Genomic DNA, 223,151 nt, shown 5'->3' with positions numbered 1-223,151 from the left:
CCTGCTGCTGCTGACCAACGACGGTGAGCTGGGCAACCGGCTCGCGCACCCCCGCTACGAGATCCCGAAGACCTACCTGGTCACGGTCGAGGGAGGCGAGGTCTACCCGCGGGTCATGAAGCAGCTCACCTCCGGCGTGGAGCTGGACGACGGGCCGGCGCGCATGGACAAGGTGCGCGTCGTCGACGCGGTGCCGGGGCAGACCATGCTCGAGGTGGTGCTGCACGAGGGGCGCAACCGCATCGTGCGACGGATGTTCGACGCCGTCGGCTTCCCGGTGTCGCGGCTGGTGCGCACCCGCATCGGCCCGATCGCCCTCGGGGACCTGAAGGTCGGCCGCTCGCGCGTGCTCGGGCGCACCGAGCTCGGCACCCTGATGCGCGCCGTCGACCTGTAGATTCCCCTCCGTCCTTCCCCACTCGAACGAGAGCGAGCACCTGTGGTCACCATCGCCGTCGACGGCCCGTCCGGGTCCGGCAAGTCCAGCGTCTCCAAGGCTGTCGCAGCCCGGCTCGGCCTGGCCTACCTCGACACCGGGGCCATGTACCGTGCGGCGACGCTGTGGTGCGTGCGCACCGACGTCGCGCTCGACCGGACGGAGGCCGTGGCCGCCGCGGTGCGGGGCATGCCGCTCGAGATGGGCGTCGACCCCGCCGCCCCGGGCGTCTCGCTCGACGGCGAGGACGTCGCGCTGGCGATCCGGACCACGGAGGTCACCGCGGCCGTGTCGCAGGTCGCCACGAACCTGCAGGTCCGCGACGAGCTGCGCCGCCGGCAGCGGGAGATCATCGCGCGCGAGTCCGACGGCGGCTTCTCCGCCGGGCGCGGGATCGTCGCCGAGGGACGTGACATCACCACCGTCGTCGCCCCCGACGCCGACGCACGCGTGCTGCTGACCGCGAGCGAGGAGGCGCGCCTGCGCCGTCGGTCGCTCGAGGTGCACGGAGCCGCGGACGCCTCGGCGGTCGAGGCCACCCGCGACCAGGTGCTGCGCCGGGACCGTGACGACTCGACCGTCAGCACGTTCCACGTGGCGGCCGACGGCGTGGTGACCGTGGACTCCAGCGAGCTGGACCTGGACCAGACCGTCGACGCCGTCCTCGCCGTCGTGGAGCGCACCGCCGTCTGACGGCCGCCGGCCGGCCCGCACCGGCCGCCCGCACCGGCCGCCCACGCCGGCCGCCCACGCCGGCCGCCCACGCCGGCGGGGCGAGACGCGCGTCACGCCGCCGCGGCGTCGGCGACGTCGCGCCGACCGGTGGGCACCTGGGACAATGGCTCCCATGACCACCCCCGCCGACGGCTCCGAGACCACGCCCGACGACGCCACCGACGGCCACGTCCAGGACGTCACGAACGTCGTCACCGAGTCCTGGGACGGGCCGCAGGGCAGCGATCCCGAGGACGACGAGGCGCGCGAGCGCGCGTTGCGCGCCGGGCTCGAGGACTTCGAGCTCGACGAGTCCGACCGCCTGCTGCTCTCCGACGACTGGGACGAGGACGGCCTGACGCCGGCCGAGCGCGCGCTGCCGGTCCTCGCCGTCGTGGGCCGGCCCAACGTCGGCAAGTCGACGCTGGTCAACCGCATCCTGGGCCGCCGCGAGGCCGTGGTCGAGGACACCCCCGGGGTGACGCGCGACCGGGTGAGCTACCCCGCGGAGTGGTCCGGCCGGCACTTCACGCTCGTCGACACCGGCGGCTGGGAGGTCGACGTCGCGGGCATCGAGTCGAAGGTGGCCGAGCAGGCGGAGGTCGCGATCTCGCTCGCCGACGCCGTCGTCTTCGTGGTGGACGCCCAGGTGGGCGCCACCGCCAGCGACGAGCGGGTCGTCGAGCTGCTGCGACGCTCCGGCAAGCCGGTCGTGCTGTGCGCCAACAAGGTCGACGGTCCCGCCGGCGAGGCGGACGCCGCCTACCTGTGGGCCCTCGGGCTCGGCGAGCCGATGCCCGTCTCGGCGCTGCACGGCCGGGGGACCGGCGACATGCTGGACGCCATCCTGGACGCGCTCCCCGAGCACTCCGAGCACGGCACGCTGCGCCCGGAGGGCCCGCGGCGGGTCGCGCTGGTCGGGCGCCCGAACGTGGGCAAGTCCTCGCTGCTGAACAAGATCGCGGGGTCCGAGCGCGTCGTGGTCGACGAGACCGCCGGCACGACGCGCGACCCGGTCGACGAGCTCGTCGAGATCAAGGGCATCCCGTACTGGTTCGTCGACACCGCGGGCATCCGTCGGCGCGTGCACCAGACGAGCGGCGCCGACTTCTACGCCTCCCTGCGCACGCAGGCCGCCATCGAGAAGGCGGAGGTGGCGGTCGTCCTGGTGGACGCCTCGGTGCCGCTGACCGAGCAGGACACCAGGGTGATCTCCCAGGCCGTGGACGCCGGCCGGGCCGTCGTCATCGCGTACAACAAGTGGGACCTCATGGACGAGGACCGCCGCCCGTACCTCGAGCGCGAGATCGAGCGCGACCTGGTGCAGGTCACGTGGGCGCCCCGGGTCAACGTCTCCGCCCGGACCGGGTGGCACACCGACAAGCTCGTGCGGGCGCTCGAGACCGCGCTCGACTCCTGGGACACCCGCATCCCGACGGGTCGCCTCAACGGATTCCTCGGTGAGCTCGTCGCCGAGCACCCGCACCCCGTGCGCGGCGGCAAGCAGCCGCGCATCCTTTTCGCCACCCAGGCGTCCACGCGCCCGCCGCGGTTCGTGCTGTTCGCCACCGGCTTCATCGAGGCCGGCTACCGGCGGTTCATCGAGCGCCGGCTGCGCGAGACCTTCGGGTTCGAGGGCTCGCCCCTCTCGATCAGCGTGCGGGTGCGCGAGAAGCGCCGTCGTCGCTGACGGCTCCGGCCGGGCGCCCGTGTGACCTGGCTCGCACCGCCGGTCGCCCCGGGTGCGGTATCGTCGCAGGACGAACGAGCAACAGCTCGCGTGCTCTGGGGTCGGTGAGAATCCGAGCCGGCGGTGAAAGTCCGCGACCCGGTCACAGCCAGTGACCGGTTGACCAGGTGGAACTCCTGGACCGACGGTCAAAGTCCGGATGGGAAGACGCACGCGACGCCTTCGCCCGCTCGCCGGCGTGGACCCGTCCACGACCCCGGTGCCCAGCTGCACCGTGTTCCCGGCGCGCGGCGACGACGCCGTGCACGCCCCAGCGGTCCGCGACCGGACGACAGGGGCAGCACATGACCACCGCCACGGCGGCACCCACCGTGAGACCGACCGAGGCCGCCGCGCTGCAGCGCGCCCTCGAGCTGGCGGCGACCGACGGCCTCGTCCTCGGCCCCAACCCCCGCGTCGGGTGCGTCCTCCTCGACGCCGACGGCGTCACGATCGCCGAGGGGTACCACCACGGTGCGGGCACACCCCACGCCGAGGCGGTCGCGCTGGCCGACGCACGAGCCGCCGTCGGGGACCACGGGCTGCGCGGCACCACCGCCGTCGTCACCCTCGAACCGTGCGCCCACACCGGGCGCACGGGGCCCTGCGCGCAGGCGTTGCGCGACGCCGGTGTCGCGCGCGTGGTCTACGCCCAGCGCGACCCCAACCCGGTGGCCACCGGCGGCGGCGACGTGCTCCGGGCGGCCGGCGTCGACGTGGTCGGTGACGTGCTCCCGACCCGGGCGCGCGAGCTCAACCCGGTCTGGACGGCGGCGATGGAGCTCGGTCGCCCGGTCGTCACGTGGAAGGTCGCCACCAGCCTCGACGGCCGCACGGCCGCTCCGGACGGCACGTCCCGGTGGATCACCTCGGCCGCGGCCCGCCGCGACGCCCACCGGCTGCGCGCCCGGGTGGACACCGTGCTCGTGGGCTCCGGCACCGTGGCCGCCGACGACCCGGCGCTCACCGTGCGTGACGCGACCGGTGCCGAGACGGTCGCGCAGCCGCTGCGAGCGGTCATGGGCCTGCGCGACATCCCTGCCGGTGCCCGGCTCGCCGTTCCCGGCCCGGACGGCACCGAGACGGTGCACCTGCGCACCCGCGACGCCCGGGAGGCGCTCGCGACCCTGTGGGAGCACGACCGCCGCCACGTCCTGCTGGAGGGCGGTGCCACGCTCGCCGCCGCGTTCTGGCGTGCGGGGCTCGTCGACGAGGTAGTGGCGTACGTGGCCCCGGTGCTGCTCGGTGCCGGGCCCGCCGTCGTCGGCGACCTCGGCATCACCACCATCACCGGCGCGGCGCGCCTCGACGTCACCGACGTCACGGTCGTCACCGCTGGCCGGGACGTTGCCGAGCCCCCTGACGAGACCCCTGACAACCCGGACGGCCTGGCGCCGTCCGAGACGAACGTGCGGCTCACCCTGCGGCCGCGGAAGGAGTCCTGATGTTCACCGGCATCGTGACCGAGCTCGGCACCGTCCGCGCCCTGGAGACCACCGCCGACGCGGCGCGGCTGACCGTCGCCGCCACCGGCGTGCTCGACGGCGTGCGCCTCGGCGACTCGATCGCCGTGAACGGCTGCTGCCTGACGGTGGCGGCCTTCGACGACGAGACCTGGACCGCGGACCTCATGGCCGAGACGCTGCAGCGCACCTCGCTCGGCACGCTCGTCCCCGGCGACCGGGTCAACCTCGAACCGGCGATGCCCGTCACCGGCCGCCTGGGCGGGCACATCGTGCAGGGGCACGTCGACGGTGTCGGCGCCGTCGTCGCCCGGACGCCCGGTGACCGGTGGGAGGTCGTGGAGATCTGGCTGCCCGCCGACCTGGCCCGCTACGTCGTGGCCAAGGGTTCCCTCGCCGTCGACGGGGTCTCCCTGACCGTCGTCGAGGCGGGCACGGACCGGTTCACCGTGAGCCTCATCCCCGAGACGCTCGCCCGGACGACCCTCGGCTCCCGGGCAGTGGGCGACCCGGTGAACCTGGAGACGGACGTGCTGGCCCGGCACGTGGAACGGCTCCTGGCGACGACGGCGGTGGCCTCGTGAGCGGCGCGGCCGTGGATCCGGGGGCCGTCGAGCGGGTCGAGCGCGCCGTCGCGGAGGTGGCCGCCGGACGCGCCGTCATCGTCGTCGACGACGAGAGTCGCGAGAACGAGGGCGACCTGGTCTTCGCCGCCGAGGCCGCCACCGCCGAGCTCATGGGCTTCACCGTGCGGCACACCAGCGGCCTGATCTGCGTGGCCGCCGCCGGTGCGACGCTCGACCGGCTCTCGCTGCCGCTCATGGTCGCCGACAACCGTGACGCCTTCCGCACGGCGTACACCATCACGGTCGACGCCGCCGACGGCGTCACCACCGGCATCTCCGGTGCCGACCGGGCCCGCACCGCCCGGGTCCTCGCGGCGCCCGGCTCGGTGCCGGCGGACCTGACCCGCCCGGGACACGTCCTGCCCCTGCGGGCCCGCGACGGCGGGGTGCTGGAGCGCCGGGGGCACACGGAGTCCGCCGTCGACCTGGCCCGACTGGCCGGACGCGGCACCACGGGGGTGCTCGCCGAGCTCGTCCACGACGACGGCACGATGATGCGCCGGCCCGCCCTGCGCGAGTTCGCCGCCCGGCACGACCTGGCCCTGATCAGCGTGGCCGAGCTGGCCGCCTACCGGCGCGCCACGGAGTCGCTCGTGGACCGCCTCGCGGTGACCCGCCTGCCCACCCGGCACGGCGAGCTCACCGCCGTGGGCTATCGCGACCGCATCACCGGCGACGAGCACGTGGCCCTGGTCGCGGGTGCGCTCGCGGACCTCGCCGACGGCGGGCCCGTGCTGACCCGGGTGCACTCCGAGTGCCTCACCGGCGACGCCTTCGGGTCGCTGCGCTGCGACTGCGGGCCCCAGCTCGACGCCTCCCTGCGCGCGGTCCAGGAGGCCGGCCGCGGAGTCGTGGTCTACCTGCGCGGGCACGAGGGGAGGGGCATCGGCCTGGTCGCCAAGCTCACCGCCTACAGCCTGCAGGACGGTGGGCACGACACGATCGACGCCAACCTCGCCCAGGGGCTGCCCGTCGACTCCCGGGAGTACTCGGCGGCCGCGCACGTCCTGCGCGACCTGGGCGTGCCGTCGGTGCGGCTGCTGACCAACAACCCGGCCAAGGTCGACGGGCTGCGGGCCGGGGGAGTGGCGGTCGCCGAGCGGGTGCCGCTGGCGATCCATCCGGTGCCCGACAACGTGGCCTACCTGCGGACCAAGCGCGACCGTATGGGCCACGACCTGCCGAACCTTGAACCCGAGGTCGAACCCTTCCCGGGGGCCGACCCTCACCCTCGACCCCAACCTGAAGGAGACACGATGAACGGCATGACGACGGCGCGCGAGGGTGTCCGATGAGCGGGGCGGGGGCTCCGGCCACGCGCGCCGTGGACAGCTCGGACCTGCGGGTGGCCGTCATCGCCGCCTCCTGGCACCGGACCGTCATGGACGGTCTGCTCGACGGCGCGCGGCGCGCCTGCGCGGACCACTCCGTGGAGCCCGAGGTGCTGCGGGTCCCGGGCTCGTTCGAGCTGCCCGTGGCGGCCCGGGCCGCGGCAGCGGCCGGCTACGACGCCGTCGTCGCGCTGGGCGTGGTCATCCGGGGCGGCACGCCGCACTTCGACTACGTGTGCGCGGCCGCCACCGACGGCCTCAACCGCGTCGCGCTGGACCACACCGTGCCCGTCGGCTTCGGGCTCCTGACGTGCGACGACGAGGCGCAGGCCCTGGACCGTGCCGGGCTGCAGGGGTCCCACGAGGACAAGGGCTACGAGGCGACCGCCGCGGCGCTCGCCACCGCCCACGTCGTGCGGTCGCTCCGCCCGGCCGTGGCCGCGGACGTCCGGTGAGCCCGGACACACCGTCCGTCGCGGGTGGACGAGCAGTGCCCGGTCTGGGGTAGTATTTCGGTCGGCCCTGCGGGGCCGAACCGGACCGGTTTCCCACGCTCCGGCGTGAGAGCGGTCCGGGCGGGCTGTGGCGCAGCTTGGTAGCGCACCTGACTGGGGGTCAGGGGGTCGCAGGTTCAAATCCTGTCAGCCCGACCGTGTGATGTCTCAGGACATCGGCAAGGCCCGGATCCACGAACGTGGGTCCGGGCCTTTGTCATGTGTCGGTGGTGGTGCCGCGTGGCTGGTAGTCGCGGGTGAGGTCGACGGTGAGCTCGCGCAGGATCTCGCTGGTGGCGGCGTTGATGATGCTTACGTCGTGGTCGTGGACGACAGCAGGACGTGGGTTCCTGCGTGGGGTCGTCCGATGCCGATGTGTCGGAGCTTGCCGGCGATGCGCAGGGTGACGCATCCGGTCTTGTCGATCTTGTCGCGGCGTAGCCGGTCGTGGCTGTCGGTCCGGTTGGTGGGGTCGGGGGCGGCTTTCGGCGTGGCGGTGTACCTACCAAGGCACTGCCCGAAGGGCGTGACCGAGCGCGGATGGCCACGACACGTGTTCGACGCATGGCTTTCGTGCCTCGCTTGCGAGGTCCCCGGCTGTCGAGCTGCCAGCGAGGCGACGCTGCTCGCGCACAGCGACCGTGAGCAGGCGCTCCGGCGGCACGAGCGCGAAGCACCCGCTCCCGCCATTCATCCGCCGGCAAGCATCAAAGGGTCTCGGCGCTGAAACGCCACCGGCATCGTGTGTGTAATGGTCGAATCGCTACGGCAGTCGCCGGGATCGATCGTGGTCTCGCTAGGCGTCTGGCCCGTCTAACCGCCGCGAAGGCCTGACGGGTGGATCCGGTGCCGCCGGCTTGAAAGGTCATGCGGTTCGGCTAGGTCTCGGCACCTCTCACCTTTCTGTTGCATTAGCGCCGGTTGAGGACGATATGCTGAGGGCGAGTACTGCATACCTCGGTCGTGCGGGTTCGCTCCTGGCGGCCGCCTGGTACACACTTTGTGGGCGCGACGTCTCGTGGCCACTTGAGCCTTCCCGCTACGATCTTCTTGTGGGAACGGCGGCAGAGGTCCGTCGTGTACAGGTGAAGACGACGACGGTGCGCGTCGGAGACGCTTGGAAGGTCAACCTCTCGACCTCCCGGCGGGAGCGTCGGACATACGACCCAGACGAGATCGATGACTTCTTCATCGTGGACGGAAATCTCGACTACTACGTCATTCCTGTCGCCGCGGTCGGGGGACTGCATCTGATCCATCTCAGCGCGTATTCCCGATTTCGTCTGACGAAAAAATAGTGGGCGTCGTCCGGTCGATGAACTCAGTTGACGTCTAGTCGGCGGATATTGCGAGTCGGGACGTGCGCTCTTGCGGTCTGAGCCGGTAGTAGAACGTACAGAGTTCCGGGTGGACCAGATGGCTGAGAGTGGTTGCGAAATTGAGGGCTGACATGCGCGGAGGAACCCAATGTTGCCGTTCTCTTGCTGACGTGAACAAGGTCGACGCGGATCAGCGCATCGCCTCCAGGAGATCGGCGCACTCGTCGGTGCTTCTCCGGATGTTCGCGTTCGACACCCTCGCGGCGGTGCGGCAGGTCCCCGGAAGCCTGCTCGTCGCGGTACCCGACGGCTGGGCGGTGCCCGGCCGTGGGGAGCGGGGTACGTGACGGCGGCGCGCCTTCGCCGCGTCGGGTGGTGGGCGGCGGACCACGCCTTCGCCGTCCGGAGACAGATCGCGGGCCTCCTGTCCCGCACCGTCCCGGAGACGTACACGGGCCCGAGCCCCGGACGACACCCGCCGGTGCTCGTCCTGCCCGGCGTGTACGAGAACTGGCGATTCCTGGAGCCAATCTGCCGCAGGCTGCGCGATCACGGGCACGCGGTGCACGTCGTCGCGCGCTTCGGGCTGAACCGGGGCAGCGTGCCGGACATGGCCGATCTCGCCGCGCAGGCGCTCGCGGACCGCGATCTCGTCGGCGTCGTGGTGGTCGCGCACAGCAAGGGCGGGCTGATCGGCAAGAGCCTCATGGGACGCGCCGACGTGGGTGACCGCATCCTGGGCATGGTGACCGTGAACACGCCGTTCTCCGGGTCCCCGTACGCCCGCTTGCTGCCGCTGCGCAGCGTGCGGGCCTTCCTGCCGGACGACGAGGTGATCACGGCGCTCGACGCGCAGCGCGCCGACAACGCGCGCATCGTGTCCGTCGCCACAGGGTTTGACCCGCACCTGCCCTCCGGCAGCCGGTTGCCCGGCGCGCGCAACGTCCGGCTCGACACGCCGGGACATTTCCGGTCACTGGCGGACCCGGAGCTGGTGCCGCTGCTGCTCCGCGAGCTCGACCGTCTCGGTGGGCGAGGGGCGTCATGACGAGATCTCGGACGGTGCGGGACCGGACCGGGACAGCCGCCGCACGAGCAGGTGCAGCCCGACGCCGCCGGCGAGCAGCACGCCCGCGAGGGCCCAGTGCCGCAGCTCCTGCTGGGTGAGCAGGAGCAGGCAGGAGGCGATCGCGAGGACCGGCATGACGGACGGTGCGCGGAAGTGGTCGTGCTCGACCGGGTCGCGGCGCAGCACCAGGACCGCCGCATTGGTCGAGAGGAACACGAAGAGCAGGAGCAGGACCACGGTCGAGGCCAGGTCGACGAGCTCGTGGGTGGCGGCGAGCACGACGGCGAGGGCGGTGGTGACGAGGATCGCGACCCCCGGCGTGCGGCGGCGCGGCAGGACGCGGCCGAGCGGAGCGGACAGCAGACCCTGCCGCGCCATGCCGTAGGCCAGCCGGCTCGCCATGATCATGGTCAGGAGAGCTCGTTGGCGATCGCGACGAGCGCGATCACGGCGAAGAGGATCGGTGGCACCGCACCGGCGACCCGGACCACTTCGAGCAAGGGGCCGGAGGACGCGGCGAGGTCGGTCGGCGCCACGACGGCCGGCGCGACGAACCCCAGCAGGACGTAGACGGCGCCGGCGGCCGCGAGCGAGCCGAACAGCGCGCGCGGGTAGACACGGGAGACGTCGCGGATCTCCTCGGCCAGGTTCGCCGACGTCTCGAACCCGACGAACGAGTAGAACGCCACCAGGGCGCTGCCCACGACGGCGAGTCCCACGGACGATCCCTCGAGCGGTGTGAAGGCGCCGCCGAGGTCGGCGTCGCCCCGCCCGATCACCCACGCACCGAGCACGACGACCAGCACCAGGCCGGCGGACTCGACGACGGTCATCACGACGTTGGCCCGCAGCGACTCCTTGATGCCCACGCGTTGACGAGCGCCACCACCAGCAGGAAGGCGATCGCGGCCGGCACCTGCGGGACGTCGAGGAACGCGGTGAGGTACTCGCCGGTGAATGCCAAGGAGAGGCCCGCCGCGCTGACCACCCCGGCGGCGAGCATGCAGTACCCGACGAGGAACGCTACGAGCGGGCTGCGGTACGCCCTCTGGGCGTAGACCGCGGAGCCACCGGCGCGCGGGTACTTGGTGACGAGCTCGGCGTAGGAGAACGCCGTCAGCAGGGCCAGTCCGAGCGTGACGGCGAAGGACAACCACACGAGGCCGCTCGCCTCACCCGCCATCTCGCCGATCAGGGCGTAGACGCCGGCGCCGAGCACGTCGCCGAGGATGAACAGGAACAGCAGCGGGCCGGTCACGGCCCGGCGAAGACCGGTGGGGCCGGCGGAGTCGGTGGGTGTCATGCGGCGATTGTGCGGGGATGTCACCGATGCCTGCATCGGCGGTGCCCCGCCGGCGGTGCCGGGCGGCGGCAGGGGGGATGCCCCCGCGGCGCGCCGACGCCGGGGCGCGGGCTACCCGCAGCTGTCGCAGACCCCCGTGGCGGGCAGAGTCATGTAGCACGTCGGGCACACCGGCGCAGGCTTCTCCGGCTCCTGCGTCGCCGCGGACCTGCTGGCCCGTGCGGCGCTGCGGGGCGACCGCCGCACCGGCGCGGGAGCACCGCCGCTGCCGTCCACCTCGAAGCCGTGCTTGCGCAGGAGCGCCCCCACCGCGACCTTGCCGCCCTCCATCTCCTCGGGCAGGGCAGCGCGGCCGGTCGCGTACCGGTGCGCGACGGCGAGGATCGCCATGGCGTCGTAAGTCGTGCCACCGAACTGGAGGGTGGTGCCCGGGGTCGGGCTGAACCCGTAGAGCCTGAGGAACGCCACGGGGCCGCGGTCGTCGTGCTCGGCGATGGCCGAGAGGACGTGCGGACGCGTGACGGAGGAGAAGGTGGCCATACCTTGAGGGTAGGTCACCGACCGGCGCGACCCGGACGGCCCGGCGGCATCGTGACGACCGTGACAGCGGTGCCGACGCGCCGATGCGCCGACCCGGCGTCGCGGTGGCATCGTGCAGTCGTGGACCGTCTCTCGGCGACCGTGGTCGTCGCGCTGCTGGCGGCGAGCGCCGCGTGCGTCGCGCTCGCGCCGCTCGCCGTCCCGGAGACGTACGACCTGGTACGGCACTCGGTCAGCGAGGCCGGTGGTCAGGAGGTGCCCGGAGCCTGGGTGGCGCGCACCGGGTTCGTGCTGCTGGGCCTGGCGGTGCTCCTCGAGGCCGCGTTCGCCCGCGAGACGTGGGGACCGTGGGGACGCTCGGCGCACGGCGTGTACGGGACGGCGATGGTCCTGGTCGGGGCGTTCTCGCACCGGCCCTGGTACAGCGCCCCGTGGGACCGGGTGGAGGACTCGTTGCACAGCGTCGCCGCGACGACGATGGGGTTCGCCTTCGTGATCGGGGTGCTGGCCGTCGGGATCCGGCGCGGGCCGCACCCAGGGCCGGTCCGGGTGCTCGACACGGTCGCGATCGTGGCGTCGGTCGTGCTCCCGCTCATCATGTGGACGGCGCCGGACGTGCAGGGAGCAGCACAGCGGTTGTTGTTCGCCGTCTGCTACACCTGGTTCGCCGTCGAGGCCCTGCGCCTGGCGGGCCGGGCTGCTCCGCACCCGGACCGGGCCACCTGACTCAGCGGGCGGTCGCGGGGCGCGTGCGGTGCCAGGCTGCGGCGCGCTCCACCACGAGGTCGGGAGGTTCGGTGATGTCGACCGCGAGGCCCGTCTCGTCGTCCTGGAGCGGCTCCAGGGTGGCGAGCTGGGAGTCGAGCAGGGCCGGCGGGATGAAGTGGTCGTGACGGCCCAGGACACGTTCGGCCAGGATCTCGCGCGTCGCCGTGAGGTGGACGAACGCGAGGTCGCCGCCCGCGCTGCGGCGCAGCTCGTCCCGGTAGACGCGCCGCAGCGCCGAGCACGCCGCCACGACGAGCTGCCCGGCGTCCGCGGCCACCGCGATCGTGGCGCCGACGCGTCGCAACCACGGTGACCGGTCGGCGTCCGTCAGCGGGTGGCCCGCCGCCATCCGCGCGACGTTCGCGGGCGGGTGCAGGTCGTCGCCGTCGACGAAGCGGGCCTGCCAGCGCGACGCCAGGAGCGTCCCGACCGTCGACTTCCCGCTGCCCGAGACCCCCATGACGACGACGCCGCGCACGTCCGCCGGCACCGTCAGTACCCCGTCGCCACGTCGACGACGCCGTCGAACGGCTCGCCGGTGACGAAACGCCGCAGGTTGACGCTGACCCGGTGGCGCAGCAGCGGCTCGACCATCTCCGGGGTGTCCGCCGTGTGCGGGGTCACGAGCGCGTTCGGCAGGTCCCACAACGGGTGGCCGTCCGGCAGGGGCTCGGGGTCGGTCACGTCGAGGGCGGCTGCTCCGACCTGCCCCGAGCGCAGCGCGGCGACCAGCACCTCGGTGTCGACGAGGCCGCCGCGCGCGATGTTGACGAGGGTGGCGCCCGGCCGCAGCGCGGCGATCTCCTCGGCGCCGACGAGCGCGCGCGTCTGCGAGGTGAGCGCCGCGGCGAGCACCACGACGTCGGCCCGGGCGAGCTCCTCGAGCAGGTGCTCGCCGGTGACGACGCGGTCCGCGCCCGGCACCGGGTCGGGCCGGCGACGCACCACGACGTTGGTGGTCCGGAAGGGCGCCAGCAGCTCGAGGAACGATCGGGCGATGCCGCCCGCACCGAGCACCAGCACCCGGGCGTCGTACAGCGACGCGCCCGCCTCGGTGCCCCAGGTACGCGCCCGCGCCCGCTCGGGGAGCCGGCGCAGGGCGGCCAGCGTCAGGGCGAGCGCGTGCTCGGCGACCGGCTCGGAGAACGCGCCCTTGGCAGAGGTCCACGTGACGGCCTCGTCCAGCAGCCCGGCGTCGAGGTAGGCGTCCACCCCGGCCGACGGCAGCTGGACCCAGCGGGTGCCCGGCGCGGACGAGAGCGTCGCGTCCAGGCCGGCCGCACCCAGCGGCCCGAACCAGAGCAGCCCCTCGGTCTGCGGGCCGACGGGGACCAGGCGCGCACCGGCGTCGGAGACTGCTCCGGCGACCCAGGCGGGGACGTCGGGCGCGGCGCTGACCGCGGGGGCGCGGCTCATGCCGGCACCTCCGCCCGGCCCTGCGCGGCGGCGACCGGCTCGCCGGCGACGACCTGCAGCGACCAGCCGGACGCCCGGTCCGACTCGGCCACGAGCGTGCCGCCGGCACGTCGCACCGTGAAGGACACCGGCTCGCCCTCGGGGTCCAGCACCTCCACGGTGCGCGACCAGTCGGCGTCGGGGCCCGCGTGGACGAGCAGGGTCAGCCCGTCCAGGTGGTCGGCGTCCGGCCTGTCCTCGTGGCGGCTCAGCGGGACGACGGCACCGGGGCGCACGTAGAGCGGCACGGAGTCGTAGTCGTGGTGCTCGCGCACCCAGCGTCCGCCGGTGACGCGCTCACCCGTCAGCAGCCCGACCCACTCGCCGGCCGGCAGGTACAGGTCGACGTCGCCCTCGGCGCTGAAGACCGGCGCGACGAGCAGGTCCTGGCCCAGCATGTACTGGCGGTCCAGGTGCGCGGCCGTGAGGTCGTCGGGGAACTCGAGCAGCATCGGACGCATCGTCGGTGTGCCCCGGCGGTGCGCCTCCTCGCCGGCGGCCACGAGGTAGGGGGCCAGCCGGTTCTTGAACCGTGCGAACGTGCGGGTCACCGCGACGGCGCTGGTGGGGTCGGACTCGTCCTCGTCGAACATCCACGGCACGCGGTAGGAGCCGCTGCCGTGCATGCGCGAGTGGCTGGACAGCAGCCCGAACGCCGTCCACCGCTTGAAGACGCCGGCGTCCGGCGTCATCTCGAAGCCGCCGATGTCGTGGCTCCAGTAGCCGAACCCGCTGTAGGCCAGGGACAGCCCGCCGCGCAGCGACTCGGCCATCGAGACGTACGACGCGGTGTTGTCGCCGCCCCAGTGCACGGGGAACTGCTGACCGCCGGCGGTGGCCGAGCGGGCGAACAGCACCGCGTCGCCGGCGCCGCGCTCCTCGGCGAGCACCTCGTGCACCGCCTGGTTGTACAGGTGCGTGTAGTAGTTGTGCATCCGCTCCGGGTCCGACCCGTCGAAGTACTGCACGTCGACCGGGATGCGCTCGCCGAAGTCGGTCTTGAAGGCGTCCACGCCCTGACGGACCAGGCGGCGCAGCTTGTCCTGGTACCAGGCGGTGGCGTCGGGGTTGGTGAAGTCCACGAGGCTCATGCCCGCCTGCCAGCGGTCCCACTGCCACACGGAGCCGTCGCGGTTCTTGACGAGGTACCCGGCGGCCATGCCCTCGTCGAAGAGCGGTGACTGCTGGGCGATGTAGGGGTTGATCCACACGCACACCCGCAGGCCGCGGTCGTGCAGCCGGGCCAGCATGCCCTCCGGGTCGGGGAAGACCCGCTCGTCCCACTCGAAGTCGCACCAGTTGAACTCGCGCATCCAGAAGCAGTCGAAGTGGAACAGGCTCTGCGGGATCTCCCGCTCGGCCATGCCGTCGATGAACGAGCTGACGGTCTGCTCGTCGTAGTCCGTGGTGAAGGACGTCGAGAGCCACAGCCCGTAGGACCAGGCGGGGACGCGGGCGGGGCGTCCGGTCAGCGCCGTGTAGCGCTCGAGGATCGACTTCGGGTCGGGACCGTAGACGACGTAGTAGTCGAGGGTCTCGCCGGGCACGGAGAACTGCACGCGTTCGACGGCCTCGGAGCCCACCTCGAACGAGACGTGCCCGGGGTCGTTGACGAAGACCCCGTAGCCGGCGTTGGTCAGGTAGAACGGGACGTTCTTGTAGGCCTGCTCGCTGGAGGTGCCGCCGTCCTCGTTCCAGATGTCGACGCTCTGGCCGTTCTTGATCACGGGCCCGAACCGCTCGCCCAGGCCGTAGACGAGCTCACCGACCCCGAGGTCGAGCTGGTCGAACAGGTAGCTCGTGCGTCCGTCCCGCTCGAGCCGGTCGGAGCCGTGATCGACGGCCGCGCCGGGGGAGACGTCCACCCACGCGGCGGACTTGCCGCCCGAGCGGGTGAGGGTGCGACCGGCGGCGCGGAAGTCGAGCGACCACGACTTGCCGACGGACAGGTGGGCGCTCAGCGCGCCCGAGGTCAGCGTGCCCTCGCCGTCGGCGACGGCGGCCTCGCCGGCACCCGGAGCGGCGACCTCGAAGCGGAACTGCTCGCCCGCGCCCTTGTGATGGGTGTGGCGGACCCGCACGACGTTCTCCATCGGGGCCGAGACGGACGTGGTGAGCACCGGCAGGTTGAGCACGTCGCCACGCTGGCGCACGACCTTGGTCGGCGAGATCGCGTGGAGCTCGCCGTCCTGGGCGACGACGCGGTCGACCTCGCGGGCGTAGTGGACGGCGACGCCGCGGCGGGCGTGCCAGAAACCGTCGGTGAACTTCATGCGGGACCTTCCGTGATGCTACGTCGGTGCGGTGCGGTGCGGTGCGGTGCGGTGCGGTGCGGTGCGGTGCGGTGCGGTGCGGTGCGGTGTGGTGGCAGGGGAGCTCAGCGCGGCGGCGCCGTGGAGCCGGCCGGCGTCAGGTCGCCGGCGAGCAGGAGCTGCAGCGGCGGGGTGGACGGTTCGTCGAGCCGGTCCAGGAGCGCCTCGAGGCTGCGGCGGCCCAGCTCTGGACCGGGGGCGACGACGGCGCTGACCGGCGGGTCAGCGGTGGAGATGGCCTCGGCAGAGGTGGCCACGCCGAGGACGGAGACGTCGCCGGGGACCGACCGGCCGCCCGCGACGAGCCCGTTGACGAACCCTGGCAGCGCGGTCTCGTTGAGAGCCAGGACCGCGGTGACCTCGGGATGGTCGGCCACCATGGTGTCGGCGGCACGGTGGCCGGAGCGGGGGTCCTGCGGGGCGCGGACGACGACGGCGTCGAGCCCGCGGGCGGCGGCCTGGGCCCGGTACGCGGCCTCGGTGCGGGCGATCGGGCCGTACCCCGCCCAGGACGTCGCACCGAGGTCGCCCAGGAAGAGCGCGACGCGTGCGTGTCCGAGCCCGACGAGGTGCTCCAGGCCGGTGGCCACCATGGCGTCGAAGTCCATGTCGACGTAGGGCAGCCCGTCGGGTGCCTCGGTGCGACCGATGAGCCCGAACGGGACCCCGCGGCGCTGCAGCACGGGCACGCGCGGGTCGTCGGCGGTCACCTCCATGAGCAGCACACCGTCGACCAGGCCGCCCGAGACGTAGTCCTCGAGCTGGTCGGCGCCGTTGACGGGCCACAGCACGACGTTGAAGCCACGCTCGGTGGCCGCGGACGCGGCGGCGGTGACGATGCTGAGCGCCGCAGGGCTGAGGCGGTGCTCCAGGGCCGGGAACACGAGCGCCACGATCCGGCTGCGCTGGCTGGCCAGGGCGCGGGCGAGCACGTTGCGGCGATAGCCGAGGTCTGCCATCGCCGCCTCGACACGTTCCCGCGTGGCGGGCGCCACCGGCTTGGTGCCGTTGATGACGAACGACACGGTCGTGGGGGAGACGCCGGCACGCTCGGCCACGTCCTGCATGGTCACCACGGCGGGCCTCCGGGTGGGTCGGGTCGGGTGAGGGATGCACTGATGATCACACATCCGAGGGGAGTTGGTAAAGCGCTTTGATCTCGTCTACCGTGGCATGCGGTAAAGCGCTTTGCGAACCGGAACGACCGACCGGCTCGCGAGCCTCCCCGAGCGAAGGAGCTGCGACCGTGCGACGAACTCCCACCACTGTCGGTGCGGTGTCGGCCGCCGTCGTCCTGGGCCTGTCGGCGTGCAGCGGGCAGACCGGGGCGGACGAGGACACCCTCGTGGTGACCGACACGATGTCGGCCACCAGTGCCCCCATCTACGAGGAGATCTACGACGCCTGCGCCGCCGAGATCGGCATGGACGTCCAGGCGAACCACGTCGCCGGCTCCGGACTCATCGCGACCGTGCTCCAGCAGGCGTCGTCGCGGACGCTGCCGGACGTGCTCATGCTCGACAACCCGGACGTGCAGCAGATCGCCTCCTCGGGCGCCCTGAGCCCGCTCGGCGACTACGGGATCACCGGCGAGGGCCTGCCGCAGGGCGTGGTCGACGCCGGCACCTACGAGGGGGCGTTGTACGGGGTCACGCCGGTCGTGAACTCGATCGGCCTGTTCTACGACGCCGACGCGCTGGCCGCCGCGGGTCTGGAGCCGCCGTCCACGTGGGACGAGCTGCGCACCGCCGCGGCGCGGCTGACCACCGACGACCGGTACGGTCTCGCCTTCAGCGCCACCAACACGTTCGAGGGCACCTGGCAGTTCCTGCCGTTCCTGTGGAGCAACGGCGCCCAGGAGGACGAGCTCGACTCGGCGGCAGCCGTCGAGGCGCTGGAGTTCGTCGACTCCCTGGTCGCGGACGGGTCCGCCTCGACCAGCGTCGTGAACTGGTCCCAGAACGACGTCAACGACCAGTTCCTCGCCGGCAACGCCGCGATGATGATCAACGGGCCCTGGAACATGCCGAGCCTGGAGGAGGCCGAGGGCCTCGACTACGGCTCGGTCCCGCTGCCGGTGCCCACGGCGGGGGACGCCCTCGTCGCCCCGCTCGGGGGCGAGGCGTTCACGGTGCCCGACACCGGCGACGCCGAGAAGATGGCCCGCGCCGGAGAGTTCGTCTCCTGCGTGACCGAGGGCGACAACCAGCTCACGATGGCGACGGGTCGCGGTGCGGTCCCGGCGGACAGCGCGGTCGCCGAGCGGGCCGCGCAGGAGAACCCCACGGTGGCAACCTTCGTCGAGACGGTGCAGACCGCTCGCGCCCGCACCGCGCTGCTCGGACCCGACTGGCCGCGCGCGGCCACCCAGATCTACACCGCCGAGCAGCTCGCCCTGACCGACACCGAGCCGCCGGCGGAGGCGCTCGAGCGCGTGGCGGCGCAGGACTGATGCCCGACGCACCCCCCGGGCACCCCCGGACCGAACGAGAGGACGGACGACGATGACCACCACCCTCGCCACCGGACCCGCCGGCGCACCCGCGCCCGCGCGTGCGGTCCCACCGGGGCGTCGGCGTGCACGACGGCGCGAACGGACCACCCAGTGGTTGTTCCTCGTGCCGGCGATCGCCTACGTCCTGGTGTTCTTCGGGTACCCGATCGTCAAGAACCTCGTCATGGGCTTCCAGGACTACTCGGTCCGGACCTTCGTGACCGGCGAGGCGCCGTGGGTCGGGCTGGCCAACTACGCCGAGGTCGTGGGCAGCGGCATCTTCCGCACGACCGTCGTGAACACGGTCCTGTTCACCCTGGGCTCGATCGTCGGGCAGTTCGTCATCGGCCTGCTGTTCGCCCTGTTCTTCCAGCGCCGCTTCCCGCTGGGCAACGTGCTGCGCTCGCTGCTGCTGCTGCCGTGGCTGCTGCCGATGATCGCGGGCAGCGCCGTGTGGCGCTGGATCCTCGACCAGGACGGCGGCATCCTCAACGAGGTCCTGCAGAACGTCGGCCTCGGGCCGGTGCCCTGGCTCACCAGCCCGGACGTCGCGCTGGTCGCGGTGATCCTCGTCAACGTCTGGGTCGGCATCCCGTTCAACATGACGCTGCTCTACAGCGGCCTGCAGAACATCCCGGACGAGCTCTACGAGGCAGGTGCCCTCGACGGGGCCACCGGCTGGAAGGCGTTCTGGCACATCACGTGGCCGAGCCTGCGCCCGGTGGTCAACGTCGTGCTCGTGCTGGGCGTGATCTACACGCTCAAGGTGCTCGACATCATCCTGGGGCTCACCGGCGGGGGACCGGCCAACGCGACGCAGACGCTCGCCACCGACTCCTACCGCCGTTCGTTCCAGGAGTTCTCCTTCGGTACCGGGGCAGCGGTGAGCAACGTCCTCATCGTGATCTCCCTGGTCTTCGCCGTCGTCTACCTGCGCGCGAACCGCCGCGCCGAGGATGAGTGAGGTTCGACATGTTGCAGACGACCAGGCGCCGGCTGTCGTCCACGATCATCGGGATCGTCCTGCTGGCCTTCATGCTCTTCCCCGTCTACTGGATGGTGAACGTCTCCCTGCAGGGCGGCAGCACCGCGGCCAGCAGCACGTTCTTCCCTACGGACATCACGTTCGACGGTTACCGCACCGCGATCGCCGACCAGACCGGCAACCTGGTGACCAGCATCGTCGTGGCCCTCGGCGCCGTCGCGGTGTCGCTGGCGGTGGCCACGCCGGCGGCGTACGCGCTGTCGCGGTTCCGGCTGCGCGGCATGGGGATCTTCCTCTTCGCCCTGCTGCTGGCCCAGATGATCCCGGGCATCGTCATCGCGAACTCGCTGTACACGCTGTTCAACGACGTCGGGCTGCTCAACTCCTACCCGGGTCTCATCCTCGCCAACGCCACGCACGGCATCCCGTTCGCGATCCTCATCATGAGTGCCTTCATGCGGTCGATCCCGCCCGCCCTGACCGAGGCCGCCCGCGTCGACGGAGCGAGCCACTTCCGCGCGTTCTGGTCGATCATCGTGCCGGTCAGCAAGAACTCGCTCATCACGGCCGGGCTGTTCTGCTTCCTGTTCGCCTGGAGCGACTTCATGTTCGGGCTCACGCTGACCACCGGCGCGGACATCAAGCCGGTCACCCTCGGCATCTACGACTACCTCCAGGGCAATGTGCAGAGCTGGGGGCCGGTGATGGCTACCGCCGTGCTCTCCTCGATCCCCGCGATCGTGCTGCTCCTGGCCGCCCAGCGGTACATCGCGGCCGGCGCCCTCGGAGGAGCGGTGAAGTAGCGGCCGTGCGGGCAGGCCGACGGCGGACCACGATGGCAGGGCGCACCGTGCCTGCCGTCGAAGGAGGACCGCCGTGAAGGCACTGACCATCCGACCCGGCGACCCGGACTCGCTCGGGGTGACCGACGTCCCCGAACCGCACGCCGCCGCCGGGGAGCTGCTCGTCGAGGCGGTGGCGCTGGGCGTGTGCGGCACGGACCGGGAGATCGTCCGGGGCGAGCACGGCGAGGCGCCCGAGGGGAGCGACCGGCTGGTGCTGGGGCACGAGTCCCTCGGGCGGGTCGTCGAGGCGCCCGAGGGCAGCGGGTGGGACGTGGGCGCGCTCGTCGCCGGCGTGGTCCGCCGCCCCGACCCGGTCCCCTGCGGGGCGTGCGCCCGGGGCCGCTTCGACATGTGCCGCAACGGGCGGTTCACCGAACGCGGCATCCAGGGGGTCGACGGTTTCGGCAGCGAACGGTGGCGCATCGAGCCGGACTACGCCGTCCCGGTCGACGACTCCCTCGGCACGCTCGGGATCCTCGTCGAACCGACCTCCGTCGTGGCCAAGGCCTGGGAGCAGGTGGAGCTGGTCGGTCGGCGCTCGTGGTTCGAGCCCGACTCGGTGCTCGTCACCGGTGCCGGGCCCATCGGCCTCCTCGCGGCGCTGCTCGGCGTCCAGCGTGGGCTCGAGGTGCACGTGCTGGACCAGGTGACCGAGGGGCCGAAGCCGGACCTGGTGCGTGCCCTGGGCGCCAGCTACCACGAGGAGCCGGTGGACGACGTGATGGCCGCCCTGCGCCCCGAGGTCGTGCTGGAGGCGACGGGCGCCAGCAGCGTCGTCGTGGACGTCCTGTCCGGCACGGCCCGCTACGGTGTCGTCTGCCTCCTCGGTGTCTCGCCGGGCGGCCGGTCCGTCCGCATCGACGCCGGCGGCGTGAACCGGGAGTTCGTGCTCGAGAACGACGCGCTCATCGGTTCCGTCAACGCCCACCAGGGTCACTTCCGCGCGGCGGCCACGGCGCTCGCGGACGCCGATCGCGACTGGCTCGACCGGCTGGTCACCCGGCGGGTGCCGTTCGCCCGCGCGGCCGAGGCGTTCGAGCCTGGCCCCGGCGACATCAAGACCGTGATCGAGCTCTGACGAGCCGCGAGGCAGCCGCATGCCTCCGTCCCGCCGCCCTCCCGGACCCGGCGAGGCGTTTCGTCCACCGATCCGGTGTGCTGCGCGCGACCGCGCTACGGTGGCACCAGGTCGAGCCCAGGCCGCCGTCTCCCGGCGCGAAGGTGTCTCATGAAAGCCCTGTTCGTCAGCTGCACCCTGAAGAAGTCTCCGGAGAGGTCCAACACCGAGACGCTCGGTGCGGTGGCCGCCGGCGCACTGACCGAGCGTGGTGTGGACGTCTCCCACGTCCGCCTCGCCGACCTGGACGTCCCGCCCGGGGTGGTCACCGACCTCGGGCCGGGCGACGACTGGCCCCGCGTCCACGAGCAGCTCGTGGAGTCCGAGATCCTCGTGGTGCTCACCCCCACCTGGCTGGGGCGCCCCTCCTCGATCGCCCAGCGCATGCTCGAACGCATGGACGCGATGATGACGGAGACCGCCGACGACGGGACGCCCGTCGCGTACAACCGGGTGGCGGGCGTGGTGGTCACCGGCAACGAGGACGGTGCGCACCACGTCATCTCCGAGGTGAGCGGGGCGCTCAACGACCTCGGCTACACCCTCCCTGGGCAGGCCTGGACGTACTGGAACCAGGGTCCCGGGCCCGGCAAGGACTACGTCAGCACCGGCCACGGCCACGAATGGTCGCAGAACACCGCGCGGCTGATGGCCCACAACCTGTTCTCGGTGGCCTCCGCGCTGGCCGTCCGCCCGGTCCCCCCGCCCGGCTGAGCCGCCGTCCGCCAGGTGCGACGACCTGGGGCCGACGCAGGCTGGCCACGACGCGTCAAGCCGCGGCGTGCTCCCCGGCCGTGCGGCGCGTCGAGCGCGGCGGCCTCGCCTCACGAGACGGAGCGACCATTTTCTTCCACCGCCAAGAGCTGCAGCACCGAGCCAAGCCCGACAAGCCAGACGCCGTCTTCGCCCGCAAGCTCCAGGAGGTGCTCGGCGGGCAGTACGGCGAGATCACCGTGGCGATGCAGTACGGCTTCCAGTCCTGGAACGCCCACCTGCCCGGCAAGTACCGCGATCTCCTCTACGGCATCGGTGCGGAGGAGATGGGCCACGTCGAGATGCTCGCCACGATGATCTCCCAGCTGCTCGGCGACGCCCCGGTGGGAACCGTCGAGGGAGCGATCCAGGACGACCCCACCGTCGCGGCGATCGTCGGGGGCACCGATCCCCAGCAGGCCATCGTGGCCGGTGCGGGCGCCCGCCCCGTGGACTCCAACGGCAACCCGTGGACCGCCGGCTACGTGACCGCCAGCGGCAACATGCTGGCCGACTTCACCGCGAACGCGAACGCCGAGATGCAGGGCCGGCTGCAGGTGTCCCGGCTCTACCACATGACCGACGACGCCGGGGTGCGCGACCTGCTGGCGTTCCTCCTCGCCCGCGACACCATGCACCAGAACCAGTGGATCGCCGCCGCCCGGTGAGCCGATGCCGGAGCCCACGACGCCGGACAGCCGGTTCCACGGCACGACGAAGAAGTCCGGCACGGTCGAGAAGGCCACGGGCGTGGTCAAGGACGCGCTGCACCGCGAGTGAGCCGGCCACCGACGACCGACCACGACGTGATCCGCCGCTGGGTAGAGGAGGGCGGCGGGGTGTCGGCGAGCGCTCGCCGGGCTGGGATACCACGTCGACCTCGATGAGTCGCTGCGCGACGCGGACGTGCTCGTCCTGGCCGCCGCGTGGGAGGAGTCCGTAGGGACAGGTGCGTCAGGGAACGTCGGCCGGTTCCTTGAGCGCCTGCGCGATGTGGCCGCCGAGCATGGCACCGGCTCCGACGGCCGCGAGACCTACCGCCGTGAGGGTTGCCCCGAGGCGCGAGCGTCCCTCGCGTCGGGCCAGCCAGGACGAGGCCATCAACGCGTTGCCCACGCCGTTCGTCGCGGCGTGCACGGCGGCGACCCGGCGGGCCGCCGGACTCAGGGCGCCGACGTCCGACAGGCCGGTGACCACGGTCGGCACGGCGCCGAGCACGCCCAGCCCGACGAGCCGCCGGGCGGCCGCCGCGTGACCGGGCAGTCGCGTGGCGTCGAGCAGCGCCGCGCTGACCCAGAGGCCGATCGGGAGGTCCGTCAGGACGCCGTGCGCCGGATGACCGAGCGAGCGGCCGCGCAGCTCGTCGTGCAGACGGCCGGAGGCGGGTGTCACCGTCCGTGCGGAGTGCGCCAGGGCCTCGGCCAGACGGTCGACCGAGGTCGCCCGCTCGAGGCGCTCGGCCACGGCGAAGGGTGAGGTCCAGGCGGCCCGCTGGTGCGTCGTCATGCCGGCTCCTTGTCGGCCGCCTCGGGGACATGACCGGACCGCAGCCCGGTGAGGAACGCGATCACCGTCTCCCGGGACGGCTTCTCCGCCTGGCGGGCGCTGGTCATCAGCCAACCGGCGAGGGTGCGCAGCGGGGTGTTGGTGTCGTTCGACAGCCGCTTGAGGATGTCGAAGGCGCCGTCGTCGTCCACGCCGAGCACCATCATGAGCACGCCCTTGGCCTGCTCGATGTCGCGCCGGCTGCGGGACGCGGCCTGGATCGAGGCGTCGGCCTCCTGCGCGGCGAGGTCCCGGACGCTGTGGGACAGGTCGAGCATGTACCCGTTGAGCTCGGTGACCCGGTCCTGGTCGTCACACTCTCCCTTGCCGACCGTGGCGACGACATGACCCTTGCCGTGGGCGTCGACGATCCGGTGGATCATCGCGAACGGGTGGTCGGTGCACTGGGCCTCGTCGAGCACGTCCCGTGTGTGCTCGCGGTCGTCGGGATGGCTGTGCGCGAGCAGCAGATCGGCGGTGGGCAGCACCTCGCCGGGCTCGAAGCCGTAGATCCGGTACAGCGTGTCCGACCACGTCCACCGTCCGCTGGCCACGTCCACGCGGAACTCGCCGACCATGGCGTCGTCGCCGCGGGAGAGGAACTTCTCGAGTGCTTCATCAGGGGGGACCGTGGTCATCATGCCTCCAGGGGAAGGGACGTAGCCGCTGCCTGACCAGTACCTCGAAACTACGCCGCTGCGGGGGGTGGGACAACCGGTCCGGCTGCCCGGTCGCACTTCTCGCCGCAGCGGGCTAGCGTGGCGAGCGAGGTCAAGGAGCGGCTTCGGACTGCGTCCCGGACGGAGACTGACCCATGGCACAGATGACCGAGACCTCACCGCGCGGCGGGGACCCCTTCGGGGCCCCGGAACCGCAGCCGCAGGGCTCTCGTCCGATCGCTGCCGAGGACCTGGAGGCCGCCCTCGCGGTCGGCACCGGACTGCTGGTGGGCCGTTACCGCGTCGACCTGGACTCCGGCACCTGGTGGTGGTCCGACGAGGTGTGGACGATCCACGGGTACGCCCCCGGCGACGTCGAGCCCAGCCTCGAGCTGCTGCGCCGGCACCAGCACGCCGACGAGCGCGGGCGCCTCGTCAGGGAGTCCCTCGCGGCGCTGCGCAGCGGGCGCCCGTTCGCCTGCTCGCACCGGATCGTCGACGCCCACGGGCGCAACCGGGACCTGCTGGTCACCGGACAGCTCCGCGCGCGGGGCACGAGCAGCTCCCAGGTCGTCGGCTACGTCGTCGACGTCACCCCGGTGCGGCGCCAGGCCGTCGAGCAGCAGGTCAAGCGGGCGATCGACGCGGCCTACGTCTCGGCGGCGGCGATCGAGCGCGCCAAGGGCGTGCTCATGGCGGTGCACGGCATCGACGAGGACGAGGCGGAGGCGCTGCTCACCCACCGCGCGTCCGAGACCGGGGCCGGGTTGCGGCACACGGCGCGCCAGGTGATGGAGAAGCTCGCGGCGGGGGCCGGCCTCGGCGACCACGCCACCGAGCAGATCGACGAGACGTTCGCCGCCGTGGTGCCGGACCAGCGCCCGCACATGCGCGACGCCCAGCTGACCCGCCGGCGGACGAGCTGAACCGGACGCACCACAGGACCGACGAGGAGGAGGCAGACATGACCCAGGAGCAGCAGGCGTTCCCGCCCCAGCAGCAGGACCCGCCCGGCTGGACCGGTCAGATGACGCCGAGACCCGACCACGGCGAGGAGAGCTACCGGGGCAACGGCCGGATGGTCGGGTGCCGGGCGCTGGTGACCGGGGGCGACTCGGGCATCGGCCGCGCCGTCTCGATCGCCTTCGCCCGGGAGGGCGCCGACGTCGCGATCGGCTACCTGCCCGAGGAGCAGCAGGACGCCGAGGAGACGGCCCGCTGGGTCCGCGAGGCCGGGCGGACCGTCGAGCTCCTGCCGGGCGACATCACGGACGAGGCGACGGCCCGTTCCCTGCCCGCCCGGGCGGCGGAGGCCCTCGGTGGCCTCGACGTGCTGGTGAACAACGCGGGGTTCCAGATGGCGCGCCGCGAGTCCTTCGAGGACGTCACGACCGGCGAGATCGACCGCGTGCTCAAGACCAACCTGTACGCCCTGCTGTGGGTGACGCAGTCCGCGCTGGAGTACCTGGGCGAGGGCGCCAGCATCATCAACAACTCCTCGATCCAGGCGTTCCAGCCGTCGACCTCGCTGGTCGACTACGCCTCCACCAAGGCGGCGATCAACAACCTGACGGTCAACCTGGCCGCGGAGCTGGGCCCGCGGGGCATCCGGGTGAACGCGGTCGCCCCCGGGCCGATCTGGACCCCGCTGCAGCCCGCCACGCAGCCGGAGGCCAAGCTGACCTCGTTCGGTCAGGACACCCCGCTCGGCCGGGCCGGGCAGCCGGCGGAGGTCGCACCCGCGTTCGTCTTCCTGGCCGCGCCCGCCGAGGCGAGCTACGTGTCCGGCACGGTGCTCGGCGTCACCGGCGGCAAGCCGGTGTTCTGACGCCGGTGTCCTGACGCCACGGGTAGCCTCACCCCTCCGCGACCACGGCGGCCCCGGCGCGCAGGGCGCCGGGGCCGCCGTCGTCCCGCTCCCGGTCAGCCGGGGCGGTCCCACGGGTCGAGGACGACCTTGATGCACCCGTCGTCCTTGCGCTGGAACATCGAGTACGCCTCCGGGGCGCGGTCGAGCGGCACCCGGTGGGTCCGCAGGTCGAGCACGCCGAGCGGGTCGGAGGAGTCCTGGACGAGGGGCAGCAGGTCGTCGGTCCAGCGGCGCACGTTCGCCTGCCCCATGCGCAGCGCGACCTGCTTGTCGAAGAGCTGCATCATCGGCACGGGGTCCAGGGCGCCGCCGTAGACGCCGGAGATCGACACCGTGCCGCCTCGGCGCACGAGGTCGAACGCCGTGTGCAGGGCGGCGAGCCGGTCCGTGGCGGCGCGCTCGGTCAGCGGCGCCGCGACGGCGTCGGGCAGCAGCCCGACACCCTTCTGCGCCAGCTCGGCGACCGGGGAGCCGTGCGCTTCCATCCCGACGGCGTCGATCACGGAGTCCGGCCCGCGGCCGGCGGTCAGGTCACGGACCGCCGTCGCGAGCGAGCGCCCCGGCTCCAGCGTGGTCACCCCGTGCCGCTCGGCCATGGCGCGACGCTCCGGGACAGGGTCGACGCCCACGACCACCTCGGCACCCTGGTACCGAGCCACCCGGGCCGCCATCTGCCCGACGGGTCCCAGCCCCAGCACCACGACGCTGCCGCCGTCGGGCACGTCGGCGTACCGCACGCCCTGCCAGGCCGTCGGCAGCACGTCCGACAGATACAGGTAGCGCTCGTCGGGCGTGCCGTCGTCGGGCACCTTGACCGGGCCGTAGTGTGCCTGCGGGACCCTGAGGTACTGGGCCTGGCCCCCGGGCACCTGGCCGTACAGCCGGGTGTAGCCGAACAGCGCGGCGCCCTTGTCCTGCGAGCGCACCTGCGTCGTCTCGCACTGGCTCTGCAGCCCGCGCCAGCACATCCAGCACCGGCCGCAGGAGATCGTGAACGGCACGACGACGCGGTCGCCGACCTGCAGGTCGCCGGTCGCGTCGCCGACCTCCTCGACGATCCCCATGGCCTCGTGCCCCAGGACGTCTCCGGCGTCGAGGAACATGCCGAGCACCCCGTACAGGTGCAGGTCGGAGCCGCACACGGCCGTCGACGTCACGCGGACGACGGCGTCCGTGGGCTGCTCGACCCGGGGGTCGGGGACCTCCTCGACCGAGACGTTCTCGCGTCCTTGCCAGGTCAGTGCACGCATGGCTCCTCCTCGTTCTCTCAGGCGCCCTGGAGGGCCTGCAGCCGGTCCCAGGCACGGTGCATGCCGAGGTCGCGGCGCAGCTGGTCGACGGTCCCTGCCGACAGTGCCGGCACGGCAGACACGCCGTCGGCCTCGGAATCGAGCCCGGCGACGCGCAGCGCGTCGGCACCGTCGCCGACCGCGACGATCGCCTTGCCGTGGCGGAACATCTCCTGCAGCAGCACCGTGGTGCGGGGTTCGGCGGCAGGCGACGCGCCGCCGGTGCCGTCGGCCAGGACGACGGCGTCGTACTCGATGGACCGCGTCGTGAGCAGGGTGCGGTCGACCGTCTCCGTGGTGCCGTCGGACGTCACGTCGCCGCCGTGGGCGGCCACCACACGCACGACCACGTCGTCGTCGCCGAGGCCGGTGCGGAGCGCGTGGACCGCGGACAGGTCACCACCGTCCGCGACGAGGACGCCGACCACCCGGGCGTCCACCCGGCCGGGGGCGGTGGGGATCTGCGACAGGGCGGGAGAGGCCTCCATCTCGTCGGGGACCTCCCCCTCCGGCACCGGCAGGCCGAGGCCCTCGGCGACCCTCGAGACGAGCTCGCCGTCGATCCTGGCCAGGCTGGCGAGCATGCGCTCGCGCACCCCGGTCGACGCGCACCTGCCCAGCTCGAACGTGAAGGCCTCGACGATGTGCGCCCGCTCGATCGCCGTCATCGACAACCAGAACAGCCGGGCCTGGCTGAAGTGGTCGGTGAACGAGACCGGGTGGTGACGCGCCTTGGTCCCCTCGACCGGTGTCGCCACGGTGACGAACCCGTCCTGGGGCGACGCGACGGGGCGGTCCTCGTCCAGCCGGTTGGGCTTGTGCGCGACCACCCCGGAGTGCACGGCCGTCTGGTGCATCGCGTCGCGCTGCATGTCGTCCACGGGCGCGTGCGGCCGGTTGATCGGGAGCTGGGAGAAGTTGGGCCCACCGAGCCGGGAGAGCTGGGTGTCCAGGTACGAGAAGAGCCGGCCCTGCATCAGCGGGTCGTTGGTGACGTGGATCCCCGGCACCAGGTGGTCGACGTGGAACGCCACCTGCTCGGTCTCGGCGAAGTAGTTCGTCGGGTTGGCCTCGAGCGTCATGACGCCCACCGGCTGCACCGGGCAGATCTCCTCGGGCACGATCTTGGTCGGGTCGAGCAGGTCGATGCCCTCGAACGTCTCGTCGTGGGTGTCGGGCATGACCTGCAGCCCGAGCTCCCACTGCGGGAACGCCCCGGCGTCGATCGCGTCAGCGAGGTCGCGCCGGTGGAAGTCGGGATCCGCGCCCTGGGCGATCTGCGCCTCCTCCCACACCAGCGAGTGCACGCCGAGGACGGGCTTCCAGTGAAACTTCACCAGCGACGTCGAGCCGTCGGCCGCCTGCAGCCGGAACGTGTGCACGCCGAAACCCTCCATGGTGCGGTAGCTGCGCGGGATCGCCCGGTCCGACATGGCCCACATCGCCATGTGCGTGCTCTCGGTGTGCGAGGAGATGAAGTCCCAGAAGGTGTCGTGAGCGCTCTGTGCCTGCGGGATCTCACGGTCGGGGTGCGGCTTGCCCGCGTGGATGATGTCGGGAAACTTGATGGCATCCTGGATGAAGAACACGGGGAAGTTGTTCCCTACGAGGTCGAAGGTCCCCTCGTCGGTGTAGAACTTGGTCGCGAACCCGCGGACGTCCCGCGCGGTGTCCGCCGACCCGCGCGAGCCGAGCACGGTCGAGAAGCGCACGAAGACCTCGGTCTCCTTGTCCGCCTCGGCGAGGAAGCCTGCGCGTGTCACGTTCGCCGCGTTGCCGTAGGCGCGGAACCTCCCGTGGGCGCCCGCTCCTCGCGCGTGCACCACGCGCTCGGGGATGCGTTCGTGGTCGAAGTGGGTGATCTTCTCGCGCAGGTGGTGGTCCTCGAGCAGCACGGGGCCGCGAGGTCCGGCCGTGAGCGAGTGGTCGGTGTCGTCGACCCGCAGACCCTGAGCCGTCGTGAGCCGTCCACCGGCCTGGGCGCGGGGGTCCGGGTCGTCGGATCCGACCAGGAAGGGACAGCCGGTGGCTGTGCGCGCAGCAGGGGAAGCGGTGCGGGCGGGTGGCAGGTCGGTGGAGCGGCGGTTCGGTGGGTCGGCGTTCTCGGGGGACATCGGGGCTCGCCTCGCAGCGGGTCGTGCCGTGTGCCGCGCTTCTCGAGCACACGTCCACCTTGCGACCGGACGTCCGGCGTTGCCACTCGAGCCCGGGCGGCGTCGATGCTCAGCCGGTGACGGTCGACGTCGACGGCGTCCCCGGCGATCTCACGCAGGGCGACGTCGCGCCGGTTCGAGGCGGTGCGCAGCAGCTCGAACGCCGCCTCGGGCGTGATCCGGTAGATCGCCGCCAGGGACCCCTTGGCGCGTTCGATCGCGCCCCGGCTGCGTGAGGCGGACTCGAGGTGGCGCGTCGCGAGGACGCTCGCCCGCTGCCGGACCGGTCCGCTCACGTCCGTGGTGTAGCCGTTGAGCGTGGTCCCGGTCTGCGCGTCGGACGCCGACGGCTCGACGTGCCCGACGCCGACGATAGACCGTTCTCGGCCCGCGGCGTCGACGAGGCGGTGCAGCGCCCGGAAGGGATCCTCGGACGGGCGGGCGTCGTCCAGGAACCGGGCGAGTTGTGCGCGGTCTGCGGGGTGGTGGTGGGCGAGCACCAGGTCCGTGGTCGGCACCACCTCGCCCGGGACGAACCCGTGCAGGGTGTAGACGCCGTCGGACCACCACCACTCCTGGGTCGCGAGGTCGAGCCGGTACTGCCCGGTCGGTCGGGGCCCGCGGGGGGTCAGCGGCGCTGCGCCTCCTGCAGCACGGCCCGCGCCGTCTCGGTGAGCGTCGCTCGCTGGTGGCGCGAGCGTTCGAGCAGGGCGTCGTACGCGTCGGCCATGTCGAGGCCGAGGGTGTGGGCGAGGGCTCCCTTGGCCTGCTCGATGGTCACGCGGCCGGCCAGCGCGCGCCGGAGATTCTCCGCGATCTCGTTCTCGCCCAGCGTCTCGGGCTGCGCGATGACGAGGGTCAGCATGTCGGCGAACGCCTGGGCCGTGCCCCGGGTCTGCGGGCTGGGTGGCGCCGCCCGGCGCGCGAAGATGTTGAGACCGCCGAGCACGGTGCTGTGCCAGCAGAGGGGGAAGGCGTAGGCGCTGTGGAACCCGGCGTCGACGATCGCGCGCCCGACGGTCGGCCAGCGGGTGACGATCTCCGGCTCGCCGACGGCCGTGACGGCGTCCCCGGTCGTGAAGACGTCCACGCACGGACCCTCGTCCCGCTGTGTTTGGTAGACCTCCAGGTGGGTCGCGACGTGGTCCGTCGCGGCGAGGAGCTCGAGGCCGTCCGCACCGGGGGTTCGTACGAGCAGCCCGCCGACGTCACCTTGCGAGAGGGAGGTGGCGTCCCTGGTGAGGCGGAGCAGCAGCTCGGCGACGTCGTGCTCGTGGACCAGGGCGGACGCTGCTCTCGCGAGAGTCTCGGTGGGGTGCGGCAGCGTCATGGCTCCTCGGTCTCTTCGTTCTCGTCGTGGGAGAAGGTCATCCGTCGGTCGAGCACGTCGTCGGCGACCCGTGCCAGGTCGATGTCGAGCGCGTAGGCGTGCGCCCGCAGGACGGCCAGCGCGTCGTCGGGCGCGATATGAAGCTGTGCGGTCACCATCCCGGTGGCCTGGTGGACGCGCGCCTTCTGGGTCCAGTCGAGCGTGTCGAGGTCGCTCATCAGCGAGGTGCCGACGGCGTCGGCCAGGAACTGCAGGTCCTCCGTGCTGCGGGCCAGGCCCTCGGCCGTGACGTAGAGACTGAAGACACCGACGACCCGGACGCCGGCGTGCATCGGCACGGCGTACACGGTCAGCGGGCCGCGGATCGTCTTGACCGCCTCCTGGGCGAAGACCGGGAACCGGTTGGGGGAGTCCTCGATGCTGACCACCACGAGGGCGTCGTCCTCGAGCGCCTGCTGCACCGGCCCCTCGCCGAGCACGTCCTGGAGGGCGTCGATCGCGGCGAAGTCGCTGGAGGTGCTCACTGCCACCCGGTCGCCGGGCACGGCGGCGACGGTGAGCGTGCCGCCCTGCCCGTGAAGGATGTCCACGCACGCCCGGCACAGCCGCGCGGCGAGCGGCAGCTCGGCGTCCGCAGACGCCAGGGTCTGCGCGAGCAGACCCAGCAGCTCGTGGGGGCTCACCCGGTCGTCACCTCGTTCCTCCGTCCGGGCCAGTGTTTCACCGATGGCGGATCGACGTGGGGTCGGGCCCCGCCCGCACGGCGCAGGGCTCACGTGCCCGCCGACCTCTCGTCGACGATGTCCCCGGTGCCGGGGGCGAGCAGCGAGCGCAGGATGGTCGTGGCGACCTCGCGTTCGGGGATGCCGCACTCGGTCGCCGCGGACCGCATCAGCTCGGCCGCTGCCTCTCGCGAGCAGTCGTTGGTCTGCATCACCGCTCCGACCGCCCTCTCGACGAGCGTGGAGGTCGCCGTGCTGCGCAGGAGGCTTCCGGCGGCATCGTCCAGGTCGGCGAACTTCAGCTGGAGCCGGACCGCGGACGCGATGAGCCGGGCGTACGCGTCGGCGTCGCTCACGAACCGTTCGTCCCAGGTGCCTCCGTCGCGAGCGTAGAGGTTGAGCGCCACGACGATGCCGGGCGCCACGTCCGAGGGGACGGCGAGCGCACGGACGAAGCCCTCGTCGAGGGCCTGTCGTCGCCACGGCGGCCACCTGTCGTCCCGGGCGACCGACGCCACCTCGACGACCGCGCCGGTCGCCATCGCCTCGACGCACGGACCGGCGTCGGCCATCGCCTCCCGCTGGTCGCACCGGGCCGCACCGCGGGCGCTGCTGCCGACCTGGAGCGTCATGCCGTACTGCCGCATCGTCAGGCTGGCCTCCAGGTCGCCGTCGAGCATCCCGGCAGCACGGGTCGCGCACTCCTCGAGGTAGCGAGAGATGGCCATCAGAGCCTTCCTGTGGCGACCGGCGCCACACGCGGGCCTCCGGCGTGGAGTCCCACGCCGGTCGCCCGGCGAGAAGCACCGTCCTGCATGCTGCCCGTCTTCCACCGTACGCCCCCGGCACCGGGGACGGGACGCACGACGCCGCCACCGCGAATCGATACGATCGTCACCATGCGCCGGAAAGCCCTTACCTACACCTCGGACCTCGATCGGGTCGACGGTGCCCACCCCGTCCGTTCGCTCCTGCGCCTGCTGGGGACCCAGCCGCGCCGGCTGACGGTCGCCCTGTACGCGTTCGCCGTCAAGGAGATCCCGCTGTGGTTCCTGCCGGTGATCACGGGGGCGGTGATCGACATCGTCGCCGAGGCCGGCAGCGTGCCTTCGGTCCTGCTCTGGTTCGCGCTGGCGGCCGTGCTCCTCGCCCAGAACTACCCGCACCACATCGTCTACACCCGCCACTTCATGACCGTCGTGCGCGGGCTGGGCGCGCGGCTGCGCAACGCGCTCGTCGAGCACCTGCAGGGGCTGTCGATCGGCTACTACGCGCGCTCGAGCGCGGCGCTCGTGCAGTCCAAGGTGGTGCGCGACGTCGAGAACGTCGAGCTCATGCTGCAGCAGGTGACCCATCCGCTGCTCTCGGCCCTCATGGTCCTGGTGGGCGCGGTGACGATGACCGCGATCAAGGTGCCGGAGTTCCTGCCGGTCTACGCGCTGGCGATCCCGACGGCGCTGGTCATCCGTCGCACGATGGCGCGGCGCTCGCGGTCGCGCAACGAGCTGTTCCGCCGGGAGATGGAGAGCTTCGCCACCCAGGTGGGGGAGATGGCGTCGCTGATCCCGGTGACGCGGGCGCACGGGCTGGAGCGCACCGCCGCCACGCGCGTGGCCTCCGGGGCCGACGAGGTGCGCCGCGCCGCGTTCAACCTGGACATGCTCAACGGCCGGGTCGCCTCGGTCTCCTGGGTGGCCATGCAGTTCCTCGGGGTGTGCTGCCTGGTGCTCGCCGCCGTCGTCTCCCTGACTGGCTTCATCACCATCACCCCGGGCGAGGTCGTGCTGCTGTCGACGTACTTCGGGCTCCTGACCCAGGGCCTCACGCAGGTCCTCAACCTGGTGCCCGTCACCGCGCGGGGCGTGGAGTCGATGCGGTCGATCGCCGAGGTGCTGTCCGAGCCGGACCTCGAGGCCAACGAGGGCAAGCGGACCGTCGACGACGTCCAGGGGCGGCTGCAGATCGAGCACGTCACGCACCGCTACCCCGAGTCCGGCGAGGACGCTCTGACCGGGGTGGACCTCGAGGTGCGCTCGGGCGAGACCGTCGCCTTCGTCGGTTCCTCGGGGTCAGGCAAGTCCACGCTGCTCAACCTGGTGCTGGGCTTCGTCCGTCCCTCCAGCGGGCGCATCCTGCTCGACGGCCGGGACATGGCCGGTCTCGACCTGCGCACGGTCCGGCGCTTCGTCTCGGTCGTCCCGCAGGAGTCGGTGCTCTTCGAGGGCACGGTCCGCGAGAACGTGGCCTACGGACTCGTCGAGCCCTCCGACGAGCGCGTGGTCGGCGCGCTGCGCGACGCCAACGCGTGGGACTTCGTCAGCGCCCTGCCGGAAGGGCTGGACACCGTCGTCGGGCAGCGCGGTGCGCGGCTCTCGGGTGGTCAGCGCCAGCGGCTGGCCATCGCACGGGCCCTGGTGCGTGACCCGCGCATGCTGTTCCTCGACGAGGCGACCAGCGCCCTGGACCCCGAGGCGGAGGCGACCGTGCGCGACGCGCTGAACAGGCTGATGCGGGGGCGGACGACGCTCGTCGTGGCGCACCGGCTGTCCACCATCCGCCAGGCCGACCGCATCGTCGTGCTCGATCGCGGCCGCGTCGTCGAGGTCGGCAGCCACGACGAGCTCCTCGGGCTGGGCGGGCGCTACGCGACCCTGCACGCCGCGCAGGAGGGCGGGCCCAGCGCCTGACCGGGACCGCCCCGCCCGCGCGCCGCTCACGCTCGGCTCAGCGGGTGCGGAAGCCCTGCTCGCCGCGGGGGGAGACGGTCGTGACGTCCGTGCCGGCCACGGCGGCGCCTGAGGGTCCGGTCCGCAGGAAGTCGACGACGCGCCGGACGGTCGCGTCGTCGCCCTCGACGACGGCCTCGACGGTGCCGTCGGGGCGGTTGCGCACCCAGCCGGCCGCGCCGGCCTCGCGGGCGACCTGCTCGGTGGCCCAGCGGAAGCCGACGCCCTGGACGGTGCCGCGGACGATGACGTGGACCCGGGTGCTCATGCGCTCCACGGTAACGCGCGTCGGAGGATATATTGCGCGCAATGGAATGGCGTGCGATGCTTCTGCCATGCCGGACGCTGGAGCATCCACAGTCCTCGACCCGATGCTGTGCTTCGCCGTGTACTCGCTGGAGCGCAGGATCGGGCGGGTCTACGCCGAGCTGCTCGCGCCGTGGGGCCTGAGCTACACCCAGTACCTCGTCCTGACGGTGCTCTGGGCGAACCATGACGTCCCGCTCACGGTCGGCGAGCTGGGGCGGCTGCTCGACCTGGACTCGGGGACCCTGTCACCGCTGGTCAAGCGGCTGGAGTCGCGCGGTCTGGTCGTGCGGCACCGCGCCGCCGACGACGAGCGGGTGGTCATGGTCTCTCTGACCGACGACGGCCGCGGCCTGCGCACCGAGCTGGCCGACCTGCAGCGGTGCCTGGCCGAGCGCATGCCCGCCGACCCGGGCGAGGCCGAGGACCTGCTCGCGCGGCTGCGCGCCGCGAGCGACCGCCTGCCCCCGCGTGCCGGCGTCTGACCTGCACCCGACCAGCACGCCACCACCGACGAGAGGAACTCCAGCATGCCCACCTCTATCGCCTATACCGCCGAGGCGCTCTCCACCGGCGCCGGCCGCGACGGTCGCGTCCGCTCCGACGACGGCCGGGTCGACCTCGACATGGCGATCCCCCAGCCCATGGGCGGCTCGGGGGACGGGTCCAACCCCGAGCAGCTCTTCGCCGCCGGGTACGCGGCCTGCTTCCACTCCGCGCTGCAGGCCGTCGCACGGTCCCAGAAGGTGAGCGTGCAGGACACCTCGGTCGGTGCCCGGGTGCACATCGGCCCGGACGACCAGGGCGGATTCGAGCTGGCCGTCGAGCTCGAGGTCGTCGTCCCGCACCTGCCCACGGACCAGGCGCAGGCGCTCGCAGACGCCGCCGAGAAGGTCTGCCCGTACTCGAACGCCACGCGGGGGAACATCGACGTGCGGGTCACCGTCGTCGACGGCTGACCGCACGGTGCGTGGCCGCGTACAGTACGGCGGGTGATCGAACGAGAAGCAGGGATCGGCGCGGCCGCGCACAGCACCGACGAGCTCGCCCAGGGGCGGGTCCAGCTGCGGTCCGAGGACCGCTGGATCCCGGACGGGATGGCCGATGCCTGCCGCCGGGCGGCAGCCGAGGGCATCGTGCTGCTGAAGAACGAGAACGGGCTCCTGCCTGTCGCTGGGAGCGCTACCATCGCCGTCTTCGGGCGCGTGCAGCAGGACTACTTCACCGTGGGCTACGGCTCCGGCGGCGACGTGCGACCGCCGTACCAGTGGAACCTCTTGGACGCCCTGCGTGCCAGCGACGAGGTCGACGTCGACGCCGAGCTCGCCGAGCGCTACGTCGCCTGGTGCGCGGCCCACCCCGTCGAGGCCGAGCCCGAGTGGGGCACCTGGCCCCGTTCGCACCCCGAGATGCCGCTGTCGGCGACCGAGGTCGCGGAGGTCGCCGCCCGCACCTCCCTGGCCCTGGTCGTCGTCGGACGGTCCGCCGGCGAGGCGCGCGAGCAGGCCCTCGAGCCCGGCAGCTTCCACCTCACCGAGGACGAGCGGGACCTCCTGCACCACGTCACGACGGCGTTCGAGCACACCATCGCCGTCGTGGACACCGGCAACGTCATCGACCTCGCCTGGACCCGGGAGTACGACCTCGACGCCGTCCTGCTCGCCTGGCAGGGCGGGATGGAGTCGGGCCGCGCCGTCGTCGACGTGCTCACCGGCGCCGTGCCGGCCGGCGGGAAGCTCACCGCCACGATCGCCGACGAGTACGCCCGCTACCCGAGCGCCGGGCACTTCGGCGGCCACGAGCACAACGAGTACGTCGAGGACGTCTACGTCGGCTACCGGTACTTCGAGACCTTCGCCCCGCAGCACGTGCTCTACCCGTTCGGGTTCGGGCTCGGCTACACGACGTTCGACGTGCGCACCGCGGGCCTGCGGCACGACGACGGCACCGTCGTCGTGCCCGTGACGGTCACCAACACCGGTGCCCGACCGGGCACCGAGGTCGCCCAGGTGTACGTGCGCGCCCCGCACGGCCTGCTCGGCCGCCCCGCGCGCCACCTCGCCGCCTTCGCCAAGACCCGGGTGCTGGCCCCCGGTGAGACGCAGGAGCTCGAGCTGCGCTTCGACCTGGCGGACGTCGCCGCCTACGACGACGCCGGCCGCACCGGTCACCGCTCGGCCTACGTCCTCGAGGCAGGGCGCTACGAGGTGCTGCTCGGGACCGACGCGCGGTCGGCCACCGGGTGCGGCGACGTCGTGGTCGACACCCTGCGGGTGGTCCGGCGGCTGCGCGAGGTCGCCGCCGTGGAGCCGACGCACGCCTTCGAGCGCCTCGTGCCGCGAGCCGGGCAGGACGGCGGCACCGTCGCCGGGCACGAGCCGGTCCCCGTCGCCACCGTCGGGCGCCGCGAACGGGTGCTCGCCGCCCTGCCCGCGCCGTTGGAGCGCACCGGCGACCGGGGCGTCGTGCTGGCCGACGTCGCCGCCGGGCGGGCGAGCCTGCCGGAGTTCATCGCCCAGCTCGACGACGACGAGCTGGAGGCGCTGAGCCGGGGCGACGACGTCATGGACTCCGCCCTCGGCACCCCCGGCAACGCCGGCGTGCTCGGCGGCACCATCGCCTCCCTGCGCGACAAGGGCGTGCGCGCACTGACCACCACCGACGGACCGGCCGGCATCCGGCTCGCGACCTACACCTCGCTGCTGCCCTGCGGCACCGCCCTGGCGTCCACGTGGAACCCGGCGCTGGTGGAGACGCTCTACGGTCACCTGGCCGAGGAGATGGCCGTCAAGGGCTCGGACGTCCTGCTGGCTCCCGGCATGAACATCCAGCGCGACCCGCTGTGCGGGCGCAACTTCGAGTACTTCTCGGAGGACCCGCTCCTCACCGGCCGCATGGGGGCGGCGACGGTGCGCGGCATCCAGCACGCCGGCCTGGCCGCGTGCCCCAAGCACTTCGCCGCGAACAACCAGGAGACCAACCGCGAGCACCACGACTCCCGGGTCTCCGAGCGTGCGCTGCGCGAGATCTACCTGCGCGGCTTCGAGATCTGCGTCGCCGAGGCCGCCCCTCGCACCGTCATGACCTCGTACAACAAGATCAACGGCACCTGGGGCCACTACCACCACGACCTCGTGACCACGGTCCTGCGGGGCGAGTGGGGGTACACAGGCGCGGTGATGACCGACTGGTGGCTCCGCGAGGCCGTCGACCCCGACTTCCCCGCCCTGCGCAACGACGCCTACCGGGTGCGGGCCCAGGTGGACGTCAACATGCCCGGAGCGTGGGACCGCGACGTCCAGACGGGCGACGGGTCGTTGCTGGAGTCGCTCGCCGACCCGGACGGGATCACGCTCGGCGAGCTGCAGCGCACCGCGGCGAACGTCCTACGCCTCGTGCTGTCGGCTGCGCGCGGGGACCGCGCCGTCGGATAGCATCCTGCTCACACAGATTCGCTGGGAGGCGTGGAAAGACTCGTGAGCAAACCTGCGGCATCCGCAGACAGTGACAGTACGCCGGGTACCGCCGGCTCCGAGACGATCGGCGGTGCCCGTTGCTGATCACCGTCGGGACCCTGCTCCTGGGATTCGTCGTCATCGCTGTCGTCATCGCGGCCAACGGCTACTTCGTGGCCCAGGAGTTCGCCTACATGTCGGTGGACCGCTCCCGGCTCGGCGCTCGCGCCGAGGACGGTGACGCGACCGCCGTCCGCGCGCTCGCCGTGACCCGGCGCACCTCGTTCATGCTCTCCGGCGCCCAGCTGGGGATCACGGTGACCGGCCTGCTCGTCGGGTACGTCGCCGAGCCCCTCGTCGGGGAGAGTCTCGGCGAGATCCTCGGGGTGGTCGGGGTGCCGGCCGGTGTCAGCGTGGCCGTCGGCACCGTCCTGGCGCTCGCGGCATCGACCGTCCTGCAGATGATCTTCGGTGAGCTGTTCCCGAAGAACCTCGCGATCGCCGACCCGGAGCCCCTGGCGCTGCGCCTGGCGCGGTCCACGCAGATCTACCTGGCGGCCTTCGGCTGGCTGATCACGGTCTTCGACCGCGCGGCCAACGCGCTGCTCCGGCTGATGCGGATCGAGCCGGTCCACGACGTCGACTCCAGCGCGACCGCCCGTGACCTCGAGCACATCGTCGCCGACTCGCGAGAGAGCGGCGACCTGCCCGAGGAGCTGTCGATGATGCTCGACCGCATCCTGGACTTCCCGCAGAGGGACGTCGAGCACGCGATGGTGCCGCGTTCGCGCGTGGACACCGTCGACGCGGACACGACGATCGGGCAGGTGCGCGCCCTCATGGCCACGGCCCACACGCGGTACCCCGTGACGTCCGCGGAGGACCAGCCCGTCGGTGTCGTGCACCTGCTCGACGTGCTGGCCGCCTCGGACGACGAGCTGCCGGTCTCGCGGATCATGCGTCCGGCGACCGTCGTGCCGACGCTCATGCTCCTGCCGGATGCGCTGGCGGAGCTGTCGGCGGTCCACGACGAGCTCGCGTGCGTGATCGACGAGTACGGCGGTTTCGCGGGCATCCTCACCCTGGAAGACCTGGGCGAGGAGGTCGTCGGCGAGCTGCGCGACGAGCACGACGTCGACGAGGACGAGGTCGTGGAGTCCGACGGGCCGGGGGTCTGGCGCATGGACGGTGACGTCCACCTGGACGAGGTCGAGCGCGCGATCGGCCACGACCTGCCGCGGGGGGACTACGAGACCTTGGCCGGGCTCGTCATCTCCGCGGCGGGGAGCCTGCCCGAGGTCGGCGAGATCGTCGACGTCGAGCTGCCGGTGGACCCGGCCGACCTGGCTCTCGAGGAGCCGGTGCGCCGGGCGTTGCGCATCGAGGTGCTCGAGGTCGAACGTCGCGTGCCGGCCACCGTCCGCGTGACCCTCGACGAGCCGCTCGCAGAGAGCGCAGAGAGCGCAGAGAGCGCGGAGCCCGCCACCACCCAGGACGAGGGAGAGCTCCGATGAACAACCCCTGGATCGTCCTGGCCGTCACCACGGCACTGATCGCGCTGAGCGCGTTCTTCGTGGTCATCGAGTTCGCCCTGCTCGGCGCGCGACGCCACCGTCTCGAGGAGCGGGCGACGACGAGCAGCGGTGCGCGAGCGGCCCTGCGCGGGGTGAACGAGCTGACCGTCATGCTCGCCGGTGCCCAGCTCGGCATCACGGCCGCCACGTTCGCCCTGGGTGCGGTCACGAAACCCGCGGTGGACCACTGGCTGGCCCCCGTCCTGGCCTCGTGGGGCCTGCCGTCATGGCTCGCCGACTCCGCGTCGTTCGCGCTGTCGCTGCTGTTCGTCACCTTCCTGCACCTGGTGGTGGGGGAGATGGCGCCGAAGTCCTGGGCGATCGCGCACCCGGAGCGCTCGGCGATCCTCGTCTCGCCCCCGGCGCGTGCGTTCATCTGGCTCTTCCGGCCGCTGCTGCTGTGGATCAACGGCGTGGCCAACCGGCTCGTGGCCGCGACCGGCGTGGAGCCGGTCGACCGCGCCGCCGTCGGCGGGCAGGACGCGGCGACGATCCGTCACCTCGTGGAGCACTCGGCCGAGGTCGGGGCGATCGACGCCTCGATCAGGACCCCGCTGTCCGGCGCGCTCGACCTGACCACGCAGCGGGTCTCCGCGTTCGTCGCCCCCGGTGCCCGCCCCACGGCGGTCGCGGCCTCGGCGACGGTCTCCGACGTGCAGGACGCCTCGCGCCGGTCCGGCCACCTGCGCGTCCTGGTGGAGTCCGCCGGTGGCCCTCCGGGCGTGGTGCACGTGCGCGACACGCTCCTCGAGCCGGTCGACCGGCCGGCCCGCGACCTGGCGAGGCCTGCCTTCGTGCTGGGCCCCGACCAACCCGTGCACGAGGCGCTGTCCGGGATGCGCCGGGCCGGTGAGCAGCTCGCGGTGGTCATGGACGGGCCGCGGCTCTCCGGCGTCATCACCCTCGGCGACACGTTGCGGCGGGTGATCCCCAGCTCGTGACGGCCGCGTGAGCAGGTCACGACACCTGACCCGTGCGGCGCTCGTGCCACGCCGCGCGGTGGTGGGCGTGCAGCGCCAGGACGAGGTCGACCAGGTCGCCGGGGCGATCGATGCGTCGGCCCGTGACGCGCTACAGCCGGCGCAGCCGGTTGGTGACGGTGTTGCGATGACAGCCGAGCCGTCGCGCGGCCTCCCGGGTCGATCCGTCCGCGGCGATCCAGTGCGCGAAGGTGTCGAGCACGACCGCTCCGTCCGGCTCGTCGGCGTCCGCCAGGGGGCCGAGAACCTGGCGACGCAGCTGGTCGGCGAGGGTGGGGTCCGCGTCGAGCACGGCGACCGGCAGGTGCGAGGAGAGGTCGACGTGACCACCGTCGGGCGGGCAGAGGTCCAGCGCGGTCACGGCCTGGCGGCGCGCGTCGGCGAGCCCGGCGAGACCCTCGGCGGGCAAGCTCACCCCGAGGCGGACGCCGGCTGGCAACGTCGCGCCCCCGAGGTCCGCGACGTGGTCGCCGTCCAGCTGGACGATGCCGTGCTCGACCGGGTGCGAGACGTGCCAGTGCACACGGACCCCGCCCGTGGCGACCGTCGCGCGGGCGGTGGCGCGCCGCGCTCGGCCGAGTGCCTCGAGCGCCACCACCCGGTAGCGGCCCCCGACGGGCATGCCCAGCGTGACAGCGGCACGGCGCAGCTCGGCGAGCGGGCACGAACCGTCCAGGACCGAGGCGACGAGCTGGTGCCGAGACCGGGCAGGCGTGCTGCTCACCCTCGTCCGGGGCGGGGCCGGTGCGGCCGGTGCGACGTCGGGCATGGCGCCTCCTCCCGGACGACGCCGGTGTCGTCCCGTCACAGCATCGCGTACCGCCTGGTCGGTCTCTAGGCGGCGCCGGGGCGCGGAGCCGTGACCCGGCGCGCGAGCTCGACGCGGGAGCGCACGCCGAGCGCGACGAGGATGTTGCGCAGGTGGCAGTCGACCGTGCGGACGCTGACCGACAGCCGGACGGCGATCTCACGGTTCGTCGCACCGTCCGCCACGCACCGGGCGATCCGTCGCTGGTGGGGCGTGAGCACCTCGAGCCCTGCGGGCGGCGGGACGCTCGTCCTGGCCGTGCCGGTGGCGGCGGCGGGTGCCCCGGTCGCCCGACGTTCCGCGGGGGCCAGCGCGGCCCAGGGCACGGCGCCGCAGCGGTCGAGGAGCTGGTGGGCGTCGCGCAGCCGCCGCTGTGCGTCGGCCGGTCGGCGTCGGCGACGCAGCCACATGCCGTGCAGCAGCAGGGTCCGGGCGCGCTCGAAGCCGCCGTCGGCACCGAGGTGGGCGTCGCGCGCCCGACGGTAGAGGCCGTCGGTCTGCTCCGGGTCCGACGCCAGCAGCGCGTCGCAGCGCAGCAGCAGCGCCGGTCCCTGAGGGTCGGCGGCCGACCTGGTCCACGCGGACAGCTCAGGCATCGTGGCACGCGCCACGTCGGGGTCGCCGGCGGCGACGGCGGCTTCGACGAGTGTCGGCAGGACGAGCCCGCGCAGGGCGAAGTGCGCACCGCCGTCGGACGGGGCCAGCAACGAGGCCAGGCGACCCGCCGCGTCGGCCGGGAGCCCGTCGGCGAGCTCCGCGCGGGCCAGCGCCCACTCGGCGAGGGTGACCGGTGCGGCGAGCCCGTGCCGACGTGCGGTCCCCAGGGCCGCGGCGGCATGGAGGGGCACGTCGGCGAGGGGGCCGAGCACCGAGGTCACCAGCGCCAGCACCGCGCGGTGGTGGGCGGCGGTGTTGACCCGGCCGGACCGGCGCGCGGCGTGCCAGCCCGCGACGGCGTGGTCGCGCGCCTGGGCGTGCCGGCCGGCCCGCAGCTCGGCGTAGGCGACGTGCTCGGTGGCACGGGCGACCAGGGCGGGGTCGTCGGCCGCCCGTGCGGTGGCGAGGGCCCGGGCTCCGGCGCGGCGGGCCGCGGTGACGTCCCCCGTGAGCAGGGCCGCGGTGGCCGCGAGCCGCAGCGAGTCCGCGTCGTGGGCGCCCCGCAGCCGCTCGACCACCCGGCGCAACGGCTCCGCGGACTCCTCCGGTCGCCCCTCGAGCAGCGTGCGCAACCCTCGCAGGTAGTCGTGCACCGGCCCGACGTCCGTGGTGCACGCCGCCAGTCCGTGGGTCACGGCGTCGCGGCAGGCCACGAGGTCTCCGGCGGACCAGGCGGCGTCGACGGCGCCCAGGGCGGCGGCCAGGATGTCGCCGGGGACGGCGCCGGGACGTGCCACCAGGGCGGCGCGGGCGAGGTCGAGGCTGGCGCAGGCGTCAGTGGCCGGGCCGTCGGCCTGGAGCCGCTGTCCGCGGGCCAGCTCGACCAGTCCGGGCGGGGGCGCCGTCGTCTCCATGGGCCGAGGCTAGGCGGATGCCGTCGAGGCGCCAGCCGGCGTTGTGCCCGGCCCCGGCCGCCGGCAGCCGATGCTGTGCCGGGGCACACGGGCGGGTGGCCGCACGACGGTGCGGCCACCCGCCCGGTCGGGAGGGGGAGCGGAGGTCAGAAGGGGCAGGTGCTCTCGTACACCTCGACGTCCGAGAACCATCCGGTCGAGGGGCCCGGGGCACAGGAACTGCGTGTACCGGTCGTCGTCGTCGACGAACCGCTTGAGCCAGGAGATCGAGTACTTCGCGATCGTCGTGTTGGAGTAGTTGGGGGCGAAGTGGCTCGCCCCGTCGAGCTCCAGGTAGGCCTTCGGCAGGTCGTCGTCCAGCGACTCGTAGAACGGCTCGGCGTGCGTCTCGTGGCGCGCCACCGAGTCGTTCTCGGCGCCGAAGATCAGCGTCGGGGTCGCCACGGACGACCAGTCCTTCTTCAGGTGCCACGGCGTCATCGGGATGGCGGCCTTGATGTCCGGGTTGTCGTCCACGGCGCGCAGCGTGCCGCCGCCACCCACGGAGTGACCCATGAGGGCCAGGCGGTCCTCGTCGATGCGGTCGGCCACCGGGCTGGAGCCGGTGAGGTAGTCGAGCGCCGCCTGGAGCTGGTCGGCGCGCGAGTCGGGCTGGTCGTAGATCGAGTTCGTGGCCATGGTGAGCACCACGAACCCCTGGGAGGCGAGCCGGGGCCCCAGCCACGCGATGGTGCTCTCCGTACCGGTGTAGCCGGGCGAGACCACCACCGCGCCGAAGGTCGCGTCACCGGTGGTGGTGGGGTAGTAGATCGTGCCGCCGCCGAACCCGGAGACCCAGCTCGAGACGTTCCGCTCGGAGACGGGGTAGGTCCCTCGGGTGGCCTCGATGCTCGACTCGGTCGGGTCCGGTCCGCGCTCGTACGGGTTGTCGGCCGCGTGGGCCGCGGCGCCGGAGGCGACCCCGATGCCCACGGCGACGGCGAGGGAGGCCAGGGCTCCCGTGAGACGTCGGCCCGACCGGGCCGTGCTCGGTGCGTGCTGCATGATGCGTCCTCTCTGACGGTTCTGACAGCTCTGACAGTGCCTCGCCGGCCGGTCGTCGTCGGTGACGGCGGACGCGGCGGAGCGGGTGCTGCTCGCCCAGCGTGCTGGTGGTGGCGGCACCGGGCATCGGCAGGATCGCCGGTGCCGGCCGGCCGGGGAGCGGGTGATACACCGTCTCGGGGCCGTCGGCGCCCGCGCTACGGTGGTCCGACGACACGGGGTGCGCCCGCCCGGGAGCTGAGATCACACCCGTCGAACCTGAAGCAGCCAGCACTGACGAAGGGATGTCGCGATGCCGTCCGACCCGCGCACCGTCAACACCGTGCCCGTCGCTCCCGCCCGACCCGCACCCGCGTCGCGCCGGGCCGTCCCGCGGGTGCTGTCCGTCGCGGGCTCCGACCCGAGCGGCGGCGCGGGGATCCAGGCCGACCTGAAGTCGGTGGCCGCCGCCGGCGGCTACGGCATGGCCGCCGTGACGGCGCTGACCGCCCAGAGCACGCGGGGGGTGAGCGGGGTGCACGTGCCGCCGCCGTCGTTCCTCGCCGAGCAGCTCGAGTCGCTGTGCGCCGACGTGACGCTCGACGGCGTCAAGATCGGCATGCTGGCCACCGCGGGGGCGGCGGAGGTCGTCGACGAGTGGCTCGGCCGGCTCGCCGCCGGACCGTCGCGGCCCCCGGTGGTGGTCGATCCCGTCATGGTCGCCACCTCCGGCGACCGCCTCCTGGACGGTGACGGCGAGGAGGCCCTGCGTCGCGTGCTCGACCGCGCGGACGTGGTCACGCCCAACACGGCCGAGCTCGCCGTGCTGCTGCGCGAGCCCGTCGCCACCGACTGGCGAGGGGTGCTGGGCCAGGCGGCGGTGCTGGCCGAGCGGCACGGTGTGCTCGTCGTGGCCAAGGGCGGCCACCTGGACGGGGACCAGGTGCCCGACGCGCTCGTCGCACCTGACGGGCTGGTCGTCGAGGTCCCCGGCACACGGCTGCGTACGTCGACCACGCACGGCACCGGGTGCTCGTTGTCGACCAGCCTGGTGACGAGGTATGCGCGCGGCGGCGACTGGGCCGAGGCGTTGCGGGAGACGAAGTCGTGGCTCACCGGCGCGATCGCCGCCGGCGCCGACCTGGAGGTCGGTCGCGGGAACGGGCCGGTGGACCACCTGTGGGCGGCGCGCCGGGGCCCCGTGCCCGGCTGAGTCCTGCCGGACTGAGCCCTGCCGGAGTGCGACCCGGCAGGGCCGCGGGAGCCGTCAGTCGAACAGGTCGCCGACCTCGTCCAGGATCCCGCCGAGGACCATGCCGCCCAGCACGGCGCCGAAGGCCCCCGAGCCGCCGCGTCCCACGGCCGGGGGTCGACGCCCGTCCCACGGCCGCGCTGCGCCGCCGCCCGCCTGCGCGAGATCGCGGCGGGCGAGCTCGGTCGCCTCGGTGGCGAGCGCCGCGGCGCGGCGTGCGCCGTCGACCGACGACTCGGCGTCGGTGGTAGCGCGGGCTGCCGCGAGCTCGCGTGCCGCCTCGGCGAGCCGGGTACGGGCGTCCGGCCCGACGGGCGCGCGGTAGTCGTCGACGACGGACCGGGCCGCGGCCACCTGGCGGGCGGCGTCGTCGAGCGCGGGACCCCGCTGGGTGATCGCCCGCCGTGACCGCTCGTCGCGCTCGAGGCGGTCGCGCACGGCGTCGTCCAGGGCGGTGTTCGCCTCCCGGAGCCGCGTCAGCGTGGCGATCGGGTCGCTCGGCCCGTCGGACGGCGGCAGGGACGCCAAGGCGTCCTCGAGAGCGCCCGCGGCGGCGTCGACGGGCCCCTGACGCCGGTCTGCGGGCATCGCGCGGGCCTGGGCGAGCTCGGTGCGGGACTCCGCGACCAGCGCGCCGAGCGCGGCCTCTGCGCGCAGGGCCTCGGACTCGAAGTCCTGGACGGCGGCGAGCAGACCCTCGGCGCGGTGGACGGCCTCCTCGGCCGCGCGCGTCCCGGCCACCGCCTCGGTGACCTGCTGCGAGGTGAGGCGGCGCCGCGCGGCCGCCGCGCTGCGGGCGGCGAAGTCCAGCAGCCGGGCGGCCTGCGCCGGGTTGTCCGCCACCGGTGCGAGCGCGTGGTCCGTATAGTCGGTGCGGAGCCGCTCGACGTCCGCGAGTGCGGGATCGACGGCGCTGCGCACGGCGTCGATGCATCCCTCGACCCGTTCGACCGCCTGCGGCGTCGCCCGGGCGGCGCGGCGCCGCTCGGCCAGACCGGCGTCCAGGTCGTCGAGGGCGGTCCCGGCGGCACCGCACAGCTCCACGATGCGCCCCGACCACTCGTGTCGCTCGGCGTCGGTGTCGGGTACGTGGTCGTGCAGGAGCTGGTTGAGGTGGAAGGCCTCGCGCAGGTGCTCGCGCGCCCGTCGCAGGGCCGGGCCGGCCACGGCGGTGACCGGCTCGCCCAGCTCCGCCACGGCGAAGGCCAACTCGTCCTCGGCCAGCCGTGCGCGCTCGTCGGTGCGGACCAGCGCCGACCCGGCGGCGGTCGCGAGGCGGTCGAGCTCGGTCCGGGCGGCCTCGTGCCGGCGCTCCCGTCGTCGCCGACCCCGGAGCAGCAGCGCGAACCCTGCGACGACCACCAGCACCACACCCGTCACCACGCCGACCAGCTGCACGCCATCCATGCCCGGCATCGTACGGTCCGTGGCGCCCCTGGCGGAGCGCTGCACGTCGACGAGCCCTGCCGACGAAGCCGTGCCCCGAGCAAGCATGTCGGTGCCCGGTGAGAAGATGTGGCGGATGCCTCACCACCCGCCCGAACCCGCCGCGTCCGCCGACCCCGCAGGCTCCCAGCTCGGCACCATCGCTTCGGTGCTGCGGCTGTACCCGTACGTCCGCCCCGCCCTGCCGCGCCTGCTCGCCGGTCTGGCCGCCTCCCTGGGGGCGTCGCTCGCGGCGCTCGCGATCCCTCGTGTGCTGCAGGAGCTGGTCGAGGGCCCGCTCGCCGTCGGGATCGACGCCCGCGACTACACGGCACTGCTCTGGCCCACGCTGGCCGTGCTCGCCCTCGGGGTCGCCGAGGCCGGACTGATCCTGCTGCGACGCAACCTCGTGATGTACCCCGGCACGCGGGTGGAGGCGGTGCTGCGGACCGCCCTGTTCCGACACCTGCTCCAGCTGCCGCCGGCGTTCCACGACCGCTGGTCCGGCGGTCAGCTGCTGAGCCGGTCCATGGCCGACCTCGGGCTCCTGCGCCGGTGGCTCGTCTTCGGTCTCCTGCAGCTCGTGGTCAGCACCGTGACGATCGCCGTCGGTGTGGGGATCCTCCTGGCGACCGCCGGCTGGCTCGGGCTGGTCTACCTCGCCGGGGCGGTCCCCGTGACGATCATCGCGTTCCGGTTCTCCCGCCGATACCGCGTCATCGCCCGGCTCTCGCAGGACCAGTCCGGCGACCTCGCCAACACGGTCGAGGAGTCCGTGCACGGCATCCGCGTGCTCAAGGCGTTCGGGCGGGGCGAGGACGCCCTGGAGTCGTTCTCCGGGCAGGCCGAGGAGCTGCGCCGCACCGAGATCCGCAAGGCCGGCAACCAGGCGACCGTCACCACCTCCCTCCAGCTCATCCCCGAGCTGACCCTGGCCGTGTGCCTGCTCCTCGGCGTGTGGCTCGCGGCAGCGGACCAGGTCTCCGTCGGAGCGCTCGTCGCCTTCTTCCTCACCGCCGCGGTGATCAACGGGCCTGTCGTCGACCTCGGGATGACCCTGTCCATGACGCTCAACGCCCGCACCGCCGTCGACCGGTTCTTCGAGGTGATCGAGACACCCAACCCGGTGTCGGACCCCGCCGACCCCGCCGACCCCGCCGAGCTGGGTCCCGAGCACGGGCACGTCGTGCTCCGCGGCGTCCGGTTCCGCCACGACGACTCCGCCGCACCCGTGCTCGACGGCGTCGACCTCGAGCTCCCCGCGGGCACGACCACCGCCCTGGTCGGGCTGACCGGGTCCGGCAAGTCCACGCTCGCGATGCTCCTGCCACGGCTGTACGACGTCACGGCCGGTTCCGTGGAGGTCGACGGTCACGACGTCCGGTCGGTGCGTCGCGAGGACCTGCGCCGCGCGGTCGCCGTCGCGTTCGAGGACCCCACGCTCTTCTCCGCCTCGGTGCGGGACAACGTCCTGCTCGGCGTCGACGACGACGAACCCGCCGCGACCCGTGAGCACCTGCTGCACGAAGCCGTCGACGTGGCCCGCGCCGGGTTCGTCCACGACCTGCCGCAGGGCCTCGAGACCCGGATCGGTGAGGAGGGCCTGTCCCTGTCCGGCGGCCAGCGGCAGCGTCTCGCCCTGGCCCGCGCCATCGCCGCCCGGCCCCGGGTGCTCGTCCTCGACGACCCCCTCTCAGCGCTCGACGTCGCCACCGAGGAGGCCGTCACCGCACGGCTGCGCGAGGTCCTGAGCGGCACGACCAGCCTGGTCATCGCCCACCGCCCGTCCACCGTGGCGCTCGCGGACCGTGTCGCCGTGCTCGCCGACGGACGGATCACCGCCGTCGGGACCCACCGGGAGCTGCTCGCCTCGGACGCGCACTACCGCTACGTGATCGCCTCGCTCGAGGAGGACTGGGACGCCGCGGACCACGACGGCACCGCCGACCTCGCCGGCACGACCGACCCGGAGGTGACCCGATGAGACAGGGAGATCCCGGACCGGGCCGGCGTCGGGCTGCTGACGCGCACGCGGACGACGCCTCGCTGCTCGACCGGGCGACGTCGGCAGCCGTGCGCCGCCGGTCGCTGCGGTTGCTCGGCGAGCTGCTGCGCCCGCGGTGGCGACCGCTGGCCTGGGCGGGTCTGCTCATCGTCGTGGCGACCCTCGGCCAGGTGGCCGGCCCCCTGCTCGTGCAGGCCGCGATCGACACCGCCCTGCCCGCGCTGCGCGACGGGGACGCGACCCGTCTCGTGGCGGTCGGCGGTACCTACGTCGTGGCCGCCGTGCTGGGCGGAGTGTGCGCCGGGGCCTACGTACGGGCCGCCGCCCGGGTCGCCCAGAGCGTGCTCCTGGAGCTGCGGCGGCGGGTGTTCCGGCACACGCAGCGCCTGTCCTTGGAGTTCCACGAGTCGTACACCTCCGGCCGGGTCATCAGCCGTCAGACCTCCGATCTCGAGGCGCTGCGAGAGCTCTTCGACGGCGGACTGACGGGCGTGGTCTCGTCCCTGATGCTCATGCTCTTCACCGGCGTCGCGCTGTTCGTCGTGGACTGGCGCTCCGGCGTCGTGCTCGCGGTCGCCCTGGTGCCGGCGTGGTGGCTGACGCGGTGGTTCCAGCGCCGTTCGCAGCTGCACTACCGCGAGCAGCGCACGGCGTCGGCCCGGCTGATCGTCAAGTTCGTCGAGACGATGACGGGGATGCGGGCGGTCCAGGCGTTCCGCCGCGAACAGTCGGTCGACGCGGACTACGCCGTGCTCGGTGAGGACTACCGCGACGCGAACCTGCGGATCTTCGGGGTGAACGGCCGGTACCAGCCGGGACTGGTCCTCATCGGGAACGTGACGGTGGCGGTCGCGCTCGCCTACGGCGGCCTGCGGGTGTTCGACGGTGCGCTGGAGCTCGGGGCGCTGGTGGCCGTGCTGCTGTACGTCAAGCGGTTCTTCCAGCCGATCCAGCAGCTCGGCATGTTCTACAACTCGCTGCAGTCCGCGGTGGCGGCGCTCGAGAAGGTCTCGGGGCTGCTCGCTGAGGAGCCGACCGTCGTCGAGCCCCGGCACCCCACCGCGCTGCCGCGGGCACGTGGTGAGGTGCGTATCGACGACGTCACGTTCGCGTACGGGCGGGGGCCCGTGGTGCTGCCCGCGCTGGACCTGACGATCCCCGCCGGGCAGACGGTCGCCATCGTGGGGTCGACCGGGGCGGGCAAGTCGACGCTCGCCAAGCTCGTCACCCGCTTCTACGACGCGAGCCAGGGCCGTGTGCTGCTGGACGGGGTGGACGTGCGCGACCTCTCGACGCCGGACCTGCGCCGCGCCGTGGTGATGGTGACGCAGGAGGCGTACCTGTTCAGCGGGACGGTGCGCGAGAACATCGCCCTGGGCCGACCGGGCGCCACGGACGTGGAGATCGAGGCGGCCGCGCGCGCCGTCGGCGTGCACGAGTTCGTCGCGAGCCTCCCGCAGGGCTACGCGACCGAGGTGAACAAGCGCGGTGGGCGGGTCTCGTCGGGTCAGCGCCAGCTCATCAGCTTCGCCCGAGCCTTCCTCGCCGACCCCGCCGTGCTGGTGCTGGACGAGGCGACGAGCTCGCTCGACCTGCCGGGGGAGCGGCTGGTGCAGCGCGGGCTGCAGACGCTGCTGGCCGACCGGACGGCGCTGATCATCGCGCACCGTCTGTCGACGGTGGAGATCGCCGACCGCGTGCTCGTCATGGAGCAGGGCCGGGTCGTGGAGGACGGGACGCCGGACGCGCTGGTGGAGCAGCGGGGCCGGTTCGCCGCGCTGCACACGGCGTGGCGGGACTCGCTGGCCTGAGGCAGCGGGCGGTGCGGACGCGACGCGGTGCTTGGTAGCGTACCGACTAGGCGGTATGCCGAGGGACACTCGCAGAGAGGCAGGTGCGCCATGGTGGTCGACGCTCGCACGAGCGGCGCCCGAGGGCGGGTCATCACGTACCCGACGGCGCTGCGGACCGCCCGCCGGCAGTTCGTGGCGTCCGGAGGGCCGGCCATGGACCAGCTCACCGAGGACCTGTGGGTGAGCCGGGCCACGCTCTACCGCGTCGTCGGCAGCCGGGACCGGCTCCTCGGCGACGTCCTGTGGCAGCTGGCGGCGCGGACGCTCGAGCAGGCCTGGGGCCGGTCCGCGGACGCCGGCCAGCGAGGGGTCGAACGGTTGCTTGACGTCGCGCGACGGTTCGACGACGAGGTCGGGGCCCACGAGCCGTTGCAGAAGTACCTGGCCGTCGACCCGGTCGACGCGACGCGCGTGCTGTTCGGCGCGACCGCTCGCGTGCACGTGCGCAACGTCGAGGCCTGGGCCGACCTCGTCCGCAGGGAGCAGGAGACCGGGAACCTGGGGCCCTTGCAGTTCTCCGTGGCCGAGACGGCGTTCGCCTTCGTCCGCATCGGGGAGTCGGTGCTCTTCGGGTCCGTGCTCGCCGGGATCGAACCGGACCGCCGGCTCGGTGAGCACCTGCGCCGGACGGTCCTGCCCGGCTGACGTCAGGTGCCGCCGCTGGCCACCAGAAGGTCCACGAGGGCGCGGGCCGGGGGAGCGGGGGTACCGACCGTCAGGGCCAGCACGCGCCGGGTGGCGCCCGGAAGCCGTGTGACCGACACCTGCGGGTTGCGGTGGGCGCGCAGCGCCAGGCCGGGCAGCAGGCTGACTCCCGCGCCGGCCGCGACGAGGGCCTGCACCGCCACGTAGTCGTCGGTCTCGAACGCGAGACGGGGGGCGAACCCGGCGGCGGAGCAACGCGCCAGGAGGTCCGCGCGGCACCGTTCGCACCCCGCGATCCACGTGTCGGCGGCATGTGTCCGCAGAACCGCCGAGGCCTCCGCGGCCGGCGAGGTGCCGGCGTCCGCCGTGACCAGGTGCACCGAGTCGTCGAGCACGGCCGTCGTCTCGAACCGGGACAGGTCGTCGGCGCCGCGCGTGCCGTCGGCGTCCACGTGCTCGAACACGAGCGCCACGTCCACCTCCCCGGACCGCAGCGCGTCGACGGCCTCCGGCGGCTCGGCCTCCACGAGCCCGACGCCGAGTCCTGGGTGCAGGTCGCGCAGGCGGGTCACGGCGTCGGGCACGATCGTGGCCAGCGCGGAGGGGAACGCTGCCAGCCGTGCGCGCCCCGCGCGCAGGCCCGCCAGCGCGTCGAGCTCGCGCTGCGCGCCCTCGACGCGAGCGATGATCTCCTCGGCACGGTCCGCGAGGAGCCGCCCCGCCTCGGTGAGCCGTACGCCGCGTCCGGCGCGCTGCAGCAGGGGGAGACCGGCCTCGGTCTCCAGCCGGGCGAGATGGTGGCTGACCGAGGGCTGGGCGTAGTGCAGGTCGCGCGCCGCGGCCGTCACCGAACCGGTGCGGGCGACCGCGGCCAGGACACGCAGCCTGGTGAGGTCCAGCTGGGCGGCGGGCGGTGGCACGTCGGTCATCGCACCAGCATAAGGGCCACTCATCGACGTTCGCGATGGTACTGGTCACCAACTGGCATTGGACCGATGGTTCCTCCCTGCCCGACGCTGGGGAGCATGGATCTGACACCACCGACCGTCGTCGACGTCCTGGCGGCCCAGCAGCGGATCGACGGGCTCGTCCTGCGCACGCCCGCGGCGCACTACCCGGCGCTCGACCAGGTCGTGCAGGACGCCGGCGCGCACGGCGCGCGCGTGGTCGTCAAGCACGAGAACCTCCAGCGCACCGGGGCGTTCAAGATCCGTGGTGCGCTGAACCTGCTCCGCCAGCTCTCCGACGACGCCCGTCGCCGCGGGATCGTCGGGTACTCGACCGGCAACCACGCGCAAGCCCTCGCCGACGCGGCCCGCGAGGTCGGCGCACCGTGCACGATCGTCATGCCGGCCGCGCCGAACCCCGTCAAGGAGCGCGCCGTTCGAGCGCTCGGCGCGGAGGTCCTGCTGCACGGCGAGCGGCTCGAGGACGCCTGCCTGCTCGCCGAGGAGACCGCCGCGGAGCGCGGTGCGCGACTCGTCAGCGCGGCGAACGAGCCCGACCTCGTGGCGGGCGTGGCGACCGCGACGCTGGAGCTGCTGCTGCAGGCGCCGGACCTGGACGTGCTCGTCGTGCCCGTCGGCGGGGGGTCGGGAGCGGCGGCGGCCGGTCTCGTGGCGGCGGCGCTGGCGCCGCGTCTGCGGGTCGTGGGCGTGCAGTCCGCGGCCTCACCGGCGGCCCACGACTCGTGGCGCGCCGGGCAGCCGCTCAGCCGTCCCAACGGCACGCGGGCGGAGGGCCTCGCCGTCGGACGAGGGTTCGTGCTCACGCAGCGTCTGCTCCGTGAGCACCTGGCCGACTTCCTGCTCGTGGAGGACGATGTCATCACCACGGCGCAGCACGCCTATCTCACGGCGGCGCACACGGTCGCGGAGGGAGCCGGTGCCGCGTCCCTGGCGGCCGTTCTCGCCCATCCCGACCGGTTTGCCGGCGCCCGGGTGGGTGTGGTGTGCACCGGGGCGAACGCGAGCGAGGCAGAGCTGCGCCGCGCCCTGCTGAGCACGGCGTCCTGACCTGCGGCCCGGTGGTGGCCGCGCGTAGCCTGGCCGTATGGCTCGTCTCGTGGACATCCATCCGGTCGACCCGCAGGCACGCGCCGTGGGCCAGGTCGTCGCAGCGCTGAGGGACGGCGCGCTGGTCGCCTACCCGACCGACTCGGGGTACGCGCTCGGCTGTCGGGTCGGCCAGCACGACGGCACCGAACGGATCCGGCAGATCCGTCGGCTGGACGCGAAGCACCACTTCACGCTCGTGTGCTGCGACTTCGCCCAGCTCGGCCAGCTCGTGCGGCTGGACAACTCGGCCTTCCGTGCCATCAAGGCGGTGACCCCCGGTCCGTACACCTTCATCCTGCCGGCGACCTCGGAGGTGCCCCGTCGGCTCGCCCACCCGAAGAAGAAGACCGTCGGGGTCCGCATCCCGGAGTCGCGCGTGGTCCACGCGCTGCTGCGCGAGCTCGGTGAGCCCCTGCTCAGCTCGACCCTCATCCTGCCCGGCAGGGCGGAGCCGATGACGCAGGCCTGGGAGGTCGCCGAGGAGCTGGACCGCCAGGTCGACGTCATCGTGGACTCCGGCGACGTGGCAGCGGCACCGACGACGGTCGTCGACTTCTCCGTCGGGTACCCCGAGGTGGTCCGGGCCGGGGCCGGCGACCCGACGCCGTTCGAGTAGACGGACCGGCGACCGGACCGGTCACCGGGAGTCGCCGGCTGCGGCTAGGGTGCTGGCCATGAGCGATCGCGGACTAGAGCTGGCCCGAGACAAGATGCGGACCGCGGGGGTGGCGCCCGCCGCCGTGGACGTGTTCAGCCGTTTCTACCGGCTGCTGGAGCAGGGGGAGAGCGGGTACGTCCGCGAGGACGACGTCGAGCCGCTGACGGGTCTGACGCGGCACGCCGACCTCGCGATCGACGATGCGGAGGCCTCCGACGCCCTGGCGCGCACCGCCATCATCAAGCTCAACGGCGGGCTGGGCACCTCGATGGGGATGGACCGGGCCAAGTCCCTGCTCGAGGTGCGTCGCACGGCCGAGGGGGAGCGGCTGTCGTTCCTCGACGTGATCGTCGGCCAGGTCCGGGCAGCGCGCGCGGCCACGGGGGCCCGGCTGCCGCTCGTCCTGATGAACTCGTTCCGCACCCAGGACGACACGCTGGCCGCGCTGTCCGGCTACGGTGACCTGGCCGTCGACGGGCTCCCGCTGGACTTCCTGCAGAACCGCGAGCCCAAGCTCCGCGCCGACACCCTCGAGCCGGTCGAGTGGCCCGCCGACCCCACGCTCGAGTGGTGCCCGCCCGGCCACGGCGACCTGTACCCCGCGCTGCACGCGAGCGGGGTGGTGCGTGCGCTGCTGGACGCCGGCCTGCGGTACGCCTGCGTCTCCAACTCGGACAACCTCGGTGCGGCCCCGGACGGCGAGATCGCCGCCTGGTTCGCTGCCTCGGGGGCACCGTACGCGGCGGAGATGTGCCTCAAGACGCCGGCAGACGTCAAGGGCGGCCAGCTCGTCGTGCGACGGGCCGACGGGCGCATCATCCAACGCGAGACGGCGCAGACGCACCCCGACGACGTGGACGTCTCGCTCGACCCGGAGCGGCACCGCTACTTCCACACGAACAACCTGTGGTTCGACCTGGAGGTCCTGGCGGCCGAGCTGGAGCGCACCGGCGGCGTGCTGGAGCTGCCTCTGATCCGCAACGCCAAGACCGTCGACCCGACGGACGCGGACTCCCCGGAGGTCGTGCAGATCGAGTCCGCGATGGGCGCCGCCGTGGCGGTGTTCGAGGGGGCCACGGCGATCGAGGTCGGTCGCGAGCGCTTCCTGCCGGTGAAGAAGACCGACGACCTGCTGCTGCTGCGCTCCGACGTCTACGAGCTCACGGACGACTACCGGCTCGTCGCTCAGGCCGAGGCGCCGCTGGTGCGGCTGTCGAAGACGTACAAGACCGTCGGGGCGTTCGACGCACGGTTCGCTTCGGGACCGCCGTCGTTGCGGGACGCGCGAGGCCTGGCGGTCGACGGGGACTGGACGTTCGGTGCGGACGTGAAGGTGGAGGGCGACGCCGTGCTGCGCGCCCCGGACGGGGAGTCCGGTTCCGTCCCGGACGGCGCCCGGGTCACGGCGGACGGGATCGCCTGACCCCTACTCCCTGACGTCGACGACGCGCTCCGCGCCCACCGCCGGGCTCAGGCCTCCCGAGGTGGCGGCCGCGACGTCGGCGAGCAGGGCGTCGATCGCGGGGCGGGGGACCAGCAGCGTGAGGCGTGCGGTGGTGGCGTAGCGCGTGGGCAGGACGACGGCGGCGTGGTCGGTGGCCCACTCGCGCAGCAGGTGCTCGAGCCGTCCGGCGTCGGCGTGCGGCGCCTCGACGGTCACCTCGACGAGGAGACGGCGCGCCAGGACGGCCCCCGTGGCCCGGGCGGAGTCCAGGGCCGCGGTGACGGCACCGGAGTACGCCCGCACCAGTCCACCGGCGCCGAGCAGCACCCCTCCGAAGTGCCGCGTGACGACGGCGACGACGTCGGTCATCCGGCGGTGGCGGAGCACCTCGAGCATGGGGACGCCGGCGGTCCCGGACGGCTCGCCGTCGTCCGACGAGCGCTGGTTCTCGGCGTGGGGGCCGAGCACCGTCGCGACGCAGTGGTGGCGGGCACCCCAGTGCTCCTTGCGGCGATGCCGGACGACCTCGTCGGCCTCCGCGGGCGACGTGACGGGGGCGAGCCGGGTGAGGAACCGGGACCTCTTGACGACGGTCTCGTGGTCGACGACGACGGCGAGGGTGCTGAGCAGGGGCGCTGACATCCGCCCGAGCGTACGCCGAGGGCGCGTGCACGGCGTGTCACACGTGAAAAAGTGTGTCAAGCGTCCGACGATGGACCCGTGACGGACCGCCTGCCCGAAACCTCGCCCACGAACCCCCACCGCTCACCGAGCCCACCCGCCCGCTACCCGCGGCCGACCGTCTCGCTGGAGGAGGCGGAATGGGTGTGGCGGGAGCTGTCGGTCGAGGCGCTGCGTCCGGAGGGCAAGCCGGAGGTCGTCCGGCTGGCGGTGATCGCGGGGCTGACGCGTGCCACCGGAGCCCGCTACGGCGACCTGCTCCGTGTCCGGGCGGAAGACCTCGACCTCGGTGCGTCCGGCGGTGCCCCGGCGCGGGGCCGTGTCGGGGGGCGTCGGGACCCGGGGGAGGGGAGCGCCCTGGTCCGGCACGGCAAGCACCGGACGTTGCGGCGCCACCGGCTGCCGCCCGAGGTCGTGGTCGTGCTGCGGCACTGGATGACCGTGCGGACCGAGCTGGCGGCGGAGCTCGAGGGATCGGTGCCGCGTGCGCTGCTGCTGACGGTGCACCACACGCACGACAACGGCACGACCGTCTCCAGCGGGCTGCCCATCACGCGGCAGGGTCTGGTGCTGTCGTGGAGGAGGTTCGTGCACCGCACGAACGCCCGGTGGGGGCCGACGCGCCCGCCGCTGCCCACCCGGTTCGAACAGGTGCGCCGCGCATGGACGCAGGCAGGGCTGCCCGATCTCGGCACGGAGATCTCCGAGAAGAAATAGTGTGCCAAGCACCAGAACCACCTTAGGTCGCCCACGCAGGGACGGCCAAAGCAGCCCGGAGGCGCGGGGGTCAGCCCGTCGCGATCGCGAGGAACCGGACGTGAGGCTGCGGTGTCGGCAGCTCGTGGAAGCCCAGCCGGTCGTAGAAGGCTCGCGCCGAGGAGTTCGCCGGGTCGTAGCCGAGGTGGACACCGGGGACGCCCTGGAGGGCGAGGGCTTGCCGCAGGGTGTCGACGAGCCGACGGCCGAGGCCGCGCCCCTGCGCCTCCGGGACGAGGTCGATGTGCAGGTGCGCGGGGAAGTCGGCCAGCTGCTCGTCGTCGAGGCTCCGCAGCATCCGCTGCGGGTCCGCGCCGTCGTGCAGGAGGGCCGCCTCGCTGTACCCGGGCTCGGCGCCGGTCGGAGGTCCCGGCTCCGGATGGCGCTGGACGAACCCGGGCGTCCACTCCTGCTCCCACCACGCGACGAACGCACGCGTGTCGGGTACTCCGACGACATAACCGAGGAGACGGCCGTCGTCGACGGCCAACGGGTCCGCCGTGGGGGCGTCGACGTGCTCCACCACCATGAAGGCCAGCTCGGGGGAGTGCTCGACGTACGGCAGGGCGTAGACCTCGGCCATCAGGGAGTCGTCGGAGTACAGGCCGCGGGCGTCGGTGCCCGCGGCAGCGGTGCGCACGCAGACCTCGGCGACGGCCGTGCGGTCGGACGAACGGTAGGGACGGATCTCGAGCGGTGTCATCGGGTCATCTTGGCAGCACCGACCAGGCCAGCGCGACGAGCGCGGCACCGCCGATCAGCACGAGTCCGGCGACGGCGGCACCCGTGGTCCGGGTCGCCGACTTCGACGAGGCGTTGCGCCGTGCGTCCACCTCCGCCTACGGGCTCGCGGCCACCGTGCTGACGCCGCGGCTCGACCGCGCCCTGCGCGCCGCCGACGCCCTCGACGTCGGGACGGTGAAGGTCAACGCCGTCGTCGGCGGGGCGCCGGGCGGCTCGGCCGACCCGCGGCGGGCGAGCGGCGACGGTGCCGGGTTCGGCCCCGAGCTCCTGGACGAGATGACGGTGCGCAAGGTCATGCATCTCGAGGGCCTCTGAGGGGAGGCGTCACCGCCGCAGCATCGACAGGTCGACCGGGTCGACGACGACGGCGACCTCGTGGCGCACCCACCACGCGCCGGTGCGGCGTCGCTCCTCGGGCGTCGAGAACCGGTAGCGGTACAGGCGTGCGCGCACCCAGCGCGGGCGCTCGCCCCCGAACGGGTCCCGGCGCAGCAGTCGCAGCGTCGCGCGGTCGGCCTCGAGCAGCCGCAGCAGGAAGCGCTCGAACCACAGCGTCCCGCCGGAGCCGAGCGGCACGAACCACAGGAGCCAGTCGAGGCGCAGGTGGTACGGGGCGACCTGCGGCGGGCGGCGGCGCACGTCGCCCGGTTTTCCCCGGAACTCGTACTCGCGCCAGTCCTGCGACGCGGGGTGCTCCACCAGCGAACCCTCGACCACGACCTCGTCACGGCGTCGGGTGACGGAACCGAAGGCGCCGTACGCGTTGACGAGCCGCAAGGGCTCGAAGCTGGCGTTCATCCGCTGGTGACGCGACGCGAGATTGAGCGCGGGCCGCACCGACAACGCGGCGAGCACGACGACGACGGCGGTCACCACGACCACGTCGGCGACCGGCGGGCCCAGGGTCGCCACGCCCTGCGTGCCGACGTCGGGCAGGAACGGCACCCCGCCGAGCAGCGACGCCCACACCGGGTCGGAGATCATGGCCGCGCCGAGCACGATCGTGGCCCAGTTGAGCCACGCGAAGTTCCCGGTGACCACGAGCCAGCCCTGCGTCAGGACCATGACGACGCCGGCGACGCTCGGCAGGGGCTGCGGCAGCCACAGCAGCCAGGGCATGCCGAGCTGGGTGACGTGCGTCCCGACTACCTCGATGCGGTGCCACCAGCGCGGCAGGTGGTGCGCGTGCCAGCTGAGAGGCCCCGGCATGGGCTGGGTCTCGTGGTGGTAGTCGAGCGCTGTCAGTTCACGCCACTCGCGCCCGCCGCGCCACTTGATCAGCCCCGCGCCGAGCTCCAGCCGAAACAACAGCCACCGGGCGGCCAGGACCATGAGGAACGGCACCGGCACGGCGTCCGAGCCGAACCACGCGACGAGGAACGTCATCTCGCACAGGAGCATCTCCCAGCCGAAGCCGTAGAACCGCTGACCCACGTTGAGGGTCGACAGGTAGAACCACCACAGGAGCAGCAGGACGAGCGTCGGCACCCACCAGGGACCGGCCTGGGGCAGCCCGACGACCAGGCTGGCAGCACCGACCACGCCCACCCGGGCCACCACGGCGAGCAGCCGGTCGCTGTAGCGCCAGTGGAACAGCGACGGCGCGTCGCGGAACCGCACGTGGGCCGTGAACGCCCGCACCGGTGTCAGGCCGTGGTCGCCGAGCAGAGGGCGGAACTGGCCCAGCACCTGCAGGAACGCCAGGCACAGCAGCACCCCGACGCCGCGCTGCAGGATCTGGCGGGCGACGTCGTAGTCGCCGGTCGCCCACCAGCCGTCGACCAGGACCACTCGGGCATGCCACCACGCTAACCAGGCACGCGGGTGCTCACCGGCCGCGGTGCCGCTCCGCCGCCCGGACGAGGGCCTCGAACCGGGCCGGGGCCTCGTCGCGGGCGGTGCCGGCCCAGGCGACCACCGGTACCCCCTCGGCCGCCATCCGGCGGAGCCGGTCCGCGCGTTCCATGCTGATCACCCGCCAGGCGATGCGCAGGTGGACCTCGTGGACCGGACGGATCGCGGGCATCGTGTCGACGACCACCACGCGGTGCCCCTGGTCGTGCCAGGTACGCACCATCCGCAGCGACTCGTCGTCGAGCGCCGTCGTGAAGAGGTACACGATCGCGTCGGCGGGGAGCCGTGGTGGCCGCAACCGGCGAGCGGGCGTGCCGAACGGGCTGCTCGTCGCCAGCCCGTGGAGCACCCGGCGCAGGTGCCGCTGCCCCGCCGCAGGGGGGAGCGGCCTCCGGCGCCGGCCGAGATCGTCGAGGCCGACCCGGTCGCCGGCGGCCACGACCGCGCGCGCCACCGACGCGGCCGCATGGCGGGCGAGGTCGAGCGACGTCGGCTCGTCGACCCGGATCTCCCCGCCGCCGCGCCAGGTCCGCAGGTCGGGGCCGACCTCGTCGCGCGAGTCCACCACCAGCACCGTGGTCGCCTCCGCGTGGCATAGGTGCGCCGCACGTACAGCTCGTCCAACGCCGGCGAGCGTCGTGCCGTCGTCCGCCAGTCGATCCGGCGGAGCCGGTCGCCCGGGGTGAACAGGTGGACGTCGCGCAGCTCGCTGCCGTCCCCGAGCCGGCGGGAGACGTGCGGGCCCGTCAGCCCGCGCAGGCGCACCGGCAGGGGCACGCGGCCGAGCGGAGCCGCGGCGGGCAGCACCACGCGGTCGGGGCTGGTCGAGCGCCTGACGTCCTCTGTGGTCGTGCCGCCGGCACCGATGCCGCGCACGTCGACGACGAACGTCGGTTGCGGTCCGGTCCGCACGGTGGTCATGCCGAGGTCGAGCTCACGACGACCGGGGCCCAGCAGGACGTCAACCCTGCGGTGGCCGGGTGCGCCGACGCGGGCGTGGACGACCTCGGCCCCCGCGGGCGGGTCCAGCGTGAGCGTCGCGGTCAGCTCGCCGGGGCCGGTGGGCGTGGCTCCCGTCGTCACCTCGTGGTGCGTCGACCGCGCCGGGGCGGACTCGCTGGGGGCGCCAGGTCGCCCGCTCCACGCCGCCCCGAGGAGCACGGGCAGCCCGACGAGAGCGACGTCGGGGCGGCCCGCGAGCAGGCCGACGGTCAGCAGGAGCACACCGGTGACGAGGCCGGCCGCGGCGTGCGGGGTCCGCTGCCACCACGGGGCGTCCGGGCCGGGGTGCCCTGGCTCGCGCGCGCCGTCGGGCTCGCCCGTGTCGTCGCTCACCGGCCCGAGGCCACCGTGGCTGGGCCGGGCACGGCGGCGAGCAGCTCGCGCACCACGTCGTCGGGGCGGACGGCCGCGGCCCAGGCGGTGGGGGTCAGGGTGAGGCGGTGGGCGAGGACGGGCACGGCGACGCGCTTGACGTCCTCGGGCAGCACGTGGTCGCGGCCGTCGAGGACGGCGACGGCGCGGGCGAGGAGCAGGAGGTTCTGCGAGCCGCGGGGGGACGCGCCGACCTCGAGCGCGGAGTGCTCGCGGGTGGCGGCCGCCAGGTCCACGCAGTAGGTCGCGACGTCGGGGTCGACCTCGGTGTTCTCGACGCCGGCTTGCATCGCGAGGATGGTGCCGGCGTCGACCACCTGGCGCACGGGGGCGGCCTCCTGTCGCCGGGACACGCGACGCAGGAGCACCTGCCGCTCCTGGTCGCGGTCGGGGTACCCGACGGCGAGGCGGACCATGAACCGGTCGAGCTGTGCCTCGGGAAGGGGGTAGGTCCCCTCGTACTCCACGGGGTTGGACGTCGCCACGACGTGGAAGGGACGGGGCAGCGGTCTGGTGGTCCCCTCAGCGGACACCTGGCGCTCGGCCATGGCCTCCAGGAGGGCCGACTGCGTCTTGGGGGCGGTGCGGTTGATCTCGTCGGCGAGGAAGAGCCCCGTGAAGACGGGTCCGGGGCGGAACACGAACTCGCGGGTGGCCGAATCGTAGACGCTCGACCCGGTGACGTCGCTGGGCAGCAGGTCGGGCGTGCACTGCAGGCGGGCGAAGTCGAGCCCGATCGCGGTGGCCAGGGAGCGGGCGGCGAGGGTCTTGCCGAGCCCGGGCACGTCCTCGAACAGCACGTGCCCGCCGGCGAGGAGGGCCGCGAGCGCCAGCTCCAGGGAGTCGCGCATGCCGACGACGGCGGTGCCGATCTCGTCGAGGACGTCGCGTGCGTGGCGGGCGACGTCGGCGACGGGAAGTGCTGTGGGCTGGTGGGTCATCGGGTGGGCCTTCCGGGTCGCGTCGGTGCGGGCGGGATGCGTTCGATGACGTCGAGTCAGTGGTGCAGGGCGCGGGGTGCGGGTGGTCGGCGCGAGCGGATCTGGTCGGCGACATCCGGTCCGAGGAAGGTGGCGACGGCGGTGTGGTGGGCGCGGTCGGCGAGGTCGATGCCGTGGGGTGCGAGCCGGTCGGCGGCGAGCCGGGTGACCCGTCGGGTGTCGCGGGCGGAGACGTGGCCGTCGCGGGTGAGCGCTGCCCAGCCGAGGTCGGTGACGTCGCGGCGGGCGCCGTGGTGCTCGTCGGTCGGGGGTGGGGGCCAGGCGGACGGGGCGGGTTCGTCGAGGGACCGCCAGGCGTGCCAGGCGACGAGCGCGCTGGTGGGCAGCAGGAGGGCGTGGACGGGGTCGAGGGTGCCGGTGACGGCGAGCAGGAGCGCGGTCGGCACGCCCAGGGCCAAGGGCAGGTGTTGGCGGGTCATGGTGTGTCGGGGTGGGTGTCGAGGCTGCGGGCGATCTGGACGAGGGCGGTGCGCGCGGCGGTGACGTCGTGCTGGTCGGTGGGGCGGGTGGTGAAGCGGGCGCGGCGGGCGGTGCCGTGCTGCGCGGCGGCGTCCTCCAGGGCCACCCAGGCGGCGACGACGGCGTCGCGGGGGTGGCCTGCGTCGGCGAGGTGGGTCAGGGCGCGGGTGACGGCGTCGGCGAGGTCGGGCAGGGGGATGGCGGGGGCGGCGGAGGCGGTGAGCTCGGTGCCGGGGACGAGGGTGTCGGGGTCGGGTGGTCGGGGTGTGTCGGAGAGCGCGGCGAGGATCTTGCGGGCGGCTGTCCACAGCAGCGGCACGACCACGAGCCCGGCGAGGACGAGCAGGACGTGGGCGAGGGTGTCGTCGGGCTGGCGGGGGGCGGGGTCGGGGACGTCGGCGACGTCGGGTGACGGGGGTGCGACCGGTTCGGGCTGCCGTCCGAGCTCGCCCTCGAGCAGGAGGCGGGGGACGGTGAGTCGCCAGGGGGTCGCGACGTCGACCTCCCAGCACGACGAGGCCGGTGAGGACGAGCAGGGCGACGGGGTGGGTGCCGAGGTCGCGGGGTCTCATGCGATCTTCATGTGAGCAGCGTGCGGGCGTGCTGGCCGGCGACCGCGGCGGCGACGAAGGCCGCGGGGTCGGCGTCGAGCCCGCGGCCCATGGTGGACAGCCGTACGGGGCACCGGCGGAGCACGTCGAGGGTCTCGGCGGTGGCGGGGACGTCGACCAGCCGGTGTCGTGCGCCGAGGGTGGCGGCCTGCTCCCGGACGCGGCGGGTGAGGTCGGCGCCCCAGGCCGTGCGGTCCTGGAGCTGCTCGTCGGGGCGGGGCACGACGACGTCGGCGGGTGCCAGGGCGACGCGGCCGTAGGCGGTCAGGGAGTGGTGGGAGACGCCGAGGTGCCGCTCGCGCTGGTCGGCGCCGGAGACGCGCAGCGACGCGACGGCCCGCCCGCCGAGGGTCGCGGCGGCGTTGACGGCTTCACCGGCGGTCACGCCGGAGAACCCCCACCGTGTCCCGGTGCCGAGGTTGCCGGGGCCCTGGGCGACGACGACGAGGTCGGCGCGGACGACGTGGCGGGCGGCGAGCAGCCCGCTGTGCACGCTGACGGCCTCGTGGTCGCCGCCGAACGCCTGGCCGACGGTGATCGTGGAGGTCAGCCAGTCGTTCTCGCGCAGGGCGGCCACGGTGCGCGAGAACGCGGCGGGCAGGGCGCCGCCGTCGGTCATCAGGTAGGCGACGCGTGGCGGGGCCGTGCCGGCGACCTCGGCGGCCAGGCGGGCTCCGGCTACGATCGCGGGCACGGCCGAGTGCAGGTCGGCGACCACCACCGGGAGCCCGGCGAGGTCGTCGGCGTCCTGCAGCACCGCGTGGTGCTCGGACTCCTGCTCGTCGACGCCGAGGACGAGGGCCTGCAGCGGGGTGTACCGCGCCTTGACGAGGTGGCCGGGACCGGGCGGGGGGTCGGCGGGCACCGCGGCGGGGTCGGCCGGTGCGACCACCAGGGCGTAGCCGCCGGTGCCCAGGCCGCGCGCGAGGGCCGAGACGTTCAGCGCGAGCCGGTCGCCGACGTCGGGGTCACCCACCAGGGTGGTGTACGCGAGGGCACGGACCTCGTCGACCGCTGTCGCGCTGTCGGGTGCGGGCAGCGGTTCGCCCAGGCGCACCGTGAGCTCGCGGGCACCGGGCCAGGAGCGGTTCCGGGCGGTCACTGTGCCGGTGCGCCAGGTCACGTGGTCGGCGGCGGTTCGTCGGTGGGTCGGCCCTGTCGTCACCCGGCAGAGCGTACCTGGGGCTACCGTGGGGGCCGATGGCAGGTGACGATGCGGCGGGTGGCCCGCCGACCCGACCGGACGAGCGTCTGCTGAACCTCGTCATCGCCCTGGTGAACACCTCGGCGGCGATGACGAAGCAGCAGGTGCGCTCGAGCGTGCACGGGTACGACGGGGCACCGTCCACCGACGCGTTCGAGCGGATGTTCGAACGTGACAAGGACACGTTGCGCGCCCTGGGCGTGCCTATCGTGACCGTCGAGGGGTCGGGGCACAGCGACGACGTCGGCTACCGCATCGACAACGAGGCGTACGCGCTGCCACCGGTGGACCTCACGCCCGCCGAGCTGGGTGTCGTCGCCCTGGCCGCGCAGCTCTGGTCCGACAAGACGCTGCGCACCGACATGTCACGGGCGCTGACGAAGCTGGCGGCCGCCGGGGCCGCGGACGCGGTCGGGGACGCCGTCGCCGGGCTCACGCCGCGCCTGCGCGCCGCCGGGGACGCCTACGGTCCGCTGCTGGAGGCCGTCTCCGAACGACGCGTCGTGACGTTCCGCTACCGTGCGGCCAACACCGGAGAGGTGCGCACCCGCACCCTGGAGCCGTGGCGGATCGCCGCGCGCGGCGGCGGCTGGTACGTCGTGGGCCACGACCGCGACCGCGCCGCGACCCGCGTGTTCCGCCTGTCGAGGATCGACGGCCGGGTACGCGTGGGCTCTACCGCCGGGGCGTACACGATCCCCGAACGCGTGGACGTCGACGCCGCGCTCGGTGCCGGCGTCGGCGTCGAGCGCGCGGCCGACCTCGCCGTCGTGCCCGAACGGGCGCCCGCGCTGCGGGCGCGCGCCGTGGTGGAGCACGTCGACGGCACGGCGGAGGAGCCCGCCGACGCCCACCGTCACGACCGGCCGCGAGCGCCCCGGGGCCGCGACGTGGTCACGGTGCGGTTCCGTTCCCTGACGGCGCTGGCGGACGAGGTGGCCGGGTACGGCGCGGCGGTGCTGGTGCTGGGACCGGCGCAGCTGCGGGCGGAGGTGCGTCGTCGGTTGACGGCGGCGGCCCGCCTCGACGTCGGGACGCCCGCGGGCAGGACGGGGGAGGGTGATGGCTGAGCGGGCCGACGACCGGTTGGTACGGCTGCTGGGGATCGTGGCGTACCTGGACGGTGCGGGCCCGGTGAGCGTCGACGAGCTGGCGCGCCAGTTCAACGTGACCGCGGAGCGGATCCGTCAGGACATCGACGCGCTGTGGGTCTCGGGCACGCCCGGGTACATGCCGGACGACCTGATCGACTTCGACGCCTTCTCCCTGGAGGAGGGGCTCGTCTCGCTGACCCAGAGCCGTGGGCTGACGCGTCCGCTGCGGCTGGGTACCCGGGAGGCGGTGGCGCTGGTGGCGGCGCTGCGGGCGATGCACACCACCCCGGCGGTGCAGGCCGACGACGAGCGGGCGGCCGTGGTCGCCTCGGCGCTGGACAAGCTGACCGCGGCCACGGGGGAGGCGGCGCACGCGGTGGACGTCCGCCTCGGCGGCGAGGGGGACAGCAGGGTCCTCGGCGTGCTGACCCGGGCGGTGACGGCGGGGCGTCGTGTGCGGCTGCGCTACGTCGACGCGGCGGATTGCACCAGCGAGCGGGACGTGGACCCGGTGCGCCTGGTGACGCAGGACGACGCCACCTACCTGGTGGGCTGGTGCTACCGCGCCCAGGGCCGGCGGACCTTCCGCGTGGACCGGGTGCTGGCCGCGACGCCCACGGACGTGGCGGTGGCCGGTCACGACCTCGAGGGCGACGTGGACGTGTTCGCCCAGGTGGCCGCCGACGCCGGTCAGTCGGCCCGGGTGGCGACGCTGCGGCTCGCGTCGCCCGCTCGGTGGGTGGCCGAGGAGGTGCCCGTGGAGTCCGTCACGGACCTGCCCGACGGGTCCTTCGAGGTGCGCCTGCGGGTGACGAACCCGGCGTGGTTGCGTCGGCTGCTGCTGACGAACGCCCCGGACGTGCTCGCGGTGGAGCCCGCGGACGTGGCGGGCGAGGTGGCTGCGGCGGCCCGCGAGGCGTTGGCGGCCGACGACGCGGACGATGCGGCGCGGCTAGGCTGATCGGCATGTGGGGCTGGGTGTGGACGCTGCTGGTCGTCGGTGCGCTGGTGTTCCTGGGCTGGGTGGCCTGGGGCGTCGTGCGCGCCGGCCTGCGGCTGATTCGCGAGGCGGGGGCGGCCGGGCAGACGTTCGCGTCGGCCTCCGAGCGGGTCTCGCAGGCTCTCGTGCGGGCCGAGGCCGCTCGGGCGGACACCTCGCCGACGCTGTTCGACCCGCCCTACGAGCTGCACGCGCGGGTCGCCGCACGGCGTCGCGCGAGGGCGGGACGCCGTGCGCTGCGCCGTGCGCGGCACGCGACCACCTGGCGGGTGTGGACGACGAGCACCTGGCTGGAGCGCCGACGGGGTGTTTCACCACCTCCGGCGGTGGGCATAGACTGACAGCGCGTCGGCCGAGACGCGCACCGAACGCTTGGGAGTTGAAGTCCGTGGGTATCTTCCGCAACCCCGCCGTCATCATCACGCTCATCCTGCTGGTCGTGGTGCTCTTCGGCGCACGGCGTCTGCCGGACGTCGCCCGTAGCGTCGGCTCCTCGTTGAAGATCTTCAAGAAGGAGGTCCGCGAGCTGCGCGACGACGACGAGCCGCGTCCGGACACCACGGGACGCCCGGACGCTTCGTCGGGCACGTCGGGCACGACCGCGTCCAGCACCCCCGCATCGAGCACGGCGGCGCAGAGCACGCCGCCGTCGTCGACGAGCACGGGCGACGGCCCGGGCGAGCCTCGAAACCTCTGAGGGGCCCCGCATGCCCCGCACCCCCCGGGACCCCGAGGGGCGCATGCCGCTGCGCGAGCATCTCGTCGAGGTGCGCAAGCGTGTCGTGCGCATCGCGCTGGGCCTGCTCGTCGGCGCCGTCCTGGGCTGGGTCCTGTACGACCCGCTGCTGACCGCGCTCGTCGAGCCCCTGCAGGCGGCCGCCGAGCGGCGCGGCGCACTGATCGGCCTCAACTTCGACGGCGTGGCAACCGCCATCGACATGCAGGTCAAGGTCTCGCTGTTCCTCGGCGTGCTGGTCTCCAGCCCCTGGTGGCTCTACCAGCTCTTCGCGTTCGTCAACCCCGGCCTGACCGGGTCCGAGCGCCGGTACGTCTACGGCTTCCTGGCCGCCGCCGTCCCGATGTTCCTCGCCGGCGCCGGCCTGGCCTGGTACGTCCTGCCGATGATCGTCGAGGTCCTCAACGAGTTCGTCCCCGAGGGCAGCTCCAACCTCGTCGGCGCCCAGCTCTACCTCAGCTTCGTGATGCGGCTCATCCTGGCGTGCGGCATCGCGTTCCTCGTCCCGGTCTTCATGGTGGTCCTCAACCTCATGGGCACCGTGCGGGCCCGCACCTGGCTGGCGGGCTGGCGGTGGGCGATCCTCGTGTCCTTTTTGTTCTCGGCGATCGTCACCCCCACGATGGACGTGCTGAGCATGTTCGCGCTGGCCGCGCCGATCTGCCTGCTGTACTTCGTCGCCACCGGGATCTGCTTCCTGCACGACCGCCGGGCCAACCGGCGCCGCGTCGCCCCGACCGGGTGAACGCACCCCGCGCCGACGGCTCACGCCTGGGCGTCGTGGTCAACCCCACGGCCGGTGCCGGCCGCGCCGCCCGCGCCGGCCGCCGCCTGACCGCCCGCCTGCGCTCGGCGGGGCACCACGTGCACGACCTGTCCGCACCGACCGCCGCCGCCACCCTGGCCGGTGCCCGGCGGGCCGTGGACGGCGGCGCCCTGGACGCGCTCGTCGTGGTGGGCGGCGACGGCACCGTCCACCTCGGCGCCCAGGCCGTGGCCGGCACGGCGACGCCGCTGGGCATCGTCGCCGTGGGCAGCGGCGACGACTTCGCCGCCTGCCTGGGCCTGCCGTGCCACCGCGTCACGACAGCCGTCGACCACGTGTGCGCGGCTCTCGACGCCGGCCTGGTGCGCCGCGTCGACGCGATCGCCGTGACCTGCCCGGGCCGCCCCGACCGGTGGGTGACCGGCGCGGTGTCCGCCGGCCTGGACGCAGCGGTCAACGCCCGGGCCACGGCGATGCGCCACCGCGGGCGCGCCCGGTACACGCTGGCCGCGCTGGTCGAGATCGCCGCCTTCCGCGCCTGGTCCTACTCCCTGCTCCTGCGCGGGGTGACCGACGACGGCGGCCTGCCGCTCCGGACCACCGACGGCGGGCGGGCCGCCGTGTGGCAGGGCCGCGCCGCCATGGTCACGGCCGCCAACACCGACCGCATCGGTGGTGGGATCCGCGTCGCACCCGACGCCCGCGTCGACGACGGCCTGCTCGACGTGCTCGTGGCACCGGTGCTCACCCGCGCCGGCGCCGCCGGCATCTTCCCCCTGATGTTCACCGGACGCCACGTGCGACGCCCCGACGTGCACGTCCTGCGCGCCCGCGAGGTCACCATCGCAGCCACGCCCACGCCCGAGCCGCCGGGCCGGGCGGCACCGCTGCCCGACGCGCACGGCGACGGCGAGCGCCTCGGGCCCCTGCCGCTGACGGCCCGCGTCGTGCCCGGCGCGCTGCGGGTGCTGGTGGCACCCGACGACCAGGGCGGGGCCCGCCGTAGGCTGACGACATGACCGCCGACCTCAGTCCCGCCGAGCGGTACGCCGCCGCTCGTGCCCGCTCCGCCCGCGACAAGGCCGACGCGATCGGTGAGCTCGGGCGCTTCCGCTCGGTGGTCGACTTCGACCTCGACCCGTTCCAGGCCGACGCCTGCGCCGCGCTGGAGGCCGGGCGGGGCGTGCTGGTCGCGGCCCCCACCGGCGCCGGCAAGACCGTCGTCGGGGAGTTCGCCGTGCACCTGGCGCTCGCCTCGGGCACCAAGGCGTTCTACACCACACCGATCAAGGCGCTGAGCAACCAGAAGTTCAACGACCTGGCCCGGCGGCACGGTGCGCAGAACGTCGGCCTGCTCACCGGCGACACCTCGATCAACGCCGACGCACCCGTGGTCGTCATGACCACCGAGGTGCTGCGCAACATGCTCTACGCGGGCTCGACAGCGCTCGAGGGCCTGGCCTACGTGGTGATGGACGAGGTGCACTACCTGGCCGACCGGTTCCGGGGGCCGGTGTGGGAGGAGGTCATCATCCACCTGCCCGACCACGTCCAGCTCGTCTCGCTGTCCGCCACGGTGTCCAACGCCGAGGAGTTCGGCGACTGGCTCGCCACCGTCCGTGGCGACACCGCCGTCGTCGTCAGCGAGCGCCGGCCGGTGCCGCTGTGGCAGCACGTCATCACCGCGCCGACCGAGCCGCGCGGGGTGCCGCGACTGTTCGACCTGTACGCCGGGCACGTCGACCCGACCGCCCCTGGCACGAACCCGCCGATCAACCCGGACCTCGCACGACTGTTCCGCACCCACGGCCGCTCCGACGGCGACCCGCGCCGCGGACGACGTGGGCGGGGCGACCGCGGCTACCGGGGCCGGGGTGGCAGGACCGGTGGGCAGGGCGGCGTCGTGCCGCAGCGCCGCACGCCGCGCCGGTTCGGGGTCGTCGAGGCGCTCGACGCGGACGCGCTGCTCCCGGCGATCTACTTCATCTTCTCCCGCGCCGGTTGCGAGGGTGCGGTCGAGCAGTGCCTCGGGGCGGGGCTGCGGCTCACCGACGCCGAGGAGGAGGCGGAGATCCGGCGGGTCATCGACGAGCGCACCGTGACGATCCCGCCCGAGGATCTCGAGGTGCTCGGGTTCTGGTCGTGGCAGCACGCGTTGTGCCGGGGTATCGCCGCCCACCACGCGGGGCTGCTGCCGGTGTTCAAGGAGACCGTCGAGGAGCTGTTCGCGCGGGGCCTGGTCAAGGTGGTCTTCGCGACCGAGACGCTGGCGCTGGGAATCAACATGCCGGCGCGCTCGGTGGTGCTGGAGAAGCTCGTCAAGTGGGACGGCACCGCGCACCAGCCGGTCACGCCGGGGGAGTACACCCAGCTGACCGGGCGGGCGGGCCGGCGCGGCATCGACGTCGAGGGCCACGCGGTGGTCGTGGACCACCAGGGCCTGGACCCCGTGGCGCTGGCAGGTCTGGCCTCGCGCCGGTTGTACCCGTTGCGCTCGAGCTTCCGCCCGACCTACAACATGGCGGTCAACCTCGTCGGTCAGGTCGGCGTGGACCGGGCGCGCGACGTGCTCGAGACGAGCTTCGCGCAGTTCCAGGCCGACCGCGGCGTGGTCGGCCTGGCCAAGCAGGCGCAGGCGCACGCGGACGCGCTCGTCGGCTACGAGCAGGCGATGTCCTGCGAGCGCGGCGACTTCGGCGCGTACATGGACCTGCGCCGGGCGCTGAGCGACCGGGAGAAGGAGCTGTCGCGCGCCGAGCGCGGGGCGCGGCGCGCCGACGCGGTCGCGTCCTTGGAGGGGCTGCGCCGCGGGGACGTCGTCGAGGTCCCCTCGGGGCGGCGGCGCGGGTACGTCGTCGTGCTGGACCCGGGCCGCGGAGAGGGTGGGTTCGACGGGCCCCGACCCACCGTCCTGACCCAGGAGAAGCAGGTCAAGAAGCTCACGCTGGCGGACGTGCCGGGCGGGGTTCGCTCCGTGGCCCGCGTCAAGATCCCGTCCGGGTTCAACCCGCGTCGTCCCGAGTCGCGTCGCGACCTGGCCTCGTCGCTGCGCAACGCTCTGGGGGCGTTCTCCGAGGACGGCGGCAGCGGGCGGGCTCCCGGCGGTGCCCGTCCCGGGCGGCGCTCCGACGCCGCGTCGGACGCGCGGGTGCAGCGTCTGCGCGCCGAGCTGCAGGCCCACCCGTGCCACTCCTGCCCCGAACGCGACGACCACGCCCGGTGGGCCGAGCGGGCGTCCACGCTGCGCCGCGAGCACGCCACGCTCGTGCGCCGCATCGAGGGGCGCACGGGTTCGGTGGCGCGCACGTTCGACCGCACGTGCGCGGTGCTGCGCGAGCTCGACTACCTCGGCACGGACGACGACGGCGCCGTGGTCGTCACGGACTCCGGGCTCTGGCTGCGCCGGCTGTACGCCGAGGACGACCTGCTGCTGGCCGAGTGCCTGCGCCAGGGCACGTGGGACTCCCTGCACCCGGCCGAGCTCGCCGCGGCGGTCTCCACCGTCGTGTACCACGGTCGGCGCGAGGAGCCCGGCGACCCGTACCTGCCGGGCGGGCCGCAGGGGCGCCTGGCCAGGGCGCTGGAGGCCACCGCCGACGTCTGGTCGCAGATCGTCACCCTCGAGTCCGCCCACCACCTCGAGGCGACCGGGCCGCTGGACGCCGGGCTGGCGGGGGCCGTGCACCGCTGGGCGTCCGGCAAGAGCCTGGACGCGGTGCTGCGCGGCACCGACGTCGCGGCCGGCGACTTCGTGCGCTGGTGCAAGCAGGTCGTCGACGTCCTCGACCAGCTCGCCGCCGCCGCGCCGCGGCCTGCCTTGCGCGCCGCGGCACGCAAGGCGCAGGACGCGGTGCTGCGGGGCGTGGTGGCCTACTCGAGCCTGTGACCGAGAAGGCGTCCGCCGGTCGCGGGTGCCGGGCGGCGGGCGCGGTGCTCTAGGCTTTCGGCCGTGACCTCCACCCTGTACCGCAACGGTGTCGTCCACTCGTCCGCGGACCCGTTCGCCGAGGCGATCCTCGTCGACGACGGGGTCGTGGCCTGGCTCGGGGCCGAGGACACCGCGGCCGGGCTGGCCGCCCGGGCCGACGAGGTGGTCGACCTCGACGGGGCGCTGGTCACCCCCGGGTTCGTCGACGCCCACGTCCACACGCTCGAGACCGGGCTGGCCCTGGAAGCCGTCGACCTCACGCCCGGGGCCGCCCCCGACCTGCCGTCCGCGCTGGACGCGCTCGCCGCGGGGGCGCGCGCTCTCGAGGCGGCCGACCCCGGCGGCGAGCAGGTCCTGCTCGCCTTCGGCTGGGACGAGCACGCCTGGCCCGCAGGCCGTGCCCCGCACCTGAGCGAGCTCGACGCCGCCACGGCGGGCAGGCCCACCCTGGCGGTGCGGGTCGACGGGCACACCGCACTGGTGTCGTCGTCGTTCGCGGCCCGCACCGGCCTCGACCGGGACCGCGCCTGGGACGGCACCGGCGTGCTCACCGGGGAGGCCTACCTGCGCGCGCGCACCGCCGCGCACGACGTCGACCCCGCACGTCGCGCCCGCGCCTACCGCCAGGCGTTGCGCCTGGCGGCGGCGCGCGGCGTGGTGGGCGTGCACGAGATGAGTGCCCCGCACGTGGACACCCGCGCCGGTCTGAGCGAGCTGATGACGCTGGCGGCCGACCCCTCCGAGCCGCTGCCGCACGTGGTCGCCTACCGTGGCGAGCTGTGCGAGTCGGTCGACGACGCCCGCGCGCTGCACGCCGAGCTGCCGTTCCTGACGGGGATCGGTGGCGACCTGGCCGTCGACGGCACCATCGGGTCGCGCACGGCCGCCATGCGCTCGGCCTACGCGGACCTGCCGTACCCCAGCGCGTCCGGCACGTCGCCGAACGGGGTGCTGCACCTCTCGGCCGACCAGATCGCCACCCACCTGGTCGCCTGCTCCCAGGCCGGCCTGCAGGGCGGCTTCCACGTCATCGGCGACCGGGCGATGGACGAGCTGGTGCACGGACTGGAGACGGCGTCCGGGCTGGCCGACGCCGGCCTCGTGCGCAGCGGGCACCACCGGGTCGAGCACGCCATGCTCGTCGACGCCGCGGCGCTGGCCGCGCTGCTGCTGTACGGGGTGGCGCTGTCGATCCAGCCCGGGTTCGACACCGCCTGGGGCGGACCGGACGGGATGTACGCCGCCCGACTGGGGGGTCCTCGCGCGTCGAGCCTGTCGCCGTTCGCGGACCTCGCCGGCGCCGGGGTACCGCTGGCGTTCGGCTCGGACTCCCCGGCGCGGCCGCTGGACCCCTGGCAGGCGGTCCGTGGGGCGATCAGCCACGCCGACCCCTCCCAGCGGGTCAGCGCACGCGCCGCGTTCCGCGCCCACTCGCGCGGCGGCTGGCGGCTGGCCGGACTGGACCACACGGGTGCGGGCGAGCTGCGGGTCGGTGCCCCCGCCCACCTGGCCGTGTGGCGGGCCGAGCAGCTCGCCGTGCAGTCCGCGCCCGGCCGGCTCTCGCAGTGGAACCCGGAGGCCCGGTCCGGTCAGCCGCTCCTGCCCGACCTGTCGCCCGAGACGCCCGCACCGCAGTGCCTGCGCACCGTCCGCGACGGCGTCGTCCTCTTCGACGCGCTCGACGCCTGATCCGGTGACCGGCACCGTGACGCCCACCGCCGACCCGGCCACCGGCGCGACCACCCCGGCACCGTCGCGCCCGGCCCGGTCGGTGTGGACGAGCCGTCCGGCCACCCTGCTCCTGGCCGCCGCCGCCGGGGCCGCCCTGTGGGCCGCGTTCCCGGACGTCGGCGCGTGGCCCCTCGCGTTCGTCGGGGTCGGGCTGCTCTACGTGGCGCTGCGCCGGGACAGCGGGCGCGCAGCGGGCTGGAACGCGTTCGTCGGGCTCGTCGCGATGCTGACGTTCTGGCTGCCGCACATCTGGTGGGCGAACTTCGCCACCGACACCGTGCCGTGGCTGGCCCTCGCCCTGCTGCAGGCCTGCTTCGGGGCGCTGCTGGGCGCCGCCTGGACCTGGGCGCGTCGGCTGCCCGGGCTACGGGCGACGGGCGGCGCGGCCCACGGGCCCCGACGCGCCCTCGCCCAGGCGGCCTGCTTCGCCGTCGTGGTGGTCGCCGTCGAGCAGCTGCGGTCCGAGGCGCCCTTCGGGGGATTCCCGTGGGGCCGCCTCGCGTGGACCATGGTCGACGCCCCGACGGGGCACGCGGCCTGGCTGGGCGGGACCCCGCTGGTCTCGCTGCTCGTCGCGTTCGTCGGGGCGCTGGGGGCCTTGGTCGTCGGCCGGCTCGTGGTCGCCTGGCGGTCTCGGCGTGCCCCGGGTCTCGCCCGCCACGCGCTGAGCACCGCCGGTGCCCTCGCCGCCGGGGCCGCCGCGGTGGCGCTGGCACCGGCGCTGCTACCGTTGCCGTCCGGGTCACCACCGTCCGAGCCGGTCGCCACCGCGGACCTCGACACCGCCGTCGTCGACGCCGGGACCACCACGCACGAGGTCGACGGTCCCGTCCTGCTCGCCGGTGCCGTCCAGGGCAACGTCACCGAGCCCGGTCTCGGGTCGTTCGCGAACCGCGCCGAGGTGCTGAACAACCACCTGTCGGGCACCGCCGCGCTGGCCGAGCGCGCCCAGGAGCTCGACGTCGTGCTCTGGCCCGAGAACGGCTCCGACCTCGACCCGCAGGAGGTGCCCGAGGTCGCCGCGGCCCTCGACGACGCGGCCACGGCCGTCGGCGCGCCGATCCTCGTGGGCGCCCAGGAGTTCCCCGAGTCCGGCGGCCGGTACAACGTCTCGCTGCTGTGGCAGGCGGGCCAGGGCGTCACCGACCGGTACGCCAAGCAGCACCCGGCCCCGTTCGGCGAGTACATCCCGCTGCGCAGCTTCGTGCGGATCTTCTCCGACCAGGTCGACCGGGTCTCCACCGACATGCTGCCGGGCGCCGAGCCGGCCGTGGTCGACCTGCCGCGCGAGGACGCCCCGACGGTGCCGCTGGCCACGGCGATCTGCTTCGAGGTCGCCTACGACGAGATCGTCCGTGACGCCGTCGTCCGTGGCGCCCAGGTGCTGGTCGTGCCGACGAACAACGCCTCCTTCGGGTACACCGCCGAGTCGACCCAGCAGCTGGCGATGACGCGCATGCAGGCCATGACGACGGGCCGCGCCGCCGTCCAGGTCTCCACGGTCGGCGTCTCCGGCGTCGTCGCGCCCGACGGCACCCTCGTCGCCGAGACCGAGCTGTTCACCGCCGACGAGCTCGTCGCGGCACTGCCGTTGCGCACCACCCTCACCCCGGCGGTGCAGGCCGGGTACTGGCCCGCCGGGATCGTCGGGACGCTGGGCATCCTGCTGACCGGCGCAGGCCTCGTGGCGGGGATCCGCGAGCGCCGCACCGCCCACGGTCGCGCCGCCCAGGTCTCCCGGGGCGGCCGATGAGGACGCTGGTGATCGTGCCCACCTACGACGAGCGCGGGTCGTTGCCCGGGCTGCTGGACCAGGTGCGCAGCGCGGCGCCCGAGGTCGACGTCCTCGTGGTCGACGACGCCTCACCGGACGGGACGGGCGAGCTGGCCGCGGCGCGGGCGGCGCGCGACGAGCAGGTGCACGTGCTGCACCGGGAGGGCAAGGGCGGTCTCGGCGCCGCGTACGTCGCGGGGTTCGGCTGGGGCCTGGAACGCGGCTACGACGTGCTCTGCGAGATGGACGCCGACGGCTCGCACCGGCCCGAGGAGCTCCCGCGGCTGCTGGACCGGCTCGCGGCGGCGGACGAGCCCGCGCTGGTGATCGGCTCGCGGTGGGTCCCCGGTGGCCGGGTGGTGAACTGGCCGTGGCACCGGCTGGCGCTCTCGCGCGCGGGGAACACCTACGTGCGGGTGGCGCTCGGCGTGGGGGTGCGGGACGCGACCGGTGGGTTCCGCGCCTTCCGTGCGGGCACCCTGCGTGCGGTCGACCTGTCGGCCGTGGAGTCGCACGGGTACTGCTTCCAGGTGGACATGACGTGGCGCGTGCTGCGGGCCGGTGGATCGGTGGCGGAGGTGCCGATCACCTTCGTCGAGCGGGTCGCCGGGGAGTCGAAGATGTCGCGAGCGATCGTCGTCGAGGCCCTCACCAAGGTCACACGGTGGGGGCTGCGCCACCGGTGGTCCCAGCTGCGTGCGCTGTTCGCGCCTGCCTGACCTCGGTCGCTGTGGGTATGAAAAGTGCGGTCCTCCATCGATGGAGGACCGCACTTTTCATACCCACAGCAGCGGACACCCGCGAGGGTGCCCCGGGGGCGTCAGGCGGAGCGGCGCAGCTTGCCGGCGCGCAGCAGCTCGAGCCGCTCGTCGAGCAGCTCCTCGAGCTCGGAGACCGAGCGGCGCTCGAGCAGCATGTCCCAGTGGGTGCGCTGCGGCTTGGTCGGCTTGGCCTCGGGGCGCTCGGCGTCCCGCAGGAGCGCCTCGCCGCCGCACTGGCACTCCCACAGCGGGGGGACCTCGGCCTCGGTGGAGAACGGCAGGATGATCGTGTGGCCGTTGGGGCAGTCGTAGTGGGCCTGGAACCGCGGGGCGAAGTCCACGCCCTCGTCGGACTCCATGCTCTTGCTGCCGATGCTCATGCCGCGCAGGGAGCGGTCGGGCATGTCGTCCTCCACAGGTCGATGGGTTAGGGGCCTTGTTCTCCAACGCGCGCCTGTCGGCGGTTGTTCCGCCCGGGCGTGAAGAACCGGTGAAGCGTACCGGGTCGTCCCGGTCGGGGCCCGGTGCAGGTCAAGGCTGGCCAGCCGGCGCCCTGCACGCAAGTCGAGACCCCGTCAGGAGGCCTGGTGTGGGTGACGTCACGCCGCCGCGGCCGGGGGAGTGCGGACGGGTCGGGAACAATCGGGCAGGAGGCCCGGTTGAGGCCATCAGTACATGCAAACGCATGAACCTCGACGATCCTGGGAGCCACCGTGCAGTTCGGCATCTTCTCCGTCTCCGACGTCACCCGCGACCCGGTGAACGGGCGCACGCCCGACGACACCGAGCGGGTGCGGTCGATGCTGACCATTGCCCAGCACGCCGACGCCGCCGGCCTGGACGTCTTCGCCACCGGCGAGCACCACAACCCGCCGTTCGTCGCCTCCAGCCCCACCACGATGCTCGGCTACCTGGCGGGCGTGACGAAGAACATCACGCTGTCCACCGCCACGACGCTGATCACCACCAACGACCCGGTGCGGCTGGCCGAGGAGTACGCGATGCTCCAGGTGATCGCCGACGGGCGCATGGACCTGATGATGGGGCGCGGCAACACCGGGCCCGTCTACCCGTGGTTCGGCCAGGACATCCGCGACGGCATCCCGCTGGCCGTGGAGAACTACGCGCTGCTGCGCCGGCTGTGGACCGAGGACGTCGTCGACTGGGAGGGCAAGTTCCGCACCCCGCTGCAGGGCTTCACCGCCACCCCCCGACCGCTCGACGGCGTGCCGCCCTTCGTGTGGCACGGCTCGATCCGCTCGCCGGAGATCGCCGAGCAGGCCGCCTACTACGGTGACGGGTTCCTGCACAACAACATCTTCTGGCCCATGCACCACACCAAGCAGATGGTGCGCTTCTACCGCCAGCGCTACGAGCACCACGGCCACGGGCGTGCGGACCAGGCGATCGTCGGACTGGGCGGGCAGGTCTTCCTGCACCGTGACAGTCAGCAGGCCGTCCGGCAGTTCCGGCCCTACTTCGACGTCGCCCCCGTCTACGGGCACGGTCCCTCGCTGGAGGACTTCTCCGCCCAGACCCCGCTGACCGTCGGCTCGCCGCAGCAGGTCATCGACCGGTACGGCTCGTTCGTCGAGGAGGTCGGCTACTACCAGCGACAGATGTTCCTCGTCGACCACGCCGGGCTGCCGCTGAAGACGGTGCTCGAGCAGATCGACCTGCTCGCCGGGGAGGTCGTGCCCGAGCTGCGCAAGATCGTCGAGGCCAAGCGCCCCGCCGACGACGTGCCGCTGAACCCCCCGACCCACGCCGAGCGCGTCGCCGCCGCGCAGGCCGCCGGGCGGACCGCGGCCACCCACGTCGGCGACGGCAGCGACGACGTGACCGGATCTCTCGCCGAAGGAGCACGCTCATGAGCACCGAACGCCTGCTGACCGTGGTGACGGCCGGGCTGTCCCAGCCGTCGTCGACCCGGCTGCTGGCCGACCGGCTCACCACCGCGGCCACCGACGAGCTCGCCCTGTCCGGGGTGCCCGCGCGCGTGGAGGTCGTCGAGCTGCGCGACCACGCGCACGCGATCGTCGACGCGATGCTCACGGGCTTCGCGTCCGGCGACCTGGCCGAGGCGGTGCGGCACGTCGAGCGGGCCGACGGGCTCGTCATGGTGACCCCGGTGTTCACGGCCAGCTATTCCGGGCTCTTCAAGTCGTTCGCCGACATCCTCGACCCGGAAGCCCTGACGGGCACACCCGTGCTGCTCGGCGCGACGGGCGGCACCGAACGCCACACCCTGGCGCTCGACTACGCCCTGCGTCCGCTGCTGTCCTACCTGCACGCCGACGTCGTGCCCACCGCGGTCTACGCCGCCACGTCCGACTGGGCGGCCGCCGGGACCGATGCGTCCCGCGACGGCGGCACCGCGGGCCTGCCGCGCCGCATCGCCCGCGCCGGGCGCGAGCTGGCCACCGCGGTGGCGGCCCGCGAGGCGCGCAGGGAGCAGGCCGACCCCTTCGCGGACACGCCGAGCTTCTCCGACCTGCTCGGCGGCTGACGCGACGACCCGCGTCCGGGTCGCGACCGCTGCCCGGGCCGCCGTCGCGGCCCGGGTAGGCTCGGCGCCATGCGCGTTCTCGTCTCCGGCGGCGCCGGGTACATCGGCTCCCACACCGTCCTCTCCCTGATCGCCTCCGGGCACGACGTCGTCGTCGTCGACGACTTCTCCAACGCCAAGCCGGCCGTGATCGGCCGGCTCGAGTCGCTGTCCGGCACCCACGTGCCGGTCCACGCGATCGACCTCACCGACGCCGAGAAGACCGACCTGCTGTTCGAGCACGAGCGCTTCGACGCGGTGATCCACTTCGCGGGCTTCAAGGCCGTCGGGGAGTCCGTGGCCAAGCCGCTGGAGTACTACCGCAACAACCTCGACTCCACGCTGTCGCTGCTCGAGGCGATGCGCCGCCACGGCGTGCACCGCCTGGTGTTCTCGTCCTCGGCCACCGTCTACGGCGAGCACGCACCGGTGCCCTACCAGGAGGACTACGAGCATCTGTCGTCCTCGTCGCCGTACGGCCAGACGAAGGTCATGGTCGAGCGCATCATGTCCGACGTCGCCGCGGCGACCGACGGGCTGCGCGTCGCACTGCTGCGCTACTTCAACCCGGTCGGCGCGCACCCGTCGGGCGAGATCGGCGAGGACCCCCAGGGCATCCCGAACAACCTGATGCCCTTCATCGCCCAGGTCGCCGTCGGGCGCCGCGAGCGGCTCACGGTGTTCGGTGACGACTACCCGACCACCGACGGCACCTGCGAGCGCGACTACCTGCACGTCGAGGACCTGGCAGCGGGCCACGTCGCCGCCCTGGAGCACCTGGACTCGATGGCCACCCCGGTGCGCGCCTTCAATCTCGGCACCGGCACCGGCACCTCGGTGCTGGAGATGCTCCAGGCGTTCGAGCGGGCCGTGGGCCGCGAGCTGCCCTACGAGGTCGGTCCGCGCCGCGCCGGTGACCTGCCGGCCTTCTGGGCCGACCCGACGCGCGCGAACACCGAGCTGGGCTGGCACGCGCGCAGGACCATCGACGACATGTGCGCCGACACGTGGCGCTGGCAGTCCGCCAACCCCCAGGGCTTTCCCGACTCCTGAGGTCGTCGCGCCGTCGCCGAGCGCTTGCGCCAGGTCGGGCCCGAGCGCCACGATGGTGCCATGACCGACGACGGCCCCACCCGCCCCGACCAGCGCTGGAACCCGGGCGCGCGGTACCGGGCCGCCATGCCGGCACGGCGACAGGCGACCGCCACGACCCCGCCGCTGGCCGGACGCCTGCGCCGCGGCCCGGCGCGCCGCACCGCCGTCTTCGACCGCGACGTCTGGCGTCCCGAGACCGCCGGGGTGCGGCCCCAGGTCGCCGAGGCGCTCTCCGCGGCAGCCGACCGCTACCGGCGTGGCGCGGTGAGCACCAGCGGTCTGGTCCGCGCCGTGGGGCACGCCCTGGCCTCCTGAGCGTCCGAGCATGTCCCGGCGCGAGCTCGTCGTCCTGGGCACCGCGAGCATGGTGCCCACCCGGACCCGCAACCACAACGGGTACGTGCTGTTCTTCGACGGCACCACGATCCTGTTCGACCCCGGCGAGGGCACACAGCGGCAGATGACCCTCGCGGGGGTGTCCGCCACCGACCTGAGCAGGATCGCGATCACCCACCTGCACGGCGACCACTCGCTCGGGCTCGCCGGCGTCGTGCAACGGATCTCCGGTGACGGCGTCCAGCACACCGTCCCGGTGTCGTTTCCGGCGTCCGGTGAGCCGTGGGTGCGCCACCTGCTGGCGGCCGGCGCGTACGACCACTACGAGCGGCTCACGCTGCAACCGCTGTCACCGCGGTCCGCGGCCGACGGCGCCGTCGTCGTCCCCCGGGTCCCGGGCGAGCGGGACGCACCCGGGCCCGGCGAGACCCGTCGGGACGCTTCCGTGCTCACCGCCCGCTCCCTGGACCACCGGATCGACGCGGTCGGCTACCGCCTCGACGAGCCGGACGGGGTCTCCTTCGACCCGGCGGCCCTGGCGGCGGCAGGCGTCCCGCCCGGTCCCGACGTCGGGCGGCTGGCCCGCGACGGCGTGCTCACGCTCGCGGACGGCCGCACGGTGAGCCGGGCGCAGGTGAGCGCGGCGCGCCCCGGCCAGTCGGTGGCCTTCGTCATGGACACCCGCCTGTGCGACGCCGTCCACGCACTGGCCGACGGTGTCGACCTGCTGGTCATCGAGTCGACCTTCCTGCACCGCGACGTCGAGATCGCCGACCGGTTCGCCCACCTGACCTGCCGGCAGGCTGCGTCGGTGGCCGCGAGCGCCGGGGTGCGCCACCTCGTGCTGACGCACTTCTCCCAGCGCTACGCCGAGCCCGACGAGCTGCCGCTCGCCTTCGAGCGGGAGGCGCGCGAGGTCTTCGACGGCGAGGTGACGGTGGCCGCGGACCTGGACCGGGTGCCGCTGCCGCCGCGACGTCGCGAGGTCGTCACAGGACGTCGCTGACGGACACCCGGTCGAGACCGTGTGCCTCGGCCACCCCGGCCTGCGTGACGGCGCCGTCATGGGTGTTGAGTCCGTGGGCGAGCGCCGGGTCGGCGCGCAACGCGTCGCGCCATCCGTGGTCGGCCAGCGCCACGACGTAGGGCAGGGTGACGTTGGTCAGGGCGTACGTGGAGGTACGTGGCACCGCACCGGGCATGTTGGCCACGCAGTAGAAGACGCTGTCGTGCACGCCGTAGGTGGGGTCCTGGTGCGTGGTGGGGTGCGAGCTCTCGAAGCAGCCGCCCTGGTCGATCGCGATGTCGACGAGCACGGAGCCGGGTCGCATGCGCGCGACGAGGTCGTCCGGTACGACCACCGGCGCCTTGGCGCCCGCGACCAGGACGGCGCCGATGACCAGGTCGGCGTCCAGCACGGCGTGGGTGAGGGTGAGGCGGTTCGACGCGAGGGTCTGCACCCGTCCGCCGAGCTCGCGGTCCGCGGCGCGCAGGACGTCGGCGTCGGTGTCCAGCAGGGTGACCCGGGCTCCCATGCCGACGGCGATGCGGGCGGCGTTCATGCCGGACACTCCGGCGCCGATGATGACGACGTGCCCGGCGGCGACTCCCGGGACCCCGCCGAGCAGCACGCCGCGGCCGCCGGCGGCCTTGAGCAGGGTGGCGGCGCCGACCTGCGTGGCGAGCCGTCCGGCGACCTCGGACATGGGGGCGAGCAGGGGCAAGGATCCGGTGGGCGTCTGGACCGTCTCGTAGGCGACGGCGGTGACCCGGCGGGCCAGGAGCTCCTGGGTGAGCGCCTTGTCGGCCGCGAGGTGGAGGTAGGTGAACAGCAGCTGGTCGGGGCGCAGACGGTGGTACTCCTCGGTCACGGGTTCCTTGACCTTGAGCACCATCTGGCCGGCGGCCCAGGTGGCGTCGGCGTCGTCGGCGACGACGGCGCCCGCGGCCTCGTACTCCTCGTCGGTCACACCGGCGCCGAGCCCCGCCCCCGACTGGACGTGCACCGTGTGGTGGCGCGCGGTGAGCTCGTGGACGCCGTCCGGGGTGATCGCCACCCGGTACTCGTGGTTCTTGACTTCCTTCGGGACCGCGATGTCCATGGTGTGCCGCCTTCGGTGTGGCTCGGGTGGGAGCGTGCTGACGCGCGCGTCGGGGTGTGACGGCGCTCACCACCAGTGTGGGGCAGAAGTTCGAGGGCTCGCCACGGATCGGAGGATCGTTCGGTAGATTGGCGAGATGGTGTCAGCCGCTTCAGCGCACGGTCCGCAGAGGGCGGCGCGTTCGCACGATCTTCGGACGCGGGTGGGAGGCCAGTCGGGCCTCGAGCGTCGCCCCGTGGCGCCCGTGCGGCTCGACGACGTCGACCAACGGCTGCTCGCGGCGCTGGCCGAGGATGCCCGCCTGGCCAACAACGCCCTGGCGCGGCGGGTCGGGATCGCGCCGTCCACCTGCCTGGCCCGGGTGCGGCGCCTGCGCGAGGAGGGTGTCGTGCGCGGCTTCCACGCGGACGTCGACCCGGCGCTGGCGGGCCGGCCGCTGCAGGCGATCGTCGCGGTGCGGGTGCACGGTGCCGCCCGCTCGCGCCTCAAGGCGTTCCTGCGCGAGCTCGCCGAGCTGCCGGGCGTGATGAACGTCTACCTGCTCGGCGGCGCGCACGACTTCTTCGTCCATGTCGCCGCCCCGGACTCGGACGGCCTCAATGACTTCGTCATCGAGAACCTGTCGGCGAACCCCGGTGTCGCGCTGACCGAGACGAACCTGATCTTCGAGCACGCCCGGGCCAGCTGGTACTGAGCCGGCGGTGGCTGGTCAGCGACCGGCCCCGGTGACACGCGTCAGCCAACGGTGCAGCACGGTGGCGAGCGCGACCGGGGCGTCGAGCTGGATCAGGTGCCCGGCGTCGGGCACGAGGGTGACATCGGCCCCGGGGACGGCGGCGGCCAGCCGGTCTGCCCGGTCCGGCGGGACCCAGGTGTCCTGCTCGCCCCAGACGATGTGCGTGGGCACGTCGATCTCGCCGAGGTGGGGTTCGATCTCGGCGGTGAACCGTTCGTCGGCCTGGGCGACCTGCCGGTAGAACGCGGCCTGCCCGACGGCGTCACGCCAGGGCTCCAGGAGCGCGGCGGTCTCCGCGGGGCGCAGTCCACGGTGGCTGGCGCCGGCGACGTAGGCCTCCAGGGCGCCGAGGTGCACGGGCGCCGGGAGGCGGCCGAAGGTGGCGGCGTGCTCGGCCACGAGGGTGAAGAACGGCGATCCCCAGGGTCGCAGCGCGACCACGTCGACGAGGCACAGCGAGGCGAACCGCCGCCCGTGCAGCAGGTGGGCGCGCAGCGACACCGCGCCGCCGTAGTCGTGGGCGACCACGTGCGGCGACCGGAGGCCCCAGTGGTCCAGGAGGTCGGCGAACGCCTGCCCCTGGGTACCGAGGTCGACGACGTGCTCGGGCGCCTTGGACGAGGCGCCGTAGCCGGGCATGTCCCACAGGTGCACGGTGAACTCGGCGGCCAGCGCGCGGGCGTACGGGGCCCACAGCCACGACGACCACGGCGTGCCGTGGCAGAACACCAGGGGAGGACCGGAGCCGAACGCCGTCCAGGCGATCTCACGTCCTCGCCAGACGAACCGGTGGTCCAGCTCCGGTCCGCCGTCGTGCCCGGTGTCCGTCATGCCTCGGCTCCGGTGTCGTCCTGCGTGCGGACGGCGCGCGACGCAGAGTGCGTGTCGAGCATCTGGCGCAGCCCCGCTACCTCGCCCTCGGCCTGGGCACGGGCAGCCGCCTCGGTGGCGCGTTCGCGCTCTGCCCGGTGGGCCAGGTCCCGGGCGTCGTGCAGCTCACCGCGCAAGGTGCTGGTCTCGCCCTCGAGGCGTGCGACGGCCGTCTGCGCGGCGGTGCGCTCGGCGTCGGCCTGGGCGCGGTCCTCCTGGGCCTGCAGGCTCGCGGACCGCGCCCGCTCCAGGGCGGTGCGGGCTTCGGCGAGGGCCTCGCGCACGCCGTCGGCGGCCCCGTGGGCCTCGGCCCGCGCCTCGGCCTGCTCGCCCCGCGCCCGTTCGGTCGCGGCGAGCCGGTCCCGCAGGTCGGCGATCTCCCGGCGCGCCAGATCGAGCTCCCCGTCGAGCGTCGCGGCCCGCCCGACGGCGTGGGCGGCCTCGGCCCGGGCCTCGTCGCGAGCGGTGGCCGCCTCGGCGAGCCGTGCGGTCAGGGTCTCCACGTCGGCGCGGGTCGCCCGCAGCTCGTCGCGCGCGGCCGCACGCTGCGCCTCCGCGTCGTCCAGCGAGGCGGCGGCCCGGTCGGCATCCTCACGGGCGGCGGCCAGCGCCTCGCGCGCCGCCGCCCGCTCGGTGGTGTGCTCGGCACGGGCCGCGCGCACGGCCTCGGCCCACAGCGCCGTGACCCCCCGTTCGACGAGCAGCCCCACGCCGCGCGGCAGCTCGGGCAGGCGCGCCGCCTCGGCCTCGGCCGCCGCCCGGTCGGAACGCCACCGACGCAGGTAGGTCGTCGCGACGGCGTTCGAGCATCCGGCGCGCTCGCGCACCGTCGTGACGGTCACGGCGGCGTCTTCGGCCACGAGGGCGTCGGCGGCGGCGTACACCCGGTCACGTGCACTGACCGGCACCTGCTCCGGCCCGGACGAGGACTCGTCCCCGGGCAGGTCGGTCGCCGGCAACGGCGAGGCGATCGTCTCGGTCATCATCAGGCCCATCGAGAGGAGGAATGGGAGGAGTAGGACTAAACTACTCCGACTTCTGTTGCCCTTCTACCGACACCCGCTTTTCTAAAGCGGGTGCGCAGAGATGTTGCGAGAAGCGTTCGAGGTCTATGTATGTGCAGGTCAGCGCGCTGTGGCGCGATATATCTGATGCACGCCGGGCACCACTGACGGGCCTACCGTGAGCGTGTGGTGAGCACCGGATGTCGGGTCCTGCGCCGCGAACTGCGCTGACATCGCCTCGCCCAGCCGGTCGAGGTCGTCCTCGAACAGGCCGGCGTAGGTGCGCAGGGTCAGCACCGGCGACTCGTGTCCGAGCATGCGCTGGACGGACTTGACGCTCGCGCCGCCGGCGATCGCCAGCGAGGCCGCCGTGTGGCGCAGGTCGTGCAGGGTCAGGGCAGCGAAGTCCTCCGCCCCGGCACCCAGGGTGAGGCGGGTCACGACGTCGAGCCGGTGGGTCCGCGCGATCTTCGCCCCCCGGGACAGCTCACCGCGACGGCACCGGTCCTCGGTAGCCAGCACGTCCCAGGTGGCGGCGTCGACCACGCCGGTGACCGGCAGCGCGGCCTGCTCCTGCACGCGGCGCACCGCGTCGAGGGTCTGGGCGTCCATCACCCGGGTGTCGCGCACCCCGAGCAGCTCCTGCAGCGTGGTGACCGCCGCGCCCGCGGCCCGCACCGCGGGGCGGAAGACGTTGCGGTCGAAGCTCTCGCGACGCAACGGCCCGCCGTCACGGCCGGCGAAGAGCAGCCCAGGGCCCCGGGCGGCGAGCAGCACGGACAGGTCGGCGGCGAGGACCCCGGGCACCGGCACCTCGCGGCGTGCGTGGGTCTTGGTGTCGCCGAGCAGCAGCGTGCCGTCGTCGAGCCGGGTGTAGGCGCGTTCGACCACGATGCGTCCGCGCAGCAGGTCGACGTCGCCGGTGCGCAGCGCGGAGGCCTCGCCCCAGCGCAGACCGGTCAGGCCGGCCAGCAGCACGAGGGTTCGCCCCTCGTGGGTACGGGCGGCGTCGGCGACCCGGCGCAGCTGCTCGTGGCTCAGGTAGCGGTGCGCCTTGGTCCGCGGGGCCCGGGGGAGCCCGGGCACCCGGCCCGACGGCGTGCGTGCGGGGTTGGCGGTGAGCCGGCGCGAGTCGACGGCCGCGTCCAGCAGGGCCACGAGCAAGCGGACGGCGTCGCGCCGCCGGGCCGGTGAGGCGACCTGGCCGGTGCGCGGTGCGTGCATGCCGGCCGCCCAGCGGGTGATGTCGTCGTGCGTGATGCGGCGCAACGGGGTCTGGCCGAAGGTGGGCGCCACCAGGGAGCGGAACCGCTCGCGCTCGGCCTCCAGGGTGCGCGGCGCACGATCTGCCCGACCGGCCTGCCAGTGCGCGAACCACTCGGCGACGACGACGGCCGAGCCGCGCGGGTCGACCCAGGTGCCGAGCTTGCCGGCCTCCTCGGCGCGGCGTGCCTCGGCCAGCGCGTCACGCCGCGACCGGAAGGCGCGGGTGCTGCGCAGGCGACCGTCGACGCGGAAGCGGCCGACGTAGGAGGACGCGCCGGTGCGGGTGTCGCGCTTCTCCGTGTACGCCATGGCCCGACCCTAACGTCGGTACACGCCGCTGACCTGCGTCGTCGCTCAGAAAGCGGTGGCCTCGACCGAGTCCCGAGCTGCGGCGACGGTGACCGGGGCCAGCGTCATGAACACGCTGTGCGGGTCCTCGGTGTAGCTGCCGAACGGTTCGCACGCGACGAACCCGCGCCGCGTGTACAGCCGCCGGGCCGCGGCGAAGTAGTCCTGCGAGCCGGTCTCCAGGCTGACGCGTGCGTAGCCGCGCCCCGCCGCGAGGTCCAGCAGCCGGTCGAGCACCGCCGTGGCGACGCCGCGGCCCCGGGCCGCCGGCGCGGTGCGCATGGACTTGAGCTCGCCGTGCCCGGCGCCTCCGGGGGTCGTGGCCGCCAGCTCGCTGAGCGCCCCGCAGCCCAGCAGCCGCCCGTCGCCGGTGCGCGCGGTGAGGAACGTGACGTGCGGTGCGGTCAGCGCCGCGAGGTCCAGGGCATGCACGGACTCCGGCGGCGAGGTCGCGAACATGTCCGTCAGGTGCTCGTCGAGCAGGGCGCGCACGTCCGCGGCGGTGGGGGTCTCCTGGGTGATCTGCACGGGTTCATCCTGCCCGAGGGCACCGCTTCCGTGCGCCGGCGACCGACCGCCAACTATGGTGTGCGCGTGAGTCCTCGTGCGCTGCACAACGTGCATGCCGTCGGCCCGGTCGACGGCGCTCCGCTCGTGCTCGCGCACGGCCTGGGCTGCGACCAGACGATGTGGCACCGTGTGGTCGACGACTTCGCCGCCGACCACCGGGTCGTGCTGTTCGACCACGCCGGGGCGGGTGGCGCGCACCGCAGCACGTTCGACCCGGACCGGCACGCCTCGCTCGAGGGCTACACCGACGACATGGTCGTCCTGCTCGACGATCTCGACCTCGGGCCGGCGGTGCTCGTGGGGCACTCCGTCAGCGCCACGATCGTGCTGCTGGTGGCCGCCCGCCGCCCGGACCTGGTGGACCGCCTGGTGCTCGTCGGGCCCAGCCCGCGCTACCTGGACGACGACGGCTACCGCGGCGGGTTCAGCGCCGCGGAGATCGACGAGCTGCTCGCCACTCTGGAGACGAACTACCTGGGTTGGTCGGACGCGATGGCACCGGTGATCGTCGGCAACCCGGACCGGCCCGAGCTCGGCGCGGAGCTGACCGCCTCGTTCCGCCGTTCCGACCCGCAGGTCACGCGCGCCTTCGCCCGGGCGACGTTCCTGTCGGACAACCGGGCCGACCTGGCCCGGGTCCGCACCCCGAGCCTGGTGGTGCAGTGCCGCGAGGACGTGATCGCCCCGTTGGAGGTGGGCCGCTACGTCCACGAGCACCTGGCCGGCTCCCGCTTCGTGCTGATCGACGCCGTCGGGCACTGCCCGCAGCTGAGCGCACCGGCGGCGCTGGTCGCGGCCGTGCGCGAGTACCTGTGCGGGCCGCCCGCTCCGCGCCCGGAGTCATGAGCACCGAGGCCCGCGACTGGGCGACCGCGCCGCGGGGTCTGCTCCACCTCGATGCCGACGGCTACGTCCTGCGGGCCAACGACACGTTCGTCGACTGGATCGCGGGGCAGGACCCGGCCACCGCGGTGACCGGGCGACGGATCGGCGACCTGCTGACCGTCGGCGGACGCATCTACTGGGACACGCACGTGGCCCCGACCCTGAGCCTGACCGGTCACGTCGACGCGGTGCGCGTCGAGGTGCGCACGGACGAAGGCCCGCTGCCGGCGCTGCTCACGGCCCGAGCCGTGGCCGGTGGTGTCGCCGTCGCGCTGCTCGAGGTGCGCCGCCGCGCCGAGTTCGAGCAGGAGCTGCTGCGTGCCCGGGCGGAGGCGGAGCGGTCGGCCGAACGGCTGCGCTGGGTGCAGCACGCGACGTCCGCCCTGTCTCACGCCGCCGGGACGGAGCAGGTCCGCGCCGCCCTGCTGGCGGCTGTCGGGGAGCACCCCGGCGTGGGCGAGGCGACCCTCGTGCACACGGACCCGGACGTCCCGTCCGACGGCGTGCACCGCGGTCCGCACGGGCGACTGAGCGTCGCGATGGCCGGCGCGGCGGGTTCCCACGGCGACCTGGTCGTGACGGTTCGCGGCCGCCCCGCGGACGAGGCCGTCGACGTCGACGCCCTGGCCACGATCGCCCAGCAGGGCGCGGTGGCGCTGGACCGCGCCCTGCTGTACGAGCGCAGCATCTCGGTGGCCCACGAGCTGCAGCACGCCATGCTGACGGTCGACCTGCCGCACCGCGACGACGTGACCGTCGCGGCCGGCTACCGGCCTGCGGACAGCGGCATGCAGGTCGGCGGGGACTGGTACGACGCGTTCTGGATCGCGCCCCAGACCCTGGCCGTCGTCGTCGGTGACGTGGTCGGGCACGGGTTGGTGGCCGCCACGGCGATGGGGCAGCTGCGCACCGCGACCCGGGCCCTGGCCGCGCCCGGGCTGGGCCCGGCCGGGGTGCTCGACAGCGTGGACCGGTTCGTCGTGGACCGCGACACAGGGTTCGGTTCGACGCTGGTGTACGCCGAGCTCGACGTCGCCGGCGGTCTGCTGTCCTACGCCTGCGCCGGACACCTGCCCCCGCTGCGCGTCGCCGGCGGGACCGGCGACTACCTCTGGGACGGGCGCTCGACACCCCTCGGCGTCCACGGCGGGCGGGTGGGCCCGCCCCGCGAGCAGGGCCAGGTGCGGCTCGGGGCGGGCGACGCGGTCCTGCTGTACACCGACGGGGTGGTCGAGCGTCGCGACCAGCCGCTGTCCGACGGGCTCGCAGGTCTGGCTCGCGCCGTGCGCCGGGCACCGACCGGAGAGGCGCTGGCGGCCCACGTGCTCGACGCCGGGCCGAACCCCCGCGACGACGCCTGCGTGCTCGCCCTGACGTGGTCCGGGGCGCCGGCCGACCTCTGAGCGGTGCGCGCACGCACCGCTCACCGCACCCGGACTCGCCGGACGTGATCGTCAACATGTCGGTGTGGCAGGACGTCGCCGCGTTGTCGCATCGTCGACGACGGGCTGTCCGCCTGAGCCTGCCGCCTGGGGCACGCGAAGAACGTGTCAGGGCGCGTGGACGGCCGGGTCGTCGCGCAGCACGTCCAGCAGGAGCGCCTGGACGACATCGGGGCGCTCGAGCGCGGGCAGGTGCCCGGCCCAGTCGAGATCGACGATCTCGGCGCCACCGACGCCCGCCCCGATGTGGGCGGCGAGGTGGCGGAAGTGGTCCATGTCGTGCCCGCCGGTGACCACGAGCGTGGGGACCACGACCGCGTCGAGGTCCACGGTCGGGCGGCGGGACAGGGGAGGAGCGTCACCGGCGTCGGCGGCCAGCCGGACCTCGAAGGCGCGGCGCTGCATGGCCGCGAGCGCCTCGCGGACGGACAGGTCGGCGTCGGGGCCGAGCCAGGTGTCCACGTTCAGCCGCACGGCACCCTCGAGGTCCCCGGCGTCCAGGAGCCGGTCCTCCTCGGCGCCGAACGCGGTGGCGGTGGCGGTGGCGGTCGGCTCGATCCCGTCCAGGTCGGGGTTGAGCAGCACCAGCTCGCGCACCCGGCCCGGGTGGGCGGTGACGAGCTCGAGCGCGACGCGTCCGCCGAACGAGGAGCCGACCACGACGGCGTCGGGCACGCCGAGGTGGTCCAGGAGCGCGGCGAGGTCGTCGGCGTCGGCGTACCGTCCGCCGGGCAGCGGGGTGTCGCCGAACCCGCGCAGGTCGGGCCGGATCACGCGGAAGGCGTGGCTCAGCGCAGGCACCATCGGATCCCACATGCGGCGGTCGGCGACACCGGCGTGCACCAGCAGCACGGCGGGGCCGGTGCCGGCGTCGTCGTGGGTGAGGATCACGGCCCCGACACTACGGCAGCGTCACGCGCGACGGGGCACCGAGAGGGCCTCTACGCTCGCACCATGTCGGCTGAACCCCTGACCATCGGCCCCGCTGTCCTGTCCGCACCCCTGCGCGAGCAGCTCGACGCGTTCCTCGACGAGCACCGCCGGCACCTGGTGGCCAGCCTCGACGATCTCGGCGAGGAGCAGGCCCGACGCCGGCTGGTGCCGTCCAAGACGACGCTGCTGGGCCTTCTCAAGCACGCGACGTTCGTCGAGCAGGTCTGGTTCGACGAGGCGATCACGCGGCGCTCGCGCGCCGAGATCGGCATCCCGGCCACCCCGGACGAGTCGTTCGACCTGACCGATGCCGACACGATCGACTCCGTGCGCTCGCGCTACCTCCAGGTGTGCGCGGCCTCGCGCGAGCGGGCAGCGAGCATCGACCTGGACGACGTGGTGCACGGCAACCGACGCGGCCCGCTGCCGCTGCGCTGGGTGTACCTGCACGTGCTGCGCGAGCTCGCCCAGCACGGCGGGCACGCGGACATCCTGCGCGAGCAGACGCTCGCCCACGACGCCGGGAATGCCGGCCGGGACGAGACGTTGACGCCGGTATGAAGCACATCGGGTTCCTGTCGTTCGGCCACTGGACCGACCATCCCTCCTCGGCGACGCGCAGCGCCGAGGACGTGCTGACCCAGTCGATCGAGCTGGCGGAGGCCGTCGAGGAGCTCGGGGCGGACGGCGCGTACTTCCGGGTGCACCACTTCGCCCGCCAGCTGGCCAGCCCCTTCCCGCTGCTGGCGGCCGTCGGTGCGCGCACGAGCCGCATCGAGATCGGCACCGGCGTGATCGACATGCGCTACGAGAATCCCGCGTACATGGCCGAGGACGCCGGCGCCGCGGACCTGATCTCGGGCGGACGGCTCCAGCTCGGCATCTCGCGCGGCTCACCCGAGCAGGTGATCGAGGGCTACCGGCACTTCGACCACGTCCCCGGCCCCGGCGAGGACGACGCCGACATGGCGCGCCGGCACACCGCCCGGTTCCTCGAGCTGCTGGACGGGGAGGGTTTCGCCGCACCGGCCCCGCGACCGATGTTCCCCAACCCGCCCGGGCTGCTGCGCCTCGAACCGCACTCGCCGGGCCTGCGCGGACGGGTGTGGTGGGGCGCGGGGTCGCGCGCCACCGCCGAGTGGGCGGCCGCCCAGGGCATGAACCTCATGAGCTCGACCCTGCTGACCGAGGACACCGGCGTGCCGTTCCACGCCCTGCAGGCCGAGCAGATCCAGCGCTTCCGCGACGCGTGGGATGCCGCCGGTCACGACACCCAGCCGCGCGTGTCGGTGTCCCGGTCGATCTTCCCGATCACCGACGACCGCGACCGCGCCTACTTCGGGGCCGAGGCCGGCTCGACCGACCAGGTGGGTGTCCTCGACGGTGTCCGCGCCCGGTTCGGCAAGACGTACGCCGGCGAGGTGGACGACGTCGTGGCCGACCTCGCGAACGACACCGCCGTCGCGGCCGCCGACACCGTGCTGCTGACCGTGCCCAACCAGCTCGGGGTGGACTACAACGCCCACCTCGTGCAGAACGTCGTCGCGCACGTGGCCCCGGCGCTCGGCTGGCGCTGAACGGTCAGACGCTGCCGCCGAGGACCTCCCCGGCCAGCACCGCGTCGACCATGCGGTGCCCCTGGGCCTCGAGCGCCTCGTCGCCCACCCGGTGCGCCCGCACCACGGTGCCGATCGCCTCGCGCACCCGGGCGCGCTGCCAGGCACCGCCCTGGCGCAGGTCCGTGCCGTAGCCGTCGACGAACGCCGCGGCCAAGTCGTCGCGCCCGGCGAGCTGCTGGGCGTCCAGGGGTGCCAGGTCGGTCGCCGGCGGACGCCACGCGAACCGGCCGCGGTCGACCACCCGGACCCGCCCGGCGTCGTCGACGACCCAGCTGCGCGGCTGGAAGTCGCCGTGCGTCGGCACCACGCGCACCGGCGGGTGCACGTGCGCGGCGATCCGCGCCCGCAGCAGACGCTCGCTGGTCGCGTCGATGCGGTGCACGCCGTCCAGGTGCGCCAGTGCCCGGGCGTCCGCGGCGGCCTCCCAGTCGCCGTCGATGCGCGACCCGACCGCGTGCACCGCCCGCAGCAGCGCCCCGGCCTGGCGGTACGTGCCCGAGTCCTGCTCGGCGCGGTGACCCTCGACCACCAGCACCCCCGGCACCCAGGCGGTGACCAGCACCCGGCGCTCGCGGTCCGCGTGCAGCAGCCGGGGCCCGGTCGACCCCCGGGGCCGGTCTGCCACGACGTCCGCCTGGTCGAACCAGCCGGTCGTCACGGCACGCCGGCCGGCGTCCGGCCCGGGAAGGTCACAGCTCACGCAGCGCAAACTACCCCGCCCCCGCCCCCGCCGTTGAGACGCCGTCGCCGCCGACGGCGGGCGCGCGCGGACCGTGGGTGGCGGCACCGGCGCCCTGCGGGTGGGGTGATACTGGTCACCGTCCTTGCGGACCGACCATCTCGGAACCACCGGGCGGCACCGTCGCCGCCGCAGAAGGAAGGCATCGTGGCGCTTCCCAGCCCCGGCTACACCATCACCCTGCGCGTGCAGGTCCCCGCTTCGCAGCGCGCCACGAGCACCGTGGTCGCCGCGGTCGCCGACGCGGGCGCCGCCGTGACCGGCGTCGACGTCGCGCACTCCACGCCCGAGGGTCTCGTGGTGGACGTCACCTGCGACACCGTCGACACCCGGCACGGCGAGCGGGTGGTGGCCACGCTCGAGTCGCTCGAGGGCGTGCACGTGCTCAAGTGGTCGGACTCGACGTTCCTGCTGCACCTGGGCGGCAAGATCGAGGTCGCCCTCAAGGCCCCCATCAAGACGCGGCGCGACCTGTCGCGCGCGTACACCCCGGGGGTGGCTCGCGTGTGCACCGCCATCGCCGAGAATCCCGACGACGCGCGCCGCCTGACCATCAAGCGCAACACCGTGGCGGTGGTCACCGACGGCACCGCGGTGCTCGGGCTGGGGGACGTCGGTCCGGCCGCCGCCCTGCCGGTGATGGAGGGCAAGGCAGCCCTGTTCAAGCAGTTCGCCGGCGTCGACGCCTGGCCCGTGTGCCTGGACACCACCGACACCGAGGAGATCATCTCGATCGTCAAGGCCCTGGCCCCGGTGTACGGCGGGGTCAACCTCGAAGACATCTCGGCCCCGCGCTGCTTCGAGATCGAGGCTCGTCTGCGTACCGAGCTCGACATCCCCGTCTTCCACGACGACCAGCACGGCACCGCCATCGTCGTCCTGGCCGCCCTGGTCAACGCGCTGAAGGTGGTCGCCAAGAAGCTCGAGGACGTCCGCATCGTCGTCTCCGGCGTCGGCGCGGCCGGCAACGCGATCATCCGCCTGCTCAAGGCCCAGGGCGCCGCGCACATCGTGGCGTTCGGCCGCGAGGGCGCACTGCACCCCGGGCGCGCCAACGGCGACCCGCACCGCAGCTGGATCGCCGAGCACACGAACCCCGACCGCTTCGAGGGCACCCTGACCGAGGCCCTGGCCGGCGCGGACGTGTTCGTCGGCGTCTCGGCGGGCAACATCCTCACCGGCGCCGACGTCGCCGCGATGGCCGACGACGCGATCGTGTTCGCGCTGGCCAACCCGACCCCGGAGGTCGACCCCGTCGAGGCCGCCGAGCACGCCGCCGTCGTGGCCACCGGACGCAGCGACCACCCCAACCAGATCAACAACGTCCTGGCCTTCCCCGGCCTGTTTCGCGGACTGCTCGACGTCGGCGCCACCGAGATCACCGACGAGCTGCTGCGGGTGGCCGCCCTGGCCATCGCCGACGTCGTCGCCGACGACGAGCTCAACAGCGCCTTCGTCATCCCCGGCGTCTTCGACCACCGCGTGGCCGAGTCCGTCGCGGAGGCCGTGCGCTCGGTCGCGGCGCCCTGAGCCGGTGCGCCCGGCCGACCTGCCCGGCCAGGCGCGTGGCCACGCCGGGCGCACCGCCCGGCCGGGCCGCTAGCCTGGCCGGGTGATCGCTCCTGCCTCGCGCCGACTGCTGTCCACCGCCCTGCTGCCCCCGGTGCTCGCCGTGGTGCTCGTCGGGGTGCTGGCGAGCTGCGCGGGCGGCACCGGTGACGTCGCTGGGCGGTCCTTCGTCGCCACCGACGCCACCGGTCACGAGCTCGCCGCGGGCAGCCAGGTAGTGCTGGCGTTCACCGAGGACTCCGTGGGCGCCCAGCCCGGCTGCAACAGCATGTCGGCGCCCGCCACGTGGGACGACGGCACCCTGCGGCTGACCGGTGAGATGCGCTCGACCATGATGGGGTGCGCGGACGAGCTCATGGCGCAGGACGAGTGGTTCAGCGCGCTCCTGCGCGCCGAGCCGACGCTCACGCTCGACGGCAGCACGCTCACCCTCACCGCAGAGGACTCGACCGTCACGCTCGTCGAGCAGGACTGAGCGGCAGCCTGCCGACGGACCGGACCGAGCCAGGGGCAGCACGCAGGAGGAGACGTTGGAACTCACCGAGCAGGCGCGGCGACGCCAGGGCGGGCTGCTGCTCTTCGCCATCACCCCGCCACGGCGCACCACCAGCTCCGAGGACGCCCAGCGCATCGCCGACCGCACCGTGGAACGGCTGGCGGGTCTCGATCTCGACGCCCTGGTGCTGTACGACATCGACGACGAGACCGACCGCAACCCCGACGAGCGTCCCTTCCCCTACCTGCCGACCCTCGACCCCGGCGAGTTCCGCACCCGGTACCTGACCGGGTGGGACCGCCCTGTGGTCGTCTACCGCAGCGCCGGCAAGTACACCGCCGACGAGCTGACCGACTGGCTCGGCGCCCAGGACCCCCGTCAGGTCAGCACCGTGCTGGTGGGAGCCTCCTCCAGCGACAGCACCGTGCGCACCACCCTGACCGAGGCCCAGCGCCTGTGCCGCACCCACGCCCCGGAGCTGCCGCTCGGGGGAGTGGCGATCCCCGAGCGTCACGAGACCGGGGGCCGCGAGCACGAGCGGATGCGCCGCAAGGAGTCCGCCGGCGTCGGGTTCTTCGTCACGCAGGTCGTCTACGACGTCGGCGCGGCCAAGTCCATGGTCTCGGACTACCGCTACGCCTGCGCCAACGACGGTCGCCCGCCGGCCCCCGTGATCTTCACGCTCTCGATCTGCGGCTCGCGCAAGACCCTGGAGTTCCTGGAGTGGCTCGGCGTGCACGTGCCGCGCTGGATGCGCAACGACCTGCGCCACGCCGCCGACCCGTTGGCCACCTCCTTCGACCAGTGCCTCGCCATCGCCGAGGACCTGGCGCAGTTCTGCACCCGGCACGACATCCCGTACGGCTTCAACGTGGAGTCCGTCTCGATCCGTCGTGCCGAGATCGAGGCGTCCGTGCGCCTTGCCGCCCACCTGCGCGACCGCCTCGGGACCCGCTGACCCGCACGCCGTCGACGGTCGGCCTGCGCAGCGCGCGCATGGCAGCATCGAGGCCATGGGCACCCGCACCGCCGCCGAGCAACGCCTGCGCGACCTCGCCCTGCTGCGCCGCGTGCGCGACCGCATCGACCGCGAGCACGCCAGCCCCCTGGACGTCGAGGCGCTCGCGGCCGGCGTGGGGATGTCCGCCGGGCACCTGAGCCGACAGTTCAAGGCCGCCTACGGCGAGTCGCCGTACAGCTACCTGATGACGCGTCGCGTCGAGCGGGCGATGGCGCTGCTGCGCCGCGGCGACCTGAGCGTGACCGAGGTGTGCTTCGCCGTCGGGTCGTCCTCGTTGGGCACCTTCTCCACCCGCTTCACCGAGCTGGTGGGCCTCTCGCCCAGCGAGTACCGCCGTCGGGCCCGGACCGACCGTGCGGCCGAGCTGCCGTCCTGCGTCACCAAGCGCGTCACCCGACCGATCAGGAATCGAGAAGCGGTGCCGTCCGAGCCTGTCTAGCGTGGCAGGCATGGACATCACCCTGCACACCACGTTCCTGCCGCACACCGACCCCGAGGCCTCCCTCGGCTTCTACCGCGACCTGCTCGGCTTCGAGCTCGTCCAGGACGTCGGCTCCGGCACCATGCGCTGGCTGACGTTCGTCGCCCCGTCGCAGCGCGACGTCCGGCTGGTGCTCACCCCGCCGGCGGCCGACCCCGGCATCACCGACGACGAGCGGCGCACCATCACCGAGCTGATGGCCAAGGGCTCCTACCAGTCGATCATCCTGGGCACCACGGACCTCGACGGCACCTTCGCCCGGCTGCAGGCCGCCGAGGCCGAGGTCGTCTCCGAACCGGCCGAGCAGCCGTGGGGCGTGCGCGACTGCGCCTTCCGGGACCCGGCGGGCAACATGGTTCGTATCGACGAGGTGAGGTGAGCCCGATGACGACAGTCACCGCCAAGCGGCCCGGCAGGCTCTCGCGCTGGCTGCAGCACACCGCCAACTCGCGCACGGTGTCCAAGATCCGCGCCCGCGGCGGCTCCCAGATGGGCATGGAGCTGCTGGTGCTGCACACCGTCGGACGGCGCAGCGGCGCAGCCCGGACGAACCCGCTGGCCTACGTCGAGGACGGCGCCGGCTGGGTCGTGGTCGCGTCCGGGGGAGGACAGCGCCACCCCGACTGGTTCGACAACCTCACCGCCCGCCCCGGCGACGCCGCTGTCGAGGTCCACGGCGCGCGACCGGTGCCCGTCGAGGTGGCGGTGCTCGACGGCCCGGCCCGGCAGGCCGCCTGGCAGCGCCTGTCGGAGGCGATCCATAGCCTGACGAAGTACCAGGCCAGGAGCGCACGCACCTACCCCGTGGTGCGGCTCACCCCGCGCTAGCCTGAGGGTGCCGGACCGACGACGGCACCCCGGCCACGACCAAGGAGACCGTCCGACCATGGCCACCAGCACCGAGGCACCCCCGACCACGCGTCCCGCCGACGCCCACGACCTGATCCGCGTGGTCGGTGCGCGCGAGAACAACCTGCGCGCCGTCGACGTCGAGCTGCCCAAACGCCGGCTCACCGTGTTCACCGGGGTGTCCGGGTCCGGCAAGAGCTCGCTCGTCTTCGCCACGATCGCCGCCGAGTCCCGCCGTCTGATCGACGAGACCTACTCCACGTTCGTGCAGGGCTTCATGCCGTCGTTGCCGCGCCCCGACGTCGACCACCTCGAGGGCATCACGACGGCGATCCTCGTCGACCAGGAGCGCCTGGGCGCCAACGTGCGCTCCACCGTGGGCACGGTCACCGACGCCAACGCCATGCTGCGCAACCTGTTCAGCCGCATCGGCGAGCCGTACGTCGGCCCGCCCACGGCGTTCTCCTTCAACATCCCCACCTCCCGCGCCAGCGGGGTGTTCAAGACGGACAAGGCGGACGGCAAGACCGACAAGAAGGTGGTGCGCGACCAGGTCTACCTCGGCGGGATGTGCCCCGAGTGCGAGGGCCGCGGGACCGTGTCCGACCTGGACCTGTCGGTCATCGTCGACGAGTCCAGGTCGCTCAACGACGGCGCCATCCTCGTGCCCGGGTACAAGGCCGACGGCTGGATGGTCAAGGGCTTCGCCGAGTCGGGGTTCGTCGACGGCGACAAGCCGATCCGCGACTACACCGACACCGAGCGCCACGACCTGCTGTACCGGGACAAGGGCAAGGTCAAGGCCCTCGGCATGAACATGACCTACCAGGGCCTCATCCCGAAGCTGCGCGAGTCGGTGTTCTCCAAGGACCCCGAGTCGCTGCAACCCCACATCCGCCGCTTCGTGGAGCGGGCGGCCGCCTTCGGGCCGTGCCCCGCCTGCGACGGCACCCGCCTCAACGAGACCGCCCGCTCGGTCACGATCGCCGGCGCGAGCATCGCCGACGTGTGCCGCATGCAGATCACCGACGCCGCCTCGTGGGTCCGCGGCATCGACGACCCCGGCGTCGCACCCCTCGTCGGCGCCCTGCTGCACCTGTTCGACTCGTTCGTCGAGATCGGCCTCGGCTATCTGTCCCTCGACCGCCCCTCCGGCACCCTCAGCGGGGGAGAGGCGCAGCGGGTCAAGATGATCCGTCACCTCGGCTCCGCGCTGACGGACGTGACCTACGTCTTCGACGAGCCCACCATCGGGCTGCACCCGCACGACATCGCCCGCATGAACAACCTCCTGATCGACCTGCGCGACAAGGGCAACACCGTGCTCGTCGTCGAGCACAAGCCCGAGGCCATCGCCGTCGCGGACCACGTCGTCGACCTCGGCCCCGGTGCCGGGTCGGACGGCGGCACCATCTGCTACGAAGGCACCGTCGAGGGTCTGCGGACCAGCGGCACGCTCACCGGCAAGCACCTCGACTTCCGCGTCGAGGTCAAGGACGCCGTGCGCCCGCCCACGGGCGCACTCGAGATCCGCGGGGCCACCCGCAACAACTTGCGCGACGTCGACGTGGACGTCCCCACCGGGGTGCTCACCGTGGTCACCGGTGTCGCCGGCTCCGGCAAGAGCTCGCTCATCCACGGCAGCCTCGCCGACCGGGACGGGGTCGTGGTCGTCGACCAGGGCGCCATCAAGGGCTCGCGCCGTTCCAACCCCGCCACGTACACAGGCCTGCTCGAACCCGTCCGCAAGGCGTTCGCGAAGGCCAACGACGTCAAGGCGGCCCTGTTCAGCGCCAACTCCGAAGGTGCGTGCCCGACCTGCAAGGGCAACGGCCGCATCTACACCGAGCTCGGGTTCATGGAGACCGTCGAGAGCCCCTGCGAGGACTGCGGCGGCAAGCGGTTCATGGCCGAGGTGCTCGACTACACCCTCGGCGGCAAGAGCATCGCCGAGGTCCTCGACCTCTCCGTGGCCCAGGCGCACGCCTTCTTCTCCGACGGCGAGGCCACCCTCCCCGCCGCTCGCAGGATTCTCGCGCACCTCGAGGACGTCGGCCTCGGCTACCTCCACCTCGGACAGCCCCTCAACACGCTCTCCGGCGGCGAGCGCCAACGCCTCAAGCTGGCGATGCACATGGGGGACAAGGGCGGCACGTACATCCTCGACGAACCCACCACCGGCCTGCACCTGGCCGACGTCGCCCACCTGCTGGGCCTGCTCGACCGACTCGTCGACGCCGGCAGGACCGTCATCGTCATCGAGCACCACCAGGCCGTCATGGCCCACGCCGACCACATCATCGACATCGGCCCCGGAGCCGGGCACGACGGCGGCACGGTGGTCTTCGAGGGCACCCCGGCCGAGCTGGTCGCCGAGCGGTCCACGCTGACCGGGGAGCACCTCGCCGACTACGTCGGTGCACGCCACTGATCGCCTCGTCGTCCGGACCCGGCGACCTCGTTCCGACGCGGCCGACGACGCTGTGCCCGCCGCGGTGCCGAGGGCGACGGTCAGACCTTCCCCTCCTCGGTCTCGTCCGGGTCCTCGTCGCGGTGGCCGCGCTCGATCGACTCGGCCAGTCCCTTGATCCGGCGCAGGCGGGCGTCCCACGCCGTGCCGACCGCCGTCAGCTGGGCCACGGCACGGCTCAGCTGATCGGCGTCGACCCGGTAGGTCTTCTCCCGCCCTTCCGTGGTGGCGCGCACGAGCCCGGCGCGAGCGAGCACCAGCAGATGCTTGGCCACGGCCTGCCGTGTCACCGGCAACTGCGCACCCAGGCTCGTCGCACTGCCGGCGCCCTGGGCTACCAGCAGGTCGAGCATCCGGCGCCGGGTCGGGTCGCCGACCGCGGACCAGAGCCGGTCGTCGATCGCTGCGCGCACACTCATGCGCGCGCCCCGAGCCGCTCGGCGTACTCCGGCAGTCGTGGCAGGAAGTGGCTCCAGCCCTCGACGTGGTCCGCGTAGGCCGCGGCCACCTCTGCCTCGGACCAGCCGCGCTCGCGGAACCCGGACTCGGTCATGCGCAGGCGCGTCCCGGAGCCCTCCGGCGTGAGCTCGAACTCGACCAGGAACGAGTTGCCCCGCCCCGCAGTCTCGCCCTCGTCGTGCGTCCACCGGAAGGAGAACCGGTGGTGCGGCAGCGCCTCGACCACCGTGAACCGCACCCAGCTGATCTGCTGTGCGGCGTCCCTGAAACCGATGCGCCCGGAGCCCCCGACCTCGACGGGGTAGTCCGCCTCGTCCGTCCACCAGCGACGCACGTGCTCGGGGTCGCTGACGACATCGAAGACCACCTCGGGCGAGGCATCGACGTACAGGTCGCGCTCGATCGTCCCCATCTCCATGACAGATCCTCCTGCAACTAGTGGTTGCGTTAAACCCTAGAGCCGGATTCGTTCCAGCGCAACCCCTGGTTGCATTGGAAGGAAGGCGCGATCGGGGCAGGGGAGAGGTCCGGCAGACGCTGTTCGAGATCTGCGGCCGGCTCAGCATGAAGCTCCAGCTCAACATCTCGCGCCCGGGCGTCTCGCAGCACCTCGCGGTGCTCGAGGCCGCCGGGCTCGTCACGAGCCGGCGCGAGGGCCGCTACACGTTCCACGACCTGGACGCCACGCCACTGCGGCAGATCACCGCTCGGCGCGTTGGGGACAGCGACTGGTGGCTGACCGTCGTGGCACCCGACGACCCCGAGGGCACGGAGCTGCTCCTCGAGCCCGCCGGGCACCCCGCGGTGACGCCCTACGGCGAGGCGCTCGTCGCGGACGGCATCCCGCTCGCCCAGTTCGCCGTCGACGACGTGCGTGCGGAGCTCGAGAGCCTGCGGGGGCTCGGCGTGGGGTTCACCCAGGAGCCGCTGTCGACGGGGCCGGTCACGACCGCGGTACTCGCCGACGCCTGCGGCAACCTCGTGCAGGTCACCGGCCCCGCGTAGCGCACCCAGCAACGCCGGAACGGCCTCAGAGGGCCTGCCCGGCGACGACGGCGCGCTGGCGTCGGCGGCGCAGGACGCGTGCCGTGGTGACCAGCGCCAGCCCCGCGACGAGGAGCGTCCAGGCGGCGACGACATGGAAGGCGGTGGCGACACCGGTGGCGGCGAGGACGGGGGCGGTCTGGGCGACGGTGGAGTGGTACATGGTGAGCTCCTCCAGGTGGGTTTTCTTCGGTGTCCGGGTGCGGTCGACCGCGCCCGGTCGTGCGGTGGGCAGGGGAGTGGTGAGCCCGAGCCGCTCAGGCGGCGGCGGTGACGTGGTTCCAGGTGGTCTGGCGTCGTGTCACGAACAGTGCGACGGCGTGGACGAAGGCGCGCTGCAGCGCCAGGTCGTAGACGAGCTCCGGCAGCACGAGCGCCGCCAGCAGCCGTGCGCGCCCGCCCGCGCCCCAGACGGTCACCAGCCGTTCGGCGACGAAGACCAGACCGACGGTCGCCCAGAGGGGCGACAGCACGAAGGTCCCGGTGACGACCGTGGCGACGGTGAGCAGGAGGAACGCCGTCATCATCAGCGTGCCGACGACGAGCATGAGCTGCTGGCCGAAGTAGCGGGCCGTCGTGCGGGTCAGGCCGTACGCGGCCAGGTTGTCCAGCATGCCCTTGTACCAGCGCACGCGCTGACGGTGCAGGTCGCCGGCGGTCGGCATCAGCTCGGTCGTGCAGCTCATGGTGACGGGGGAGCGCAGCTCGTGGCCGAGGGTCCGCAGCGCCAGCGTCAGCTCCGAGTCCTCGGTGATCGCGTCGCGGTCGTAGACGTCGCCGGGGCGCCCCGGCAGTGTCGTGCCGCGCGCGGCGGCGACCTCCTCGAGCGCCGCGCGGCGCACCAGGGCGGCGGTCCCGGTCAGCACGGCGGTCCGGCCCGTGACGTCGACCTGGACGCCGTAGCGGGTGTACTCGTTGGCCTGGCAGCGCTGGAGGTAGCCGACCGGCGGACGACCGCGGAAGACTCCGCCGACGGCGGCCACGGCCGGTTCCGCCGCCAGGACGCCGAGGCCCTCCTCGATGAACGTCGGCGCGATCGTCGTGTCCGCGTCGAGCACCATGACGACGTCCTCGGTGACCGTGCTGATCGCCTGGTCGAGGGCGCCGGCCTTGCGGGCGGTGTTGGCCACGGTCTCCATGACCTGCGCTCCGGCCGCACGCGCCACGGCGACCGTGGCGTCGGTGCTGTTGTCGGAGACGACGAGCACACCGTCCGGCCGCCGGGTCTGGTGCGTCAGCGAGGCGATGGTCGCCGGCAGGGCGTCCTCCTCGTCATGAGCCGGGATGATGACGACGACGCGCGGTCCGTGCTCGCGGTCAGCGTGGTCCTGCTGAGCGAGGTGACGCGGCGGGCGGTTCGACGAGGTGTGCACCGTGGGCTCCGAGGTCGACGTTCTGTGGTCGACTGAAGCCTCGACGACCGATCTCAGACTGCCGTCGGCAGGAGCGCAGGTCAGCGTGGGTTCTTGCTCTCGATCGCCGCAGGTTCGTCAGGTGCTCAAGAAGTCCCTCGGGCCAGCGCACCGAAGCCGCACCGACACCGCAGGAAAAGGGGCGGGTGGTGCACCGGGAACCTCGGCCGACAGGGTCGTGACGTCAGGCGAAGCGCCCGGCCATGTCGGCGACCGACGTCGGGACCCGCCCGGTGAGCCGGAGCACCTCGTCGGAGACCGTGCTCCACCGGTCCTCGCGGACGGAGGCGAACATCGTGGAGTAGGCGTAGATCCACCAGGGTTGCTCTCCGAGGCGGGCCAGCTCCTCGACATGGACCTCCGGCGAGACGTCGGCGTAGGACACAGATCTGCCGGCGACCTCGGTGAGGACCTCTGCCATGTCGTCGAGCGAGAGGGCGGTCGGACCTGTCAGGTCGTGGTGGCGGCCGCTGGGCGGCAGGACGGCCAGTGCTGCCAGCGCCCGCCCGACGTCGGACCGCGAGACGATAGCGACACGTCCGCTCCCGGCAGGCACGCGCAGCTCGCCGGACGACAGCGCCGGTCGGAGGAAGGACGCGAAGAACTCGGTGAACAGGGAGGCGCGGGCGAACGAGTACCCGCACCGGGTCCGAGCCAGGAGCCGCTCGGTGTACCCGTTGGTGAAGGCGTAGCAGAACGGTGAGGCCGGGTCCACGTCGACGCCGCTCAGGTAGACGACGTGACCCACCCCGCAGGTGTCGGCGGCCCGGACGACGTTCTCGTGGTGGATCATCATGCGCGCGGCGTCGCCGTCGCTGGAGACGAACACCAAGGCGTCGACGCCGTACAACGCGGACTCCAGCGACCCCAGGTCGTCGTAGTCCGCGTGCACGGCGGTCACGGTGTCCGAGGCGTGCACCGCGGGGACGACCGACGGCCGGCGGGCGAGGGCGAGCACCTCGTGCGGGGACGACGCGCTCGAGCGGGCCAGCAGCCCGACCACCTGGTTCCCGAGCCTGCCGGTCGAGCCGGTCACCGCGATCCTCACACCGGCGAGGCTATCTGCCCGGCCACGCAGCCTCGGTGACGACTCGCGGTCCGCACGGACGCCGCGCGAAGGCCCTCGGAACTCCTTGCAGGAGCATCGGTGACCAGAAGACCGATAATGTACATTATGTCATTACACGCGAAGAAGAGGGCCGTCGTGCGCATCGGCCGCCTCCCCTCGCCGCGTCAGTGCGTCGTCAGCTTCAGCCCGGCGACGCACGCGACGATGCCCAGGATGAGCGCGATCCGCACGACGGTGACCGGCTCGGCCCCGGTGGCCATCGCGTAGCCGGCAGTCAGCGACGCGCCGATGCCGACCCAGACGGCGTACGCCGTGCCGACCGGCAGCTCGCGCAGCGCGTACACCAGGCCGGCCATGCTGGCTGCCAGGCTCACGACGAACACCACGCTGGGCACGAGCCGCGAGAAACCCTCGGAACGGCTCAGCGCCGTGGCCCACACGGCTTCCAGCAGGCCGGAGACGACCAGAACGATCCAGGACATGAGACTCACTCCCCGATGCCGTCTTGTCGCGCTCCGGGTACGGCACCCCTCGTCCGGGAGCCCTGTCAGGCTCTGGTCTCGATGATCGCACGCCCCGGTCGCAGGTCAACGGCGCTCCGGGCGGCCTTGGTCACCATCTGGCCGCCGTCCGGATCGACAGCTAGGCTTAAACGGACATTCGGCTCAAACCATTGTGTATGCCGCAACACAGTGGTCAGACGCGAGGACCCTCCGCCGTGTCGGTGCCGCCACGTAGCCTGACGCCGATGACGGTGCAGGTCACAGGCCTGCACTCCCCTGGTCACCCAGCAGTCGGACAGGAGTTGCCCGATGGTCGCACCGCCACGGCTCGAACGGCTCACCGTCGCCCAGGCGGCGGACCGCTACCTCGCCTCGGTGCGCACCGAGACCGTCCGCGGCATCCTCTCCCCCGCCACCGAACGGTCCTACGCCCGTGACGTCGCCGAGCTCGTCGGTCTTCTCGGCCCCGGCCGGGTGCTCGACGACGTCACCGGCGACGACGTCGACGACGCCCTCGTGCGCTACCAGTCAGGTCCTGACGGCCGGTACGCGGACCCCTCCCGCAAGGCCGCACCGGGCCGGTCCACCGCCACGGTCAACCGCTTCCGGCAGTCCGTGACCCGCTTCTTCTCCCACGCCGCCCGGCACTGCTGGGTGCAGGCCGACCCCATGCAGTGGGCCTCACCGCCCGCGAAGGTGCGCGAACGCCTGCGCGTCGAGCGCACCGCGCTGTCCGCCTCGGCGGCCCAGGCGCTCGTCGCCACGGTCCAGGACGCGGGCCGCCCGACGTCGTCGGCCGCCGCACGCTCGGACCAGGCGCTCGCGGCCCGCGACCGGCTCGTCGTCGCCCTGCTGATCGTCCTCGGCCCCCGCGTCTCCGAGCTGGCCCGCGCCGACGTCGCCGACCTGACGCGCGAGCCCGAGGAGACCCGCTGGCGCATCGTCGGCAAGGGGGGCGCGACCCGGACCGTCGCTCTCAGCCCCCCGCTGGCCGCCGCCCTCGAGTCGTACCTGACGGACCTGCGCCCACGCCTGGCCACCCGCCGCCCCGACGACGCCGACGCCCAGCGCGCGCTGCTGCTGTCATGGCGCGGCCGGCGGCTCGACACCCAGGCGATCCGCGCGCTGCTGGCGCGTGCCGTCTCGCGGATGCCCGAGCCCTACCGCCGTCCCGCCACCCCGCACGCGCTGCGCCACACCACCGCGACCCTGCTGGTCGCCGACGGGTGGGACGTCAAGGTCGTGGCCGAGCTCCTCGGCCACGCCTCGATCGCCACGACCGGCGCCTATCTCGATCGGATCGACGGCGAGCTCGCCGCAGCCATCCGCACGCACCCCCTCGCCGCCTCTCTGCGGGAGGTCTCACACGCCTCCGCAGCCGAATCACCAGGCGCGACGGCGCCGACGCCGCTAGCGTGAGGGTGTGCCCAGCCCGCAGCAGCAGCAGCCCCTCGCACTCCCGGTCCGGATCCAGGTCGACTGGAGACGCATCGGCAAGGCAGCCCGCCGCGCCGCGATGCTCGCCGCAGCGATCCCGCTCACCGCCGGCGCCGCGGTGATGGTGACCGACAAGATCCGTGGGCAGCGCTACCCTCTCGACAAGAAGTTCCCGACCGCGGCACCGATGTCGACCGAGATCGACGGCACCACGGCGACCCTGTACACCTACGGCGACGACCTCTTCGAGGCCATGCTCGAGGCCATCGAGGCCGCCCAGCACACCGTCTTCCTCGAGACCTACATCTGGAAGGGCGACGCCACGGGCGAGCGCTTCAAGGAGGCGATCTCCCGGGCGGTCGCCCGCGGCGTCGAGGTCTACGTCATCTACGACGGCTTCGCGAACCTCGTCGTCCCCCAGTCGTTCTTCCACTTCCCCCCGCAGGTCCACGTCATGCGGTTCCCCGCCCTGCGCCCGGGTCTGCTCACCCTCGACGTCCGCCGTTCCGGCCGGGACCACCGCAAGATCCTCGTCGTCGACGAGGCGGTCGCGTTCGTCGGTGGGTACAACATCGGCGAGGAGTACGCCACCAAGTGGCGTGACACGCACGTCCGGCTGGAGGGCCGCGCGGCGTGGGAGCTGCAGAACGCGTTCGTCGACTTCTGGAACCGGTGGCGCACGCACAAGCACCCCGTCCTGCAGGACCGGGGCGCCGAGCACTGGCAGCCCAGCCTCCGGGCGGCACGCAACGCTCCCAGCGACCTCGTCTTCCCCATCCGGGGGCTCTACCTGGACGCGATCGACCGGGCGACCAGCCACATCTACATCACGCAGGCCTACTTCATCCCCGACCGCGACATCCTCCAGGCGCTGCTGGCCGCGGCCGCCCGCGGCGTCGACGTGCGGGTGCTCGTCCCCGAGCGCTCGAACCACTCCCTGGCGGACTGGCTCGCCCGTGGCCGGTACACCAAGCTCCTGCGCGGCGGGGTGCGGATCATGCTGTACGAGGGGGCGATGGTCCACGCCAAGACCGCGACCATCGACGGCCGCTGGTCGACCGTGGGCACGGCGAACATCGACCGGCTGAGCCTTACCGGCAACTACGAGATCAACCTCGAGATCGTCGACACCGGCCTGGCGAGCAAGCTCGAGGAGGTGTTCCGCATGGACGAGAGCAACTCCCACGAGCTCACCTACGACGAGTGGCGCGAACGCTCGACACTGACCAAGATCGCGGAGCGCGTCCTCGAGCCCCTCGAGCCGCTGCTCTGAACGCCGCACGAAGCACCACCCGGTCGGCGCGCGTCGGACCTCGAGGGACTCGCAGGGGTGGTGGACGGTGGCCCCGGCCAGCGTGACCGTCTGGGTGCGGTCTCGATCCGGGGTAGGCGGGGTGGATCGGAGCGTGCTCACCGCCACCGGCGCGCACCCGCGCTGCCGAGCTGCAGCTCCTCCCCCGGTTCCACCGCGTGCAGGCGGGCGTTCAGGTGCACGGCTCAGCCGACGTGTCGTGCGCGACGGCGCGCAGCGAGCTCGTCCTCCCCGTGCGGCCCGTCGTCGTGACCGTCGTCCTCGAGCGACTCGGTCGGCATCTGGGAGAGCGTGCCCTCGATCTCGCGCCACACCCGCCCCACGGCGATGCCGAACACGCCCTGGCCGCCCTGGACGAGGTCGACGACCTCGTCGGCCGAGGTGCACTCGTACACCGAGGCCCCGTCGCTCATCAACGTGATCTGCGCGAGGTCGTCGACGCCGCGCATCCGCAGCTGGGTGACGGCGGCGCGGATCTGCTGCAGGGACACCCCGGTGTCGAGGAGCCGCTTGACCACCTTGAGCACGAGGACGTCGCGGAAGCTGTACAGCCGATGGGTCCCCGAACCGCTGGCGGAGCGGATCGACGGCTCCACGAGGCCGGTCCGGGCCCAGTAGTCGAGCTGCCGGTACGTGATGCCGGCTACCCGGCACGCCGTGGTCCCGCGATACCCGGTGCCGCCGTCCTGCTCCGACAGGTCCTCGCCGAAGAGAAGCCCTTGGGCGCCGGCCGGTACCGCGCCGACCTCGGCGCTCACCTCACCGCTGCTGTTCACTGTGCCTCCAAGATGTCGGTTCCACGCTAGGACCGCCCCCCAGGGCCGTCAACGACGTCGCACTCGAGCGGTTCGGCGTGTCGCGGACCGATGCGGACCGATGACCTGCCGCGGCGACCGTGAACCTCCGGTGGAGGGTTCGTCCCCACGATAGCCGGGAACCTTCAGGTTGGGCTTGAAGGTCATGGTGGTGTGTCGTCCCCGGGGTCGGACGACCCCCCGGGGCTCGTGAAGTCCTCGGCCGTGACGTGGTCGAGGAAGTCACGGAACTTCTCGACCTCTTTCTGCTGGTCCAGGTCGACGATCTCGACTCCGGCGGCGGCGACGACCTCGGCCGAGCAGAGCACCGGGCTCTCGGTGCGCACGGCGAGCGCGATCGCGTCGGAAGCCCGCGAGTCGAGCCGCACCCCGGTCGAGAGCACCAGCTCGGCGAAGAAGATGCCGCCGTCGAGCGCGACGATCTCGACGCGCTCCAGGTCGACCCCCACGGCGCCGAGCAGGTCGCGCAGCAGGTCGTGGGTCATCGGACGGGGCGTGGCGACGCCGGCCTGAGCCATCGCGATGGCGGAGGCCTCCCGGGCGCCGATCACGATGGGCACGGCCAGCTCGGCAGCCGTGTCGAACAGCAGCACCACGATCTCCTGGTCGCGCTGCTGCTGGCGCACCCCGAGCACCTCGACCGGCACCATCGGTGCTTCGGCCCCGTCGTCGCTCTCCACACCGTCCACGGTATGACGCTCGAAGCGTGCCCGCGCTCCGGAGCCGGGCCGTGGGTGCCGGCTCACCGCAGCTGGGCGGTGCCCTCGCGCACCCAGGCGCTGTGCAGGCGGGCCACGAGCTCGCCGAGCTCCTCGGCGAGCTCGGCGGCGTGCGCTCGGCCGTCGGACGTCTGCTGGCTGCGGTAGGGCGCGACCACCTGGTCCACGAGGCCGACGTGCCGGTCGGCGGAGGACCGCAGAGGGCGCAGGTGGCGCGGTTCGATGCCGTGCTCGGCGAGCCGGCCCGCCAGACGCACGATCTCCGGCGCGGAGGCGTCCAGGTAGCCCGACGAAGTCCGCAGCACGCCCGCGACGACCAACGAGCGCACGGCGTCCGTGGAGACGCCGGTCGCCTCGCTGACCGACTCGACGGTCCAGCGGCGGCGCGACGGTTCGGCCGGTGCCGGCGCGGCCAGCCGGGGCACCGGACCAGGAGCGGGCTCCCCGGCGTCCATGGCGGCGAGACGTTCCTTGATGACCTTCAGCGGCAGGTAGGAGTCACGCTGCTCCGCCAGGACGAAGCGCAGCCTCTCGACGTCCGCCGCGCTGTACTGCCGGTAGCCCGCCGGCGTCCTGACGGGCGTGATCAGTCCCTGCTCCTCGAGGAACCTCAGCTTGGAGTGCGACACGGAGGGAAAGTCACCGCGCAGCTGACCGAGGACCTCCGAGATCCGCATCGAGGCGTGCCTCGAGATGCCCCGCGGCCACGGCTCGGGGACGTCGTCGGGCTCCGGAGCCTGCTCGGCCCCGGCCCCCAGGGTCACGGGACCGGCGCCTGGTCGTCCCGCGGCGCCTGCGGGCTCGCGTGGAAGGACATCCGGAACTTGCCGATCTGCACCTCGTCGCCGGTGCTGAGCGTGGCCGCGTCGATGCGGTCGCGGTTGACGTACGTGCCGTTCAGGGAACCGATGTCGCGGACCACGAACCGGTCCGCCTCACGGACGAACTCGGCGTGCTTGCGCGAGACGGTGACGTCGTCGAGGAAGATCTCCGCGGTCTCGCTGCGCCCGGCGACGGTGCGGTCGGAGTCCAGCAGGAACCGTTCGCCGACGGCTCCGGACCCGTACTGCACCACCAGCAGCGCCGAGTGCCGCGGCAGCGCGGCGACCGCGGCGCTCTCCTCCGCGGTCAGCGGGATCCGGGGGGTCTGCTCCTCGGCGGGCGCACCGAACCTGCCGAGGTGGGCCGTGGTGTCGACACCCGAGTCGTGCGGGAGTGCGCGGGGGTCCGTCATCAGTCCTCCTGGCTGGGTCGCGCGGTCCGACGTGCGCCGTCGTCCGACAAACCTACCCCGTGAGCGGTCCCGGCGGAAAGCAGCGACGTGCTGTGGTCAGCCCTCCGGACGCTCCGGGGTCGCGTACTGCGGCTCCGCGGGCTCGCGCACGGCGTCGACCTCGATCTCGTCGTGCTCGAACGTCGTGGCCTCGGCGCCCGCGGTGCGCACCGTCGCCAGCGCGCCGCCGGGGATCTCCAGAGCGGGGCTGAGGGTCGCCGGGTCCCCGATGACCGTCCACCGGTAGGGCGGGTCCAGCGGTTCGTCGTCGACCACGATGCCCTCGTCGGTGTCACGGAACCAGGTGGAGGTGACCAGGCGGACGTCGTTGAGCTCGACGACCTCGGCGCCGGCGTTGCGCAGCTCCTCGAGCACGTTGAACAGGGCCGACGCCTCCAACGCACCCTGCGGGTCCCGGATGACGACCTCCAGGCCCGGGCCGACGGCGGGCAGGCGGCCCGAGAGGATGCCTTCGGCGCTGGCCCGCTCCTCGGCGAGGTCGACGGCCGCCTGGGCCTGGCCGGTGCCCGACTGCAGCTCGTCGCGGGTGGAGGACAGCTCCTCGACCTGGTCGGCCAGCTGCTCCGACCGCTGGGTGACCTCGTCGAGCAACCGTACGAGGTCGTCCTGGCGGGCCGACGACAACGGGTCCTGGGCCGACTGCTGGACCTGGACGACCAGCGCGAACCCGAGGGCGGCGCACAGGACGGCGGCGAGCAGCTGCGAGCGGTTCGCCCGCGGTCGCAGCGCCCGGCCCAGGGCGCGCCAGCCGCCGACCGGTGCCGGGTCGTGCCCTGCGTCGGTGGTCGTGGCGACGACCTCCTCGTCGTCGGCCGGCCGCGCGCTCACCTGCGGTACGGAGCCCGTCCCCGGACCGGGCCACGTCCCCGGTGGCGTCGCCGCGGCCTCCTCGGGACTGTCCTCGCGCCGGTCCTCGCCCATGCTCATGCCTTGAACAGGTGCCGTCGGATCGCGGCCGCGTTGGAGAAGATGCGGATACCGAGCACGACCACCACCGCGGTGGACAGCTGGGACCCCACACCGAGCTGGTCACCGAGGAACACGATGAAGGCCGCCACGAGGACGTTCGACAGGAACGACACGACGAACACCTTGTCGTCGAACAAGCCGTCGAGCTTGGCACGCAACCCGCCGAAGAGGGCGTCCAGCGCTGCCACCACGGCGATCGGCAGGTACGGCTGCAGCGCGACCGGCACGGTCGGGTGCAGAACCAACCCCGCCACCACGCCGATCACGAGCCCGACGACCGCGATCATGGGTCCTCCTCCTCAGTCTTGTCCGGACCCGGCTCCACCGGCTCCGCATAGCGCAGACCCTGACTGCCCACGCTCGGCAGATCGATGTCCTCCACGACGCTCATGGACGACTCGATCCCCCACTCCGACGCCAACAGCTGGGTGTAGGCCGGGGCGCCGGTCCGAGCGTACGCGGCCTGCATGTCCTCCGGGTCACCGATCGCCCGGACCTCGTACGACGGCCCCGGCAGCGGGACGAGGTCCACCAGGATGGCCTCCCCCGCGTGCCGGATCGCCGACAGCGACGTCAGGCGCTGCCCGCCCACGCTGATGGCCTCGGCCCCCGAGGCCCACAGGGCGTTGACCACCGTCTGCAGGTCGACGGCCTGGACCCGGGAGTCGGAGGGAGCCTGGTCCGGCCCCGGCTCCCCCTCGTCGTCGCTCAGCGTGAGCAGCAGCCCGGGGCCCGACACCGCCGTCGACCCCGTCACGACCCCGTCCAGCCGCAGCTGCTCGAGGAGCCCCTGGTCAGCCTCCGTCAGGGCGGCCGACTGCAGCTCCTCGATCTCGTCGTTCAGCACGACGGTCTGCTCACGCAACGCGTCCGCCGTCCGCTGCCGTTCGTCGATCTCCTGCTCCAGCACCTCACGCGCCGACGGGCCCTCCGACGGCGCGCGCAGCTCCTGAGCGGCCGTGACGGTCATGAGCCCCAGCAGCACCGCCACCAGCAGCAGCAACAACGGACCAGCCCCGCGCGCCGGTACCTGACCGGAGCCGCGCCGCCGCGCCGCCTCCGCGTAACCAGGATCCAGCGGCTTCTCCATGACCTCGACCAGCAACGTCATGGACTCGTCCGGGCGCCTCGACGCCGGAGACGTCATGCCGGGCCCTCCCGGCGCTCGCGGTCACGCTCGGCCCGGACCAACCGACGCGTCTGCGCCAGGTAGTGCCAGCCGGCCAGCCAGTACAGGCCGATCCCCCAGGCGGCGAACGCCCAGCCCACCGCCCGCGAGACCGTCCCGACCGGACCCGGGGTCTGCGCCAGGAGCAGCAGCGGGAAGGCGTACAGCAGCGCGAAGGTCCCGGCCTTGCCGACCATGGTGACCGCGAGCGGCCCGTAGCCGTACCGCGCCAGCACCGGCGCCAGGCAGGCAAGCAGCACGTCCCGCAGCACGACCAGCGCCAGCACCCACCACGGGACCACACCACGCCACAGCAGACCGATCAGCGTCACCAGGATGAACAAGCGGTCCGCCGCCGGGTCCAGCACCTGACCCAGCTTGGTCACCTGGTCCAGACGCCGCGCCAGGAAACCGTCCAACCAGTCGCTGGCGCCCGAGACAGCGAGCACGATCAGCGCCCACACGTCCTCGCCCGAGACGATCAGCACGGCAAACACCGGCACCAGCGCCAGACGCACCATGCTCACCGCGTTCGGCACCGTCCACACGGCTGAACCACCCTGCCCTGCGTGCACGATCACCGCCTGAGTCCCTCGAGAGCCTGCCGGGCACATCCTACGCAGGAGCGGGCAGATCACGTCGCAGTGGGCAAACTCACCGGCCCCTCCCCTGCCGGTCGGCGCTCGCGGCCCGTACGATGGAACCAATCCATTCGGAGTTCGTCGTCTTCCCGCGTGTTCGTAGGCCCTGGCAACCAAGAAAACGGCCAGGTGCAGGTGTGTGTCCGGGACCGAGCGACCGCCGTGCCGCAAGGCGTGGCAGGACTCCCACCCCGCACCCGACGGAACGGTCACCCTTCGCCATGAGCACCCCTGACTCCACGCTGCCCACCGAGCCCCAGGCCACCTTCGCCGACCTCCACCTGCCTGCACCGCTGCAGAAGGCCGTCGACGACCTCGGCTTCACCACTCCCTCGCCCATCCAGGCCGAGGCCATCCCCGCGCTCCTCGCCGGCCGCGACATCACCGGCGTCGCCCAGACGGGCACCGGCAAGACCGCCGCCTTCGGCATCCCGCTGCTCGCCGCCGTCGACCCGGGCGCCGACGTCTCGCGCGGCCACGTCCAGGCACTCGTCCTGGCACCCACCCGCGAGCTGGCCATGCAGGTCGCCGACGCCGTCGAGAGCTTCGCCACCCACCTGCCCGGCGTGCACGTGCTGCCCGTCTACGGCGGTGCGCCGTACGTGCCCCAGCAGCGCGCGCTGCGCGACGGCGTCCACGTCGTCGTCGGCACGCCCGGCCGCGTCATGGACCACCTCGAGAGGGGCTCGCTCCACCTCGACACCGTCAAGTTCCTCGTCCTCGACGAGGCCGACGAGATGCTCCGCATGGGCTTTGCCGAGGACGTCGAGAAGATCTTCGGCCAGGCGTCCACCGAGCGGCAGGTCGCCCTGTTCTCCGCCACGATGCCCCCGGCCATCCGCGCCGTCGCCGACACCCACCTCGACAACCCGGTCCAGGTCGCCGTCTCCCGGCAGTCCAGCACCGTCACGAGCGTCGAGCAGACCTACGCCGTCGTGCCGTTCCGCCACAAGGTCGGCTCGCTCGTCCGCGTGCTGGCGACCTCGGAGGCGGACGCCACCATCGTCTTCACCCGCACGCGCGCCGCTGCCGAAGAGGTCGGGGTCGCCCTCGTCGAGCGCGGCGTCTCGGCCGCCACCATCTCCGGCGACGTCGCCCAGAAGGAGCGCGAAAAGATCGTCGAGCGGCTCCGCAACGGCTCCCTCGACGTCCTCGTCGCCACCGACGTCGCCGCCCGCGGCCTCGACGTCGACCGCATCGGCCTCGTCGTCAACTTCGACATCCCCCGCGAGGCCGAGGCCTACGTCCACCGCATCGGCCGCACCGGCCGTGCCGGGCGCACCGGCAAGGCGCTGTCGTTCATCACCCCGCACGAGCGGGGCAAGCTCAAGCACATCGAGCGCACCATCCGCGCCAAGCTCGTCGAGGCCGAGATCCCCTCACCTCGCGACGTCTCCGCGCACCGCGCCCGCACCATCCTCGGCACGGTGCCCGCCCGTCTCGAGGCCGGCCGGCTCGACCTGTACACGGAGCTCCTGCGCGAGCACCTCGCACCCCGCGAGGACGGCACCACGGCCGACGCCGCCGAGGTCGCCGCCGCGCTCCTGGCGCTCGCGGTCGGGGACGACGGTCCGGCCCACCGGGCAGCGCAGGAGGAGTACGAGAAGGAGCGCGCCGAGGTCATGGGCGGCCGCACCCGGGAGACGCACCGTGCCGAGCGGGGCGACCGCGACGGCGACCGCACGCGGCGCCACCCCCGCGCGGACCGCGACGACCGCGGTCGTGGCATCCGCCGTCCGGCCGAGGGGACGCGCTACCGCATCGCGGTCGGGCACACCCACGGAGCCCAGCCGCGCGGCATCGTCGGCGCGCTGACGAACGAGGGCGGTCTGCGTGGTGGCGACATCGGCAAGATCGACATCTTCGGCAACTTTTCCCTGGTCGACATCACCAAGCCGCTCGACGACGCGACGATGAACCGTATCGGTCGCGCCAACGTCGCCGGCCGCCAGCTGCGCATCTCGGTCGACAAGGGTGCCCCGGAGCGTCGTGCGCCCCGCACGGAGCGCCGGCCCGTCCACGCCGCGCACTGATCGCCGCGGGGCTCAGGCCCCCTCGGAGGCCTCGCCGAGCTGCCGGACCAGCTCCTGCAGCCGGCGGGCCTCCGCCATCCCTCGTTCGCCGTCGGCGCGCTGGATGCCCATCACGGCCAGGGTGCCGCCGTCGGACAGGTCGAGGACGACCCACGGGTCGTTCACGGTGAGCCGCACGGCGACGATCTCGGGCCAGGCGACGCGTCGCCTCCGGATCACGTTGCGGACCGTGAGCCCGTCCCGGTCCGGAGCGGCGTGCACGCCGCCGAGCCGCCAGAGCAGCCAGACGGCGAAGATCGCGAAGGCGACGAAGGTGACGCGCGTGCCGGGCCCGAGCAGGACCCCCTCCGCGGCGAACACCCCCACCAGCAGGCTCCCGCCGGCCGCGACGACTCCCGTGACCACGACGGCGACGCGCGTCCACCACGGACGGAAGGTCCGGAAGCGGTCCCGCGCACCGTCGCCGCTCATGGTCAGAGGCGCGAGGCGTGGATGCGGGTCACGAGGATGCCGCGGGCGCCGACGTCGTACAGCGCGTCCATGACCTGGTTGGTCTCCGAGCGACGCACCATCGACCGGACCGCGGCGGACTGGCCGTTGTGCAGCGGCGAGACCGTGGGCGACTCGAACCCTGGCGTCACGGCCACGGCCGCGTCGAGCAGCTCCGTCGGCACGTCGTAGTCGAGCAGGACGTACTCGCGAGCGGTGATGACGCCCTGCAGACGGCGCGTGAGGATGTCGATCCCGGCGGGCACGTCGTCACCGGAGCGACGGATGAGGACGGCCTCGGACCGCAGGATCGGCTCACCGAAGACCTCGAGCCCGGCGGCCCGGAGCGTCGTGCCCGTCTCGACGACGTCGGCGATGACGTCCGCGACGCCGAGCCGGACCGAGCTCTCCACCGCTCCGTCGAGGTGGACGATGGCTGCGGGTTCGACGCCCTGGCGCGCCAGGTGCGTCCGGACGAGCGTGGTGTACGACGACGCGACGCGCTTGCCGGCGATCTGGGCGACGTCGTCGATCGTGCCTGCCGGCGCGGCGAACCGGAAGGTCGACCCGGCGAAACCGAGCGGCAGGTGCTCGACCGCGTCCGCGTCGGAGTCGAGCATCAGGTCGCGCCCGGTGATCCCCACGTCGACCGTGCCGGCCCCGACGTAGACGGCGACGTCCCGCGGGCGCAGGAAGAAGAACTCGACGCCGTTGTCGGCGTCGGTGAGCACGAGCTCACGGGTGTCGCGACGCTGGCGGTAGCCGGCCTCGCGCAGCATCTCGGTGGCGGGCGTGGAGAGCGATCCCTTGTTCGGGACGGCGATGCGGAGCAACGGGTTACCTCGTTCGGTTCGGGCGGGACGACGGCGGTGGGGCGATCCGGAGCGCGCGCTGCGCGTCCGGCGTCGGGAGAGGACGCCGGACCGGGCGCTCACAGATGCGCGTACACGTCCTCCAGGGTGAGCCCCTTGGCGACCATCAGCACCTGCAGGTGGTAGAGCAGCTGCGAGATCTCCTCGGCGGCCTCCTCGTCGGACTCGTGCTCGGCGGCCATCCACACCTCGGCGGCCTCCTCGACGATCTTCTTGCCGATCGCGTGCACGCCGGCGTCCAGCTGCGCGACGGTCCCCGACCCGGCGGGTCGGGTCCGGGCCTTCTCGGACAGCTCGGCATACAGGGAGTCGAAGGTCTTCACCCCACCAGCCTAGACGCCGGCCCCTGCCCTCGGGGCTCCTGTTCCGGGTCGCGGGACGTGAGGCACGTGTGGTTATCGGTGCTTGGCACACTATTTTTCTCGAAACGACGAGACCGGCGATGCAGGGCCGGTGATGGTCGGTCGGCCAGCGATCCGCCAGGCCACCGTCCGGGGCCAGCGGCACCACCCCGTCGAACGGCGTGACCGTGCGCAGCCCGAGCTCCGCGTCGTCGTGCAGGATCAGCACCATCTCGCCCTCGCCGTCGAGGGGTCCGCCCTGCGGGTACGGACCACCGCCGTGGCACGTCTGCGGCACCGAGAGGACGTCGGCCCTCTCCCCCGCCGCCCCCGGCGTGTCGTGGAGAGGCCAGTCAAGGCACGACTCGTCGCCACCGGCCTCCGCGCAGCGTGTGAGCGAACCCACGGCACACGCGACACCGGCCACCGCCCGCACCGACGCGGCCGGTGCGTCGCTGATGCTCCACCTCGAACCCGGAACATGTCGGCGGACGCGCTGATCTTGCCGTCAGTGGGCGTGCCGGCTCGCCAGGTCGCGCAGCGCCTCGATCTCGGCCGGGACGTTCTCGGCGCCGAAGACGGCCGACCCGGCGACGAACACGTTCGCCCCGGCGTCGGCGGCCCGGTCGATCGTCTCGCGCGACACTCCCCCGTCGACCTGGATGTGGACGTCCAGGCCGGCCTCGCTGACGGCCTCGCGGGCCCGGCGGATCTTCGGCAGCGTCCCGTCGATGAAGGACTGACCGCCGAACCCGGGCTCGACGGTCATCACCAGGATCATGTCGACCTCCCCCAGCAGGTCGAGGAACGGCTCCACCGGTGTCGCGGGCCGCAGGGCCACGCCGGCACGCGCGCCCAGGCGCCGCAGCTCCCGGGCGAGTCGGACGGGGGCCTGCGCCGCCTCGGCGTGGAAGGTGACCGAGGCGGCGCCCGCCTCGGCGTACGCCGGCGCCCAACGGTCGGGGTCGTCGATCATCAGGTGCCCGTCGATCGGGACGGGTGAGACCTGCGCCAGGCGTTCGAAGACCGGGAGACCGAGCGTCAGGTTCGGCACGAAGTGGTTGTCCATGACGTCGACGTGCGCGTAGTCCGCGGACGTGATGAGCTGCAGGTCCCGCTCGAGGTTCGCGAAGTCGGCGGACAGGATGCTCGGGTTGATCAGGGCTGCCATGATGCCCAGCGTAGAGCCGGTGACCGGTCGGCATGTGCGCAAGCGAAGGAGCACCGCATGGTTCCCGAGATCAACTACTGGGCCGTCCTCGTCGCCACGCTCTCGACGGTGGTCGTCGGGTCGGTCTGGTACACGCCGCGCGTGTTCGGCAACCGGTGGAAGCGCCTGGCACGGGTGGACCCCGACAAGCAGGGCAGCGCTGTCGGCCCCATCGTCGTGACCGTGGTCGTCAGCTTCGTGTCCGCCTGGGTCCTGGCGGGAGCCACGTTCATCGCCTGGGAGTTCTACGGCGGCGGGTTCCTCGGTGCCGCACTGGCGACGGCCGGGTTCCTCTGGGCGGGCTTCACCGCCGCGCGGTTCGTCACCCATGATGCATTCGAGGGCCGCCCCACCGCGCTGACCACGATGAACGTGGCGCACGAGCTCGTGACGTTCGCCGTCATGGCGGTCATCATCGGAGCCTGGGCACCCGCCGGCGCCTGATCACCACCACCGGGATCTCAGGCCCGCTCGCCCTGCTCATGCACCCCTTCCGACGTTGAGCCTGGCGGCCTGGCGCGTCAGGTGGTCGCGTTCCGGCACGCTCGTCGCCTGCCGCGCGGCCTCCGCATAGCAGCGGGCGGCCGTCGCCCGGTCGCCGGCCTGCTCGTACAGGTACGCCTGGGCGGCCCGGTAGCGAGGTAGGCCCGGGTCCAGCCCCGACAGTGCGGCCAGGCCGGCGCCGGGCCCGTCGGCCTCCCCGACGGCGACGGCGCGGTTGAGGCGGACGACCGGGTTGTCCGTCAGGCGCACGAGCTCGTCATACCACTCCACGACCTGCACCCAGTCCGTCTCCTCGACGGTCCGGGCATCGGCGTGCAGAGCCGCGACGGCCGCCTGGGCCTGGTACTCGCCCAGCCGGTCCCGGGCCAGCACCGCCTGCAGCCTCTCGACGCCCTCGGCGATCAGCGCCGTGTCCCACCGGCTACGGTCCTGGTCGGCCAGGGGCACCAGGCTCCCGTCGGCAGCGGTGCGCGCGGGCCGGCGGGCGTGGTGGAGCAGCATCAGGGCGAGCAGTCCTGCGACCTCCGGGTGGTCGGTGCGCGCCGCGAGCTCGCGCGTGAGCCGGATCGCCTCGGCCGCGAGGTCGACGTCGCCCGAGTAGCCCTCGTTGAAGACCAGGTACAGCACACGGAGCACCGTGGAGACGTCCCCGGGCCGGCCGAGCCGGACCTCCGCGACGGTGCGCTTCGCCCGGCTGATCCGTTGCGCCATCGTCGCCTCGGGCACCAGGTACGCCTGGGCGATCTGCCCGGTGGTCAGCCCGCCGACGGCGCGGAGGGTGAGAGCGACCGCGGAGGCAGGCGTGAGCGACGGGTGCGCGCACAGGAAGTACAGCCACAGCGTGTCGTCCGCCGACGTGCCGGCGCCGGGAGCGGGCTCGGCGTCGACACGGAGCTCGCGGCGTCGCCGGGAGGTCTCGGCACGGGAGACGTCGACGAACTTGCGCCAGGCCACGGTGACGAGCCAGCCGCGGGGGTCCCGGGGCGGATCGTCCGGCCAGACGCGCAGCGCCTCGACCAGGGCCTCCTGCACCGCGTCCTCCGCCGTCGCGAAGTCGGCTCCACGACGGCAGAGGACGGCGGTCACCGCGGGGGTGAGCTCCCGGAGCAGGATCTCGTCCACGGCGGTCCCGGTCAGTCCGTCGCCGCGGCGGACTCGTCGAGGAACGGGCGCAGCTCGAGCCATTCGTGGATGGGCCGGCCTCCGGCCCCCGGTGCCGCGGACAGCTCGCCGGCCAGCTTCACGGCCCGTTCGTGGCTCTCCACGTCGATGACCATCCACCCGGCGATCAGGTCCTTCGTCTCGGGGAACGGCCCGTCCGTGACGGGCGGGCGGCCCTCGCCGTCGTACCGCACGAACATGCCCTCCGGGGACAGCGCCTGCCCGTCCACGTACTCGCCCGTCTCCTCGAGCCGGGCGGCGAAGTCCCGCATGTACTGGACGTGCGCGGAGACCTCCTCCGGCTTCCACCGGTCCATCGGCACGTCGTTGACGGCGGCCGGCGCACCCCGGTAGTGCTTCAGCAGCAGATACTTGCCCATCGTGCTTCCCTTCGTCGTGGAGCGGGCCGGTGCTGGCCGCTCTCGTCCCTGGGACGGAGCCCGGCTCACGTTCTCGACATCCTCACGAGGACCATCCTGACGGAGTTCGAGGACAGCGCGCTCTCCGCACGCCGACCGGAGGTACAGCGGGCGTCGCCGCCGCACTATTCTCGCGCCGTGGACACACCAGAGCCCTCGGGCCCGACGCCGTCGCACGCGGTCGTCCGTCGCGCCACCGCGCACGACCTGCCCGACGTCGCGGCGATCCTCGCGCCCTACGTCACCGGCACCGCCGTGACGTTCGACGAGGTGCCTCCTGGCCCGGAAGCGTGGTCCGCCCGTCTGGCCGATCTGCGCGAACGAGACCTGCCGTTCCTCGTCGCGGAGGTCGACGACGTCGTCGTCGGCTATGCCTACGCCGCTCCCTGGCGCCCGAAGGCCGCCTACCGGCACACCGTCGAGACGACGATCTACCTCTCCCCCGCGGCCCAAGGGCGCGGGGTGGGTACGCGGTTGCTCTCGGCGCTGCTCGACGCGTGCACGCTGGCAAAGGTCCGGGAGGTGATCGCCGTCGTCGCCGACGATCCCGCCGCGGCCGGGTCGTTGCCGCTGCACCGCCGTCTCGGTTTCGAGGTGGTCGGCGTGCTGCGCGACGTGGCCGTCAAGCACGGCCGCAGCGTGAGCACGATGCTCCTGCAGCGGTCCCTGCGCTGAGGCGTCAGTCGACCGACCGGCGCAGCACCTCGGCGCGCTCGACCACGGTGCGCCACGCCTCGGCCGGGACGCCGGGGTGGGTGTCCCGGTCGATCTCGCCCAGCGCCGCCCTGAGGTCGTCGAGGGTGCGCGCCACGACCCGCACGGCACGGCGCCGCGGCAGTCCCCACGCGACACCTTCGGCGACGAGGTGGTCACCCGTGATCGCGTCCATGTCCCGCTCGCCCGCCACGTCCATCGCGAAGACTCGCGAGGCGTGCGCGTGGTGCAGGTGCATCGAGACGTCGTAGGCCGGGGCCAGCGCCACGGTGCCGTCGTCGCGGCGCAGCAAGGAGATGTTCTTGGCGTGGGCATCGGTGTTCCCCAAGGCCAGGTTGAGCGTCGTCAGGGCCAGCAGCCGGTCGGGGCGGGTCCCGTCGTCGCGCAGCACCTGGGCGACGGCTTGCAGCGACGGGTTCGTCCGGCCGTGTTGGAACTTCCGCTCGGGGTCACGGGTGTTGATGCCGAGCGCCTGGGCGGCGTCCTCCTGGTGGATGCGACGCAGACGCCCCGGGGCGCCGTCGTCGGGGACGCGGTCGTAGCGGGACACCACGAGGCAGCGCACGTCCTCGAACGTCTCCACGTGCGCCTGGATCGTGGTGAGGCCGATACGCCGTGCCAGGTCGAGCGCGGCCGCTTCAGTGTCGACGAGGTCGGCCGTCGGCGAGTCCGCGGCCCGGGCGAGCTTCAGGATGTGGGTGGTGGGTTGGTCACGGGAGGCTCGCACCCACGTCTCACCGTCGCGTACGAGGCCCAGCTTGGGTTCCATGCCGGGAAGCGAGCTGGTCAGATGCTCGCTCCGTCCCCGCCCACCGGCCCTCGCGAGGGCCTCACGCAGGAGCTGCGCCACACCGCTGGGGTCAAGTGGGAACGACTCCCCACCCTGCCCTCCGGGATCGCCCCCTGCCTCCACAAACTGGAGGGCACCGACGGTGTCCCCGCCGTACGCGGCGAAGAAGCCGACGGGATCTTCCGGGTCGACACCGGCCTCCATCGCCATGTTGTCGCGAACCCGGCCCTCGGGCATCAGCCCGTCGAGCCACGCGGTCGCGCGAGCCGGGTGCGGACGCGTCCCCTCGTCGATCGGCAGGAGGTGGGACAGGATGCGAGCCCCCCAGCCCCATCGCGACGATGCCGACGAATCCCACTCCAGCTCGGCCCGGGGTTCCCCGCGCAGGGTCCGCGTGCGGCGCAAGCGCGCCAGGCGGCTGCCGTAGAGCCAGACATCGATCTCATGCGCCACCATCGGCGCCCCTCTCGACCAGCCGAACGTCGACGCCGAGCTCGTCGAACATCTCGAAGAGCCTCGTGATGTAGAGATTGCCCATCCCGGACTCGACCTCGGAGACGTACTGCCTGGTCAGTCCGAGCTCTTCCGCGAGCGCCGCCTGGCTGAGCCTGCGCCCGCGCCGGGTCGCCTGCACGAAGCGTCCGATGTCCCTCGCGCTGCGTGCTTGCGTCCATCGGATCTCGTCGGCCATGAGCACTCCTTATGTCAGGATTTTCTCACCTTTGCCAAGGTCGTCAGGTTATCCTGACCCGCCCCGGGTTCGCAAGGTTTTACCGACACACTGGTGGCTCGGCTGCTCAGCCACCGCTCCGGCGCAGCAGCGTCAGGTGCATCGCGTCGGTGCCGTGCACGTGCGGCCACAGCTGGACGTCCAGCCCGCCCGCTCCGCCGTCGTCGGCCCCCAGGTCGATCTCGGCGCCCGGGACGAGCACGTCGCGCACCACGGCGCGGGCATCGAGGCGCTCGACGTCCTCGCGGCGGCGCAGCACGTCGTCCACGACGAGGCGTGTCTCGGCCAGGTGGGGTGAACAGGTCACGTAGGCGACCACTCCCCCGGGCCGGACGGCCTCCAGCGCAGACGTGAGCAGCTCGCTCTGCAGACCGGTCAGCGTGCCGAGGTCGGCGGGCGTGCGGCGCCACCGGGACTCGGGCCGACGACGCAACGCCCCCAGGCCCGTGCAGGGGGCGTCGACGAGCACCCTGTCGTAGGCGCCCGGCTCCTCGCTGCCGGTCTCCCGACCGTCCCCGGTACGCACGGCCTCGACGGCGTCGCCGGGCACGGCGCGCACGCCCTGGCGCACCAGCCGGGTCCGGTGCGGCTGGACCTCATTGGCCACGAGCCGGGCGCCCTGCCGGGCTGCGAGCGCCCCGAGGAGCGCCGCCTTGCCGCCGGGGCCGGCGCACAGGTCCAGCCAGCGTTCGTCGCACCCCTCGACCGGGGTGGCGGCCAGGGCCAGGGTGACGAGCTGGGAGCCCTCGTCCTGGACACCGGCACGTCCGTCTCCCACGGCCTCCAGGGCGGCGGGGTCGGTGCCGGAGGCGAGCACGTGGGCCGTCGGCGCCCACCGGCCCGGGCTCAGGCGCGCCTCCCGGTCACCGACGGCGAGCTCGTCGGCCTCGACGAGTCCAGGGCGGGCGACGAGCGTGACGCGTGGGCCGGTGTTGTCGGCCTCCAGCAGGTCGGCGAGCTCGCCGACCGAGCGTCCGGAGCCGTGCAGGGCCTCGCGCAGGGCGCGCGTGATCCACACCGGGTGCGAGCCGGTGAGCGCGAGCGCCGTGGTCTCGTCGGGGGCCCCGGCGCGGACCTGGTCCAGCCAGTCGTCGAGGCTGGTGCGCCCCACGGCCCGCAGGACGGCGTTGACCATCTGCGCCGGGCCGGCGCCCACGCGGTCGCGGCACAGCCCCACGGTCTCGGAGACCGCGGCGTGGGCGGGCACCCGCATGCCGAGGACCTGGTGGGCGCCCAGGCGCAGCACGTCGAGCACCTCGGGGTCGAGCTGGTCCAGGGGTCGGCTGACGCAGCGGGACAGGATCGCGTCGTAGCGTCCGCGCAGGCGCAGGGTGCCGTAGGCGAGCTCGGTGGCGAAGGCGGCGTCACGGCCGGTGATGCCGCGTTCGCGCAGCAGCGGCGGCAGCACGAGGTTGGCGTAGGCGTCCGAGGCGTCCACCTCGCGCAGCACGTCGTAGGCGGCGGTGCGGGCGGGGTCGGTGAAGCGGCGCCGTTGCGAGGGCGCCTGGGAGGTGCGGTGCCCCTGGGCCCGTGAGCGGGCGGCGCCGCGCTGGCGGCCCCGTGCGTCCCTGCGGTCGTCGCCACGGTGGTCGCCGCTCTGGCGGTCACGGCGGTCCGCGGTCATCGGGCACCTCCCAGGACGACGGCGTCGACGACGGCACGACCGGCACCGCGGGCCCAGTCGGCGGCCGCCATCGGCCTCTTGCCGACGGGTTGGACGTCGCCGAGCGCGACGGCGCAGGTGGCGGTCCCGACGAGGACCTCGGACTTGGTGGCACGCAGCTCGCCCGGAGCCAGGTCGGTGACCTCCGGTCGCGGCACCACGGGGCCGAGGCCGAGACGCGCCCGGGGTGCGCCGTCGTCGGCCCCGTCCTCGCCGGGCAGGGTCGTCCAGGCCCCGGGGGCCGGGGTGACCGCCCGCACGCGCCGGTCGACCGCGAGCGCCGGGTCCGTCCAGCGCACCAGCGCGTCGTCCCGGGTGATCTTCGGGGCGAGCGAGGCGCCGTCGGCCGGCTGGGCCTGGGGGGCGAGCTCGCCGGCGGCCAGTGCGTCGAGCGTGGCGACGAGCAGCTGGGCGCCCGATGCCGCGAGCCGGCCGAGCAGGTCGCCGGAGGTGTCCCGGGGGCGGATCGTCTCGGTGGCGGTGCCGAGCACCGGTCCGGTGTCCATGCCCTCGTCGAGCAGGAAGGTGGTGGCACCGGTGACCTCGTCCCCGGCGAGGATCGCGTGCTGGACGGGCGCGGCTCCGCGCCAGGCGGGCAGCACCGAGAAGTGCAGGTTGACCCAGCCCTGGGGTGGCACGGCCAGCACCTCGGGCCGCAGCAGGTGCCCGTAGGCGACCACGGGGGCGGCGTCGATCTCGAGGCCGCGCAGACGCTCGGCGAACTCCTCACCGCGTGGGACGTCCGTGATCACGGGGATCCCGGCCTCCTGCGCGGCGAGGCGCACCGGGCTGGGCACCAGCCGCCGGCCCCGTCCGGCCCGGGCGTCGGCCCGCGTCAGGACGGCGACGACCTCGTGCTCGGAGTCGATGAGGGCCCGCAGGGCGGGGACGGCGGGCTCGGGAGTCCCGGCAAACAGCAGACGCACCGTGCAAGTCTAGGGCCGGGCGACACAGGGAGAGGGCATGGGCAGAGCGACGGCACGGCAAATGCGCGCGGCAGGGACGACGGCGAGCCTGGTGGGGGCGGTCCTCGTGCTGTCCTCGTCCGGGGGCGACGCGACGGCGTCGTTCGCCGAGCCGATGGCGGCCCACGCCACCGGCGGTGACGTCGCGTTCCGGCCGGACGCGATCTCCGCCACGCTGCCGTCGGTGCGCTACGACGACGGGGCGTCCGCGACGACCTTCTCCGACCTGGCGGTGGTCGGGCGGCTCACCGACTGGCAGCCGGGCCGGGCCACGGACTGGTCCACCGACGCCGGCCGCCAGCTCGACTTCGCGCACCCGGCCGACACCCGCACCGTGGTGCTTTCGCTCCAGGTGGCCGAGGTGCTGGCGGCCGACGGCGACGAGGTGGCGGCCGGCGACCAGGTCGAGGTCGTGGCCGTGCTGCCCGGGGACGCGGACGCCGAGGCCGCGGGCGAGGCGCTGACCGCGCTGGACGACGTCGTCGTGCTGGCCTCGCGCGGACCGGCCGAGCACTCCGGCGAGTGGTGGGTCGGGCTCGGCGGGGTGCTGCTCGGCGACCTGGACGACGGCGGCGGCCTGACCTGGCCGGTGCTGGAGGCGGCCGGCTCGGACCTCGCCCCGGTCACCGACGACGCCGGCCGCCTCGCCGCCCTGCGGGCCGCCGCGCAGCGCGCACCCCGTACCGTCACGGTCCCCTGACCGGGCGGCGCCGGCTCCTCAGCGCGCCACCGGCACGCCGAGGTCCGCGAGCGCCGTGCGCAACGCCGGGGTGTCGGTGAAGTGCACGCCGTGGAACCCGACCGCGCGGGCCGCCTCGACGTTGGCGCGCGTGTCGTCGACGAACACGGTGCGGGCCGGGTCGACGTCGAACCGGTCGGCCGCGAGGCGGAAGATCGCCGGGTCCGGCTTGGCCAGGCCCACCTGCCCGGAGACGACGACGTCGCGCAGCCTGCCCACGGCGGGGGCGGCCGGCGCCGCGTGGTGGAAGGTGTCGGCCGCCCAGTTCGTCAGCCCGTACAGGCGCAGACCCGCGGCGTCGAGCTCGGCCACCAGTGCGGCGGACCCCGGCAGCGGGCCGCTCAGCGTCCCGGCGTACCCGGCGGCGTAGCGGGCGGCCAGGGGCGCGAGGTGGGGCCGCGTGGCCTCCAGGTGCCGCACCGCGTCGGCCCAGGTGCGCCCGGCGTCCTGGGCGTGGTTGAACGCGGCGAAACCCACCTCGTCCATCCAGGTGTCGACCTCGGCACGCTCGACACCGTCGAACGCGCCGTAGGGGTCCCAGCCGACCAGGACGTTGCCGAGGTCGTAGACCACCGCCTCGATCGCGCCGTGCGGCGTCGCGTCGCCGGGCTGCCCGCCGGGGCGGGTGGGGTGGTTCGTCATCAGAGCATCTCCGCAGGGTCGAGCCGGACACGGACGGTGCCGCCCTCGCGGCGGGCGGCACGGACCGCCAGCGAGGCGCGCAGCTGGCGGGCGAGCTCGGTGCCCCGGGCCAGGGGGACGCGCACGACGACCCGCACGGCCGCCTCGAGCCGGGTGCCGTCGTCGGGCAGGTCGACGGGACCGAGCACCGCGTCGGGGGTGGCCAGCTCGACGCGACCGACGAGCGCGTCGACGGCCTGGTGGTCGCCGGTGACGGCGGCGACGCGCACGGCGGGCGGCAGGTCGAGCTCACGGCGTTCGTCGAGCTCGCGCTCGGCCAGCCCGGGGGCGTCGAAGCGCACCAGCGCGCTCGTGGGTGCGGGGGCGGCGTCCCCGACGAGCAGCACCTGCCCGCGCGGGGCGGGACGCACGAGGCCGGCCGCGGCCAGCCACCGGTGGGCGGCCTCGGTCGCGGTCGCGAGCCCCGTGCCGGCGGTGGCCACCGCGGCGTCGAGCAGCAGCGCCGCGGTGTACCCGTCCTCGGCGACCGGCTCGGCCCCCGGGGTGGCGACGACCAGTGCCGGGCCGGCCTCGACGCGGTCGAGCACGCCGCCGGGCGCCGACGACGCCGACACCCGCACCGGCACGCCGGGGAACGCCCGGCCGAGCTCCTCGGCGGTGCGTTCCGACCCGACGCGCACGGCCCGCACCCGGTCGTGGCCGCACTCGCCGCACCGCCACGACCCGGCCAGGCGGGCGCACCACGTGCACTGCGGGGCCGCGCGCGCGCCACGCAGGCCGAGCGGACCGTGGCAGTGGCCGCAGCGGGCCGCCGTGCGGCAGCGGGCGCACGCCACGACCGGCAGGTAGCCCGTGCGCGGCACCTGGACGAGCACCGGACCCTCGGTGAGGGCGTCACGGGCGGCGCGCCAGGCCGCGCTGGGCAGCCGGGCCGCCGCCCCGGCCCCCTCGCGCGCCAGCTCGACCGACGTCAGGGCGCGCACCCGGGGGGCGCGGGCGCGCACCACGTCGCGCGGCGCGGCGATCTCCTGCGCCCAGCCGGCCGCCAGCATGGCCTGCGCCTGCACCGTCCGGCCGGGCGAACCCAGCAGGAACGCGGCGTTCTCGAGCTCGCTGCGCATCGCCAGCACGTCGCGGGCGTGCGGGTACGGGGCGTGCGGCTCGGCCAGCGGCTCCTCGCCGTCGCCCCACAGCACGACCAGGCCGAGGTCGGGCACGGGCGCGAACATCGCCGCACGGGTACCGACCACGACCGCGGCCAGCCCGTGCCGGGCGTGCAGGAAGGCGCGGTAGCGCGGCGCGGGGCCGTCGTGGGCCTGCAGGCGCACCACGTCGGCCACGCCGGCCGTGCTCAGCGCATCGCACATCCGCTCGACGTCGCGTCCGTCGGGGGCCACCACGAGCGCCCGGCGCCCCCCGGCGAGCGCCGCGCGCACCGCCTGAGCGATCGCCGCGGCCCAGTGCGGGGTGCGGGCGGGCTCGTCGGGCCGCTGCTCCAGGCCCGGCAGCGGCGTCCACACGGCCCGTGGAGCCTGTCCGGCCAGCACCCGGCGGTGGAACGCCTCCCCACCTCGGTACGGCGCCCACACGCCCGTCCAGCCGTCCCCCGTCGGTGCCGCCGGAGAAGCGGGAGGCGCCGGCCGCGCCGGGTCGGCCCCGGACGCGTCGTCGACAGCGGGCTCGTCGGCCGCGGGCAGCACGGCCGCCACCTCGGCCTCGACCCGTGCGTGCCGGGGCGGCACGGCCAGGCGCAGCACGTCGGACACCGTGCCCGCGTACCGCTCGGCCACGCGCCGGGCCAGCGCCAGCACCCGGGGCGTGAGCACCGGGTCGGGCGAGACGACGCGGCGCAGCGCCACGAGGCGGCCGTCGTGGTCCGACGTCGCGGCCCGGGCCACGAGGAACCCCCCGACCTCCTGGGGGCCGAACCGGGCTCGCACCCGCACGCCGGGCACGGCGTCGTCGGCCAGCGGGGCGGGCACCAGGTAGTCGAACTCGCGGTCCAGGTGCGCCGGGGCGAGGTCGAGGACCACCCGCGCCACGGGGTCGACGTCGGCCGGCCCGGCGGGCTGCTTGGTGCGGGCACGTCGCCGCGCCCGGGGGGTCGCGACGTCGTCGAGCCCGAGCAGCGCGGGCTGCTCGGGCTCGTCAGCGGTCGTCACGAGGACATGCAACCACGGGCCACCGACTCAGCTCACACCCGGCTCACACCGCGCCGCGCAGGGCGTCGACCCGGTCGGTGCGCTCCCAGGTGAACCCGTCCAGCTCACGCCCGAAGTGCCCGTAGGCGGCCGTGGTGCCGTAGACCGGGCGCAGCAGGTCCAGATCACGCACGATCGCGGCCGGGCGCAGGTCGAAGACCTCCCGGATCGCGGCGCTGATCCGTTCGGGCGCCACCGTCTCGGTGCCGAACGTCTCGATGTACAGGCCCACGGGGTGCGCCTTGCCGATCGCGTACGCCACCTGGACCTCGCAGCGCCGCGCCAGCCCGGCGGCCACGACGTTCTTGGCGACCCACCGCATGGCGTAGGCCGCCGAGCGGTCCACCTTCGAGGGGTCCTTGCCGGAGAACGCGCCGCCGCCGTGGCGGGACATGCCGCCATAGGTGTCCACGATGATCTTGCGGCCCGTCAGGCCAGCGTCGCCCTGCGGGCCCCCGACGACGAACTTGCCCGTCGGGTTGACGATCAGGCGCACATCGGCGGTGTCCAGCCCCACGGACGCGGCGACGGTGTCCACCACGGGGTCGATCACGTGGTCGGCGACCTCCCGGTAGAGCTTGTCCTGCTCGATGTCGGCGTCGTGCTGGGTCGAGAGCACCACCGTGTCGAGACTGACCGGGCGGTCGCCGTCGTAGCCGATCGTGACCTGCGTCTTGCCGTCCGGGCGCAGCCCCGCCACCGCGCCGGACTTGCGCACCTCGGCCAGCCGTTCCGCCAGCCGGTGCGCCAGCCAGATCGGCAGCGGCATCAGCGACGGCGTCTCGTCGGTGGCGTACCCGAACATCAGTCCCTGGTCGCCCGCGCCCTGCGCGTCGAGCACGTCGTCCGCGGACGCCCGGCCGTCGTCGCCGCCGCGCCGCTCGAGCGCCGTGTCGACGCCCTGGGCGATGTCCGGGGACTGCTGGCCGATGGAGACGGACACTCCGCACGAGTCGCCGTCGAACCCGATCGCCGACGACGTGTAGCCGATGCCGCGCACCACCTCGCGCACGATCTGCGGGATCTCCACGTACGCCTCGGTCGTGACCTCGCCGGCGACGTGCACCAGCCCCGTGGTCACCATCGTCTCCACGGCCACGCGGGACCGGGGGTCCTGGGCGATCAGGGCGTCCAGGATCGCGTCGGAGATCTGGTCGCACACCTTGTCCGGGTGGCCCTCGGTCACGGACTCGGACGTGAACAGGCGCAGCGCATCGCTCATGCGCTCAGCCTACGTCCAAGCAGGCCCGGATCCAGGCATCCGAGGGGCGAGAATGTCTCGACATCTGAGAACGTCTCACATGCTGGGAAAAGCCTTGCCGATCGCGTCCCACAGGCCGTCCGCGACCTCGCGCTTCGACCCGGCGACGGTGGTCACCGTCTCGCCGCGCCCGTCCAGCACCGTCACGTCGTTGACGTCCGAGCCGAACCCCAGGTCCTGGCCCACGGCGTTGACGGCCAGCAGGTCGGCCCCCTTGCGCCGCGCCTTGGCCCGTCCGTGGTCCAGCACCGAGCCCGACCCGTCGCCCGTCTCGGCCGCGAACCCGACCACGACCTGGCCCGGCCGCAGCCGGTCGGCCGCCAGCTCGGCCAGCACGTCCGGGTTCTCCACCAGCTCGATCGGGGCCGGCGGTGCGCCGGCGACCTTCTTGATCTTGGCCGCCGGGGTCCGCGAGGGCCGGAAGTCCGCGACGGCGGCCGCCATGACCACGACGTCGGCACCCACCGCCGCGGCACGGACCGCCTCGCGCAGCTCGAGGGCGGACGTCACGGGCACGACCCTCGCGCCCGCGGACGTCGACGGGCCGGTCAGCGCGTCGGGCAGGTTCGCCGCCACCAGCGTCACCTCGGCGCCGCGCGCCAGCGCCGCCTCGGCGAGGGCCACGCCCTGACGACCGCTGGACCGGTTGCCCAGGAACCGCACCGGGTCGATGGCCTCGCGGGTGCCGCCGGCGGAGACCACCACGTGTCGGCCCGTCAGGTCCTGGCGGCCACCCGGGGCGCCCGCCGGACGGCCTGCCACGGCCGCCAGGGCGGCACGAGCGATCTCCTCCGGCTCCGGAAGGCGCCCGGGTCCGGTGTCGGCACCCGTCAGCCGACCGCTGGCCGGGTCGATCACCTCGACGCCCCGGTCCCGCAGCGTCGCGACGTTCGCGCGGGTCGCCGGGTGGTCCCACATCTCCGTGTGCATGGCCGGGGCCATGACCACCGGGCAGCGCACCGTGAGCAGCGTGGAGGTCAGCAGGTCGTCGGCCCGGCCCGCGGCGGCACGCGCCAGCAGGTCGGCCGTCGCCGGGGCCACGACCACCAGGTCGGCCCCCTGGCCGAGTGCCACGTGCTGGACCCCCGGCACGTCGTCGAACACCTCGGTGCTGACCGGCTCACCGGACAGGGCCTCGAACGTCGGGGCTCCGACGAACCGCAGGGCCGCCGCCGTCGGGATCACCCGCACCGCGTGCCCCTGCTCACGCAGGAGCCGCAGCAGCAGGACCGCCTTGTAGGCGGCGATACCGCCGCTGACTCCCAGCAGGATCCTCATCGTCGTGCGTGCCGCAGGCTCAGACGATCTCGTCGCCGGCGGCGTGCTCCGACTCGACGACCTCGACGCCCTGGGCGAGCGGCGGCGTGGCCGGCTGCTCCGGCGCCGGCTCGGCCGGCTCGGCGGTGAGCAGGCCCTCGTTGATCTCGCGCATGGCGATCGACAGCGGCTTCTCCTGCACGCGGGTGTCGACCAGCGGACCGACGTTCTCCAGCAGGCCCTCGTTGAGCTGGGCGTAGTAGGCGTTGATCTGCCGCGCACGCTTGGAGGCATACAGCACCAGGCCGTACTTCGACTCGCTGTGCGTGAGCAGGTCGTCGATCGGCGGGTCGGTGATGCCGATCGGCTCGGGAACGGTTCCAGCCATGAGTGTCACTCCAAGCAGACGAAAGGACCGGTGACGACGGCCACCGGAGAGTTTCAGGACAGGGTAGGGAGGGCGGCGTCCAGTCTACCCGCCGCGATCAAGCAGGCTGCGAGGCCGCGGGGGCCACGCCCTGGGTACGGACGCCCAGCAGGCGCGCCAGCTCGTCGGTGGCGCGCGCGACGTCGTCGTTGACGATCGTCACGTCGAACTCCGGCTCGGCGGCCATCTCCACCTCGGCCGTGGTCAGGCGACGCTCCCGCTCCGCGGCGTCCTCGGTGCCGCGACCCACCAGACGTCGGACGAGCTCGTCGTGGCTGGGCGGGGCCAGGAACACGAACTGCGTGTCCAGCCCCGAGGCCCGCACCGCGTCGCGCACCTGGCGGGCGCCCTGCAGGTCGATCTCGAGCAGCGTCGGCCGGCCGGCGGCCAGGTGCTCGACGACCGGCCCGCGCGGCGTGCCGTACCGGTGACGGCCGTGCACGACCGCCCACTCCAGCATCTCGCCGGCGCCGACCATCCGGTCGAACTCGTCGGGACCGACGAACAGGTAGTGCACGCCGTGCACCTCGCCGGGCCGCGGCGGCCGGGTCGTCGCCGACACCGACAACCAGACCTGCGGATACCGGGCACGGATGTCGGCCGAGACGGTGCCCTTGCCGACAGCCGTGGGACCGGCCAGCACGGTCAGTCGTGCCGGGACGGGCGAGGCGTCGTCGGACGCCGCCCCTGAGGGTGCCGGCACGCCGGCGCGTGGTGCGGAAATCTCAGCCAAACCTCTCGATGAGCGCCTGGGCCTGGTGCGGCCCGAGGCCACGGACACGGCGGGTCTCGGCGATCCCGATCTCTTCCATGATCGCTCGTGCCTTCACCTTACCGACTCCCGGCAGCGACTCCAGCAACGCGACGACCTTCAGCTTGCCCACGACGTCGTCCGTCTGGCCCTGCTCGATCACCTCGCGCAGCGAACCCTGGGAGTACTTCAGGCGGTTCTTGATCTCTGCCCGGACGCGTCGCGCCTCGGCAGCCTTCTCGAGGGCCGCCGCACGCTGTTCCGGGGTGAGTGGAGGAAGGGCCACGCAAGTCACCTACTCAATCGATCCGACAAGACGTCGTGCTGGGATAGTGCTCCCTCGAAAGTAGCCACGACCTGCGGCGGCGGCAATCGCTGGCGCGTGCGGCGCCCGGCCGCCCGCCCGAATGCAGGCGAAATAGCCAGGCAAACGAGGCGAACCGGACCGACGACGGGTGAACTGCTGTGAGTCTTCCGACATCGACGCCGGTCAGCGCGCCGGGCCGCACGGGATGGTGCTCGGGAGGCGGCGCGCTCGACCCCGGCGCCGTCAGCGCGGGCCGCGCAGCGCCGCCGCCGCCTCGGCCGCCGACCGCCGCGCGGCCGCCAGCAGCCCCGCCGCGTCGGGACCGGCCGCCAGCACGCCCCGCGAGGACGACGCCAGCACGGTCGAGCGCGCGGCCCCGAAGACCTGGGCCAGCTCACGCTCGCCCGCCCCCTGAGCACCGACGCCCGGCGCCAGCAGCGGGCCGTTGACGGCTTCCAGAGCGGTCCCCGTGGAGCGGGCCGCGTCGCCGACCGTCGCGCCGACGACCAGCCCGACCGACCCCAGGGGCGAGGCCCCGGCGTTGTGCTCGGCGGCCTGCGCGGCCACGGAGGCCGCGACGCTGCGTCCGTCGGACCCGACGGCGTGCTGGACGGCCGCGCCCTCGGGGTTCGACGTCAGGCACAGCACGAACACGCCGCGCCCGGTGGCCGCCGCGAGGTCCAGGGCCGGCACCAGCGCGCCGAAACCGAGGTACGGCGACACCGTCACGGCGTCGCCGGCCAGCGGTGAGCCGTCCGCGAGGAACGCGTCGGCGTAGGCCGACATGGTCGAGCCGATGTCACCGCGCTTGGCGTCGACGATCGACAGGGTGCCCGCGGAGCGGGCCGCCTCGAGCACCTCCTCCAGCGCGGCGAGCCCTCGGGAGCCGTGCCGCTCGAAGAACGCCGTCTGGGGCTTGAGGGCCGCCACCCGCCCGCCCAGGGCGTCCACGACGCGCAGACCGAACTCGCGCACCCCCCGCGCGTCGTCGGACAGCCCCCACTGCGCCAGCAGCGGTGCGTGCGGGTCGATGCCGACGCACAGCGGGCCGTGCTCGTCCATCGCGGCGGCCAGCCGGGCGCCGAAGGGCACCGTGCCGGACGACGCGGCGCTCATGCCCCGACCGCCTCGGCCGTGCGGGACTCACGACGCGTCCGGGTGGCTGCGTCGTGCTCCTGGAGGCTCGCCACGTCGAACGGCCCGCCACGCACCGCCTCGATGGCCTGCACGGCCGCGGCGAGCTGGTCGACCGTCGTCACCATCGGCTTGTCCGCCGCCGTCGTGGCCGCCCGGATCTCGTAGCCGTCGGCGCGAGCACCCTGGCCGGAGGGCGAGTTGACCACCAGGTCCACCCGGCCCTCGGTGATGTGGTCCACGACCGTCGGTTCGCCGTCCGGACCGACACCGTCGGAGTACTTGCGCACCGTGGTCGCCGCGATGCCGTTGCGGGCCAGCACCTGGGCGGTCCCCGACGTCGCGAGGATCTCGAAGCCGATGTCCGCCAGCCGCTTGACCGGGAACACGATGGAGCGCTTGTCGCGGTCCGCGACCGAGACGAACACCGTGCCCGCCGTCGGCAGCCCGCCGAACGCCGCGGCCTGCGACTTGGCGAAGGCGTGCGGGAAGTCCTTGTCGAAGCCCATGACCTCGCCGGTCGAGCGCATCTCCGGGCCCAGCACGGTGTCCACGACGTGGCCCTCGGCGGTGCGGAACCGCTTGAAGGGCAGCACCGCCTCCTTGACCGCCAAGGGCGCACCGAGGTCCAGCGTGCCGCCGTCCCCCTCGGCCGGAAGGATCCCGTCGGCGCGCAGGTCGGCGATCGACTCGCCCACCATGACCCGGGCCGCGGCCTTCGCCAGCGACACCCCCGTGGCCTTCGACACGAACGGCACCGTGCGCGAGGCACGAGGGTTGGCCTCCAGGACGTAGAGCACGTCGGAGACGAGCGCGTACTGGACGTTGAGCAGGCCGCGCACCCCGACGCCGCGGGCGAGGGCCTCGGTGGAGCGGCGGATCCGCTCGACCTCCGCCTGGCTCAGCGAGACCGGCGGCAGCACGCACGCGGAGTCCCCCGAGTGGATGCCTGCCTCCTCGATGTGCTCCATGACCCCGCCCAGGAACAGCTCGGTGCCGTCGAACAGCGCGTCGACGTCGATCTCCATCGCGTCGTCGAGGAACCGGTCGATCAGCAGCGGGGCCGGCAGCGTGCCCGGCGCCCGCGAGACCAGGGCCGCCGCGGCGGCCGCCTCGAGCGCCCGTTCCACGTACCCCGTGAGCTGCTCGGAGGAGTACACGATCTCCATGCCGCGGCCACCGAGCACGTAGGACGGCCGCACCAGGACGGGGTACCCGATCCGCTCGGCCACCTCCTGGGCCTCGGCCAGGGACCGCGCGGTCCCGAACGCCGGCGCCGGCAACCCGGCGTCGGCCAGCACCTGGCCGAAGAGCCCCCGGTCCTCGGCCGCGTCGATCGCCTCGGGCGTCGTGCCGAGGATCGGCAGCCCGGCGTCGGCGAGGTGCTGCGCCAGGCCCAGCGGCGTCTGCCCGCCGAGCTGGACGATGACTCCCTTCACCGGGCCGGCGGCGAGCTCGGCCTCGTACACCTCCAGCACGTCCTCGAGGGTCAGCGGCTCGAAGTACAGCCGGTCCGAGGTGTCGTAGTCGGTGGAGACCGTCTCAGGGTTGCAGTTCACCATGACGGTCTCGTAGGTGCCCTTGAGGGTCAGCGCCGCGTGCACGCACGAGTAGTCGAACTCGATGCCCTGCCCGATGCGGTTCGGCCCCGAGCCCAGGATGATGACCGCCTCCCGCTCGCGCGGGGCGACCTCCGACTCGGTGTCGTAGGACGAGTAGTGGTACGGCGTGGTCGCCGCGAACTCCGCCGCGCACGTGTCCACGGTCTTGTAGACCGGGCGCACACCCAGCGCGTGCCGCGTCCGGCGCACCTCCGCCGTCCCGTGCGGGCCCAGGTCGCGCAGCTGGGCCACCTGCGCGTCGGACAGCCCGTGACGCTTGGCGCGCCGCAGCACGTCGGCGGTCAGCTCCTCGGCCTGCGCGACCTGCTCCGCCACCTCGTTCATCAGCACGATCTGGTCGAGGAACCACGGGTCGATCTTCGTGGCGTCGAAGACCTGCTCCAGCGTCGCGTGACCGGCGACGACCGCTCGCAGCGCCTGCTGCACCCCGACGAGCCGGCCTTCGGTGGGGCGCCGGATCTCGGCCAGCAGCTCGGCGAGACGGTCGCCCGACGGGACCTCCCCCGACCAGCGGAAGTCGACACCGCCCTTGTCGATGCTGCGCAGCGCCTTGCCGAGAGCCTCGGTGAAGTTGCGGCCCAGGGCCATCGCCTCGCCCACGGACTTCATCGTCGTGGTCAGCGTGTCGTCCGCCGCCGGGAACTTCTCGAACGCGAAGCGCGGCACCTTGACCACCACGTAGTCCAGCGTCGGCTCGAAGCTCGCCGGCGTGACGCGCGTGATGTCGTTGGGGATCTCGTCGAGCGTGTAGCCGACGGCCAGCTTGGCCGCGATCTTCGCGATCGGGAAGCCCGTCGCCTTGGACGCCAGCGCCGAGGAGCGCGAGACCCGCGGGTTCATCTCGATGACGACGACGCGGCCGGTGTCCGGTTCGACCGCGAACTGGATGTTGCACCCCCCGGTGTCCACGCCGACCTCGCGGATGACGGCGATGCCGATGTCGCGCAGCTTCTGGTACTCGCGGTCGGTCAGCGTCATCGCGGGGGCCACGGTCACCGAGTCACCGGTGTGCACGCCCACCGGGTCGACGTTCTCGATCGAGCAGACGACCACCACGTTGTCGTCCTTGTCGCGCATGAGCTCGAGCTCGTACTCCTTCCAGCCGAGGATCGACTCCTCCAGGAGCACCTCGGTGGTCGGTGAGTAGTGCAGCCCCTGACCGACGATCCGGCGCAGGTCGGACTCGTCGTAGGCCAGCCCGGACCCGAGCCCGCCCATCGTGAAGGACGGGCGCACGACCATCGGGTAGCCGAGGTCGTCGGCGGCCGCGACCGCCTCGTCGATCGTGTGGATGATCTTCGAGCGCGCGGACTCGCCGCCGCACACCTCGACGACGTCCTTGAACTGCTGGCGGTCCTCGCCCTTCTGGATCGCCGGGATGTTGGCGCCGATGAGCTCCACGCCGTACTCGTCGAGGACGCCGGCCTCGTGCAGCTCGATGGCGGCGTTCAGCGCCGTCTGGCCGCCGAGGGTGGGCAGCAGCGCGTCGGGGCGCTCCTTGGCGATGATCGAGGTGAGCACCTCGCGGGTGATGGGCTCGACGTACGTGGCGTCGGCGAACTCGGGGTCGGTCATGATCGTGGCCGGGTTGGAGTTCACCAGGACCACACGCAGGCCCTCCTCCTTGAGCACGCGGCAGGCCTGCGTGCCGGAGTAGTCGAACTCGCAGGCCTGGCCGATGACGATCGGGCCGGACCCGATGACCAGGACGGAGGAGAGGTCGGAACGGCGGGGCATCAGTTCTCCTTCTCGCCGGTGGGGCCGCCGGCCAGCGCCGCGAGGGCGGCGGGCGGGACGGTCACGGGCTCACGGGTGGTCATGAGGTCCACGAAGCGGTCGAACAGGTACGCGCTGTCGTGGGGGCCGGCGGCGGCCTCGGGGTGGTACTGCACGGAGAAGGCCGGCAGGTCGAGCGCGGTCAGGCCCTCGACCACCTGGTCGTTGAGGCCGACGTGCGAGACGATCACCCGGCCGTAGGGGGCGCCGGCGCCGTGGTCGTCGCGCTCGGCGTCGTACGGTGCGGTGCTCACCGCGTCCACGGGCGCGTCGACGGCGAAGCCGTGGTTCTGGGCGGTGACCTCCACCTTGCCGGTGGTGCGGTCCATCACGGGCTGGTTGATGCCACGGTGGCCGTACCCGAGCTTGTAGGTGCCGTACCCGAGCGCCCGACCGAGCAGCTGGTTGCCGAAGCAGATGCCGAAGAACGGGATCCGGCGGTCCAGCACCTGGCGCAGCAGGTCGATCTCGGCGGTCGCGGCCGACGGGTCACCGGGCCCGTTGGAGTAGAACACCCCGCACGGGCCGTCCGCCGGCAGCAGTGCCTCGACCTCGGCGAGGCTGGTCGACTGCGGCACCACGTGGACGCGCACCCCGCGCTCGGCCAGCCGGACCGGCGTCATGGACTTGATCCCGAGGTCGACCGCCACGACGGTCGCGACCGGGTCGGCGCCCGCGGGCAGCCCGCGCGGCTCGACGGTGTAGGCCTCGGCCGTGGTGACCTCGCGGGCGAGGTCGGCGCCGGCCATCAGCGGCGCACCGCGCACCTCCTCGACGAGGTCGGCGACGTCCCGCTCGACGCCGTCGCGCACGAGACCGTCCCCGGAGAAGATGCCGGCCCGCATGACGCCGAGCTCGCGCAGGTGCCGGGTCAACGAGCGGGTGTCGACCTCGGCGATGCCCACGACGCCCTGCTCGGCGAGCTCCTCGGCGAGCCCCCGCCGGGACCGCCAGCTCGAGGCCCGGCGGGCCGGGTCGCGCAGGACGTACCCGGCGACCCAGATCTTGTGGGACTCGGGGTCGTCGTCGTTGACGCCGGTGTTGCCCACGTGCGGGGCGGTCATCACGACGATCTGGCGGTGGTAGGACGGGTCGGTCAGCGTCTCCTGGTACCCGGTCATCCCGGTGGAGAAGACGATCTCGCCGTGGGTCGTGCCGCGGGCGCCGTACGCGACGCCGCGGGCGACGGTGCCGTCCTCGAGGACGAGGACCGCCGGGTCGGTGCTGGTGCTGGAGGTCACATCGTGTCCTTCGGGCTCGGGGTGGACGGGAGGATGAGGGAGCGCACGGCCTCGACGAGCCGCGCGTTGTCGGCCGTGAAGCGGGTGCGCAGGCCGGTGTCGAGCAGCGCGGCGCCGGTCTCGCCGTCGGACGGCACCTGCCAGGTGAGCACGACCAGGCCGTCGCGGCCCACGTACTTGCCGGCCATGCCGGGCGCGGTGCCCACCGCACGCAGCGCGGCCACCGGCACGAGGACGGGCGGGGCCCCGTCGCGGTCGACGACGACGCCGCCGTCGAGGACCGTGACGTGCGCGGCGCTGCGGTCACCGAGGCCATGGGCGCCCACCCGGGCGAGCCAGTCGCCGGACAGGGTGCTCGACACGTACGTCGCCTCGAGCGGCCCGAGGCGGACCGCGCCGAGTGCGACCTCGTCGGCCGGGAGCGCCGGGGGGCGCGGGACGAGGGGTCGGGTGCGGGCGGCCAGGCGGCGCCGACCGGTCAGCACGAGCGTGAGCAGCAGCGCGCCGATCACCAGCCAGATGCCGACGGCGACGGGCATCGGCAGGTTCATCGGGTGCTGCCCGCAGTGGCGACCGGCACGCCGTCGAGCACGGTGGCGCGACCACGCAGGAACGTGGCCACGACCCGGCCGGGGAGCTCACGGCCCCGGAACGGGGTGTTGCCGCTCGCGGTGGCCTGGGTCGCACCGTCGACGGTCCGTGTCGCGGCCGGGTCGACGAGCGTGAGGTTCGCCGGCTCGCCGACCGCCACGGGCCGACCGTGGGCCGACTCGACCCGGCCGATGCGGGCGGGGGCCGTGGACAGCACCCGGGCGACGTCGGACCAGCTGAGCCGGCCCGTGTCCACCATGGTCTGCTGCACCACGCTCAGGGCCGTCTCCAGGCCGGTCATGCCGAAGGCCGCCGCGCCCCACTCGCAGTCCTTGTCCTCGCGGCTGTGCGGGGCGTGGTCGGTCGCGACGATGTCGATCGTCCCGTCCGCCAGGCCCTCACGCACGGCCTCGACGTCGCGGGCGGTGCGCAGCGGCGGGTTGACCTTGTACGTCGGGTCGTAGGTGCGCGCGAGCTCGTCGGTGAGGACCAGGTGGTGCGGGGTGACCTCGGCGGTCACGTCGATGCCGCGCGACTTGGCCCACCGGACGATCTCCACGGACCCGGCGGTGGACAGGTGGCACACGTGCAGGCGCGAGCCGACGTGCTCGGCCAGGAGCACGTCGCGGGCGACGATGGCCTCCTCGGCGACCGCGGGCCAGCCGGCGAGGCCGACCTGGGCCGAGACCACGCCCTCGTTCATCTGGGCGCCCTCGGTCAGGCGCGGCTCCTGGGCGTGCTGCGCCACCACGCCGTCGAACGCCTTGACGTACTCGAGCGCACGACGCATGAGGATCGGGTCGTGCACGCACTTGCCGTCGTCGGAGAAGACGCGCACGCGCGCGGCGGAGTCGGCCATGGCGCCCAGCTCGGCCAGCCGTTCACCGTCGAGCCCCACCGTCACGGCGCCCACGGGGAAGACGTCGGCCCACCCCGCCTGCTCGCCGAGGCGGTGCACCTGCTCGACGACGCCGGCGGTGTCTGCGACCGGCGAGGTGTTCGCCATCGCGTGCACCGCGGTGAACCCTCCGACGGCGGCGGCCCGGGTGCCGGACGCCACCGTCTCGGCGTCCTCGCGGCCAGGTTCGCGCAGGTGGGTGTGCAGGTCGACCAGCCCCGGCAGCAGGACGTGGCCGGCGGCCTCGACGACCGTGGCGCCGTCGACCGCGGCCGCGCCCGCGTCGGTGATCTGCGCGACGGTCCCGCCGTCGAGCACCACGTCGACGGCCTCGCCGCCGAGGGGACGCACCCCTCGCAGGACGTAGGTGGTGGAGGCACGGGTCAGGTCTGTGCTCACAGGTCGTTCCCTTCCGCCGAGCGGTCCCCGGCCATCAGCAGGTAGAGGGCCGCCATGCGCACGGCGATGCCGTTGGCGACCTGCTCGACGATCACCGCCCGGTCGGAGTCGGCCGCCTCGGCCGAGATCTCCAGGCCGCGGTTCATCGGGCCGGGGTGCATGACGATCGTGTGCGCGGGCAGCGTGGCGAGCCGTCGGGCGTCGAGGCCGTAGTAGCGCGCGTACTCCAGCGGGCTCGGGAAGAACGCGCCCGCACCGCCGGACATGCGCTCACGCTGGACACGCAGCATCATCACGGCGTCGGGCTGCCAGTCCGCCAGCGTCGCGTCGAGGTCGTAGGAGGTGCGGCAGGGCCACGCCTCCACGCCGACGGGCACGAGGGTCGGCGGGGCGACGAGGGTCACCTCCGCGCCCAGGGTGTGCAGCAGCGCGACGTTCGCGCGCGCGACCCGCGAGTGCAGCACGTCGCCGACGATCGCGACCCGCAGCCCCGCCAGGTCCGCGCCGACGCCGTCGTCGTGCGGTGTGCGCAGACCCTGCGCCCGCCCGGCGAGGTGCCGGCGCATCGTGTACGCGTCGAGGAGCGCCTGGGTGGGGTGCATGTGCATCCCGTCACCGGCGTTGAGGACGGCGGCGTCCAGCCACCCGGCGTGCGCGAGCTGGTACGGCGCTCCGGAGGCCCAGTGCCGCACGACGACGGCGTCCGCGCCCATGGCGTGCAGCGTCAGGGCCGTGTCCTTGAGCGACTCGCCCTTGGAGACGCTCGAACCCTTGGCCGAGAAGTTGATGACGTCCGCGCTGAGCCGCTTGGCCGCCGTCTCGAAGGAGATCCGGGTGCGGGTGGAGTCCTCGAAGAACAGGTTGACCACCGTGCGGCCCCGCAGCGTGGGCAGCTTCTTGATCTCGCGCGACTGGGTGGCGGCCATCTGCGCCGCGGTGTCGAGCAGGCCGACCGCCTCGTCGCGGGTGAGGTCGGCCGTGGACAGCAGGTGCCTCATCGGGTGCTCCCCCGCTCGCCCGCGGCGTCCCGCCCGGCGATGACGACGGCGTCGGCGACGCCGTCGATCTCCTCCAGCCGCACGCTGACCCGCTCGCTCTGCGCGGTCGGGAGGTTCTTGCCGACGAAGTCCGGCCGGATCGGGACCTCGCGGTGCCCACGGTCGACGAGACAGGCCAGCCGGACCGCACGCGGGCGGCCGAGGTCGCCGAGCGCGTCGAGCGCGGCGCGGATCGTGCGGCCCGAGAACAGCACGTCGTCGACGAGCACGACCGTCCGGTTCTCGATGCCGGCGGCCGGCAACCGGGTGACGCCGACCGCGCGGGTGGGCTGACGGCGCAGGTCGTCGCGGTACATGGTGACGTCCAGCTCGCCCACGCACGCCTCGGCGTCGAACGCCGGGTCGATCTGGGCGAGCCGCTCGGCCAGGCGCCGGGCGAGGGTGACCCCACGGGTCGGGATGCCGAGCAGCACGAGGTCGTCGACCCCGCGGGCACGCTCGACGATCTCGTGGGCGATGCGGGTGAGTGCGCGAGCGACGTCGCTCGCGGCCAGGACGGTGGTGCCGTCCGGGTCTGCGTCGGAGGGCAGGGCAGGACCAGGGCTCAACGGGACTCCTTCTCCGCCTCACAGGACGGGTTTAAAGGGGGTCTGTCGGCGTCAGCCTAACGCGGGGCCCCGGGGACGACGCAGCCGACGACCACCATGTGGTCGTCGGCTGCGTCACACTCGCCTGCGGCGTGCGGTCCCGCCGTCCGGGACGGCCGCTCGAACCGGCCGCTCAGGCCAGCAGGGTCGGCTTGATCTCGAGGAGCCTGCCCAGCAGACCGTTGACGAAGGCCGGGGAGTCGTCCGTGGACAGCTCGCGGGCGAGGTCCACTGCCTCGTCGACGGCGACCACGTCGGGGACGTCGTCGTTGAAGAGCAGCTCGAACGTGCCCACCCGCAGCAGCGCGCGGTCGACGGCGGGCATCCTGCTGACCGTCCAGCCGCGCGAGTACGTCTCCAACAGCTCGTCGATGCGCTCGCGGTGCGCCACGACGCCTTCGACGAGCTCGACGGTGTACTGGGGCACCGACGCCTCGGCGTGCGGTTCGATCACGCGGTCCTGCAGCAGCACCAGCGGGTCGACGGTGCGCGCCTCCGCCTCGAAGAGGATGTCGGCGGCGCGCTTGCGCGCCTTGGTCCGAGAAGCCATGTCAGTCGGTCACACGGCCGAGGTACGACCCGTCACGGGTGTCGACCTTGACCTTCGTGCCCTGCTCGAGGAACAGCGGGACCTGGATCTCGGCGCCGGTCTCCAGCGTCGCGGGCTTGGTGCCACCGGTGGAGCGGTCGCCCTGCAGGCCGGGCTCGGTGTAGGTGATCTCGAGCACGACGGACGACGGCAGCTCGACGTACAGCGGCTGACCGTCGTTGGACGCGATCATGATGCTCATGCCCTCGAGCATGTAGTCCTTGGCATCACCCACCGTGGCGGCCGGCACCATGATCTGGTCGTAGGTGTCGGTGTCCATGAACACGAAGTCGGTGCCGTCCATGTACAGGTACTGGAAGTCGCGACGGTCGACGTTCGCCGTCTCGACCTTGGTGCCCGCGTTGAACGTCTTGTCGACGACCTTGCCCGAGAGCACGTTCTTCATCTTGGTCCGGACGAACGCGCCGCCCTTGCCCGGCTTGACGTGCTGGAACTCGAGGATCGACCACAGCTGCCCGTCGATGCGCAGCACGGTGCCGTTCTTGATGTCGTTGGAGGTAGCCACGTTCTTGTTCGTCCTCGGCAGGGTCTCGGGGTCAGGCACGGGGCCTGTCGGGAAAGGCGTGCGGTGCCCACAGAGGGCCCGGAACATACTACAGCGCGTGGACGACGGCGTGGCCCGCCAGACCGACGGCCGCGGCCCACACCAGCGAGGCGAGGGTCCCGACGACGAACCGTTCACCGGCGACCGGGTGCTCGCGCAGCTCGGGCAGCCGGCCCAGCGCCTTGACCGCCACGACGACCGCGACGCCCTCCGGGTAGCCCGCGAGGATCGTGCCCGTCATGGCCAGGCGCTCCAGCAGCCCGATCCACGTGCCGTTGCCGAGCACGGCCAGCGCCTCGGCCTGCGCGGAGGGGCCCGACTCGGCGTGCCGGAGCACGAGCGGCACGAGCCACGCCCCGAGCCCGACGCTCAGCACGAGCGTCACCACCGAGACGCCTGTCACCGCCAGGACCTGCCCCACCGTCTCACCCCTCCGTCTCGTCCGGATCGTCGTCCGGATCGCCATCCGGACCGTCCGGATCGTCGCCGGTTCCGTCACGCGGCCCGTCGTCGCGGTGGTCCACGGTCGTCGCGGCAGCGTCGGCGGCACGCAGCAGACGCGCAGCCAGCGGCCGCGCGGCCGCCTCCTCCGCCCAGAGCGCCGTGCGCAGCCGCTGGCTCACCGCCTGTTCGCTCACGCCCAGCCGGGCCGCCACGGCTCGCTGCGGGGCATCGTCGCCGTCGTGCTCGGCGAGCATATCGACCGCCTCCCACCCGGCCCCGGACCGACGCGCCGCGACGGCGCCCAGGAGCCGCAGCAGTGCCTGGGCGTCGCCGGCGATGGTGCCGGCAGGCTCCTGCGGCGGCCCGACGACGGAGATCGGCACCGAGCTGCCCCTGCCCTTCGCGTCCTCGACGGCCGAGCGCGCCCGGACGAACGCCGGCCCGGCGGCGGCGCGAGAGCTCTCGGGCAGCGGCTGGTCCACCCCTCCGACCCCGACGCCGACCGACCAGCCGCCGTCGCGCAGCACGTCGCCGACCACGACGACCGCGAGGCGCGCCCCGTCGTCGTCGGCCGCCAGCACCGCCTGGACCTCGTCGCCCACGGTCCGCTCGAAAGGCAGCACGAAGCCGCGCGCGGCTTCGTCGGCAGGGATCGTCGCCCGCAGACGCTCGAGCAGCGCGGGCACCAGGTCCCCCCGCGTGGTGCTCGCCTTCTGGTCGATGGTCAGGACGATCATGAATCTAGGCTACATCCTTGACTATATGACATCAATATCCTGGACTTGAGCGAGAGCGATCTAGCCTGCCAGCTTGTTCGCGATAGCTTCCAGGGCGAGGCGGTACGAGTCGAAACCGAACCCCGCCACCGTCCCGCTCGCGATGCCCGCCACGACGGACAGGTGCCGGAACGACTCCCGCGACGCAGGATTCGACAGGTGCACCTCCACCAGCAGGAGGTCCGACGTCGTCACCTGCGCCGCGGCGTCCCGCAGGGCATAGCTGTAGTGGGTGAAGGCTGCAGGGTTGAGCACCACGTGCGACCGGCTGTCGACCGCCTCGTGCAGCCATCCGACGAGGGTGGACTCGTCGTCGGTCTGGCGCACCTGGGCACGGAGCCCCAGGTCGCTCCCCCAGCGCGCGGCCTCCCGCTCGAGGTCGGCCATGGACGCGTGCCCGTAGATCTCCGGCTCGCGCACGCCGAGGCGGCCGAGGTTGGGACCGTTGAGGATCATCACGGGCGCGCCGTCGTCGACTGTCATGGACCCGAGCGTACTCAGGAGGACGCCGCCCAGAACACGCCGACCGCTCCTTGACCTCGAGTCGGCTCGAGGTATCAGTCTGGTGCCGTCCACCCGATCCGCACCCTCCCCGTCGCACCCCAGGAGCCCCGATGACGACCAGCCCACCACCCCTCACGACCCTCCGCGCCGCCCTCGACGGCACCGCCACCGTCCTGACGCCGGAGACCGACGGCTTCTCCGCCGCCCACCAGCTCCGGCTCGGCGGGGTCGACGCCCTCCCGGGCGCCGTCGTCCGCCCCACCGACACCGCCGGCGTCGTCCGTGCCGTACGTTTCGCGGCCGACCACGGCCTCGAGCTCGCGGTCCGCTCGGGCGGGCACTCCGCGCTCGGTCGAGGCCGGCAGGACGGCGCTCTGGTGCTCGACATGCGTGACCTGCACGCGATCGAGGTCGACCGCGCCACCCGGACCGCGACCGCCGGCGGCGGCATCACCGCCGGCGCCTACACGGCCGCGACGGCGGAGCACGGGCTCGTCACACCGTTCGGCGACACCGGGACGGTCGGGGTCGCCGGCATCACGCTGGGCGGCGGCGTCGGCTTCCTGTCCCGGCGGCTCGGCATGACCGTCGACTCCCTGCGGGCCGCCCAGGTCGTCACGGCCGACGGCGAGGTCCGCGTCGCCTCCCCCGACTCGGACCCGGACCTGTTCTGGGGGATCCGGGGCGGCGGCGGGAACCTCGGCGTCGTCACCGAGCTGACGTTCGACGTCCACGAGCTCGGCACCGTCGTCGGCGGGCCGCTGATCCTGCCCGGGACGCCGGCCTCCGTGGCGGGAGCGGTCTCGCTGCTGCGGGCAGCGCCGCGCGAGCTCGCGGCCATCGTCATGGTCATGGTCGCACCACCGATGCCGTTCCTGCCCGCCGAGGTCCACGGCCGCCTCGTCACCATGGTCAACCTCTGCTGGTCCGGTGACGTCGGCGATGCGGACGCAGCCGTCGCTCCGCTGCGCGCCCTCGGCGAGCAGGAGGGCGGCGTGATCGCCGACATGGTGGCCCCGGGCCCGTACCCGGGTCTCCTGGTCGGGCCGGAGGGTCCGCCGATGGCGATGCGCAACCGGTCGTTCTTCGCCGACGACCTCGACGAGGCCGCCGCCACCGACCTCCTCACCGCCCTGGAGACGAGCACGGCCATGATGCGCGCGGTGCAGCTGCGCGTGCTCGGCGGCGCCGTCGCAGACGTCCACCCGGACGCCACGGCCTTCGCCCACCGCGACGCCGCGATCACCGGGGTCGTCGCCGTGGCGGAACAGTCGTCCGCCGAGGTCGCCCGGCACGCCGGCTGGGTGTCCGACCTCGCCGACCGGCTGCGTGCCGGCCGAGCGGGCGCGTACGTCAACTTCGTGCCCGACGGGGACCCCGCACGGCTCACCGACGCCTACCCGGGCGAGACCGGCCGCCGGCTGGCCGAGCTCAAGGCGGCCTACGACCCGCACAACCTCTTCCGCGGTAACCTCAACGTCCCTCCGGCCCCGGGCACCTGAGACCGGCGGACGGCAGGTCGAGGGCGTCCGTCGCGGCGTCGGCGGAGACCAGGTCGGCCATCGTCACGACGCGACCGGGCCGGGCCTCCACGACCCGTCGCGCCGCCAGGGCGGTGAGCGGACCCGCCGCGGCGGACTGACCGGTCCCGGTGGCGACCAGCTGCTCACCGGTCCGGCGTGCGGTGACCTGGAGACTCCAGTCTGCCGTGCCGAGGGGTGGCGCGGAGCTGATCAACCAGCGGCCACGACCGGCCCGGCCGACCAGTGCGGCCACCGCGGTCGCGGTGCTGCTGGAGAACGTCAGCCGGGTCCGCACGGCTCGGTCCGCGACGAGCACCTGGTCGCCGAAGTCGGCGCGCAGATACGTGCGCACCCGCCGATCCGGCCCGGCGGGCAACGACCAGGTTGCGGCCCCTCTGCTGCTCGGCGCAGCCGGTCGAGCCCGTCGGTGGCGCGCAGGTCCACCGGCACCCCGCCGTCGCCGGGCGCCTGAGCACCGCCGTTCCCACCAGCGACCTCCCCGCCGCGCGCCAGCTCCTGCTGTCCGTCCTCGTCCTGACCACCGGGGCCTGGACGCTGTCCGGCATCGGCGCGCTCGCCACCCCGGGCGCCGACGTCGCCGCGCGGCGGCAGGCCGTGGTGGGGCACGCCACGGCCCTGGCACGCGCCGCTCAGTCCGGCTGGACGGCCGTCCAGCCGGTCCACCGGGCGACCCGCACCCGCACGAGCGGGCCGGCGGGTCGGCGCCGGCGGTACGGCGCGTAGCGGGCCGCGAGCGCATCGAGGGCCGTCTCGCGGGCGGTACCGTCCGTCTCGATCGTCGCCGGCCCGTCGGCCCGCACCCACCACAACCTCGACCAGTCCTCGTCGTAGGCGTCCACCAGCAGCGAGGCGCGGGGGTTGTCCACGAGGTTGCGCAGACGGCGCAGGTCGGTGGTCGTCTTGGGCTTGTGGTCGACGGCGGAGACGAGGTGGGTGCCGTCGTCGGCGTCCAGGGCGGCGAAGGTCACGGGGACCACGTGCGGGACGCCGTCGGCATCGGCCGTCGCGAGGTGGGCGTGGCGCGCTGCCGCGACGCGACGGCGGCACTCCGTCCTGTCGAGCGCGGGCACCGGCGGTTACGACCGCATCGCGTCGATCTCGTCGCGACGCAGCGCCACGAGACGGTCGACGACGTGGTCCGGCAGCGGCCGGTCAGGCTGGAAGCCGATCGACCCCTTGGTCACGTGGTACCCCCGGAGGTCGTCCGCGAGCGCCTCGATCACGGATGGGCTGAACGGATAGACGCCGACGTGCTTCCTCGTCTCGACCACGCTGATCAGCGGGCTGCCGCCGTAGCGCAGCGCGGGCATACCGTAGCCGGTGCCCTCCTCGGCGTCTGGTACGAGCGACCGTGCTCGCGCCAGGATGCGGCCGACCGCCTCCTGCGCGGCACCGTCGAGGGACTCGACGTACTCGCTGACCTCGCCCATGGCCCCATGGTGGGCCATCGGGCCGGGCTGCGCCCGCGCGCGGTCAGGCGTCGGCGCGGTCGGTCACCACGAGCATGAGGACCAGCCCGGTCAGCAGCACGGCGACGATGCCGAGCACGCCCCAGATCGTCGCTCCGGTCAGCGCGATGACCGTGCCCCACAGCATCGGCGTCAGGAACGACACGGCGCGCCCCGTGGTGGCGTACAGGCCGAAGATCTCCGACTCCTGCCCGGCGGGGGTCAGCCGGGCGAGGAACGACCGCGAGGCGGTCTGGGCGGGCCCGACGAAGCAGGTGAGCGCCAGCCCTGCCACCCAGAACACGACGGCTCCGAGGGGGTGCAGCGCGACGACGACGAGGCCGCAGGTCACCAGCGCGGCGAGCGACCAGACGATCACCCGGCGGGCGCCGAGCCGGTCGTCGAGGCGGCCCGCGACGATCGTGCTGGCCCCGGCGAGCAGGTTGGCGGCGATGCCGAAGAGGATGACCTGGTCGTCGGCGAAGCGGAACGACACGGCCGCCACGATCGCGCCGAAGGTGAAGACGCCGGCCAGCCCGTCGCGGTAGACGGCGCTGGCCAGCAGGAACCAGAACGTGGTGCGCGACGTGCGGAACAGCCGGACGACGTCGTGCCACAGCTCGACGTATCCCGCGAAGAAGCCGACCCGGGGCCGGTCCGCCGCCGGCGGCGCCTCGGGGACGTTGCGGAACAGGGGCCAGGCGAACGCGACCGCCCACAGGCCGCAGCCGACGGCGATCGCCCGGTAGCCGAGCCCGTCGTCGGTGGGCATGCCGAAGAAGTCGAGCTGCTGCGCGACGACGACCACCACGAGCGCGACGATGCCGCCGACGTACCCGAGCCCCCAGCCGAGCCCCGAGACCTTGCCGATCGTGCGCGGTGTGGACACCTGGGTGAGCATCGCGTTGTAGTTCACGCCGGCGATCTCGCTGGCGACGCTGCCCAGCGAGATCAGCGCCGCGCCCAGCACGAAGTAGGCGGGGTCGGCGCGCACGAGGCCGAGGCCGAACATGCACACCACCAGCAGGATGGTGCCGGCGCCGAGCCAGGCCTTGCGCCGCCCGGTGACGTCCGCCCGCCGGCCCAGCACGGGAGCGAGGAGCGCGACCAGGAGGCCGCCGACGGCGATCCAGGCGCCCAGGGCGCTGGTCAGGCCCGCGAGCGCCCGCTCGTAGGCGGGGTCGTCCTCGCCGAGGGCCACGACGGCCGGGTCCACGAACGAGTCCTGCGTGAGGTACAGGGCGGTGAAGACGAAGGTGAGCACGACCGTGTTGAACGGCTGGGTGGCCCAGTCCCACAGGGCCCAGGACCGCACCCGACGGCGGCGTTCGGCCGTGGGCAACGCCTCGAAGGGGTGGTCGCCGGACGCAGGTCCCGACGGCTTCGTCGGCGTGGGGTCGCTCATGGGCGCCGAGTCTGCCGCATCCGGGTGAACGGCGGGTAGCGGCTCGCGGTCGCGGCCGCCACCGCGCGGACCTCGTGCCCGGCGACGTACGGTACCTGCGTGCCAGCGCTGCCCGACGTCCCGCCGCCCGACGAGCCCGCCGGGCGGCCCGCCTGGGAGCCCGACCCGCTGCTCGACGGCTTCGTGTCCGCGCCTCTCGGGCCCGCGACGCTCGTGCGGCGTACCGAGCGCCCGGCCGCGCCGCGGGGCGTCGTGCTGCACGTGCACGGCTACAACGACTACTTCTTCCAGGACCATCTGGCGGACGCCCTGCACGAAGCGGGGCACGTCCTCTACGCGGTGGACCTGCGGCGCGCCGGTCGCTCGCTGCTGCGCCCGGCCGCCGACGCCCGCGCCGAGGCGGGGGTGCCGCCGCACTTCACCACGTCCCTGCGGGAGTTCGGCGTCGACCTGGACGCGGCGCTCCGCCAGGTCCGCGCCGCCGAGCCGGACCTGCCGGTCGCGGTGCACGCCCACTCCACCGGTGCGCTGACCACGTCGATGTGGGCGCACGCGCGCGGGGCGGACGGGCCCGACGCCGTCGTGCTGAACTCGCCGTTCCTGGACCTGGCCGGTTCCTGGCTCTCCCGGCAGGTCAACACCGGCGTGCTGGGAGTGCTCGGCCGGCTGCGCCCGCTGGCGGTCGTGAGCACCCACCCCTCGGTCTACGCCACCTATCAGCACCTGGACAACGGCGGGCGGTGGTGCTTCGACACGCGCCTGAAGAAGCCCGAGGGACAGCCGGCCCGTGCCGCGTGGCTGCGGGCGGTGCGCCGCGCGCAGCTGCGTCTGGCCCGCGGCCTGGAACTCGGCGGTCCCGTGCTGGTCGCGCGGTCCGCGGCCTCGGGCCCGGACAGCCCCGACAACCCGGGCCTCGACCGGCAGGACACGGTGCTCGACACGCGGCAGATCGCCCGGCTCGCGCCGCGGCTGGGCTGTGACGTGACGCAGGTGGTCGTCGACGGCGGGGTGCACGACCTGGCCCTCTCGGCGGACGGCCCGCGCCAGGAGTACCTGGAGGCCCTCACGGGCTTCCTCGCCGATCGGCTGCCGGCGGTGGCGGGATGAGCGCCGCGGCACCGTCCCTGCACCCGTACTTCGGCGTGCCCGGGCCCACCGGCCGTCCACCGGTCGCGGCCCTGGCGCACCGCGGCTTCTCCCACGGCGACGCGAACCTGGAGAACTCGATGGCGGCCTTCGCCGCGGCGGTCGAGCTCGGCTACCGGTACGTGGAGACCGACGCCCACGGCACGCGCGACGGGGTGGCCGTCGCCCTGCACGACGAGTCGCTCGACCGCACCACCGACGGCTCGGGCCTGGTGGCGGACCTGTCCTGGGAGCAGGTCCGCACGGCGCGCATCGGTGGCACGGAACCCGTGCCGCTGCTGGCCGACGTCCTGGGCACCTGGCCGGACCTGCGCGTCAACATCGACGTCAAGGGCGACTCGGGCATCGAGCCGGTCGCGGCGGCGATCGAGGCGACGGCGAGCCACGACCGCGTGTGCGTCACGTCGTTCTCCCCGCGGCGTCGTCGGGCCACGCTGGACCGGTTGTCCCGGCCCGCGGCAACCAGCGCGGGGCGCGGCGAGGTGGTCGGTTTCCTGGTGGGCGCCCGGCTGCGCGTCCCCCCGCTGGTGCGCCGCGCCCTGCGCCGCGTGGACGCCCTGCAGGTCCCCGTGGCCGAGGACGGCCTGACAATCGTCGACGCCCGGACGGTCGCCGCGGCGCACCGCGCGGGGCGGTACGTGCACGTGTGGACGGTCGACGAGCCCGCCGAGATGCGCCGACTGCTCGACCTGGGGGTGGACGGGCTGGTCACCGACCGTGCGGACCTGCTGCGCGAGGTGCTGCGCCAGCGCGGGCTGTGGGTATGAGATCTACCGTCCGCGACCGGGATCGGCGGGAGATCTCATACCCACAACGCTCGGCGCTCAGGGGGTGAGCTGGACGGGCACGCCCGGGTTGCCCGAAGGCGGCTCCTTGGAGATCTCCGCGTAGGCGGCGGCCAGGACGGTGGGGTCGGGGCCCTCGAGGCGCACCGGCTTGGCGACGTCGTCCAGGACGACGAAGCGCAGCAGGTCGCCGCGGGCCTTCTTGTCGCGGCGCATCGCGGCGAGGAGCTGGTCCCAGCGGTCACCCCGGTACGTGGTGGGCAGCCCGACGGCCGTGAGGATCTCGCGGTGCCGGTCCACGACGGCGTCGTCCAGCTTGCCGCCGAGGCGCCCCAGCTCGGCGGCGAACACCATGCCGACGGCCACGGCGGCCCCGTGGCGCAGCTGGTAGCGCTCGACGAGCTCGATCGCGTGACCGAGGGTGTGTCCGTAGTTGAGGATCTCGCGCAGCCCCTGCTCGGTGAGGTCCTCCCCCACCACCCGGGCCTTGACCCGCACCGAGCGCTCGATCAGCTCGGTCAGCACGGCCCAGGTCTCCTCGGAGGCGTCGGCGCCGGCCCACTCGCGCAGGGCGTCGGCGTGCTCCGCGGCGAGCTCCAGGATGCGCTCGTCGGCGATGAAGCCGGTCTTGATCACCTCGGCGAGGCCGGCCACCAGGTCCCAGCGGTCCAGGGACTCCAGCGCGGCCAGGTCGCACAGCACGCCGGCCGGCGGGTGGAAGGCGCCCACGAGGTTCTTGCCCTCGGCGGTGTTGATGCCCGTCTTGCCGCCGACGGCGGCGTCGACCATCGCCAGCAGCGTGGTCGGCACGTGCACGACCTTGATGCCCCGCAGCCACGTGGCGGCCACGAACCCGGCCAGGTCGGTCGTCGCGCCACCGCCGACCGACACGATCGCGTCGGAGCGGGTGAAGTCGGCCTGGCCCATCACCTGCCAGCAGAACGCGGCGACCTGGGCCGTCTTCTGCTCCTCGGCGTCGGGCAGCTCCGCGGCGAACGCCTCGTAGCCCTGCGCGACCAGGTCCTCGCGGACCGCGTCGCCCGTGGCCTCCAGGGACGCCGGGTGCATGACCAGCACCCGACGCACCTCCGGCCCCAGCAGCGCGGGCAGCTCCCCGAGCAGGTGCCGTCCGACGACCACCTCGTAGGGCTGGTCACCGTTCACCGTCACCCGGACCGTCATGCCTGTACCTCCTGGTGGATCTGGTCGGCCGTCTCGTGCGCCGTGCGCCCGTCGGAGAGCACGTGCACCGTGGCCAGGCGTTCGTACGTGGGCCGGCGCGCCTCCATGAGCTCGGCCCAGCGCGCCCGAGGGTTACCGACGAGCAGCGGGCGGGCCTGGTTGAAGCCGACCCGGGGGGCCGCATGGGCGAGCGAGACGTCCAGGAAGACGACGACGCCGCCGCCCGCCGCGTAGCCCTCCAGCGCGCTCTGCGTGTGGGAGTCCATCACCGCGCCGCCGCCGAGGGCGAGCACGCCCGCGTGCGTGGCCAGCGCCGTCGTGACGGCCTCGCGCTCCAGCGCACGGAAGTGGGGCTCGCCGTCCTCGACGAAGATGTCCGCGACGGACTTGCCCGCCGCGTCCTCGACGTCGGTGTCGGTGTCCCGGAAGTCCGTGGCCATCCGCCGCGCGAGGATCGTGCCGACCGTCGTCTTGCCGCTGCCGGGCGGGCCGATCAGCACCAGCAGCGGCTGCGCCTCGGTCATCGCAGCAGCTCCGGGATGGCGGCGAGGTAGGCCTCGGCGTTGCGGCGGACCTCGGCCACCGAGTCGCCGCCGAACTTCTCCAGCACGGCCTGGGCCAGCTCGAGCGCCACCATCGCCTCGGCGACGACGGCGGCCGGCGGCACGGCGCACACGTCCGAGCGCTGGTGGTGGGCCGTCACGGCCTCGCCGGTCGCGACGTCGACGGTGGCCAGGGCGCGCGGCACCGTGGAGATCGGCTTCATGGCCGCCGAGACGCGCACCACCTCGCCGTTGGACATGCCGCCCTCGATGCCGCCCGCCCGGTTCGAGCGGCGCCGGATCCGGCCGTCGCCGTCGCGCTCGATCTCGTCGTGCGCGGCCGAGCCGCGGCGCTGCGCGGTGCGGAAACCGTCGCCGACGGCGACGCCCTTGATGGCCTGGATGCCCATGAGCGTGGCGGCCAGGCGCGCGTCGAGACGGCGGTCGGAGTGGGCGTAGGTGCCGAGTCCGGTCGGGACGCCGTAGGCGAGCACCTCGACCACACCGCCCAGGGTGTCGCCGTCCTTGCGGCACGCGTCGATCTCGGCCACCATCGCCTCGCTCGTGGCGGAGTCGAAGCAGCGCACCGGGTCGGCGTCCAGCGCCGCGACGTCGTCCGGCGTGGGCAGGTCCGCGTCCTCGGGGACCTCGACGGGGCCGATGGACGTCACGTGGCTGACGAGGCGGACGCCGAGCGCCTGCTCGAGGAACTTCGCCGCGGCCACACCGAGCGCTACCCGGGTGGCCGTCTCGCGCGCGCTCGCACGCTCGAGGACCGGGCGCGCGTCGTCGAACCCGTACTTGCGCATGCCCACCAGGTCCGCGTGGCCGGGTCGCGGCCGGGTCAGGGGCCGGTTCCGTGCGATCTCGCGCTCGTCGCCGGTGCCGGCGTCGACCTTGAGCGCCTCGGGCGGCACCGGGTCCGCGGACATCACGTCGAGCCACTTGGGCCACTCGGTGTTGCCGACCTCGATGGCGAGCGGACCGCCCTGCGTGACGCCGTGGCGCAACCCGCCCAGGACCCGCACGGCGTCCTTCTCGAACTTCATCCGCGCACCACGGCCGTAGCCGAGGCGACGGCGGGCCAGGGCGTCCTGGATGTCGGAGGTGACGAGCTCCACCCCCGCGGGCAGACCCTCCATCACCCCGACGAGGGCCTGACCGTGCGACTCTCCCGAGGTCAACCAGCGCAGCATGGTCGCGATTCTTTCACGCCCGTCCCGGCCCGCGGGACGGGCGGCCGGATTCCGGACGCCCCGTGCTCAGTCGGCCTCGGCGGCCAGGACGTCCTGCAGGGCGGCGTCCATGGCCGCCACGGGCCCGGGACGACCCGTCATGAGGCGCACCTGTTCCACGGCCTGGTGCAGCAGCATGCGCTCGCCGCCGACGACGGTCCCGCCGTTCGCCGACCACGCCTGGGCCAGGGCGGTCGGCCGCGGGTCGTAGACGACGTCGAGCAGCACGCCGCCCGGCCGCACGCCCTTATCCTGCAGGGCGTGCGCCACCGGGTCGGCGGCGTGCGCCGGCATGGTGGACACGACCACGTCGGCCCGGGCGAGCGCCGCCGACGCGGCGACGGGCTCGAGCGCCTCGAAGCGCGGGGTGACGCCCATGCGCGCGGCGGCCTCCTGCAGCCCGGCGGTGCGCGCCATGCTGCGCACGAGCACGAGCGGGCTCGTGCAGCCCAGCTCGCCGAGCGCGGCGAGCGTCGACGCCGCCGTCGCTCCCCCGCCGAGCACGACGGCGTCACGAACCGGCACCTGGCGGGTGCCGTGCCGCTCGGCGAGGCCCTCCCGGACGGCTTCGACCAGGCCGTGCACGTCGGTGTTGGTCCCTGTCAGCGTGACGCCGCACTGCGACGGGGCGACCAGCACGGTGTTCACGGCGCCGACGGCCCGGGCCAGCGGGTCGACATGGTCCACGCGCTCCATCACGGCGTGCTTGAGCGGCATGGTGACGCTCAGCCCGGCCCAGCCGAGATCCAGACCGCGCACGAGCTCGCCCAGACGGTCGACCGTGGTGTCGACGGCCGAGTACTCCCAGCCCTCCAGGCCCAGCGCGTCGTAGGCGGCGGTGTGCAGCACCGGGGACAGCGAGTGGCCCACGGGATGACCGACGACGGCCGCACGGCGGATCCCCGACATCAGTAGCCGTTCTCCGCGGCCCACTCCTGGTACTCGGCGCGGAACTCCAGGAACTCGTTGTAGTTGTCGGTGAACTTGGTCTCGCCCGTGTCCAGGTCGACCGTCACGTACCACCGCCAGCTGCCCTCCGGCGGGTCGACGACCGCCTCGACGGACGCCGCACCGGGGTTGGCGATGGGTGTGGGGGGCAGGCCGGTGTGCACCCGGAGGTTGTACGGGTCGGACTCGTCGGCGAACTCGGACTTGGTGATCTCGTGCGCCGGCTTGCCGAGCCCGTAGGCGTTGCTGGCGTCGAGGTACAGCGCCTCACCGATCTCGAGCCGGTTCTCGATGACGCGGGCGACCTCTCCGCGGAAGCCCTCCGGGGCCTCCTTCTCCACCAGCGAGGCCTTGGTCAGCACGTCCTGGCGGTCGCCGCTGTCCACCCCGAGAGAGTCGAGCTCGGCCTTGGTCTGGTCCACCATCGTGGCCAGCAGGTCGACGGCGGTGTCGTCGGGCTGCACGTTGTAGGTCTTGGGGAACAGCCACCCCTCGGGGCTGTCCCCCGCCGCCTTGGGCAGACCGATGGCCTTCGGGTCGCCCAGCGCCTCCTCGAGCTCCTCGCGCGAGAACTCCGTGACGGACGCGACGCGGTCGACCACCTGCTCGACGGTGTAGCCCTCGGGGATCGTGACCTCGGTCTCGACCTTCTCGTTGGTCAGCAGCGCCTCGACCGCGCCCGCCGCGCTCATCTGCGTGTACAGCTCGTACGTGCCCGGCTGGATGCTCGAGGCCGCGGGCGAGCTCTCGAACGCCTCGGTGAAGGCGCCCGTGCTGGCGACCACGTCGGCCTCCGCCAGGACGGTCCCCATCATCGAGCCGGTGGCTCCCTCGGGGATGATGACCTGGACCGGGTCCACGCCGGGCCCCTCGTAGTCCTCCGGCGCCCCGCCGAGCCCCATCGTCAGGTCGAGCCCGCCGAGCGAGCCGCTGATGCGGTCCCAGAAGAAGTACCCACCGGCACCGAGCAGCGCGAGCACGAGCACCAGCACGGTGGCCGTGCGCTGCTGACGGCGACGGCGACGCTTGCGCGCGGCCCGCTTGCTCGCCGCGGAGCGGCCCCGCGACGGGAGGGCCGCGGGCCGTTCTGCCGTCGATGGCTCGAAGAGGTCCGTCACGCCGGAATCATCCTTCGGTCGTTCGTCCAGTGGTCATCAGTACCTCACGGCTCGACGTGCTCGCCGGCCCGACCGGCCGTCGCCCGCTCCACGTCGAGTGCGTGTTGCAGAATGATAACGGCTGCCGCCTGATCGATCACTGGTCTATGCTTGGCAGTTTTCTTACCTGCCGCACGCAGGTGGGCGTGAGCCGTCACCGTGGTCATTCTCTCATCGACCAGGTGCACCGGGACAGGGGCGATCTCGCGGGCGAGTCGCACCGCGAACCCCCGGGCGTCCGCGGTCGCCGCACCCTCGTGGCCCGACAGGTGGCGCGGCAGCCCCACGTAGACCACCGCCGCGAACCTCTCGGTCGCCTCGGCGGCGATGCGCGCGACGTCGGCGGTGACGGTCTGACCGCCCTCCGCCGACGTCGGCACCTTGAGGACCCGAGGGACCGTCTCCACGGGAGAGGCGATCAACCCGTCCGGGTCGGAGGCTGCCAGACCGATCCGGGCCTTGCCGACGTCGACACCGAGCCGGGCACCGCGCGGCAGGTCAGGCACCGACGGTCTCGCGCACGCCCGCCGACACACCCTCGAGCGCCTGCGGCACCGCCGTGGCGTCCGAGCCGCCACCCTGGGCGAGATCCGGCTTGCCGCCTCCGCCACCGCCGAGGACCTTGGCCGCGGACTTGACGAAGTCCCCGGCGCGCAGCCCGGCGTCGCGGGCGCCCGCGTTGGTCGCGACCACCACGAGCGGACGGTCGTTCGCGACCCCGGCCACGGCGACCACCGCGGGGGCGGCGTCACCGAGCCGACCGCGCACGTCGAGCGCGAGCGCCCGCAGGTCGTCCGCCGAGCCGACCGTGCCCGCGTCGTGCGCGACCACGCGGACGTCGCCCACGTGCGGCGCACCGGAGGCCAGCGAACCGGCCACCGCCAGGAGCTGGCCCTGCCGCAGGCCGGCCAGCTCCTTCTCGGTCTCCTTCAGGCGCGCCACGAGCGACCCGACTCGCTCCGTGAGCTCGTCGGGGCGCGCGTTGAGCATGCCCGTCAGCTGGCCGACCAGGGCGTGCTCCTTGGCGTGGAAGCCGTATGCCCCGTCCCCCACGAGGGCGTCGACGCGACGCACGCCCGAGCCGATGGACGACTCACCGAGCAGCGCCACCCGCCCGAGCTCGCCGGTGGCACGCACGTGGGTACCGCCGCACAGCTCGCGCGACCAGTCGCCGCCGATGGACACGACGCGCACGTTGTCGCCGTACTTCTCGCCGAACAACGCCATCGCGCCCAGCTCGCGCGCCGCCGAGAGCGACATCGTCGCGTCGGTGACCTCGAGGTTCTCCGTGAGCCGGGAGTTGACCCGCTCCTCGATCTCGGACAGCGCCGAGGACGGCACCGCCGAGGGCGAACGGAAGTCGAACCGGATGCGGCTCGGGGCGTTCTCCGAGCCGGCCTGGGTCCGGTCCGGGCCGACGAGCTCGTGCAACGCCTTGTGGATCATGTGCGTGGCCGAGTGCGCGCGGCTGATCGCCACCCGACGACCCGCGTCGATCGTGGCCGTGCCCGGGTCACCGACGGTCACGGTGCCCTCCACGAGCCGCCCCCGGTGCACGGACAGGCCTGCGACCGGGCGCTGGACGTCGTCGACCTCGACGATCGCTCCCGTGTCCAGCGCGATCGTGCCCTGGTCGGCGAGCTGGCCACCCGCCTCCGCATAGAACGGGGTGCGGTCCAGGACGATCTCGACGTCCGCCGGGGCGGTCGCCGTCGGCGCCGGGACGCCGTCGACCAGCAGACCCTCGACGTGCACCGCGGCCTGGGTGTCCGTGTACCCGAGGAACGCCACCGGGGAGCTGAGGTCCTTCTGCAGCGACTCGTAGGCGCGCAGGTCGGCGTGGCCGGTCTTCTTCGCCAGGGCGTCGGCGCGCGCTCGCTGCTTCTGCTCCGTCATCAGGGAGCGGAACGCCTTCTCGTCGACCTGGACGCCCTGCTCGGCCGCCATCTCGAGCGTCAGGTCGATCGGGAACCCGTAGGTGTCGTGCAGCCGGAACGCCTCGTCGCCGCCGAGGACCGCCGCACCGCCGTCGGCCTGCTTCTTCGCGCGAGAGACCGCGGTGTCCAGGATCGTGGTGCCCGAGGTCAGGGTGCGCCGGAACGCCTCCTCCTCGCCATAGGCGACCTGGCTGATCCGGGCGAACTCGGTCTCCAGCTCCGGGTAGGAGGCCTTCATCGCGTCCTTCGACACCGGCAGCAGCGCGGGGAGCGCCTCGTCCTCGACACCGAGCAGGCGCACCGAGCGCACCGCACGGCGGATCAGTCGCCGCAGCACGTAGCCGCGCCCCTCGTTCGACGGGCTCACGCCGTCCCCGATGACCATGAGCGCCGAGCGCACGTGGTCGGCGACGACGCGCATCCGGACGTCGTCCTCGCCGTCCGCGCCGTACCGCTTGCCGGACATCTCCTCGACCGTCTCGATGACGGGGTAGACCTCGTCGATCTCGTAGAGGTTCTCCTTGCCCTGCAGCAGGTAGGCGATGCGCTCCAGGCCGGCGCCGGTGTCGATGCTCTTGTGCTCGAGCTCACCGAGCAACGGGTAGTCCTTGCCCTGCCCCTCGCCGCGGACGAACTGGTCGAACACGAGGTTCCAGATCTCCAGGTACCGGTCACCGCCGGGGTCCACGATGCCGCCCTCGGCCTCGGGGCCGTAGGCCGGGCCACGGTCGTAGTGCCACTCGGCACAGGGTCCCGCCGGGCCGGGCTGGCCGGTGTCCCAGAAGTTCTCCTCGCGGGGCAGGCGCACGATGTGCCGCGGGTCGAGCCCGACACCCTGGGTCAGGGCGTCGTAGGCCTCGTCGTCCTTCTCCCAGATCGTGACCCACAGCCGGTCGCCGTCGAGGCCGTAGCCGCCCGATGCCTGGTCGGAGGTCAGCAGGTCCCAGGCGAAGTCGACGGCCTCGCGCTTGAAGTAGTCGCCGAACGAGAAGTTGCCGTTCATCTGGAAGAACGTGCCGTGCCGGGTCGTGCGGCCCACGTTCTCGATGTCGTTGGTGCGGATGCACTTCTGCACGCTCGCGGCGCGCGGCCACGGTGCCTTCTCGGTGCCCAGGATGTACGGGATGAAGGGCACCATGCCGGCGATCGTGAACAGGATCGTCGGATCCGGCGAGACCAGGGGGACGCTCGGCACGATCGTGTGCCCCTTGGACTCGAAGTAGTCGAGCCAACGCTTGCGGATCTCGGCGGTACGCATGATGTCCTTCGTGAAGTGGTCGAATGTGCCCGACGACGGTCAGGCGGCCCTGCCCAGGATTATCCCCCGGTGCGGGCGCGGCTCAGAACGAATACCCGAGCTCGTCCTCGTCGGCCTCGATCTGGGCCTCCGGGTCGGGAGCCTCGCCCCCGCGCGCGGCATGGCGTCCGTGGGACGTCCCGCGGGCGGCCCGGACGTCGTCCGGGTGCGGCTGGCCCTCGGCCAGCAGCGCCGCGACCAGCTCGGCCTCGCGCGCGTCCCGGGCGGCGGCGAACTCGGCGCGGAACGAGCCCAGGAACGTGCCGGTCCGGCGTGACGCCGTCCGACCGATCTCCGCGGCGCGGTCGGCGACCGCCTCCGGGGTGTAGTGCGCCACGACGCGCCGGCCCTGGCGGATCACGACGACCGTGACGGTGACCCCGACCCCGACCCAGAACAGGCGACGAATCACCGGGCGTCACCACCGTCGTCGGAGGCCTGCCGGCGCCAGGCGGTGCCGAACGCCTGGCGCACCCCGTAGGAGAACGCCGCGACCTTGACCAGCGGGCGGCCCAGCGTGGAGGCGTACAGCCCGGTGAGCGCGGACACGTTCTCGCTGACCTGTGCCGCGGACGTCGTGATCGTGTCGACCTTGACGAGCTGGTCGTTGGTGGACGCCACCGTGGTGGCCGCCTCGTCCAGGATCGGCACCGAGTGCTCGGTGAGCTCGCGGATGGAACGCGTCGTCTCGTCGAAGGCCCGGCCGAGCTTGACCAGCGGAACGGCCAGGAATCCGACGAGCAGCACGAACGCGAAGGCGGCGACCAGGCCCGCCACGTCCCCAACGGACATCTGTCATCTCCTCGATCGGGTGCTCGGCCACCTTATACGCCGGACGCCCCGCTCCCTGGCGGGGGCGGGGCGTCCGGCGTGCCATGGTGCAGCGGGATCAGCGAGCGTAGTACTCGACGACCAGCTGGACCTCGCAGGTGACGGGGACCTCGGCGCGCTTCGGGGCGCGCGTCAGCGTGGCCGACAGCTTCTCCAGGCTGACGTCCAGGTAGCCCGGGAGCTCCGGCAGGACGTCACGGTGGGCGCCGGCGGCAGCGACCTGGAACGGCGTCGTGGCCTGCGACTTGGCCTTGACCTGGAGGGTCTGGCCGGGCTTCACGCGGAACGACGGGCGGTCCACGATCTTGCCGTCCACGAGGATGTGGCGATGCGTGACGGCCTGGCGCGCCTGCAGGATCGTGCGGGCGAAACCGCTGCGCAGGACGAGGGCGTCCAGGCGGGTCTCGAGGTCCTCGACCATGACCTCACCGGTCAGACCGGGGTGCTTGCGGGCGACCTCGTAGACCTTGAGGAGCTGCTTCTCGCGCAGCGCGTACTGGGCGCGCAGACGCTGCTTCTCGCGCAGACGCACCGCGTAGTCGGACTCGGTGCGGCGGCGGGCGCGGCCGTGCTCGCCCGGGGGGTACGGCCGCTTCTCGAAGTGCTTGACGGCCTTCGGCGTCAGCGGGATGCCGAGCTTGCGGCTCAGGCGCACCTGGCGGCGCGACTTGGTGACTGCAGTCACAGTTGCTTCCTGTCCTGTCGTGGGATGGTGAGGTCACACCCGAGGCACACCGACCACGAGGGCCGGAGGTGTCGGGTGCGGGACCAGCCGACGGAACCCTCCGCGATCGAGCTGACGGATTGTTCCCGGGGCCGAGGTCCCAGGCGGTCGCCGCGAGGGCAACCGAACCATCCTAACGCATCCCGCGTCCTACCGGTCGCCCCCGCGCAGGATCGCCCGGACCCGCTCGAGCCGCTCGGCGACCTGCCGCTCGTACCCCCGGTCCGACGGCTCGTAGTAGCGGCGCCCGACCAGCTCGTCCGGGAGGTACTGCTGGGCCGCCACGCCGTGCGGCTGGTCGTGGGAGTACACGTACCCCTTGCCGTGCCCCACCTGCTCGGCACCCGCGTAGTGCGCGTCGCGCAGGTGCGCGGGCACGACGCCGGCCCGGCCGGCCCGGACGTCCTCCAGCGCAGCACCGATCCCGGCGTAGGCGCGGTTCGACTTCGGCGCCGAGGCGAGGTGCACCACCGCCTCGGCCAGCACGATCCGCCCCTCCGGCATCCCGATGAGCTGGACCGCCTGCGCCGCCGCCACGGCCGTCTGCAGGGCGGACGGGTCGGCCATGCCGACGTCCTCCGCCGCGGAGATGACCAGCCGCCGGGCGATGAACCGGGGGTCCTCCCCCGCCGCGATCATCCGGGCCAGGTAGTGCAGCGACGCGTCGACGTCGGAGCCGCGGATCGACTTGATGAACGCGGAGATCACGTCGTAGTGCTGGTCGCCGTCCCGGTCGTAGCGCACGGCGGCGACGTCGACCGCCCGTTCCACGGCCTCCAGGTCCACGGTGACCGGCGCCCCAGCCGCGCCACCCTGGCCCGCACCGTCGTCCCGCGCGTCGCTGAGCACCGCCCCGGCTGCCGCCTCCAGGACCGTCAGCGCCTTGCGGGCGTCCCCGCCGGCCATGCGCACCAGCTGGTCCTCGGCGTCGCCGGCCAGCACGACGGCGTCGCCGAGCCCTCGCTCGTCGGCGACGGCGCGGCGCACGAGGGCGCGGACGTCGTCGGCCGTCAGCGGCTTGAGGGTCAGCAGGAGCGAACGGCTCAGCAGCGGCGAGTTGACCGAGAACGACGGGTTCTCGGTCGTCGCGGCCACGAGCGTCACCCAGCGGTTCTCGACGCTGGGCAGCAGGGCGTCCTGCTGGGTCTTGGAGAAGCGGTGCACCTCGTCGATGAACAGCACCGTCTCCTCGCCGCCGGTGGCGAGCCGGCGGCGCGCGTCCTCGATCACCTGACGGACGTCCTTGACACCCGCCGTCACGGCGGACAGCTCCACGAACCGCCGGCCGGAGCTCGTGGCCACGAGGTAGGCCAGGGTGGTCTTGCCCACGCCGGGCGGGCCCCAGAGGATCACGGACCCCGGGGCCGCCCGGTGCGCCGAGTCGTCGGACGGACCCACGAGCCGCCGCAACGGCGAGCCCGGCACGAGCAGGTGCGCCTGGCCCGCGACCTCGTCGAGAATCGCCGGCCGCATGCGCACGGCCAGCGGCGCCCCGGGGCCGCCCGGGCGGTCCGTCACCGGGGTGCCGTGGGCGCCGGTCGTCGTGGAGTCGAACAGGTCCATGGGAGCAGCCTACGGAGCCGCGCCGACACCTCTGCCGGCGCGGTCCCCGAGCCGTCGTGCCCGGCGTCAGCCGTCCTGGTCGGCCTTCTCCGCGACCGCGTCGACGCCGGCCTCCTTGCGCTGGTCCGCGGAGATCGGTGCCGGAGCCTGCGTCAGCGGGTCGTACCCGCCGCCCGACTTCGGGAACGCGATGACGTCGCGGATCGACGGCGAGCCCGTGAGCAACGCCACGATGCGGTCCCACCCGAAGGCGATGCCGCCGTGCGGGGGCGCGCCGAACTTGAACGCGTCCAGGAGGAACCCGAACTTCTCCTGCGCCTCGGCGGGGCCGATGCCCATGACGTCGAAGACCCGCTCCTGGACGTCGCGCTGGTGGATACGGATCGACCCGCCGCCGATCTCGTTGCCGTTGCAGACGATGTCGTAGGCGTAGGCGAGCGCCTCGCCCGGGTCGGACTCGAAGCGGTCCAGCCACTCCGGCTTCGGCGAGGTGAACGCGTGGTGCACCGCCGTCCAGGCGGAGTTGCCGAGCGCCACGTCGCCCTCCTCGGCGGCGTCCCCGGTCGGCTTGAACAACGGTGCGTCCACGACCCACACGAACGACCACGCACCGTCCTGGACGGCCTTCTCGATCTGGCCCGTGCGGTGGGCGATCTCCACCCGCGCGGCGCCGAGCAGGGCGCGGGACTCCGCCGTCCTGCCGGCGGCGAAGAAGACCGCGTCGCCAGGGCGCGCGCCGGTCGCGTCGGCCAGCCCCGCCCGCTCGGCGTCCGACAGGTTCTTGGCGACCGGGCCGCCCAGCGTGCCGTCCTCGGCGAACGTCACGTAGGCGAGGCCGCGAGCGCCGCGCTGCTTGGCCCAGTCCTGCCAGGCGTCGAACTGGCGGCGGGGCTGCGAGGCGCCCCCGGGCATGACGACGGCGCCCACGTACTCGTTCTGGAAGACGCGGAACGGCGTCTCGGCGAAGTACTCGGTGAGCTCGACCAGCGGGTTGGCGAACCGCAGGTCCGGCTTGTCGGTGCCGTACAGACGCATCGACTCGGCGTAGGTGATGCGCTCGATCGGCGTCGGGACCTCGACGTCGACGAGCCGCCACAGCGCCACGAGGATCTCCTCGGTCAGCGCGATGACGTCGTCCTGGTCGACGAAGCTCATCTCGACGTCGAGCTGGGTGAACTCGGGCTGGCGGTCGGCGCGGAAGTCCTCGTCGCGGTAGCAGCGCGCGATCTGGTAGTAGCGCTCGAGCCCGCCGACCATGAGGAGCTGCTTGAACAGCTGTGGCGACTGCGGCAGCGCGTACCAGGACCCGGGAGACAGGCGGGCCGGGACGAGGAAGTCCCGCGCGCCCTCGGGGGTGGAGCGGGTCAGCGTCGGGGTCTCGACCTCGACGAAGTCGTGCCCGTCCAGGACCCGGCGCGCGGCCTGGTTCACCTGGGAGCGCAGGCGCAGCGCGGCGGCGGGGCCGGGGCGGCGGATGTCGAGGTAGCGGTGCGCGAGGCGCGCCTCCTCGCCGATGACCTCGGTGTCCGCGAGCGCCGTCGAGACCTGGAACGGCAGCGGTGCGGACTCGTTGAGCACCACCACCTCGGCGGCGATGACCTCGATCTCGCCCGTGGCGAGGTTCTCGTTCGCGTTGCCCTCCGGACGGCGGGACACCTCGCCGGTGACCCGCAGCACGAACTCGGCGCGCAGCGGGTGCGCGACGGCCTCGTCACGGATGACGACCTGGGCGATGCCGGAGGCGTCACGCAGGTCGATGAAGGCCACTCCTCCGTGGTCCCGGCGGCGATCGACCCAGCCCGTGAGGGTGACGGTCTGGCCGATGTGCTCGGCCCGCAGTGAGCCGGCCGTGTGGGTGCGGAGCACGAAGTGGTCCTTTCGAACGGGGTGGTTGTCGGCCGCCGGCGCCTCGCGGCGGTCCGGCGTGGGCGTGCGCGACGCCCGTGCCATCCTACTGGGGCACCGCACCGCCACCGCGAGGAGATCACCATGGCCCGCCAGATCGCGACCAACACCACCGTGGCCCGCGACGAGCTCGTCGAGTTCCTGCGCTCGCGCCGCAACGGGGTGCTCGTGACCACCCGGCGCGACGGCCGGCCCCAGCTCAGCCCGGTCACCTACGGGATCGACGCCGCCGGCCGGATCGCGGTCTCCACGTACCCGGAGCGAGCCAAGGCCGTGAACCTGCGCCGGCGGCCGCAGGCCTCCTTCATGTCTCAGGGCGAGGACTTCGGTGACGCCTGGGTGCAGGTAGACGGCACCGCGGAGGTCCTCGACCTGCCCGACTCGGTCGAGCCGCTGGTGGAGTACTACCGTGCGGCGGCGGGTCAGGAGCACCCGGACTGGGACGAGTACCGGGCCGCGATGGTCGAGCAGGGCAAGTCCGTCGTGCGGATCACGATCGACCGGTGGGGCCCGATCGCGACCGGCGGCTTCCCGGCACGCCTGGTCGACGAGGGGTAGTCAGAAGAGCACCTGCTCGACGCCAGCGCCGGTGACCTCGAGCCCGGTGCCGTCACGAGGCATCCCCGCCACGGCGCCTCCCGTCGCGGTCTGGACCATCGCCCCCGCAGGATAGTCGCCCTCGTCGTGCGGACGGAGCTCTCCGTGCCGGCCGGTGGCACCGGACCCCGACCGGTGCCCGGACCGGCCGAACCCGCGCTCGTCGAGGAGGGGTCTCACCCGCTCCCACAGCCACTCGCGGTAGGCCTTCAAGGCGTAGGTGCCGCGCGTGAAGACGCGTTCGTACCCGGCCACGAGGTGCGGGTGGTCCTGCTGGAGCCACTGGAGGTACCACTCGCGCGTGCCGGGCTTGAGGTGGAGCGGGACGACGGTGACGCCGGTCGCCCCGGCGTCGGCGACGGCGTCGAGCAGGCGTCGCAGGTGGTCGGTGGAGTCCGTGAGCCAGGGCAGGACGGGCGCCACCATGACCCCGCACGGCAGACCGGCGTCGCGCACCGCCCGGACGAGGTCGAGCCGGGCCCGGGGCGTCGGCGTGCCCGGCTCGACCGCCTGCTGCAGCTCTTCGTCGACGAACGCCAACGAGACGCCGAGGCCCACCTCGACGCGCTCGGCCGCGGCGGTGATGAGCGCCAGGTCGCGTCGCAGGAGCGTGCCCTTGGTGAGGATCGAGAACGGCGTGCCCGAGTCCGCGAGCGCCGTGATGATGCCCGGCATCAAGCGGTAGCGCCCCTCGGCACGCTGGTACGGGTCCGTGTTGGTCCCCAGAGCGACGGCCTCGCGCCGCCAGGACGGCCTCGCCAGCTCGGCGCGCAGCACGTCGTCGACGTTCGTCTTGACCACGACCTCGGAGTCGAAGTCCTTGCCGGCGTCCAGGTCGAGGTACTCGTGCGTCGGGCGGGCGAAGCAGTTGTGGCTGATCACGCCGTCGGCGACGAAGTCGCCGGTGCCGGTCGTGATGTCGATCATCTCCTGCTCGAAGCCGAGGTTCTCGACACTGACCACCCGAAGGTCAGCCGAGGAGCTGACGGCGTCTCCGTGGATCGCGAGCTGCCGCGCGCCGGAAGCGACGTCCCGGGAGAGCCTCGGCATGCCCCGACCCAAGCCCATCAGGTGGTCGTCCGTCGCCAGGAACGGCCGCGGCGCCTCGCCGGGCTCATGCCGCGCGACGTGCTTCCACCCGCGACCTCGCGCGAGGAACCGGTGGTCTGCGCTGGCGACCAGCTCGGTCCCGTCGGCCAGCACGACGCGGTACGCCGGCCTGACCGTCGGCCATCGCGCGAGCACCTCCGTCGTGACGTAGCGCCGCTCCGTGCCGGCGACCTCGGTGCCCACGACCCGGTCGCCGACCACCACCTCACGGATCGGCTTCTGCCGACCATCGGCCAGGAGCACCCGCGTCTCCGGAGAGAGGCAGTAGCGGCAGGCATGGCTGCACCCCCGATACGGGTTGACCGTCCAGCCGAACGGCATGCGGGACGCCGCCGGCACCTTGGACAGGGCGCTCTTCGCCAGCACCTCGTGAAACGTGATCCCGGCGAACTCGGGGGTGCGCACGGTGCGCACCAGTCCCGCTCGAGCCAGGCCGGTCCGGTCGAGTCCGGGCAGTGCGCCGTCGTCGGCGGTGATCGATTGCGCATCCCATCTCACACACCTATTCGAACACGCGTTCGATCCCCGGTCAACGTCCTGTGGGCCGACGCCACGGCACCGACGGCGCACGGGGCCGCCGCGGAGGCCGGACCGTACGTCTTGAGATCACCGCGGAAGACCACCTCGCCGGGCACACGGAGCAGGGTCTGGGGCCGCACCTTCCACCGCGGCACCGCCAGGTCGCAGACACCCGCGCCCCGCAGGACGTGGTAGACGAACTCGGAGCACACGAACCGTGGGCTGCCCTCCGACCCTCGCCCGACCAGCCCGGACAGGTTGTACGAGTAGCGGTCCCGGTCGATCGCGAACTGCGCCACCTGCACGCGGATCGCCTCGTGCTGCTGCGGCGTCACGGGCACCCTCAGCACCACGCCGGGCAGCGTCGCCATGGCCCGGTAAAGCTCGTCGTCGATCCGCTCGCGCTTGAAGCAGCCGACGAACGGGTTGCCTGCCCGACGGCGCCCGAAACTGAACATGCGCTCGAGGCCCGGGTCGAGGGCGAGTGCCGCGTGGGTGACCTCGGCGCCCGTGACGAGCCGGATCGCCCGGGACAGGACGGTGGTGCTGCGCGACAGGACGACATAGACGTTCACGCCTCGGACGATATGCCAGCCGGGGGGCCATCGGGCCAGGTCAGGGCTGCTTTCAGGGGAGATCTCAGGGATGGTTCAGGGTCTGCGGCCGACGCCGTCCGGGCGACCACCGATCACTTTCGCCCGTCGGGACCGTCCACCCTCCCGAGGCCGGCACCCGGCACCGCGTACCCCAGGAGGCGCTCATGCTCACCGTCCGCCACGCGTTCAGCGGCTTCTCGGTCGACGACCTCGACGCCGCCGAGAGCTTCTACCGCGACACCCTCGCACTCACGGTCCGGCGCACCGCGATGGGCCTGGAGATCGACGCCACGGGCGGCTCGCCCGTGTTCGTCTACCCCAAGGGCGACGCCCACGAGCCCGCCTCGTTCACGATCCTCAACCTCGTCGTGCCCGACGTCGGCGCCGCGGTCGCCGAGCTCGTGGGGCGCGGTGTGGAGCCGCTGCGCTATCCGGACTTCCCGCACGACGAGGACGGCGTCGTCCGCAGCACGGACCCCGCTCAGGGCCCGACGATCGCCTGGTTCGCCGACCCTGCCGGCAACGTCCTGTCGCTCGTCGAGGAGTGAGCCGCCCGCTCAGCCCGCGGCGGGCACGACGCGCGGCCGCAGGTCGGCCGCGGGCGGCTCCCACGTCGCCGGGTCGGCGCCGGTCTGCTCGCCGGACCGGATGTCCTTGACCTGGTGCTCGTCGCCCGGGAACCACACGAAGGGGATCCCGCGGCGGTCCGCGAACCTGATCTGCTTGCCGAACTTCGCGGCCGACGGCGCCACGTCCGTCGGGATGCCCCGGGCGCGCAGCGCGGCGGCCACCTCGTCGGAGGCGGCCCGGGTGGCTTCGTCGGAGACGGCGACTAGCACGGCCGCCGGGACACCGCGGGTCGCGGTCACCAACCCGGCCGAGAGCAGGCGCGACACCAACCGCGAGACGCCGACCGACAGCCCCACCCCTGGGTAGGTGTTCTTGCCGTCGGAGGCGAGCGTGTCGTAGCGGCCGCCGGAGCAGATCGAGCCGAGCTCCTCGTGACCGACCAGCACCGTCTCGTAGACGGAACCCGTGTAGTAGTCGAGGCCGCGCGCGATCTTCAGGTCGGCGACCACCACACCGGGCGCCCGCTCCGACGCCGCCTCGATCAGGGTCGACAGCTCGCGCAGCCCTTCCTCCAGCAGCTCGGTGCGGGCACCGTGCCGGTCCGCGAGCGCGCGCACCCGTTCGACCACGTCGAGCTCGGTACCGCTGATCCCCGCCAGGTCGAGGCACGCACCGGCCTGCTGGGCGCCGGCGCCCTGCTCGGCCACGAGCAGCTCGGCGACCCGCTCGGGGCCGATCTTGTCCAGCTTGTCGATCTGTCGCAGCACGCCCTCGACGTCCTCGATCCCCAGCCCGCGGTAGAAGCCCTCGGCGACCTTGCGGTTGTTGACGAGCACGCGGACCTCGGGGACTCCGATGTCACGCAGCTCCCCGAGCGCCTCCGCCATGACCAGCGGCAGCTCGACCTCGAAGTGGTACGGCAGCTCACCGGCACCGACGACGTCGATGTCTGCCTGGGCGAACTCGCGGAAGCGGCCGTCCTGGGGACGCTCGCCCCGCCAGACCTTCTGGATCTGGTAGCGCTTGAACGGGAAGACGAGCCGGCCGGCGTTCTCCAGCACGTACCGGGCGAACGGGACCGTCAGGTCGAAGTGCAGCCCGAGCTGCTTCTCGCCGCGCCCGGGGTCGGCGGCCCCGTCCTCACCCTCGGCCTGGAGCCTGCTGAGCACGTAGACCTCCTTGGAGGTCTCCCCCTTGCGCAGCAGCTGGTCCAACGGCTCGACGGCCCGCGTCTCGATGCCGGCGAACCCGTGCAGCTCGAAGGTACGTCGCAGCACGTCCAGCACGTGCTGCTCCACGACGCGACCGTCGGGGAGCCATTCGGGGAATCCGGAGAGGGGCGTGATGCGAGCCATGCGCCCGATCTTCCCAGATCCGGGCCCGTGGTGCGGACGCGTCCGGCCCTCAGCCGCCGAGGAACGGGTTGGTCGCGAGCTCGTGACGCACCGTCGTCGTCGGCCCGTGGCCGGGCACGACGCCCAGCTCCGGGTCGAGTCCGGCGACGACGCCGCGCAGCGTGGCGAGCATGGCGTCGACGTCCGCCCCGGGCAGGTCGGTGCGCCCGACTCCGCCGGCGAACAGCACGTCGCCGCTCAGGGCGACGCCCGGTCGCGCGCCGCCGTCGACCACGAAGAGGGCCGACCCCTCCGTGTGGCCAGGGGCGTGCAGGGCCCGCAGGTGCACGTCCCCCGCCACGAGGTCCGCCGCGACCCCCTCGAACGTCTCGATCCGGGCCGGCGCCCGGTAGTCGCGCGGGGTCCGACCGAAGTCGCTCAGCGCCTGGGTCAACGCCTCACTCACCGCGGCCGCCGGTCCCGCTGCGCCGCCCGTGAACCCGATCGTGCCGAACGGGTCGGCGATCCGGTACGCGTCCGCCTCGTGCAGCCGCAGCGGCACGTCGTACGCCTCGCAGACCTCGGCGGCGTCCCACGTGTGGTCGACGTGCCCGTGGGTGGCCAGCACCGCCCGGGGGACGAGGCCGTGCTCATCCAGCAGGCGGACCACCCCGTCGGCCGTCCCGGCACCGGCGTCGACGACCACGCAGTCCCGGCGTCCGTCGGATCGCACCTCGTCGGCGACCACGACGCAACAGTTCGTCCCGAACACCGGGGCGACGACCACGCGAACGTCCATGGCGCTACCGTAGCGGCCCGGACCTGCCGACGGCCCCGCCGTGCCCTCCGGCGGCGGGCGCTCGGGCGGTTCGGCGGCGCCACGAGCCCTAGACTGTCGCACGCGCACGATTCCGTGCGAGGACGGACGAAGAGGGGACGAACGACGGTGGCGCCCAGCAAGCGCGAGCGCGAGTACGCCCGCAAGCGGCAGGCGAAGTGGGAGGAGCGGCAACGCGCCCGGCGCGAACGACGCCGCCGCGTCGGCGTGATCGTCGCGATCCTCGCCGTCTTCGCCCTGGTCGCGGGCGGCGCCGTGGTCCTGGCCGGCCTGCCGTCGTCGGGCGACGCCACGACGGACGCGACCGGCGCCGACGCGACGGCGACGTCCGGGTGCAGCCCCGTCTCGACGGACCCTCGCGAGGGCGGCGAGCTGCCGGACCCCTCCGCGGCCGAGGACCGGACCTGGAGCGCCTCGGTCGACCTGTGCGTCGACGGGGCGACCGAGACCGTCGACCTCGAGCTCGACGGCGAGCAGGCGCCACAGGCCGTCGCCAGCTTCGTCTCGCTGGCCCAGCAGGGCTACTTCGACACCACCGCGTGCCACCGCCTCGTCACGGAGGGGATCCACGTGCTGCAGTGCGGCGACCCGACGGCCACCGGCACGGGCGGCCCGGGCTACTCCTACGGCCCGGTCGAGAACGCCCCCGCCGACGACGTGTACCCGGCCGGGACCCTCGCGATGGCACGCCGAGGCGGCGACCCCGCGTCGATGGGCTCACAGTTCTTCCTCGTCTACGAGGATTCCACCATCCCGTCCGATGCCGCAGGCGGGTACACGGTGTTCGGCACCGTGACGTCCGGTCTGGACACCGTCCAGGCAGTCGCTGACGCGGGCACGACCGACGGGGCCGCCGACGGCTCCCCGGCCAGCCCCGTCATCATCGAAGGAGTTGAGACCCAGTGAGCGAGAGCATCCCCGGCTCGAACGGCCCCGACGACGTCGAGGGTCCCGCCGAGCAGGAGCAGGCCGAGACTCCTCCCACCGACCCGCCCGCGGGCGACACGGAGGCTGCCGAACCGTCCGCGGAGGCCGGCGAACCCTCCCCCGAGACCGACGAGCAGCCCGCTCCGCGCCCGCCGGAGCCCGAACCGGCAGCCGCAGAGCAGGACGCCGCGGAGCAGGCGGCGCCCGAGGCCGCGACCGACGAGCCGGCGCCCACGCCGGAGACGTCCAAGCCTGGCACGCCCCAGCCCGGCACGCCCAAGCCGAGGACTCCCAAGCCCGGGGCGCCGAAGCCCTCGGCCATCCGGCGAGCCCGGCCCGCGGCCTCCCCGGCCGCCGCCGCACCGGCGCCGGTGGCACCGGTCGTCCACGACGCGGTCGAGGAAGCGACCGCCTCCGGGTTCGGTCGCGTCGACGACGACGGGACCGTCTACGTCCGCGAGGCCGCCGGCGAGCGCAGCGTCGGTCAGTACCCCGGCGTGTCCACCGAGGAGGCACTGAGCCTCTACGTGCGGCGCTTTCTCGACCTGGCGGCGAAGGTCGCCCTGTTCGAGACCCGCCTCGACAGCGCCGACCTGTCCGTGCGCGAGATCGACCAGACCCTGTCGAAGCTGTCGGAGGAGACCGCGGAGCCGGCCGCCGTCGGCGACCTCGACGCACTGCGCACCCAGGTCGATGCGCTGCGCGGACGTGCCGCCGAACGACGCCGGCAGCTCGAGGCCGAGCGGGCGGCGGCCAAGGACCGCGCGATCGAGGCCCGCACGGCCATCGTCGAGTCAGCCGAGAAGATCGCGTCGACGGACCCGTCCAAGATGCAGTGGCGCCCGGCCGGCGAGGAGCTGCGCACGCTGCTCGAGCAGTGGAAGGACGCGCAGCGTCACGGCCCGCGCATCGACCGGCCCACGGAGGAGGCCCTCTGGAAGCGGTTCAGCCACGCGCGCACCGCGTTCGACCGCGAGCGCCGGCACTTCTTCGCCGAGCTCGAGCAGCGCAACACGGCCGCCAAGCGCACCAAGGAACAGCTCGTGGCCGAGGCGGAGTCGCTGCAGCACTCGACCGAATGGGGAGCGACCGCGGCCGCGTACCGCGACCTGATGACGCAGTGGAAGGCTGCGGGTCGGGCGAACCGCAAGGACGACGACGCGCTCTGGGCCCGCTTCCGCTCGGCGCAGGACACGTTCTTCGGGGCACGGGACGAGGCGAACGCCGTCATCGACGCGGAGTACGCCGAGAACCTGAAGGTCAAGGAGCGGCTCCTGGTGGAGGCGGAGGCGCTGCTGCCGGTGACCGACCTGGCGTCGGCGAAGTCCGCGCTGCGCGACCTCCAGGACCGCTGGGAGGACGCGGGCAAGGTGCCCCGCGGGGACATCCAGCGGGTCGAGGGCCGGCTGCGCGCCGTCGAGAGTGCCGTGCGCGAGGCGGAGGACGCCCGCTGGAAGCGGACGAACCCGGAGACGCAGGCCCGCGCCGAGGGCGCCGCCGTGCAGCTCGAGGACGCCATCACCTCCTTGGAGGCGGAGCTGTCCGCCGCGCACGAGGCGGGCGACCGCCGTACGGTCGACGAGCTCGAGGCGGCGATCGCCGCTCGCCGCTCGTGGCTCGAGCAGGTCGTGCAGGCCGCGGAGGACTCGCGCGGCTGAGGCACGCGACCGTCCACAGCCGGACGGCGGTCACGACGGGCGAGGGCTGCGGTGCGCTAGGTTCGCACCGCAGCCCTCGTCGTCGTCGTGGAGGAGGTGACCGAGGTGCCCGTGTCCCCGCCGGCCACCGCCCGGTCGTTGAGCGAGCTGCTGACACCTGCCCGGACGACGCCCGTCGTCGTCCGCCCCGGCGACGTGGGTGGCTCCGCCGCCTGGCAGACCCTGGTCCGCGAGGGCTGCCTGCAGGTCGTGCGCCACGACGCGGCCTGCCCGCCGGGTGTACCGGTCGGTCCCGTGGTGCGCGCCGGTCTGCTGGCGGACCAGGTGCCGCCGGGCGCCGTCGTCACCGGGCGCACCGCGGCATGGGTGTACACCGGGCACGGCGACGGCGAGGTCCTGGACCTGACCTACCCGGCCGGGCGGCACCAGCCCGACCGCCCGCCCGGCGCCCGCCTGTGGCAGGGCCCCCTCCTGCGCAGCGACACCACCACGCTCGGCCACGTCGGTGTGACGACACCGGACCGCACCGTGGTCGAGCTGGTGCTGCACGATCCTGACCCGGTGCCCGCCGTGCTCGCCCTCGTGCGCCGGGCCGCTGCCGATCTGGCACGGGCGCGACGCTCCCTGGAGCTGCGGACACGAGCCGTGGGCAGACCACGCGCACGGCGGCTGCTGGACGCCGCCGAGGCGGCCCTCGCCCGGACGCCCGGAGCGGCACCGACCGACCACCCGGCGTAGCGTGTCGCCATGGCCTCCTCGAACGCCGTCGAGCTCGACGCCGCCGGACGCAGCGTGCGCATCTCCAGCCCCGACCGCGTGGTCTTCGCGGACGCCGGACTGACCAAGCTCGACGTCGCGAAGTACTTCCTCAGCGTGGACGACGGGATCCTGGGGGCGTTGCTGCACCGTCCCACGACGCTCGAACGGTGGCCCAAGGGGTACTTCGAGGGAGCCGTCATGGCCACCCGGTCCGACAGCCACGGCGACGCGTTCTACCAGAAGCGGCTGCCGAAGGGCGCCCCCTCCTGGTTGGAGACGGCGCGCATCGCCTTCCCGAGCGGGCGCACCGCGGACGAGGTGGCACCGCACGAGCTGGCGGCCGTCATCTGGGCGGCACAGATGGGCACGCTCACCTTCCACCCGTGGCCCGTCCGGCGCACCGACGTCGAGGCGGTCGACCAGCTGCGCATCGATCTCGACCCGCAGCCCGGGACGACCTTCGACGACGCGGCGGCGGTGGCACCGCGCCTTCGCGAGGTGCTCGGGGAGCTCGACCTCGACGGCTACCCGAAGACGTCGGGCGGGCGCGGGATCCACGTGTTCGTCCCCCTGGCGCCCGTGTGGTCGTTCGTCCAGGCCCGCCGCGCGACCATCGCGATCGGCCGCGAGCTGGAACGACGGCTGCCCGACCAGGTGACGACCCGCTGGTGGAAGGAGGAGCGCGGCGAGAAGATCTTCGTGGACTACAACCAGATGGCCCGCGACCGCACGATCGCCTCCGCCTACTCGATCCGCCCCAACCCCCGTGCCACCGTCTCGACGCCGCTCGAGTGGGACGAGGTCGGCACGGTCCACCCCGACGAGTTCACCGTCGCGACCGTCCCCGCCCGCTTCGCCGAGCGGGGAGACCTCTTCGCTCCCCTCCGCGCCGACCGGGACCCGGCGCTGGACTGCTCGCTGGACGCCGCCCTGGAGCTGGCGCGACGCGACGAGGAGGAGCACGGGCTCGGCGACCTGCCGTACCCGCCCGAGTACCCGAAGATGCCGGGCGAGCCCACCCGGGTGCAGCCGAGCCGGGCAAGGAAGAGCACAGCGGCCGACTGACCGGTCCGCGACCCTGCCCTAGCGTGCGTACCGCAACACCACGGTGCCGTCGGTGAAGCGGCGCTCCTCCTCCAGCCGCAGGGCGCCGTGCCCGCCGGGCGGCAGGGCGGCGAGCCCACCACCGACCAGCTGCGGCAGGATGATCAGGTCCACCTCGTCGACGAGCCCGGCCTGCCAGGCCACGGCCGCCGTCGTCGGCCCGCTCACCACCACCACACCGTCGGTCGCGGCGACGACCTCCCGCACCCGCCGTGCCGTCAGTCGTGGTTCGAGCGTCGTGCGCGGCGCCTCCACCCTCGTGAGCGTGTCGGAGCACACGATCTTGTCGGTCCGAGCCCACAGCGCCGCGTAGTCCTCCTCCTCGGCGACGCCGGGAGGCCAGTCGTCCCAGACCTTGAGCGTGTCGTACATGCGCCGGCCCAGCACCTGCACCTCGACGTCGTGCTCACGCTCGTTGATCCAGGCGAGCACCTCCGGGCTCGGTGCCGACCAGGCGATGTCCCCGCCGGTGTCGGCCGCGAAGCCGTCGAGCGAGCTGATGATCGAGTACCTCAGTGTTCCCATGCCTTCCCGACCGGCCCGGTCCACGGGACTCATCGCTCCGTCGTGCCCGGAGCTCCGGGGAGCAGGTCTGCCAGGTCGTAGCCGACCGGTTCAGCGAGCTGGTCGTACGTGCAGCTCGCCGGTTCCCGGTCGGGACGCCAGCGCTTGAACTGGGCGGTGTGCCGGAACCGGGTGCCTTCCATGTGGTCGTACCCCACCTCCAGGACGCGCTCGACCCGCAGCGGCGTGAAGGACAGGTCCTTGCCCGCGCTCCACCGCGACTGGACGCCGGGTCGCCGCTGGCCCGCGCTGCCCTCCGCCGCCGGGTCCCGCCAGTCGGCCCATGGGTGCTCAGCCGCCTCCGGGGACTGCGGGTCGAGCGCCAGCGGGAGCAGCTCGTCGTACAGCGCGGCCCGGCGGGCGGCGGTGAAGGACGCGGCAACCCCGACGAACTGCAGCGTCGGCCCGCCGTCGGCGCCGCCGTCCGCGTCGTCGCGGTACAGCCCCAGGAGCAGCGACCCCACCAGCGGTCGCTCCGGCGTCGACGTCTTGTGCTCGCGCAGACCGGCCAGCACGACGTCGGCGGTCCGCGCGTGCTTGATCTTGAGCCAGCCGCGCTTGTTCGGCTGGTAGGTGCCGTCGGCGGGCTTGGCGACGACACCGTCCAGCCCCGCACCCTCGAACGTCTCCAACCATCGCCGCGCGACAGCGGCGTCCGTCGTCCGCGGTGTGGCGTGCACCTGGGGTCCGCGCAGACCGAGTCCGTCCAGCCGGTCCAGGCGCTCGGACAACGGGCGGTCGGTGAGGTCCTCGTCGTCCGCGGCGAGCACGTCGAAGACCACCAGGCTGGCGGGTACCGACGACGCGAGCAGGCGCACCCGCGACTCCGCGGGGTGGATCCGCTGGCTGAGGGTGTCGAAGTCGAGGCGGGCGACGTCGTCGTGCTCCCCTGGTGGGCGCGCGACGACGATCTCGCCGTCGACGACGCACCGTCGCGGGAGCTCGGCACGCACGGCCTCGACGACCTCGGGGAAGTAGCGCTGCATGGGCCGGGTGTTGCGCGAGTCGATGCGGACGTCGTCGCCGTCGCGGTAGACGATCGCCCGGAAGCCGTCCCACTTGGGCTCGTACACCCAGCCGGCCCGGCCGTCGGGCTGGTCGGGCACCGTGGCGACCGAACGGGCAAGCATCGGTCGGATCGGAGGGTCCAGGGGAAGGTCCATGGTGGCGAACCTACGCCGTGGAGCTGTCCTCCGCTCGGGCTCAGACGTCCGCGGGGGCCTCCGGCGCGACGCTGCCCACGTCGGCCGCCTTCGTCCCAGTGATCCGGTAGACGTCGAACACCCCGTCGATCTTGCGGGCCGCGGCCAGCACCTGCTGCAGGTGCGCCGGTTCCGCCATCTCGAAGACGAACCGGGAGATCGCGATCCGGTCGGTCGAGGTCGACACGGTGGCCGACAGGATGTTGACGTGGTGGTCGGAGAGCACGCGGGTGACGTCCGAGAGCAGCCGTGACCGGTCGAGCGCCTCGACCTGGATCTGGACGAGGAACATCGTGTTGGCCCCGGTGGTCCACTCGACGTCGACCAGCCGTTCGGGCTGCGCCCGCAGCTGGACCACGTTGGCGCAGTCGGCGCGGTGCACGCTCACACCGGCCCCTCGGGTGATGAACCCGACGATCTCGTCGCCGGGCACCGGGGTGCAGCACTTCGCGAGCTTGACCCAGATGTCGTCGACGCCCTTGACAGCGACTCCCGGATCGCCCGTCACCCGCGAGCGACGCGTCGACTGACCGGGCCGGGCGACCTCCGCGGTGTCCTCCGCGGTGCCGTCCTCACCGCCCAACGACTTCACGAGGGACTCGACGACGTGCTGCGCCGAGACGTTGTTCTCGCCGACCGCGGCGTACAGCGCCGTGACGTCCGCGTACCGCAGCTCGTTGGCCAGCCCGACCAGCGTCTCGTGGCTCAGCAGGCGCTGGATCGGCAGGTTCTGCTTGCGCATCGCCTTGGTGATGGCTTCCTTGCCGCGCTCGACCGCCTCCTCGCGCCGCTCCTTGGTGAACCACTGGCGGATCTTGTTGCGCGCCCGGCCGGACTTGACGAAGGCGAGCCAGTCCTGGGACGGACCCGCCGTGTCGGCCTTGGAGGTCAGCACCTCGACGACGTCACCGTTCTGCAGCGGCGAGTCGAGCGGCACGAGCCGTCCGTTCACCCGGGCACCCATGGTGCGGTGCCCCACCTCGGTGTGGACCGAGTAGGCGAAGTCGACCGGCGTGGCGCCCGCGGGCAACGCCATGACCTCCCCCTTGGGGGTGAACACGTAGACCTCGGCTGCACCGATCTCGTAGCGCAGCGAGTCCAGGAACTCCCCCGGGTCCGCCGTCTCGCGCTGCCAGTCGACCAGCTGTCGAAGCCAGGCCATGTCGTTGGCGCGCGGATCCTTCGGCGCGTCCTTCGCGGCCCGAGCAGACTCCTTGTACTTCCAGTGCGCCGCGACGCCGTACTCCGCCCGCCGGTGCATGTCGTGGGTCCGGATCTGGATCTCCACCGGCTTGCCGCCGGGCCCCACGACCGTCGTGTGCAACGACTGGTACATGTTGAACTTCGGCATCGCGATGTAGTCCTTGAACCGCCCCGGCACCGGGTTCCAGCGCGCGTGCAGCGCGCCCAGGGCCGCGTAGCAGTCGCGCACCGAGTCGACCAGGACCCGTGTCCCGACGAGGTCGTAGATCTCCGCGAAGTCGTGCCCGCGCACGATCATCTTCTGGTAGATCGAGTAGTAGTGCTTCGGCCGACCCGTCACGGTGGCTCGGATCTTGGCGCCCCGCAGGTCCGCGGAGATCTGCTCCCGCACCACCCCGAGGTACTCCTCACGGGCCGGCGCCCGTTCCGCGACCAGGTGCACGATCTCGTCGTAGACCTTGGGGTACAGGGTCTGGAAGGACAGGTCCTCCAGCTCCCACTTGATCGTGTTCATCCCGAGGCGGTGCGCCAGGGGCGCGTAGATCTCGAGGGTCTCGCGCGCCTTGCGCGACGCCGAGGAGCCCGACACGTACTTCCACGTGCGCGCGTTGTGCAGCCGGTCGGCGAGCTTGATGACCAGCACGCGGATGTCCTTGGCCATCGCGACGACCATCTTGCGCACCGTCTCGGCCTGCGCGGCGTCCCCGTAGGTGACCTTGTCGAGCTTCGTGACGCCGTCGACGAGCATCGCGATCTCGCTGCCGAAGTCTCCGGTGAGGTCCTCGAGGGAGTAGTCCGTGTCCTCCACCGTGTCGTGCAGCAAGGCCGCGGCGAGCGTCGCACCGTCGAAGCCCAGCTCGGCGAGGATCGTCGACACCGCCACCGGGTGGGTGATGTAGGGGTCACCGGACTTGCGCTGCTGACCGCGGTGAGCCTTCTCCGCCGTGGCGTAGGCGCGCTCGAGCATGCTCAGGTCGCTCTTGGGGTGGTTCGTCCGAACGGCCTGCAGCAGCGGTTCCAGAGCCGGTGTGCTCGCCGGCGCGCCTCGCACGCCCAGCCGCACGAGGCGGTTGCGCACGCGGTTGCCCGTGCCGGGGCGAGGCGCCTCCGCGGCGCGCTTGACCTGCGTCTCGTCGCTCACGGGCACCTCCTTCCACCAACGTCGACCAGGCGACGTCCGGGACGGCAAGTCTACGACCCCGCTCGCAGCAAGGTGTCGACCGTCCTTCCGGCGAGCCGTTCTCGCCCGCCGAGGCCGGCGAGCTCGAGGAGGAACGCCAGCCCGGCGACCTCTCCACCGCACCGCTCGACCAGGTCGGCGGCCGCACGGGCGGTCCCGCCCGTGGCCAGCACGTCGTCCACCAGGAGAACACGGGCACCCGGCCGCAGTGTTCCCGCCCGCAGCTCGATCGACGCCGAACCGTACTCGAGGTCGTAGTCGACGCTCTCCACCGGCGGCGGCAGCTTGCCCGCCTTGCGGAGCGGGACGAACCCGATGCCGAGGCGTGTGGCGAGCGGCGCACCGAGGAGGAAACCGCGCGCCTCCATGCCGGCCACCACGTCGATCCCGCCATCGGCCTCGGCGAGTCCGGCGAACGCCTCGATCACGTCCGCCAGCGCCGGTCCGTCCGCCAGCAACGGCGTGATGTCCCGGAACACGACGGGCGGGTGCGGATAGTCCGGCACGTCGCGGATCAGGGCCCGGACCTCGGCCGCCCTGACCGGGCCGAGCCCGGCCAGGGCGACCAACGAGATGTCGTCGCTCAGACCCGCGACCTCACCGGGCACGCTTGCGCCTCGGCTGCGCAGCGTTGCCCTGGTGGTGGCCGGGGATCAGCTGCGAGCGACCGGCGGCAGCCGCCGCGAGCTCGGCCTCCTCGCCGCCCGACGCGGCCATCTCCTGGCGGGCCGCGAGGACCCGCTGCGTGTGCTCGCGGTACTTCGGCTCCCGCTCGCGCAACGTCACGTCCAGCGGCGTCGCCAGGAAGATCGACGACGCGGCCCCGACGGCGATGCCCACGAACAAGGACAGCGACAGGTCGCGCAGCGTGCCGGCGCCCAGCCACAGCGCCCCGAGGAACAGGATGCCGGCGACCGGCAGCAGCGCCACCACCGACGTGTTGATGGAGCGGACCAGCGTCTGGTTGACGGCCAGGTTGGCGCGCTCGGCGTAGGTGTTGCGCGACTGGTCGAGCACCCCGGTGGTGTTCTCGCGCACCTTGTCGAACACGACCATCTTGTCGTACAGCGAGAAGCCGAGGATGGTCAGGAAGCCGATGATCGTCGAGGGCGTGACCTCCCAGCCGACGAGCGCGTAGATCCCCGCCGAGATGAGCAGGTCGGAGAGCATCGCGAGGATGCCCGCCACCGACATGCGCCACGCCCGGAAGTAGACGGCCATGAAGGCGGCCGCCAGCAGGACGAAGACGACGACGCCCCACAGGGCCCGCTCCGAGACCGACTCGCCCCAGGTGGGACCGACGAAGGACTGGTCGACGTCGGCCACGTCGACGCCGTAGCCGTCCGCCAGCGCCTCCGCGATGGCGGCGCCCTCGGCGTCCTCGACGATGTCGGTCTGCACCCGTACGGCGCTGCCACCGACGACCGCGACGCGCGGCTCGTCCTCGGGCAGCACCTGCTGCACGGCGTCGACCGCCACGGACTGCTCGGTCGAGCTCGTGTTGTTGACCGTGAACTCGGTACCACCACGGAAGTCGATACCGAGAACGAGGGGCTTGACGAACAGGATCAGGATCGAGGCGAGCCCGAGGACAGCGACGATCGAGAACCAGATCCTGCGCTGGGCGATGATCGGGTAGGAGCGACGGCCCGTGTACAGGTCGTTGCCCCACTGGGCGAAGGTCATGCTGCCGGCGGCCATCAGCGGTTCTCCTCGTTCTCGCCGGAGCCGGCGTCCTCGGTACGTAGCGCGCCTGGTGAACCGTCCGGTGGTCCGTCACCGGCCTCGGCGGTCGCCCTGCGCTCGGCAGCCCGTCGCTCGGCGATCGTGAGGCGCCGCCCCGACGGGTCGGTGGTGGGCACCGGACGGGCGCTGGCCCCCGCGAGCGCGGGCTCCGGCGTCTTGTCGGCGGGCGACGGCTCTGCGGCCGGCGCGGGTGCGGAGACCCGGCCCGCACCGACGTACCGCGTACCGACGGCCCGCAACCGGTCGGGCGAGAGCCCGGACCAGGAGTGCCCGTCGCGGAAGAACGGGACCTTCGTCAACAGCTGCAGCATCGGGTGCGTGAACCAGAACACCACGGCGATGTCGATGATCGTCGTCAGGCCGAGCGTGAAGGCGAAGCCCTGCACGCCACCGACGGCCAGGAAGTAGAGCACGATCGCGGAGATCAGCGTCACCGACTTGGCGGCGAGGACGGTGCGCTTGGCCCGCCGCCAGCCGCGCTCGACCGCCATGGCCATGGAGCGTCCGTCACGCATCTCGTCACGGATTCGTTCGAAGTAGACGATGAACGAGTCCGCCGTGAAGCCGATCGCGACGATCAGACCGGCGACGCCGGCCAGCGAGAGCCGATAACCGATCCCCCACGACAGCAGCGCGATCGACAGGTAGGTGATGACACCCGCCACCAGCAGGGATCCCACGGTCACCAGTCCGAGCGTCCGGTACTGGAAGAGCGAGTACACGACGACCAGGGCCATGCCGACGAGGCCGGCGAGCAGACCGTTGCGCAGCTGCTCCGAGCCGAGGGTCGCCGAGATGGTCTCCTGGCTCTGCACCTCGTAGGCGATGGGCAACGAGCCGAAGCTCAGCTGGTTGGCCAGCGTCGCCGCCGAGTCGCGGGTGAAGTTGCCGGAGATCTGCGGGCGCCCGTCGGAGATGATGACGCCGGGCTCGAGGGACGGCGCCGAGATCACGAGGCCGTCGAGGACGATGCCGAACTGGTTGCGCGGGGGCTCGAGGCCCTGGAGGCGCTCCGTCGTCTCGCGGAACTGCTCGGTACCCTCGGCGTCCATCTCGATGAAGACGCCCCAGTCGTTGGTGACCGAGCCGTTCGGGCCCGGGACCAGGCCCGAGCTGGCCGTCGTGACGTGCGTCCCGTCGACCTCCATCGGTCCCAGGACGTACTTCATGAAGCTGCCGTCGTTCGAGCAGGCGACCAGGACCTGGTCCGGGTCGTCGCCGCCGCCACCGACCAGGTTGTTCGGGTCGGTGCAGTCCAGCGCGTCGAACTTCTCCTGCACGGCGGGGGTGATCTGCGCCAGGTCGGAGGGGTCGGTCGGCTCGACCTCGGCGGCCTCCTCGGCGACCCGGGCGTCGACGTCGTCCTCGGTCGCCTCGTCCTCGGTCGCCTCGTCCTCGGTCGCCTCGTCCTCCGAAGCCGCCTCGTCCTCCGAAGCCGCCTCGTCCTCCGTAGCGGTCTCGTCCTCGGAGGCCGTCTCGTCGGTGGGAAGGCCCATCGCGTAGGTGAGCACCGGCCGGAACCGCATCTGCGCCGGCTGCGAGACCAGGTCGATGGTGGCCTGGTCCACCTCGCCCGGGATGCTCACGACGATGTTCTCGCCACCCTGGTTCACGATCTCGGCCTCGGCGACGCCGGAGGAGTCGATGCGCTGGCGGATGACGTTGATCGACTCGTTGATCGACTCCTCGGTGATCTCCGACCCGTCGGTGGAGACCGGCGTCAGGATGATCTGGGTGCCACCCTGCAGGTCGAGGGCGAGGCCCGGGGTCATGCTCGCGCCGCCCGGGTCCTCCTCGGTCTGAGGATCGAGGTAGACCCCGGCGAGCAACGCCGCGAACGGCACCACCATGGACAGGATCGCGAAGACCACGAGCGTGCGTACCGGACGCGAACGCTGCGTGCTGGAGTTGGCCACTTGGTTCTCTTCCCGTGTGCGCGCGGCCGCCGTGGCCGACGCGTGATGGCGCCGGCCGGGCTCACCCGGCCGGCGCAGAGGTCACTTGTCCTCGGTCTCGCCGTTCTCCCGGCGCTTGCCCTCCCTGTACTCCCGCTGTGCGGTGTCCAGGCCGGAGAGGTCGTCAGGAACGTCGACGCTACCGTCTGCGGAGGCGATGCTACCTGCATCGTCCGCGGCGTCCGAGGTCTCGGTCTCGTCGTCCTCCGTGTCCTCGACCGGGGTGTCCATCCGCTTGGCGATCGCGGCGCGCAGCCAGCGCGTCTGAGTGCCCGGCGTGGACTCGATCGTGATGGTGTCGGCCTCGTCGTCGATCTCGACGACGGTACCCACCATCCCCGACCCGGTCATGACCTCCTGACCCGGTGCGAGCGCAGAGCGGAACTCCGCCTGCTGCTTCTGCTGCTTGCGCGTGCGCGAGCTCATGAAGAACATGAGCGCCGCCAGCACGACGAAGAGGATGATGATGGAGGGGTCCACGTAGCGTCAGTCCTTCAGCCGGGGTGCGGGTGTCTGCTCAGTCTAGAGGTCGCTCGACGCGGCCTCAGACCTCGTCGAACAACGTCCGCGACCGCCCGGTGGTTCCCGGTTCCACCGTCCCGCTGCCGGACGCCCAGGTGCCCGCAGGCGGTTCCAGCCCGAGATGGGCCCACGCCTCGGCGGTCGCGACCCGCCCCCGAGGGGTGCGCGCCACCAGCCCCTCCCGCACCAGGTACGGCTCGGCCACGGTCTCTACCGTCTCGGGCTCCTCGCCGACCGTCATCGCCATCGTCGTCAGACCCACGGGCCCGCCGCCGAAGCGGCGGCACAGCGCGTTGAGGACCGCGCGGTCGAGCCGGTCCAACCCGATCGGGTCCACCTCGTAGACCTCGAGCGCCGCCCGGGCGGCGCGGAGGTCCAGGACGCCGTCGCCACGCACCTGCGCCCAGTCGCGCACCCGACGCAGCAGCCGATTCGCGATCCGGGGCGTCCCGCGCGAGCGTCCGGCGATCTCGTGCGCGGCCTCGTGGCGGACGTCCACCCCGAGAAGGCCCGCCGACCGCAGGATGACGCGCTCCAGCTCGCCCGCGGCATAGAAGTCCAGGTGCCCCGTGAAGCCGAAGCGGTCGCGCAGCGGCGCCGGCAGCAGTCCCGAGCGGGTCGTCGCCCCGACCACGGTGAAGGGCGGCAAAGCCAGCGGGATCGCGCTGGCTCCGGCGCCCTTGCCTACCACGACATCGACACGGAAGTCCTCCATCGCTACGTACAGCAGCTCCTCGGCCGGGCGGGCGAGGCGATGGATCTCGTCGATGAACAGGACCTCGCCCTCCTCGAGCGAGGAGAGCACGGCGGCCAGGTCGCCGGCGTGCTGGATCGCCGGTCCGCTGGTGACACGCAAGGACGTGCCGAGCTCCGCAGCGATGATCATGGCCAGGGTCGTCTTGCCGAGACCAGGAGGACCGGACAGCAGCACGTGGTCCGGGGCGGTGTCGCGGGCGAGCGACGCCTGCAGCACGAGGGAGAGCTGGTCGCGCACCACCTGCTGGCCGACGAACTCGTCGAGCCTCTTGGGCCGCAGCGCGGCCTCGGCGGCGCGTTCGACGTCGTCCGCACCGGAACCGACCAGGCGCTCGCCGAGCTCGGACGGGTCGATCGCGCCCTCAGCCACGGGGGCCCAGCCGTCGCAGCGCGGCACGCAGCGTGCCCGGGACGTCCGCCGCGTCGACGACGTCGGACCCCGCGTCCACCAGCACCTTGGCCACGGCGTCCTCCGCGACCTTCGACGACCAGCCGAGACCGGTCAGCGCGTCGACGACCTGCCCCCGGGAGTCCACCGCCGCGGCCACGACCGTCGTCGCGCCGTCGTCGGCGCCGGGCGCCCCCAGCTTGCCCGTCAGCTCGAGCACGATCCGCTGGGCGCTCTTGGCCCCGATGCCCGGCACCCGGCGCAGCGACGCCGTGTCCTCGGCGGCGATCGCGCGCCGTAGGGCGTCCGGGGTGAGCACGGCCAGCATCGCCAATGCGATGCGCGGACCGACGCCCGAGACGGACTGAGCGGTCTCGAAGACGTCACGCTCGTCGGCGTCCGCGAACCCGTAGAGCGTCATCGAGTCCTCGCGGACCACGAGGGTCGTCTGCAGCTGTGCGGGTTCGCCGGGGCGGAGCCCGGCCAGCGTCGCCGGAGCGGCGTGCACCAGGTACCCGATGCCCTGCACGTCGAGCACGGCGCGGTCGAGCGACACGTGGGCCACCGTGCCGGCCAGGGATGCGATCACCGGGCCGCCTCCTTTCCTCGAACGCTCGTACGATACCGCGACGCTGTCCTCGTCCCGCGTTCCGCCGCCGCCCAGGCGCGTTGCGCCGGCGTCACCTCGTGCCGGTCCCCGCCCTGGAGGGCCCCGGCCGGGCGCCAGAGGTGCGTGATCGCGAGCGCCAGGGCGTCCGCGGCGTCGGCCGGCTGCGGGGCGGTACGCAGCCGCAGGATGCTCACCACCATACGTTGCACCTGTTCCTTGCCGGCCCGCCCCGACCCCGTCACCGCGGCCTTCACCTCGCTCGGGGTGTGCAGCGCGACGGGGACCCCGCGCCGGGCGGCCGCCACCATGGCGAGACCGGCGACCTGCGCGGTCCCCATCACGGTGCCCCGGTTGTTCTGCGCGAAGACCCGTTCCACGGCCACGACGTCGGGGACGTGCTCGTCCAACCAACCCTCGAGACCGTCCGCGATCTCGAGGAGACGCAGGTCGGTGCTCGTCTCGGGCGCGGTGCGCAGCACACCGACACCGACCAGCTCGGCCCGACGGCCCGGCCGGGAGTCCACGACTCCCACTCCGCACCGGGTCAGGCCCGGGTCCACTCCCAGCACTCGCACGGCGTCACTGTCTCACGCAGCACCGACAGTTCCCGGGAGGGCACGCGTCAGCCCCAGCACCCCCCGGTCCGACCGACGCTGCACTCCCCTGCGGGCGAGCACCTCGTCCCTCGGCGCGCACCCTCCGGTGCGCTCCGCGTCAGCCCCAGCACCCCCCGGTCCGACCGACGCTGCACTCCCCTGCGGGCGAGCACCTCGTCTCTCGGCGCGCACCCTCCGGTGCGCTCCGCGTCAGTCGTCCGCGTCGAGGGCGGCCATGACCTCGTCGGAGGCGTCGAAGTTCGCGTAGACGTTCTGGACGTCGTCGCTGTCCTCGAGGGCGTCGATGAGGCGCATGATCTTGCGCGCCCCCTCGACGTCCACCTCGACCTGCATCGAGGGGTGCCAGACGGAGTCCGCGGAGTCGTACTCCATCCCCGCCTCGACGATCGCCGTGCGCACGTCGACGAGGTCCGTCGCCTCGCTGAGCACCTCGATGTACTCGCCGAGGTCGGTGACCTCCTCGGCGCCGGCGTCGAGCGCCGCGAGCATCACGTCGTCCTCGGTGACGCCCTCGGCCTTCGGCACGACGACGAGCCCCTTGCGGGAGAACAGGTACGACACCGAGCCCGGGTCGGCCAGGTTGCCGCCGTTGCGCGTGAACGCCGTGCGCACCTCGGCCGCAGCCCGGTTCTTGTTGTCCGTGAGGCACTCGACGAGCACGGCGATGCCGTTGTTGCCGTAGCCCTCGTACATGATCGTCTGGTAGTCGACGGCGTCGGCGCCCTCACCGGACCCCCGCTTGACGGCGCGGTCGATGTTGTCGTTCGGCACCGAGGACTTCTTCGCCTTCTGGACGGCGTCGAACAGCGTCGGGTTGCCCGCCATGTCGCCGCCACCGGTGCGCGCCGCAACCTCGATGTTCTTGATCAGCTTCGCGAAGAGCTTGCCACGCTTGGCATCGATCGCGGCCTTCTTGTGCTTGGTCGTGGCCCACTTCGAGTGACCGGACATGACCTGACTAACTCCTTCGCGATCCGTGGACAAGGCGGACGAACAGCGCGTGCACCCTTCCGTCCCCGGTGACCTCCGGGTGGAAGGCGGTGGCGAGCAGTCGTCCCGAGCGTGCTGCCACGATCCTACCGGCGGCCGCACCCGCCGCCGTCCCGTCCGTCGCGCGGTCCGGGATGCGGGCCAGCACCTCGACCCCCGGGCCCGCCTCCTCGATCCACGGTGCGCGGATGAACACGGCGCGCACGGCGTCGTCGTCGGGCCCGTCGGTGACGCCGGCGACGTCGAGGTCCGCCTCGAACGAGTCGACCTGCCGACCGAACGCGTTGCGCCGGACGGTCACGTCCATGCCGCCGACGGTCTGCTGGCCCGTGATCCCGCCCACCAGGCGGTCGGCCAGCAGGATCATCCCGGCACACGAGCCGTAGACCGGCAGGCCGGACGCGACGGCGTCGCGGAGCGGCTCGTGGAGCTCGAAGATCCGCAGCAGCTTGTCGATGGTCGTGGACTCGCCCCCGGGCAGCACCAAACCGTCCACCGACTCGAGCTCCGCTTGGCGGCGGACGGCGACGCTGCGGGCACCGGCGGCCTCGAGGGCCTTCTGGTGCTCGCGGACGTCACCCTGCAGGGCGAGGACTCCGATCGTGGCAGGCACCGGCACATGGTACGGCCGGTGAGCCGCCGACCCGAACGCCGCTCAGCCGCAGAGGGACACGGCCGCCACGGTGTAGCTCCGCGTGTTGGAGGGCACCGAGGTCCACGTCACCTGGCCGAAGGCGCGCTGCGTGACGACCGAGGCCGTCCCGCTGACCTGGACGAGCGACGTGATCGTCCGGCTGGTCCCCGTGACCGTCACGCTCTGCGACCCGTTGCTGCCGTAGCGCAGCACGTACGAGGTCGCGTCCGGGACCTCCGTCCAGGTGAAGGCTACCGAGAGCACGCCCAGCGTCCCGCAGGTCAACGTGGTGGTGGGCACGGTGCCGGCGGCCACGGTCCCGCTGGTGATCGTCCCCTGGTCCGTCCACGACGTGCCGGGCAGCGTCGCCGCCAAGGTGGTCGTCACACCGCCCGACTGGCCCTGCGTGCCGGACGGGGCGGTCGCCGCCAGCCCGACGGCGAGGCAGAGCGTCGCGGTCCCGCCGGCCGCGATCGTGGTGGCCGCCCCGGAGCCGCCGCTGCACGCGGGCCCGGTGTCGGTCCCGCCGAACGTCGCGATGGTCGTGAAGGCCGTGGTGAGGGTCCCCGTCCGGGTCATGGTCGCTGTGACGCTCACCGCCCGGCTGCTCACGTTGCGCACCGTGACGATCTCCGAGTCCCCGCTGCCGGGGAACGCCCCGGTCAGGCTCAGGGCCGGCAGGGGCACCGTGCCGCCGGGACCGACGAGCTCGTTGCCCAGCCCGGCGACCTGGACGTCGACCGTGCCCGCGGCGACCGCGGGAGGTGCCACCGCCTCGGCGGTCGCCTGCCACCAGGCCCAGGCCGCTCCCCCGCCGGTCAGGGCCAGCACGACGGCGACGAGCGCCGCCACCACGCCCGTCCTCGCCCGACGCCTCCGCTCAGCCATCGTCGGCACCTCGCCGTCGCGCAGCGCGCACCGTGACCCCCACGACGACGGCCACCCCGGCGAGCACGAGAAGGGGCCCGGGGCCCACGCCGGTCCGGGGCAGCAGACCCCCGGGCGACCCCGCCGGGCGCTCGCCGACCGCGCCGTCCCCGGCGAGGACGACCTCGACGTCGAGCCGGACCGTCGAGGCCTGTGTGGCGTTGCCCGCGTCCTGCGCGAAGGCGACCTCGAGCTCGACCGGCACCGCCTGCTGCGGCCCGACGACGAGGGGGGCGGTCCGGCCGGCGGTCCAGTCGTCGCGCCCGGCGCGGAGCCGCACGTCCATCGCCTCGGAGAGCGCCGGTCCGCCGTCGACCACCACGGTCACCGTCCCGCTCGCCTCGGTGCTCCCCCGGTGTCGGACCAGCAGGGACGCCCGGCCGACGTCGCCCGGGACCCACACCCGGCTGGTGCCGAGCAGCGGCGACGTCAGGTCCTCGGTCCACGCCTCGCCGTCGACGCTCAGCTCGACGCCGCCCACGCCGTCGGGTGCGCCCTCCGCGGACGGCACCGCGGCGAGGGCACCCGGTCCGGCCAGCGCCGTCACGGCGCACGCGACGGCGCCGACCAGACCCGCCAGCAGACCCGCCGGCCGCAGGTCGTGTCTCATGCCACCACCTTCCGTCGCCGCGCCCGGACCTCTGTCACCACGAGCACCACCGCGTACCCCAGGAGACCGGCGGCCAGCACCGTCCCGAGCGTCTGGCGCTGCTGGCCGGGGACGAGGCCGGCCAGGTGCCCCAGCCCCGGCACCGCGTACCAGACCGTCCCGCGGACCTGCACGGCCCGGACCGGGCGCGGGTCGGCGACCTCGTTGGCGTCCCCGCGGGTGACGAAGGTCCGGTCCCCGCCCACCGTCGTCCCCACCCCGACGACGCGGTGGGTCACGACGGTCGGCTCCCCCGAGCGCAGCTGGTAGGTCACGATGTCACCCGTCGTCACCGACGCCGGCTCCACCGGGCGGACCACGACGAGCGTCCCCACGCGCAGCGCGGGCTCCATCGACGGGGTCGTCACCGTGTAGGGCGTGGCTCCGGCGACCCGGGGCACGAGGACACCGAGCAGCAGTGCGGCGCCCGCCACCACCACCACGGCGACGGCGAGGCCGCGTCCGGCGAGTCGGAGCGCGGCACGCAACGGACGGCCCGGTCAGGGCACCACGTGCGCCTGGGTGACCTGGACGGTGATGTCCTGCAGGGCCGCCGTCAAGGCCTGGGTGTCGTTGCCGGCCGTCTCGTCGAAGACCGCCTCCACCGTGACGACCAGCTCGTCGGTGGCCTCCACGGGGACCGGCTCCGTCAGCGGCAGCGTGAGCGCGGTGCCGCCCAGCGTCGCCGCGGCCGGCGAGATGTCGAGCGCCGTGGTCAGGGCGTTCTCCTCGACCCACGCCGGGGCGCTCACGGTTATCTCGCCCAGCGCCAGGTGGTCGCCCGTGCCGCCGATCGCCAGCGTGCACGTGCTGGTGAGCGTGTCACCGGGGACGACGCCCTCGATGACGGGCGTGCCGTCGTCCAGCAGCCAGTCGTCGCACGCGCCGTCCGACATGGTCAGGGTCCCCGACGTCACGTCGGTGCCCGTGGCAGTCCCGTCCGCCGTCCAGTAGGCGATCGTCGGTATCCCCCCGAGCAGCAGGACGGCGCCCGCTCCCGTCGCCAGTGCAGCCTTCGTCAGCCGTCTCATCCCGCAGTTCCCTCCGTCGGTGAGCGACGTCGCCGTCGCCCCGGTCGGCTACCCTCGGTTGCCACGGTAGACGAACTCCGTGGACGGTGCAGGGTCAGGCAGGGTCGTCGTCGTGCTCGGTGCCGAGGTGGCGCACCACGCCGTCCCAGCCGTGCGCGAGGGCCTCCACGACGTCGGGCAGCACGGTCGGGAAGACCTCGATCCGCTGGGCGCGCAGCTCGGCGACGCTCAGCCAGCGCATCTCGTCGAGGACGTCGCGCTCCTGCGCGGTCCACCCGGCGTCGGAGGGCTCGTGCCGCGAGACCCGGGCCACGAAGAACACCTCGTCCTGGTGGCACGTCTCGGCGAAGAAGTGGAAGATCCCGGCGCGGGTCATCACCGGGCCCTCGAGGTCGTCCTCGGCGAGCTCGAGGCCGGCCTCCTCGCGCACCTCGCGCACCGCGGCAGCGGCCTCGGACTCGCTCGGTTCGATGCCACCGCCGATGGTGAACCACCAGGAGCGGTCGGGTTGGTCGGCGTCGTGCCCCCGCACGAGCAGCGCCCGGTTGGCGTCGTCGAGCACGATGACGCGGGCGGCGCGCCGGTGGCGCAGACCGTCCTCCCGGAGCACCCAGTCGGGCCCGAGCGAGGACGAGACACTGGTGCGGATCGGCATGCGGTTCAGCATAGGTGCCCGGCGCGGAGTGCGGCCGAGCGACCGGCGCCGCCCACCGGCCGCCCGTGCTCACACCTGCGAGAATGCGTCGTCGTCGACCAACTGTTGGAGCCCCGGTGATCCACACCTTCCACCTCGCCGAGATGCCGGCCGTCCGCACGGCCCGAGCGCTGCGGCGGCCGCCGTCGAGCTCCACCACGCCGGGACTCGACCACGCCGAGTGCCTGGCGCTCATGCGTCTGGGGGCACCCGTCGTCTCCCCGGGCCGGCTGCAGCTGCGACGGATCGCCGTCTTCGCGCAGTGGCGTGACGAGGAGGCCGTGGACCGCTTCCTGTCCGACGACGCCTTGGGCCGTCACCTGGCGGCCGGTTGGCACGTCCGCCTCGAGTTCCTGCGGCGCTGGTCCCGGCTGGCGGCCCTGCCCGACCTGCCCGCACGGACGGGCGGCGAGGACCAGGACGAGCCCGTCGTCGCGGTGACCGTCGCGCGGATGCGGCTGCCCGAGGTGCCTCGGTTCATCCGGTGGGGCCGGCCGGTCGAACGCCAGGTGCGCGACGACCCGGGCACCACACTCGCGCTGGCCGCCGTCCGGCCTCCACGCACCATCGCCACGTTCTCCGCCTGGCACAGCGTGCGCGAGATGGAGGAGATGGTGCACGGCCGCTCCGGCCTCCCGGCGGCGCGACGGCCCGACGGCACGCGGACGCCATGGTCGAACGTCGGCGGCGCGACTTCCACCACGAGTTCGCGGTGCTGCGCTTCCGCCCGCTCTCGGAGCACGGCAGCTGGCAGGGGCGCACCAGCATCGTGCCGCGCCGCTGACGACGCCTCGGCGGACGACCACCATGGAGCGGGTCACGCAGGAAGGGTGACCGTCCGTGCTCCCGCGGCCTCGGGTGTCTCGCGTCGCAGCGCCACCGGCCGGAGCCAGGTCGCGGTGCGCCACAGCCACTCGACCGGGCCGTAGCGGAAGGACGTCAGCCAGAGGCGGCTCAGCAGCGACTGCACCACGATCAGCGCCACCGACAGCGCCACCACCGGTGTCACGCTGGTCATGTGGCCGAAGTCGACCACCGACGCGGCGAACGCCATGACGATCGCCGCCCCGACGTAGTTGGTGAGCGCCAACCGACCCAGCGGCTCGAAGGCGGCGGCGATCATCCTTCGCGCGGGCGTGCGCCACAGCAGCGCCAGCCCCGTGGTGTACAGCACCGCCACGACGAGACCGGCGGTCGCGCCCGCCGCCGAGAACCGCGGGTCGCCCGGGGCGGTGAGCTGCCACAGCAGGGCTGGGACGGTCAGCACGGCCGCGACGGCGAAGACGACCACGACGGCCCTGCCGGAGGACTCCAGCGCCCGGGGCAGGCCGAAGGCCGCCGCTCCCGCACCGAGGAGCACGAGGCCGGGGACGGACGGCAGCCCGCCGCCGAACATCGCGTACGCGACGACGGTCAGCGCCGCGCCGCCTGCGAGGGTCGCCCAGCGCGGGGCCAGCAGGACGACGGGCAGCATCAGCAGGCCGACGACGCCGTACTCCAGGAGGATGTTGCCCGGGTAGGCGAACAACAGGAGCCCGCCGATGACGACCATGACGACCATGCGGCGCACCATCACCAGCGACGGACGTGGCGAGCGGGCGCGTGCGCTGTCGAGCACCATCCAGAGACTCATGCCGCACAGGAGGATGAAGATCAGTATGAAGCGCGTCTGGACGGTGAGGTAGAGCGCGTCGCGCACCGGGTCGGCGACCCGGTCACCACCTTCCAGCACCCGTGCCATAACATCCAAGCAACCCTGCGCGGGCGCGTCGTCATCCCACGGGACCATGTCTCAGCAGTCTCGGAGACAGCGAGGCTCCGCGGACGTCACGTCCGCGGAGCCTCGTCCGGTCCGTCAGGGCGGACCGACGCCCTCGGGGCGGACCGTCACCAGCCGCGCGTGGCGAGCCGGACGGGCTCCGGCTCCTCCTCGACGTTGATGCCGACCATCGCCTCGCCCAGCCCGCGCGAGACCTTGGCGATCACGTCGGGGTCGTCGTGGAACGTGGTGGCCTGGACGATCGCCTTGGCACGGGCCGCCGGGTCCCCGGACTTGAAGATGCCGGAGCCGACGAAGACGCCCTCGGCGCCGAGCTGCATCATCATCGCGGCGTCGGCGGGGGTGGCGATCCCGCCTGCGGTGAAGAGCACCACGGGAAGCTTGCCCGTCCGGGCGACCTCCGCGACGAGCTCGTACGGCGCCTGCAGCTCCTTCGCGGCGACGAACAGCTCGTCCGTGGGCAGCGAGGTCAGGTTCCGGATCTGCCGGCGGATCTGGCGCATGTGCGTCGTGGCGTTCGAGACGTCGCCCGTCCCGGCCTCGCCCTTGGACCGGATCATCGCCGCGCCCTCGGTGATGCGGCGCAGCGCCTCACCCAGGTTGGTGGCACCGCAGACGAACGGGACCGTGAAGGCCCACTTGTCGATGTGGTGGGTGTAGTCGGCGGGGGTCAGCACCTCGGACTCGTCGACGTAGTCGACGCCGAGCGACTGCAGCACCTGCGCCTCGACGAAGTGCCCGATGCGTGCCTTCGCCATGACGGGGATCGACACGGCCTCGACGATGCCCTCGATCATGTCGGGGTCCGACATGCGGGCGACGCCGCCCTGGGCGCGGATGTCCGCGGGCACCCGTTCGAGCGCCATGACGGCGACCGCACCGGCGTCCTCGGCGACCTTGGCCTGCTCGGGGGTGACGACGTCCATGATGACGCCGCCCTTGAGCATCTCGGCCATGCCCCGCTTGACGCGGGCCGTGCCCACCTCGCCGACGCCGTTCGTGCCGGCCGGGGTCCCGGTGGTCTGGCTCAACGCAACCTCACAGAGTTCTTGCGAGCACCTCCCGGCGTCTCACCGGGCGTGCCGACGTGGTCCACGTCGTGCCTCCCATCCTACGGGGGCCTCAGGTGGCGTCGATCCCGTCCGGCATCTGGTCGTCCAGCTCGACCGTCTGCGGCCAGGGGGCGCGTCCGGCCAGCCGCAACCACCGCGCCCGGCGCGGACGGCGGGCCCGCTGCGCCTGGGCGACGGCCTCGTTGTGGAACCGGCGGGCGAGCTGGGCCCGGTACCAGGCCCCCGCCAGGTCGCCGACGAGCTCCTCCCCCGGTCCGGAGGACCGCAGCCCCGCCACGGTGTCCGCGTCGGCGAGCACCGAGCGCAGCGTCACCGACAGCTCGGACTCGCTGCGCTCGCGCTCGGCGGGCAGGCCGGTCAGGGCGAACGCCTCGGCGGGCGACGGACCACCCACGACGGCGACGGTCTCGGCGTCCGCGGTCGGACCCGGCACGCCCTCCTCCGCCAGTCCGGGCGGCTCGCCCGCCGTCGTCACCGCGAAGGCCGCGTCGGCGAGCAGGACCGAGCTGGCCGGGTCCAGCAGCCCGGACGACGCCAGGTCCAGGGACGTCCGCACCCGACGGTCGAGCTGCGCCTGCAGCGCCAGCCGCGAGGCCACGACCTTGTGGTGCAGCCGGTCCAGCCGCGACGCCGCGACCCACACCCACCACAGCGCCAGCCCGAGCAGGACCACGGCGAGCAGCGCGACCTCCGACCAGCTCATCGCTCACCTGCCACGTCGGCCCGCGGACGCCGACCGAGCAGCCACGACGACCGCTCGGCACGCAGGTCCTGCCGCACGCTCCCCGTCCCGAGCGCCTCCGTCGCGGCGACCGCCATCTCGTACACGGCCAGCACCTGGTCCGTCACGGTCGCCCAGTCGAAGCGGCGCACGAAGCTGCTTGCGCGCTCGCGCCGCGCACCGGTGCCCGACGCGTCGGCGAGCGCGGCGACCACGGAGGCCGCCAGGTCGTCGGCGTCGCCGGTGCGGAACAGCCGGCCCGCCGTGCCGTCGTCGAGCACCCGCCGGAACGCGCCGAGGTCGCTCGCGACGACGCCCGTGCCGGCGCTCATGGCCTCGACGAGCACGATGCCAAAGCTCTCTCCGCCGGTCTGCGGGGCCACGTAGAGGTCCGCGGACCTCAGCAGCGCGGCCTTGTCGTCGTCGCTGACACCGCCGAGCCACTCGAACGCGGCGCCGTGCGGCCCGAGCGCGGCCTCGGCAGCGGCGCGGCCGGCGTCGCCCTTGCCCGCCACGAGGAACCGCGTCCCGGGCACCTCGGCGAGGATCGCGGGCGCGGCGGCGGCCAGCACCTGCAGGCCCTTGCGGGGCTCGTCGAGCCGTCCGAGGAACGCGACCGTCGGGGCCTGCGGGGTCCCCCGCCAGCGCTCGTCGCGGGGGCCGACGGCGAACCGGTCGACGTACACCCCGTTGGGGATGACGACGGCGTCGCCGCCCAGGTGGTCGACGAGCGTCCGGCGCGCGTCCTCCGAGACGGCGATGCGGGCGGAGATCTTCTCCAGCGACTGTCGAAGCAGCGGGTGGGCGACCTGCAGCGCCCGCGAGCGCACCTGGGAGGTGTGGAACGTGGCCACGACCGGCCCCTCGGCGACCCACAGGGCGAGCATCGACAGCGACGGGGTCATCGGCTCGTGCAGGTGCAGGACGTCGAAGCCGCCGGTGTCGATCCACCGGCGCACCCGGGCGGCGGCGCGGGGGCCGAACGCGAGCCGGGCGACGGAGCCGTTGTAGCGGACCGGGACGGCGCGCCCGGCCGGGGTGACGACGTCGGGCACCTCCGTGTCGTCGTCCGCGGGCGCCAGGACCGAGACCTCGTGCCCGGCCGCTCGCAGCGCCTCGGCGAGGTCGCGCACGTGGAACTGCACGCCACCGGGGGCGTCGAAGGAGTAGGGGCACACGATGCCCACGCGCAGCGGCCGCATCATGCTTCCCCGGCCGCGGCGCGCGTGCGCGCGTACCGCTGCGGGTCGAGGTCGTCGACGAACACCTTCTGCAGCATGTGCCAGTCCGCGGTGTGCCGGGCGATGTACTCGCCGAGGACGTCCGTCCAGGCCTGGGTGAGCTGGGCGACCTGTGTCCGCCGGTTCCCGCCGTCGGGCGGGTCGACGGGCTGGTGGAACGTGATGACGATGCCCCAGGGGGTGCGCGCCCGACGGCGGCGCTCCCCCGTGAGGCGCTCGTGGCGGATCCCGACGGGGATCAGCGGTACGCGCGCGGCCACGGCGAGCGCCGCGGGCCCGGCGGCGACCCGGGCCCGGTGCCCGCACAGGTCCACCTCGATGCCGCTGGCCGTCAGGTCACGGTCGGACAGCAGCGGCACGAGCCGGGGGCCGTCCCCGGCACCGCGGACCAGGCCCTTGAAGACGCCGTCGTCGCCGAGCGGCAGCACGTCGATCCCGATCGAGCGCCGGAAGTCGACGAACTGCTCGAACAGGGCCGGGGGCTTCAACCGTTCGGCGACGGTCAGCACCGGCGCGATGCGCGGTGACGCCCACGCCCCGGCGAGGTCCCAGTTGCCGAGATGGGCGAGCGCGAGGGACAACCCGCCGCCGGCGTCGGTGATCGCGGTGACGTGCTCGAGACCCTCGACCCGGACGCGGGCGGCGAGCTGCTCCGGCGTGGCGCCCTGGAGCGTGAACGCCTCGCGGAAGTACCGCAGGTAGCGCCGCATCCCGTCGCGGGTGAGCCGTCGCGCGGCCCGCTCGTCCAGGTCGGGGCGCACCCGGGCGTAGTTGGCCTCCATCCGGCGCACGCCCGCGCCGCGGCGCAGCCATGTCACGTCGGCGGCCACGTCGAACGCGGCTCGCAGCAGCGGTTCCGGCACCTTCGGTGCGTGGCGCCAGGCGAAGGTGTAGGCGGCGGCGAGGTCGACCATCACGCCTCCTCGGTGGTGGGCAGGAGCTGGCTGCGGACGGTCAGCACCCGCTGGGCGACCGTGACCAGGCTGGCGAGCGCGAGCAGCCCGAGCACGACGACCAGGACGGCTACCGGCAGGCCCAGCTGGACGAACGCGGTGGGGACCAGGGCGACCACGAGCCGGTCGGAGCGCTCGGCGATGCCGACGGCCGCCGTCGCGCCGACGGACTCGGCCCGGGCACGGGCGTAGGGCACCACCGAACCGAGCACCAGGCACGCCAGGGTGACCATGGTCCCCGCGACGGCCCAGGGCTCGTCGGGGTGCAGGGCGAACCACAGCGTGAGGCCCCCGAACACCGCACCGTCGGAGACGCGGTCGAGCGTCGAGTCGAGGAAGGCCCCCCACGGACCGCTGCGACCGCTGAGACGGGCCATGACGCCGTCGAGGGAGTCCGTCAGGACGAAGAGGCCCAGGAGGAGTGCGCCGAGGGTCAGGTGACCGGTGGGCAGCAGGGTCAGCGCGAGGCCGGTGACGATCGCGGTCCCGGCGATCGTCACGGCGTCCGGCGACACCCCACGGCGGAGCAGCAGCCGCGCCAGAGGGGTGAACACGCGCTGCATCGTGGCCCGCAGGCGGCCGAACATGGGTGCTCCTCGTCTCGTCGTGCGTGCCGGCGGCCCGGCGCGGCCAGGCTAGCGCCCGGCGCCGGTCAGCGGGTGGGCCACGCCGCGGCGAGCCGTGCGCGGGTGTCCGCGAGCAGCTCGGGCAGCGCCTTGGTCCGTCCGACGACGGGCAGGAAGTTCGCGTCGCCGAGCCAGCGCGGGACCACGTGCTGGTGCAGGTGCGCCGCGATACCGGCGCCCGCGACGTCGCCCTGGTTCATCCCGAGGTTGAACCCTGCCGGGGCGTAGACCTGGCGCAGCACGCGCACCGCGGTCTGGGTCATCGCGGCGAGCTCGCGGGTCTCGGCGTCGGTCAGGTCGGTGTAGTCCGAGACGTGACGGTACGGCAGCACCATGAGGTGACCGCCGTTGTACGGGTACAGGTTGAGCAGCGCGAAGCAGTCCGCCCCGCGAGCGACGACGAGACCCTGCTCGTCGTCGCTCGCGGGGATGCGGCAGAACGGGCACTCGTCCGGCGTGCTGTCGGCCGGCTTGTCCTGCCCGCCGATGTACACCATCCGGTGCGGCGTCCAGAGCCGCGCGATGTCGTCCTCCGGCGGGCCGAACCGGTCCGCCGGCTCGACCCGGGGCTCGCCCTGCGCGCCCACGCTCAGACCTGCTCGCGGTCGCGGACCGCCGTCACGATCCGCTCGACGGCCTCGGCCACCGGCACGCCGTTCTCCTGCGTGCCGTCGCGGAACCGGAACGAGACCGCGCCCGCCTCGGCGTCCTCCCCGCCCGCGATGAGCACGAACGGCACCTTCTCCTTGGCGGCGTTGCGGATCTTCTTGCCGAAGCGGTCGTCGGAGGTGTCCAGCTCGGCGCGCACGCCCTGCGCGCGGAGCCGCGCGACGACGTCTCCCAGGTAGTCGTCGAAGGCGTCGGCGACGGGCACCGCGAGCACCTGGACCGGCGCGAGCCAGGCCGGGAACGCGCCCGCGTAGTGCTCGAGCAGCACCGCGAAGAACCTCTCGATGGACCCGAACAACGCACGGTGGATCATGACCGGACGCTGGCGGGTGCCGTCCGCGGCCGTGTACTGCAGGTCGAACTTCTCCGGCAGGTTGAAGTCGAGCTGGATGGTCGACATCTGCCAGGTCCGGCCGATGGCGTCCCGTGCCTGGACGGAGATCTTGGGGCCGTAGAACGCGGCGCCGCCCGGGTCCGGCACGAGCTCGAGCCCGGAGGCGGTGGCCACCTCCTCCAGCGTGCGGGTGGCCTCCTCCCAGCTGTCGTCGTCGCCGACCGACTTCTCGGGGTCACGGGTCGACAGCTCGAGGTAGAAGTCGTCCAGGCCATAGTCGCGCAGCAGGTCGAGCACGAACGTCAGCAGCGAGGTGAGCTCGTCGCGCATCTGCTCGCGGGTGCAGTAGATGTGCGCGTCGTCCTGGGTGAAGCCGCGGGCCCGGGTGAGGCCGTGCACGACGCCGGACTTCTCGTACCGGTACACCGTGCCGAACTCGAACAGCCGCAGCGGCAGCTCGCGGTACGAGCGACCCCGCGCGTCGAAGATCAGGTTGTGCATCGGGCAGTTCATGGGCTTGAGGTAGTAGTCCTGGCCCGGCTTGCGCACGGTGCCGTCGTCGTCGAGCTCCGCGTCGAGGTGCATCGGCGGGTACATGCCGTCGGCGTACCAGTCGAGGTGCCCGGAGGTCTCGAACAGCTTCGACTTGGTGATGTGCGGGCTGTTGACGAACGAGTACCCGGACTCGACGTGGCGCTTGCGCGAGTACTCCTCCATCTCCATGCGCACCATGGCGCCCTTGGGGTGGAACACGGCCAGGCCCGACCCGATCTCGTCGGGGAAGCTGAACAGGTCCAGCTCGCTGCCCAGGCGGCGGTGGTCGCGCCGCTCGGCCTCGGCGAGCCGCTCCAGGTACGCCTTGAGCTCGTCCTTGCTGGGCCAGGCGGTGCCGTAGATGCGCTGCAGCTGCGGGTTCTTCTCGCTGCCGCGCCAGTAGGCCGCCGCGGACCGCATGAGCTGCACGCCGTTGCCGATGAGCTTCGTGCTCGGCAGGTGCGGACCCCGGCACAGGTCGGACCAGACGACGGTCTCGCTCTCGCGCCCGGCGCCACGGACGTTGTCGTAGATGGTCAGCTCCCCGGCGCCGACCTCCACCGAGACGCCCGCGTCGTCACCGCCGTCGCTGCCCGCGCTCGCCGCGCCGCCCTTGAGCCCGATGAGCTCCAGCTTGTACGGCTCGTCCGCCAGCTCGGCGCGGGCCTCGTCCTCGGTGACGACCCGGCGCCGGAACGTCTGCCCCTCCTTGACGATGCGGGCCATCGCCTTGTCGAGCTTCTTGAGGTCGTCTGGCGTGAACGGCTCGACGACGTCGAAGTCGTAGTAGAAGCCGTCCTTGACGGGCGGACCGATGCCGAGCCTGGCGTCCGGGTCGATCTGCTGCACGGCCTGGGCCAGCACGTGCGCGGCACTGTGCCGCAGCACGGCCAGGCCGTCGGGCGAGTCGACCGTCACGGGTTCGACCATGGTCCCCGGCGCGAGCTCGCGCGACAGGTCGAGCAGCTCGCCGTCGACGCGCATCACGACGACCTCACGCCGGTCCGCGAAGAGCTCGGTGCCCGTCGTCGGCTCCGTCACCGTCACCGTGGTGGTCCCCTCGACGGGTGCGGGCGATGACAGCGGCGCGGCGGCGTCGGACACGACAGTGCTCCTCAGGTTCGTTCGTGGTTCAGCAGACGCTCAGCGCCGCCGAGGGCGCCGCCGTGACGGCGACGCCCCCCGATCGTACCGACCCTGACGGCCGGGCCGTCCCCGGCGGCAGCGGCGAGCGCTCGCGGCGGGGAGCCCCGCCACCGCAGGATGGGTGGATGAGCCGTGCGCCCGACGACGACGGATACCCGGCCACCGCGCGCGCGGCCGACACCCTCGGTGCGGTCGACCGTCTCGTGGTGGGCTGTCGCGCGTGCCCCCGGCTGGTCGCCTGGCGCGAGCAGGTCGCGGCCGAGCGGCGCGCCGCGTTCCGTGACCAGACCTACTGGGCGCGCCCGGTGCCCGGGTTCGGCGACAGCGCTGCCGCGGTCGCCGTCGTCGGCCTGGCGCCCGCGGCCCATGGTGCCAACCGCACGGGTCGCATGTTCACCGGGGACCCCAGCGGCGACTTCCTGTTCGCCGCGCTGCACCGCACCGGGTTCGCGAACCAGCCCCGGGCGACCGGGCGCGACGACGGCATGCGGCTCGACGGGCTCCGCCTCGTGGCCCCCGTGCGCTGCGCTCCCCCGCAGAACCGGCCGACCCCGGCCGAACGTCGCCGGTGCGCTCCGTTCCTGGCCCGCGAGCTCGAGCTGCTCGCGCCGACGCTGCGGGTCGCCGTCGCCCTCGGGGCGCTCGGCTGGGACGCCCTGCTCGCGTCGCTCGGCGAGCAGGGCTGGGCCGTGCCGAGACCCCGTCCTCGGTTCGGTCACGGCCAGGAGCTCACGCTGCGCCGGTCCGACGGCGGGACCGGGCGGGAGCCTGCTGCGCCCACGGCGATCACCGTGCTCGGGAGCTACCACGTCTCGCCGCACAACACGTACACCGGGCGACTGACCGCCGCGATGCTCGACGAGGTGCTCGGGCGCGCGGCGCAGCTGGCCGGCCGACCCGGACCAGGCGCCGGATAGGGGCCTGCCATGACCAGCCGACCGACCCGTGTCGAACCCCCGCTGCGCGCCGACGAGGCCACGACGCTGCGCACGTTCCTGGACTACCACCGCGACACGCTGCGCTGGAAGACGGCTGGGCTCAGCGCCGAGCAGCTGCGCACGCCGCTGCCGCCGTCGACGATGACCCTGGGCGGGATGCTCAAGCACCTCGCCTACGTCGAGTCGCAGTGGTTCCAGGTCGTCCTGGCCGGGCGCGACGCGCTGCCGCCGTTCGACACCGTCGACTGGAACGACGACCCGGACTGGGACTGGCACTCCGCGCACGCCGACTCTCCCGACGCGCTGCGGGTCCTCTTCGACGCGGCGGTCTCCGCCTCGGACGAGGTGCTCGAGACCGCCCTCGCCGCGGGCGGGCTCGACACGCTCTCCGCGCGCGAGAGCCGGCACGGCGACGGCCGGTTCTCCGTGCGCTGGATCATCACCCACATGATCGAGGAGTACGCCCGCCACAACGGTCACGCCGATCTCCTCCGCGAGGCGCGGGACGGCGAGACCGGCGAGTGACGTCCCTGGCTGCGCGGACCGGCCGGGTCACTCGCCCCGGCGCTGCTTGACGATCACCTGCTCGAAGACGAACGCCACGACCACCGCGATGAGCACGACCGGCGCCATGGCCGCGGCGTTCGGCCCGAGCAGCAGGATCACGAGCACTGCCGAGGAGACGGGGAACGGCAGGATCGACGCCGTGGCGGCAGCCATCCCGGCCGCCACCGCCGGCACGACGCCGTAGCCGGGCAAGCCGGACACGAGCACACCGGCGGCCGCGCCGAGCAGCAGCGCGGGGAAGATCAGGCCTCCTCGCAGAGCACCGAGCGAGACCCCGTAGGCGATCGACTTGAACACCAGCAGCGCCGCCAGGGCGGCCAGCGACCACGCGTGCGCGTCGGCCACCAGCGGTTCGAGCAGACCCTGCCCGGAGAGCGCGACCTCCTCCGGCGACCGTCCGGTGAGCAGGGAGTAGGCGACCGTGCAGAGCCCGACGACGAGCGCCGCGGCGAGTGCGGTGCCCGCCGGGCGCCGCTCGGCGACGCGGGCCACCCACCGCCCGACGTGGTGCACCTGACGGACGCCGACGGCGATGACCACGGCCAACGGGACCGTCCAGAGCACGTCGCCGAGGTCGGGCCGCTGCGGCCCGTCGACCTCGGGCAACGACAACGAGGAGATGCTCAGCCCCGTCCAGGACCCCATACCGGTGAAGACCAGCGCCCCGACGCCCGAGGCGAGGAGGCACGGGAGGATCACCCGGGCCAGCTTCGGGCCCGCCAGCCCCACCGCCTCCAGGACGAAGATGGCGGCGACCAACGGGCTGCCGAAGATCGCGGCCAGGGCCGCCGAGGCGCCGGCGACCGTGAGGAGCGCCTGGGCCGTCGGGTCGGCGGCGCGGGCGATCGGGCGGACCAGGAGCAGTGCCACGGCGGACCCGAGGGCGAGCAGCGGGGCCTCCGGTCCGAGTACCACCCCGAGCGGCAGGCCGCCGAGCGCGGCCAGCAGGATCCCGGGGACGGGGACGCCGGCACCGCGCCGAGCCCCAGCCCGTCGACGGGCACGTGACCGCCGCGGCCAGGCAGCCAGCGGACCGCCACCCCGACGAGCACCCCGGCCAGGAGCAGCCAGGGCAGCGCCCACCACCACGGTGGGGCGTCGAGACCGACGGCCTCGGGCAACGACTCCCAGACCGCGTGCTCGAGCGCGTGCAGGAGCGCCAGGAAGCCGAACGCGACCAAGGAGACCGGGATGCCGATCCCCGCGGCGAGCAGCAGCAGGCCGACGTAGCCGCGGGTCCGGACGGCGTCCTCGGGCCCCTCGGTGCGGTCCGGCGGCGTCTGGCCGTCGGGGTGCGCGGACACGGCGGGCTCAGCCGAGGATCTTGGCCTTGGCGGCCGCGAACTCCGCGTCCGTCAGCAGCCCCGCGGACCTCATCTCGCCGAGCTTCTGGAGCTGGGACAGCGTGTCGTCAGCGGGTGTCGCCGCTGGCGAGTGCTGGGCCTGCTGCGCGTCGTAGGCCTGAGCGCTGGCCCGCTGGTCGGCTCGCGCGTTCGCGCGGTTGTTCATCGCCCGGCTGGTGGCGGAAGCCGTCCCGGTGATGACGGCGGTCCGTGCCATGGTCCCGAGCAGTCCCGGGCGTCCCACCCTTCGGGGCATGAGTCAGTCCTCCTCTGCGATGACGCCGGCCAGCTCTTCCAGGGCGGCGGGCGGGACGGTGGTCATGTCGATCAGGGACCCGCCGGCCTCGCGCAGCGCCGTCGTCAGCCCGGTCGCCCACGTGTGCTCGAAGACGAGCATCCCGACGGCCGCCCCCGGGGCGAGGTCGTCCGCGATCGCCTCGACGTCGTCCTCGGCGAGGAACCCGCTCGGCTCCCCCACCAGCTCCGCCAGACCGTCGGCGGCGTCCGCCGCCTCGAGCCACTCGACCGAACCGTCCTCACCCTTGCGGATCGCCAGCATGTCGAGGACGTTGATGGTGCCGTCCTCCGAGAGCCTGACGAGCTCGGCGACGATCTCGCCGGAGAAATCGCTGTGGGGGAACTCCACCAGGAGGAGCTCCACAGGTGCGGTGACTTCCATGTCCTGCCTCTCGATCGGAGGGAGCGCGTGCGCCGGTGGGTGACGGCTCGACGCGCCGAGTCGTCGCGCGAACACGCTGGTCACCCGCCCCGATCATCGGGCCGACGTGCCGCCACCGCAACAGGAGGCGCAGCGTGCGGCACGCCCTCGCGGACGTCGTGTGAGGTGACTGTGAAGGTGGCCGCGTCGAGCCGAGGCCACCGCGGCCCTCCTCGCACAATGGCTGGGTGCGTACGACCGACACCCCCATCTTCGATGCGCTGGCCCGCGAGTTCGAGGCCCAGCGCCCACTGATCCACGTGGCGTCCGCCCTCGGTGGCGATCCTCTGGGCGACCCCCTGACGCGCACCCGTGCCACCGACGTCTCCTTCCTGTCCTCCACGAGACGGGGGTCGCTGCCCCGGCGCGGACGTGCGGAGGGTTCGGCGTCCTGACCGGGTGCTCGTCCGGAGAAAGATCGGCCGTGGTGCATCCGCCGGAGCCTTCGCGCCCGAATCCCTGGTGACCGACACATGCAGTCCTCGTCCCTCACGGACGAGGCGCGACACCAGGAGGACTCATGCGCACCACCCGACTCACGGCGACGTTCGGCGTCACCGCGCTCGTCGCTGCCGGAACGGCCTTCGCCCTGCCCGCGCACGCCGCGGAGGGCGACGCGATGCTCTCCGTCCTGCACGGCGTGCCGGACACCACTGTCGACGTCTACGTCAACGGAGAGCTCACCCTCGACGACTTCGAGCCGGGCGACCTCGCCGGGCCGCTGGAGCTCGCGCCGGACACCTACACGGTGGCCGTCACGGCCGCCGACGCCGAGGACGACTCCGACCCGGTCATCGGCCCCGTCGACCTTCCGCTGGAGGGTGGCATGAGCTACACGGCCGCCGCACACCTCGACGCGGAGGGCTCGCCGACGGCGACGCTGTTCGAGAACGACACCTCGGAGATCGCTGCGGGCGAGGGGCGTCTGACGGTCCGGCACGTCGCGGCAGCGCCCGCCGTCGACGTCCTCGCCGGTGACGAGCCGGTCATCGAAGGCCTGGAGAACCCCGACGAGGAGGTCCTCGAGCTGCCCGCCGGGACCGTGCCGGCCGCGGTCGCCGCGGCCGGGACCACCGATCCGGTCGTCGGTCCGACGGACGTCGACGTCGCCGAGGGCGTCAACACGATCGTCTACGCCTGGGGCTCGCTCGACGACGACTCCCTCGCGCTGGCCGTGCAGACGGTCGACGGGATGCACTCCAGCCCCGCCGGCGTCGACGCCGGGACCACCGGGGCGGCCGCGGTGCAGCACCACGGCTGGTTCAGCCCGGTGGTGGCCGGTGCCCTCATGGCACTGATCGCCGGGCTCGCCATCATGGTGGGCGTCAGGAACGCGGTCCGGGTGGGCCGCGAGCGCCCGTGACGACCGGCCGTCGCCGTGCGGCGGACCGGGTCTCGCGCCCGGTCCGCCGCACTGCGACGGCCGCGCTCCTGGCGGCGGCCGTCGCCGTCGTCGGGGGCACGGCCTTCCTGTCGAACGACGACCAGGGCGTCGGGTCGGAGATCCCCCGGTCCGTCCCGACGGACGAGCGGCGCGACACGCCCACCGCACCCGCCGTCCCGGCCGAGCCGGACGCCCCGTCCCCGGAGCGGTCCGCGCCGGCCGGGACGGCCGACGTCCCGGTCGTCGACGCGGCACCGCAGGACTCCCCGGCGGGCGCCGCACCCGCCCGGCTGCGCGTGCGCGGTCTGCTCGACGTCCCGGTGCGGCCGGTCGGGGTCGACCCCGACGGCTCCATGGAGCTGCCCGCACGCGGAGACGTGGCCGGGTGGTACCGCTTCGGACCGTCGCCCGCGGACGACGCCGGGACCGTCGTGCTCGCCTCGCACGTCGACACGATCGACGGGGTCGGCGCCTTCGCCGGGTTGACCGCCGTGACACCCGGCGACGTGGTGGTGGTGACCGACGAGGACGGCGCCCGCCACCGGTACACCGTCAGCGGCGTCGAACGCTTCGCGAAGGAGGTGGTGCCGCTGGACGAGATCTTCGACCGCACGGGAGAGCGTCAGCTCGCTCTGATCACGTGCGGCGGGCGCTGGGACGCCCGGGCAGGGCACTACGAGGACAACCTGGTGGTCACGGCGGTGGCATGATGACGCCGTCGGTCCAGCACGCTAAGTTGTCCGCAACGGGCATCGCCGACCGGCGACGCCGCGTCCGACCACGGAGGATCTGTGACGACTGGGGCCGAGGGTGCTGCACCCCCGACCACCGACGACGACGTGGCCGCACGGTTCGCCACCGGTACGGAGGAAGGGCTCGCCGCGGCATACCGCCGGTGGTCCCCGCTGATCTACACGGTCGCGCTGCGCTCGCTGGGCGAGGCGTCCGACGCCGAGGACGTCACGCAGCAGGTCTTCGTGGCCGTCTGGCGATCTCGTTCCGGCTACGACCCGGGACGGGCCCGGCTCTCGACCTGGCTGCTGGGCATCGCGCGGCACAAGATCGCCGACGTCCACGCGTCCCGGGAACGGATCCGCAAGCAGCAGCAAGCCGCCGAGGCCTTCGCTCCGAACCCACGGGGAGAGGAGGACCCGGTCGGTCCCGGGGTGGTCGACCGCGCGGTCGTCGCCGACGAGCTCGCCCGGCTCGGGGACCCGGCCGGCACGATCTTGCGACTCGCGTTCTACCAGGACCTGACGCACACGCAGATCGCCGAGGAGCTCTCGTTGCCCCTCGGTACCGTCAAGAGCCATATCCGACGAAGCCTGACCAGGCTGCGGACACGATGGGAGGTGGATGGTGCAGCACGTTGACCCGGAGGTCCTCGCGCTCGTCGGGCTCGGCGAGGACGGTGCCGCCTCCCGCGACGACCACGCCCACCTCACCGACTGTGCCGTGTGCCGCACGGAGATCGACTCACTCGCGCAGGTCGCCTCGGTGGCACGCGCCGACGACGCCGGCCTCGTCGCTCCCCCGCCCGAGGTCTGGGACCGGGTGCGCGACGAGCTGGGCCTCGCCCAGGACGACCCGCAGCCGGCGCCGGTCGTCGACCTCGCCGCACGCCGCCGTCGTCCGTCGCCGCTGTGGGCTGCCGCGGCAGCGAGCGTCGCCCTGGTGGTCGGTGTCGGCGGCGGGGTCGTGTGGGAGAGGTCGCGGGCCCCCGAGGCGCCGACCGTCGTCGATCCCGTCGCGGTCGCCGAGGCCCGGCTCGAGCCGTTGCCGGACTGGCCGTCGTCGGCCGGTCGGGCCGTGGTCGAGGAGGACCCCGAGGGCAACCTCGAGGTCGTCGTGACCGTCGACGACGCGGGCGCGGGCGCGGGCGCGGGCTACCGCGAGGTGTGGCTCCTGGCCGAGGACCTCAGCGGCATGGTGAGCCTCGGCGTCCTCCGCGGGAGCTCGGGGACGTTCCCCGTCCCCGCCGGCCTCGACCTCGGGACCTACTCCCTGATCGACGTCTCCGAGGAGCCGTTCGACGGCGACCCGACGCACTCCGGCGACTCCGTCGTGCGCGGCGGGCTCGCCAGCACCTGACCGGTCCAGACCTGGTCCGACCAGGCCGGACCGGCCCGGCACGGCGCTCTCCCGGAATCTCTGACCGGGCCGGAGCGTTGAGAAGAACAGCACATCGTCCGCGTCCCGGCGCGGGCCTCAGGCCCCCGGGACCCATGGAAGGGGGCCGTATGCCTCGCATCCGTATGCCCAAGCGCATCGAGTTTGAGAACGACGCCGGTGAGACCGTCCGCTACGTGCGGCACGGCGACGGTGGCTACGTCTCGCCACAGGCAGACGTCGCCCCGGACGCCGTCGTCGGGCGCGGGACCTACGTCGAGCGCGGTGCCCGGGTCGAGGCCGGGGCTCGCCTCGGCGAGGTGACCTGGGTCGACCACGACGCGGTCGTGGGCCGTGGCGCCCGGGTCGGCAGCAGCGTGCACCTGGGACCGGGCTCGTCCGTCGGGGCGGGGGCCCGTGTGGCCGACCACGTCCAGCTCGGGCGTGACGTGCGCGTCGAGGCCGCCGCCACCGTCGAGGCCGAGGCGTCGGTGCCGGACGGCGAGATCGTCCGGCACCGCTACGCCCAGGCCGCCTGACCCTGACCGCTCGCGCCGCCGCCTACCCCTGCGCGCCCTGGCGGCGGCGAAGCCGCACCAGCATGTAGCCGATACCGCCGAGCATCAGTGCGAGGACGGACGCCCCGGCGAGGTCGGCACCCGTGCGCGGCAGGAAGCCCGGTCCCGGCGTGGCGCCGCCCGGTGTGGCGTCGTAGGTGTTGACGACGTCCACGCCGACGGTCGACGTGCCGGCCACGGGGACCTGGAACGCGCCGGACGTCGGCACCTCGCCCGCCGGGTCCGCGGTGGTCGAGTCGTCGGCGACCGTGATCGCCACCGACCGCGCGTCGCCCGCGTCGGTCTCCGCCAGGGAGCACGTCGCCCCCTGCGGCAGGTCGGCGTAGACGGCCGTCCAGTCGCCGGCGGCGCTCAGCTCGCGGTCGGCTCCCCCGGGCACGTCGATCGCGACCTGCTCACCGTCCACGTTGCGGGCACAGTCCAGGCTGACCACGAGCACGTCCCCGGCGTGCTCCTCCGCGCCGTCACCCGCGAGCGTCTTGGTGACGACGACCTGTCCGACGTCGAAGGTGTTCGTCATCTCGACCGTCGGGACGTCGGTGTCGGAGCCGGGCACCACCAGCTCGCCCGGTGCGTCGCCCTCGATGACGGCGGCGATGGCGGTGGACGTCGCGCCGCCGGTCGCGGACTCCGTCACGACGCACTCCGCGTCGACCGGGAGCCCGTCGTAGACGGCGGTGCCGCCGGCCTCCACCTCGCGCGTCGCCCCGTCCGGCACCTCGATGGACTCGCCCTGGAAGGTGCAGGCGAGCGAGACCTCGAACGGCCCGGACCCCCAGAGCTCGGCTCCCTCGCCGTCGACGGACTTGTCGACCTCGACGGACCCGACCTCGAACGTGTTGGTCACCGTCACGAGCGCCGGCTCGGCGTCGGCACCCGGCACCACCACCTGGCCCGGTTCCCCGTCCTCGACGGTGGTCGAGACCTCGCTCGTCGCGGCCCCGGCGTCGTCGGTCTCGGTGACGACGCACTCGGCCCCGATCGGCAGGCCGTCGTAGGTGGCCGGCTCGTCCGGCGTCACCGTGCGGGTGGCACCGCCCGGCACCTCGATCTCGGCTTCTTCGAAGGTGCAGGCGAGCGACACCTCGAACGGCGCGGTGACGAACTCGGCGGCCGGCCCGTCCACGACCTTCTCGACATCGATCGACCCGACGTCGTACGTGTTGGTCACGGCGACCTCGACGGGCTCGAGCACGTCCGCCGTGCCGTCCACCACGACGGGGTCGGGGTCGACGGTCACCGCGGTCGCCCCGCCGGTCTCCGTCTCGGTGACCGTGCAGGTGGCTCCGTCCGGCAGGCCGAAGTACAGCCCGGGGAACCCGGGGCCGAAGGCGCGGACGCCGCCACCCGGGATCGGCACCTCCCCGCCCGTCGACGTGGTGCAGTCCAGCGTCACCTCGTACGGGAAGTCCTCGAACGGCACCTCGTCGAGGTACTGCTCGACGAGGTCCAGCAGCTCGGCGAGCGTGTCCGGGTCGATCGGCCCGTCGGGCAGCTCGGGCAGGGGCGGCAGCTCGGGCATCGGCGGGGCGTACTCCGCGCCGTCGCCGTCGACCGCCTTGCGCACCACGAGCGGTGCCGTGTCGAAGGTGTTGGTCATCGCGACCGTCACCGTCGTGGGGGCGCCGTCCTCGGCCGGCGGCACGACGACGTCGGTGCTGGTGCCGTCCACCGGCTCGCCCCCGTCGACGCTCACCGTGGTCGAGGAGGCGCCGAAGGTGTCGGACTCGGTGACCGTGCACTCGGCGCCCACCGGCAGCCCGTCGAAGACGGCGGGCTCACCCGGCAGGAACTCCTGCGTGGCGCCTCCCGGGACGGGGATCTCGACGTCCTCGGACGTGCACTCGACCGTGACCTCGAACGGTCCCGGGCCGTAGAGGGCACCGAGGCCCTCCAGGTCCTTGTCCACCTCGATGGCACCGACGTCGAAGGTGTTGGTGACGATCACCTCGGCCGTCTCGTCAGCACCCACCGTGACCGTGTCGGGCAGGACGACCGCGCCGGTCGCGCCGCCGTCGTCGATCTCGGTGATCGTGCACTCCGCACCGGCGGGCAGGTTGGCGATCTGAGCGTCCAACGGGCCGGCCGCCCCCAGGACGACCTCGCCGTCGTAGACGGTCCGTGTATCGCCCGGGCCGTCGCCGTCGTCGTCGTAGGTGCACACGACCTTGATGGTGAACGGTCCGGTGCCGTACTCCTCGGCGCCCTCACCGTCGACGACCTTGAGCAGGTCGATCGCACCGACGTCGTAGGTGTTGGTCAACGTCACGCTGTTGGTGCTCTGCCCCACGACGTTCGGACTCAGTGTGAGGTCGGTCGAGGGACCGTCCGTGACGACGGGGTCGTCGCCGGGTTGCTGGACCGTGATCGTCACCGACGACGCGTTGCCCGTGCCGGTCTCGGTCACCGTGCACTCGGAGTTCACCGGCAGGCCGGTGAGCTCCACCGTCTCGCCGTCCTCGATCGTGACGACCATCGGGTCGTCCGGACCGTAGCCCTCGGCGTACACGAGGTCGCCCAGGAACGTGCACTCGACCGTGGCCTCGAACGGACCGAACGGGACCGGTGTGCCGTCCTGGTCGACGGCGTCGGTCACGACCTCCTTGGAGAGCTCGATGCTGGACAGCTCGTAGACGTTCACCGCGGTGATACCGGTAATCTCCGGTCCCTGCCCGATCGTCGCCGTTCCCACGACGAGCTCCGTCTCACCGTTGGAGCCGTCCTCGGTGATCGTGCACTCGGCCCCGTACGGCAGGTTGGGGACCGTCACCGCCCCGCCGTTCGGGACGGTGATCGGGATGGGGTCGAGCTCGGTCTCCACCCACGTCCCGACAGCGGACGTGCACTGCACGAAGAGCTGGAACTCGTCGGGTGCGTACTCGTCGCCCTCACCGAAGGCGAGCTTTACGACGTTCAAGGACCCGGTGGCCGTCGCGACGCCGACCTTCGTGCCCTCGGTGGGCAGCAGGTCGCTCTGGTTCCCGTTCGGCAGGATGGCGACGGCTGACGCGGCGGCCGAGTTCCAGGCGATCGACCGGTCGCCGGCCTCCGGCGCCTCCGGCGGCGTGGTCGACGTCGCCTCGAGCGCGATGAACTGACCCGGCTGGAAGTACTCACTCTCCGGGAACGTCACGACGTTCTTGATCGCCGTGATGCCCTGCAGCACGCTCTCGGCCAGGTCGGTGGTCAGCGGTGCCCAGCCGGACTCCGGGTCCTGCGGGCAGATCGGCTCGTCGAGCGGGTCGTTGATGTCGTCCATGCAGTAGTCGTCGACGGTCGTGTAGAAGTACTCGACGGTGCTCCCCGCCGGGGCGTTCACGACCCGTGGGAGCGGGTCGTCGGTGAAGTACGGGCCCCAGGCCGAGTCGCGCGGCGAGTCGGCGAAGGATCCGGTGTCCCCGATCGCCGGGAACCGGTCGTAGATGACGACCTTGTCCAGAGGCAGGTTGCCCACGTTGTCCACCCGGACGCGCCACGTCTGGTTCTCCCCCGGCGGGATGATCGGGGTGCACGGGTAGGCGTAGAAACCGGCTGCGTTCGGCTCGCAGTCCTCGGGCTGGACGTCGCCGGGCTGGTCCGGGTCGACGACGAGGCCCAGCGGGTACTCGTCGTTCGTCGCCTTGACCAGCTTGGACTGGCTGAGCGCCGCCGAGGGGACGGTCGTGACGTCGGCGTCCGCCTCGCAGGCGCCCGTCCCGTCGTCCAGGCGTGTGACGCACTCGTCCCACGGGCGGTCCCCCGCGACGCCGGCGGTGTTCTCCAGCACGGTACCGGCGTCCAACGTGACCCGGAACTGCACCTGGACGGAGATCGTGTACGTCTGGCCGACCTCGAGCACCGTGCCCTCGGGGAACGTGAACCCGAGCGACGCGATGTCACCGGACTGGTCGACCGTCACGTCGCCGGGATCGGTCGGCATGGGCGTGCCGTTGGCGGGGTCGGGGGCGGCACCGTCCAGCGTGTAGGAGAACGGCTGCTCGACGTCGGCGAGCCGGAGCTGGGGACCGTCGTCGTCCGTCGGCATCGGGTCGTCGATGATCACCGGATCGAGGACCGGCCGGTCACCCGTGTTCGTCACCGTGATGTTCATGGGCACGACCGCGTCCGGCGGCTCGGTCCCGCCGGTGACGACGCCGCGGAAGTCCTTGACGATCTCCACAGCGTTGGTGGCGTGCTGATAGAGCATCGACGCTTCGGCGTCGTCGTCCGCGCTGATGGGCACCGCCTCGCCCGTGCCCGGGTCGATCACGAGATCGGCGCCGGTGGTGGTGCCCTGGACCGAGTTGCTCGCCACGCCAGGCGCCTCCTCGCCCGGAGCCGACAGGTTCGCCTCGAGGTCGGGGAGCACGTCGCCGCCGGAGCGCAGCTCGTCGCGTCGCAGGATCTGGATCGGCACCGGCTGCGTCGGGGTGGCCGGGTTCTCCCAGACGGACCCGTCGGTGCGGGTGAAGGTGAACCGCAGACCCTGCACGTCTTCTGGAGCGACGCCGGCGGGCAGGTCGAAGGTCCCGGACACGTCGTCGTCGACGACCCAGTCGCCCCCGGCGCGCGTCACGGGGGCCGGGGAGCCGGGGTTGCCGGAGAACACGCCGCCGACGAACGCGTCGACCTGGACCTGCTGGATCGGGGTGACCAGCGCTGCGCTCGGGTCGAGACCGACGAAGTCGTACTGGTTCCAGAACTGGGGGTCGTCGTCGACGAGCACCATCTCGACGCTGCGGGACGGCCCGAGCGGCTGCCCGGTGAGTGTCATGACCACCGGCTCCTCGGACTGGTTCGCGCCGTGGAAGGGCTCGACCACGGTGTCCGGGTCGAACGACTTGCCGACCTCGAGGTCGATGGACGCCGTCTGCAGCGTCATGTCGGCGTCGTCGTAGGCCTGACGGACGTCGTCGTCGGTGCCGCCCGGGTCGGTGATCGTCGCGGCCGCGCCGTCCGGGACAGGGTTCTGCGTGACGATCGTCCCCGGCTCGTCCAGCAGGGACTCACCGGTGTACCGGTCCGTCTCCCGGAGCCGCAGCGTGAGATCCATCGATCCTGTGGCGCCCGGCTCGACGAGCCCGTCGTAGGCGACCTCGATGCCGACCACGTCGGCGAGGTCGGTCGCGTCCAGCGCTTCGGCGCCGGCCTCGTCGAACTGCGCGGTGGTCCCGTCGTCGTACGTCAGCGTCACGGTGGTGGCTGTCGCGCCGTCGGGCGGGGTCAGATCGATGCCGGTCACGTCGAACACGTCGAAGGGCGGTGTGCCCTCGGCCGTCTGCACCGCGCCGGAGTCGGGCGCACCGGGCTCGACCAGGCGGAGCTGGTCCACCTTGGCGTTCGAGGCGTTGGTGCCCGTGATCGTCACCATGGTCGACGGGTAGAACTGCGCAGGGGTATCGGGCGGCGGCACCGAGATCGGGCCGCCGGTCCAGTCCTTGGCCACGGTCACGTTGAGGGGTTGGTCGATGATCAGCACGTCGTCGTCGTCCGTGTCCGTGTACTCGTCACCGTCGAACATCGCCGTGCCGCGGGCCGTGTCGTTCACCAGGCCGGGGTCGGTGGTGTTGTAGATCGTGCCGTTCGTCGAGCCGAGGGCCGGCGAACCGTCGGAGCGCTTGTCGTCCCGCACGTCGAAGGTCAGGTCCAGGTGGCGGCCGTCGGCTTGCGAGGACCGGGCGACGCCGTCGCCGGCGGCCGGTGCGGTCGGGTCGGCGGGCGTGGCACTGCGCGAGGGGGACTCGGTGTAGACCACGCGGGCCGAGACGGTCGACTCCTGCTCGGCGGTCGTGAGGTCCACCGCCGGTATGCCGCCGTCGCACGGGGTGCTGACCGTGCAGGTGGAGTTGGTCGCCTGCACCCAGTCCGTCCCGTCGTACAGCTCGACGCCGATGATGGCGTCGTACTGGATCAGCGGGTCGACCGACCCGTCGATCGCCTCGATCCGCACGAGGTCGAAGGCGTCGTAGAAGGAGTCGGCGATCGCCGTGGTCTCCGGGTCGGCGATGTCGGAGATGACCATCGGGTCGACGCCGGAGAACCCGTTGGTCGACCAGGTGATCTGCGCGGTCACCTGGTCGTCGGACCGGGCCAGCACGCTCACGGGCTGCTCGCCCAGGAAGTCCTTCGCGATGAAGTCCAGGTTTCCCGGTCCCGGGTCCACCGGGAACGGGTCGACGGTGTCGCAGCCGACCGCCGGATCGGTGGGCGCCACGGTGCCGGACGACGCGCTGGAGGAGCCGCAGTTCTCGATCGGGTCGTCACGGTCCGTCGGGCCCGTGTACTCCGCGACGAAGTTCGGCTGGAAGCTGGTGCCGGGCGGGAAGCCGTCGCCCGTCGAGTCGTAGACGAACTGCACCCCCTGGGCATCGGCCGGCAGGTCACAGCTCACCGTGTCGGGTCCGGTGTACGGTCCGCAGTCGGGTGCCGGGACCCACTCAGAGCCGTTCCAGTAGTTGATCGTCAGGGTGGAGTCGGCCGGCACGTCCGTGGACCGGACCGCCGTGGGGACGAAGTTGTCGGAGAACTCGTCCGGGTTCGTGGGGTCGATCGGGTCCTGGACGACGATCTGGTCGGCGTTCGTGGTCGAGCCGTCGGGGCCGAAGGGCAGGATCTGTGTCGGGAGCTGGACGATCACCGCCTGGCCCGGGATGGCGGGGAAGGTCGACGGCGAGATGAGCTTGTCCGTCTCGGTCGCGAGCCGGTCGGTCAGCGTGACCAGGTCGGCCGACGCGGTGTCCTCGGCGTTGGGCACCTCAGCGGCGATCTCGTTGGTGTGCGTGACGTCCTCGACGTCCTGGTCGGGGTCCGTGTCTGCCGTGAAGGGGATGGTGGCCTGCCCACCGGTGACGATGTCTCCGGTGTAGGTGACCGAGAACCCGATCACCACGCAGCCATCCGGAGGGTCGGGCAGCGTGTCGGGGGCCGTCGCGTCGATCGGGTCGGTCGTGGTGCCGTCCGCGCACGTGAACGTCACCGACGCGGCGTCGGCGTCGGCAGGCCAGGCCACCCCCGCACCAGCGCCGTCCGTGCCCCACCCCGTGAAGGTGAGGGGGTCGTCCCCCTCGAACGGGCTGGGGGTGCCCGGGGCCGGCTCGGTGATGGTCATGGTGTCGACCGGCGTGCCGGTGTTGGTCCCGCCGATCGTCACGGTCGTCGGGTCACCGGCGCTCACCGTCGCCGGATCGAAGCTCTTGGACGCCTCGACGCTGTTGTTCGGGGGCGTGATGACGTAGACGTCGCTGGCCGTCGTCGGGTCCGAGTCGCCGTCGGGATGCGTCACGTATGACGACGTGTCGTTGGTGACGGTCGTCGTCTCGGCGAGGTCGGTGACCGCGTCGCTCTGCTGGACGTCGACCGGCAGGGTGGCGGTCGCGCCCTGTTCGATCTCGCCGCTGAACACCACGGTGAAGCCCTCCACGACGCAGCCGGCAGGCGGGTCGGGCAACGTGTCGACCGCAGTGCTGGTCTCCGTCGGCGTCGACCCGTCGGCGCAGGTGAACGTCACGCCTGCGGACGTCGCCCCGGCAGGCCACGAGACAACACCCCACCCGGTGAACTCCAGAGAGGTGAAGGGGTTCGGTTCGGCGGCGGGGTCCACCGGGTCCTGGATGACGAGGGTCTCGACCGTGTCGTTCGAGGTGTTGGAACCGCCGATCGTCATCGTGGCGACCGTGCCGGGCGCGGCGAGCGCACCCGCGGGTTCGATCTCTTTGGTGGTCTCCGAGTCGAGGACCAGCGGGACGACGATGTCGATGTCGTCGGTCGCCTGCGCCTCGTCCGCGTTGTCCGAGACGACCGATGCGGTGTTCGTGAGAGTCGTCGTGCCGTAGGGGACGTCCTCGTCGACCTCGGCCGTGATGAGTATCTGCACCTGGCCGCCGTTGGGCACGCTGTCCGCGGTGTACGTGACCGTGTTGCTCTCGGTGTCGGGGTCGAGGACGGGTTCCGTCGCTCCGCCCCCGCTCTGGATGGAGGCGCTGACCAGGTTCACGCCGTCGGGCATCGTGTCGGTCAGTGTCGTGGGGACGCACGGGTCGGCGTTCGGGTCCGAGCAGGAGATCGACACGACCCACTGCACCTCTTCGCCCGGCTCGTACGGTCCGGTCGACAGTTCCTGCTTCTGGATACCCCATGTCGCCGCGGAGGCCGTCGTCGCCGGGACCACGACCATCGGCAGCGTGAGCGCGAAGACGCCCAGCACCGACCATCCTCGCCGCCGGCCACCACGTCGCCGGGCGGCCCTGGATCCACGTGTCGTGCCGCGCCCGCCAACCATCAAGGCCTCCACCTCGGTGCCCTCGCCATCACGGTGCTGTGTGATCCGTCACCCTGACGGTGCCAAACATTCACCGATCGCGCGCGCCGAGCCAGGTCACTCCACGGTTCACCAGGCCCGGGGTCAGTCGGAGGACTGGGCGTGGATCACGCGGAGGACCACTCTTCCTGAGGGACGGTGCGCTCCGTGCTCGATCCAGGTCGCGAGCTCAGTCCATGCGCGCGTGTCGATGACTCCGACCTGCAGACGCCTGTCTGCCGCGAGGTACGCCATCTCATCGGCCAGTCCGGGCTCCGAGCCGAGAAAGAAGCTCGTGATCGAGCGATCGGATGTCGTGGGGCCGGCGACGAAGGCGTCGTAGGGGAATCGCTCGTCCGCGCCGGCCGAGTGGCCAAGTGCGATCACCGTGGCGCCCGGTTCGAGCAGGGCGTAGGTATCGACGAGGTCCTGGCCACCCACCCTGTCGATCGCTCCGTGGACGCGAGACGCGACCGAGGAGAGGGCCGCATGTGTCTCGTGTGCGCCGAGACGTTGAAGTTCGGCGTGTCGGCTCTCATCGCGTGCGACGGCAGCGACGTGCGCACCCGAGCGGCCCGCGAGCTGAACGGCGATCCTTCCGACAGCACTCGTGGCCCCGACGATCAGGACGCGTCGCCCCAGGGTCGAGCCCAGCTTGCGCAGGGCGCGCAAGGCGGTGGTCGCCGGGACGGGGAGCGTCGCGAGGTGCTCCCATGCCGCGTTGGACGGGGCGGCGGCGGTAAATGCGTGAGGCACTGCACGGCGTTGCGCCCAGCCGCGCGCACCGAGGCTGAGGAAGACCACACGTTCGCCGACCTGCGGCCCTGCGCCGTCGGAGGCGGCCTCGAGCACGACGCCCGCTCCGTCCCAGCCAGGTATCGACCCCGCCGGAGCCCCCGGGGAGGGCCACGAGATCACCGGGATTCGGGGCGAACGCCTCGACGCGCACCAGCAGCTCGTGCGAAAGAGGCGAAGGTTCTTCCACCTCGTTCAGCGTCAGCCCGCCGGGAACGCCCGGAGTCGTCGTCCATGCCAGCATTCGGAACCATCCTCACGTCAGCCACCGTCGCCACCCTGCAACCGGGAGCGTTCGGCCTCTACTTCACGCGGGTGCTACGCACGTTCCCGCGGCACGGTCCGCGCCGCCTCGACGGTCTGTCTGAATCGGCCTAGGATTCATTCCTATCGGTACCTTTGACCAGCGGGTGCCGGCTGGTCCGATTCGTGTGCAGCGCAGTAGGCCTGGGACCGGTGCACGCCTGGGTGAGGCCCGACCTCTGGCGACGGCGTGGACGTTTCCGCTCATGCGGTCTCGACCGGTCCCGGGGCGGCCGACCGACCTCTTCGGAACGGCCCCGGCCCCCTGCGTCCCATTTACCCCTCGCCGCGCCGACCACAGACCGTGCATCGGCCACCCGACGCGACATGGCAATCGTCGATCAAGCAGCGTTCGCCCAGTTCGAGCCCCGATCCTGGACGTCGTAGCCACGGTGAAGTCGGTACGCACGCCTCGTCACCGCGCACCCACAGTGAGTCCGACAGCGCGCTCCCCACCCTCCAGGACGAGGACCATAGACCAGCAGATGGACTATCAGCCCGTTGCCCGGCGCGACGAAAGGCCCCCTGCTCCGGCGTTTCCGCTGGTCAGAGGGCCTTTCTCGGGTGGGCGATACTGGGTTCGAACCAGTGACCTCTTCGGTGTGAACGAAGCGCGCTACCACTGCGCCAATCGCCCGAGTGCGAGGTCGATAGTAGTCACAGATCGGGCGTCGGACCAAACCGCGGGTGTGCGGTGTGGCGCACACCGCACACCACGACGATCCAGGTCACGGGTCGAGGCGCTCGCGGCAGAGCTTCTCGAACAGCTCGCGTGTCGCTCGCGAGGCGTCCCCCACCGCGACGTCCACGCCGTCCAGCCACGTGACCGGCTGCACGTTGCGCCCGGAGGACGTGAGCACCAGCTGGGCGGCACCCGCCGAGACCTCGTCGAGCACCGTGAACGGCAGCTCGCCGGCACGGGCCGCCCGGACCGGCAGTCCGGCCTCGGCACCCCACTCCAGCAGCAGCTCCCGGGTGATGCCGGCCAGCGCCCCGGAGTCGAGCCGGGGGGTGACGAGCTCGCCGTCGCGCTCGACGAACACGTTGGAGCCGGTCCCCTCGCACAGGTCGCCGACGGTGTTGGGCAGGATCGTCTCGTCGGCGCCCTGGTCCTTGGCGTGCGCGAGGGCCACGACGTTCTCGGCGTACGACGTCGTCTTGAGCCCGGCGACCGCCGAGCGTTCGTTGCGGGGCCACGGCGAGCGCACCGCACGCGACGCGGGTGCCATCACCGAGTCCTGGGCGGCCACGACGACAGTCTGGGCGCCCTCCACCCGGCCCGAGCCGAGCGGTCCGACGCCGGCCGTCACGGTGATCCGCAGCCGGCCGTCGAACGCTCCGCCCGCCCGCACCGACTCCTGCAGGACCGCGGCGACGCCGTCCCGCACCTTCTGCTCGTCGGGGGCCTCGAGCCCCAGCCCGTCCGCGGACCGCGCGAGCCGGGCCAGGTGCCGCGTGAGCGCGAACGCCTGCCCGTCCAGCACCGTGCACGTCTCGAAGACGCCGTCACCCACGGTGATGCCGTGGTCGACCGCACTCATCGCGGCCTCGCCGGCACCGACCATCCGACCCTCTGCCCAGATCACCAGACTCATGGGGTCAGTCTGCCCGACGACGGTAGACCAGGTGCGTCACCTCCGGCGTCTGCCGTACACCGACGGCCTCGAACGTCCACCCCCGCCAGCCGAGATCCCACGGCCCACGGTCCGGGGAGAACATGCCGCGGCCCATGACGTAGGCGCCGGCTACGAGGATCCCCGCGATCTCCTCCGGGTGGTCGGACGCGTGGTCGAACATCCACGCGTGCAGGGCCTCCCCGGTACCGACCACGTCCCCGAAGGGGCGCTCGCGGGTCGGGTGCGGTCCGGCGGCGTAGCCGTCGAGCGAGACGGACAGGTCGCAGGTCACCGCGGGCACGCGTCGGGTTCGACTCGTCATGGAGGGTCGACCGTGCTCCCAACACGAACTCATCGGCTCGCGGTCAGGACGGCCGGTAGCTCCCGAAGCTCCACAGGTTGCCCTCGGGGTCGGCGACCGTCGCCGAGCGCCCGCCGTAGTCCTGGTCGGCCGGCTCCTGGACGGCCTGCCCACCGGCCTCGACGGCCGCCCGGAACGCGCCGTCGACGTCGTCGGTGACCGCGTAGGTCGCCCCTCCACCCGGCTCCACGGGCCACGACGGGCTCGCGCGGTGCGTGCCGAGCATGAGCCCGCCGCCGCCCGGCCAGGTCAGCTCCGCGTGCTCCACGACCTTCTCGTCCGCGGTCGAGCGGTGCACAGCACCGACGGTGAACCCGACGGCGCGCAGCCACGCCAGGGCGGCGTCGGCGTCGCGGTAGCGCAGGGTGACCCACAGGCTGGTCGTCATCATGTACCTCCTCGTTCGTCCGTGACCTCAGGCTCACTCGCCCGCCACCACGGCGTCTTGAACGAACGGGAGCTCTTCGCGCAGCCACGTCGTCGGCGTGCACCCCGCCAGGCTGGTCCAGTCCCGGGTCAGGTGGGCGTGGTCGGCGTACCCGGACGCCGTGGCGACGTCGGCGAGCACCACCCGTCCCGCGCGCCCCCGACGGAGCAGCAGGTCGCGTGATCGCGCGAGCCGCGCCAGACGGCGGAAGTCTCGCGGCGCCAGGCCGCACTCCCGCCGGACGAGGTCCTGCAGGTGCCGGCGCGACCACCCCGTCCGCCGGGCGACCCGGTCCACGTGGCTGCCCCGGGCCAGCCCGCCGAAGACGTCACGCAGCGCGGGGGCCGGGTCCACGTCGCCGCGTCGCGCGAGCACCACCAGCAGCCCTCCAGCCACCGTGGGTGCCGCGGGCCGACCACCGTCAGCGAGCGCGTCGGGCAGGTGCGCGAGCCCCGGGGCGACCGCGTCGAGGTCGACGAGCTGCCCGGCCAGCTCACCCGCGGGGACCCCGAGCAGCGCCCGGGTGCCGAGGAGCGTGAGCCGGACGCTGACACCTCTGAGCCGTCCGCCATGGCGGATGTCGGCCGGGCTGGTGTGCAGGCCCGACACGCACGACGGCGCCCGGTGACGGGACGCGGGGGCGCCCTCCCACCGCACGTCGAGAGGTTCGGTCGGGGCGAGCTCGAGGACCGGCGCGGTCCCGGGCACCCCGCGGTGCCGCCCGGGAGCGCCCATGTCGAGGTCGTACGCGACGATCGATCGCACGTACGGCACGAGCGGCAACGGGACGACCATCCGTCCACGCTATGCCCGCCGGTCGCTCCCTGCCGCCGACGCGAGCCTCACGAGCCGCGACGCCTTGAGCTCGGTCTCGGCCCACTCCGCGGCCGGGTCGGAGCCCCAGGTGATGCCGGCCCCCGTCCCGAACCGCAGCACGCCGTCGTCGTGCGGCCCGCGCTCCCACCAGAACGTCCGGATACCGACGGCGAGCTCGGCGCGGTCGCCGTCCACCCAGCCCACGGCGCCGCAGTACGGTCCGCGGGTGGCGGTCTCCAGCTCGTCGATGACCTGCAGCGCCGAGGACTTGGGCGCCCCGGACACCGATCCGGGCGGGAACGTGGCGCGCAGCACCCGGCCCCACCGGTCCGGCGCCCCAGCGACCGCGGGGGTCAGCGCGCCACGGACCCGCGAGACGAGGTGCACGAGGCCGGGGTGCTCCTCCACGCCCAGCAGCTCGATGACGTCGACGGTGCCGGGCTCGCAGACCCGGTGGAGGTCGTTGCGCACGAGGTCGGTGATCATGACGTTCTCCGCCCGGTCCTTGTCGGTGAGACCGCCGGGCGTGCGCGCCGTGCCCTTGATCGGCCCCGAGGCCAGCGCCCCGCCGTCGAGCGACAGGTAGAGCTCGGGCGAGGCCGACACCACCCAGACCGGGTCGACGCCGGACGCTGCCGGGACGTGGACGGCCGCGGCGTACGGGGCGGGGTTGCCGGCGGCGAGACGAGCGGCCAGGGCGTCCGCCGCCGGCTCGCGCGGCGCGGAGCCGTCCCGCACCACCGGCAGCGGCGCCTGCAGCACCCGGCAGACGTTGGCCTGGTAGACGGTGCCCTCGCGCACGTGCCCGCGCACGCGGCGCACCGCGGACTCGTAGGCGTCCCGGTCCATCGAGCTGTGCCAGCTCCCCGGCTCCGGCCCACGCCACGTGTCGCCCGACGTGATGCCCGGCGCCGAGCCCGAGGACGCACCGGCCGGTCCGCCGTCAGCCACGTGGGCGAAGCGCCAGGCGCGCGCACGGCCACCGCGACCGAACGCCTCGAAGTCCACGACGACGAACCACGGTCCGGGCTCGGCGAGCCGGTGCGGTGCGCGCTCGAGATCGATGCACTCCACGACGTCGACGGCCAGGCGGCCGGCGAAGGAGGCCCAGGAGGTCGGTTCGTCCACGCAGGAACGGTATGCCAGCAGGTCGCCACGACACACCGCCCGGGGCGATTGGACGGATTCGGGATAGGTCAACTAATGTTGCCCTCGCGCCGGAACGCCGGGGAGCGATCCCCTGATGTCCGGTCGTGCGGATGTAGCTCAGTTGGTAGAGCACCACCTTGCCAAGGTGGATGTCGCGGGTCCGAGTCCCGTCATCCGCTCGGAGGCCCACTCCCTGCCTCCTCGACAACGAGGAAGCGGGAGAGCACACGTCTTCTCCTGGTGGGTTGGCCGAGAGGCGAGGCAGCGGCCTGCAAAGCCGTATACACGGGTTCGAATCCCGTACCCACCTCGGGCGATTGGCGCAGCGGTAGCGCGCTTCCCTGACACGGAAGAGGTCACTGGTTCGATCCCAGTATCGCCCACGCACGACGAAGGCCCGGACCGGTCGGTCCGGGCCTTCGTGCGTTCCGCACCGGTGCGGCGTACCGTCACGAGCATGTGCCGGAACATCACCACGCTGCGCGGCCTAGAGCCGCCCGCCACGCCCGAGGAGATCGAGGCGGCGTCCGCCCAGTTCGTCCGCAAGGTCACCGGGGTGTCCACCACGGCCGCCGCGGCGTCGCGCGAACCGTGCGAGGCGGCGGCCGCGGAGATCACCGAGATCGTCACACGACTGCTGGCAGACCTGCCGGCGCGGCGCCAACCGCCGCCGACGGTCCCTCCCCTGCGCCGCCCCGAGGTGCAGGCGCGCCTGGCCGCCCGACAGACCGCCTGAGAGCCGCGCCCAGGACGGAGGCGCAGGTCACACACCCGGCGATTGGACCGGCACGCGGTCGGTCCAGTAATGTTCCACAGGCGCCGGAACAGCGGGGAGTAATCCCCTGAGTCCGGCCGTGCGGATGTAGCTCAGTTGGTAGAGCACCACCTTGCCAAGGTGGATGTCGCGGGTCCGAGTCCCGTCATCCGCTCCACGGGCGATTGGCGCAGCGGTAGCGCGCTTCCCTGACACGGAAGAGGTCACTGGTTCGATCCCAGTATCGCCCACCACCCCTTACCGGCCCTGCAGAGGGTCGATGGTCGAACCGTCGCCGCGTTGCGACGTCGGCACGATGCTCAGTGACCCGTCGCTCTCGAGGACGACAGCGGCGAGGACGTCGTATCCCCCGTAGCCCGCCCGACGCACCGCCTGTGCCAGCTCCGACCGGGTGAGCCGCGCACGACGGAGCGCGTCGGCGTCCGGCTCCCCCTCCAGCAGGACGACCAGCGCCCCGGAGGTCACCAGGGTGGCGGCCCGCGGACGTCGGCTCACCAGCCACGACACGACCAGCTGCAGGACCGCCAGGAGGGCGAGCGCGACGACGCCCTCGACCCAGGACACGGCCCCGTCGAGCAGCACCGTCGCCAGCGTCGAGCCCAGCGCGATGGTGACCACGAAGTCGAAGGCGTTGAGCTTGGACAGCGTGCGCTTCCCGGTCACCCGGAGCAGCACGACCAGGGCGAGGTACGTCGCGGTGCCGACGGCGAGCACCCGCCACACCGCCTCAGGATCGCTGAACCACATGCGTCCTGCCTAGCAAAGGACGACGGTCGTCGCGCGCGCCCGGAGCACCGCCGCGCCTGCGACAATCAGGGCGAACCTCACGAAGGAGTCGTCCGTGTCCCGTCCGTCCTCTCGCACGTCCACGCGGGCACGTCGTCGCGTGCCGCTGCTGGTTCTCGCCCTCGCGGTCCTCCTCACAGCCGGCGTCGTGACGGTCGGCGATCTCGCCCGCGGCACCGGCGGTCCGTTCGCCGCCCTGGTGGGCGGCACCGACACGGCCACCGGCGCACCAGGGTCCGCGCTGGCCGCCGTCGACGACCTCACGGTCAAGGGCCGAGCACCGAAGACCGGCTACGACCGCGACGAGTTCGGGCCCGCGTGGGCCGACGTCGACCGCAACGGGTGCGACACCCGCAACGACGTCCTGGCGCGCGACCTCACCTCGGTGACGTTCGAGCCGGGGACGCGGGAGTGCGTCGTGCTGACCGGCTCGCTGGTCGACCCGTACACCGGGTCCGCCATCGACTTCCGGCGCGGCCGGACCACCTCGACGGCGGTGCAGATCGACCACGTCGTGGCCCTGTCGGACGCGTGGCAGAAGGGCGCCCAGGGCCTGGACGCGGAGGAGCGCCGCCAGCTCGCGAACGACCCGTTGAACCTGCTCGCCGTCGACGGCCCCACGAACGGCGCCAAGGGCGACGGCGACACCGCCACCTGGTTGCCACCGAGCACCGACTACCGGTGCGGGTACGTGGCCCGCCAGGTCGCGGTGAAGATCCGCTACGAGCTGTGGGTCACGGAGGCCGAGCGCGACGCCATGCAGCGCGTGCTCACGACGTGCCCGGACGAGCCCCTGCCGGCGGGCTCGCCGTCCTGACGGCCGTGGCGGGTATCCTCGCCGTCGTGGAACCCGACCGTAGCGCCGAGAGCCCGCCGGCCGTGTCCGCCGCCATGCACCGCGCCAAGGTGCGTGCCCGGGCGTCGCACGTGACGGTCGGGCAGGCCCGCCACCACGACGACGGGTCCGTCGAGATCGACTGCTCGTGCGGCATGGTGCTGTGCAACGGCCCGCAGTGGTCGTTGGACGAGCACATCCGCCTGCACCGCGCCGAGGCCCGCTACCTCGCGGTCAGCGAGGTGGCCCCGGCGGGCATGCCGAGGCTGATCGAGGTCGGGACCGACCGCCGGCCACGCTGAGGGATCTTCTCAGAGCTCGTCCGGGTCGTCCCAGGAGTGTCCGCTCGAGGCGCCCTCGTGCGCCTGTCGCTCCGGCTGGGACAGCGAGGTCGGCGCCTTGGTCGCGTCGCCTCCCAGCCGGGGGTCGCCGTGCGGGTCGGTGAGCGACCGGCGGCGAGGCGCGATCCGAGCCTGCGACGCGATCGACTCGTCGAGGAGGTGCCGGCCCCGTGTCGGGCTACCCTCCCCCTGTTCTGTGCTCATGTCTCAGGTGTACCAGCGCGACGGTGTGCTCGCTCGCGCTTGGCACACTTTTTCTTACCTGGGAACGAGGCCGCCACCACGCCGTCACGCCGTCGTCATTCCTCGGCCACGGGTGCAGGTGCGCCCCGCACCGGACGGGCGCCCCGCCGGTGCACCGACGGGGCTAGGGTGTCCGCGTGACCGCCGCCGACCGTCCCGACGAGGCCGCGTTCGCGCCCGGTACCCGCGCACCGCAGTCCCGGACCAGGGAACGCTGGCCCGGGCGCCTCCCCTTCGTGTGGGCGCCCCGTGCGCACACGGTCGAGGTCGTCCTGCCCCGCGCAGGCGGCCCTGCCGACCGGCGCACGTTGCGCCTCGTCGGCGCCCACGAACCCGGCTACTGGCGAGCCGACGACCACCTCCCGCACGGCACGGAGTACGCGTTCTCCATCGACGGCGGCCCCGCCCTGCCCGACCCCTGCAGCACGCTGCTGCCGCGCGGCATCCACGGCCCCAGCCAGGTGCTGGACGACGACTTCGCCTGGCACGACGCGGCCTGGCGCGGGGCCGACCTCACGCGCGGCGTCCTGCTGCACCTCGACGTCGCCACCGCGACGGCCGGCGGGACGCTCGACGCCGCCGTCGAGCTGCTGCCCGCGGTCGCCGCCCTCGGCGTCGACGGTGTCGAGCTCGCACCGATCGCCGCCTTCGACCCCTCGGCCGGGCCCGAGGCCGGCGTGCGGCTCTTCGCCGTGCACGCCCCGTACGGCGGGCCCGCCGCGCTGCACCGCTTCGTCGACGCGGCTCACCGACACGGCCTCGCCGTCGTCCTCGACCCGCCGCACCGCTGGGCCGTCGCCGACGCGCTGGGACTGCACTCGTTCGGCCCGTACGCGAGCGGTGCCCGCATCGGACCGCGGCGCGGCGCCTCCGCCGGGCGCGACACGCCCCGGATCAACCTCGACGGCTCGGGCAGCCGCGGAGCCCGCGACTTCCTCGTCGCGGACACCTGCCGCTGGCTCGCCGACTTCCACGTCGACGGTCTGCT

Annotated in this window: 223 protein-coding genes, 7 tRNA genes, 4 pseudogenes and 3 riboswitches (2 of these 237 running past the window's edge); of the genes and pseudogenes, 96 read left to right on the top strand and 138 right to left on the bottom strand. The window is 73.3% G+C overall.

The features are described 5' to 3' along the window. The 11 genes from UQW22_RS15165 to UQW22_RS15115 form a co-directional block, all read left to right on the top strand. On the top strand, positions 1–397 hold the 3' end of the coding sequence (locus tag UQW22_RS15165; RefSeq protein ID WP_407317908.1) for a pseudouridine synthase. 413 nt of this gene lie to the left of the window's left edge; 397 of the gene's 810 nt are visible here — the last part of the coding sequence; its start codon lies beyond the left edge, outside the window; the stop codon is at positions 395–397. Between the two features lie 42 nt (positions 398–439). After that, positions 440–1,129, top strand: a complete 690-nt coding sequence (cmk, locus tag UQW22_RS15160) for a (d)CMP kinase (RefSeq protein WP_407317907.1) — start codon at positions 440–442, stop codon at positions 1,127–1,129. Between the two features lie 154 nt (positions 1,130–1,283). Further along, positions 1,284–2,840 carry a ribosome biogenesis GTPase Der gene (der, locus tag UQW22_RS15155; RefSeq protein ID WP_407317906.1) on the top strand — a complete coding sequence of 519 codons (1,557 nt, stop codon included), beginning with the start codon at positions 1,284–1,286 and terminating at the stop codon, positions 2,838–2,840. An 86-nt stretch (positions 2,841–2,926) separates the two neighbouring features. Further along, positions 2,927–3,057, top strand: a riboswitch (FMN riboswitch). A 127-nt stretch (positions 3,058–3,184) separates the two neighbouring features. Beyond that, positions 3,185–4,324, top strand: a complete 1,140-nt coding sequence (gene ribD / locus UQW22_RS15150; RefSeq protein WP_407317905.1) for a bifunctional diaminohydroxyphosphoribosylaminopyrimidine deaminase/5-amino-6-(5-phosphoribosylamino)uracil reductase RibD — start codon at positions 3,185–3,187, stop codon at positions 4,322–4,324. Continuing rightward, positions 4,324–4,926 (top strand): riboflavin synthase, encoded by a 603-nt coding sequence (locus UQW22_RS15145; RefSeq protein ID WP_407317904.1) that lies wholly within the window; start codon positions 4,324–4,326, stop codon positions 4,924–4,926. Before ribD ends, UQW22_RS15145 begins: the two co-directional genes overlap by 1 nt. Further along, the gene (locus tag UQW22_RS15140) at positions 4,923–6,263 is read left to right on the top strand and encodes a bifunctional 3,4-dihydroxy-2-butanone-4-phosphate synthase/GTP cyclohydrolase II (protein ID WP_407317903.1); all 1,341 of its coding nucleotides are present in this window, start codon (positions 4,923–4,925) and stop codon (positions 6,261–6,263) included. The genes UQW22_RS15145 and UQW22_RS15140 overlap by 4 nt, the downstream gene beginning before the upstream one ends. Continuing rightward, positions 6,260–6,754 (top strand): 6,7-dimethyl-8-ribityllumazine synthase, encoded by a 495-nt coding sequence (gene ribH, locus UQW22_RS15135; RefSeq protein WP_407317902.1) that lies wholly within the window; start codon positions 6,260–6,262, stop codon positions 6,752–6,754. Before UQW22_RS15140 ends, ribH begins: the two co-directional genes overlap by 4 nt. 121 nt (positions 6,755–6,875) lie before the next feature. After that, positions 6,876–6,949: transfer RNA gene (locus UQW22_RS15130), tRNA-Pro, on the top strand. Between the two features lie 776 nt (positions 6,950–7,725). Next, positions 7,726–8,091, top strand: a complete 366-nt coding sequence (locus UQW22_RS15125; protein WP_407320828.1) for a group I intron-associated PD-(D/E)XK endonuclease — start codon at positions 7,726–7,728, stop codon at positions 8,089–8,091. A 191-nt stretch (positions 8,092–8,282) separates the two neighbouring features. Continuing rightward, positions 8,283–8,459 (top strand): hypothetical protein, encoded by a 177-nt coding sequence (locus UQW22_RS15120; RefSeq protein ID WP_407317901.1) that lies wholly within the window; start codon positions 8,283–8,285, stop codon positions 8,457–8,459. Positions 8,460–8,593: 134 nt separating this feature from the next. After that, entirely contained in the window at positions 8,594–9,160 is a 567-nt protein-coding gene (locus tag UQW22_RS15115; protein WP_407317900.1) for an esterase/lipase family protein, read from the top strand. On the opposite strand, the pseudogene UQW22_RS15110 reads toward UQW22_RS15115, so the two are convergent. Together UQW22_RS15110 and UQW22_RS15105 are read right to left on the bottom strand one after the other, a co-directional pair. After that, positions 9,155–10,484, bottom strand: a pseudogene (locus UQW22_RS15110) (APC family permease). The gene UQW22_RS15115 and the pseudogene UQW22_RS15110 overlap by 6 nt on opposite strands. Positions 10,485–10,595: 111 nt before the next feature. Next, a complete protein-coding gene (locus tag UQW22_RS15105) occupies positions 10,596–11,024 on the bottom strand; it encodes a hypothetical protein (protein ID WP_407317899.1) in 429 nt (142 codons plus the stop codon). Between the two features lie 120 nt (positions 11,025–11,144). Here UQW22_RS15105 and UQW22_RS15100 point away from each other — a divergent pair, with 120 nt between their 5' ends. Then, the gene (locus UQW22_RS15100; protein ID WP_407317898.1) at positions 11,145–11,750 is read left to right on the top strand and encodes a DUF998 domain-containing protein; all 606 of its coding nucleotides are present in this window, start codon (positions 11,145–11,147) and stop codon (positions 11,748–11,750) included. Between the two features lies 1 nt (position 11,751). Here UQW22_RS15100 and UQW22_RS15095 read toward each other — a convergent pair whose 3' ends face one another. The 4 genes from UQW22_RS15095 to UQW22_RS15080 form a co-directional block, all read right to left on the bottom strand. Beyond that, on the bottom strand, positions 11,752–12,270 hold the full coding sequence (locus UQW22_RS15095) for a gluconokinase (RefSeq protein WP_407317897.1): 519 nt from the start codon (positions 12,268–12,270) through the stop codon (positions 11,752–11,754). A 14-nt stretch (positions 12,271–12,284) separates the two neighbouring features. Further along, positions 12,285–13,208 carry an NAD(P)-dependent oxidoreductase gene (locus UQW22_RS15090; RefSeq protein WP_407317896.1) on the bottom strand — a complete coding sequence of 308 codons (924 nt, stop codon included), beginning with the start codon at positions 13,206–13,208 and terminating at the stop codon, positions 12,285–12,287. Next, positions 13,205–15,520, bottom strand: coding sequence for an alpha-xylosidase (gene yicI / locus UQW22_RS15085; protein WP_407317895.1), 2,316 nt, complete (start codon positions 15,518–15,520; stop codon positions 13,205–13,207). Before yicI ends, UQW22_RS15090 begins: the two co-directional genes overlap by 4 nt. 104 nt (positions 15,521–15,624) lie before the next feature. Beyond that, a complete protein-coding gene (locus tag UQW22_RS15080; protein WP_407320827.1) occupies positions 15,625–16,626 on the bottom strand; it encodes a LacI family DNA-binding transcriptional regulator in 1,002 nt (333 codons plus the stop codon). Between the two features lie 179 nt (positions 16,627–16,805). Here UQW22_RS15080 and UQW22_RS15075 point away from each other — a divergent pair, with 179 nt between their 5' ends. The 6 genes and pseudogenes from UQW22_RS15075 to UQW22_RS15050 all read left to right on the top strand — a co-directional run bounded on the left by UQW22_RS15075 (position 16,806) and on the right by UQW22_RS15050 (position 22,533). Continuing rightward, positions 16,806–18,011, top strand: a complete 1,206-nt coding sequence (locus UQW22_RS15075; protein WP_407317894.1) for an extracellular solute-binding protein — start codon at positions 16,806–16,808, stop codon at positions 18,009–18,011. Positions 18,012–18,063: 52 nt separating this feature from the next. Then, positions 18,064–19,017, top strand: coding sequence for a carbohydrate ABC transporter permease (locus UQW22_RS15070; RefSeq protein ID WP_407317893.1), 954 nt, complete (start codon positions 18,064–18,066; stop codon positions 19,015–19,017). A gap of 8 nt (positions 19,018–19,025) precedes the next feature. After that, a complete protein-coding gene (locus tag UQW22_RS15065; RefSeq protein ID WP_407317892.1) occupies positions 19,026–19,841 on the top strand; it encodes a carbohydrate ABC transporter permease in 816 nt (271 codons plus the stop codon). A 73-nt stretch (positions 19,842–19,914) separates the two neighbouring features. After that, positions 19,915–20,961, top strand: coding sequence for a glucose 1-dehydrogenase (locus UQW22_RS15060; protein ID WP_407317891.1), 1,047 nt, complete (start codon positions 19,915–19,917; stop codon positions 20,959–20,961). A gap of 150 nt (positions 20,962–21,111) precedes the next feature. Further along, entirely contained in the window at positions 21,112–21,714 is a 603-nt protein-coding gene (locus tag UQW22_RS15055) for a flavodoxin family protein (RefSeq protein ID WP_407317890.1), read from the top strand. A gap of 128 nt (positions 21,715–21,842) precedes the next feature. Next, positions 21,843–22,533, top strand: a pseudogene (locus UQW22_RS15050) (manganese catalase family protein). 174 nt (positions 22,534–22,707) lie between these two features. Here the strand turns inward: UQW22_RS15050 and UQW22_RS15045 are convergent. Then, positions 22,708–23,259: a DUF2231 domain-containing protein gene (locus UQW22_RS15045; protein WP_407317889.1), complete on the bottom strand. Its 552-nt coding sequence runs from the start codon at positions 23,257–23,259 to the stop codon at positions 22,708–22,710. Then, complete coding sequence (locus tag UQW22_RS15040; protein WP_407317888.1) at positions 23,256–23,939, bottom strand: PAS and ANTAR domain-containing protein; 684 nt, start codon at positions 23,937–23,939, stop codon at positions 23,256–23,258. The genes UQW22_RS15045 and UQW22_RS15040 overlap by 4 nt, the downstream gene beginning before the upstream one ends. A gap of 173 nt (positions 23,940–24,112) precedes the next feature. On the opposite strand from UQW22_RS15040, the gene UQW22_RS15035 reads away from it, so the two are divergent. Continuing rightward, positions 24,113–24,883 (top strand): PAS and ANTAR domain-containing protein, encoded by a 771-nt coding sequence (locus UQW22_RS15035; protein WP_407317887.1) that lies wholly within the window; start codon positions 24,113–24,115, stop codon positions 24,881–24,883. A 38-nt stretch (positions 24,884–24,921) separates the two neighbouring features. Next, entirely contained in the window at positions 24,922–25,785 is an 864-nt protein-coding gene (locus UQW22_RS15030; RefSeq protein WP_407317886.1) for an SDR family oxidoreductase, read from the top strand. A 95-nt stretch (positions 25,786–25,880) separates the two neighbouring features. On the opposite strand, the gene UQW22_RS15025 is transcribed toward UQW22_RS15030, so the two are convergent. From UQW22_RS15025 to UQW22_RS15000, 6 genes and pseudogenes are all read right to left on the bottom strand, one after another. Beyond that, positions 25,881–27,077, bottom strand: coding sequence for a zinc-dependent alcohol dehydrogenase (locus UQW22_RS15025; protein ID WP_407317885.1), 1,197 nt, complete (start codon positions 27,075–27,077; stop codon positions 25,881–25,883). 17 nt (positions 27,078–27,094) lie between these two features. After that, positions 27,095–29,230 carry a catalase gene (locus UQW22_RS15020; protein ID WP_407317884.1) on the bottom strand — a complete coding sequence of 712 codons (2,136 nt, stop codon included), beginning with the start codon at positions 29,228–29,230 and terminating at the stop codon, positions 27,095–27,097. Between the two features lie 203 nt (positions 29,231–29,433). Further along, positions 29,434–29,565: pseudogene (locus UQW22_RS15015) on the bottom strand (hypothetical protein); the annotation flags it as partial. A 332-nt stretch (positions 29,566–29,897) separates the two neighbouring features. Further along, a complete protein-coding gene (locus UQW22_RS15010; protein ID WP_407317883.1) occupies positions 29,898–30,599 on the bottom strand; it encodes a GAF and ANTAR domain-containing protein in 702 nt (233 codons plus the stop codon). After that, complete coding sequence (locus tag UQW22_RS15005) at positions 30,596–31,282, bottom strand: GAF and ANTAR domain-containing protein (protein WP_407317882.1); 687 nt, start codon at positions 31,280–31,282, stop codon at positions 30,596–30,598. Before UQW22_RS15005 ends, UQW22_RS15010 begins: the two co-directional genes overlap by 4 nt. Before the next feature lie 89 nt (positions 31,283–31,371). Beyond that, positions 31,372–32,049: a GAF and ANTAR domain-containing protein gene (locus tag UQW22_RS15000; RefSeq protein ID WP_407317881.1), complete on the bottom strand. Its 678-nt coding sequence runs from the start codon at positions 32,047–32,049 to the stop codon at positions 31,372–31,374. 171 nt (positions 32,050–32,220) lie between these two features. On the opposite strand from UQW22_RS15000, the gene UQW22_RS14995 reads away from it, so the two are divergent. Beyond that, positions 32,221–34,008 (top strand): ABC transporter ATP-binding protein, encoded by a 1,788-nt coding sequence (locus tag UQW22_RS14995; RefSeq protein ID WP_407317880.1) that lies wholly within the window; start codon positions 32,221–32,223, stop codon positions 34,006–34,008. Between the two features lie 37 nt (positions 34,009–34,045). Here the strand turns inward: UQW22_RS14995 and UQW22_RS14990 are convergent, their stop codons facing one another. Beyond that, positions 34,046–34,315 (bottom strand): acylphosphatase, encoded by a 270-nt coding sequence (locus tag UQW22_RS14990; RefSeq protein WP_407317879.1) that lies wholly within the window; start codon positions 34,313–34,315, stop codon positions 34,046–34,048. A gap of 67 nt (positions 34,316–34,382) precedes the next feature. On the opposite strand from UQW22_RS14990, the gene UQW22_RS14985 reads away from it, so the two are divergent. The 5 genes from UQW22_RS14985 to UQW22_RS14965 all read left to right on the top strand — a co-directional run bounded on the left by UQW22_RS14985 (position 34,383) and on the right by UQW22_RS14965 (position 40,323). Then, positions 34,383–34,838: a MarR family winged helix-turn-helix transcriptional regulator gene (locus UQW22_RS14985; RefSeq protein WP_407317878.1), complete on the top strand. Its 456-nt coding sequence runs from the start codon at positions 34,383–34,385 to the stop codon at positions 34,836–34,838. Positions 34,839–34,883: 45 nt separating this feature from the next. Continuing rightward, the gene (locus UQW22_RS14980; protein ID WP_407317877.1) at positions 34,884–35,312 is read left to right on the top strand and encodes an organic hydroperoxide resistance protein; all 429 of its coding nucleotides are present in this window, start codon (positions 34,884–34,886) and stop codon (positions 35,310–35,312) included. 33 nt (positions 35,313–35,345) lie between these two features. After that, positions 35,346–37,787 carry a glycoside hydrolase family 3 protein gene (locus UQW22_RS14975; protein ID WP_407317876.1) on the top strand — a complete coding sequence of 814 codons (2,442 nt, stop codon included), beginning with the start codon at positions 35,346–35,348 and terminating at the stop codon, positions 37,785–37,787. Positions 37,788–37,906: 119 nt separating this feature from the next. After that, entirely contained in the window at positions 37,907–39,322 is a 1,416-nt protein-coding gene (locus UQW22_RS14970; RefSeq protein ID WP_407317875.1) for a hemolysin family protein, read from the top strand. Beyond that, positions 39,319–40,323, top strand: coding sequence for a hemolysin family protein (locus UQW22_RS14965; protein WP_407317874.1), 1,005 nt, complete (start codon positions 39,319–39,321; stop codon positions 40,321–40,323). The genes UQW22_RS14970 and UQW22_RS14965 overlap by 4 nt, the downstream gene beginning before the upstream one ends. Before the next feature lie 130 nt (positions 40,324–40,453). Here the strand turns inward: UQW22_RS14965 and UQW22_RS14960 are convergent, their stop codons facing one another. The 3 genes from UQW22_RS14960 to UQW22_RS14950 all read right to left on the bottom strand — a co-directional run bounded on the left by UQW22_RS14960 (position 40,454) and on the right by UQW22_RS14950 (position 43,725). Further along, positions 40,454–41,131: a PucR family transcriptional regulator gene (locus UQW22_RS14960; RefSeq protein WP_407317873.1), complete on the bottom strand. Its 678-nt coding sequence runs from the start codon at positions 41,129–41,131 to the stop codon at positions 40,454–40,456. Between the two features lie 65 nt (positions 41,132–41,196). Continuing rightward, positions 41,197–42,681, bottom strand: coding sequence for a LuxR C-terminal-related transcriptional regulator (locus tag UQW22_RS14955; protein WP_407317872.1), 1,485 nt, complete (start codon positions 42,679–42,681; stop codon positions 41,197–41,199). Positions 42,682–42,690: 9 nt separating this feature from the next. Beyond that, positions 42,691–43,725: an alpha/beta hydrolase family protein gene (locus UQW22_RS14950; RefSeq protein ID WP_407317871.1), complete on the bottom strand. Its 1,035-nt coding sequence runs from the start codon at positions 43,723–43,725 to the stop codon at positions 42,691–42,693. 206 nt (positions 43,726–43,931) lie between these two features. Next, a riboswitch (TPP riboswitch) is annotated at positions 43,932–44,027 on the top strand. Here UQW22_RS14950 and thiD point away from each other — a divergent pair. Further along, positions 44,018–44,917 carry a bifunctional hydroxymethylpyrimidine kinase/phosphomethylpyrimidine kinase gene (gene thiD, locus UQW22_RS14945; protein ID WP_407317870.1) on the top strand — a complete coding sequence of 300 codons (900 nt, stop codon included), beginning with the start codon at positions 44,018–44,020 and terminating at the stop codon, positions 44,915–44,917. It overlaps the preceding riboswitch by 10 nt. Before the next feature lie 54 nt (positions 44,918–44,971). Here the strand turns inward: thiD and UQW22_RS14940 are convergent, their stop codons facing one another. Then, positions 44,972–46,363, bottom strand: a complete 1,392-nt coding sequence (locus tag UQW22_RS14940) for a hypothetical protein (RefSeq protein WP_407317869.1) — start codon at positions 46,361–46,363, stop codon at positions 44,972–44,974. 115 nt (positions 46,364–46,478) lie between these two features. Here UQW22_RS14940 and UQW22_RS14935 point away from each other — a divergent pair, with 115 nt between their 5' ends. The 3 genes from UQW22_RS14935 to UQW22_RS14925 all read left to right on the top strand — a co-directional run bounded on the left by UQW22_RS14935 (position 46,479) and on the right by UQW22_RS14925 (position 50,884). Then, the gene (locus UQW22_RS14935) at positions 46,479–48,365 is read left to right on the top strand and encodes an ABC transporter ATP-binding protein (protein WP_407317868.1); all 1,887 of its coding nucleotides are present in this window, start codon (positions 46,479–46,481) and stop codon (positions 48,363–48,365) included. Next, a complete protein-coding gene (locus UQW22_RS14930; RefSeq protein WP_407317867.1) occupies positions 48,362–50,197 on the top strand; it encodes an ABC transporter ATP-binding protein in 1,836 nt (611 codons plus the stop codon). The genes UQW22_RS14935 and UQW22_RS14930 overlap by 4 nt, the downstream gene beginning before the upstream one ends. Positions 50,198–50,287: 90 nt before the next feature. Further along, a complete protein-coding gene (locus tag UQW22_RS14925; RefSeq protein WP_407317866.1) occupies positions 50,288–50,884 on the top strand; it encodes a QsdR family transcriptional regulator in 597 nt (198 codons plus the stop codon). 2 nt (positions 50,885–50,886) lie between these two features. Here the strand turns inward: UQW22_RS14925 and UQW22_RS14920 are convergent, their stop codons facing one another. Then, complete coding sequence (locus UQW22_RS14920; RefSeq protein ID WP_407317865.1) at positions 50,887–51,813, bottom strand: LysR family transcriptional regulator; 927 nt, start codon at positions 51,811–51,813, stop codon at positions 50,887–50,889. Positions 51,814–51,909: 96 nt separating this feature from the next. Between UQW22_RS14920 and UQW22_RS14915 the strand changes: the two genes are divergently transcribed. The 3 genes from UQW22_RS14915 to UQW22_RS14905 are packed head-to-tail and all read left to right on the top strand — an operon-like array spanning position 51,910 to position 55,022. Continuing rightward, positions 51,910–52,899 (top strand): threonine/serine dehydratase, encoded by a 990-nt coding sequence (locus UQW22_RS14915; protein WP_407317864.1) that lies wholly within the window; start codon positions 51,910–51,912, stop codon positions 52,897–52,899. 37 nt (positions 52,900–52,936) lie between these two features. After that, entirely contained in the window at positions 52,937–53,557 is a 621-nt protein-coding gene (locus UQW22_RS14910; protein WP_407317863.1) for an L-threonylcarbamoyladenylate synthase, read from the top strand. A gap of 58 nt (positions 53,558–53,615) precedes the next feature. Beyond that, on the top strand, positions 53,616–55,022 hold the full coding sequence (locus tag UQW22_RS14905) for a UTP--glucose-1-phosphate uridylyltransferase (protein ID WP_407317862.1): 1,407 nt from the start codon (positions 53,616–53,618) through the stop codon (positions 55,020–55,022). Between the two features lie 3 nt (positions 55,023–55,025). Here the strand turns inward: UQW22_RS14905 and UQW22_RS14900 are convergent, their stop codons facing one another. After that, a complete protein-coding gene (locus UQW22_RS14900; RefSeq protein ID WP_407317861.1) occupies positions 55,026–55,685 on the bottom strand; it encodes an IMPACT family protein in 660 nt (219 codons plus the stop codon). Between the two features lie 78 nt (positions 55,686–55,763). On the opposite strand from UQW22_RS14900, the gene UQW22_RS14895 reads away from it, so the two are divergent. After that, positions 55,764–56,441, top strand: coding sequence for a hypothetical protein (locus UQW22_RS14895; protein WP_407317860.1), 678 nt, complete (start codon positions 55,764–55,766; stop codon positions 56,439–56,441). 70 nt (positions 56,442–56,511) lie between these two features. On the opposite strand, the gene UQW22_RS14890 is transcribed toward UQW22_RS14895, so the two are convergent. After that, positions 56,512–57,183: a GNAT family N-acetyltransferase gene (locus tag UQW22_RS14890; RefSeq protein WP_407317859.1), complete on the bottom strand. Its 672-nt coding sequence runs from the start codon at positions 57,181–57,183 to the stop codon at positions 56,512–56,514. 83 nt (positions 57,184–57,266) lie between these two features. Between UQW22_RS14890 and UQW22_RS14885 the strand changes: the two genes are divergently transcribed. Next, positions 57,267–57,539, top strand: a complete 273-nt coding sequence (locus UQW22_RS14885; RefSeq protein ID WP_407317858.1) for an aldehyde dehydrogenase family protein — start codon at positions 57,267–57,269, stop codon at positions 57,537–57,539. 9 nt (positions 57,540–57,548) lie between these two features. Here UQW22_RS14885 and UQW22_RS14880 read toward each other — a convergent pair whose 3' ends face one another. The 7 genes and pseudogenes from UQW22_RS14880 to UQW22_RS14850 all read right to left on the bottom strand — a co-directional run bounded on the left by UQW22_RS14880 (position 57,549) and on the right by UQW22_RS14850 (position 63,688). Beyond that, positions 57,549–59,015, bottom strand: a complete 1,467-nt coding sequence (locus tag UQW22_RS14880; protein ID WP_407317857.1) for a lipase maturation factor family protein — start codon at positions 59,013–59,015, stop codon at positions 57,549–57,551. A gap of 37 nt (positions 59,016–59,052) precedes the next feature. After that, a complete protein-coding gene (locus tag UQW22_RS14875) occupies positions 59,053–59,643 on the bottom strand; it encodes a hypothetical protein (protein ID WP_407320865.1) in 591 nt (196 codons plus the stop codon). 68 nt (positions 59,644–59,711) lie between these two features. After that, a pseudogene (locus UQW22_RS14870) lies at positions 59,712–59,999 on the bottom strand (DUF58 domain-containing protein); the annotation flags it as partial. Between the two features lie 410 nt (positions 60,000–60,409). Continuing rightward, a complete protein-coding gene (locus tag UQW22_RS14865; RefSeq protein WP_407317856.1) occupies positions 60,410–61,393 on the bottom strand; it encodes an AAA family ATPase in 984 nt (327 codons plus the stop codon). A gap of 56 nt (positions 61,394–61,449) precedes the next feature. Next, on the bottom strand, positions 61,450–61,872 hold the full coding sequence (locus tag UQW22_RS14860; RefSeq protein WP_407317855.1) for a hypothetical protein: 423 nt from the start codon (positions 61,870–61,872) through the stop codon (positions 61,450–61,452). After that, a complete protein-coding gene (locus UQW22_RS14855) occupies positions 61,869–62,231 on the bottom strand; it encodes a hypothetical protein (RefSeq protein WP_407317854.1) in 363 nt (120 codons plus the stop codon). Before UQW22_RS14855 ends, UQW22_RS14860 begins: the two co-directional genes overlap by 4 nt. 260 nt (positions 62,232–62,491) lie before the next feature. Beyond that, positions 62,492–63,688, bottom strand: coding sequence for a DUF3866 family protein (locus UQW22_RS14850; RefSeq protein ID WP_407317853.1), 1,197 nt, complete (start codon positions 63,686–63,688; stop codon positions 62,492–62,494). 35 nt (positions 63,689–63,723) lie between these two features. Here UQW22_RS14850 and UQW22_RS14845 point away from each other — a divergent pair, with 35 nt between their 5' ends. The 10 genes from UQW22_RS14845 to UQW22_RS14800 all read left to right on the top strand — a co-directional run bounded on the left by UQW22_RS14845 (position 63,724) and on the right by UQW22_RS14800 (position 75,475). After that, the gene (locus UQW22_RS14845) at positions 63,724–64,797 is read left to right on the top strand and encodes a helix-turn-helix transcriptional regulator (RefSeq protein WP_407317852.1); all 1,074 of its coding nucleotides are present in this window, start codon (positions 63,724–63,726) and stop codon (positions 64,795–64,797) included. Next, a complete protein-coding gene (locus UQW22_RS14840; protein ID WP_407317851.1) occupies positions 64,790–65,782 on the top strand; it encodes a helix-turn-helix transcriptional regulator in 993 nt (330 codons plus the stop codon). The genes UQW22_RS14845 and UQW22_RS14840 overlap by 8 nt, the downstream gene beginning before the upstream one ends. Positions 65,783–65,787: 5 nt before the next feature. Beyond that, positions 65,788–66,162, top strand: coding sequence for a hypothetical protein (locus tag UQW22_RS14835; protein ID WP_407317850.1), 375 nt, complete (start codon positions 65,788–65,790; stop codon positions 66,160–66,162). Positions 66,163–66,209: 47 nt separating this feature from the next. Further along, complete coding sequence (locus UQW22_RS14830) at positions 66,210–66,518, top strand: twin-arginine translocase TatA/TatE family subunit (protein WP_407320826.1); 309 nt, start codon at positions 66,210–66,212, stop codon at positions 66,516–66,518. Between the two features lie 10 nt (positions 66,519–66,528). Then, entirely contained in the window at positions 66,529–67,302 is a 774-nt protein-coding gene (tatC, locus tag UQW22_RS14825; protein WP_407317849.1) for a twin-arginine translocase subunit TatC, read from the top strand. After that, on the top strand, positions 67,299–68,342 hold the full coding sequence (locus UQW22_RS14820; RefSeq protein WP_407317848.1) for a diacylglycerol/lipid kinase family protein: 1,044 nt from the start codon (positions 67,299–67,301) through the stop codon (positions 68,340–68,342). The genes tatC and UQW22_RS14820 overlap by 4 nt, the downstream gene beginning before the upstream one ends. Continuing rightward, on the top strand, positions 68,339–71,209 hold the full coding sequence (locus UQW22_RS14815; protein ID WP_407317847.1) for a DEAD/DEAH box helicase: 2,871 nt from the start codon (positions 68,339–68,341) through the stop codon (positions 71,207–71,209). Before UQW22_RS14820 ends, UQW22_RS14815 begins: the two co-directional genes overlap by 4 nt. A 63-nt stretch (positions 71,210–71,272) precedes the next feature. Continuing rightward, positions 71,273–72,940, top strand: a complete 1,668-nt coding sequence (locus UQW22_RS14810) for an amidohydrolase (RefSeq protein WP_407317846.1) — start codon at positions 71,273–71,275, stop codon at positions 72,938–72,940. 4 nt (positions 72,941–72,944) lie between these two features. Continuing rightward, positions 72,945–74,735 (top strand): apolipoprotein N-acyltransferase, encoded by a 1,791-nt coding sequence (lnt, locus tag UQW22_RS14805; protein ID WP_407317845.1) that lies wholly within the window; start codon positions 72,945–72,947, stop codon positions 74,733–74,735. Beyond that, positions 74,732–75,475: a polyprenol monophosphomannose synthase gene (locus UQW22_RS14800; RefSeq protein WP_407317844.1), complete on the top strand. Its 744-nt coding sequence runs from the start codon at positions 74,732–74,734 to the stop codon at positions 75,473–75,475. Before lnt ends, UQW22_RS14800 begins: the two co-directional genes overlap by 4 nt. Positions 75,476–75,576: 101 nt before the next feature. Here the strand turns inward: UQW22_RS14800 and UQW22_RS14795 are convergent, their stop codons facing one another. Next, entirely contained in the window at positions 75,577–75,921 is a 345-nt protein-coding gene (locus UQW22_RS14795; protein ID WP_106269305.1) for an RNA polymerase-binding protein RbpA, read from the bottom strand. A gap of 309 nt (positions 75,922–76,230) precedes the next feature. Here UQW22_RS14795 and UQW22_RS14790 point away from each other — a divergent pair, with 309 nt between their 5' ends. The 5 genes from UQW22_RS14790 to UQW22_RS14770 all read left to right on the top strand — a co-directional run bounded on the left by UQW22_RS14790 (position 76,231) and on the right by UQW22_RS14770 (position 80,502). After that, positions 76,231–77,391 (top strand): LLM class flavin-dependent oxidoreductase, encoded by a 1,161-nt coding sequence (locus UQW22_RS14790; protein WP_407317843.1) that lies wholly within the window; start codon positions 76,231–76,233, stop codon positions 77,389–77,391. Beyond that, complete coding sequence (locus tag UQW22_RS14785; protein WP_407317842.1) at positions 77,388–78,026, top strand: FMN reductase; 639 nt, start codon at positions 77,388–77,390, stop codon at positions 78,024–78,026. Before UQW22_RS14790 ends, UQW22_RS14785 begins: the two co-directional genes overlap by 4 nt. A gap of 69 nt (positions 78,027–78,095) precedes the next feature. Further along, positions 78,096–79,118, top strand: coding sequence for a UDP-glucose 4-epimerase GalE (galE, locus tag UQW22_RS14780; protein ID WP_407317841.1), 1,023 nt, complete (start codon positions 78,096–78,098; stop codon positions 79,116–79,118). Positions 79,119–79,178: 60 nt separating this feature from the next. Next, a complete protein-coding gene (locus UQW22_RS14775) occupies positions 79,179–79,475 on the top strand; it encodes a hypothetical protein (protein WP_407317840.1) in 297 nt (98 codons plus the stop codon). A 10-nt stretch (positions 79,476–79,485) separates the two neighbouring features. Beyond that, positions 79,486–80,502, top strand: coding sequence for a ribonuclease Z (locus tag UQW22_RS14770; protein WP_407317839.1), 1,017 nt, complete (start codon positions 79,486–79,488; stop codon positions 80,500–80,502). Here UQW22_RS14770 and ald read toward each other — a convergent pair. After that, positions 80,486–81,598, bottom strand: a complete 1,113-nt coding sequence (gene ald / locus UQW22_RS14765) for an alanine dehydrogenase (protein WP_407317838.1) — start codon at positions 81,596–81,598, stop codon at positions 80,486–80,488. The genes UQW22_RS14770 and ald overlap by 17 nt on opposite strands. A 202-nt stretch (positions 81,599–81,800) precedes the next feature. Here ald and UQW22_RS14760 point away from each other — a divergent pair, with 202 nt between their 5' ends. Beyond that, positions 81,801–82,292, top strand: a complete 492-nt coding sequence (locus UQW22_RS14760) for an Lrp/AsnC family transcriptional regulator (RefSeq protein WP_407317837.1) — start codon at positions 81,801–81,803, stop codon at positions 82,290–82,292. 15 nt (positions 82,293–82,307) lie between these two features. Here the strand turns inward: UQW22_RS14760 and UQW22_RS14755 are convergent, their stop codons facing one another. The 4 genes from UQW22_RS14755 to UQW22_RS14740 all read right to left on the bottom strand — a co-directional run bounded on the left by UQW22_RS14755 (position 82,308) and on the right by UQW22_RS14740 (position 86,350). Beyond that, a complete protein-coding gene (locus tag UQW22_RS14755; protein WP_407317836.1) occupies positions 82,308–83,165 on the bottom strand; it encodes an alpha/beta fold hydrolase in 858 nt (285 codons plus the stop codon). After that, on the bottom strand, positions 83,162–84,190 hold the full coding sequence (locus UQW22_RS14750) for a DNA-binding protein (RefSeq protein ID WP_407317835.1): 1,029 nt from the start codon (positions 84,188–84,190) through the stop codon (positions 83,162–83,164). Before UQW22_RS14750 ends, UQW22_RS14755 begins: the two co-directional genes overlap by 4 nt. Positions 84,191–84,328: 138 nt before the next feature. After that, on the bottom strand, positions 84,329–85,783 hold the full coding sequence (locus UQW22_RS14745; RefSeq protein ID WP_407317834.1) for a tyrosine-type recombinase/integrase: 1,455 nt from the start codon (positions 85,781–85,783) through the stop codon (positions 84,329–84,331). 45 nt (positions 85,784–85,828) lie between these two features. Further along, entirely contained in the window at positions 85,829–86,350 is a 522-nt protein-coding gene (locus UQW22_RS14740) for a GNAT family N-acetyltransferase (RefSeq protein ID WP_407317833.1), read from the bottom strand. 66 nt (positions 86,351–86,416) lie between these two features. Between UQW22_RS14740 and UQW22_RS14735 the strand changes: the two genes are divergently transcribed. Further along, positions 86,417–87,238, top strand: a complete 822-nt coding sequence (locus tag UQW22_RS14735; RefSeq protein WP_407317832.1) for an alpha/beta fold hydrolase — start codon at positions 86,417–86,419, stop codon at positions 87,236–87,238. Continuing rightward, a complete protein-coding gene (locus UQW22_RS14730; protein WP_407317831.1) occupies positions 87,235–88,680 on the top strand; it encodes a PP2C family protein-serine/threonine phosphatase in 1,446 nt (481 codons plus the stop codon). The genes UQW22_RS14735 and UQW22_RS14730 overlap by 4 nt, the downstream gene beginning before the upstream one ends. Before the next feature lie 147 nt (positions 88,681–88,827). Here the strand turns inward: UQW22_RS14730 and UQW22_RS14725 are convergent, their stop codons facing one another. Beyond that, positions 88,828–89,610: an alpha/beta fold hydrolase gene (locus UQW22_RS14725; RefSeq protein ID WP_407317830.1), complete on the bottom strand. Its 783-nt coding sequence runs from the start codon at positions 89,608–89,610 to the stop codon at positions 88,828–88,830. A gap of 63 nt (positions 89,611–89,673) precedes the next feature. Here UQW22_RS14725 and UQW22_RS14720 point away from each other — a divergent pair, with 63 nt between their 5' ends. Both UQW22_RS14720 and UQW22_RS14715 read left to right on the top strand, forming a co-directional pair. Next, positions 89,674–90,213, top strand: a complete 540-nt coding sequence (locus tag UQW22_RS14720; RefSeq protein WP_407317829.1) for a DinB family protein — start codon at positions 89,674–89,676, stop codon at positions 90,211–90,213. Further along, positions 90,210–91,229, top strand: a complete 1,020-nt coding sequence (locus UQW22_RS14715; protein WP_407317828.1) for an LLM class flavin-dependent oxidoreductase — start codon at positions 90,210–90,212, stop codon at positions 91,227–91,229. The genes UQW22_RS14720 and UQW22_RS14715 overlap by 4 nt, the downstream gene beginning before the upstream one ends. Before the next feature lie 4 nt (positions 91,230–91,233). Here UQW22_RS14715 and UQW22_RS14710 read toward each other — a convergent pair whose 3' ends face one another. Beyond that, positions 91,234–91,971, bottom strand: a complete 738-nt coding sequence (locus tag UQW22_RS14710) for a phosphotransferase family protein (protein ID WP_407317827.1) — start codon at positions 91,969–91,971, stop codon at positions 91,234–91,236. Positions 91,972–92,157: 186 nt separating this feature from the next. Here UQW22_RS14710 and UQW22_RS14705 point away from each other — a divergent pair, with 186 nt between their 5' ends. From UQW22_RS14705 to UQW22_RS14675, 7 genes are all read left to right on the top strand, one after another. After that, a complete protein-coding gene (locus tag UQW22_RS14705) occupies positions 92,158–93,540 on the top strand; it encodes an NAD-dependent malic enzyme (protein ID WP_407317826.1) in 1,383 nt (460 codons plus the stop codon). Positions 93,541–93,622: 82 nt separating this feature from the next. Next, positions 93,623–94,054, top strand: a complete 432-nt coding sequence (locus UQW22_RS14700; protein ID WP_407317825.1) for an META domain-containing protein — start codon at positions 93,623–93,625, stop codon at positions 94,052–94,054. Between the two features lie 55 nt (positions 94,055–94,109). Next, positions 94,110–95,033 (top strand): methylenetetrahydrofolate reductase, encoded by a 924-nt coding sequence (locus UQW22_RS14695; protein WP_407317824.1) that lies wholly within the window; start codon positions 94,110–94,112, stop codon positions 95,031–95,033. A 55-nt stretch (positions 95,034–95,088) separates the two neighbouring features. Further along, positions 95,089–95,535 (top strand): helix-turn-helix transcriptional regulator, encoded by a 447-nt coding sequence (locus UQW22_RS14690; protein WP_407317823.1) that lies wholly within the window; start codon positions 95,089–95,091, stop codon positions 95,533–95,535. Positions 95,536–95,545: 10 nt separating this feature from the next. Continuing rightward, positions 95,546–95,956 (top strand): VOC family protein, encoded by a 411-nt coding sequence (locus tag UQW22_RS14685; protein WP_407317822.1) that lies wholly within the window; start codon positions 95,546–95,548, stop codon positions 95,954–95,956. A gap of 5 nt (positions 95,957–95,961) precedes the next feature. Next, on the top strand, positions 95,962–96,405 hold the full coding sequence (locus UQW22_RS14680; RefSeq protein WP_407317821.1) for a nitroreductase family deazaflavin-dependent oxidoreductase: 444 nt from the start codon (positions 95,962–95,964) through the stop codon (positions 96,403–96,405). Positions 96,406–96,463: 58 nt separating this feature from the next. Next, positions 96,464–98,857, top strand: a complete 2,394-nt coding sequence (locus UQW22_RS14675; protein WP_407317820.1) for an ATP-binding cassette domain-containing protein — start codon at positions 96,464–96,466, stop codon at positions 98,855–98,857. A gap of 80 nt (positions 98,858–98,937) precedes the next feature. Here the strand turns inward: UQW22_RS14675 and UQW22_RS14670 are convergent, their stop codons facing one another. Both UQW22_RS14670 and UQW22_RS14665 read right to left on the bottom strand, forming a co-directional pair. Continuing rightward, the gene (locus tag UQW22_RS14670; protein ID WP_407317819.1) at positions 98,938–99,315 is read right to left on the bottom strand and encodes an ArsR/SmtB family transcription factor; all 378 of its coding nucleotides are present in this window, start codon (positions 99,313–99,315) and stop codon (positions 98,938–98,940) included. Next, positions 99,312–99,773 carry an SRPBCC domain-containing protein gene (locus UQW22_RS14665; protein ID WP_407317818.1) on the bottom strand — a complete coding sequence of 154 codons (462 nt, stop codon included), beginning with the start codon at positions 99,771–99,773 and terminating at the stop codon, positions 99,312–99,314. Before UQW22_RS14665 ends, UQW22_RS14670 begins: the two co-directional genes overlap by 4 nt. A 146-nt stretch (positions 99,774–99,919) precedes the next feature. Between UQW22_RS14665 and UQW22_RS14660 the strand changes: the two genes are divergently transcribed. Next, positions 99,920–100,360: a VOC family protein gene (locus tag UQW22_RS14660; RefSeq protein WP_407317817.1), complete on the top strand. Its 441-nt coding sequence runs from the start codon at positions 99,920–99,922 to the stop codon at positions 100,358–100,360. Positions 100,361–100,385: 25 nt separating this feature from the next. Here the strand turns inward: UQW22_RS14660 and UQW22_RS14655 are convergent, their stop codons facing one another. From UQW22_RS14655 to UQW22_RS14640, 4 genes are all read right to left on the bottom strand, one after another. Further along, positions 100,386–100,562 (bottom strand): hypothetical protein, encoded by a 177-nt coding sequence (locus tag UQW22_RS14655; RefSeq protein WP_407317816.1) that lies wholly within the window; start codon positions 100,560–100,562, stop codon positions 100,386–100,388. Between the two features lie 94 nt (positions 100,563–100,656). Continuing rightward, complete coding sequence (locus UQW22_RS14650; RefSeq protein ID WP_407317815.1) at positions 100,657–101,772, bottom strand: glycosyltransferase; 1,116 nt, start codon at positions 101,770–101,772, stop codon at positions 100,657–100,659. 223 nt (positions 101,773–101,995) lie between these two features. Continuing rightward, a complete protein-coding gene (locus UQW22_RS14645) occupies positions 101,996–102,859 on the bottom strand; it encodes an NmrA family NAD(P)-binding protein (protein WP_407317814.1) in 864 nt (287 codons plus the stop codon). A 185-nt stretch (positions 102,860–103,044) separates the two neighbouring features. After that, a complete protein-coding gene (locus UQW22_RS14640) occupies positions 103,045–103,362 on the bottom strand; it encodes a DMT family transporter (protein WP_407317813.1) in 318 nt (105 codons plus the stop codon). Between the two features lie 12 nt (positions 103,363–103,374). After that, positions 103,375–103,438, bottom strand: a riboswitch (guanidine-III (ykkC-III) riboswitch). A 254-nt stretch (positions 103,439–103,692) separates the two neighbouring features. Here UQW22_RS14640 and UQW22_RS14635 point away from each other — a divergent pair. Both UQW22_RS14635 and UQW22_RS14630 read left to right on the top strand, forming a co-directional pair. Continuing rightward, the gene (locus UQW22_RS14635; RefSeq protein ID WP_407317812.1) at positions 103,693–104,802 is read left to right on the top strand and encodes a tyrosine-type recombinase/integrase; all 1,110 of its coding nucleotides are present in this window, start codon (positions 103,693–103,695) and stop codon (positions 104,800–104,802) included. A gap of 4 nt (positions 104,803–104,806) precedes the next feature. Then, positions 104,807–106,093 carry a phospholipase D-like domain-containing protein gene (locus UQW22_RS14630; protein WP_407317811.1) on the top strand — a complete coding sequence of 429 codons (1,287 nt, stop codon included), beginning with the start codon at positions 104,807–104,809 and terminating at the stop codon, positions 106,091–106,093. 224 nt (positions 106,094–106,317) lie between these two features. On the opposite strand, the gene UQW22_RS14625 is transcribed toward UQW22_RS14630, so the two are convergent. The 8 genes from UQW22_RS14625 to UQW22_RS14590 form a co-directional block, all read right to left on the bottom strand. Further along, positions 106,318–106,908, bottom strand: coding sequence for a MerR family transcriptional regulator (locus UQW22_RS14625; RefSeq protein WP_407317810.1), 591 nt, complete (start codon positions 106,906–106,908; stop codon positions 106,318–106,320). A gap of 182 nt (positions 106,909–107,090) precedes the next feature. Continuing rightward, on the bottom strand, positions 107,091–107,597 hold the full coding sequence (locus UQW22_RS14620) for a bifunctional nuclease family protein (RefSeq protein WP_407320825.1): 507 nt from the start codon (positions 107,595–107,597) through the stop codon (positions 107,091–107,093). Positions 107,598–107,689: 92 nt separating this feature from the next. Next, positions 107,690–108,430 carry a MerR family transcriptional regulator gene (locus UQW22_RS14615; protein WP_407317809.1) on the bottom strand — a complete coding sequence of 247 codons (741 nt, stop codon included), beginning with the start codon at positions 108,428–108,430 and terminating at the stop codon, positions 107,690–107,692. Beyond that, entirely contained in the window at positions 108,427–108,900 is a 474-nt protein-coding gene (locus tag UQW22_RS14610) for an FHA domain-containing protein (protein WP_407317808.1), read from the bottom strand. Before UQW22_RS14610 ends, UQW22_RS14615 begins: the two co-directional genes overlap by 4 nt. A 96-nt stretch (positions 108,901–108,996) precedes the next feature. Continuing rightward, positions 108,997–109,887, bottom strand: a complete 891-nt coding sequence (locus UQW22_RS14605; RefSeq protein ID WP_407317807.1) for a DUF881 domain-containing protein — start codon at positions 109,885–109,887, stop codon at positions 108,997–108,999. After that, on the bottom strand, positions 109,884–110,216 hold the full coding sequence (locus UQW22_RS14600; protein ID WP_407317806.1) for a small basic family protein: 333 nt from the start codon (positions 110,214–110,216) through the stop codon (positions 109,884–109,886). The genes UQW22_RS14605 and UQW22_RS14600 overlap by 4 nt, the downstream gene beginning before the upstream one ends. Continuing rightward, positions 110,213–111,076, bottom strand: a complete 864-nt coding sequence (locus UQW22_RS14595; RefSeq protein WP_407317805.1) for a DUF881 domain-containing protein — start codon at positions 111,074–111,076, stop codon at positions 110,213–110,215. The genes UQW22_RS14600 and UQW22_RS14595 overlap by 4 nt, the downstream gene beginning before the upstream one ends. Then, on the bottom strand, positions 111,073–111,672 hold the full coding sequence (locus UQW22_RS14590; RefSeq protein WP_407320824.1) for a CDP-alcohol phosphatidyltransferase family protein: 600 nt from the start codon (positions 111,670–111,672) through the stop codon (positions 111,073–111,075). Before UQW22_RS14590 ends, UQW22_RS14595 begins: the two co-directional genes overlap by 4 nt. Positions 111,673–111,959: 287 nt before the next feature. Between UQW22_RS14590 and UQW22_RS14585 the strand changes: the two genes are divergently transcribed. After that, positions 111,960–113,771 (top strand): DEAD/DEAH box helicase, encoded by a 1,812-nt coding sequence (locus UQW22_RS14585; protein WP_407317804.1) that lies wholly within the window; start codon positions 111,960–111,962, stop codon positions 113,769–113,771. A gap of 12 nt (positions 113,772–113,783) precedes the next feature. Here UQW22_RS14585 and UQW22_RS14580 read toward each other — a convergent pair whose 3' ends face one another. The 4 genes from UQW22_RS14580 to rpe form a co-directional block, all read right to left on the bottom strand. Next, positions 113,784–114,242, bottom strand: a complete 459-nt coding sequence (locus tag UQW22_RS14580; RefSeq protein ID WP_407317803.1) for a PH domain-containing protein — start codon at positions 114,240–114,242, stop codon at positions 113,784–113,786. Positions 114,243–114,244: 2 nt separating this feature from the next. Then, a complete protein-coding gene (gene hisG, locus UQW22_RS14575) occupies positions 114,245–115,093 on the bottom strand; it encodes an ATP phosphoribosyltransferase (RefSeq protein WP_407317802.1) in 849 nt (282 codons plus the stop codon). Between the two features lie 98 nt (positions 115,094–115,191). Then, the gene (locus tag UQW22_RS14570; RefSeq protein WP_407317801.1) at positions 115,192–115,455 is read right to left on the bottom strand and encodes a phosphoribosyl-ATP diphosphatase; all 264 of its coding nucleotides are present in this window, start codon (positions 115,453–115,455) and stop codon (positions 115,192–115,194) included. Between the two features lie 526 nt (positions 115,456–115,981). Next, positions 115,982–116,644 (bottom strand): ribulose-phosphate 3-epimerase, encoded by a 663-nt coding sequence (gene rpe, locus UQW22_RS14565; RefSeq protein WP_407317800.1) that lies wholly within the window; start codon positions 116,642–116,644, stop codon positions 115,982–115,984. 57 nt (positions 116,645–116,701) lie between these two features. Between rpe and UQW22_RS14560 the strand changes: the two genes are divergently transcribed. Next, positions 116,702–117,127 (top strand): DUF1761 domain-containing protein, encoded by a 426-nt coding sequence (locus UQW22_RS14560; protein WP_407317799.1) that lies wholly within the window; start codon positions 116,702–116,704, stop codon positions 117,125–117,127. 36 nt (positions 117,128–117,163) lie between these two features. Here the strand turns inward: UQW22_RS14560 and UQW22_RS14555 are convergent, their stop codons facing one another. Next, positions 117,164–118,309, bottom strand: coding sequence for an RNA polymerase sigma factor (locus tag UQW22_RS14555; RefSeq protein ID WP_407317798.1), 1,146 nt, complete (start codon positions 118,307–118,309; stop codon positions 117,164–117,166). 11 nt (positions 118,310–118,320) lie between these two features. After that, positions 118,321–118,728: a YciI family protein gene (locus UQW22_RS14550; protein WP_407317797.1), complete on the bottom strand. Its 408-nt coding sequence runs from the start codon at positions 118,726–118,728 to the stop codon at positions 118,321–118,323. 177 nt (positions 118,729–118,905) lie between these two features. On the opposite strand from UQW22_RS14550, the gene UQW22_RS14545 reads away from it, so the two are divergent. Then, entirely contained in the window at positions 118,906–119,442 is a 537-nt protein-coding gene (locus UQW22_RS14545) for a GNAT family N-acetyltransferase (protein WP_407317796.1), read from the top strand. 4 nt (positions 119,443–119,446) lie between these two features. Here UQW22_RS14545 and UQW22_RS14540 read toward each other — a convergent pair whose 3' ends face one another. The 4 genes from UQW22_RS14540 to fmt form a co-directional block, all read right to left on the bottom strand. Continuing rightward, a complete protein-coding gene (locus UQW22_RS14540) occupies positions 119,447–120,727 on the bottom strand; it encodes a HipA domain-containing protein (protein ID WP_407317795.1) in 1,281 nt (426 codons plus the stop codon). After that, on the bottom strand, positions 120,714–120,962 hold the full coding sequence (locus tag UQW22_RS14535) for a helix-turn-helix domain-containing protein (protein WP_407317794.1): 249 nt from the start codon (positions 120,960–120,962) through the stop codon (positions 120,714–120,716). Before UQW22_RS14535 ends, UQW22_RS14540 begins: the two co-directional genes overlap by 14 nt. Before the next feature lie 106 nt (positions 120,963–121,068). Next, the gene (locus UQW22_RS14530; protein ID WP_407317793.1) at positions 121,069–122,625 is read right to left on the bottom strand and encodes an RsmB/NOP family class I SAM-dependent RNA methyltransferase; all 1,557 of its coding nucleotides are present in this window, start codon (positions 122,623–122,625) and stop codon (positions 121,069–121,071) included. Next, positions 122,622–123,590 carry a methionyl-tRNA formyltransferase gene (gene fmt, locus UQW22_RS14525; RefSeq protein ID WP_407317792.1) on the bottom strand — a complete coding sequence of 323 codons (969 nt, stop codon included), beginning with the start codon at positions 123,588–123,590 and terminating at the stop codon, positions 122,622–122,624. Before fmt ends, UQW22_RS14530 begins: the two co-directional genes overlap by 4 nt. A gap of 37 nt (positions 123,591–123,627) precedes the next feature. On the opposite strand from fmt, the gene UQW22_RS14520 reads away from it, so the two are divergent. Continuing rightward, a complete protein-coding gene (locus tag UQW22_RS14520) occupies positions 123,628–124,329 on the top strand; it encodes a hypothetical protein (RefSeq protein ID WP_407317791.1) in 702 nt (233 codons plus the stop codon). A gap of 18 nt (positions 124,330–124,347) precedes the next feature. Here the strand turns inward: UQW22_RS14520 and UQW22_RS14515 are convergent, their stop codons facing one another. The 19 genes from UQW22_RS14515 to UQW22_RS14425 all read right to left on the bottom strand — a co-directional run bounded on the left by UQW22_RS14515 (position 124,348) and on the right by UQW22_RS14425 (position 143,377). Continuing rightward, a complete protein-coding gene (locus tag UQW22_RS14515; protein WP_407317790.1) occupies positions 124,348–125,010 on the bottom strand; it encodes an HAD family hydrolase in 663 nt (220 codons plus the stop codon). Further along, positions 125,010–127,172 (bottom strand): primosomal protein N', encoded by a 2,163-nt coding sequence (locus tag UQW22_RS14510; RefSeq protein WP_407317789.1) that lies wholly within the window; start codon positions 127,170–127,172, stop codon positions 125,010–125,012. Before UQW22_RS14510 ends, UQW22_RS14515 begins: the two co-directional genes overlap by 1 nt. Before the next feature lie 43 nt (positions 127,173–127,215). Continuing rightward, on the bottom strand, positions 127,216–128,433 hold the full coding sequence (gene metK / locus UQW22_RS14505) for a methionine adenosyltransferase (protein ID WP_407317788.1): 1,218 nt from the start codon (positions 128,431–128,433) through the stop codon (positions 127,216–127,218). A gap of 75 nt (positions 128,434–128,508) precedes the next feature. Further along, positions 128,509–129,750 (bottom strand): bifunctional phosphopantothenoylcysteine decarboxylase/phosphopantothenate--cysteine ligase CoaBC, encoded by a 1,242-nt coding sequence (gene coaBC / locus UQW22_RS14500; RefSeq protein WP_407317787.1) that lies wholly within the window; start codon positions 129,748–129,750, stop codon positions 128,509–128,511. Positions 129,751–129,769: 19 nt separating this feature from the next. After that, positions 129,770–130,117 carry a DNA-directed RNA polymerase subunit omega gene (gene rpoZ, locus UQW22_RS14495; protein ID WP_407317786.1) on the bottom strand — a complete coding sequence of 116 codons (348 nt, stop codon included), beginning with the start codon at positions 130,115–130,117 and terminating at the stop codon, positions 129,770–129,772. Positions 130,118–130,214: 97 nt separating this feature from the next. Further along, positions 130,215–130,859 carry a guanylate kinase gene (gmk, locus tag UQW22_RS14490; RefSeq protein WP_407317785.1) on the bottom strand — a complete coding sequence of 215 codons (645 nt, stop codon included), beginning with the start codon at positions 130,857–130,859 and terminating at the stop codon, positions 130,215–130,217. 22 nt (positions 130,860–130,881) lie between these two features. Next, positions 130,882–131,193 carry an integration host factor, actinobacterial type gene (gene mihF / locus UQW22_RS14485; protein ID WP_407317784.1) on the bottom strand — a complete coding sequence of 104 codons (312 nt, stop codon included), beginning with the start codon at positions 131,191–131,193 and terminating at the stop codon, positions 130,882–130,884. 264 nt (positions 131,194–131,457) lie between these two features. Next, complete coding sequence (pyrF, locus tag UQW22_RS14480; RefSeq protein WP_407317783.1) at positions 131,458–132,330, bottom strand: orotidine-5'-phosphate decarboxylase; 873 nt, start codon at positions 132,328–132,330, stop codon at positions 131,458–131,460. Beyond that, complete coding sequence (gene carB / locus UQW22_RS14475; RefSeq protein WP_407317782.1) at positions 132,327–135,707, bottom strand: carbamoyl-phosphate synthase large subunit; 3,381 nt, start codon at positions 135,705–135,707, stop codon at positions 132,327–132,329. The genes pyrF and carB overlap by 4 nt, the downstream gene beginning before the upstream one ends. After that, the gene (carA, locus tag UQW22_RS14470; RefSeq protein WP_407317781.1) at positions 135,707–136,987 is read right to left on the bottom strand and encodes a glutamine-hydrolyzing carbamoyl-phosphate synthase small subunit; all 1,281 of its coding nucleotides are present in this window, start codon (positions 136,985–136,987) and stop codon (positions 135,707–135,709) included. The genes carB and carA overlap by 1 nt, the downstream gene beginning before the upstream one ends. After that, the gene (locus UQW22_RS14465; RefSeq protein ID WP_407317780.1) at positions 136,984–137,538 is read right to left on the bottom strand and encodes a hypothetical protein; all 555 of its coding nucleotides are present in this window, start codon (positions 137,536–137,538) and stop codon (positions 136,984–136,986) included. Before UQW22_RS14465 ends, carA begins: the two co-directional genes overlap by 4 nt. Further along, the gene (locus UQW22_RS14460) at positions 137,535–138,875 is read right to left on the bottom strand and encodes a dihydroorotase (protein ID WP_407317779.1); all 1,341 of its coding nucleotides are present in this window, start codon (positions 138,873–138,875) and stop codon (positions 137,535–137,537) included. Before UQW22_RS14460 ends, UQW22_RS14465 begins: the two co-directional genes overlap by 4 nt. Beyond that, positions 138,872–139,873 (bottom strand): aspartate carbamoyltransferase catalytic subunit, encoded by a 1,002-nt coding sequence (locus UQW22_RS14455; protein ID WP_407317778.1) that lies wholly within the window; start codon positions 139,871–139,873, stop codon positions 138,872–138,874. Before UQW22_RS14455 ends, UQW22_RS14460 begins: the two co-directional genes overlap by 4 nt. Continuing rightward, positions 139,870–140,481 carry a bifunctional pyr operon transcriptional regulator/uracil phosphoribosyltransferase PyrR gene (pyrR, locus tag UQW22_RS14450; protein WP_407317777.1) on the bottom strand — a complete coding sequence of 204 codons (612 nt, stop codon included), beginning with the start codon at positions 140,479–140,481 and terminating at the stop codon, positions 139,870–139,872. The genes UQW22_RS14455 and pyrR overlap by 4 nt, the downstream gene beginning before the upstream one ends. A gap of 172 nt (positions 140,482–140,653) precedes the next feature. Next, positions 140,654–141,070, bottom strand: coding sequence for a transcription antitermination factor NusB (gene nusB, locus UQW22_RS14445; RefSeq protein ID WP_407317776.1), 417 nt, complete (start codon positions 141,068–141,070; stop codon positions 140,654–140,656). A 1-nt stretch (position 141,071) separates the two neighbouring features. Next, positions 141,072–141,635 (bottom strand): elongation factor P, encoded by a 564-nt coding sequence (gene efp, locus UQW22_RS14440; RefSeq protein ID WP_407317775.1) that lies wholly within the window; start codon positions 141,633–141,635, stop codon positions 141,072–141,074. Between the two features lie 88 nt (positions 141,636–141,723). Beyond that, the gene (locus tag UQW22_RS14435) at positions 141,724–142,095 is read right to left on the bottom strand and encodes a hypothetical protein (RefSeq protein WP_407317774.1); all 372 of its coding nucleotides are present in this window, start codon (positions 142,093–142,095) and stop codon (positions 141,724–141,726) included. Between the two features lie 4 nt (positions 142,096–142,099). Beyond that, on the bottom strand, positions 142,100–142,855 hold the full coding sequence (locus tag UQW22_RS14430; RefSeq protein WP_407317773.1) for a hypothetical protein: 756 nt from the start codon (positions 142,853–142,855) through the stop codon (positions 142,100–142,102). A gap of 60 nt (positions 142,856–142,915) precedes the next feature. Next, entirely contained in the window at positions 142,916–143,377 is a 462-nt protein-coding gene (locus tag UQW22_RS14425; RefSeq protein ID WP_407317772.1) for a type II 3-dehydroquinate dehydratase, read from the bottom strand. 131 nt (positions 143,378–143,508) lie between these two features. On the opposite strand from UQW22_RS14425, the gene UQW22_RS14420 reads away from it, so the two are divergent. Continuing rightward, positions 143,509–144,900: an FAD-binding oxidoreductase gene (locus tag UQW22_RS14420; RefSeq protein WP_407317771.1), complete on the top strand. Its 1,392-nt coding sequence runs from the start codon at positions 143,509–143,511 to the stop codon at positions 144,898–144,900. Here the strand turns inward: UQW22_RS14420 and UQW22_RS14415 are convergent. From UQW22_RS14415 to UQW22_RS14400, 4 genes are all read right to left on the bottom strand, one after another. Then, positions 144,872–145,273, bottom strand: a complete 402-nt coding sequence (locus UQW22_RS14415; protein ID WP_407317770.1) for a hypothetical protein — start codon at positions 145,271–145,273, stop codon at positions 144,872–144,874. The two genes, UQW22_RS14420 and UQW22_RS14415, sit on opposite strands and share 29 nt — an antisense overlap. 298 nt (positions 145,274–145,571) lie before the next feature. Then, positions 145,572–146,012: a TIGR03668 family PPOX class F420-dependent oxidoreductase gene (locus UQW22_RS14410; protein ID WP_407317769.1), complete on the bottom strand. Its 441-nt coding sequence runs from the start codon at positions 146,010–146,012 to the stop codon at positions 145,572–145,574. A 6-nt stretch (positions 146,013–146,018) separates the two neighbouring features. Then, the gene (locus UQW22_RS14405) at positions 146,019–146,372 is read right to left on the bottom strand and encodes an iron chaperone (protein WP_407317768.1); all 354 of its coding nucleotides are present in this window, start codon (positions 146,370–146,372) and stop codon (positions 146,019–146,021) included. Between the two features lie 43 nt (positions 146,373–146,415). Further along, positions 146,416–147,795: an MFS transporter gene (locus UQW22_RS14400; protein ID WP_407317767.1), complete on the bottom strand. Its 1,380-nt coding sequence runs from the start codon at positions 147,793–147,795 to the stop codon at positions 146,416–146,418. Positions 147,796–147,894: 99 nt separating this feature from the next. Between UQW22_RS14400 and UQW22_RS14395 the strand changes: the two genes are divergently transcribed. Continuing rightward, positions 147,895–148,902: an alpha/beta hydrolase gene (locus tag UQW22_RS14395; protein WP_407317766.1), complete on the top strand. Its 1,008-nt coding sequence runs from the start codon at positions 147,895–147,897 to the stop codon at positions 148,900–148,902. After that, positions 148,899–149,708 carry a glycerophosphodiester phosphodiesterase gene (locus UQW22_RS14390; RefSeq protein ID WP_407317765.1) on the top strand — a complete coding sequence of 270 codons (810 nt, stop codon included), beginning with the start codon at positions 148,899–148,901 and terminating at the stop codon, positions 149,706–149,708. The genes UQW22_RS14395 and UQW22_RS14390 overlap by 4 nt, the downstream gene beginning before the upstream one ends. Positions 149,709–149,765: 57 nt before the next feature. On the opposite strand, the gene aroB is transcribed toward UQW22_RS14390, so the two are convergent. The 12 genes from aroB to aspS all read right to left on the bottom strand — a co-directional run bounded on the left by aroB (position 149,766) and on the right by aspS (position 163,008). After that, positions 149,766–150,908 (bottom strand): 3-dehydroquinate synthase, encoded by a 1,143-nt coding sequence (gene aroB / locus UQW22_RS14385; protein WP_407317764.1) that lies wholly within the window; start codon positions 150,906–150,908, stop codon positions 149,766–149,768. Further along, on the bottom strand, positions 150,905–151,432 hold the full coding sequence (locus tag UQW22_RS14380) for a shikimate kinase (protein WP_407317763.1): 528 nt from the start codon (positions 151,430–151,432) through the stop codon (positions 150,905–150,907). Before UQW22_RS14380 ends, aroB begins: the two co-directional genes overlap by 4 nt. Then, complete coding sequence (gene aroC, locus UQW22_RS14375) at positions 151,429–152,646, bottom strand: chorismate synthase (protein ID WP_407317762.1); 1,218 nt, start codon at positions 152,644–152,646, stop codon at positions 151,429–151,431. Before aroC ends, UQW22_RS14380 begins: the two co-directional genes overlap by 4 nt. Before the next feature lie 66 nt (positions 152,647–152,712). Next, a complete protein-coding gene (locus tag UQW22_RS14370; RefSeq protein ID WP_407317760.1) occupies positions 152,713–153,594 on the bottom strand; it encodes a shikimate dehydrogenase in 882 nt (293 codons plus the stop codon). Further along, positions 153,594–154,751: an endolytic transglycosylase MltG gene (gene mltG / locus UQW22_RS14365; protein WP_407317759.1), complete on the bottom strand. Its 1,158-nt coding sequence runs from the start codon at positions 154,749–154,751 to the stop codon at positions 153,594–153,596. Before mltG ends, UQW22_RS14370 begins: the two co-directional genes overlap by 1 nt. A gap of 44 nt (positions 154,752–154,795) precedes the next feature. After that, positions 154,796–155,296: a Holliday junction resolvase RuvX gene (ruvX, locus tag UQW22_RS14360; protein WP_407317758.1), complete on the bottom strand. Its 501-nt coding sequence runs from the start codon at positions 155,294–155,296 to the stop codon at positions 154,796–154,798. Further along, positions 155,289–157,985, bottom strand: a complete 2,697-nt coding sequence (gene alaS, locus UQW22_RS14355) for an alanine--tRNA ligase (RefSeq protein WP_407317757.1) — start codon at positions 157,983–157,985, stop codon at positions 155,289–155,291. The genes ruvX and alaS overlap by 8 nt, the downstream gene beginning before the upstream one ends. Positions 157,986–158,067: 82 nt before the next feature. After that, positions 158,068–158,436: a hypothetical protein gene (locus UQW22_RS14350; protein ID WP_407317756.1), complete on the bottom strand. Its 369-nt coding sequence runs from the start codon at positions 158,434–158,436 to the stop codon at positions 158,068–158,070. After that, positions 158,433–158,816: a DUF948 domain-containing protein gene (locus UQW22_RS14345; RefSeq protein WP_407317755.1), complete on the bottom strand. Its 384-nt coding sequence runs from the start codon at positions 158,814–158,816 to the stop codon at positions 158,433–158,435. The genes UQW22_RS14350 and UQW22_RS14345 overlap by 4 nt, the downstream gene beginning before the upstream one ends. A gap of 97 nt (positions 158,817–158,913) precedes the next feature. Further along, positions 158,914–159,540 (bottom strand): 30S ribosomal protein S4, encoded by a 627-nt coding sequence (gene rpsD / locus UQW22_RS14340; RefSeq protein ID WP_407317754.1) that lies wholly within the window; start codon positions 159,538–159,540, stop codon positions 158,914–158,916. Positions 159,541–159,729: 189 nt separating this feature from the next. After that, entirely contained in the window at positions 159,730–161,142 is a 1,413-nt protein-coding gene (locus UQW22_RS14335; protein WP_407317753.1) for a replication-associated recombination protein A, read from the bottom strand. Between the two features lie 66 nt (positions 161,143–161,208). Then, positions 161,209–163,008, bottom strand: coding sequence for an aspartate--tRNA ligase (gene aspS / locus UQW22_RS14330; RefSeq protein ID WP_407317752.1), 1,800 nt, complete (start codon positions 163,006–163,008; stop codon positions 161,209–161,211). Between the two features lie 123 nt (positions 163,009–163,131). On the opposite strand from aspS, the gene UQW22_RS14325 reads away from it, so the two are divergent. Next, positions 163,132–163,605, top strand: coding sequence for a PPOX class F420-dependent oxidoreductase (locus UQW22_RS14325; RefSeq protein ID WP_407317750.1), 474 nt, complete (start codon positions 163,132–163,134; stop codon positions 163,603–163,605). Here the strand turns inward: UQW22_RS14325 and UQW22_RS14320 are convergent, their stop codons facing one another. Continuing rightward, complete coding sequence (locus tag UQW22_RS14320) at positions 163,606–165,252, bottom strand: Rv2578c family radical SAM protein (protein ID WP_407317749.1); 1,647 nt, start codon at positions 165,250–165,252, stop codon at positions 163,606–163,608. It abuts the gene before it with no gap. After that, positions 165,249–165,848, bottom strand: coding sequence for a hypothetical protein (locus tag UQW22_RS14315; RefSeq protein ID WP_407317748.1), 600 nt, complete (start codon positions 165,846–165,848; stop codon positions 165,249–165,251). The genes UQW22_RS14320 and UQW22_RS14315 overlap by 4 nt, the downstream gene beginning before the upstream one ends. Positions 165,849–166,033: 185 nt before the next feature. On the opposite strand from UQW22_RS14315, the gene UQW22_RS14310 reads away from it, so the two are divergent. Beyond that, positions 166,034–166,417 carry a VOC family protein gene (locus tag UQW22_RS14310; protein ID WP_407317747.1) on the top strand — a complete coding sequence of 128 codons (384 nt, stop codon included), beginning with the start codon at positions 166,034–166,036 and terminating at the stop codon, positions 166,415–166,417. Positions 166,418–166,426: 9 nt separating this feature from the next. Here UQW22_RS14310 and hisS read toward each other — a convergent pair whose 3' ends face one another. Together hisS and UQW22_RS14300 are read right to left on the bottom strand one after the other, a co-directional pair. Next, complete coding sequence (hisS, locus tag UQW22_RS14305) at positions 166,427–167,794, bottom strand: histidine--tRNA ligase (RefSeq protein ID WP_407317746.1); 1,368 nt, start codon at positions 167,792–167,794, stop codon at positions 166,427–166,429. Between the two features lie 49 nt (positions 167,795–167,843). Further along, positions 167,844–168,572 (bottom strand): MBL fold metallo-hydrolase, encoded by a 729-nt coding sequence (locus tag UQW22_RS14300; protein ID WP_407317745.1) that lies wholly within the window; start codon positions 168,570–168,572, stop codon positions 167,844–167,846. Positions 168,573–168,719: 147 nt separating this feature from the next. Between UQW22_RS14300 and UQW22_RS14295 the strand changes: the two genes are divergently transcribed. The 4 genes from UQW22_RS14295 (at position 168,720) to UQW22_RS14280 (ending at position 173,020) form a co-directional block, all read left to right on the top strand. Then, positions 168,720–169,517 (top strand): peptidylprolyl isomerase, encoded by a 798-nt coding sequence (locus UQW22_RS14295; protein WP_407317744.1) that lies wholly within the window; start codon positions 168,720–168,722, stop codon positions 169,515–169,517. Next, positions 169,514–171,196, top strand: a complete 1,683-nt coding sequence (locus tag UQW22_RS14290; protein ID WP_407317743.1) for a DUF349 domain-containing protein — start codon at positions 169,514–169,516, stop codon at positions 171,194–171,196. Before UQW22_RS14295 ends, UQW22_RS14290 begins: the two co-directional genes overlap by 4 nt. Before the next feature lie 87 nt (positions 171,197–171,283). Beyond that, positions 171,284–171,934: a hypothetical protein gene (locus tag UQW22_RS14285; RefSeq protein ID WP_407317742.1), complete on the top strand. Its 651-nt coding sequence runs from the start codon at positions 171,284–171,286 to the stop codon at positions 171,932–171,934. A 9-nt stretch (positions 171,935–171,943) separates the two neighbouring features. Further along, positions 171,944–173,020 carry a DNA polymerase domain-containing protein gene (locus tag UQW22_RS14280; RefSeq protein ID WP_407317741.1) on the top strand — a complete coding sequence of 359 codons (1,077 nt, stop codon included), beginning with the start codon at positions 171,944–171,946 and terminating at the stop codon, positions 173,018–173,020. An 18-nt stretch (positions 173,021–173,038) separates the two neighbouring features. On the opposite strand, the gene UQW22_RS14275 is transcribed toward UQW22_RS14280, so the two are convergent. From UQW22_RS14275 to UQW22_RS14195, 17 genes are all read right to left on the bottom strand, one after another. Further along, on the bottom strand, positions 173,039–173,584 hold the full coding sequence (locus tag UQW22_RS14275; RefSeq protein WP_407317739.1) for a dihydrofolate reductase family protein: 546 nt from the start codon (positions 173,582–173,584) through the stop codon (positions 173,039–173,041). 29 nt (positions 173,585–173,613) lie between these two features. Further along, positions 173,614–174,786, bottom strand: coding sequence for an ATP-dependent DNA ligase (locus UQW22_RS14270; RefSeq protein ID WP_407317737.1), 1,173 nt, complete (start codon positions 174,784–174,786; stop codon positions 173,614–173,616). A gap of 40 nt (positions 174,787–174,826) precedes the next feature. Further along, positions 174,827–177,169, bottom strand: coding sequence for a RelA/SpoT family protein (locus tag UQW22_RS14265; RefSeq protein WP_407317736.1), 2,343 nt, complete (start codon positions 177,167–177,169; stop codon positions 174,827–174,829). 50 nt (positions 177,170–177,219) lie between these two features. Then, a complete protein-coding gene (locus tag UQW22_RS14260) occupies positions 177,220–177,795 on the bottom strand; it encodes an adenine phosphoribosyltransferase (RefSeq protein WP_407320823.1) in 576 nt (191 codons plus the stop codon). A gap of 10 nt (positions 177,796–177,805) precedes the next feature. Next, on the bottom strand, positions 177,806–178,909 hold the full coding sequence (secF, locus tag UQW22_RS14255; protein WP_407317735.1) for a protein translocase subunit SecF: 1,104 nt from the start codon (positions 178,907–178,909) through the stop codon (positions 177,806–177,808). Next, complete coding sequence (secD, locus tag UQW22_RS14250) at positions 178,909–180,870, bottom strand: protein translocase subunit SecD (RefSeq protein WP_407317734.1); 1,962 nt, start codon at positions 180,868–180,870, stop codon at positions 178,909–178,911. Before secD ends, secF begins: the two co-directional genes overlap by 1 nt. 81 nt (positions 180,871–180,951) lie before the next feature. Beyond that, positions 180,952–181,389: a preprotein translocase subunit YajC gene (yajC, locus tag UQW22_RS14245; protein WP_407317733.1), complete on the bottom strand. Its 438-nt coding sequence runs from the start codon at positions 181,387–181,389 to the stop codon at positions 180,952–180,954. 64 nt (positions 181,390–181,453) lie between these two features. Continuing rightward, the gene (gene ruvB / locus UQW22_RS14240; protein WP_407317731.1) at positions 181,454–182,557 is read right to left on the bottom strand and encodes a Holliday junction branch migration DNA helicase RuvB; all 1,104 of its coding nucleotides are present in this window, start codon (positions 182,555–182,557) and stop codon (positions 181,454–181,456) included. Then, positions 182,550–183,164, bottom strand: coding sequence for a Holliday junction branch migration protein RuvA (gene ruvA / locus UQW22_RS14235; RefSeq protein ID WP_407317730.1), 615 nt, complete (start codon positions 183,162–183,164; stop codon positions 182,550–182,552). The genes ruvB and ruvA overlap by 8 nt, the downstream gene beginning before the upstream one ends. After that, a complete protein-coding gene (ruvC, locus tag UQW22_RS14230; protein ID WP_407317728.1) occupies positions 183,161–183,760 on the bottom strand; it encodes a crossover junction endodeoxyribonuclease RuvC in 600 nt (199 codons plus the stop codon). The genes ruvA and ruvC overlap by 4 nt, the downstream gene beginning before the upstream one ends. Positions 183,761–183,991: 231 nt before the next feature. Next, positions 183,992–184,753, bottom strand: a complete 762-nt coding sequence (locus UQW22_RS14225; RefSeq protein ID WP_407317727.1) for a YebC/PmpR family DNA-binding transcriptional regulator — start codon at positions 184,751–184,753, stop codon at positions 183,992–183,994. A 7-nt stretch (positions 184,754–184,760) separates the two neighbouring features. Further along, on the bottom strand, positions 184,761–185,405 hold the full coding sequence (pdxT, locus tag UQW22_RS14220; RefSeq protein ID WP_407317726.1) for a pyridoxal 5'-phosphate synthase glutaminase subunit PdxT: 645 nt from the start codon (positions 185,403–185,405) through the stop codon (positions 184,761–184,763). Positions 185,406–185,447: 42 nt separating this feature from the next. Next, positions 185,448–186,314 (bottom strand): hypothetical protein, encoded by an 867-nt coding sequence (locus tag UQW22_RS14215; RefSeq protein WP_407317725.1) that lies wholly within the window; start codon positions 186,312–186,314, stop codon positions 185,448–185,450. Then, on the bottom strand, positions 186,307–186,963 hold the full coding sequence (locus UQW22_RS14210) for a hypothetical protein (protein ID WP_407317724.1): 657 nt from the start codon (positions 186,961–186,963) through the stop codon (positions 186,307–186,309). Before UQW22_RS14210 ends, UQW22_RS14215 begins: the two co-directional genes overlap by 8 nt. Further along, positions 186,960–187,490: a signal peptidase I gene (locus UQW22_RS14205; RefSeq protein ID WP_407317722.1), complete on the bottom strand. Its 531-nt coding sequence runs from the start codon at positions 187,488–187,490 to the stop codon at positions 186,960–186,962. Before UQW22_RS14205 ends, UQW22_RS14210 begins: the two co-directional genes overlap by 4 nt. Before the next feature lie 12 nt (positions 187,491–187,502). Further along, the gene (locus tag UQW22_RS14200) at positions 187,503–188,033 is read right to left on the bottom strand and encodes an alternate-type signal peptide domain-containing protein (RefSeq protein WP_407317721.1); all 531 of its coding nucleotides are present in this window, start codon (positions 188,031–188,033) and stop codon (positions 187,503–187,505) included. A 94-nt stretch (positions 188,034–188,127) separates the two neighbouring features. Continuing rightward, positions 188,128–188,688 carry an NUDIX hydrolase gene (locus tag UQW22_RS14195; RefSeq protein WP_407317720.1) on the bottom strand — a complete coding sequence of 187 codons (561 nt, stop codon included), beginning with the start codon at positions 188,686–188,688 and terminating at the stop codon, positions 188,128–188,130. A 116-nt stretch (positions 188,689–188,804) separates the two neighbouring features. Here UQW22_RS14195 and UQW22_RS14190 point away from each other — a divergent pair, with 116 nt between their 5' ends. Then, positions 188,805–189,656, top strand: a complete 852-nt coding sequence (locus UQW22_RS14190) for a hypothetical protein (protein ID WP_407317719.1) — start codon at positions 188,805–188,807, stop codon at positions 189,654–189,656. On the opposite strand, the gene UQW22_RS14185 is transcribed toward UQW22_RS14190, so the two are convergent. The 8 genes from UQW22_RS14185 to thrS all read right to left on the bottom strand — a co-directional run bounded on the left by UQW22_RS14185 (position 189,545) and on the right by thrS (position 197,741). After that, positions 189,545–190,468 carry a DUF418 domain-containing protein gene (locus UQW22_RS14185; protein ID WP_407317718.1) on the bottom strand — a complete coding sequence of 308 codons (924 nt, stop codon included), beginning with the start codon at positions 190,466–190,468 and terminating at the stop codon, positions 189,545–189,547. The two genes, UQW22_RS14190 and UQW22_RS14185, sit on opposite strands and share 112 nt — an antisense overlap. Positions 190,469–190,614: 146 nt before the next feature. After that, positions 190,615–191,538: a pyridoxal 5'-phosphate synthase lyase subunit PdxS gene (gene pdxS / locus UQW22_RS14180; protein ID WP_407317717.1), complete on the bottom strand. Its 924-nt coding sequence runs from the start codon at positions 191,536–191,538 to the stop codon at positions 190,615–190,617. A gap of 91 nt (positions 191,539–191,629) precedes the next feature. Then, on the bottom strand, positions 191,630–192,283 hold the full coding sequence (locus tag UQW22_RS14175; protein WP_407317716.1) for a hypothetical protein: 654 nt from the start codon (positions 192,281–192,283) through the stop codon (positions 191,630–191,632). Beyond that, positions 192,280–193,494 (bottom strand): glycosyltransferase family 4 protein, encoded by a 1,215-nt coding sequence (locus UQW22_RS14170; protein ID WP_407320822.1) that lies wholly within the window; start codon positions 193,492–193,494, stop codon positions 192,280–192,282. The genes UQW22_RS14175 and UQW22_RS14170 overlap by 4 nt, the downstream gene beginning before the upstream one ends. 8 nt (positions 193,495–193,502) lie before the next feature. Continuing rightward, complete coding sequence (locus tag UQW22_RS14165; protein WP_407317714.1) at positions 193,503–194,459, bottom strand: phosphatidylinositol mannoside acyltransferase; 957 nt, start codon at positions 194,457–194,459, stop codon at positions 193,503–193,505. Continuing rightward, on the bottom strand, positions 194,456–195,082 hold the full coding sequence (gene pgsA, locus UQW22_RS14160; RefSeq protein WP_407317713.1) for a phosphatidylinositol phosphate synthase: 627 nt from the start codon (positions 195,080–195,082) through the stop codon (positions 194,456–194,458). The genes UQW22_RS14165 and pgsA overlap by 4 nt, the downstream gene beginning before the upstream one ends. A 65-nt stretch (positions 195,083–195,147) precedes the next feature. Further along, complete coding sequence (locus tag UQW22_RS14155) at positions 195,148–195,708, bottom strand: HIT family protein (RefSeq protein WP_407317712.1); 561 nt, start codon at positions 195,706–195,708, stop codon at positions 195,148–195,150. Positions 195,709–195,710: 2 nt separating this feature from the next. Beyond that, positions 195,711–197,741 carry a threonine--tRNA ligase gene (gene thrS, locus UQW22_RS14150; RefSeq protein WP_407320821.1) on the bottom strand — a complete coding sequence of 677 codons (2,031 nt, stop codon included), beginning with the start codon at positions 197,739–197,741 and terminating at the stop codon, positions 195,711–195,713. Between the two features lie 188 nt (positions 197,742–197,929). Between thrS and UQW22_RS14145 the strand changes: the two genes are divergently transcribed. Together UQW22_RS14145 and UQW22_RS14140 are read left to right on the top strand one after the other, a co-directional pair. Then, the gene (locus UQW22_RS14145) at positions 197,930–198,721 is read left to right on the top strand and encodes a uracil-DNA glycosylase (protein ID WP_407317711.1); all 792 of its coding nucleotides are present in this window, start codon (positions 197,930–197,932) and stop codon (positions 198,719–198,721) included. Positions 198,722–198,730: 9 nt separating this feature from the next. After that, positions 198,731–199,267 (top strand): DinB family protein, encoded by a 537-nt coding sequence (locus tag UQW22_RS14140; RefSeq protein WP_407317709.1) that lies wholly within the window; start codon positions 198,731–198,733, stop codon positions 199,265–199,267. Between the two features lie 27 nt (positions 199,268–199,294). Here UQW22_RS14140 and UQW22_RS14135 read toward each other — a convergent pair whose 3' ends face one another. The 3 genes from UQW22_RS14135 to UQW22_RS14125 all read right to left on the bottom strand — a co-directional run bounded on the left by UQW22_RS14135 (position 199,295) and on the right by UQW22_RS14125 (position 201,331). Then, positions 199,295–200,392, bottom strand: a complete 1,098-nt coding sequence (locus UQW22_RS14135) for a chloride channel protein (protein WP_407317708.1) — start codon at positions 200,390–200,392, stop codon at positions 199,295–199,297. 228 nt (positions 200,393–200,620) lie between these two features. After that, positions 200,621–200,908, bottom strand: a complete 288-nt coding sequence (locus UQW22_RS14130) for an SHOCT domain-containing protein (protein WP_407317706.1) — start codon at positions 200,906–200,908, stop codon at positions 200,621–200,623. A gap of 3 nt (positions 200,909–200,911) precedes the next feature. Then, positions 200,912–201,331 carry a hypothetical protein gene (locus tag UQW22_RS14125; protein WP_407317704.1) on the bottom strand — a complete coding sequence of 140 codons (420 nt, stop codon included), beginning with the start codon at positions 201,329–201,331 and terminating at the stop codon, positions 200,912–200,914. Positions 201,332–201,558: 227 nt separating this feature from the next. Between UQW22_RS14125 and UQW22_RS14120 the strand changes: the two genes are divergently transcribed. The 6 genes from UQW22_RS14120 (at position 201,559) to UQW22_RS14095 (ending at position 205,402) form a co-directional block, all read left to right on the top strand. Then, positions 201,559–201,765, top strand: a complete 207-nt coding sequence (locus UQW22_RS14120; RefSeq protein ID WP_407317703.1) for a hypothetical protein — start codon at positions 201,559–201,561, stop codon at positions 201,763–201,765. 125 nt (positions 201,766–201,890) lie between these two features. Next, on the top strand, positions 201,891–202,733 hold the full coding sequence (locus tag UQW22_RS14115) for a DUF4397 domain-containing protein (protein ID WP_407317702.1): 843 nt from the start codon (positions 201,891–201,893) through the stop codon (positions 202,731–202,733). Next, positions 202,730–203,464 (top strand): sortase domain-bontaining protein, encoded by a 735-nt coding sequence (locus tag UQW22_RS14110; RefSeq protein WP_407317701.1) that lies wholly within the window; start codon positions 202,730–202,732, stop codon positions 203,462–203,464. Before UQW22_RS14115 ends, UQW22_RS14110 begins: the two co-directional genes overlap by 4 nt. Before the next feature lie 81 nt (positions 203,465–203,545). Then, positions 203,546–204,127 carry an RNA polymerase sigma factor gene (locus UQW22_RS14105; protein WP_407317700.1) on the top strand — a complete coding sequence of 194 codons (582 nt, stop codon included), beginning with the start codon at positions 203,546–203,548 and terminating at the stop codon, positions 204,125–204,127. After that, positions 204,111–204,845 carry an anti-sigma factor gene (locus tag UQW22_RS14100; RefSeq protein ID WP_407317699.1) on the top strand — a complete coding sequence of 245 codons (735 nt, stop codon included), beginning with the start codon at positions 204,111–204,113 and terminating at the stop codon, positions 204,843–204,845. The genes UQW22_RS14105 and UQW22_RS14100 overlap by 17 nt, the downstream gene beginning before the upstream one ends. Before the next feature lie 149 nt (positions 204,846–204,994). Continuing rightward, the gene (locus UQW22_RS14095; protein WP_407317698.1) at positions 204,995–205,402 is read left to right on the top strand and encodes a transferase; all 408 of its coding nucleotides are present in this window, start codon (positions 204,995–204,997) and stop codon (positions 205,400–205,402) included. Positions 205,403–205,424: 22 nt separating this feature from the next. Here the strand turns inward: UQW22_RS14095 and UQW22_RS14090 are convergent, their stop codons facing one another. The 8 genes from UQW22_RS14090 to UQW22_RS14055 form a co-directional block, all read right to left on the bottom strand. After that, on the bottom strand, positions 205,425–213,623 hold the full coding sequence (locus UQW22_RS14090) for a DUF5979 domain-containing protein (RefSeq protein ID WP_407317697.1): 8,199 nt from the start codon (positions 213,621–213,623) through the stop codon (positions 205,425–205,427). A 198-nt stretch (positions 213,624–213,821) separates the two neighbouring features. After that, entirely contained in the window at positions 213,822–214,568 is a 747-nt protein-coding gene (locus UQW22_RS14085; RefSeq protein ID WP_407317696.1) for a zinc-binding dehydrogenase, read from the bottom strand. An 811-nt stretch (positions 214,569–215,379) separates the two neighbouring features. Beyond that, positions 215,380–215,451: transfer RNA gene (locus UQW22_RS14080), tRNA-Val, on the bottom strand. A 91-nt stretch (positions 215,452–215,542) separates the two neighbouring features. Next, the gene (locus UQW22_RS14075; protein ID WP_407317694.1) at positions 215,543–216,409 is read right to left on the bottom strand and encodes an aminotransferase class IV; all 867 of its coding nucleotides are present in this window, start codon (positions 216,407–216,409) and stop codon (positions 215,543–215,545) included. Between the two features lie 4 nt (positions 216,410–216,413). Further along, positions 216,414–216,752 carry a hypothetical protein gene (locus UQW22_RS14070; protein WP_407317693.1) on the bottom strand — a complete coding sequence of 113 codons (339 nt, stop codon included), beginning with the start codon at positions 216,750–216,752 and terminating at the stop codon, positions 216,414–216,416. Positions 216,753–216,795: 43 nt separating this feature from the next. Further along, complete coding sequence (locus UQW22_RS14065) at positions 216,796–217,182, bottom strand: VOC family protein (RefSeq protein WP_407317691.1); 387 nt, start codon at positions 217,180–217,182, stop codon at positions 216,796–216,798. A gap of 30 nt (positions 217,183–217,212) precedes the next feature. Continuing rightward, complete coding sequence (locus UQW22_RS14060; RefSeq protein WP_407317690.1) at positions 217,213–218,013, bottom strand: helix-turn-helix domain-containing protein; 801 nt, start codon at positions 218,011–218,013, stop codon at positions 217,213–217,215. 9 nt (positions 218,014–218,022) lie between these two features. Continuing rightward, complete coding sequence (locus UQW22_RS14055; protein ID WP_407317688.1) at positions 218,023–219,162, bottom strand: chorismate-binding protein; 1,140 nt, start codon at positions 219,160–219,162, stop codon at positions 218,023–218,025. Positions 219,163–219,289: 127 nt separating this feature from the next. On the opposite strand from UQW22_RS14055, the gene UQW22_RS14050 reads away from it, so the two are divergent. From UQW22_RS14050 to UQW22_RS14025, 6 genes are all read left to right on the top strand, one after another. Next, a tRNA-Gly gene (locus UQW22_RS14050) sits at positions 219,290–219,362 on the top strand. Positions 219,363–219,422: 60 nt separating this feature from the next. After that, a tRNA-Cys gene (locus UQW22_RS14045) sits at positions 219,423–219,493 on the top strand. Between the two features lies 1 nt (position 219,494). Further along, positions 219,495–219,566, top strand: a tRNA-Val gene (locus UQW22_RS14040). A 74-nt stretch (positions 219,567–219,640) separates the two neighbouring features. Beyond that, the gene (locus tag UQW22_RS14035; RefSeq protein ID WP_407317687.1) at positions 219,641–219,919 is read left to right on the top strand and encodes a DUF2277 domain-containing protein; all 279 of its coding nucleotides are present in this window, start codon (positions 219,641–219,643) and stop codon (positions 219,917–219,919) included. A gap of 120 nt (positions 219,920–220,039) precedes the next feature. Beyond that, positions 220,040–220,115: transfer RNA gene (locus UQW22_RS14030), tRNA-Gly, on the top strand. A gap of 1 nt (position 220,116) precedes the next feature. Next, positions 220,117–220,191 (top strand) — tRNA-Val (locus UQW22_RS14025). 4 nt (positions 220,192–220,195) lie between these two features. On the opposite strand, the gene UQW22_RS14020 is transcribed toward UQW22_RS14025, so the two are convergent. Then, positions 220,196–220,705, bottom strand: a complete 510-nt coding sequence (locus UQW22_RS14020; protein WP_407317686.1) for a DUF421 domain-containing protein — start codon at positions 220,703–220,705, stop codon at positions 220,196–220,198. Between the two features lie 94 nt (positions 220,706–220,799). On the opposite strand from UQW22_RS14020, the gene UQW22_RS14015 reads away from it, so the two are divergent. Both UQW22_RS14015 and UQW22_RS14010 read left to right on the top strand, forming a co-directional pair. Continuing rightward, a complete protein-coding gene (locus UQW22_RS14015; RefSeq protein ID WP_407317685.1) occupies positions 220,800–221,561 on the top strand; it encodes an HNH endonuclease family protein in 762 nt (253 codons plus the stop codon). A 26-nt stretch (positions 221,562–221,587) separates the two neighbouring features. Then, positions 221,588–221,881, top strand: a complete 294-nt coding sequence (locus UQW22_RS14010; protein WP_407317683.1) for a hypothetical protein — start codon at positions 221,588–221,590, stop codon at positions 221,879–221,881. A 9-nt stretch (positions 221,882–221,890) separates the two neighbouring features. On the opposite strand, the gene UQW22_RS14005 is transcribed toward UQW22_RS14010, so the two are convergent. Next, positions 221,891–222,124 (bottom strand): hypothetical protein, encoded by a 234-nt coding sequence (locus UQW22_RS14005; RefSeq protein ID WP_407317681.1) that lies wholly within the window; start codon positions 222,122–222,124, stop codon positions 221,891–221,893. A 176-nt stretch (positions 222,125–222,300) separates the two neighbouring features. On the opposite strand from UQW22_RS14005, the gene UQW22_RS14000 reads away from it, so the two are divergent. Next, on the top strand, positions 222,301–223,151 hold the 5' portion of the coding sequence (locus UQW22_RS14000) for a hypothetical protein (RefSeq protein ID WP_407317680.1). The gene runs 814 nt beyond the window's last position; 851 of the gene's 1,665 nt are visible here — the first part of the coding sequence; the start codon lies at positions 222,301–222,303; its stop codon lies off the right edge, out of view.

The sequence above is a fragment of the Isoptericola halotolerans genome, from assembly GCF_045689585.1.
GTDB lineage: Bacteria > Actinomycetota > Actinomycetes > Actinomycetales > Cellulomonadaceae > Isoptericola > Isoptericola halotolerans_B.
Note: the sequence above shows the minus strand (reverse complement) of the source record. Positions and strands in the feature narration are given on the sequence as shown.

Bases quoted from the DNA above. Each gene is read 5' to 3' on its own strand.
- der (WP_407317906.1), top strand. From the start codon at position 1,284: ATGACCACCCCCGCCGACGGCTCCGAGACCACGCCCGACGACGCCACC.
- ribD (WP_407317905.1), top strand. From the start codon at position 3,185: ATGACCACCGCCACGGCGGCACCCACCGTGAGACCGACCGAGGCCGCC.
- UQW22_RS15145 (WP_407317904.1), top strand. From the start codon at position 4,324: ATGTTCACCGGCATCGTGACCGAGCTCGGCACCGTCCGCGCCCTGGAG.
- ribH (WP_407317902.1), top strand. From the start codon at position 6,260: ATGAGCGGGGCGGGGGCTCCGGCCACGCGCGCCGTGGACAGCTCGGAC.
- UQW22_RS15125 (WP_407320828.1), top strand. From the start codon at position 7,726: ATGCTGAGGGCGAGTACTGCATACCTCGGTCGTGCGGGTTCGCTCCTG.
- UQW22_RS15105 (WP_407317899.1), bottom strand. From the start codon at position 11,024: ATGGCCACCTTCTCCTCCGTCACGCGTCCGCACGTCCTCTCGGCCATC.
- UQW22_RS15090 (WP_407317896.1), bottom strand. From the start codon at position 13,208: ATGAGCCGCGCCCCCGCGGTCAGCGCCGCGCCCGACGTCCCCGCCTGG.
- yicI (WP_407317895.1), bottom strand. From the start codon at position 15,520: ATGAAGTTCACCGACGGTTTCTGGCACGCCCGCCGCGGCGTCGCCGTC.
- UQW22_RS15080 (WP_407320827.1), bottom strand. From the start codon at position 16,626: ATGCAGGACGTGGCCGAGCGTGCCGGCGTCTCCCCCACGACCGTGTCG.
- UQW22_RS15070 (WP_407317893.1), top strand. From the start codon at position 18,064: ATGACCACCACCCTCGCCACCGGACCCGCCGGCGCACCCGCGCCCGCG.
- UQW22_RS15065 (WP_407317892.1), top strand. From the start codon at position 19,026: ATGTTGCAGACGACCAGGCGCCGGCTGTCGTCCACGATCATCGGGATC.
- UQW22_RS15055 (WP_407317890.1), top strand. From the start codon at position 21,112: ATGAAAGCCCTGTTCGTCAGCTGCACCCTGAAGAAGTCTCCGGAGAGG.
- UQW22_RS15045 (WP_407317889.1), bottom strand. From the start codon at position 23,259: ATGACGACGCACCAGCGGGCCGCCTGGACCTCACCCTTCGCCGTGGCC.
- UQW22_RS15040 (WP_407317888.1), bottom strand. From the start codon at position 23,939: ATGATGACCACGGTCCCCCCTGATGAAGCACTCGAGAAGTTCCTCTCC.
- UQW22_RS15035 (WP_407317887.1), top strand. From the start codon at position 24,113: ATGGCACAGATGACCGAGACCTCACCGCGCGGCGGGGACCCCTTCGGG.
- UQW22_RS15030 (WP_407317886.1), top strand. From the start codon at position 24,922: ATGACCCAGGAGCAGCAGGCGTTCCCGCCCCAGCAGCAGGACCCGCCC.
- UQW22_RS15025 (WP_407317885.1), bottom strand. From the start codon at position 27,077: ATGCGTGCACTGACCTGGCAAGGACGCGAGAACGTCTCGGTCGAGGAG.
- UQW22_RS15020 (WP_407317884.1), bottom strand. From the start codon at position 29,230: ATGTCCCCCGAGAACGCCGACCCACCGAACCGCCGCTCCACCGACCTG.
- UQW22_RS15010 (WP_407317883.1), bottom strand. From the start codon at position 30,599: ATGACGCTGCCGCACCCCACCGAGACTCTCGCGAGAGCAGCGTCCGCC.
- UQW22_RS15000 (WP_407317881.1), bottom strand. From the start codon at position 32,049: ATGGCCATCTCTCGCTACCTCGAGGAGTGCGCGACCCGTGCTGCCGGG.
- UQW22_RS14995 (WP_407317880.1), top strand. From the start codon at position 32,221: ATGCGCCGGAAAGCCCTTACCTACACCTCGGACCTCGATCGGGTCGAC.
- UQW22_RS14990 (WP_407317879.1), bottom strand. From the start codon at position 34,315: ATGAGCACCCGGGTCCACGTCATCGTCCGCGGCACCGTCCAGGGCGTC.
- UQW22_RS14985 (WP_407317878.1), top strand. From the start codon at position 34,383: ATGCCGGACGCTGGAGCATCCACAGTCCTCGACCCGATGCTGTGCTTC.
- UQW22_RS14980 (WP_407317877.1), top strand. From the start codon at position 34,884: ATGCCCACCTCTATCGCCTATACCGCCGAGGCGCTCTCCACCGGCGCC.
- UQW22_RS14965 (WP_407317874.1), top strand. From the start codon at position 39,319: ATGAACAACCCCTGGATCGTCCTGGCCGTCACCACGGCACTGATCGCG.
- UQW22_RS14960 (WP_407317873.1), bottom strand. From the start codon at position 41,131: ATGCCCGACGTCGCACCGGCCGCACCGGCCCCGCCCCGGACGAGGGTG.
- UQW22_RS14955 (WP_407317872.1), bottom strand. From the start codon at position 42,681: ATGGAGACGACGGCGCCCCCGCCCGGACTGGTCGAGCTGGCCCGCGGA.
- UQW22_RS14950 (WP_407317871.1), bottom strand. From the start codon at position 43,725: ATGCAGCACGCACCGAGCACGGCCCGGTCGGGCCGACGTCTCACGGGA.
- thiD (WP_407317870.1), top strand. From the start codon at position 44,018: ATGCCGTCCGACCCGCGCACCGTCAACACCGTGCCCGTCGCTCCCGCC.
- UQW22_RS14940 (WP_407317869.1), bottom strand. From the start codon at position 46,363: ATGGATGGCGTGCAGCTGGTCGGCGTGGTGACGGGTGTGGTGCTGGTG.
- UQW22_RS14935 (WP_407317868.1), top strand. From the start codon at position 46,479: ATGCCTCACCACCCGCCCGAACCCGCCGCGTCCGCCGACCCCGCAGGC.
- UQW22_RS14930 (WP_407317867.1), top strand. From the start codon at position 48,362: ATGAGACAGGGAGATCCCGGACCGGGCCGGCGTCGGGCTGCTGACGCG.
- UQW22_RS14925 (WP_407317866.1), top strand. From the start codon at position 50,288: ATGGTGGTCGACGCTCGCACGAGCGGCGCCCGAGGGCGGGTCATCACG.
- UQW22_RS14920 (WP_407317865.1), bottom strand. From the start codon at position 51,813: ATGACCGACGTGCCACCGCCCGCCGCCCAGCTGGACCTCACCAGGCTG.
- UQW22_RS14915 (WP_407317864.1), top strand. From the start codon at position 51,910: ATGGATCTGACACCACCGACCGTCGTCGACGTCCTGGCGGCCCAGCAG.
- UQW22_RS14910 (WP_407317863.1), top strand. From the start codon at position 52,937: ATGGCTCGTCTCGTGGACATCCATCCGGTCGACCCGCAGGCACGCGCC.
- UQW22_RS14905 (WP_407317862.1), top strand. From the start codon at position 53,616: ATGAGCGATCGCGGACTAGAGCTGGCCCGAGACAAGATGCGGACCGCG.
- UQW22_RS14900 (WP_407317861.1), bottom strand. From the start codon at position 55,685: ATGTCAGCGCCCCTGCTCAGCACCCTCGCCGTCGTCGTCGACCACGAG.
- UQW22_RS14890 (WP_407317859.1), bottom strand. From the start codon at position 57,183: ATGACACCGCTCGAGATCCGTCCCTACCGTTCGTCCGACCGCACGGCC.
- UQW22_RS14865 (WP_407317856.1), bottom strand. From the start codon at position 61,393: ATGACCCACCAGCCCACAGCACTTCCCGTCGCCGACGTCGCCCGCCAC.
- UQW22_RS14860 (WP_407317855.1), bottom strand. From the start codon at position 61,872: ATGACCCGCCAACACCTGCCCTTGGCCCTGGGCGTGCCGACCGCGCTC.
- UQW22_RS14845 (WP_407317852.1), top strand. From the start codon at position 63,724: ATGGCAGGTGACGATGCGGCGGGTGGCCCGCCGACCCGACCGGACGAG.
- UQW22_RS14840 (WP_407317851.1), top strand. From the start codon at position 64,790: ATGGCTGAGCGGGCCGACGACCGGTTGGTACGGCTGCTGGGGATCGTG.
- UQW22_RS14835 (WP_407317850.1), top strand. From the start codon at position 65,788: ATGTGGGGCTGGGTGTGGACGCTGCTGGTCGTCGGTGCGCTGGTGTTC.
- tatC (WP_407317849.1), top strand. From the start codon at position 66,529: ATGCCCCGCACCCCCCGGGACCCCGAGGGGCGCATGCCGCTGCGCGAG.
- UQW22_RS14815 (WP_407317847.1), top strand. From the start codon at position 68,339: ATGACCGCCGACCTCAGTCCCGCCGAGCGGTACGCCGCCGCTCGTGCC.
- UQW22_RS14800 (WP_407317844.1), top strand. From the start codon at position 74,732: ATGAGGACGCTGGTGATCGTGCCCACCTACGACGAGCGCGGGTCGTTG.
- UQW22_RS14795 (WP_106269305.1), bottom strand. From the start codon at position 75,921: ATGCCCGACCGCTCCCTGCGCGGCATGAGCATCGGCAGCAAGAGCATG.
- UQW22_RS14785 (WP_407317842.1), top strand. From the start codon at position 77,388: ATGAGCACCGAACGCCTGCTGACCGTGGTGACGGCCGGGCTGTCCCAG.
- galE (WP_407317841.1), top strand. From the start codon at position 78,096: ATGCGCGTTCTCGTCTCCGGCGGCGCCGGGTACATCGGCTCCCACACC.
- UQW22_RS14775 (WP_407317840.1), top strand. From the start codon at position 79,179: ATGACCGACGACGGCCCCACCCGCCCCGACCAGCGCTGGAACCCGGGC.
- UQW22_RS14770 (WP_407317839.1), top strand. From the start codon at position 79,486: ATGTCCCGGCGCGAGCTCGTCGTCCTGGGCACCGCGAGCATGGTGCCC.
- ald (WP_407317838.1), bottom strand. From the start codon at position 81,598: ATGGACATCGCGGTCCCGAAGGAAGTCAAGAACCACGAGTACCGGGTG.
- UQW22_RS14755 (WP_407317836.1), bottom strand. From the start codon at position 83,165: ATGACGGACACCGGGCACGACGGCGGACCGGAGCTGGACCACCGGTTC.
- UQW22_RS14750 (WP_407317835.1), bottom strand. From the start codon at position 84,190: ATGATGACCGAGACGATCGCCTCGCCGTTGCCGGCGACCGACCTGCCC.
- UQW22_RS14745 (WP_407317834.1), bottom strand. From the start codon at position 85,783: ATGGCGTACACGGAGAAGCGCGACACCCGCACCGGCGCGTCCTCCTAC.
- UQW22_RS14730 (WP_407317831.1), top strand. From the start codon at position 87,235: ATGAGCACCGAGGCCCGCGACTGGGCGACCGCGCCGCGGGGTCTGCTC.
- UQW22_RS14720 (WP_407317829.1), top strand. From the start codon at position 89,674: ATGTCGGCTGAACCCCTGACCATCGGCCCCGCTGTCCTGTCCGCACCC.
- UQW22_RS14715 (WP_407317828.1), top strand. From the start codon at position 90,210: ATGAAGCACATCGGGTTCCTGTCGTTCGGCCACTGGACCGACCATCCC.
- UQW22_RS14690 (WP_407317823.1), top strand. From the start codon at position 95,089: ATGGGCACCCGCACCGCCGCCGAGCAACGCCTGCGCGACCTCGCCCTG.
- UQW22_RS14685 (WP_407317822.1), top strand. From the start codon at position 95,546: ATGGACATCACCCTGCACACCACGTTCCTGCCGCACACCGACCCCGAG.
- UQW22_RS14680 (WP_407317821.1), top strand. From the start codon at position 95,962: ATGACGACAGTCACCGCCAAGCGGCCCGGCAGGCTCTCGCGCTGGCTG.
- UQW22_RS14675 (WP_407317820.1), top strand. From the start codon at position 96,464: ATGGCCACCAGCACCGAGGCACCCCCGACCACGCGTCCCGCCGACGCC.
- UQW22_RS14670 (WP_407317819.1), bottom strand. From the start codon at position 99,315: ATGAGTGTGCGCGCAGCGATCGACGACCGGCTCTGGTCCGCGGTCGGC.
- UQW22_RS14665 (WP_407317818.1), bottom strand. From the start codon at position 99,773: ATGGAGATGGGGACGATCGAGCGCGACCTGTACGTCGATGCCTCGCCC.
- UQW22_RS14660 (WP_407317817.1), top strand. From the start codon at position 99,920: ATGAAGCTCCAGCTCAACATCTCGCGCCCGGGCGTCTCGCAGCACCTC.
- UQW22_RS14655 (WP_407317816.1), bottom strand. From the start codon at position 100,562: ATGTACCACTCCACCGTCGCCCAGACCGCCCCCGTCCTCGCCGCCACC.
- UQW22_RS14640 (WP_407317813.1), bottom strand. From the start codon at position 103,362: ATGTCCTGGATCGTTCTGGTCGTCTCCGGCCTGCTGGAAGCCGTGTGG.
- UQW22_RS14635 (WP_407317812.1), top strand. From the start codon at position 103,693: ATGGTCGCACCGCCACGGCTCGAACGGCTCACCGTCGCCCAGGCGGCG.
- UQW22_RS14620 (WP_407320825.1), bottom strand. From the start codon at position 107,597: ATGGTGCCGGTCGAGGTGCTCGGGGTGCGCCAGCAGCAGCGCGACCAG.
- UQW22_RS14610 (WP_407317808.1), bottom strand. From the start codon at position 108,900: ATGACGGACCCCCGCGCACTCCCGCACGACTCGGGTGTCGACACCACG.
- UQW22_RS14605 (WP_407317807.1), bottom strand. From the start codon at position 109,887: ATGAGCATGGGCGAGGACCGGCGCGAGGACAGTCCCGAGGAGGCCGCG.
- UQW22_RS14600 (WP_407317806.1), bottom strand. From the start codon at position 110,216: ATGATCGCGGTCGTCGGGCTCGTGATCGGCGTGGTGGCGGGGTTGGTT.
- UQW22_RS14595 (WP_407317805.1), bottom strand. From the start codon at position 111,076: ATGACGTCTCCGGCGTCGAGGCGCCCGGACGAGTCCATGACGTTGCTG.
- UQW22_RS14585 (WP_407317804.1), top strand. From the start codon at position 111,960: ATGAGCACCCCTGACTCCACGCTGCCCACCGAGCCCCAGGCCACCTTC.
- UQW22_RS14580 (WP_407317803.1), bottom strand. From the start codon at position 114,242: ATGAGCGGCGACGGTGCGCGGGACCGCTTCCGGACCTTCCGTCCGTGG.
- rpe (WP_407317800.1), bottom strand. From the start codon at position 116,644: ATGGCAGCCCTGATCAACCCGAGCATCCTGTCCGCCGACTTCGCGAAC.
- UQW22_RS14560 (WP_407317799.1), top strand. From the start codon at position 116,702: ATGGTTCCCGAGATCAACTACTGGGCCGTCCTCGTCGCCACGCTCTCG.
- UQW22_RS14550 (WP_407317797.1), bottom strand. From the start codon at position 118,728: ATGGGCAAGTATCTGCTGCTGAAGCACTACCGGGGTGCGCCGGCCGCC.
- UQW22_RS14540 (WP_407317795.1), bottom strand. From the start codon at position 120,727: ATGGTGGCGCATGAGATCGATGTCTGGCTCTACGGCAGCCGCCTGGCG.
- UQW22_RS14535 (WP_407317794.1), bottom strand. From the start codon at position 120,962: ATGGCCGACGAGATCCGATGGACGCAAGCACGCAGCGCGAGGGACATC.
- UQW22_RS14530 (WP_407317793.1), bottom strand. From the start codon at position 122,625: ATGACCGCGGACCGCCGTGACCGCCAGAGCGGCGACCACCGTGGCGAC.
- UQW22_RS14520 (WP_407317791.1), top strand. From the start codon at position 123,628: ATGGGCAGAGCGACGGCACGGCAAATGCGCGCGGCAGGGACGACGGCG.
- UQW22_RS14515 (WP_407317790.1), bottom strand. From the start codon at position 125,010: ATGACGAACCACCCCACCCGCCCCGGCGGGCAGCCCGGCGACGCGACG.
- metK (WP_407317788.1), bottom strand. From the start codon at position 128,433: ATGAGCGATGCGCTGCGCCTGTTCACGTCCGAGTCCGTGACCGAGGGC.
- coaBC (WP_407317787.1), bottom strand. From the start codon at position 129,750: ATGAGGATCCTGCTGGGAGTCAGCGGCGGTATCGCCGCCTACAAGGCG.
- rpoZ (WP_407317786.1), bottom strand. From the start codon at position 130,117: ATGGCTGGAACCGTTCCCGAGCCGATCGGCATCACCGACCCGCCGATC.
- pyrF (WP_407317783.1), bottom strand. From the start codon at position 132,330: ATGAGCGCCGCGTCGTCCGGCACGGTGCCCTTCGGCGCCCGGCTGGCC.
- carB (WP_407317782.1), bottom strand. From the start codon at position 135,707: ATGCCCCGCCGTTCCGACCTCTCCTCCGTCCTGGTCATCGGGTCCGGC.
- UQW22_RS14465 (WP_407317780.1), bottom strand. From the start codon at position 137,538: ATGAACCTGCCGATGCCCGTCGCCGTCGGCATCTGGCTGGTGATCGGC.
- UQW22_RS14455 (WP_407317778.1), bottom strand. From the start codon at position 139,873: ATGAGGCACCTGCTGTCCACGGCCGACCTCACCCGCGACGAGGCGGTC.
- nusB (WP_407317776.1), bottom strand. From the start codon at position 141,070: ATGGCTTCTCGGACCAAGGCGCGCAAGCGCGCCGCCGACATCCTCTTC.
- UQW22_RS14430 (WP_407317773.1), bottom strand. From the start codon at position 142,855: ATGATCGTCCTGACCATCGACCAGAAGGCGAGCACCACGCGGGGGGAC.
- UQW22_RS14425 (WP_407317772.1), bottom strand. From the start codon at position 143,377: ATGACAGTCGACGACGGCGCGCCCGTGATGATCCTCAACGGTCCCAAC.
- UQW22_RS14420 (WP_407317771.1), top strand. From the start codon at position 143,509: ATGACGACCAGCCCACCACCCCTCACGACCCTCCGCGCCGCCCTCGAC.
- UQW22_RS14405 (WP_407317768.1), bottom strand. From the start codon at position 146,372: ATGGGCGAGGTCAGCGAGTACGTCGAGTCCCTCGACGGTGCCGCGCAG.
- UQW22_RS14400 (WP_407317767.1), bottom strand. From the start codon at position 147,795: ATGAGCGACCCCACGCCGACGAAGCCGTCGGGACCTGCGTCCGGCGAC.
- UQW22_RS14390 (WP_407317765.1), top strand. From the start codon at position 148,899: ATGAGCGCCGCGGCACCGTCCCTGCACCCGTACTTCGGCGTGCCCGGG.
- aroB (WP_407317764.1), bottom strand. From the start codon at position 150,908: ATGACGGTCCGGGTGACGGTGAACGGTGACCAGCCCTACGAGGTGGTC.
- UQW22_RS14380 (WP_407317763.1), bottom strand. From the start codon at position 151,432: ATGACCGAGGCGCAGCCGCTGCTGGTGCTGATCGGCCCGCCCGGCAGC.
- aroC (WP_407317762.1), bottom strand. From the start codon at position 152,646: ATGCTGCGCTGGTTGACCTCGGGAGAGTCGCACGGTCAGGCCCTCGTC.
- UQW22_RS14370 (WP_407317760.1), bottom strand. From the start codon at position 153,594: ATGTCGGGGATCCGCCGTGCGGCCGTCGTCGGTCATCCCGTGGGCCAC.
- alaS (WP_407317757.1), bottom strand. From the start codon at position 157,985: ATGCGTACCGCCGAGATCCGCAAGCGTTGGCTCGACTACTTCGAGTCC.
- UQW22_RS14345 (WP_407317755.1), bottom strand. From the start codon at position 158,816: ATGTCCGTTGGGGACGTGGCGGGCCTGGTCGCCGCCTTCGCGTTCGTG.
- UQW22_RS14335 (WP_407317753.1), bottom strand. From the start codon at position 161,142: ATGGACCTGTTCGACTCCACGACGACCGGCGCCCACGGCACCCCGGTG.
- UQW22_RS14325 (WP_407317750.1), top strand. From the start codon at position 163,132: ATGGCCCGCCAGATCGCGACCAACACCACCGTGGCCCGCGACGAGCTC.
- UQW22_RS14310 (WP_407317747.1), top strand. From the start codon at position 166,034: ATGCTCACCGTCCGCCACGCGTTCAGCGGCTTCTCGGTCGACGACCTC.
- hisS (WP_407317746.1), bottom strand. From the start codon at position 167,794: ATGGCTCGCATCACGCCCCTCTCCGGATTCCCCGAATGGCTCCCCGAC.
- UQW22_RS14300 (WP_407317745.1), bottom strand. From the start codon at position 168,572: ATGGACGTTCGCGTGGTCGTCGCCCCGGTGTTCGGGACGAACTGTTGC.
- UQW22_RS14280 (WP_407317741.1), top strand. From the start codon at position 171,944: ATGGCCTCCTCGAACGCCGTCGAGCTCGACGCCGCCGGACGCAGCGTG.
- UQW22_RS14275 (WP_407317739.1), bottom strand. From the start codon at position 173,584: ATGGGAACACTGAGGTACTCGATCATCAGCTCGCTCGACGGCTTCGCG.
- UQW22_RS14270 (WP_407317737.1), bottom strand. From the start codon at position 174,786: ATGGACCTTCCCCTGGACCCTCCGATCCGACCGATGCTTGCCCGTTCG.
- secF (WP_407317735.1), bottom strand. From the start codon at position 178,909: ATGGCCGCCGGCAGCATGACCTTCGCCCAGTGGGGCAACGACCTGTAC.
- UQW22_RS14225 (WP_407317727.1), bottom strand. From the start codon at position 184,753: ATGTCCGGTCACTCGAAGTGGGCCACGACCAAGCACAAGAAGGCCGCG.
- UQW22_RS14215 (WP_407317725.1), bottom strand. From the start codon at position 186,314: ATGGCTGAGCGGAGGCGTCGGGCGAGGACGGGCGTGGTGGCGGCGCTC.
- UQW22_RS14210 (WP_407317724.1), bottom strand. From the start codon at position 186,963: ATGAGACACGACCTGCGGCCGGCGGGTCTGCTGGCGGGTCTGGTCGGC.
- UQW22_RS14200 (WP_407317721.1), bottom strand. From the start codon at position 188,033: ATGAGACGGCTGACGAAGGCTGCACTGGCGACGGGAGCGGGCGCCGTC.
- UQW22_RS14195 (WP_407317720.1), bottom strand. From the start codon at position 188,688: ATGCCGATCCGCACCAGTGTCTCGTCCTCGCTCGGGCCCGACTGGGTG.
- UQW22_RS14185 (WP_407317718.1), bottom strand. From the start codon at position 190,468: ATGGCACGGGTGCTGGAAGGTGGTGACCGGGTCGCCGACCCGGTGCGC.
- UQW22_RS14175 (WP_407317716.1), bottom strand. From the start codon at position 192,283: ATGAGCTGGTCGGAGGTCGCGCTGCTCGCCGTGGTCCTGCTCGGGCTG.
- pgsA (WP_407317713.1), bottom strand. From the start codon at position 195,082: ATGTTCGGCCGCCTGCGGGCCACGATGCAGCGCGTGTTCACCCCTCTG.
- UQW22_RS14145 (WP_407317711.1), top strand. From the start codon at position 197,930: ATGAGCCGTGCGCCCGACGACGACGGATACCCGGCCACCGCGCGCGCG.
- UQW22_RS14140 (WP_407317709.1), top strand. From the start codon at position 198,731: ATGACCAGCCGACCGACCCGTGTCGAACCCCCGCTGCGCGCCGACGAG.
- UQW22_RS14130 (WP_407317706.1), bottom strand. From the start codon at position 200,908: ATGCCCCGAAGGGTGGGACGCCCGGGACTGCTCGGGACCATGGCACGG.
- UQW22_RS14125 (WP_407317704.1), bottom strand. From the start codon at position 201,331: ATGGAAGTCACCGCACCTGTGGAGCTCCTCCTGGTGGAGTTCCCCCAC.
- UQW22_RS14115 (WP_407317702.1), top strand. From the start codon at position 201,891: ATGCGCACCACCCGACTCACGGCGACGTTCGGCGTCACCGCGCTCGTC.
- UQW22_RS14100 (WP_407317699.1), top strand. From the start codon at position 204,111: ATGGTGCAGCACGTTGACCCGGAGGTCCTCGCGCTCGTCGGGCTCGGC.
- UQW22_RS14095 (WP_407317698.1), top strand. From the start codon at position 204,995: ATGCCTCGCATCCGTATGCCCAAGCGCATCGAGTTTGAGAACGACGCC.
- UQW22_RS14075 (WP_407317694.1), bottom strand. From the start codon at position 216,409: ATGAGTCTGGTGATCTGGGCAGAGGGTCGGATGGTCGGTGCCGGCGAG.
- UQW22_RS14070 (WP_407317693.1), bottom strand. From the start codon at position 216,752: ATGACGAGTCGAACCCGACGCGTGCCCGCGGTGACCTGCGACCTGTCC.
- UQW22_RS14065 (WP_407317691.1), bottom strand. From the start codon at position 217,182: ATGATGACGACCAGCCTGTGGGTCACCCTGCGCTACCGCGACGCCGAC.
- UQW22_RS14060 (WP_407317690.1), bottom strand. From the start codon at position 218,013: ATGGTCGTCCCGTTGCCGCTCGTGCCGTACGTGCGATCGATCGTCGCG.
- UQW22_RS14035 (WP_407317687.1), top strand. From the start codon at position 219,641: ATGTGCCGGAACATCACCACGCTGCGCGGCCTAGAGCCGCCCGCCACG.
- UQW22_RS14020 (WP_407317686.1), bottom strand. From the start codon at position 220,705: ATGTGGTTCAGCGATCCTGAGGCGGTGTGGCGGGTGCTCGCCGTCGGC.
- UQW22_RS14005 (WP_407317681.1), bottom strand. From the start codon at position 222,124: ATGAGCACAGAACAGGGGGAGGGTAGCCCGACACGGGGCCGGCACCTC.